Origin of the sequence: Streptomyces noursei ATCC 11455 (genome assembly GCF_001704275.1) — a bacterium.
GTDB lineage: Bacteria > Actinomycetota > Actinomycetes > Streptomycetales > Streptomycetaceae > Streptomyces > Streptomyces noursei.
Genome location: NZ_CP011533.1, coordinates 4,844,400 through 5,069,780, shown reverse-complemented (window position 1 = coordinate 5,069,780; position 225,381 = coordinate 4,844,400). Strand labels below are relative to the sequence as shown.

196 protein-coding genes, 10 tRNA genes, 1 pseudogene and 2 riboswitches (2 of these 209 running past the window's edge) are annotated in these 225,381 nt (G+C 72.2%); of the genes and pseudogenes, 90 read left to right on the top strand and 117 right to left on the bottom strand.

Translation table 11 applies throughout. The annotated features are described in order from the left end of the window. On the top strand, positions 1–39 hold the 3' portion of the coding sequence (locus tag SNOUR_RS21465) for a hypothetical protein (protein ID WP_026247493.1). The gene continues 264 nt to the left of window position 1, outside the view; 39 of the gene's 303 nt are visible here — the last part of the coding sequence; its start codon lies off the left edge, out of view; its stop codon occupies positions 37–39. An 80-nt stretch (positions 40–119) separates the two neighbouring features. Here the strand turns inward: SNOUR_RS21465 and SNOUR_RS21460 are convergent, their stop codons facing one another. Next, positions 120–1,085 carry an aldo/keto reductase gene (locus tag SNOUR_RS21460; RefSeq protein WP_067349651.1) on the bottom strand — a complete coding sequence of 322 codons (966 nt, stop codon included), beginning with the start codon at positions 1,083–1,085 and terminating at the stop codon, positions 120–122. A gap of 121 nt (positions 1,086–1,206) precedes the next feature. Further along, positions 1,207–2,589: a peptidoglycan DD-metalloendopeptidase family protein gene (locus SNOUR_RS21455; RefSeq protein ID WP_067349648.1), complete on the bottom strand. Its 1,383-nt coding sequence runs from the start codon at positions 2,587–2,589 to the stop codon at positions 1,207–1,209. Between the two features lie 11 nt (positions 2,590–2,600). Further along, a riboswitch (cyclic di-AMP (ydaO/yuaA leader) is annotated at positions 2,601–2,747 on the bottom strand. Between the two features lie 422 nt (positions 2,748–3,169). On the opposite strand from SNOUR_RS21455, the gene SNOUR_RS21450 reads away from it, so the two are divergent. Further along, positions 3,170–4,288 carry a DUF2332 domain-containing protein gene (locus SNOUR_RS21450; protein WP_079142815.1) on the top strand — a complete coding sequence of 373 codons (1,119 nt, stop codon included), beginning with the start codon at positions 3,170–3,172 and terminating at the stop codon, positions 4,286–4,288. Positions 4,289–4,338: 50 nt separating this feature from the next. Here the strand turns inward: SNOUR_RS21450 and SNOUR_RS21445 are convergent, their stop codons facing one another. From SNOUR_RS21445 to SNOUR_RS21415, 7 genes are all read right to left on the bottom strand, one after another. Then, positions 4,339–5,478, bottom strand: coding sequence for a PP2C family protein-serine/threonine phosphatase (locus SNOUR_RS21445; protein WP_067349645.1), 1,140 nt, complete (start codon positions 5,476–5,478; stop codon positions 4,339–4,341). 267 nt (positions 5,479–5,745) lie between these two features. Further along, a complete protein-coding gene (locus SNOUR_RS21440) occupies positions 5,746–6,624 on the bottom strand; it encodes a LysR family transcriptional regulator (protein WP_067358596.1) in 879 nt (292 codons plus the stop codon). 112 nt (positions 6,625–6,736) lie between these two features. Next, the gene (locus SNOUR_RS21435) at positions 6,737–8,242 is read right to left on the bottom strand and encodes an MFS transporter (RefSeq protein WP_067358594.1); all 1,506 of its coding nucleotides are present in this window, start codon (positions 8,240–8,242) and stop codon (positions 6,737–6,739) included. 405 nt (positions 8,243–8,647) lie between these two features. Further along, a tRNA-Lys gene (locus SNOUR_RS21430) sits at positions 8,648–8,723 on the bottom strand. A gap of 317 nt (positions 8,724–9,040) precedes the next feature. Next, complete coding sequence (locus SNOUR_RS21425; RefSeq protein ID WP_067349642.1) at positions 9,041–11,326, bottom strand: DEAD/DEAH box helicase; 2,286 nt, start codon at positions 11,324–11,326, stop codon at positions 9,041–9,043. Between the two features lie 230 nt (positions 11,327–11,556). Continuing rightward, positions 11,557–12,288: a hypothetical protein gene (locus tag SNOUR_RS21420; protein ID WP_174717889.1), complete on the bottom strand. Its 732-nt coding sequence runs from the start codon at positions 12,286–12,288 to the stop codon at positions 11,557–11,559. 158 nt (positions 12,289–12,446) lie between these two features. Further along, positions 12,447–12,797 (bottom strand): metallopeptidase family protein, encoded by a 351-nt coding sequence (locus tag SNOUR_RS21415; RefSeq protein WP_067349637.1) that lies wholly within the window; start codon positions 12,795–12,797, stop codon positions 12,447–12,449. 94 nt (positions 12,798–12,891) lie between these two features. On the opposite strand from SNOUR_RS21415, the gene SNOUR_RS21410 reads away from it, so the two are divergent. The 4 genes from SNOUR_RS21410 to SNOUR_RS21395 all read left to right on the top strand — a co-directional run bounded on the left by SNOUR_RS21410 (position 12,892) and on the right by SNOUR_RS21395 (position 14,890). Then, positions 12,892–14,535 (top strand): metallophosphoesterase family protein, encoded by a 1,644-nt coding sequence (locus SNOUR_RS21410; RefSeq protein ID WP_067349634.1) that lies wholly within the window; start codon positions 12,892–12,894, stop codon positions 14,533–14,535. 83 nt (positions 14,536–14,618) lie between these two features. Beyond that, positions 14,619–14,691 (top strand) — tRNA-Glu (locus SNOUR_RS21405). A 46-nt stretch (positions 14,692–14,737) separates the two neighbouring features. After that, positions 14,738–14,812 (top strand) — tRNA-Asp (locus SNOUR_RS21400). 4 nt (positions 14,813–14,816) lie between these two features. Beyond that, positions 14,817–14,890: transfer RNA gene (locus SNOUR_RS21395), tRNA-Phe, on the top strand. 196 nt (positions 14,891–15,086) lie between these two features. Here SNOUR_RS21395 and SNOUR_RS21390 read toward each other — a convergent pair. After that, positions 15,087–16,163, bottom strand: coding sequence for an ABC-2 transporter permease (locus tag SNOUR_RS21390; protein ID WP_067349631.1), 1,077 nt, complete (start codon positions 16,161–16,163; stop codon positions 15,087–15,089). Between the two features lie 227 nt (positions 16,164–16,390). Between SNOUR_RS21390 and hrpA the strand changes: the two genes are divergently transcribed. From hrpA to SNOUR_RS21375, 3 genes are all read left to right on the top strand, one after another. Continuing rightward, positions 16,391–20,410, top strand: a complete 4,020-nt coding sequence (gene hrpA, locus SNOUR_RS21385; protein ID WP_079142813.1) for an ATP-dependent RNA helicase HrpA — start codon at positions 16,391–16,393, stop codon at positions 20,408–20,410. A 108-nt stretch (positions 20,411–20,518) separates the two neighbouring features. Beyond that, positions 20,519–20,593: transfer RNA gene (locus SNOUR_RS21380), tRNA-Asp, on the top strand. Positions 20,594–20,779: 186 nt separating this feature from the next. After that, positions 20,780–21,016, top strand: coding sequence for a DUF6274 family protein (locus tag SNOUR_RS21375; protein WP_067349628.1), 237 nt, complete (start codon positions 20,780–20,782; stop codon positions 21,014–21,016). Between the two features lie 533 nt (positions 21,017–21,549). Here SNOUR_RS21375 and bldC read toward each other — a convergent pair. Together bldC and SNOUR_RS21365 are read right to left on the bottom strand one after the other, a co-directional pair. Then, complete coding sequence (gene bldC, locus SNOUR_RS21370) at positions 21,550–21,756, bottom strand: developmental transcriptional regulator BldC (protein WP_003980577.1); 207 nt, start codon at positions 21,754–21,756, stop codon at positions 21,550–21,552. A 502-nt stretch (positions 21,757–22,258) separates the two neighbouring features. Then, positions 22,259–23,095, bottom strand: a complete 837-nt coding sequence (locus tag SNOUR_RS21365) for a DUF8083 family protein (RefSeq protein ID WP_067349625.1) — start codon at positions 23,093–23,095, stop codon at positions 22,259–22,261. A gap of 205 nt (positions 23,096–23,300) precedes the next feature. Between SNOUR_RS21365 and SNOUR_RS21360 the strand changes: the two genes are divergently transcribed. Continuing rightward, on the top strand, positions 23,301–24,404 hold the full coding sequence (locus SNOUR_RS21360; RefSeq protein ID WP_067358590.1) for a Leu/Phe/Val dehydrogenase: 1,104 nt from the start codon (positions 23,301–23,303) through the stop codon (positions 24,402–24,404). A gap of 310 nt (positions 24,405–24,714) precedes the next feature. After that, on the top strand, positions 24,715–24,960 hold the full coding sequence (locus SNOUR_RS21355) for a DUF3073 domain-containing protein (RefSeq protein ID WP_067349622.1): 246 nt from the start codon (positions 24,715–24,717) through the stop codon (positions 24,958–24,960). A 119-nt stretch (positions 24,961–25,079) separates the two neighbouring features. Here the strand turns inward: SNOUR_RS21355 and purM are convergent, their stop codons facing one another. From purM to purS, 6 genes are all read right to left on the bottom strand, one after another. Further along, complete coding sequence (gene purM / locus SNOUR_RS21350; RefSeq protein WP_067349617.1) at positions 25,080–26,150, bottom strand: phosphoribosylformylglycinamidine cyclo-ligase; 1,071 nt, start codon at positions 26,148–26,150, stop codon at positions 25,080–25,082. A 33-nt stretch (positions 26,151–26,183) separates the two neighbouring features. Further along, positions 26,184–27,743, bottom strand: coding sequence for an amidophosphoribosyltransferase (gene purF / locus SNOUR_RS21345; protein WP_067349614.1), 1,560 nt, complete (start codon positions 27,741–27,743; stop codon positions 26,184–26,186). A 538-nt stretch (positions 27,744–28,281) separates the two neighbouring features. Then, positions 28,282–29,079: a maleylpyruvate isomerase family mycothiol-dependent enzyme gene (locus SNOUR_RS21335; protein WP_067349609.1), complete on the bottom strand. Its 798-nt coding sequence runs from the start codon at positions 29,077–29,079 to the stop codon at positions 28,282–28,284. Between the two features lie 164 nt (positions 29,080–29,243). Then, positions 29,244–31,517, bottom strand: coding sequence for a phosphoribosylformylglycinamidine synthase subunit PurL (purL, locus tag SNOUR_RS21330; protein ID WP_067349606.1), 2,274 nt, complete (start codon positions 31,515–31,517; stop codon positions 29,244–29,246). Continuing rightward, positions 31,514–32,218: a phosphoribosylformylglycinamidine synthase subunit PurQ gene (gene purQ / locus SNOUR_RS21325; RefSeq protein WP_067349602.1), complete on the bottom strand. Its 705-nt coding sequence runs from the start codon at positions 32,216–32,218 to the stop codon at positions 31,514–31,516. Before purQ ends, purL begins: the two co-directional genes overlap by 4 nt. Next, positions 32,215–32,478, bottom strand: coding sequence for a phosphoribosylformylglycinamidine synthase subunit PurS (purS, locus tag SNOUR_RS21320; RefSeq protein ID WP_016573038.1), 264 nt, complete (start codon positions 32,476–32,478; stop codon positions 32,215–32,217). Before purS ends, purQ begins: the two co-directional genes overlap by 4 nt. Before the next feature lie 300 nt (positions 32,479–32,778). Here purS and SNOUR_RS21315 point away from each other — a divergent pair, with 300 nt between their 5' ends. From SNOUR_RS21315 to SNOUR_RS21300, 4 genes are all read left to right on the top strand, one after another. Beyond that, positions 32,779–33,099 (top strand): histone-like nucleoid-structuring protein Lsr2, encoded by a 321-nt coding sequence (locus SNOUR_RS21315; RefSeq protein ID WP_039635016.1) that lies wholly within the window; start codon positions 32,779–32,781, stop codon positions 33,097–33,099. A 119-nt stretch (positions 33,100–33,218) separates the two neighbouring features. After that, a tRNA-Gly gene (locus tag SNOUR_RS21310) sits at positions 33,219–33,290 on the top strand. A 74-nt stretch (positions 33,291–33,364) separates the two neighbouring features. Continuing rightward, positions 33,365–33,437, top strand: a tRNA-Gly gene (locus SNOUR_RS21305). A gap of 474 nt (positions 33,438–33,911) precedes the next feature. Further along, a tRNA-Gly gene (locus SNOUR_RS21300) sits at positions 33,912–33,984 on the top strand. 89 nt (positions 33,985–34,073) lie between these two features. Here the strand turns inward: SNOUR_RS21300 and SNOUR_RS21295 are convergent. Then, entirely contained in the window at positions 34,074–34,973 is a 900-nt protein-coding gene (locus SNOUR_RS21295; RefSeq protein ID WP_067349599.1) for a phosphoribosylaminoimidazolesuccinocarboxamide synthase, read from the bottom strand. A 109-nt stretch (positions 34,974–35,082) separates the two neighbouring features. Beyond that, positions 35,083–36,321, bottom strand: coding sequence for an MFS transporter (locus SNOUR_RS21290; RefSeq protein WP_067349597.1), 1,239 nt, complete (start codon positions 36,319–36,321; stop codon positions 35,083–35,085). A gap of 101 nt (positions 36,322–36,422) precedes the next feature. On the opposite strand from SNOUR_RS21290, the gene SNOUR_RS21285 reads away from it, so the two are divergent. Beyond that, entirely contained in the window at positions 36,423–37,331 is a 909-nt protein-coding gene (locus SNOUR_RS21285) for a LysR family transcriptional regulator (protein WP_067349594.1), read from the top strand. Between the two features lie 47 nt (positions 37,332–37,378). Here the strand turns inward: SNOUR_RS21285 and SNOUR_RS21280 are convergent, their stop codons facing one another. The 3 genes from SNOUR_RS21280 to purD form a co-directional block, all read right to left on the bottom strand. Next, on the bottom strand, positions 37,379–38,860 hold the full coding sequence (locus SNOUR_RS21280; protein WP_079143501.1) for a N,N-dimethylformamidase beta subunit family domain-containing protein: 1,482 nt from the start codon (positions 38,858–38,860) through the stop codon (positions 37,379–37,381). A 178-nt stretch (positions 38,861–39,038) separates the two neighbouring features. Then, positions 39,039–40,985 carry a hypothetical protein gene (locus tag SNOUR_RS21275; protein ID WP_159425890.1) on the bottom strand — a complete coding sequence of 649 codons (1,947 nt, stop codon included), beginning with the start codon at positions 40,983–40,985 and terminating at the stop codon, positions 39,039–39,041. A gap of 453 nt (positions 40,986–41,438) precedes the next feature. Further along, positions 41,439–42,695, bottom strand: a complete 1,257-nt coding sequence (purD, locus tag SNOUR_RS21270; protein ID WP_067349588.1) for a phosphoribosylamine--glycine ligase — start codon at positions 42,693–42,695, stop codon at positions 41,439–41,441. 302 nt (positions 42,696–42,997) lie between these two features. Here purD and SNOUR_RS21265 point away from each other — a divergent pair, with 302 nt between their 5' ends. Next, positions 42,998–43,810 carry an SLATT domain-containing protein gene (locus tag SNOUR_RS21265; RefSeq protein ID WP_067349586.1) on the top strand — a complete coding sequence of 271 codons (813 nt, stop codon included), beginning with the start codon at positions 42,998–43,000 and terminating at the stop codon, positions 43,808–43,810. A gap of 60 nt (positions 43,811–43,870) precedes the next feature. Here the strand turns inward: SNOUR_RS21265 and SNOUR_RS21260 are convergent, their stop codons facing one another. The 4 genes from SNOUR_RS21260 to SNOUR_RS21245 all read right to left on the bottom strand — a co-directional run bounded on the left by SNOUR_RS21260 (position 43,871) and on the right by SNOUR_RS21245 (position 47,908). Further along, positions 43,871–44,521 carry a putative DNA-mimic protein gene (locus tag SNOUR_RS21260; RefSeq protein WP_067349584.1) on the bottom strand — a complete coding sequence of 217 codons (651 nt, stop codon included), beginning with the start codon at positions 44,519–44,521 and terminating at the stop codon, positions 43,871–43,873. A gap of 96 nt (positions 44,522–44,617) precedes the next feature. Then, positions 44,618–45,295, bottom strand: coding sequence for a GntR family transcriptional regulator (locus SNOUR_RS21255; RefSeq protein ID WP_067349581.1), 678 nt, complete (start codon positions 45,293–45,295; stop codon positions 44,618–44,620). 162 nt (positions 45,296–45,457) lie between these two features. Further along, on the bottom strand, positions 45,458–46,867 hold the full coding sequence (locus SNOUR_RS21250) for an aspartate aminotransferase family protein (RefSeq protein ID WP_372516329.1): 1,410 nt from the start codon (positions 46,865–46,867) through the stop codon (positions 45,458–45,460). A gap of 240 nt (positions 46,868–47,107) precedes the next feature. Continuing rightward, positions 47,108–47,908: a polyphosphate polymerase domain-containing protein gene (locus SNOUR_RS21245; protein WP_067349578.1), complete on the bottom strand. Its 801-nt coding sequence runs from the start codon at positions 47,906–47,908 to the stop codon at positions 47,108–47,110. A gap of 364 nt (positions 47,909–48,272) precedes the next feature. Between SNOUR_RS21245 and SNOUR_RS21240 the strand changes: the two genes are divergently transcribed. Then, positions 48,273–49,820, top strand: a complete 1,548-nt coding sequence (locus SNOUR_RS21240) for a serine/threonine-protein kinase (RefSeq protein ID WP_067349576.1) — start codon at positions 48,273–48,275, stop codon at positions 49,818–49,820. A 97-nt stretch (positions 49,821–49,917) separates the two neighbouring features. On the opposite strand, the gene SNOUR_RS21235 is transcribed toward SNOUR_RS21240, so the two are convergent. After that, positions 49,918–51,204: an adenylosuccinate synthase gene (locus tag SNOUR_RS21235; RefSeq protein ID WP_067349573.1), complete on the bottom strand. Its 1,287-nt coding sequence runs from the start codon at positions 51,202–51,204 to the stop codon at positions 49,918–49,920. 237 nt (positions 51,205–51,441) lie between these two features. On the opposite strand from SNOUR_RS21235, the gene SNOUR_RS21230 reads away from it, so the two are divergent. Further along, positions 51,442–52,461 (top strand): diacylglycerol kinase catalytic domain-containing protein, encoded by a 1,020-nt coding sequence (locus SNOUR_RS21230; RefSeq protein WP_067349571.1) that lies wholly within the window; start codon positions 51,442–51,444, stop codon positions 52,459–52,461. 31 nt (positions 52,462–52,492) lie between these two features. On the opposite strand, the gene SNOUR_RS21225 is transcribed toward SNOUR_RS21230, so the two are convergent. Continuing rightward, positions 52,493–53,080: a GbsR/MarR family transcriptional regulator gene (locus tag SNOUR_RS21225; protein WP_079142811.1), complete on the bottom strand. Its 588-nt coding sequence runs from the start codon at positions 53,078–53,080 to the stop codon at positions 52,493–52,495. A gap of 93 nt (positions 53,081–53,173) precedes the next feature. On the opposite strand from SNOUR_RS21225, the gene SNOUR_RS21220 reads away from it, so the two are divergent. Beyond that, positions 53,174–54,202 carry an ABC transporter ATP-binding protein gene (locus tag SNOUR_RS21220; protein WP_067349568.1) on the top strand — a complete coding sequence of 343 codons (1,029 nt, stop codon included), beginning with the start codon at positions 53,174–53,176 and terminating at the stop codon, positions 54,200–54,202. Beyond that, positions 54,199–55,836 (top strand): ABC transporter permease, encoded by a 1,638-nt coding sequence (locus SNOUR_RS21215; protein ID WP_067349566.1) that lies wholly within the window; start codon positions 54,199–54,201, stop codon positions 55,834–55,836. The genes SNOUR_RS21220 and SNOUR_RS21215 overlap by 4 nt, the downstream gene beginning before the upstream one ends. Positions 55,837–55,994: 158 nt before the next feature. On the opposite strand, the gene SNOUR_RS21210 is transcribed toward SNOUR_RS21215, so the two are convergent. From SNOUR_RS21210 to SNOUR_RS21145, 14 genes are all read right to left on the bottom strand, one after another. Beyond that, entirely contained in the window at positions 55,995–56,651 is a 657-nt protein-coding gene (locus tag SNOUR_RS21210) for a response regulator (protein WP_039634984.1), read from the bottom strand. Continuing rightward, complete coding sequence (locus SNOUR_RS21205) at positions 56,648–58,015, bottom strand: sensor histidine kinase (RefSeq protein ID WP_312633055.1); 1,368 nt, start codon at positions 58,013–58,015, stop codon at positions 56,648–56,650. Before SNOUR_RS21205 ends, SNOUR_RS21210 begins: the two co-directional genes overlap by 4 nt. A 74-nt stretch (positions 58,016–58,089) precedes the next feature. After that, entirely contained in the window at positions 58,090–58,881 is a 792-nt protein-coding gene (locus tag SNOUR_RS21200; protein ID WP_067349563.1) for an alpha/beta hydrolase family protein, read from the bottom strand. Beyond that, positions 58,878–60,236 (bottom strand): kynureninase, encoded by a 1,359-nt coding sequence (kynU, locus tag SNOUR_RS21195; protein WP_067349561.1) that lies wholly within the window; start codon positions 60,234–60,236, stop codon positions 58,878–58,880. Before kynU ends, SNOUR_RS21200 begins: the two co-directional genes overlap by 4 nt. After that, positions 60,229–61,113: a tryptophan 2,3-dioxygenase family protein gene (locus SNOUR_RS21190; RefSeq protein ID WP_099055714.1), complete on the bottom strand. Its 885-nt coding sequence runs from the start codon at positions 61,111–61,113 to the stop codon at positions 60,229–60,231. Before SNOUR_RS21190 ends, kynU begins: the two co-directional genes overlap by 8 nt. A 200-nt stretch (positions 61,114–61,313) precedes the next feature. Next, complete coding sequence (locus SNOUR_RS21185; protein ID WP_067349558.1) at positions 61,314–61,727, bottom strand: DUF3151 domain-containing protein; 414 nt, start codon at positions 61,725–61,727, stop codon at positions 61,314–61,316. A 244-nt stretch (positions 61,728–61,971) separates the two neighbouring features. Next, positions 61,972–63,531, bottom strand: a complete 1,560-nt coding sequence (locus SNOUR_RS21180; protein WP_067349556.1) for an MFS transporter — start codon at positions 63,529–63,531, stop codon at positions 61,972–61,974. A gap of 106 nt (positions 63,532–63,637) precedes the next feature. Next, positions 63,638–64,660, bottom strand: coding sequence for a class II fructose-bisphosphate aldolase (gene fbaA, locus SNOUR_RS21175; RefSeq protein WP_067349553.1), 1,023 nt, complete (start codon positions 64,658–64,660; stop codon positions 63,638–63,640). 249 nt (positions 64,661–64,909) lie between these two features. Continuing rightward, positions 64,910–65,452 (bottom strand): orotate phosphoribosyltransferase, encoded by a 543-nt coding sequence (gene pyrE, locus SNOUR_RS21170; protein ID WP_039634974.1) that lies wholly within the window; start codon positions 65,450–65,452, stop codon positions 64,910–64,912. Between the two features lie 43 nt (positions 65,453–65,495). Next, positions 65,496–66,341 (bottom strand): aldose epimerase family protein, encoded by an 846-nt coding sequence (locus SNOUR_RS21165; protein WP_067349550.1) that lies wholly within the window; start codon positions 66,339–66,341, stop codon positions 65,496–65,498. 55 nt (positions 66,342–66,396) lie between these two features. Beyond that, positions 66,397–67,332 carry an SRPBCC family protein gene (locus tag SNOUR_RS21160; protein ID WP_067349547.1) on the bottom strand — a complete coding sequence of 312 codons (936 nt, stop codon included), beginning with the start codon at positions 67,330–67,332 and terminating at the stop codon, positions 66,397–66,399. A 109-nt stretch (positions 67,333–67,441) separates the two neighbouring features. Continuing rightward, positions 67,442–69,205 (bottom strand): polyamine aminopropyltransferase, encoded by a 1,764-nt coding sequence (locus SNOUR_RS21155; RefSeq protein ID WP_067349545.1) that lies wholly within the window; start codon positions 69,203–69,205, stop codon positions 67,442–67,444. 134 nt (positions 69,206–69,339) lie between these two features. Next, complete coding sequence (locus SNOUR_RS21150) at positions 69,340–69,858, bottom strand: DUF2617 family protein (RefSeq protein WP_067349542.1); 519 nt, start codon at positions 69,856–69,858, stop codon at positions 69,340–69,342. A gap of 454 nt (positions 69,859–70,312) precedes the next feature. Continuing rightward, complete coding sequence (locus SNOUR_RS21145; RefSeq protein WP_312633044.1) at positions 70,313–70,636, bottom strand: hypothetical protein; 324 nt, start codon at positions 70,634–70,636, stop codon at positions 70,313–70,315. Between the two features lie 210 nt (positions 70,637–70,846). On the opposite strand from SNOUR_RS21145, the gene SNOUR_RS21140 reads away from it, so the two are divergent. Next, positions 70,847–72,040, top strand: a complete 1,194-nt coding sequence (locus SNOUR_RS21140) for a pyridoxal phosphate-dependent aminotransferase (RefSeq protein WP_067358581.1) — start codon at positions 70,847–70,849, stop codon at positions 72,038–72,040. Positions 72,041–72,128: 88 nt separating this feature from the next. Here SNOUR_RS21140 and SNOUR_RS21135 read toward each other — a convergent pair whose 3' ends face one another. Together SNOUR_RS21135 and clpB are read right to left on the bottom strand one after the other, a co-directional pair. Continuing rightward, positions 72,129–72,665, bottom strand: a complete 537-nt coding sequence (locus SNOUR_RS21135) for a YbjN domain-containing protein (RefSeq protein ID WP_039634965.1) — start codon at positions 72,663–72,665, stop codon at positions 72,129–72,131. Positions 72,666–72,785: 120 nt separating this feature from the next. After that, positions 72,786–75,437, bottom strand: a complete 2,652-nt coding sequence (gene clpB, locus SNOUR_RS21130) for an ATP-dependent chaperone ClpB (protein WP_067349539.1) — start codon at positions 75,435–75,437, stop codon at positions 72,786–72,788. 189 nt (positions 75,438–75,626) lie between these two features. Here clpB and SNOUR_RS21125 point away from each other — a divergent pair, with 189 nt between their 5' ends. From SNOUR_RS21125 to SNOUR_RS21115, 3 genes are all read left to right on the top strand, one after another. Further along, positions 75,627–76,208, top strand: coding sequence for a Uma2 family endonuclease (locus SNOUR_RS21125; protein WP_174717887.1), 582 nt, complete (start codon positions 75,627–75,629; stop codon positions 76,206–76,208). A 40-nt stretch (positions 76,209–76,248) separates the two neighbouring features. Then, positions 76,249–76,653: a pyridoxamine 5'-phosphate oxidase family protein gene (locus tag SNOUR_RS21120; RefSeq protein WP_067349534.1), complete on the top strand. Its 405-nt coding sequence runs from the start codon at positions 76,249–76,251 to the stop codon at positions 76,651–76,653. Positions 76,654–77,066: 413 nt separating this feature from the next. Beyond that, positions 77,067–77,471 (top strand): hypothetical protein, encoded by a 405-nt coding sequence (locus SNOUR_RS21115; protein WP_067349531.1) that lies wholly within the window; start codon positions 77,067–77,069, stop codon positions 77,469–77,471. 96 nt (positions 77,472–77,567) lie between these two features. On the opposite strand, the gene SNOUR_RS21110 is transcribed toward SNOUR_RS21115, so the two are convergent. From SNOUR_RS21110 to dnaK, 4 genes are read right to left on the bottom strand one after another with little or no spacing between them, the layout of a single operon-like run. Continuing rightward, complete coding sequence (locus tag SNOUR_RS21110) at positions 77,568–78,023, bottom strand: heat shock protein transcriptional repressor HspR (protein ID WP_067349528.1); 456 nt, start codon at positions 78,021–78,023, stop codon at positions 77,568–77,570. Position 78,024: 1 nt separating this feature from the next. Further along, on the bottom strand, positions 78,025–79,194 hold the full coding sequence (gene dnaJ, locus SNOUR_RS21105) for a molecular chaperone DnaJ (protein ID WP_067349526.1): 1,170 nt from the start codon (positions 79,192–79,194) through the stop codon (positions 78,025–78,027). A gap of 45 nt (positions 79,195–79,239) precedes the next feature. After that, on the bottom strand, positions 79,240–79,926 hold the full coding sequence (grpE, locus tag SNOUR_RS21100) for a nucleotide exchange factor GrpE (RefSeq protein WP_067349524.1): 687 nt from the start codon (positions 79,924–79,926) through the stop codon (positions 79,240–79,242). Beyond that, positions 79,923–81,800 (bottom strand): molecular chaperone DnaK, encoded by a 1,878-nt coding sequence (dnaK, locus tag SNOUR_RS21095; RefSeq protein WP_067349522.1) that lies wholly within the window; start codon positions 81,798–81,800, stop codon positions 79,923–79,925. Before dnaK ends, grpE begins: the two co-directional genes overlap by 4 nt. A gap of 334 nt (positions 81,801–82,134) precedes the next feature. Between dnaK and SNOUR_RS21090 the strand changes: the two genes are divergently transcribed. Together SNOUR_RS21090 and SNOUR_RS21085 are read left to right on the top strand one after the other, a co-directional pair. Further along, on the top strand, positions 82,135–84,405 hold the full coding sequence (locus tag SNOUR_RS21090; RefSeq protein ID WP_067349520.1) for a (Fe-S)-binding protein: 2,271 nt from the start codon (positions 82,135–82,137) through the stop codon (positions 84,403–84,405). 221 nt (positions 84,406–84,626) lie between these two features. After that, positions 84,627–85,562: a Yip1 family protein gene (locus SNOUR_RS21085; RefSeq protein WP_067349517.1), complete on the top strand. Its 936-nt coding sequence runs from the start codon at positions 84,627–84,629 to the stop codon at positions 85,560–85,562. 127 nt (positions 85,563–85,689) lie between these two features. Here SNOUR_RS21085 and SNOUR_RS21080 read toward each other — a convergent pair whose 3' ends face one another. The 4 genes from SNOUR_RS21080 to SNOUR_RS47215 form a co-directional block, all read right to left on the bottom strand. Next, positions 85,690–87,276: a ricin-type beta-trefoil lectin domain protein gene (locus tag SNOUR_RS21080; protein WP_067349515.1), complete on the bottom strand. Its 1,587-nt coding sequence runs from the start codon at positions 87,274–87,276 to the stop codon at positions 85,690–85,692. 161 nt (positions 87,277–87,437) lie between these two features. Next, positions 87,438–87,935 carry a phosphoribosyltransferase gene (locus SNOUR_RS21075; protein ID WP_067349512.1) on the bottom strand — a complete coding sequence of 166 codons (498 nt, stop codon included), beginning with the start codon at positions 87,933–87,935 and terminating at the stop codon, positions 87,438–87,440. A gap of 71 nt (positions 87,936–88,006) precedes the next feature. After that, positions 88,007–88,582, bottom strand: a complete 576-nt coding sequence (gene dcd / locus SNOUR_RS21070; RefSeq protein ID WP_067349509.1) for a dCTP deaminase — start codon at positions 88,580–88,582, stop codon at positions 88,007–88,009. 139 nt (positions 88,583–88,721) lie between these two features. Next, the gene (locus tag SNOUR_RS47215; protein WP_167739062.1) at positions 88,722–88,880 is read right to left on the bottom strand and encodes a hypothetical protein; all 159 of its coding nucleotides are present in this window, start codon (positions 88,878–88,880) and stop codon (positions 88,722–88,724) included. A gap of 280 nt (positions 88,881–89,160) precedes the next feature. Between SNOUR_RS47215 and SNOUR_RS21065 the strand changes: the two genes are divergently transcribed. Further along, a tRNA-Gly gene (locus tag SNOUR_RS21065) sits at positions 89,161–89,234 on the top strand. Between the two features lie 401 nt (positions 89,235–89,635). Here the strand turns inward: SNOUR_RS21065 and SNOUR_RS21060 are convergent. Then, complete coding sequence (locus tag SNOUR_RS21060; RefSeq protein WP_312633028.1) at positions 89,636–90,115, bottom strand: ASCH domain-containing protein; 480 nt, start codon at positions 90,113–90,115, stop codon at positions 89,636–89,638. Further along, positions 90,112–90,852, bottom strand: a complete 741-nt coding sequence (locus SNOUR_RS21055) for a hypothetical protein (protein ID WP_312636287.1) — start codon at positions 90,850–90,852, stop codon at positions 90,112–90,114. The genes SNOUR_RS21060 and SNOUR_RS21055 overlap by 4 nt, the downstream gene beginning before the upstream one ends. On the opposite strand from SNOUR_RS21055, the gene SNOUR_RS43195 reads away from it, so the two are divergent. Further along, positions 90,754–91,281, top strand: coding sequence for a phosphotransferase family protein (locus SNOUR_RS43195; protein WP_079142809.1), 528 nt, complete (start codon positions 90,754–90,756; stop codon positions 91,279–91,281). The two genes, SNOUR_RS21055 and SNOUR_RS43195, sit on opposite strands and share 99 nt — an antisense overlap. A gap of 110 nt (positions 91,282–91,391) precedes the next feature. Here SNOUR_RS43195 and SNOUR_RS21050 read toward each other — a convergent pair whose 3' ends face one another. Next, positions 91,392–93,254, bottom strand: a complete 1,863-nt coding sequence (locus tag SNOUR_RS21050; protein ID WP_312636034.1) for an APC family permease — start codon at positions 93,252–93,254, stop codon at positions 91,392–91,394. Between the two features lie 495 nt (positions 93,255–93,749). After that, positions 93,750–94,277, bottom strand: a complete 528-nt coding sequence (locus SNOUR_RS21045) for a DUF5994 family protein (protein ID WP_067349503.1) — start codon at positions 94,275–94,277, stop codon at positions 93,750–93,752. Between the two features lie 279 nt (positions 94,278–94,556). Between SNOUR_RS21045 and SNOUR_RS21040 the strand changes: the two genes are divergently transcribed. The 4 genes from SNOUR_RS21040 to SNOUR_RS21025 all read left to right on the top strand — a co-directional run bounded on the left by SNOUR_RS21040 (position 94,557) and on the right by SNOUR_RS21025 (position 96,262). Further along, complete coding sequence (locus tag SNOUR_RS21040) at positions 94,557–95,090, top strand: DUF5994 family protein (RefSeq protein WP_053658019.1); 534 nt, start codon at positions 94,557–94,559, stop codon at positions 95,088–95,090. Positions 95,091–95,185: 95 nt separating this feature from the next. Continuing rightward, complete coding sequence (locus tag SNOUR_RS21035) at positions 95,186–95,446, top strand: hypothetical protein (protein ID WP_067358577.1); 261 nt, start codon at positions 95,186–95,188, stop codon at positions 95,444–95,446. 52 nt (positions 95,447–95,498) lie between these two features. Then, positions 95,499–95,771, top strand: coding sequence for a hypothetical protein (locus tag SNOUR_RS21030; RefSeq protein ID WP_067349500.1), 273 nt, complete (start codon positions 95,499–95,501; stop codon positions 95,769–95,771). A gap of 68 nt (positions 95,772–95,839) precedes the next feature. Next, a complete protein-coding gene (locus SNOUR_RS21025) occupies positions 95,840–96,262 on the top strand; it encodes a YjbQ family protein (protein ID WP_067349498.1) in 423 nt (140 codons plus the stop codon). A 621-nt stretch (positions 96,263–96,883) separates the two neighbouring features. On the opposite strand, the gene SNOUR_RS21020 is transcribed toward SNOUR_RS21025, so the two are convergent. Both SNOUR_RS21020 and SNOUR_RS21015 read right to left on the bottom strand, forming a co-directional pair. After that, positions 96,884–97,372 (bottom strand): universal stress protein, encoded by a 489-nt coding sequence (locus tag SNOUR_RS21020; RefSeq protein ID WP_067349495.1) that lies wholly within the window; start codon positions 97,370–97,372, stop codon positions 96,884–96,886. A gap of 5 nt (positions 97,373–97,377) precedes the next feature. Then, entirely contained in the window at positions 97,378–98,634 is a 1,257-nt protein-coding gene (locus SNOUR_RS21015) for an SLC13 family permease (protein WP_067349493.1), read from the bottom strand. An 803-nt stretch (positions 98,635–99,437) separates the two neighbouring features. On the opposite strand from SNOUR_RS21015, the gene SNOUR_RS21010 reads away from it, so the two are divergent. The 3 genes from SNOUR_RS21010 to SNOUR_RS21000 all read left to right on the top strand — a co-directional run bounded on the left by SNOUR_RS21010 (position 99,438) and on the right by SNOUR_RS21000 (position 103,357). After that, positions 99,438–100,697 carry a hypothetical protein gene (locus tag SNOUR_RS21010; RefSeq protein ID WP_067349491.1) on the top strand — a complete coding sequence of 420 codons (1,260 nt, stop codon included), beginning with the start codon at positions 99,438–99,440 and terminating at the stop codon, positions 100,695–100,697. Positions 100,698–101,388: 691 nt separating this feature from the next. Further along, positions 101,389–102,459, top strand: coding sequence for an HpcH/HpaI aldolase/citrate lyase family protein (locus SNOUR_RS21005; protein ID WP_067349489.1), 1,071 nt, complete (start codon positions 101,389–101,391; stop codon positions 102,457–102,459). 4 nt (positions 102,460–102,463) lie between these two features. Beyond that, complete coding sequence (locus tag SNOUR_RS21000) at positions 102,464–103,357, top strand: HpcH/HpaI aldolase/citrate lyase family protein (protein WP_067349486.1); 894 nt, start codon at positions 102,464–102,466, stop codon at positions 103,355–103,357. Positions 103,358–103,435: 78 nt separating this feature from the next. Here the strand turns inward: SNOUR_RS21000 and SNOUR_RS20995 are convergent, their stop codons facing one another. After that, positions 103,436–104,551 (bottom strand): CapA family protein, encoded by a 1,116-nt coding sequence (locus SNOUR_RS20995; protein ID WP_067349483.1) that lies wholly within the window; start codon positions 104,549–104,551, stop codon positions 103,436–103,438. 110 nt (positions 104,552–104,661) lie between these two features. After that, positions 104,662–105,696 (bottom strand): GlxA family transcriptional regulator, encoded by a 1,035-nt coding sequence (locus SNOUR_RS20990; RefSeq protein WP_067349481.1) that lies wholly within the window; start codon positions 105,694–105,696, stop codon positions 104,662–104,664. A 106-nt stretch (positions 105,697–105,802) separates the two neighbouring features. On the opposite strand from SNOUR_RS20990, the gene SNOUR_RS20985 reads away from it, so the two are divergent. After that, entirely contained in the window at positions 105,803–106,204 is a 402-nt protein-coding gene (locus tag SNOUR_RS20985; RefSeq protein WP_067349478.1) for a cupin domain-containing protein, read from the top strand. A 61-nt stretch (positions 106,205–106,265) separates the two neighbouring features. Here SNOUR_RS20985 and SNOUR_RS48420 read toward each other — a convergent pair. The 3 genes and pseudogenes from SNOUR_RS48420 to SNOUR_RS46260 form a co-directional block, all read right to left on the bottom strand. Beyond that, positions 106,266–106,574: pseudogene (locus tag SNOUR_RS48420) on the bottom strand (alpha/beta hydrolase); the annotation flags it as partial. Beyond that, complete coding sequence (locus SNOUR_RS48415) at positions 106,475–106,741, bottom strand: hypothetical protein (protein ID WP_067349472.1); 267 nt, start codon at positions 106,739–106,741, stop codon at positions 106,475–106,477. The gene SNOUR_RS48415 and the pseudogene SNOUR_RS48420, both read right to left, overlap by 100 nt. Positions 106,742–106,784: 43 nt before the next feature. Next, on the bottom strand, positions 106,785–106,940 hold the full coding sequence (locus SNOUR_RS46260) for a hypothetical protein (RefSeq protein ID WP_159425889.1): 156 nt from the start codon (positions 106,938–106,940) through the stop codon (positions 106,785–106,787). Positions 106,941–107,191: 251 nt separating this feature from the next. Here SNOUR_RS46260 and SNOUR_RS20970 point away from each other — a divergent pair, with 251 nt between their 5' ends. After that, the gene (locus SNOUR_RS20970; RefSeq protein WP_312633015.1) at positions 107,192–107,599 is read left to right on the top strand and encodes a hypothetical protein; all 408 of its coding nucleotides are present in this window, start codon (positions 107,192–107,194) and stop codon (positions 107,597–107,599) included. A gap of 82 nt (positions 107,600–107,681) precedes the next feature. On the opposite strand, the gene SNOUR_RS20965 is transcribed toward SNOUR_RS20970, so the two are convergent. Next, positions 107,682–108,032 (bottom strand): hypothetical protein, encoded by a 351-nt coding sequence (locus SNOUR_RS20965; RefSeq protein WP_067349467.1) that lies wholly within the window; start codon positions 108,030–108,032, stop codon positions 107,682–107,684. 181 nt (positions 108,033–108,213) lie between these two features. Beyond that, positions 108,214–108,795 carry a LysM peptidoglycan-binding domain-containing protein gene (locus SNOUR_RS20960; RefSeq protein ID WP_067349465.1) on the bottom strand — a complete coding sequence of 194 codons (582 nt, stop codon included), beginning with the start codon at positions 108,793–108,795 and terminating at the stop codon, positions 108,214–108,216. Positions 108,796–109,142: 347 nt separating this feature from the next. Here SNOUR_RS20960 and SNOUR_RS20955 point away from each other — a divergent pair, with 347 nt between their 5' ends. Then, the gene (locus SNOUR_RS20955; RefSeq protein ID WP_067349462.1) at positions 109,143–109,322 is read left to right on the top strand and encodes a DUF5708 family protein; all 180 of its coding nucleotides are present in this window, start codon (positions 109,143–109,145) and stop codon (positions 109,320–109,322) included. Positions 109,323–109,398: 76 nt separating this feature from the next. Here the strand turns inward: SNOUR_RS20955 and SNOUR_RS20950 are convergent, their stop codons facing one another. The 4 genes from SNOUR_RS20950 to SNOUR_RS20935 form a co-directional block, all read right to left on the bottom strand. Further along, the gene (locus SNOUR_RS20950; protein ID WP_079142807.1) at positions 109,399–110,655 is read right to left on the bottom strand and encodes a helix-turn-helix domain-containing protein; all 1,257 of its coding nucleotides are present in this window, start codon (positions 110,653–110,655) and stop codon (positions 109,399–109,401) included. 1,057 nt (positions 110,656–111,712) lie between these two features. After that, positions 111,713–112,219 (bottom strand): DUF6344 domain-containing protein, encoded by a 507-nt coding sequence (locus tag SNOUR_RS44730; protein ID WP_067349458.1) that lies wholly within the window; start codon positions 112,217–112,219, stop codon positions 111,713–111,715. Between the two features lie 335 nt (positions 112,220–112,554). Beyond that, the gene (locus SNOUR_RS20940) at positions 112,555–112,992 is read right to left on the bottom strand and encodes a DUF5994 family protein (protein ID WP_067349456.1); all 438 of its coding nucleotides are present in this window, start codon (positions 112,990–112,992) and stop codon (positions 112,555–112,557) included. 130 nt (positions 112,993–113,122) lie between these two features. Further along, positions 113,123–113,362 (bottom strand): hypothetical protein, encoded by a 240-nt coding sequence (locus SNOUR_RS20935; protein ID WP_067349453.1) that lies wholly within the window; start codon positions 113,360–113,362, stop codon positions 113,123–113,125. Between the two features lie 249 nt (positions 113,363–113,611). On the opposite strand from SNOUR_RS20935, the gene SNOUR_RS20930 reads away from it, so the two are divergent. Next, on the top strand, positions 113,612–114,067 hold the full coding sequence (locus SNOUR_RS20930) for a tellurite resistance TerB family protein (RefSeq protein WP_067349451.1): 456 nt from the start codon (positions 113,612–113,614) through the stop codon (positions 114,065–114,067). 63 nt (positions 114,068–114,130) lie between these two features. Here the strand turns inward: SNOUR_RS20930 and SNOUR_RS20925 are convergent, their stop codons facing one another. Beyond that, positions 114,131–114,706, bottom strand: a complete 576-nt coding sequence (locus SNOUR_RS20925; RefSeq protein WP_039634923.1) for a TerD family protein — start codon at positions 114,704–114,706, stop codon at positions 114,131–114,133. Between the two features lie 220 nt (positions 114,707–114,926). Here SNOUR_RS20925 and SNOUR_RS20920 point away from each other — a divergent pair, with 220 nt between their 5' ends. The 4 genes from SNOUR_RS20920 to SNOUR_RS20905 all read left to right on the top strand — a co-directional run bounded on the left by SNOUR_RS20920 (position 114,927) and on the right by SNOUR_RS20905 (position 118,381). After that, on the top strand, positions 114,927–115,403 hold the full coding sequence (locus SNOUR_RS20920; RefSeq protein WP_067358576.1) for a BlaI/MecI/CopY family transcriptional regulator: 477 nt from the start codon (positions 114,927–114,929) through the stop codon (positions 115,401–115,403). A 3-nt stretch (positions 115,404–115,406) separates the two neighbouring features. Next, a complete protein-coding gene (locus SNOUR_RS20915) occupies positions 115,407–116,372 on the top strand; it encodes a M56 family metallopeptidase (RefSeq protein WP_067349448.1) in 966 nt (321 codons plus the stop codon). Positions 116,373–116,518: 146 nt separating this feature from the next. Next, the gene (locus SNOUR_RS20910; RefSeq protein WP_268934522.1) at positions 116,519–116,767 is read left to right on the top strand and encodes a hypothetical protein; all 249 of its coding nucleotides are present in this window, start codon (positions 116,519–116,521) and stop codon (positions 116,765–116,767) included. 132 nt (positions 116,768–116,899) lie between these two features. After that, entirely contained in the window at positions 116,900–118,381 is a 1,482-nt protein-coding gene (locus SNOUR_RS20905) for an LCP family protein (protein WP_446677941.1), read from the top strand. A 60-nt stretch (positions 118,382–118,441) separates the two neighbouring features. On the opposite strand, the gene SNOUR_RS20900 is transcribed toward SNOUR_RS20905, so the two are convergent. After that, the gene (locus tag SNOUR_RS20900; protein ID WP_067349445.1) at positions 118,442–118,726 is read right to left on the bottom strand and encodes a DUF1876 domain-containing protein; all 285 of its coding nucleotides are present in this window, start codon (positions 118,724–118,726) and stop codon (positions 118,442–118,444) included. A 253-nt stretch (positions 118,727–118,979) separates the two neighbouring features. Here SNOUR_RS20900 and SNOUR_RS20895 point away from each other — a divergent pair, with 253 nt between their 5' ends. Continuing rightward, complete coding sequence (locus SNOUR_RS20895) at positions 118,980–119,717, top strand: DUF4097 family beta strand repeat-containing protein (protein ID WP_067349443.1); 738 nt, start codon at positions 118,980–118,982, stop codon at positions 119,715–119,717. A 115-nt stretch (positions 119,718–119,832) separates the two neighbouring features. Next, positions 119,833–121,098, top strand: coding sequence for an MFS transporter (locus SNOUR_RS20890; RefSeq protein WP_079142805.1), 1,266 nt, complete (start codon positions 119,833–119,835; stop codon positions 121,096–121,098). A 92-nt stretch (positions 121,099–121,190) separates the two neighbouring features. On the opposite strand, the gene cobN is transcribed toward SNOUR_RS20890, so the two are convergent. Beyond that, a complete protein-coding gene (gene cobN, locus SNOUR_RS20885; RefSeq protein ID WP_067358571.1) occupies positions 121,191–124,793 on the bottom strand; it encodes a cobaltochelatase subunit CobN in 3,603 nt (1,200 codons plus the stop codon). Between the two features lie 51 nt (positions 124,794–124,844). Then, a riboswitch (cobalamin riboswitch) is annotated at positions 124,845–124,942 on the bottom strand. 121 nt (positions 124,943–125,063) lie between these two features. Here cobN and cobG point away from each other — a divergent pair. The 3 genes from cobG to SNOUR_RS20870 are packed head-to-tail and all read left to right on the top strand — an operon-like array spanning position 125,064 to position 128,733. Continuing rightward, positions 125,064–126,539, top strand: coding sequence for a precorrin-3B synthase (cobG, locus tag SNOUR_RS20880; protein ID WP_067349440.1), 1,476 nt, complete (start codon positions 125,064–125,066; stop codon positions 126,537–126,539). After that, entirely contained in the window at positions 126,536–127,168 is a 633-nt protein-coding gene (locus tag SNOUR_RS20875) for a precorrin-8X methylmutase (protein WP_039634914.1), read from the top strand. Before cobG ends, SNOUR_RS20875 begins: the two co-directional genes overlap by 4 nt. Positions 127,169–127,170: 2 nt before the next feature. Continuing rightward, a complete protein-coding gene (locus tag SNOUR_RS20870) occupies positions 127,171–128,733 on the top strand; it encodes a precorrin-2 C(20)-methyltransferase (RefSeq protein ID WP_067349438.1) in 1,563 nt (520 codons plus the stop codon). An 11-nt stretch (positions 128,734–128,744) separates the two neighbouring features. Here SNOUR_RS20870 and SNOUR_RS20865 read toward each other — a convergent pair whose 3' ends face one another. Continuing rightward, positions 128,745–129,515, bottom strand: coding sequence for a cobalt-precorrin-6A reductase (locus SNOUR_RS20865; RefSeq protein ID WP_067349436.1), 771 nt, complete (start codon positions 129,513–129,515; stop codon positions 128,745–128,747). Between the two features lie 17 nt (positions 129,516–129,532). Here SNOUR_RS20865 and SNOUR_RS20860 point away from each other — a divergent pair, with 17 nt between their 5' ends. Further along, positions 129,533–130,699: a cobalt-precorrin-5B (C(1))-methyltransferase gene (locus SNOUR_RS20860; protein ID WP_067349433.1), complete on the top strand. Its 1,167-nt coding sequence runs from the start codon at positions 129,533–129,535 to the stop codon at positions 130,697–130,699. Positions 130,700–130,785: 86 nt separating this feature from the next. Here SNOUR_RS20860 and SNOUR_RS20855 read toward each other — a convergent pair whose 3' ends face one another. From SNOUR_RS20855 to SNOUR_RS20845, 3 genes are all read right to left on the bottom strand, one after another. Beyond that, a complete protein-coding gene (locus tag SNOUR_RS20855) occupies positions 130,786–131,139 on the bottom strand; it encodes a hypothetical protein (RefSeq protein WP_229921562.1) in 354 nt (117 codons plus the stop codon). A gap of 143 nt (positions 131,140–131,282) precedes the next feature. After that, on the bottom strand, positions 131,283–132,050 hold the full coding sequence (gene cobM / locus SNOUR_RS20850; RefSeq protein ID WP_067349427.1) for a precorrin-4 C(11)-methyltransferase: 768 nt from the start codon (positions 132,048–132,050) through the stop codon (positions 131,283–131,285). 24 nt (positions 132,051–132,074) lie between these two features. Then, positions 132,075–133,376: a bifunctional cobalt-precorrin-7 (C(5))-methyltransferase/cobalt-precorrin-6B (C(15))-methyltransferase gene (locus tag SNOUR_RS20845; protein ID WP_067349426.1), complete on the bottom strand. Its 1,302-nt coding sequence runs from the start codon at positions 133,374–133,376 to the stop codon at positions 132,075–132,077. A 225-nt stretch (positions 133,377–133,601) separates the two neighbouring features. On the opposite strand from SNOUR_RS20845, the gene tsaD reads away from it, so the two are divergent. The 4 genes from tsaD (at position 133,602) to SNOUR_RS20825 (ending at position 137,853) form a co-directional block, all read left to right on the top strand. Beyond that, complete coding sequence (gene tsaD / locus SNOUR_RS20840) at positions 133,602–134,675, top strand: tRNA (adenosine(37)-N6)-threonylcarbamoyltransferase complex transferase subunit TsaD (protein ID WP_067349423.1); 1,074 nt, start codon at positions 133,602–133,604, stop codon at positions 134,673–134,675. Between the two features lie 243 nt (positions 134,676–134,918). Further along, a complete protein-coding gene (locus SNOUR_RS20835) occupies positions 134,919–135,932 on the top strand; it encodes a cation diffusion facilitator family transporter (protein ID WP_067349421.1) in 1,014 nt (337 codons plus the stop codon). A 100-nt stretch (positions 135,933–136,032) separates the two neighbouring features. Next, positions 136,033–136,626 carry a DUF11 domain-containing protein gene (locus SNOUR_RS20830; protein WP_067349419.1) on the top strand — a complete coding sequence of 198 codons (594 nt, stop codon included), beginning with the start codon at positions 136,033–136,035 and terminating at the stop codon, positions 136,624–136,626. 153 nt (positions 136,627–136,779) lie between these two features. Continuing rightward, on the top strand, positions 136,780–137,853 hold the full coding sequence (locus tag SNOUR_RS20825; RefSeq protein ID WP_312632989.1) for a hypothetical protein: 1,074 nt from the start codon (positions 136,780–136,782) through the stop codon (positions 137,851–137,853). 68 nt (positions 137,854–137,921) lie between these two features. On the opposite strand, the gene SNOUR_RS20820 is transcribed toward SNOUR_RS20825, so the two are convergent. After that, the gene (locus SNOUR_RS20820; protein ID WP_052286823.1) at positions 137,922–138,863 is read right to left on the bottom strand and encodes an NADP-dependent oxidoreductase; all 942 of its coding nucleotides are present in this window, start codon (positions 138,861–138,863) and stop codon (positions 137,922–137,924) included. Positions 138,864–139,052: 189 nt separating this feature from the next. On the opposite strand from SNOUR_RS20820, the gene SNOUR_RS20815 reads away from it, so the two are divergent. After that, on the top strand, positions 139,053–140,210 hold the full coding sequence (locus SNOUR_RS20815; RefSeq protein ID WP_067349417.1) for an ABC transporter ATP-binding protein: 1,158 nt from the start codon (positions 139,053–139,055) through the stop codon (positions 140,208–140,210). 81 nt (positions 140,211–140,291) lie between these two features. Here SNOUR_RS20815 and SNOUR_RS20810 read toward each other — a convergent pair whose 3' ends face one another. The 3 genes from SNOUR_RS20810 to SNOUR_RS20800 are packed head-to-tail and all read right to left on the bottom strand — an operon-like array spanning position 140,292 to position 142,689. Continuing rightward, positions 140,292–141,290, bottom strand: coding sequence for an ABC transporter substrate-binding protein (locus SNOUR_RS20810; protein ID WP_376738533.1), 999 nt, complete (start codon positions 141,288–141,290; stop codon positions 140,292–140,294). Next, positions 141,287–141,961, bottom strand: coding sequence for an ABC transporter permease (locus tag SNOUR_RS20805; protein WP_067358566.1), 675 nt, complete (start codon positions 141,959–141,961; stop codon positions 141,287–141,289). The genes SNOUR_RS20810 and SNOUR_RS20805 overlap by 4 nt, the downstream gene beginning before the upstream one ends. Next, a complete protein-coding gene (locus SNOUR_RS20800) occupies positions 141,958–142,689 on the bottom strand; it encodes an ABC transporter permease (protein WP_067349415.1) in 732 nt (243 codons plus the stop codon). Before SNOUR_RS20800 ends, SNOUR_RS20805 begins: the two co-directional genes overlap by 4 nt. A 309-nt stretch (positions 142,690–142,998) precedes the next feature. On the opposite strand from SNOUR_RS20800, the gene SNOUR_RS20795 reads away from it, so the two are divergent. Further along, positions 142,999–143,814, top strand: coding sequence for a polysaccharide deacetylase family protein (locus SNOUR_RS20795; RefSeq protein WP_067349412.1), 816 nt, complete (start codon positions 142,999–143,001; stop codon positions 143,812–143,814). Positions 143,815–143,987: 173 nt separating this feature from the next. Here the strand turns inward: SNOUR_RS20795 and SNOUR_RS20790 are convergent, their stop codons facing one another. Next, the gene (locus SNOUR_RS20790) at positions 143,988–145,268 is read right to left on the bottom strand and encodes an alpha/beta hydrolase (protein WP_067349409.1); all 1,281 of its coding nucleotides are present in this window, start codon (positions 145,266–145,268) and stop codon (positions 143,988–143,990) included. A gap of 754 nt (positions 145,269–146,022) precedes the next feature. Here SNOUR_RS20790 and SNOUR_RS20785 point away from each other — a divergent pair. Further along, positions 146,023–147,678, top strand: a complete 1,656-nt coding sequence (locus SNOUR_RS20785) for a VWA domain-containing protein (protein WP_067349407.1) — start codon at positions 146,023–146,025, stop codon at positions 147,676–147,678. Between the two features lie 281 nt (positions 147,679–147,959). Next, a complete protein-coding gene (gene metG / locus SNOUR_RS20780) occupies positions 147,960–149,675 on the top strand; it encodes a methionine--tRNA ligase (RefSeq protein ID WP_067349404.1) in 1,716 nt (571 codons plus the stop codon). Between the two features lie 155 nt (positions 149,676–149,830). Here metG and aspS read toward each other — a convergent pair whose 3' ends face one another. Continuing rightward, complete coding sequence (gene aspS / locus SNOUR_RS20775) at positions 149,831–151,618, bottom strand: aspartate--tRNA ligase (protein WP_067349402.1); 1,788 nt, start codon at positions 151,616–151,618, stop codon at positions 149,831–149,833. A gap of 271 nt (positions 151,619–151,889) precedes the next feature. Here aspS and SNOUR_RS20770 point away from each other — a divergent pair, with 271 nt between their 5' ends. Further along, positions 151,890–154,076, top strand: coding sequence for an ATP-binding SpoIIE family protein phosphatase (locus SNOUR_RS20770; protein ID WP_067349400.1), 2,187 nt, complete (start codon positions 151,890–151,892; stop codon positions 154,074–154,076). Here the strand turns inward: SNOUR_RS20770 and SNOUR_RS20765 are convergent. From SNOUR_RS20765 to SNOUR_RS20755, 3 genes are all read right to left on the bottom strand, one after another. After that, positions 153,992–155,152, bottom strand: a complete 1,161-nt coding sequence (locus tag SNOUR_RS20765; RefSeq protein WP_067349397.1) for an AI-2E family transporter — start codon at positions 155,150–155,152, stop codon at positions 153,992–153,994. The two genes, SNOUR_RS20770 and SNOUR_RS20765, sit on opposite strands and share 85 nt — an antisense overlap. A 160-nt stretch (positions 155,153–155,312) precedes the next feature. Further along, on the bottom strand, positions 155,313–156,266 hold the full coding sequence (locus SNOUR_RS20760; protein ID WP_067349395.1) for a pirin family protein: 954 nt from the start codon (positions 156,264–156,266) through the stop codon (positions 155,313–155,315). Positions 156,267–156,442: 176 nt separating this feature from the next. After that, positions 156,443–156,913 carry an SseB family protein gene (locus SNOUR_RS20755; protein WP_016571781.1) on the bottom strand — a complete coding sequence of 157 codons (471 nt, stop codon included), beginning with the start codon at positions 156,911–156,913 and terminating at the stop codon, positions 156,443–156,445. 189 nt (positions 156,914–157,102) lie between these two features. On the opposite strand from SNOUR_RS20755, the gene SNOUR_RS20750 reads away from it, so the two are divergent. From SNOUR_RS20750 to SNOUR_RS20720, 7 genes are all read left to right on the top strand, one after another. After that, positions 157,103–158,929, top strand: coding sequence for an acyl-CoA dehydrogenase (locus SNOUR_RS20750; RefSeq protein ID WP_067349393.1), 1,827 nt, complete (start codon positions 157,103–157,105; stop codon positions 158,927–158,929). A 303-nt stretch (positions 158,930–159,232) separates the two neighbouring features. Next, positions 159,233–160,528: a M18 family aminopeptidase gene (locus SNOUR_RS20745; protein WP_039634868.1), complete on the top strand. Its 1,296-nt coding sequence runs from the start codon at positions 159,233–159,235 to the stop codon at positions 160,526–160,528. Position 160,529: 1 nt separating this feature from the next. Continuing rightward, positions 160,530–162,524 carry an AfsR/SARP family transcriptional regulator gene (locus tag SNOUR_RS20740; RefSeq protein WP_067349390.1) on the top strand — a complete coding sequence of 665 codons (1,995 nt, stop codon included), beginning with the start codon at positions 160,530–160,532 and terminating at the stop codon, positions 162,522–162,524. Between the two features lie 156 nt (positions 162,525–162,680). Next, the gene (locus SNOUR_RS20735; RefSeq protein WP_067349387.1) at positions 162,681–163,520 is read left to right on the top strand and encodes a DUF4232 domain-containing protein; all 840 of its coding nucleotides are present in this window, start codon (positions 162,681–162,683) and stop codon (positions 163,518–163,520) included. Between the two features lie 342 nt (positions 163,521–163,862). After that, entirely contained in the window at positions 163,863–164,762 is a 900-nt protein-coding gene (locus tag SNOUR_RS20730; RefSeq protein WP_067349385.1) for an NlpC/P60 family protein, read from the top strand. Between the two features lie 185 nt (positions 164,763–164,947). Next, entirely contained in the window at positions 164,948–165,838 is an 891-nt protein-coding gene (locus SNOUR_RS20725; RefSeq protein ID WP_067349382.1) for a helix-turn-helix domain-containing protein, read from the top strand. Positions 165,839–166,157: 319 nt separating this feature from the next. Continuing rightward, positions 166,158–166,799 (top strand): DUF4232 domain-containing protein, encoded by a 642-nt coding sequence (locus tag SNOUR_RS20720; RefSeq protein WP_067349379.1) that lies wholly within the window; start codon positions 166,158–166,160, stop codon positions 166,797–166,799. Positions 166,800–166,862: 63 nt separating this feature from the next. Here the strand turns inward: SNOUR_RS20720 and SNOUR_RS20715 are convergent, their stop codons facing one another. After that, the gene (locus SNOUR_RS20715) at positions 166,863–168,689 is read right to left on the bottom strand and encodes an NHL domain-containing thioredoxin family protein (RefSeq protein ID WP_067349377.1); all 1,827 of its coding nucleotides are present in this window, start codon (positions 168,687–168,689) and stop codon (positions 166,863–166,865) included. A 64-nt stretch (positions 168,690–168,753) separates the two neighbouring features. Here SNOUR_RS20715 and SNOUR_RS20710 point away from each other — a divergent pair, with 64 nt between their 5' ends. Then, a complete protein-coding gene (locus tag SNOUR_RS20710; protein WP_067349374.1) occupies positions 168,754–169,284 on the top strand; it encodes an LURP-one-related/scramblase family protein in 531 nt (176 codons plus the stop codon). A 238-nt stretch (positions 169,285–169,522) separates the two neighbouring features. Next, a complete protein-coding gene (locus tag SNOUR_RS20705) occupies positions 169,523–170,347 on the top strand; it encodes a maleylpyruvate isomerase family mycothiol-dependent enzyme (RefSeq protein WP_067349371.1) in 825 nt (274 codons plus the stop codon). Between the two features lie 179 nt (positions 170,348–170,526). Here the strand turns inward: SNOUR_RS20705 and SNOUR_RS20700 are convergent, their stop codons facing one another. The 3 genes from SNOUR_RS20700 to SNOUR_RS20690 form a co-directional block, all read right to left on the bottom strand. Beyond that, the gene (locus SNOUR_RS20700; RefSeq protein WP_067358562.1) at positions 170,527–171,780 is read right to left on the bottom strand and encodes an MFS transporter; all 1,254 of its coding nucleotides are present in this window, start codon (positions 171,778–171,780) and stop codon (positions 170,527–170,529) included. A gap of 119 nt (positions 171,781–171,899) precedes the next feature. Next, on the bottom strand, positions 171,900–172,592 hold the full coding sequence (locus SNOUR_RS20695; protein ID WP_067358564.1) for a GntR family transcriptional regulator: 693 nt from the start codon (positions 172,590–172,592) through the stop codon (positions 171,900–171,902). A 135-nt stretch (positions 172,593–172,727) separates the two neighbouring features. After that, on the bottom strand, positions 172,728–173,582 hold the full coding sequence (locus SNOUR_RS20690) for a GNAT family N-acetyltransferase (protein ID WP_067349368.1): 855 nt from the start codon (positions 173,580–173,582) through the stop codon (positions 172,728–172,730). Positions 173,583–173,787: 205 nt separating this feature from the next. On the opposite strand from SNOUR_RS20690, the gene SNOUR_RS47210 reads away from it, so the two are divergent. Beyond that, positions 173,788–173,964: a hypothetical protein gene (locus tag SNOUR_RS47210; protein WP_167739061.1), complete on the top strand. Its 177-nt coding sequence runs from the start codon at positions 173,788–173,790 to the stop codon at positions 173,962–173,964. A 106-nt stretch (positions 173,965–174,070) separates the two neighbouring features. Here the strand turns inward: SNOUR_RS47210 and SNOUR_RS20685 are convergent, their stop codons facing one another. From SNOUR_RS20685 to pdhA (SNOUR_RS20675), 3 genes are read right to left on the bottom strand one after another with little or no spacing between them, the layout of a single operon-like run. Continuing rightward, positions 174,071–175,546 carry a dihydrolipoamide acetyltransferase family protein gene (locus SNOUR_RS20685; protein ID WP_067358560.1) on the bottom strand — a complete coding sequence of 492 codons (1,476 nt, stop codon included), beginning with the start codon at positions 175,544–175,546 and terminating at the stop codon, positions 174,071–174,073. A 21-nt stretch (positions 175,547–175,567) separates the two neighbouring features. Continuing rightward, positions 175,568–176,551, bottom strand: a complete 984-nt coding sequence (locus SNOUR_RS20680; protein WP_067349365.1) for an alpha-ketoacid dehydrogenase subunit beta — start codon at positions 176,549–176,551, stop codon at positions 175,568–175,570. Between the two features lie 2 nt (positions 176,552–176,553). Next, positions 176,554–177,771 (bottom strand): pyruvate dehydrogenase (acetyl-transferring) E1 component subunit alpha, encoded by a 1,218-nt coding sequence (gene pdhA / locus SNOUR_RS20675; protein ID WP_067349363.1) that lies wholly within the window; start codon positions 177,769–177,771, stop codon positions 176,554–176,556. 325 nt (positions 177,772–178,096) lie between these two features. On the opposite strand from pdhA (SNOUR_RS20675), the gene SNOUR_RS20670 reads away from it, so the two are divergent. From SNOUR_RS20670 to SNOUR_RS20660, 3 genes are all read left to right on the top strand, one after another. Beyond that, entirely contained in the window at positions 178,097–178,756 is a 660-nt protein-coding gene (locus tag SNOUR_RS20670) for a response regulator (protein WP_067349361.1), read from the top strand. A 127-nt stretch (positions 178,757–178,883) separates the two neighbouring features. Next, positions 178,884–179,300 carry a pyridoxamine 5'-phosphate oxidase family protein gene (locus SNOUR_RS20665; RefSeq protein WP_067349359.1) on the top strand — a complete coding sequence of 139 codons (417 nt, stop codon included), beginning with the start codon at positions 178,884–178,886 and terminating at the stop codon, positions 179,298–179,300. 52 nt (positions 179,301–179,352) lie between these two features. Further along, positions 179,353–180,396 carry a phosphotransferase gene (locus SNOUR_RS20660; RefSeq protein ID WP_067349356.1) on the top strand — a complete coding sequence of 348 codons (1,044 nt, stop codon included), beginning with the start codon at positions 179,353–179,355 and terminating at the stop codon, positions 180,394–180,396. 26 nt (positions 180,397–180,422) lie between these two features. Here the strand turns inward: SNOUR_RS20660 and SNOUR_RS20655 are convergent, their stop codons facing one another. Next, a complete protein-coding gene (locus SNOUR_RS20655; RefSeq protein WP_067349353.1) occupies positions 180,423–182,093 on the bottom strand; it encodes a protein kinase domain-containing protein in 1,671 nt (556 codons plus the stop codon). 312 nt (positions 182,094–182,405) lie between these two features. Between SNOUR_RS20655 and SNOUR_RS20650 the strand changes: the two genes are divergently transcribed. After that, entirely contained in the window at positions 182,406–184,070 is a 1,665-nt protein-coding gene (locus SNOUR_RS20650; protein WP_067349350.1) for a Stk1 family PASTA domain-containing Ser/Thr kinase, read from the top strand. Positions 184,071–184,155: 85 nt separating this feature from the next. Here SNOUR_RS20650 and SNOUR_RS20645 read toward each other — a convergent pair whose 3' ends face one another. The 9 genes from SNOUR_RS20645 to pdhA (SNOUR_RS20605) form a co-directional block, all read right to left on the bottom strand. Then, on the bottom strand, positions 184,156–184,716 hold the full coding sequence (locus SNOUR_RS20645) for a bacterial proteasome activator family protein (RefSeq protein WP_174717883.1): 561 nt from the start codon (positions 184,714–184,716) through the stop codon (positions 184,156–184,158). 210 nt (positions 184,717–184,926) lie between these two features. Next, entirely contained in the window at positions 184,927–185,751 is an 825-nt protein-coding gene (locus tag SNOUR_RS44725) for a hypothetical protein (protein ID WP_159425888.1), read from the bottom strand. Between the two features lie 151 nt (positions 185,752–185,902). Further along, positions 185,903–186,880 (bottom strand): NAD(P)H-quinone oxidoreductase, encoded by a 978-nt coding sequence (locus SNOUR_RS20635; protein ID WP_039634838.1) that lies wholly within the window; start codon positions 186,878–186,880, stop codon positions 185,903–185,905. A gap of 111 nt (positions 186,881–186,991) precedes the next feature. Beyond that, complete coding sequence (locus tag SNOUR_RS20630; RefSeq protein WP_067349345.1) at positions 186,992–188,128, bottom strand: potassium channel family protein; 1,137 nt, start codon at positions 188,126–188,128, stop codon at positions 186,992–186,994. Further along, positions 188,125–189,693, bottom strand: a complete 1,569-nt coding sequence (locus SNOUR_RS20625; RefSeq protein ID WP_067349342.1) for a molybdopterin molybdotransferase MoeA — start codon at positions 189,691–189,693, stop codon at positions 188,125–188,127. Before SNOUR_RS20625 ends, SNOUR_RS20630 begins: the two co-directional genes overlap by 4 nt. Beyond that, positions 189,690–190,598, bottom strand: coding sequence for an NTP transferase domain-containing protein (locus tag SNOUR_RS20620; RefSeq protein WP_067349339.1), 909 nt, complete (start codon positions 190,596–190,598; stop codon positions 189,690–189,692). The genes SNOUR_RS20625 and SNOUR_RS20620 overlap by 4 nt, the downstream gene beginning before the upstream one ends. Before the next feature lie 54 nt (positions 190,599–190,652). After that, positions 190,653–192,080: a dihydrolipoamide acetyltransferase family protein gene (locus SNOUR_RS20615; RefSeq protein WP_067349337.1), complete on the bottom strand. Its 1,428-nt coding sequence runs from the start codon at positions 192,078–192,080 to the stop codon at positions 190,653–190,655. After that, the gene (locus tag SNOUR_RS20610) at positions 192,080–193,114 is read right to left on the bottom strand and encodes an alpha-ketoacid dehydrogenase subunit beta (protein WP_067349334.1); all 1,035 of its coding nucleotides are present in this window, start codon (positions 193,112–193,114) and stop codon (positions 192,080–192,082) included. Before SNOUR_RS20610 ends, SNOUR_RS20615 begins: the two co-directional genes overlap by 1 nt. Beyond that, complete coding sequence (gene pdhA, locus SNOUR_RS20605) at positions 193,111–194,304, bottom strand: pyruvate dehydrogenase (acetyl-transferring) E1 component subunit alpha (protein ID WP_067349331.1); 1,194 nt, start codon at positions 194,302–194,304, stop codon at positions 193,111–193,113. The genes SNOUR_RS20610 and pdhA (SNOUR_RS20605) overlap by 4 nt, the downstream gene beginning before the upstream one ends. A 247-nt stretch (positions 194,305–194,551) precedes the next feature. Here pdhA (SNOUR_RS20605) and SNOUR_RS20600 point away from each other — a divergent pair, with 247 nt between their 5' ends. After that, entirely contained in the window at positions 194,552–195,082 is a 531-nt protein-coding gene (locus tag SNOUR_RS20600; protein ID WP_067349329.1) for an Lrp/AsnC family transcriptional regulator, read from the top strand. Between the two features lie 26 nt (positions 195,083–195,108). On the opposite strand, the gene SNOUR_RS20595 is transcribed toward SNOUR_RS20600, so the two are convergent. Then, on the bottom strand, positions 195,109–195,699 hold the full coding sequence (locus tag SNOUR_RS20595) for a TetR/AcrR family transcriptional regulator (protein WP_067349327.1): 591 nt from the start codon (positions 195,697–195,699) through the stop codon (positions 195,109–195,111). Positions 195,700–195,701: 2 nt separating this feature from the next. Next, positions 195,702–197,222 carry a 3-hydroxyacyl-CoA dehydrogenase gene (locus tag SNOUR_RS20590; protein ID WP_067349325.1) on the bottom strand — a complete coding sequence of 507 codons (1,521 nt, stop codon included), beginning with the start codon at positions 197,220–197,222 and terminating at the stop codon, positions 195,702–195,704. 145 nt (positions 197,223–197,367) lie between these two features. On the opposite strand from SNOUR_RS20590, the gene paaN reads away from it, so the two are divergent. After that, entirely contained in the window at positions 197,368–199,050 is a 1,683-nt protein-coding gene (paaN, locus tag SNOUR_RS20585; protein WP_067349322.1) for a phenylacetic acid degradation protein PaaN, read from the top strand. Positions 199,051–199,199: 149 nt separating this feature from the next. Here paaN and SNOUR_RS20580 read toward each other — a convergent pair whose 3' ends face one another. The 5 genes from SNOUR_RS20580 to SNOUR_RS20560 form a co-directional block, all read right to left on the bottom strand. Beyond that, positions 199,200–199,964: a TrmH family RNA methyltransferase gene (locus SNOUR_RS20580; RefSeq protein ID WP_099055713.1), complete on the bottom strand. Its 765-nt coding sequence runs from the start codon at positions 199,962–199,964 to the stop codon at positions 199,200–199,202. Positions 199,965–200,137: 173 nt separating this feature from the next. Then, a complete protein-coding gene (locus SNOUR_RS20575; protein ID WP_159425887.1) occupies positions 200,138–200,869 on the bottom strand; it encodes a hypothetical protein in 732 nt (243 codons plus the stop codon). A 314-nt stretch (positions 200,870–201,183) separates the two neighbouring features. Continuing rightward, positions 201,184–201,399 (bottom strand): hypothetical protein, encoded by a 216-nt coding sequence (locus SNOUR_RS20570; protein ID WP_067349317.1) that lies wholly within the window; start codon positions 201,397–201,399, stop codon positions 201,184–201,186. Next, a complete protein-coding gene (locus SNOUR_RS20565) occupies positions 201,396–202,748 on the bottom strand; it encodes an HTTM domain-containing protein (RefSeq protein ID WP_067349314.1) in 1,353 nt (450 codons plus the stop codon). The genes SNOUR_RS20570 and SNOUR_RS20565 overlap by 4 nt, the downstream gene beginning before the upstream one ends. Beyond that, entirely contained in the window at positions 202,745–203,416 is a 672-nt protein-coding gene (locus tag SNOUR_RS20560; protein WP_067349311.1) for a DUF5819 family protein, read from the bottom strand. Before SNOUR_RS20560 ends, SNOUR_RS20565 begins: the two co-directional genes overlap by 4 nt. A gap of 166 nt (positions 203,417–203,582) precedes the next feature. Here SNOUR_RS20560 and paaA point away from each other — a divergent pair, with 166 nt between their 5' ends. The 6 genes from paaA to SNOUR_RS20530 all read left to right on the top strand — a co-directional run bounded on the left by paaA (position 203,583) and on the right by SNOUR_RS20530 (position 208,432). Then, the gene (paaA, locus tag SNOUR_RS20555; RefSeq protein ID WP_067349308.1) at positions 203,583–204,566 is read left to right on the top strand and encodes a 1,2-phenylacetyl-CoA epoxidase subunit PaaA; all 984 of its coding nucleotides are present in this window, start codon (positions 203,583–203,585) and stop codon (positions 204,564–204,566) included. A gap of 101 nt (positions 204,567–204,667) precedes the next feature. Then, complete coding sequence (gene paaB, locus SNOUR_RS20550; protein WP_039641264.1) at positions 204,668–204,934, top strand: 1,2-phenylacetyl-CoA epoxidase subunit PaaB; 267 nt, start codon at positions 204,668–204,670, stop codon at positions 204,932–204,934. Further along, positions 204,931–205,650 (top strand): 1,2-phenylacetyl-CoA epoxidase subunit PaaC, encoded by a 720-nt coding sequence (gene paaC, locus SNOUR_RS20545; protein WP_067349305.1) that lies wholly within the window; start codon positions 204,931–204,933, stop codon positions 205,648–205,650. Before paaB ends, paaC begins: the two co-directional genes overlap by 4 nt. Beyond that, entirely contained in the window at positions 205,644–206,144 is a 501-nt protein-coding gene (gene paaD / locus SNOUR_RS20540; protein WP_067349302.1) for a 1,2-phenylacetyl-CoA epoxidase subunit PaaD, read from the top strand. Before paaC ends, paaD begins: the two co-directional genes overlap by 7 nt. Beyond that, positions 206,144–207,190 carry a 1,2-phenylacetyl-CoA epoxidase subunit PaaE gene (gene paaE / locus SNOUR_RS20535; protein ID WP_067349300.1) on the top strand — a complete coding sequence of 349 codons (1,047 nt, stop codon included), beginning with the start codon at positions 206,144–206,146 and terminating at the stop codon, positions 207,188–207,190. Before paaD ends, paaE begins: the two co-directional genes overlap by 1 nt. Before the next feature lie 108 nt (positions 207,191–207,298). Then, the gene (locus SNOUR_RS20530) at positions 207,299–208,432 is read left to right on the top strand and encodes an acyl-CoA dehydrogenase family protein (protein ID WP_067349298.1); all 1,134 of its coding nucleotides are present in this window, start codon (positions 207,299–207,301) and stop codon (positions 208,430–208,432) included. Positions 208,433–208,514: 82 nt separating this feature from the next. On the opposite strand, the gene SNOUR_RS20525 is transcribed toward SNOUR_RS20530, so the two are convergent. The 4 genes from SNOUR_RS20525 to SNOUR_RS20510 form a co-directional block, all read right to left on the bottom strand. Further along, positions 208,515–208,859, bottom strand: a complete 345-nt coding sequence (locus tag SNOUR_RS20525; protein WP_079142803.1) for a rhodanese-like domain-containing protein — start codon at positions 208,857–208,859, stop codon at positions 208,515–208,517. 10 nt (positions 208,860–208,869) lie between these two features. Continuing rightward, a complete protein-coding gene (locus SNOUR_RS20520) occupies positions 208,870–209,835 on the bottom strand; it encodes a J domain-containing protein (RefSeq protein WP_099055712.1) in 966 nt (321 codons plus the stop codon). A 161-nt stretch (positions 209,836–209,996) separates the two neighbouring features. Continuing rightward, positions 209,997–211,502 carry a DUF2252 domain-containing protein gene (locus SNOUR_RS20515; RefSeq protein ID WP_099055840.1) on the bottom strand — a complete coding sequence of 502 codons (1,506 nt, stop codon included), beginning with the start codon at positions 211,500–211,502 and terminating at the stop codon, positions 209,997–209,999. 386 nt (positions 211,503–211,888) lie between these two features. Beyond that, positions 211,889–213,175, bottom strand: a complete 1,287-nt coding sequence (locus tag SNOUR_RS20510; RefSeq protein WP_067349291.1) for an ABC-2 transporter permease — start codon at positions 213,173–213,175, stop codon at positions 211,889–211,891. Positions 213,176–213,363: 188 nt separating this feature from the next. Between SNOUR_RS20510 and SNOUR_RS20505 the strand changes: the two genes are divergently transcribed. Further along, on the top strand, positions 213,364–213,798 hold the full coding sequence (locus SNOUR_RS20505) for a MarR family winged helix-turn-helix transcriptional regulator (protein WP_067349288.1): 435 nt from the start codon (positions 213,364–213,366) through the stop codon (positions 213,796–213,798). A 123-nt stretch (positions 213,799–213,921) separates the two neighbouring features. Here the strand turns inward: SNOUR_RS20505 and SNOUR_RS20500 are convergent, their stop codons facing one another. Then, positions 213,922–214,284, bottom strand: a complete 363-nt coding sequence (locus tag SNOUR_RS20500; protein ID WP_039634792.1) for a winged helix-turn-helix transcriptional regulator — start codon at positions 214,282–214,284, stop codon at positions 213,922–213,924. A gap of 125 nt (positions 214,285–214,409) precedes the next feature. Between SNOUR_RS20500 and SNOUR_RS20495 the strand changes: the two genes are divergently transcribed. Further along, positions 214,410–215,060, top strand: a complete 651-nt coding sequence (locus SNOUR_RS20495) for an FMN-dependent NADH-azoreductase (protein ID WP_067349285.1) — start codon at positions 214,410–214,412, stop codon at positions 215,058–215,060. A 249-nt stretch (positions 215,061–215,309) separates the two neighbouring features. On the opposite strand, the gene SNOUR_RS20490 is transcribed toward SNOUR_RS20495, so the two are convergent. Continuing rightward, the gene (locus tag SNOUR_RS20490) at positions 215,310–216,572 is read right to left on the bottom strand and encodes an MFS transporter (RefSeq protein WP_079143490.1); all 1,263 of its coding nucleotides are present in this window, start codon (positions 216,570–216,572) and stop codon (positions 215,310–215,312) included. A gap of 100 nt (positions 216,573–216,672) precedes the next feature. Here SNOUR_RS20490 and SNOUR_RS20485 point away from each other — a divergent pair, with 100 nt between their 5' ends. After that, on the top strand, positions 216,673–217,665 hold the full coding sequence (locus SNOUR_RS20485; RefSeq protein ID WP_067349282.1) for a LysR family transcriptional regulator: 993 nt from the start codon (positions 216,673–216,675) through the stop codon (positions 217,663–217,665). Between the two features lie 565 nt (positions 217,666–218,230). Here the strand turns inward: SNOUR_RS20485 and SNOUR_RS20480 are convergent. After that, a tRNA-Leu gene (locus tag SNOUR_RS20480) sits at positions 218,231–218,314 on the bottom strand. 454 nt (positions 218,315–218,768) lie between these two features. Here SNOUR_RS20480 and SNOUR_RS20475 point away from each other — a divergent pair. The 6 genes from SNOUR_RS20475 to pknB all read left to right on the top strand — a co-directional run. After that, a complete protein-coding gene (locus SNOUR_RS20475) occupies positions 218,769–219,587 on the top strand; it encodes an FHA domain-containing protein (RefSeq protein WP_067349281.1) in 819 nt (272 codons plus the stop codon). A 10-nt stretch (positions 219,588–219,597) separates the two neighbouring features. Further along, positions 219,598–220,122, top strand: coding sequence for an FHA domain-containing protein FhaB/FipA (locus SNOUR_RS20470; protein ID WP_067349278.1), 525 nt, complete (start codon positions 219,598–219,600; stop codon positions 220,120–220,122). A gap of 132 nt (positions 220,123–220,254) precedes the next feature. Then, positions 220,255–221,790, top strand: a complete 1,536-nt coding sequence (locus SNOUR_RS20465) for a PP2C family protein-serine/threonine phosphatase (RefSeq protein WP_067349276.1) — start codon at positions 220,255–220,257, stop codon at positions 221,788–221,790. 23 nt (positions 221,791–221,813) lie between these two features. Then, positions 221,814–223,211 (top strand): FtsW/RodA/SpoVE family cell cycle protein, encoded by a 1,398-nt coding sequence (locus SNOUR_RS20460; protein ID WP_067349274.1) that lies wholly within the window; start codon positions 221,814–221,816, stop codon positions 223,209–223,211. Continuing rightward, on the top strand, positions 223,208–224,677 hold the full coding sequence (locus SNOUR_RS20455) for a peptidoglycan D,D-transpeptidase FtsI family protein (protein ID WP_067349271.1): 1,470 nt from the start codon (positions 223,208–223,210) through the stop codon (positions 224,675–224,677). The genes SNOUR_RS20460 and SNOUR_RS20455 overlap by 4 nt, the downstream gene beginning before the upstream one ends. Before the next feature lie 146 nt (positions 224,678–224,823). Then, positions 224,824–225,381 carry the beginning of a Stk1 family PASTA domain-containing Ser/Thr kinase gene (pknB, locus tag SNOUR_RS20450; protein WP_067349268.1) on the top strand. 1,437 nt of this gene lie beyond the right edge of the window, so only the first 558 of its 1,995 coding nucleotides appear in the window; it begins with the start codon at positions 224,824–224,826; its stop codon lies beyond the right edge, outside the window.

Genomic DNA, 225,381 nt, shown 5'->3' with positions numbered 1-225,381 from the left:
GCCCTGGCCTCGTGGGCGGTGGCGGACCGCCGCGGCTGAGACGGCCGGGCCGGGTCCGCGCGACCGACGGCGGCCGGCGGCGCGGGGGCCTGTGCGGGCCCCCGCACCGCCGTGCCGCGTCAGGCCGATGCCTCCGTGAGGAGGGACATCTCGGCGTCGGTGAGGACGAGTTCGTTGACCGCCAGCAGGGCCGTGAGCTGGGACACCGTGCGCGCGCTGGCGATGGGGGCCGCGACGGTGGGCCGGGCGGCGAGCCAGGCGAGGGCGATGGTGGTCGGCTCGGCGCCGTGGGCCGCGGCGACGGTGTCGAGGGCCTCCAGGACGCGGCGGCCGCGGTCGGTCGCGAGGTAGCCGGCGGCCTTCGCCGAGCGGGCGCTGTCGACGCTGGCGCCCGGGCGGTACTTGCCGGTCAGGAAGCCGGAGGCGAGCGCGTAGTACGGGACGGCGGCGATGCCGTTGCGGGCGGCCACGTCGGCGAGTTCGCCCTCGTAGGTGTCGCGGGAGACGAGGTTGTAGTGCGGCTGGAGGGCCACGTAGCGGGCCACGCCCTCGCGGTCGGAGAAGTCCAGCGCCTCCTGGAGGCGCCGGGCTGAGATGTTGGACGCGGCGATCTCGCGGATCTTGCCCGCCTCGACGAGGTCGTCGAGGGCGGTCAGGAACTCGCCCACCTCGACGGACTCGTCGTCGTAGTGGGTGTAGTAGAGGTCGATGTGGTCCGTGCGCAGCCGGGACAGCGAGAGGTCGACGGCGGTCTTGATGGTGCTGGCGGACAGGCCCTTGTGGTCGGGGTGGGCGCCGACCTTGGTGGCGATCACGACGTCGTCGCGGTTGCCGCGGGCCGCGAGCCAGTTGCCGAGGACGGTTTCGGACTCGCCGCCCTTGTTGCCCGGCACCCATGCCGAGTAGACGTCGGCGGTGTCGATGAAGTTGCCGCCGCCGGCCACGTAGGCGTCGAGAACGGCAAAGGACTCGGCCTCGTCAGCGGTCCAGCCGAAGACGTTGCCGCCGAGGCAGAGGGTGGAGACGGACAACGAACCGAGCGACTTCGGAGTGGGGGCGGAGCCTTGGGCGTGTGTCACGGTCATGCCCGTTGCAACGTCAGGACGTGGGGAGTTGTTCCTCGTTCCGCAGCCGTCCGGGGTCCGGGGCCCGCGTCCCGATCGGTCCCGTCGGCCGCCCACGGGGTGTGGGCGGCCGGCCGGTCCGTCAGACGGTGGTCCCGCGGTCGCGCAGCCAGGACACCGGGTCCGTCGGTGCGCCGGCGTCCGGGCGGACCTCCAGGTGGAGATGCGGACCGGTGGCGTTCCCGGTGGCGCCGACCCGGCCGATCACGTCGCCCGTGTGGACCCTGCCCGTCGTCTTGACCATGGAGGACAGGTGGCAGAACCAGAGCTGCGTGCCGTCGTCGAGGGTGAGGACGATGCGGTAGCCGTACCCGCCGGCCCAGCCCGCCTGGGTGATGGTCCCGTCGTGAACCGCCTTGACCAGCGTGCCCGTTGGGGCCGTGAAGTCCTGTCCGGTGTGGTCCGCGGCCCAGCGGTCGTCGGCCTGCCCGAAGCCGGCGGCGAGGGTGTACGAGGAGACCGGCGCGACGAAGGTCCGCGTCGGGTGGGCGCGGTGGTCGGCCGCCGGTGTGGCCGGGGCGTCGGCCGCCGTCGCCCGGGGTGCGGTCCCCTGCGCCGCCGGAGGCGCGGCCTCCGTGCGCTCCTCGGCGGTGCCGGCCTGTTCCGCCGCCCCCTGCTGCCCGGGGGCGCCCTGGTCCGCCTGCGGGGCGGCGGCGTGCTCGGCGCCCGTACCGGCCTCCGGCTCCGCGGCGTCCTGGGGGGCGTCGGCCTGCGGGGCGTCGTCCTGCCGGACGTCGGCCTGCTGGAGGATGCGGTTGCGCAGCGCCTCGGCCGCGCCCGCGGGCCGGGCGTCCTGGGCGGCCTCGTCGGGGGCGGTGCCGGTCCGGGAGGGGGCGACGGAGGGGCCGGCGGAGGCGGCGAGCGCCGTGCCGGTCTCCTGGCCCGTGCCGTCGCCGTCGGCCGCCCCGCCGGGGTCGGGCATCGATATCGGCACCGGCGGCCGACCCTGGGCCGCGGCCACCCCGCTCGCGCCGACCGCCGCGATCACACCGACGCCCAGTGCCGTGCCGCCGCGCGCGAGACCGCCGCTGCGCGCCCTAGCCACCCGGTGCTTGCCGCGGAGCGCGCGGAGCGGCCCGTCGTCGTCGCTCGACTCGTCGGCCGGGAGCCACGCGTCGCCGGTCCCGTCGCCTTCGCCGCGGACCTCGCCCTCGCCTTCGAGGCCGGGGGACGGCGCGTCACCGGGCAGCACGCCCTGTGCCGACCGATGGCGCGGCGGCGAGGTCTGGGGCGCCGGGGACGCCTGGCCGTGGGAGAGGTCGCGGGAGAACGGCTCCTGGGGCGGCTGCCCTTCCCTCAACCCACCGGCGATCGGCGGGACTTGGGACGGCTGGACGGGAGCACCGGCCCCGGAGGGACCGGCCGGACCGACGGGGGCACCGAAGCCGACCGCGCCACTGAAGTCGGCGGGGCCACCGAGGCCATAGGTGGACGGGCCGTGTGGGGTGGGCCTGTTGGACGCCACGGGGGCGCACTCCTTTCCTTCCTTCTCGCCTACCGGGTTAGCTGACGGGTTCGGAGCAGGAAGGTCTCCTACGGGCACCGCTTGGCGAGAGGCGCCCGATTCACCCCAAGAGGGTGGTTCCCCGGTTCCCTCGACTCAATTCACGGCAATTCCAGGCGGATCCGGCGGGTCCCGCGAAACCGGTTGATCCGGGCGACTCGACGCGGGTCGAGGACACGGGTCGGGTCGTGCGAACAGCCGGCTCGGGCGGGTGACTCGGAGACGTTCTGGGCATGCGGGAACAGCGCGTGCGGGATTCGGCGTCGGCGCACGGTGCCGCCATTGGCGACGGCTGGGACGACCGCGCTCCGTTATCGGACAGTAATAGAGACGACGAGGGAAATCCAAGCGTTCCCTTGAATCCACGGGGGTTCCGCAAGCTCCTCGCAGGGGCCCATAGCAGGGACTTTCACCCTCAATTCGGATGCAACCTGGGCGAGTTGACACCACCCCGCCAAACGATCTCGCGACGATTGTGCGCCACTTGTTACGCGGAGGGACGCACCTCGATCACAGAGAGTGAGGACGGTAACGTCGCCTCATGGTCGTCAACGTCGCGAACACCGGAAACGCCGGGAACACGGTCAGCACCCCGCAGGAAATGGCGCTCCGGTACGGGGAGTTCTCCCGGCAACAGGCCCGGGGACGGTCCGACGCCCACGAGGAGCTGTCCGCCCGGATCAGCCACGACGACGAGCTCTGCGAACTGCTCGCGGCTTCGCTGCCGGCCGGCCACAAGCAGCAGCCGGACCTCCTGCTCGCCGCGGTGCGCCAACTCGACGGTCCGCACGCGGAATGGGGGCCGCGCGGCGCGGCGGCATACGGGCGCTGGCGCGAGTGGACGATCCGGCACTGGGACGAGGTCCGCGCGGTGATCATGCGCCGCTCCGCCCGGTCCGACGAGCCGGCCCGGTGCGCCACCCTGCTGCCGCTGCTGGCCCGTATGCCGCAGCCGCTGGCCCTCCTGGAAGTCGGGACGTCGGCGGGGCTGTGCCTCTACCCGGACCGGTACCGCTACCAGTACGTCCAGGAGGACGGCCGCGCGGTGGACGTCCCGGGTGCCGCGGACAGCCCGGTCACGTTCACCTGCCGCGCGAGCGGGTTCGCGCCCGGTGGCGAGGGCGGCGCGGCGGCACTGCCCGGCGCCCTGCCCGAGGTCGTCTGGCGCGGCGGCATCGACCCGGCGCCGCTGGACCCCCTCGGGGAGGCGGACGACCTGCGGTGGCTGCGCGCCCTCGTCTGGCCCGGTGACGAGGCCCGTACGGCGCGGCTCTCGGCGGCCGTGGAGGCGGCGCGGACCGCGCCCCGACCCACCGTGGTGCGCGGCGACCTGATCGACGAGCTGCCGGCGCTGGCCGCCCGAGTGCCGCCCGGGGCGACGCTGGTGGTGTTCCACAGCGCGGCGCTGAACCACCTTCCGCCCGCCCGGCGCGAGGAGTTCGCCCACCTCGTCCGGTCGCTGCTCGCCGAACGGGACGGCGGGGGCCACTGGATCTCCCAGGAGCACCACAGCGTGCTGCCGTGGATCACGGCGCCGGAGCACCGCTCCCCGGGGGCGGCGGACACGCCGCTGCTGACCCTCGCCCTGGACGAGCGCCCGGTCGCGCTGACCGACCCGCACGGCCGCAGCGTGCACTGGCTCCCTTCCGCGCTGTCGTAGCGCGCCCGCCCGGTCGCGCGGCGCACCGGCGGCCGGCCCGCGGCGACGGCCTACCCGTCCAGGGGCCGCTGGACCGCCAGCAGCGCCATGTCGTCCGCGGGCCCGCCGCCCGTGTGCCGGGCGACGTCCTCGACCACCACGTCCAACAGGTCGTCGGGCCCGCTGAACAGGCTGCCGCGCAACCGGGCGCACGGGTCGTAGAACCGCCCGTCCCGGTCGCGGGCCTCGGTCACCCCGTCGGTGAACAGCAGCAGCAGCGCCCCGGCCGGGAAGAACGTCCGGTCCGAACGGCCCGGCCGGGCCCCCAGGTCGCCCAGGCCCAGCGGCAGCGCGGCGACGGACGGGGCCAGCTCCCGGAGGCCGCCGTCCGGGGTGAGCAGCAGAGGGGGCGGGTGGCCGTGGTTGAGGACCCGGAGCACGGACGGGTCCTCGGCGGGGATCTCCGCCAGGACGGCCGTGGTGAAGCCCTCCTGTTCATCGAGGCCGGCGCGGCGCCCGCCCTCCCGTTTGAGCGCCCGTTCCAGCCGCTCCGCGACCGCCTCCAGGGTGGCCTCCTGCTCGGCCGCCTCCCGGAAGGCGCCGATGACGACCACCGCGGACTCCACCGCCTCCAGGCCCTTGCCCCGCACATCGCCGACGATCATCCGTACGCCGTGCGGGGTGTCCTGGACGGCGTACAGATCGCCGCCGATACGGGCGCCGGCCCGGGCGCCCACGTAGCGCGCGGCGATCCCGAATCCGGCCAGCCGGGCGGGCGGCGCCGGCAGGAGGGCCTGTTGCGCGGCCTCCGAGACGTCCCGTACGGAGGCCAGCCGGGCGTCGCTCACCCGCACGACCCGGTTGGTGGCGAGCGCGAGCAGCGCTACCACGACGACCGTGCTCGACTCGGTCACCGACTGCTGGTAGTCGGCGGAGCCGTGGTACGTGGTGAGCAGGACCTCGGTGACGATGGCGGCCAGGGCCATGCCGGCGGTGGCCCACGGGGAGAACAGCGGGGCCGCGATCAGAGGGGCGGCGACGAGGAACGGGGCCGCGGTGTACTCGGGCGGCGTGACCAGGTCGAAGAGCACGCCGACGGCGATCATGGCGACGGGGAGCCAGCGCGCCAGCCGGCGGCCGCGCGAGGACATCCGGGAGCGGCGCCCCCGTCGTTCCCCCTCGCCCGTGCGGTTCTCGCCGCCTCGTACCATCCGCACCGGCCTCTTCCCACTCCGCCGCCCGGTGGCGCCCGGAACGGGGCCCGGCACCGCCGCGTGCCGGGCCCCGGGCCCGGTCGTCGCACCCCTCGCCTGCCGGGCGGACGGCGGGAGGGCGACGACGGGGCCCGGGGCCTCGCCGCTTCAAGGCTTGCCGGGGCGACGCCGGTCGGCGAGTCCTCCTGAGCCGAACGGGGTAGGACCGGGCTGGGGCCACCCCACCCCCTACGGGCCCCACCTACGGGCCCCTGGCCCCGCCCCTTACGCCCCGCCCCCGCCCTCGCACTGCCGGACCGTGGCGCGCGCATGGGCGAGGAAGCGCCGGGTCAGCGGATGCCCGTTGTGCCGGGGGAAGACCAGTTGCAGCGGCATCAGGGGCGCGTCGGGGATCGGCACGAAGGAGAGGAACGGGTGCACCCGTTGCCGGCCGATGGACTCCGGTACGACACCGACGCCCCGGTTCCCGGCCACCGCCTCCAGCCACTCGTCGAAGTTCCCGCACCGGACGGCGATCTCCGGCCGTTCCCCCGCCGGCCAGTCCGCCCCGTCCGTCGGCCCGCCGGTCTCGTTCAGCACCAGCGGCATACGGGCCAGCTCGCGCCAGCCGACCTCGTCCCGCGCCGCGAGCGGGGACCGCACCGAGACCGCCGCGATCCGCCGCTCGTGCAGCAGCGTCACCGCCGTCAGGCCCGGCACGGCGACATCCCCCCGCAGGATCGCCACGTCGACCTCGCCGCTGTCCACCCCCGCCAGCGCCGCGTCCCGCCGGTGGACCCGCGCCCCGACACCGGTCTCCGCCTCGAACCGCTCGATGGCGGCCTGCGGCCAGGTGGCCGGGAACCCCCAGGCGAACCCGATGCGGAAGACGGGCGCCTCCGGTGCCGGCAGCAGGGCCGCCTCCAAACGGGGCAGCAGGCCGCGGAGTTCGTCGTAGAGCCGCTCGCCGGCCGCGGTGAGCGCGACCTGGCGGGTGGTGCGCTCCAGGAGGCGGTAGCCGAGCAGCTCCTCCAGGCGGCGGATGGTGCGGCTCACCGTGGGCTGCGACAGACCGAGGCGGTCGGCCGCCCGGGTGAAGTGGCGTTCCTCGGCGAGGGCCAGGTAGCAGCGGAGGTGGTGCAGCTCGATGCCCGGTATCGCCATGATCGGCATCCTAGGTCGGCTCCCTGACGGCCCGGCGGGGGCCGGCGGCTCCCGGCCGACCCTGCCGCGTCCCGACGGGCCCCACGCCCCCGTCCCGGCCCGTCCCGGCGCCTCAACCGGCCGCCGCGTCGGCGCTCTTCGCGCCCGGCGTCCCGCGCCGCGCCCGCATCCCCGCCCCGATCGCCAGGAACGCGGCCCCGGCCACCCCGCACAGCAGCCACATCGCCGCCTGGTTGCCCCGCAGGAACAGGTCGCCGGCGAGCGCCTCGACGTCGCGCCCGTCCCACCCGGTGTGCGCGCGCAACAGCCCGGCCCCCGCCCCGGGATCGGCCACGGCCCGCGCCGCCCACTCGCCGCCCGGCACGTGGCGCGCGGCGAGCGCGGCGTCCAGGGCGTCCCGCGCCGACCAGCGGTAGACCGCCATGCCCACCGTCAGCCCGATCGCCCCGCCCAGGTTGTGGAAGGTCCACGACGAGCCGACCGCCGTCCCCGCCAGCCGCTCCGGTACGGCCGAGAGCGCGGCCACGGTGGCCGGCCCGAGGACGAACGCCCAACCGATGCCCATCAACGCGAACGCCGCCGCCACGTAGGCGATGTGGCTGTCCCGGGTGAACTGCGCCTGCAACGCCGCCGACAGGGCGAACGCCACGAACCCCGCGCAGAGCAGCAGCCGCGGCGGGAACCGGTCCACCAGCCGCCCCACCACCGGCGACAGCAGCGCCATCACCGCCGTGCACGGCAGCAGCATCAGTCCGCTCGCGGTGCTCCCGTAGTGCCGCACCGACACCAGGTACAGCGGCATCAGGAAGAACGCCAGGCAGTAGAAGAACGCGAGGGAGAAATCGGCGGTGAGCGCACCGAGGAAAGTGCGGTTCCCGAACAGCCGGAAGTCGACGATCGGCGCCGTCACTTTCCGTTCCACGACACAGAACGCGACGACACCGGCGATTCCCAGGGCCAGCAGACCCAGAATGCGCGCGGAGGTCCAGCCCCAGGCGTCGCCCAGCGTCAGCGCGAGGACGAGTGCGGGCAGCGCCAGGCTGATCAGCGTCAGCCCCGGCCAGTCCGGCTTTCCGGCCGCCGCGGAATGCTCCCGCGATTCCCGTACCGCGGAAAGGCACACCGCCAACCCGACGGCGGTCAGCGGCACGTTCAGCCAGAACACCCAGCGCCAGTCCAGCCAGCCGACGAGGAGACCGCCCAGCATCGGCCCGATCGCCAGGCCGAGTCCGTTGACGCCGTAGAGCGCCCCGACGGCCCTGCCGCGCTGCTGCGGCGGGAAGGTGTCCGAGACCAGGGCGCCGGTACTGGTGTAGAGCACGGCGCAGGCGGCCCCCTGGACGAAGCGGCACAGGATCAGCGTCCGTACGTCCCCGGCGAACCCGGCCGCCAACGAGGCGACGCCAAAGACCACGGTCCCGGTGTAGAGCACCCGCCGCCGCCCGTACCGGTCCGCGAGCCGCCCCATGGTCACCATGAACATCGACAGCGCGACGATGAAGACATTGACGATCAGCTGGAGCTCGGTGACCGTGGCCCCCATGTCCCGCTGAACGGCCGGCGCCGCGGTATTGACGATGGTGAGGTCGATACATCCCAGGAAACTGATGATGCTCAGCCCGGTGAACGCCCGCCATCGGCGGGCCGCCCCGTCCCCTCTGCCGGCGGGCCGCGCGCTCCGCCCGCCCCCTTCTCCCGCTTCTCCCCCGCCGCCCGCGCGCTCGGCGGAATTCACGCACTCGATCGTCAAGGTTCCCCCTCGGGCCGACGGGCGACGCCCGTGCCATTTCCCCCGTCCGTCACCGGCGACGCTAAATTCGGCGACCCGCCCGGACAAATAGCCGCCGCGCCCGACTCATACGCCCGCCGAATGAATCGGCGGGACGCCCCGTCCCGCGGCACCACCCCACGCCGCGCGCCGCTCCCGCTCCGCTCCCTGCACGCACAACGAGCGGCGCCCCGACCGCTGTACCCGGTCGGGGCGCCGCTCCTCGTATGGCAGGAGCACCACGCGTGCTCCATCTGGTGGGCCATCAGGGGCTCGAACCCTGAACCAATGGATTAAAAGTCCACTGCTCTGCCAATTGAGCTAATGGCCCGCACCGAGCAGCATAGCCCGAGGACGCGCCGCAGCCCGAAGGCATTGGGGATCTGGCCGATCCACGGCGTGCCGTGGCCGTCCCCCGCCGGCCCCGATTCCGCAGCCACGCCCGTGCCCCGCGGCCCTACGAGGCGCCCGCGATCACCGCGCACCCGGTACGGCACGCGCCCCGCAACGCGCCAACACGCGCGCCGGCGGCCCTCGCGCCCGACGCCCCAACGCACAGGGCCCGTACGGCACTTCCGTGCGGTACGGGCCCTGAGAAGGCCATCAGGCTAGGGGCGGCGCTCCGTCAGGAGGCCAGCCACCGCCGGATCAGCTGTTGCGCTTCCAGCGCGGCTTGTCCTCGCGGCGGCCGAAGCCGGACGCGCTGCCGGAGCCGCGGTGGTCGTCCCGCCGGCCGTACGGGCGCTCGCCGCCGGAACGGTAGCCGGAGACCGGCCGGCCGCCGGTGCGGTCGTCGCGGTTGAACGGACGGTCGCCGCCGCCGGAACGGTAGCCGCCGGTGGGGCGCCCGCCGCGGTCGTCACGGCCGAACGGACGGCTCGGACGGTCGCCGCGGTCCCGGTGGAAGCCGCCGCGCTCGCCGCCACGGTCGCCGCCGCGGTCGTCACGACGGTCGTCGCGGCGGTCGAAGGAACGGCCGCCACGGTCGTCCCGACGGTCCCGGTCACGGTCCCGACCGAACCCACCGCGGTCGCCACCGCGCTCGTCACGACGCTCGAAGGAACGGCCGCCACGGTCGTCCCGACGGTCCCGGTCACGGTCCCGACCGAACCCACCGCGGTCGCCACCGCGCTCGTCACGACGCTCGAAGGAACGGCCGCCACGGTCGTCCCGACGGTCCCGACCGAACCCGCCACGGTCGCCACCGCGCTCGTCACGACGCTCGAAGGAACGGCCACCGCGGTCGTCCCGACGGTCCCGACGCTCGAAGTTCCCGCGCTCGTCCCGGCGCTCGCCGCGCCGCTCGTCACGACGGTCGTCCCGGCGCTCGTACGGCCGGCGGTCGCCCGAACCGGCCTGCGCCGGCACCGCGGCCTCCGCCGCCGCCTCGGCCACCGCCTCGGCGGCCGCCTCGGCGGTCACCGCCAGCGCCTCCGCCGGGTCCTCGCCGCGCTCGCGGGCGGCCCGCGCGGTCAGCCGGTCGGCCTCCTCGCGCAGCTCGGTGGCGCGGCGCTGGAGCCGCTCCAGCTCCTTGGCCAGGACGCCGACCTCGCGCTCCGCCTGCTTGGCGGTGTTGTTCGCCGAATCGGCCTGGACCTCGGTGAGCGAGCGCGCACCGGTGATCCGCGCCAGCTCCTCGTCGAAGGCACCGGCGCCGCCGACGATGTGGCGCGAGGCGTCCACGCCCGCGTCCTCCATCAGGCGGAAGATCTGCCGGCGCTGGTGCGGCAGCGACAGCGAGACGACGGTGCCGGACTGGCCGGCGCGCGCGGTGCGGCCCGAGCGGTGCAGGTAGTCCTTGTGGTCACCGGCCGGGTCGACGTTCAGGACCAGGTCGATGCCGTCGACGTGGATGCCGCGGGCGGCGACGTCGGTGGCGACCAGAGCGTTGAGGTAGCCGTCCTTGAAGTCCGCGAGCACCCGGGTGCGGGCGCCCTGCGTCATGCCGCCGTGCAGCGCGTCGGCCGTGACGCCGGCCTCGATCAGCTGCTCGGCGACCCGCTCGGCGCCCAGCTGGGTGCGGACGAAGATGATGGTGCGGCCCTTGCGGGCGGCGATCGCGGCGGTGACCGGCGCCTTGTCCTTCGGCTTCACGACGAGGACGTGGTGGGTCATGGTCGTGACGTTGCCCTGGGCGCTGTCGACCTCGTGGCTGACCGGGTTGGTCAGGTAGCGCTTGACCAGCGTGGAGATCTCGTTCTCCATCGTGGCCGAGAACAGCATCCGCTGGCCGCCGTCGGGCACCTGGTCCAGCAGCTCGGTGACCTCGGGCAGGAAGCCCAGGTCGGACATCTGGTCGGCCTCGTCGAGGACGGCGACCTGGACGTCCTCCAGGGAGCAGGCGCCACGGTTGATGATGTCGCGCAGCCGGCCCGGAGTGGCGACGAGGATGTCGACGCCGCGTTCCAGGGCGTAGATCTGGTTGCCCATGGACGTACCGCCGCAGACGACCTTCATCTTCAGGCCGAGCACGTCGCCGTAGGGCTGGAGGGCGTCCGCGACCTGCATCGCGAGCTCGCGGGTCGGGGTGAGGATGACCGCGCGCGGCTTCTTCTTCTCGGTGCGGCCGTCGGCCAGGCGGGCCAGGGTCGGCAGACCGAAGGAGAGCGTCTTGCCGGAGCCGGTGCGGCCGCGGCCCAGGATGTCCTTGCCGGCCAGCGCGTCCGGGATGGTCGCGGCCTGGATCGGGAACGGGGTGGTGACGCCGTTCTGGGCGAGCTTGCGGACGACGCCCTCGGGCAGCCCGAGGTCCGCGAAGGTCACGGTGTCGGCGTCGGCGTCCTCGGCGCGGTCGGTGTCGACGTCGGCCTCGGAGACGACGTCCGCCGCAGCGGTTGCCTCGACGGGCTCGACGGTCTCGACGGCCTCGGAGACCGGCTGCGCGGGCTGCTCGTCGTGTGCGGGCAGGACGGACTGATCAGGGGAAACGGACATGCGAAATGCGAAACCTTCCGGAGTCTCGGCACGCGCCCACAACTCCGTGTGATTTCACAAAGACCGCCTCAATGCGGTCAGCCACGGCAAGGGAGAGAACGCGCCACGCGGCGCGCTGTGGTCAGGGCGCCGGGCAAATGGGATCAAACGATCTACCACCATACGCACCTCACCCCCCGCAAAGCAAATGCTCCCCCCGACCGCCCCTCCCCGCCCGGCCCGCCCGCCCCTCAGGCGTCCCACTCCACCTGCGGCGACACCGGCGAGGACAGCGAGGAGACCCCGGCCCCCGACTCGGACGCGTGCGCGGCGCCCGAGGACTTCTGCGAGAACTTCGACGGGGCCTGCGGCACAAGCGGCGACGGACCGGACGCGTGGACGCCGCCGCCCGGCGACGCGGAACCGCCGGACGGCCCGCTCGGCGGCACGCTCGGCGAGCCGGAGCCCGGCGCGCCGGGCGGGGACGACGGGTGGCCGGGCCGGGACGGCGAGGGCTGCGCGGGCCCCGACGGGCCGTCCGTGCCGGGGGTCCCGCCATGGGCCGGCCCCGGCTGCGGGCCGGACGGCCGGGCCGGCGGGGGCGCCTTCGACGCCGAGGCCGACGCGGACGGCACCGCGCTCGGCGACGCCCCGGCATCACCCTCGCGGCCCGTCCCGGCGTCCCCGCCCGCCGGCCTCGCGGGCCCGCCGTGGCCGGTCCGCCGCGAGCCGTTGCCCCGCCCGTCGGCGGCCGACCCACCGGGGCGGGCGGCCTTCCCCTTCCCGTCGCCGGGGCGGGCGACGCTGCCCGACGGCGCGGGGTGCCCGGGGTCGCTGACACTCATGCAGCCGGCCAGCGAGGCGGCCAGCGCGGAGACGGTCACCGCCGCGACCGCGAACCGCGCCCTCGCGCGCACGGGCGGCGGGGGCGCCGGCGCCCTGGCGGTGGTGGGGTCGGCGGTGGACGACGGGCGAGGGGGCATCGGGTGCACGGGCGGGACCTCCGGATCCGGAGCGCAGGGACGGCGTCGGACGCCCTGCCCAACTCCCGCCCCCCGCTTGAGGACACGCGGCGGCGGACACCCCCGCCCCGACCGCCCGCCGGCCCCGCGTGGTGCGCCCGGGCCGGCCCCGGCGTCCCTCAGCCGTAGCCGAGCGCGTGCAGCCGCGCGTCGTCGATGCCGAAGTGATGGGCGATCTCGTGAACGACCGTCACCTCCGTCTCCGCGACCACGTCTTCCTTCGTGTCGCACATCCGCAGCGTCGGCCCCCGGTAGACGGTGATCCGGTCCGGCAGGACACCCGCGTACCACTCGCCGCGGTCGGTGAGCGGGGTCCCCTCGTAGAGCCCGAGCAGGTCGGGGTCGTCGGCCGGGGGCTCGTCCTCGACGAAGACCGCCACGTTGTCCATGAGCCGGGTCAGCTCCGGCGGGATCCGGTCCAGCGCCTCGGCGACCAGTTCCTCGAACTCCTCGCGCGTCATTTCCAGCACGCCACCATTGTCCGCCACCGCTCCCCGTCGCCGGGCGCGCGAGCGGAGCCACCCCCTCCCGCATAACGGACGGCACAGCGGGCATAGGGGACCAATGGCCCGCGCCGCGCGCTCCCGGACATCGCCCCCCGACCCGCCAGGCCGCCCCCGCCTCCGTCTGCCCGGCCCCCGCCGCCGCCCCGCCGTACGCGACCGGTCCGGCGCCGCGGGACGGCCGCCCAGCGCCCTCCGCCGCCGCGTCCGCCGTCCGGCCCCGGACAGCACGCTCGCGCCGCCCACACGCTCGTACACCCGGGCCCTCGGCCTGCTATCCGTCAGCCTGTTCGGCGCCTGGCTGGGGCTGTTGCTCCTCGGCGACGTCCGGGCGCCGGTCGGCCCGATGGACACCACCATGGCGCTGCGCCCCGCGCTGACCGGCGGCACCCGGATCACCGTCCCGCCCCTGGGCGCCCTCGAACTGGACAGCCACCGCGCCCCCGTCCGTCTCGACGTCGCCGTCGACCGGCTGGACCCGGTCCGCTCCGCCGCGCTGGTGGACCACCCGGAGCGCTTCGCCGGACTCCAGCAGCAGGTCACCCGAGACGTGCTGCGCGGCGCCGCCGGCCTGGTGGTGACCTCCTGCGCCGCGGTCGCCGGCGGCGCCACCGCGCTGGGCCTGGTCGTCTACCGCCGCCCGCGGCGCGCCCTGGCCGCCGGCGGCCTCGCGCTGACCCTGCTCACCGCCTCCGGGGCCGCCGCGTACGCCACCTGGAACCCCAAGTCCGTACTGGAACCGCGGTTCTCCGGACTGCTCTCCTCGGCCCCGTCCGTGGTCGGCACGGCGCGCAGCATCGTCAGCGAATTCGACGTCTACCAAAAGGAGTTGGCGCGCCTGGTCACCAACGTCAGCAAGCTCTACGACGCCGCCTCGACGCTGCCCGCCTACCGGCCGGACCCGACCACCCTCCGCGTCCTGCACGTCTCCGACATCCACCTGAACCCGGCCAGCTGGCACATCATCGCCTCCCTGGTGAAGCAGTACCGGATCGACGTGATCATCGACACCGGCGACACCATGGACCACGGTTCGGCCGCCGAAAACCATTTCCTGGACCCGGTCGCCACCCTCGGCGCCCCGTACGTGTGGGTCCGCGGCAACCACGACTCGCGCACCACCCAGCGCTACCTGGCCGGCCGCCGGCACGTCACCGTCCTCGACGACGGCCGGATCACCCAGGTGGCCGGGGTGCGCATCGCGGGCGTCGGCGACCCGCAGTTCACCCCGGACCGCTCGGCGGTCGCGGCCGGCGACGCGGCCGAGCGCACCGCCGGCGGCCGACTCGCCGACGCGCTGCGCACCCAGCGGCTGGCCGGCACCCCGGTCGACATCGCGCTGGCCCACAACCCGACCGCGGCGGCGGAGGCGGACGGCCTGGTCCCGCTGGCCCTGGCGGGCCACCTCCATCAGCGCGTGATCAGCACGCTCCCCCAGGGCACCCGGCTGATGGTCGAGGGCTCCACGGGCGGCGGCGGGCTGCGCGCCGTCCAGGACAAGCAGCCCGCGCCCGTCCAGGCGTCGGTGCTCTACCTGGACCGCACCACCCGACGGCTCCAGGCGTGGGACGAGATCACGCTGGGCGGGCTGGGGCTGACGCGCGCCGAGGTCAGTCGACACCTGCCCCGCGAGAACCAGCCCGGGGCACCGGACGGCACCCCGTCCCCGGGCCGGTCGGCGACACCCTCCGACCGGCCCGGGTAAACCGTTTTGGCGAACGGTCCTCCCATCCCATATGCTTCTCACGTCCCCGAGGGGGCCGGCAACGGCACCAAGGCGGGCCATCAGCCCTCATCGTCTAGTGGCCCAGGACGCCGCCCTTTCAAGGCGGTAGCACGGGTTCGAATCCCGTTGGGGGCACGCACCACCGTGTGCGAGACTGGTTCACGCCACTCGCACAATGCAAGGTCCTGTGGAGCAGTTTGGAGTGCTCGCCACCCTGTCAAGGTGGAGGCCGCGGGTTCAAATCCCGTCAGGACCGCTGCGGCTGGGTAGCTCAGTTGGTACGAGCGTCCGCCTGAAAAGCGGAAGGTCGCCGGTTCGACCCCGGCCCCAGCCACACCCATTGGGAGAAGGTCCCGGTTCGTTCACGAACCGGGACCTTCTTCTTTTCCCGTCTTCGTCTCCCGCCGCCCGGGAATCTCCCGGAGAAAAATTCCGCGCGGGTTTTTTCTTTCAGGGGTCTCTTCGGGGATCTCTTCGGGGATCTCTTCGGGAAGTCACTCCTGTCTGCGTGCCGGGCGGGGCCGGCCGCCTCAGGCGCCGGCGGCGTGTGCGGGGGCGGGGGCCGGTTCGCGACCGCCCGGGTGGCGGTGCCGCCCGATCCAGAAGACCGTGCAGGAGACCGCCGACCAGCCGGCCAGCACCAGGAACGGGAAGGCGTGCTGGTGGCCGCCGAAGTAGACCGCGGTGTGCTGGGCGTTGACCGAGGCGCCGGGCGGCAGCCAGCGGCCGATGTGGCCGAGGACGGACGGGAGCAGCGGCCAGGAGACCGCGCCGCCGGACGAGGGGTTGCCCAGGAGGACCATCAGGCCCCAGGTGGGGATCATCGCCCAGCGGCCCATCAGGGTGTTGAACATCGTGAAGACCATGCCGGAGGTGAACATGGTCAGCGCGAGGATCATCCAGGACCCGACCAGCGGCAGCCGCAGCGCACCCAGCCACCAGTCGACCACCGCGACGACGGCGAAGCCGCCGAGCAGGGCGTAGGCGACGGTGAAGGCGATCCGCTCGGCCGGGTCGAGAGCGCGGGCGTGCACGCTGAGCTGGATGGCGCCGACGAAGCCGATGATCACGGCCGCCAGGGAGATGTAGAAGAGCGCCAGGCCGCGCGGATCGCCCCGCTGCAAGGGATTGATGTCCCGGACCGTGACGTGCACGCCGGTGGCCGGGCCGACCTTGGCGGCGGCGTCGGCCAGCAGTTGGGCGACCGACGCGCCCGAGGCGCCGGACACGTCCAGTTCCACGCCGGTGCCGCGGGCCCGCAGCACCGCGAACTCGCGCTGGTCGTCGACGGCGTTCCGGGCGTCGGCGTAGGTGGCGTACCCGGTGAGCTGGAGGGGAGCGGCCAGGGCCCGTTCCATGCCGGCGACGAAGGTCCGCTGCTGCGGGGCTGCGGGGGCGACCACGGCGGTGGGGATGCGCCGGGGGGTCGGGTTGGCCATCGCGTAGGTGTAGGAGCCGGCGAAGAGGCCGGCCGCCGCGGCGAGGATGAACATCAGGACGACCGCGGGGAGGAACGGCGATCTCTTGAAGCCGGCCCAGTGCTCCGACCAGGTCCGGGGCCGGCCGTGCGCGCCGTGCGGGACGGTGTCACCTTCGTGATCACGCATGGGAAACACGCTAAGCCACCGATGTCGGACATACCGCCCGAGGTCTCGCCTCCTGGTCGTCGGGGCCCTCCCGACCGGCCCGAGGCCCCTCCCGGCGGGCCCGGACCGCGGCGCCCGGACCGCCGCCGACCCGGCCGGCGGGGATCCTCCCAGGTGGGGAGCCGGTCCGGCCGCCGCCGAGAAATGGTTCGCCAGTCTTTTCCGCGAGGTGAGATCCTGGGGGACGTATGTCCAGTCAGCCTGCCTCCGCCCTGTCCGACGGTGCCGCCCCCACGCTGCCCTCCCTGCTGAAGCGACTTCCCGAGCTGATGCTGCGCGACCAGCAGCGGCTGGGGCGCCGGATCGACGGCGCGCGCCGGATCCGCAAGCCCGAAGCCCGGGCGGCGGTGCTCGCCGAGATCGCCGCGGGCCTCGACGAGGCGGAGCTGCGCGTGGCGCAGCGGCGCGCCGCGATGCCGGCGGTGAGCTATCCGGAGGAACTCCCGGTCAGCCAGAAGAAGGACGAGATCCTGGCGGCCGTCCGCGACCACCAGGTGGTGATCGTCGCGGGCGAGACCGGCTCCGGCAAGACCACCCAGATCCCCAAGATCTGTCTGGAGCTGGGGCGCGGCGTCCAGGGGCTGATCGGGCACACCCAGCCGCGTCGGATCGCGGCCCGTACGGTCGCCGAGCGGGTGGCCGAGGAGCTGAAGACGCCGCTGGGCGAGGCGGTCGGCTGGAAGGTCCGCTTCACCGACCAGGTCGGCGACGACACCCTCGTCAAGCTGATGACGGACGGCATCCTGCTCGCCGAGATCCAGACGGACCGGGAGCTGCGCCAGTACGACACGATCATCATCGACGAGGCGCACGAGCGCAGCCTCAACATCGACTTCATCCTGGGCTACCTGGCGCAGCTGCTGCCCAGGCGCCCGGATCTGAAGGTCGTCATCACCTCCGCGACGATCGACCCCGAGCGGTTCTCCCGGCACTTCGGGGACGCGCCGATCGTCGAGGTCTCCGGGCGGACGTACCCGGTCGAGGTGCGCTACCGGCCGCTGCTGGAGGAGGGCGGCCAGGACCCCGATCGCGACCAGATCACCGCGATCTGCGACGCGGTGGACGAGCTCCAGGCCGAGGGCCCCGGCGACGTCCTGGTCTTCCTCTCCGGTGAACGGGAGATCCGCGACACCGCGGACGCACTGAACAAGAAGAACCTCCCCGCCACGGAGGTGCTGCCGCTGTACGCCCGGCTGTCGCACGCCGAGCAGCACCGGGTCTTCCAGCGCCATACGGGCCGGCGGATCGTGCTGGCCACGAACGTGGCCGAAACCTCGCTGACCGTCCCCGGCATCAAGTACGTGATCGACCCGGGCATGGCCCGGATCTCCCGGTACAGCTTCCGCACCAAGGTGCAGCGGCTGCCCATCGAGCCGGTGTCGCAGGCCAGTGCCAACCAGCGCAAGGGCCGCTGCGGCCGGACCAGCGACGGCATCTGCATCCGGCTGTACTCGGAGGACGACTTCCTCACCCGCCCGGAGTTCACCGACGCGGAGATCCTCCGGACCAACCTCGCCTCCGTCATCCTCCAGATGACCGCGGCCGGCCTCGGCGACATCGAGAAGTTCCCGTTCATCGACGCGCCGGACCGCCGCAACATCAAGGACGGCGTCGATCTGCTGCGCGAGCTGGGCGCGCTGGACACCGCGCAGCAGGACACCCGCAAGCGGCTGACCCCGCTGGGCCGCAAGCTCTCCCAGCTGCCGGTGGACCCGCGGCTGGCCCGGATGGTGCTGGAGGCGGAGCGCAACGGCTGTGTCCGCGAGGTCATGGTGATCGCGGCGGCGCTGTCCATCCAGGACCCGCGGGAGCGGCCGTCGGACAAGCAGCAGCAGGCCGACCAGCAGCACGCCCGCTTCAAGGACGAGGCGTCGGACTTCCTGGCGTTCCTCAACCTCTGGGGCTACGTCCGCGAGCAGCAGAAGGCGCTGTCCTCGTCCGCCTTCCGCCGGATGTGCCGATCGGAGTTCCTGAACTACCTGCGGATACGCGAATGGCAGGACATCTATTCGCAGCTGCGGACGGTCGCCAAGAGCATGGGCGTCCACCTGAACGAGACGGACGCGGCGCCGGAGCACATCCACACGTCATTGCTCTCCGGTTTGCTTTCGCACATCGGACTCAAGGACACGGACGCCAAGAACGAGTACCTGGGCGCCCGCAGCGCGAAGTTCGCGGTGTTCCCCGGCTCCGCGCTCTTCAAGAAGCCGCCGCGCTGGGTGATGTCCGCGGAGCTGGTCGAGACCTCCCGGCTGTGGGCGCGGGTGAACGCCCGGATCGAACCGGAGTGGATCGAGCCGCTGGCCCAGCATCTGGTGAAGCGGAACTACAGCGAGCCGCACTGGGAGCAGAAGATGGCCGCGGTGATGGCGTACGAGCGGGTGACGCTCTACGGCGTCCCGATCGTGGCCCAGCGCAAGGTCAACTACGGGCGGATCGACCCCGAGGTCTCCCGTGACCTGTTCATCCGGAACGCCCTGGTCGAGGGCGACTGGCGCACCCACCACCAGTTCTTCCATGACAACCGCAAACTCCTCGGCGAGGTCGAGGAGTTGGAGCACCGCGCCCGGCGCCGCGACATCCTCGTCGACGACGAGACGCTCTTCGACTTCTACGACCAGCGGATCCCGGCGGACGTGGTCTCCGGAGCGCACTTCGACTCCTGGTGGAAGAAGCAGCACCGGGAAGACCCGGACCTGCTGAACTTCGAGCACTCGATGCTCATCAACGAGTCCGCCGAGGCCGTCACCAAGGACGACTACCCGGACTCCTGGCGGCAGGGGAAGCTGAAGTTCAAGGTCACCTACCAGTTCGAGCCGGGCGCGGACGCGGACGGCGTGACCGTCCACATCCCGCTCCAGGTCCTCAACCAGGTCGCCTCCGAGGGCTTCGACTGGCAGATCCCGGGCCTGCGCGAGCAGTTGGTGACCGAGCTGATCCGTTCCCTGCCCAAGCCGATCCGCCGCAACTACGTCCCGGCGCCGAACTTCGCCGCCCGTTTCCTGGACACCACCGTCCCCCTCCAGGGCGCCCTGACGACGTCGCTGGCCGCCGGCCTGCAGCGGATGGTGGGGGTACCGGTGGAGGCCGCGGACTTCGACCTCACCAAGGTCCCGGACCACCTGAAGATCACCTTCCGGGTGTACGACGCCGCCTCCAACAGCGGCTCCGCCGCGGGCCGCCGCAAGCTCGCCGAGGCCAAGGACCTGGAGGCGCTGCGGCTCCAGCTGAAGCCGAAGACCCAGGCCGCCATCTCCCGGGCCTTCGAGCAGGCCGCCGAGCGGCCCGGCAAGGACCGCAGGGGCGGCCGGCGGGAGACCCCGCTGGCCGGTCCGGAGCAGCGCACCGGCCTGACGTCCTGGACGGTCGGCACGCTGCCGCGCACCTTCGAGACCCGCCGCACCGGCCAGCCGGTGAAGGCGTACCCGGCGCTGGTAGACGAGGGCAGCAGCGTCGCGGTGCGGCTCTTCGACACCGAGGCCGAGCAGCTGTCGGCCATGTGGGCCGGCACCCGCCGCCTCATCCTGCTCAACATCCCCACCAACCCTGCCAAGTTCGCCCAGGACAAGCTCAGCAACCAACAGAAGCTGGCGCTCTCCCGCAACCCCCACGGCTCCATCGCGGCGCTCTTCGAGGACTGCGTGACCGCCGCCGCGGACCGGCTGATCGCGGCCCGGGGCGGCCCGGTGTGGGACGAGGAGTCGTTCCGCAAGCTGTTCGAGGCGGTGCGGGCCGACCTGGTGGAGGCGACGCTGAAGACCATCCAGCAGGTGCAGGAGGTGCTGGCCGCCTGGCAGGCGTGCGAGCGCCGGCTGAAGGCGACCGCCTTCCCCTCGCTGCTGCCGTCGCTGGCGGACGTCAAGGAGCAGCTGGCCGCGCTGATCAAGCCGGGCTTCGTGACCGCGCACGGCGCCAAGCGGCTGCCGGACCTGATGCGCTACCTGGTCGCCGTCGACCGCCGCCTGACGCAGCTGCCCACCAACGCCGAACGGGACCGCAGCCGGATGGCGAAGGTGAAGGAGATGCAGGACGAATACGCCTGGCTGCTGGAGCAGTTCCCCCAGGGGCGTCCGGTGCCGGCCGCGGCCCGGGAGATCCGCTGGATGATCGAGGAACTCCGGGTGAGCTACTTCGCGCACGCCCTGGGGACGGCCTACCCGGTCTCCGACAAGCGGATCATGAAGGCGGTGGACGCCGCGGCGCCGTAGCGCCGACCCGGTCACCGGGGCGGCCGCCGGGACCGAGTTCGACCGCACCCCCTGACCTGCTGTAGAGTCTTGCTTCGCAGCCCGCCGCAAGCGGGAGGCACAAAGCAAGGTCCTGTGGAGCAGTTTGGAGTGCTCGCCACCCTGTCAAGGTGGAGGCCGCGGGTTCAAATCCCGTCAGGACCGCATTTCACGGCCCGCACCGTTCTCCGGTGCGGGCCGTTGCGTTATCCGGATGCGCGGGCCCGGCGCCGGCGGGCCCGGTACGGGGATGGCCCGAAGGTGCGGGCCGGGGCGGACGGCCGTCTTGACGGCGGCACCTGCCGCCGGTACTCACTCAGCAGAAGGCGTGGGGCCGGGAGGTGGCGTGCGATGACGACCGCGGTACGGCACGAGACCAGGGCGCTGCTACGCGCCCATCTGTCGGCGGCCCTGCGCTACGGCTACCGCCATCGGACCCACCACTGCCCCGTCTGCCATCAGCTGCTGCGGCTCGCCATGGAGCCGCACGGCGCCCGCTCCGGGCCCGCGGCGCCCCCGGCCGCCCCGGCCCCCTCCCGGGCCGCCTCCGAGCCGCCGGCGGAGGACGAAAGTCCCGCCGGCGGGTGACCAAGGACGCCTGCGCCACCGGGCCCGGGGTGGAAGGCTGTTGAGAGAAGAGCGGCGGGAAGGCGCTATACCCCAGCACCGTTCACCCTTCAAGCACCCCGCGATGTGACGGGAGTCACCGAACAAGTTTCGCGAGATGGGGAACTCGCCGCCCCCCTGTCACCCGTCAATTTAATATGTGCAATTGCACTACCCGCATGGCATTCCGGAACAAGGTCGCCAGGTCCGGCCTGACGGGCCCTCTCAAAGCCCCTGAGGGCGCCCTGACGCCCCTACCGAGGTCGGTCGGCGCCAGGGTGACCCGAGCGTCGCGAGCGGCCCGGGAGCGGCCGCACACAAAAAGAGATCGCGCCGGACCCGGCGGAGTCCAGCGCGATCGATGACGTACCCGCATGAAGTGGGTGTGGGGCCTGTTGGGGCAGGCACCGCGTCGTATGAGCTCTGTTGGAGCGTGGTGAAGCAGGTGGAGCTGTGACGCAAAAACGGGCGTTTCCGGGTTGGGGGGCCCGAAAACAGCCTGGTTATGCGGTTATTCAGGACTCGCTGCGCTGCTGCGGAATGCCCGCGAGCAGTGCGCGGACCTCAGCCTCGCGGTAACGCCGGTGTCCTCCGAGCGTGCGGATGGACGTGAGCTTGCCTGCCTTGGCCCAGCGGGTCACCGTCTTCGGGTCCACGCGGAACATCGTGGCAACCTCGGCGGGGGTAAGCAGCGGCTCGGCGTCAGGGGTGCGAGCGGTCATGAGCGGCCTCCTCGGGAGAACCGAACCATCACGGTTCTTTCCTCTAAATTCTGCACCTTGACCCACGTTGCCCGAAATGGCGGACGCGGGCCGAGTCGGTTATAGGACGAACGGCTTGTCCTCGGCACTACAACTACACCATCTGTCCAGCCACGTCGGCCAAACCGATGGAATTGCCCTCTCAGGTGTTCAACCTCGGCGGATGCCGATGGACCATGCCATAGCGGACAGTCACACCCCCGTGACGATCAGTCACAACGTGTCCAGCCGCCACGAGACCCCTCAAGGAGCGCAATACCGATCTATCCGCCCTTAGTTGGACGGAAGGAGCCCAAGTCAGGCTCCTTGTCCTATTTTGGCACGAGGGTGCGCCTTGGGAGCAAGACCCGAAGTCAGTGCTTTAGGTCACGCTTGGGGGAATAGCCCGGATCGGGACCTACGTCCCGTACGCCCGGCCTGCGGGATCTCCGCGGCCGGCAACTCCGTCCCGGACCCCCGGCGTTCAGCTGGAGAACTGGCGTTCGCGCAGCACGCGCCACCGCTGCGAGAGCTTCTCGTACGCGGCGTCGGCCCGCTCGCCGTCCCCCTCGCGCAGCGCCGCCAACCCCTCCGCCACCTCCGCGACGGAACGGTCCTCGGCGAGCTGCCCCTCGGGCACCGCGTGCACCAGCCCTCCGTAGTCCAGCTCCACGAGCGAACGCGGATGGAACTCTTCGAGCCAGCGCCCCACATCTACCAGGCCGTCGATCAGCGGCCCCTCTTCCAGGGCATCCCGAAGCGTACGCAGTCCGCGCGCGACCCGTCGGCGCGCCTGCGCCATCGGCGTGCGGTAACGCAACAGAGCCGCGGGGTCACCCTTCGCATACTCCCGCTCGGCGTCGTCGAAGAGGACGAACCAGCGCACCGGGACGTGCCAGGTGGCGGCGCGGATCCACGGCCGGGCGTCCGGGTTGCGCTCGCGCCACCGCTCGTAGTCGGTGGCCGCCTGCCGGCGCACCACCGGGGGCAGCGCGGCGTCCAGCACCGAGGCCGGCAGCAGCTCCTCCAGGCCCTGGAGCGCCTGCCAGCCGCGCAGCCGGGTGCGCCAGGGGCAGACGCAGGTCACGCCGTCCACGACGGCGACGAAGGCGTCGCCGCTCTCGTGGACCGGCACCGGCACCGGCGGCGTCGGCAGCAGGTCGGCGAGGGCCCGGCGCTGCTCCTCGACGGCGGTGGGGGTGTCGTCGCGCCGGGCGTAGCGCGCCCAGTGGGAACGCTCCGGCTCGGGGAACGCCGCCAGCGGCTCGTAGACCCGCAGATACGCCACATACGGGACCCGTACCGACGACGCCAAGGCCACGCCCGCCCTCCAAGGGAAAGTCCACCGCGCGGAGTTGCCTTCCCCCGCCCGGCCCGGATACGGCAGATCGTCCCACGCCCGTCCCCCGGGAGAGGGTGATCCTCCCGACCTGACCGATCAACCCGCCCTCCAGGATCTACGCTCGTCCCAACCGGCCCTCCCCACCCTCAGGAGGGCGTCCTTCGCGACTATGGGAGTCACCACCGTGACCGACGTACGTCCTGCCCCTGCAGATGCCGCCGGCGGCGTGCTGCAGACCCTGTTCCGCACGGAGCAGGGCGGCCACGAGCAAGTCGTTCTCTGCCAGGACCGGGCCACCGGCCTCAAGGCCGTGATCGCCCTCCACAACACCGCCCTGGGCCCCGCCCTCGGTGGCACGCGCTTCCATCCCTACGCCTCCGAGGACGAGGCCGTGTTGGACGCGCTGAACCTCTCGCGCGGCATGTCGTACAAGAACGCCCTGGCCGGGTTGGACCACGGCGGCGGCAAAGCGGTGATCATCGGTGACCCCGAGCTGATCAAGACCGAGGAACTCCTGCTCGCCTACGGCCGGTTCGTGGCGTCCCTCGGGGGCCGCTACGTCACCGCGTGCGACGTCGGCACCTACGTCGCCGACATGGACGTGATCGCCCGGACGAACAGGTGGACCACCGGGCGCTCGCCGGAGAACGGCGGCGCCGGCGACTCCTCCGTGCTGACCGCCTACGGCGTCTTCCAGGGCATGCGGGCCTCGGCCCAGCACCTGTGGGGCGACCCCACGCTGCGCGGCCGGAAGGTCGGCATCGCGGGCGTCGGCAAGGTGGGCCACCACCTGGTCGAGCACCTCCTCAAGGACGGCGCCGAGGTCGTGGTCACCGACGTCCGGGCCGAGTCGGTGGAGCGGATCCTCGCCCGGCACCCCCGGGTGACCGCCGTCGCCGACACCGACGCGCTGATCCGCACCGAGGGCCTGGACGTCTACGCGCCGTGCGCCCTGGGCGGCGCGCTGAACGACGTCTCGGTGCCGGTGCTGACCGCGAGGGTGGTCTGCGGCGCGGCCAACAACCAGCTCGCGCACCCGGGGGTGGAGAAGGACCTCTCCGACCGCGGCATCCTCTACGCCCCGGACTACGTCGTGAACGCCGGCGGCGTGATCCAGGTGGCCGACGAACTGCACGGCTTCGACTTCGACCGGTGCAAGGCCAAGGCCGCGAAGATCTTCGACACCACGCTGTCGATATTCGCTCGTGCGAAGGCGGACGGCATTCCGCCGGCCGCCGCCGCCGACCGGATCGCCGAGGCCCGGATGGCGGAGGCGCGTCACCCCTGACCGAACCCGGTCCACGTGGCCGGAAACACACCCTTGTGCGGCCCCTGGCGGGTGGTTGGCGAGACATCCCTCACCACCCGTCGGCGGGTCGCCGTACAGGACAGGTTAAAATCGCAGTTGACCAGCGTGGACGGGGCGCCGCGCCGGTCATGCCGAGCGGTGGGTGATGCGGGCGACGTACCGTATGGCCGCGGAAGCAGGTACCGTTAAAGCCCTAGGGGCCGGTCTCTCTTTTGAGAGCCCGCTCTGAATCATGAACGCGTGTCAAGACTCTGGGGCCGACGAGCCCCGTCACTGAGGGGGTCGACCCATGGGGCGCGGCCGGGCCAAGGCCAAGCAGACAAAGGTCGCCCGCCAGCTGAAGTACAGCAGCGGTGGGACGGATCTCTCGCGACTGGCCGACGAGCTTGCATCGCAGTCGAACCAGCAACCTCCGAACCGAGAGCCGTTCGAGGATGACGAGGACGACGACCCGTACGCGCAGTACGCAGATCGCTACAACAGCGAGGACGACGAGGACGAGGGCCACTCCTCCCACCAGCGTCGTCGCGCCTGACACTCTGCGCGCTCGCGGGGCTGATAGCACCATCGAGAACCCGGTCCAGGGAATTCCCCGGACCGGGTTCTCTGCTGCGCGCGGGGCCACCGGGCCGGTGCCCCCGCGCGGCGGCGGTGTCAGCTCGCGTAGTCACCGGTGAGGGTTGCTGCCTCCGCGTGATCGCCCCGCTCGACGATCTCGCCGCTGACCCAGGCGTCCACACCGCGGTCGGTGAGGGTGGTCAGGGCCACGTCCACCGACTCCGGCGGGACGACGGCCATCATGCCGACGCCCATGTTCAGGGTCTTCTCCAGCTCCAGGCGCTCCACCGAGCCGGCGGTGCCGACCAGGTCGAAGATGGCGCCCGGCGCCCACGTGGCGCGGTCGACGGTGGCGTGCAGGCCGTCCGGGATCACCCGGGCCAGGTTGTTGGCCAGGCCGCCGCCGGTGATGTGCGAGAAGGCGTGCACCTCGCTGGTGCGGGTGAGGGCCAGACAGTCCAGCGAGTAGATCTTGGTGGGCTCCAGCAGCTCCTCGCCGAGGGTGCGGCCGAGCTCGGGGACCTCCTGGTCCAGGGACAGCCCGGCCCGGTCGAAGAGGACGTGGCGGACGAGGGAGTACCCGTTCGAGTGAAGTCCGGAGGACGCCATCGAGATCACCACGTCGCCCTTACGGATACGATCCGCGCCCAGCACCCGGTCGGCCTCGACCACACCGGTGCCGGCGCCGGCGACGTCGAACTCGTCCTCGCCCAGCAGGCCCGGGTGCTCGGCGGTCTCGCCGCCGACCAGCGCGCAGCCGGCCAGCACACAGCCCTCCGCGATGCCCTTGACGATCGCCGCGACCCGCTCCGGGTAGACCTTGCCCACGCAGATGTAGTCGGTCATGAACAGCGGCTCGGCGCCGCAGACGACCAGGTCGTCGACGACCATGGCGACCAGGTCGTGGCCGATGGTGTCGTAGACGCCCATCTTGCGGGCGATGTCGACCTTGGTGCCGACGCCGTCGGTGGCCGAGGCCAGCAGCGGACGCTCGTAGCGCTTGAGCGCGGAGGCGTCGAAGAGACCGGCGAAGCCGCCGAGACCGCCGACGACCTCGGGACGGGTGGCCTTGGCCACCCACTTCTTCATGAGGTCCACGGCGCGGTCGCCGGCTTCGATGTCGACACCCGCGCTCGCGTAGCTGGCACCGGTTGATTCAGCGGACATGGCTGAGAACTTTCGTTTGGGTGGGTACGAGCTCTACGGGCGACGCAGTGCGTCAGCGCCGCCGACCCCCGCGGTGAGCGTCCGGACGCCGTCCACGTCGGACGCGGCCGGGGCCTTGGTCTCGGACTCCAGAAGGTGCTTCCCCAGCAGCTCCGGGTCCGGCAGCTCCATCGGGTACTCGCCGTCGAAGCAGGCGCGGCACAGCTTCGGCTTGTCGATCGTGGTCGCCTCGATCATGCCGTCGATGGAGATGTACGCCAGCGAATCGGCGCCCAGCGACTTGCCGATCTCCTCGACGCTCAGCCCGTTGGCGATCAGCTCCGCGCGGGTGGCGAAGTCGATGCCGAAGAAGCACGGCCACTTGATCGGCGGGGACGAGATCCGGATGTGGACCTCGGCGGCGCCGGCCTCGCGCAGCATCCGGACCAGGGCGCGTTGGGTGTTGCCGCGGACGATCGAGTCGTCGACGACCACCAGGCGCTTGCCGCGGATGACTTCCTTGAGCGGGTTGAGCTTGAGGCGGATGCCCAGCTGGCGGATGGTCTGCGAGGGCTGGATGAAGGTCCGGCCGACGTAGGAGTTCTTGACCAGGCCGGAGCCGTAGGGGATGCCGCTGGCCTCGGCGTACCCGACGGCGGCCGGGGTGCCGGACTCCGGGGTCGCTATCACCAGGTCCGCGTCGGCGGGCGCCTCGGCGGCCAGCTTGCGGCCCATCTCGACCCGGGAGAGGTAGACGTTGCGGCCGGCGATGTCGGTGTCCGGGCGGGCGAGGTAGACGTACTCGAAGACGCAGCCCTTGGGGCGGGCCTCGGCGAAGCGCGAGCTGCGCAGGCCGTTCTCGTCGACGGCGATCATCTCGCCGGGCTCGATCTCCCGGATGAAGCTGGCACCGCAGATGTCCAGGGCGGCGGTCTCGGAGGCCACCACCCAGCCACGCTCCAGGCGGCCGAGGACCAGCGGGCGGATGCCCTGCGGGTCGCGGGCGGCGTAGAGGGTGTGCTCGTCCATGAAGCACAGCGAGAAGGCGCCCCTGACCTTCGGCAGGACGCGCGGCGCGGCCTCCTCGACGGTCAGCGGTTTGCCGTCCTCGTCGACCTGTCCGGCCAGCAGGGCCGTGACCAGGTCGGTGTCGTTGGTCGCCGCGACCTGGGTGGCCCGGCCGCCCTCGCGGGGCAGCGCGGCGACCATCTCGGCCAGCTCGGCGGTGTTGACCAGGTTGCCGTTGTGGCCGAGCGCGATCGATCCGTGCGCGGTGGCGCGGAACGTCGGCTGGGCGTTCTCCCACACCGAGGCACCGGTGGTGGAGTAGCGGGCGTGGCCCACGGCGATATGGCCTTGGAGGGAACCGAGGGAAGTCTCGTCGAAGACCTGGGAGACCAGGCCCATGTCCTTGAAGACGAGGATCTGGGAGCCGTTGCTCACCGCGATGCCCGCGGACTCCTGTCCACGGTGCTGCAGCGCGTACAGCCCGAAGTAGGTGAGTTTGGCGACCTCTTCTCCCGGGGCCCAGACACCGAAGACGCCGCAGGCATCCTGGGGGCCCTTCTCACCGGGGAGCAGGTCGTGGTTGAGTCGTCCGTCACCACGTGGCACGCACCAGAGTCTAGGGCAGGTCGCCGATTCATCCGAACCGGGGATGGCCGTCGAGCTGGAGGAGTGCATGAATGGGGCGTTAATCCCGCTTGACGTGCCCACGGCCGTCCGGCCAGGTTTTCCGCCCGTGCAGACCCCGCAGCCCTTGGCGCGCCTGGCGTGTCACCGGGTGTCCCGCCTCGCGCCGCGCCCCGTGCGGCGCCGCCACGCCGACCTCGGCCGCATGGCCGGCGCGATCCGTCTTCGCGGGTGAGCGTGATGGCCGCGGGCCGCGCCTGATGCCGCGCCGCCGCCTCTGAGCTGCGCTTTCGTGTTTCCGCCCGGTCTTCCGCCAGGGCCTCGCCGGGCGCTTTGCCGCTTGACATCCGTAATGTCGGATGTCCTGTCGGTGTGAGATGCGCGACGTTCCGCCGCCCGCCCGTTCTCCCGCCGTCGCCGGGCGCCGATGCCCGGCATCACGGTCAAAACGACCTGCCCGGAGAGCCGCACCGATGCCTTCCGTCGACCCTGCCCGCTCGGCGCCCGCTCCGCGCCCGGATCAGCTCATGACGGGCAGCAGGTCGCCCAGATCGGCCCGTTCGCCGCTGGCGCTGACCGTCGCCGCGTCCACCGCGGCGGCCCAGGCCAGCCGGCCGGTGGCCAGCCGTATCCAGGTCAGCGGGTCGGTCTCGACGACGTTGGGCGGGGTGCCGCGGGTGTGCCGGGGGCCCTCGACGCACTGCACCACGGCGAACGGCGGCACCCTGACCTCGACCGATCCGCCGGGCGCCTGGGCGGCCAGCGCGTCGGCCAGCAGCCGGGTGGTGGTGGCCAGGGCGTGCCGGTCGAAGGGGATCTCCTGGCCGAGGGCGTCGGCCAGGTCGTCGGTGTGCACGACGAGTTCGAGGCAGCGGGTGACGAGATGGTCGCCGAGCAGCATCGCGGCGGGCCGGCAGGCGATGACCCGGTCGTCCCGCTCGGACGGCACCGTCGCGGCGTACTCCTCGGCGGCGCGCTCCAGCAGCTCCACCGGGTCGCTCCCGGCCGCGAGTTCGCGGACGGACTCGGCGGCGCCGGCGGCGAACCGCGCGGTCATGGACGGCCAGTCCTGGAGGGTGAGCTCCGCCGCGGCCGGGGCCGGCAGCCGCAGGGCGCGGGCCGCGCTGCCGACCGCTATGGACAGATGCGCGACCAGCTCCCGCACCGTCCAGTCGCCGAGCCGGGTCGGCAGCGCCAACTGCTCGGGCGTCAGGGCCCCGACGACCCGGAGGATGTGGGCGCACTGGGCGGTGACGGCGGCGCGGGTCCTGGCCGGGTCGTACCGGCGGGCACGCGGTGCGCGGGCAGCGGGAGACATACACCCAGCGTAGGCGGCACCACCGACAGCCCGCCCGGAATTCCGCGCGCCGGCGCGGGCGGCCGGGCGTCGGCGGAAACGGCGGAGCGGCCCGCCAGACACTCCTGGCGGGCCGCTCCGGCGCGGACACAACGGGGCGCGCATCCGGCCCCGTTGGCACGGCGCTAGGCGATCAGCCCCGGGATGGTCGCCTCATGGGCCGCCCGCAGCTCGGCCAGCGGGATGCTGAACTGCTCCTGGAGGGCGAGCTCGTCGCCGTCGACGACACCGATCCGGGTGGCCGGCAGCCCCCGCGCACCGCACATGTCGGTGAAGCGGAGCTCCTCGCTGCGCGGCACCGAGACGATCGCCCGGCCCGCCGACTCGGAGAAGAGGAAGACGAACGGGTCCGCCGCGTCGGGGACGACCACCCGGGCGCCCTTGCCGCCGCGCAGGCACGACTCCACCAGCGCCTGGACCAGGCCGCCGTCGGAGAGGTCATGCGCCGCGTCGATCATGCCGTCGCGGGAAGCCGAGATGAGGATCTCGGCGAGCAGCCGCTCACGCTCCAGATCGACCTTCGGCGGCAGCCCGCCGAGGTGCTCGTGCACCACCTGCGACCAGGCCGAACCGCCCAGCTCCTCGCGGGTGTCGCCGAGGAGGTAGAGCAGCTGGCCCTCCTCCGAGAAGCCGACCGGCGTGCGGCGGGTGACGTCGTCGATGACACCGAGCACCGCGACCACCGGGGTCGGGTGGATCGCCACGTCACCGGTCTGGTTGTACAGCGAGACGTTGCCGCCGGTGACCGGCGTGCCCAGCACCTGGCAGCCGTCCGCGAGACCGCGGGTGGCCTCGGCGAACTGCCACATCACCGCCGGGTCCTCGGGCGAACCGAAGTTCAGGCAGTCGGAGATCGCCAGCGGCCGGGCGCCGGAGGCGGCGACATTGCGGTACGCCTCGGCCAGCGCCAGCTGCGCGCCGGCGTACGGGTCGAGCTTGGCGTACCGGCCGTTGCCGTCGGTGGCGACCGCGACGCCGAGGTTGGTCTCCTCGTCGATCCGGATCATGCCCGAGTCCTCGGGCTGCGCCAGCACGGTGTTGCCCTGGACGAAGCGGTCGTACTGGTCGGTGATCCACGCCTTGGACGCCTGGTTGGGCGAGCCGACCAACTGGAGCACCTGGGCGCGGAGTTCCGCGGCGTCCGCCGGGCGCGGCAGCTCGGCGGCGTCGTCGGCCTGGAGGGCGTCCTGCCACTCCGGGCGGGCGTACGGCCGGTGGTAGGTCGGGCCCTCGTGGGCGACCGAGCGCGGCGGGACGTCCACGATCTGCTCGCCGTGCCAGAAGATCTCCAGCCGCGAGCCGTCCGTCACCTCACCGATGACGGTGGCGATGACGTCCCACTTCTCGCAGATCTCCAGGAAGCGGTCGACCTTGTCCGGCTCGACGATCGCGCACATCCGCTCCTGCGACTCGCTCATGAGGATCTCCTCGGGCGAGAGCGAGGAGTCGCGCAGCGGAACGGTGTCCAGCTCGACCCGCATGCCGCCGGAGCCGGCGCTGGCCAGCTCGCTGGTGGCGCAGGACAGCCCGGCGCCGCCGAGGTCCTGGATGCCGGCGACCAGCTTCTCCCGGAAGATCTCCAGGGTGCACTCGATGAGGAGCTTCTCCTGGAACGGGTCGCCGACCTGGACGGCGGGCCGCTTGGTGGGCTTGCCCGTGCCGGAGGCACTGTCGCCCGCAGTGTCGAAGGTCTCGGAGGCCAGCACCGAGACGCCGCCGATGCCGTCGCCGCCGGTCCGGGCGCCGTAGAGGATGACCTTGTTGCCGGCACCGGACGCCTTCGCCAGGTGGATGTCCTCGTGCTTCATCACGCCCACGCAGAGCGCGTTGACCAGCGGGTTGCCCTGGTAGCAGGGGTCGAAGACGACCTCGCCGCCGATGTTGGGCAGGCCCAGGCAGTTGCCGTAGCCGCCGATGCCCGCGACCACGCCCGGCAGGACGCGCTTGGTGTCGGGGTGGTCGGCGGCGCCGAACCGCAGCGGATCCATCACGGCGACCGGGCGGGCGCCCATCGCCAGGATGTCGCGGACGATGCCGCCGACGCCGGTGGCCGCGCCCTGGTAGGGCTCGATGTACGAGGGGTGGTTGTGCGACTCGACCTTGAAGGTGACCGCATAGCCCTGGCCGACGTCCACGACGCCGGCGTTCTCGCCGATGCCGACGAGCAGCGCGTCGTTCTCGGGGGCCTTCTCGCCGAACTGCTTCAGGTGGACCTTGCTGCTCTTGTAGGAGCAGTGCTCGGACCACATCACCGAGTACATGGCCAGCTCGGCGCCGGTCGGACGCCGGCCGAGGATCTCCCGGATCCGCGCGTACTCGTCCTCCTTGAGGCCGAGTTCGGCCCAGGGCTGGTCGGCTTCCGGGGTCTCGGCTGCGTGCTTGACGGTGTCGAGGCTCATGCGTTGACCAGCTTCTTCAGGATCGAGGTGAAGAACCCGAGGCCGTCGGTGCGGCCGGTGCCGATGAGCGGCTCGACGGCGTGCTCGGGGTGCGGCATCAGGCCGACGACATTGCCCGCCTCGTTGGTGATGCCGGCGATGTCGCGGAGCGAACCGTTGGGGTTTCCGTACCCGTCGGCGGTCGGGCCGTCGGTGACGTAGCGGAAGGCCACCCGGCCCTCGGCCTCCAGCATGTCCAGCGTCCGCTCGTCGGCGACATAACGGCCGTCGATGTTCTTCAGCGGAATGCTGATCTCCTGGCCCTGCGCGTAGTCGCTGGTCCAGGCGGTCGCGGCGTTCTCCACCCGCAGCTTCTGGTCGCGGCAGATGAAATGCAGGTGGTTGTTGCGCAGCATCGCGCCGGGCAGCAGGTGGGTCTCGGTGAGGACCTGGAAGCCGTTGCAGATGCCCAGGACCGGCATCCCCGCCCGGGCCTGTTCGATCACGGTCCCCATCACCGGCGAGAACCGGGAGATCGCGCCGGCCCGCAGGTAGTCACCGTACGAGAACCCGCCGGGCAGGACCACGGCGTCGACCTGGTGGAGGTCCTTGTCGCGGTGCCACAGCGGCACCGCCTCGGCCCCGGCCGCCCGGACCGCGCGCTGGGTGTCGCGGTCGTCGAGCGTGCCGGGGAAGGTGATGACTCCGACCCGAGCTGTCATGACTCGGCCCGCACGGCTTCGTCGACCCGGACGGTGAAGTCCTCGATGACGGTGTTGGCGAGGAAGGTCTCGGCCATTTCATGGATACGGGCGAGGGCGGCGTCGTCGACCGGACCCTCCACCTCAAGTTCGAAACGCTTGCCCTGACGGACGTCGGCGATCCCCTCGAAGCCCAGGCGTGGCAGTGCGCGCTGCACCGCCTGCCCCTGCGGGTCGAGGATCTCCGGCTTGAGCATGACGTCGACTACGACGCGTGCCACTGGCACTCCCGGTGGTGTGGTGCGTAAGGCGGTGACCTCACAGTACCGTGTTCGAAAATCTACGCGCATAGATATACGGTGCACCCGATCACGAGCCGGTATCGCCAGGAGTGCCCGCAAGGAAAAATCTCCGAAAAGAACGGGGGGCCGGATTGCGACAGGACACGCTGACAAAATTAAATGGGCTTCACAATGCAATGCCCATCGCTGTACAAATGAAAAAGCATTGATCCCAATCAGCCGGATCCGGAGCATCACCCCATGTCAACAAGGGGTTGCTCCACGAAAGGACCGATATCCGTGGCGCAGCGCGTAGTAGTAACGCTCTCCGATGACATCGACGGAGGAGAAGCCGCAGAGACGGTCATCTTCGGTTTGGACGGGAAGTCGTACGAGATCGACCTCAATCCCGCCAATGCGAAGAAACTGCGCGGCGCCCTCGCTCCGTACGTGGAGGCCGGCCGCAAGCGGGCGAAGTCCGGCAAGACCTTCCATCGGACCGCGGTGACCCCCGACCCGGCAGCGGTGCGCGCCTGGGCCCGCTCCCACCAGATGGACGTCCCGCCGCGCGGTCGCATCCCCAAGAAGGTCTACGAAGCCTTCAACGCGGCCAACCACTAACCGACTTCGCACCGTCCGCGGGTCCGCACACCGCCGACTTGCACAGCACCCCTACTGATCAGCTAGAGTCTGGAGCACGCCGAGGGGCGAGGCCGAGAGGCCGGGCCCCGAGGAGTCACGCGGGTGTAGCTCAGTAGTAGAGCGCCCCCTTTCCAAGGGGGAGGCGCAGTGTGCAATCCCTGTCACCCGCTCTGACAGTTCAGCCGGTCCAAAGGATCAGGTAGAGTAGCTGTCGCGCCACTGGGTGAAAGCCGAGTGGATGCCTGCGGACGTAGCTCAGTTGGTAGAGCGCAACCTTGCCAAGGTTGAGGTCGCGAGTTCGAGCCTCGTCGTCCGCTCAGAGAAAAGGCCCCGGTCCTTGAGATCGGGGCCTTTGTCGTTTTCCCGGCCGAAAAGCCGGACGACTCCGGGGATCACGATCGGCACCGGCCGGCGATCGCCCCCCCTGAACTTTCCCCGGGAAATCGCGGAGTGGCGGCGCGCACGGTCGGACGGGCGATGGCACGGCATGTGGCGGTCGACACATTGCCGGGTGGGCGCCGGGGCCGGGCGCGGGCGCGGGCCCCGGGGACGGAAGGCCGGGCGGGGGCGCGACGCGCCGGTCGAACGGTGCCGTGCCGACCGGGAGTTGCGCGACGTCCGGCGGGACCGGGGCGCGGGGTGCGGCGGGGGCGGAGCGCCGGGCGGGTACGGGCCCCGGGAGCGACGGCGGGGGCCGGAACGCGAAGGCGCGCAACGGCGGGCCGGAAGTTGGCTATAGTAGGGCTCGCACCGCGCGGCGGCGACCGGAACGGAAGCCAGGCACGGCGCATGCGGACGTAGCTCAGTTGGTAGAGCGCAACCTTGCCAAGGTTGAGGTCGCGAGTTCGAGCCTCGTCGTCCGCTCAGAGAAAAGGCCCCGGTCCTCGTGACCGGGGCCTTCTTTATGGGCCGGTGCCGGCGGGCGGCGCCGGCACCGGGGTGTCGGACGGGCCCTAGACCCAGGATCGGCCGGTGAGGCGTTCGTACGCCTCCAGGTACTTGGCGCGGGTGCGGTCGACGATCTCCTGCGGGAGGGGCGGCGGGGGAAGCTCGCCGGTGCGGTCCCAGTCGGCGGCGGGCGAGGTCAGCCAGTCGCGGACGAACTGCTTGTCGAAGGAGGGCTGGGGGCGGCCCGGCTGCCACTGGTCGGCGGGCCAGAAGCGCGAGGAGTCGGGGGTGAGGACCTCGTCGGCCAGGGTGAGCCGCTCCCCGTGGAAGCCGAACTCGAACTTGGTGTCGGCGAGGATCAGGCCGCGCTCGCGGGCGATGTCGCGGGCCCGGCCGTAGACCGCGAGGGTCAGCCGGCGGAGCTGGGCGGCGGTGTCGGCGCCGACCTGGCGGGCGGCCTCCTCGTAGGAGACGTTCTCGTCGTGGTCGCCGACCGCGGCCTTGGTGGCCGGGGTGAAGATCGGGGCGGGGAGTTCGGAGCCGTCGGTCAGGCCCTCGGGGAGCGCCAGTCCGCAGACCGTGCGGGACTCCCGGTACTCGGCGAGGCCGGAGCCGGTGAGGTAGCCGCGGGCGACGCACTCCACCGGGACCATGGCCAGGGAGTGGCAGACGAGGGTGCGGCCGGCCCAGTCGGCGGGGGCGCCCTCGGGGACCTCGGTGGACAGGACGTGGTGCGGGACCAGGTCGGAGAGCTGGTCGAACCACCACAGGGACAGCTGGGTCAGCACCCGGCCCTTGTCGGGGATCTCGGTGGGGAGCACCCAGTCGTAGGCGGACATGCGGTCGCTGGCGACCATGACCAGGTCGCCGGCGGCGTTCTGGTAGAGGTCGCGCACCTTGCCGGTGTGCAGGTGGGTGAGCCCCGGGACCTGCACGGGCTCGGGCTTTTCTACGAATCCGGACACGCTGCCTCCGCGTAGGTTGATCCAGGAGTCCTGGTGATTCTCCCGTATGCACCGGGGCGGCTCTGCCGCAGGGTCGCTGTCGGGGGGCCGTGCGCACGCCCCGGGAGGGTCAAGCGGAGGACCGGGCTCCGGGGCGGAGGAGCACGGCGAGGGCGAGCAGGGCCAGGGCGGCGACGCCGGTGAGGATCGTCGAGGGGGCGAACGCGCCGGTGAGCAGGGTCACCCCGTACGGGGCGAGGAAGCCCAGGTAGCACAGGGCCCAGAAGCGCGCGGTGAGGCGGGCCAGGTGGTGCGGGGACGCCAGGGCGGCGACCTCGGTCAGGCCGTAGGCCACGCACAGGCCGTAGCCGGCGCCGAGCAGGGCGGCGGCGAACAGGGCCACCACCGGCTGCGCGTGGGCCACCGCCAGGGCGCCGACCAGCAGGCCGACGGCGGTGACGAGCAGGCCGGTGGCGGCGGTGGCGAGCCGGTGCCGGGCGCTCAGCCGGCGGGCGAGCGGGGCGACGAGGAGGCCGGCGCCGGGGGTGACGGCGGTGACGATCCCGGCGTAGACGGTCCCCCAGCCGTGCAGGCGGCCGTCGACGAGGGCGGGGAGGACGGCGAAGGCTATGGAGGGGCCGGCGAAGACCCAGGGGGCCACCGGGACGACCAGGCGGCGGAAGGCGGCGCGGTGGGCGGGGGCGGCGGGCTCGGCGACCGCGGTGTGCGGGCCCCGGGGCGGGGCGGTCTCGGGGGTGCGGGCGGCGCTCAGTGCCGCGGCGGCGGACAGCACCAGGTGCGGGACGTAGGCCAGGACCATCGGGAGCGGGGCCCACTGGGCGATCAGGGAGGCGGCCAGGCCGCCCGTGGCGAAGCCCGCGGAGAGGAAGAGGCCGGAGCGGCGGGCCGCGGCGCCGGGGCTGGGGGCCGTGCCGTGCGGCGGGGTGGAGAGTTCCTTGATCCAGACGCTGCCGGCGGTGAGCAGGGTGCCCGCGCCGACGCCGGTGAGGAAGCGGCCGGGCCACAGCAGCGCGGGGACGGCCGGGCCGGCCATCAGCAGGCAGGTCGCCAGGGCCGAGAGGCCCAGGGCGGTGCGGGCGACCCGCCGGCGGCCGTGGCGGTCGGCGAGCGGGCCGCCCACCAGGAGGGCGGGGATCAGGCCGAGGACGTAGACGGCGAAGAGGGCGGTGGTGGTGGCGGCGGTCAGACCGAGGTGGGCGCGGTAGGCGCCGAGCAGGGAGGAGTACTGGTTGGCGCTCCACCCGGAGGCGGTCATCAGCCAGCCGGCGCGCAGCCAGTGGCGGGGGGCGGGGGCCGCGGTGGCGACCGGTTCGCCGACCCGGGCCGTCGAGGTGTGTGACACGGACATGGAGGACGTTGTACGGCGCGGGCGGGCGGGCTCGCCGCCCGCGTTCAGGAAATGTGAACGACCCGAGAACGGAGCTTCGAACCCGGCCTATCGTGGCCGGTATGGATCTGCGCCGGCTGTCTTCCTTCCTGGCGGTGGTCGAGGAGCAGCACTTCGGGCGGGCCGCGGCCCGATTGTTCCTGTCGCCGGCCGCCGTCACCCAGCATGTGCAGCAACTGGAGCGGGAGTTCGGGACGCGGCTGCTGGACCGCGGCCGGGGCCCGGTGGTGCCGACCGTCGCCGGACAGCGCCTGGTGTCGCACGCCCGGACGCTGCTGGCCGCCGCGAACGCCGCGGCGGCGGACGTGGCCGAGGCCGTCCGGGGCCGGCCGTCGCCGGGGCACGGGCTGCGGGTCGGGGTGATGGGCCACGGGTCGGCGGAGGTGACCCCGGCCGCGGTGAACGCCTTCCGCCGGGCCCGGCCGGACGTGCCGGTGTCGCTGGTGCAGCTGAACTTCACCGAGCACTGCAGCGCGCTGCGCGAGGACCGGGTGGACGTGGCGTTCGTCCGGCCCCTGGTGCGGGCCGAGGGCATCGAGGTGGACGTCCTGACGACCGAGCAGCGGATCGTGGCGGTCTCCACGCAGTCGCCGCTGGCGGACGCGGCGCGGGAGGGGGTGCGGACCGCGGACATCATCGACCTGCCGTTCCTGCGACTGCCGGCACGCACCCCGCGGCCGTTCGTCGACTACCTCTACTTCCGGGAGGGGGAGCGGCGGGCGCCGGACTACGCGCTGAACCCGCACGACGTGCTGACGAGCGTGGCGGCGGGGCGCGGGGCGGGCTCCGGGTTGAAGTCCTTCGCCCGGTACTACCTCTGGCCGGGGACGGTGTTCGTGCCGGTGCTGGACGCGCCGCGCGCGCAGAGCGTGCTGGCGACGCGGGCCGGGGACCCCCATCCGGAGGTGCGGATCTTCCGGGCGCTGACGGTGGCGCTGGCACGGGAGTTGGGGGAGTACGCGGCGCGGTAGCGCAAGCCCCGGGCGGGAGCGCGGCACGCGGGCTTGCCGGCCGGGGCTCAGTCGCGTTTGCAGATCCGGTCGAGGAGGTTGGCCGTGGCGCGCTGGACGCGTTGGTCGATGTGGCCGGGGCGGTCCAGGGCGGGCGACCAGGCGAAGGTGCCGGAGGAGAAGACCAGGGCGCCGCTGGGCGCGCGGTACAGGGAGGTCTCCTGGTGGCGGCGGGCGCCCTCGCCGTCGCGGTACGGGGAGTGGGAGAGCAGGATGCGGCGGGTGTGCGCGGGGAGGCTGGTGCGCGGGAAGTAGCGGTCGGCCTCGCCGGCGACCAGGCCGGGGAGCTCGTCGCCCTCGTGGGCGCCGGTGGCCTCCCAGAGCCAGTGGTCGGCGTTGCGCACGACCAGGGGGGCGGGCTCGGGGACCCGGCCGGCGTACTGGATGCCCATCAGCCGCTGCTCGGGGCTGCCGAGTTCGCGCCAGAGGGCCGGACGGCCGGGTCCCTGGCGTTTGCGACAGGTGAGCAGGGAGTCGGGGCCGGCCGGCGACGGGGAGAGCTCCACCTGCCAGTACAGGGTGTTGGCGGAGAGGAAGACCAGGGAGGTGCCGCTGTCCCGGGCGGCCTCGACCGTGCGGCGCATGGGCACCGACCAGTACTCGTCGTGGCCGGGGAAGACCAGGCCGCGGTAGCGGGTGGCGTCCACCCGGCCGGCGTGCAGGTCGCGGGCGTCGGCGTAGGCGAGGTCGTAGCCGTAGCGCTCGGCCCAGCGGATGAAGTCGTAGGCGTGGCCGACGTGGAGGGGGAGGCCGGCGCCGGCGTAGGGGCGGTCGAAGGAGACGGTGGTGGCGGCGTCCCGCTCGCCGAGGAGGGCGCCCTTCTCGTCCCAGGCGTGGTAGAGGCTGGCGCCGGTACGGCCGTCCTCGGGGTAGAGGTTGTACGCCTGCCAGGTGATGTCGGGGAGCAGCAGCAGGAGGTCGGCGGGCTGGCCGTCGCGGACCGTGAAGGGGATGTGGGAGCGGTACCGGCCGTCGGCGGTGGTCAGGACGGCCACGTAGGCGCCGAGTTGCCAGTACGTGGGGACCTGGAGGCGCCAGGACAGCCACCAGTGGTGGCAGGAGACGGTGCGGCCGACGAGCAGCGGGGCGGGCTGGACGATGCCGGCGAGGCGGGGGCTGGTGGTGATCTTGGCGGCGCCGGCGCCGGCGTAGTGGCCGATGCGGTAGACGTCGATGCTGAAGGGCTGCGGCGGGTCGACCGAGACCCGGAAGTCGATGGCCTCGCCGGGGGCCACCGCGCCGGGGACGGCGAAGCCCTTGATCTGGCGGTGGACGTCGTCGGCGGTGCGCGGGCCGTTGTGCTTGCGGGGCGCGGGCAGCCGCAGGTCGCCGTGGGCGATCGCGGGATCGACGTACCAGGGGATGATCCGGCCGGAGTCGAAGTAGGTCTCGCTGCCGCGCAGCCAGGGCAGCGGGCCCTGCCCGAACGGGTCCGTGACCGCGTGGGCGAGGGCGCCCGATTCCCAGCGCCTGATCTGTTCCGTCGCCACCTTCCACTCCCCTCCCGCGTCCCCCATGGCCGCGGCCGACCGGGCCTTACCCATCCCCCAGCACATCACATTACGCACTCACTTCGTCACCCTTCGTCGTGAATTTAGGTGCCCTTGCCCCGAAGCGCGAACTGGAAGGGAACATTCAGCCGGCGTCGGCGGTCGCCGGTCCCCGGGCTCAGGCCAGCCGGACCGGCTTCTCCGGGCGGACACCGACGCGGTGCAGCCAGCCGCGGAGCGGTTCGGCGTCGCCGTCGTCGACCAGGCTGAGGACGGGGCGGCCCAGGTCCGCGCGGCGGGCGCCGTCCACGAGGAGGGCCGGGCCGTCGAGCCAGTCCAGGCCGGGGGCGGCACCGGCGGTGTCCACCGCGGCGCAGCAGACCATCGCCGTGACGTGGTCGGCGAGGAGTTCGCGGGCCGTGCGGGGCGGTTGCAGGGGGAAGAGCGGGAGGCCGCCGTCGGCCAGGCCGTCGCCCCAGGCGATGTCGGTGCCGCCGGTGCCGCTGCCGGCGGTCCTCGTCGCGCTGTCCCGGGCGGCCTGGCGGGCGGCCTCCTCGCGCTCCTCGCGGGCGACCTCGGCGCCGAGCCGGGCGGCGAGCAGATCGCCGGCGTCGGTGTCGCGGGCCAGCCGGTCGATGACCCGGGCCAGGGTCGGGGCGACGGGCGGGACGGGGGAGACGGGTGGCTCGTCGGCGAGCGGGGAGCCGGCCTGCGCCTCGGGGTCGTCGGCGTGCGAACGGAGCGGAGCGCCCGGGGCGGCGGAGAGCCCGGGGGCGGCGTCGAGCGCCCGGGGAAGGCCCGCGGGGTGGTGGGCGGCCGGCGTACGGGCACGGGCGCCGGCGTAGGTGAGGGGCGGCGCGGGGGCGGGGGCCGGGGCGGCGCTCGGGGCATCGGCGGGGGCGGCGGGGCGGTCCGGCGCACGGGACGCGTCCGGGGCCTCCGGGGCGAGGTCGGCGGCGCCGGTCGGCGGGAGGGCGTCGAGGACGCGGTGCAGCCGGGCGGCCTCCAGGCGCCACTTCCGGTCCACGATCTCCTGTGGGTACTGCTGCCAGCCGACCGGCGACCAGTCCGGGCCGGGCTCGGCCGGGCCGCCGTGGAAGAGCCGGGCGGCCAGCAGGGAGGCGGCGCGGTCGATGGTGCCGGGCTCCTCAAGGAGGTCGCAGGCGGGCCGCTCGCCGAGGCGGGAGGCGAACCCCTCGGCGAGGCGGTCCCGGCGGGAGAGCTCGGTGAGCGCGGAGACCACGCCGGCGTCCAGCCGGGAGGGCCAGCGGCCCAGCCGCCAGGCGGGCAGCGCGACCCTGGTCAGCAGGCGGTCCCAGCCCGCGTATGCCAGGCCGACCTGCTCCTGGGCGACGATCCGCAGGCCGTAGTCGACGCCCTGGGCGCGCTCGGAGGCGGCGGCGGCGACCCCGCGCTCCATGAGCGTGGCGTGCTCGCGGGCGGCGCGCAACAGCAGCCGGGCGACCCGGCCGACGAAGCGGAGGGGGAGGGTGCGCAGCGGGCCCCGGGCGCGGGCGGCGACCCCGGCGGCCGCGTCCAGCCCGCGGATGAAGCGGCGGGCGGCCGCTATGTCCGGGTGCGCGGACGGGCCGGTGCCGGCGACGACGGGGGCGAGCAGGGCGCGCAGCTCGGCGACCCGCATCCACCACAGGAACGGCGAACCGATGACCAGGACCGGGGCCTCGGGCGACCGGCGGCCGGCCCGCGGCGGGCCGTGGGCGCGGTGCGTGCGGTCCTCCAGCCAGCTGTCGCAGTCCGGGGTGAGCGCTATCGCCGAGGGGGCCGGGACGTCGAGGCGGTCGGCCAGATCGCGGACCAGGCGGTAGAGGTCCGGGGCGGCGTCCTCGGCGATCGGCACGGAGGGGCTGAGCGCGGGGCGGGCGCGGGCGACGACGACGGAGACCAGGGCGGCCAGCACGAGGCTGAGCACGGTGAGCCCGCCGACCGCCCAGCGGGCGACCGCCCAGCCGCCCTCGGTGCCGAGCCGGCCGGTGGCGCCGCCCACGAGGAGCACCACGGCGGCCGCGGCCGGCAGCAGGGCCACCGCCAGCGCCGCACCGCGGACGCGGAGCACCGCGAGGGCGCGGGCACGCGCCACCAGGACGCCTGTTTCCGGACTTGCCACGAGCCTGTACACCCCCTGCGGTCCTGACGGAACGGGACGGAAGAACGCGGGACGGACGGACGAACGACGGTCGTGCGGTGTGCGGGCGGGAGAGCGTGCCCGCTCCCCACCACTGTGGCACCGGCCACTGACATCGCAATGTCGGTGGGCCAGTTGCCGGACGCGGCCGGGGTGGCGGACCCCGGATTCCGGCACCGCGACCGCAGGACGCTTGCGCGGCACCATAGTTGGGGGTGCGGGGTTCGTCAGCTGGATACCCGCATGGTCACTCGATGGAATGGCTTTGGGTAAAGCCGTGAACCGACGGCGGGCGGGTCTGGGCCGCTTCCGGCGGACGGAAAGGCCCATGACGCACCTGAGGCATATGCCGGGGAAATGACATATGCCTCAGATGTCGTGGTTGTCGCGGCAGCGGCCGGCGAGCGGCAGGGAGCGGTCGGGCACCGCCCCGCGCTACTCCCCCGCCGCCGCCTTCGCGGCGATGTCGGTGCGGTGGTGCGAACCGTCCAGGGAGATCCGGCCGACCGCGCGGTAGGCGCGCTCCCGGGCGGTGGCCAGGTCGGCGCCGGTGGCCGTGACGGACAGCACCCGGCCGCCCGCGCTGAGCACCGCGCCGGACGCGTCGCGCCGGGTCCCGGCGTGCAGCACGTAGGCGTCGGGGGCGTCCTGCTCCGCGACCTCCGCCAGGCCCTCGATCGGGTCGCCGGTGCGCGGGGTGCCCGGGTAGTTGTGGGAGGCGATGACGACGGTGACCGCGGCGCCGTCGCGCCAGCGCAGCGGCGGGACGGCGGCGAGGGTGCCGGTGGCGGCGGCGTGCAGCAGGCCGGACAGCGGGGTCTTCAGACGGGCCAGCACGACCTGGGTCTCCGGGTCGCCGAAGCGCGCGTTGAACTCGATCACGCGGATCCCGCGGGAGGTGATCGCCAGGCCCGCGTAGAGCAGCCCCGAGAAGGGGGTGCCGCGGCGCCGCAGCTCGTCGACGGTGGGCTGCAGGACGGTCTGCAGCACCTCGTCGACCAGCTTGGGGTCGGCCCAGGGCAACGGGCTGTAGGCACCCATGCCACCGGTGTTGGGGCCGGCGTCGCCGTCGTGGGCGCGTTTGAAGTCCTGGGCGGGCTGGAGCGGGACGACGGTCTCGCCGTCGGTGACGGCGAAGAGCGAGACCTCCGGCCCGTCGAGGAACTCCTCGATCACGACGCGGTCGCAGCTGAGCGCATGGGCGCGGGCGGCCGCGACGTCCTCGGTGACGACGACGCCCTTGCCGGCCGCCAGGCCGTCGTCCTTGACGACGTACGGGGCACCGAAGGCGTCCAGGGCGTAGTCGATCTCCTCCGGGGTGGTGCAGACGTAGCTGCGGGCGGTCGGCACGCCCGCGGCGGCCATCACGTCCTTGGCGAACGCCTTGGAGCCCTCCAGCTCGGCGGCCCGCGCCGAGGGGCCGAAGACCGGGATGCCGCGCTCGCGCACCGCGTCCGCGACGCCCGCCACCAGCGGGGCCTCGGGGCCGACGACGACGAGGTCGGCCGCCAGCTCGACGGCGAGGTCGGCCACCGCCCGGCCGTCGAGGGCGTCGACCCCGTGCAGTTCGGCCACCTCGCCGATGCCGGCGTTGCCGGGGGCGCAGTGCAGCGCGGTGACGTCGGGGTCGAGGGACAGAGAGCGGCACAGGGCGTGTTCGCGGGCGCCGCCGCCGATGACGAGGACCTTCACGGAGTGCAGCCTAGACGAACGCACCAACCGGCCGACCGCCGGGCGTGCCCCGATCGCACAAGGGCGGTCCCGGGCCGGAAACCGCCGGTGCCGGCGGCGTCCCCCGGCGTACACCGGCACCGCGGCAACTCTTTCGGGTGAGATCCGCGAACGTCCTATACCGGATCCCGCACCACTTCCGGGCGGAAACCGGGCGATCTTGGGACAGAGGCCAGCCGTTCGGCGGTAGGAAAGGAGCGGTGCGCGGATCTTGGGTAGGCCATGCGCGCACCCCACGGATCCGCGTACGAGGGAGCGCACGGGTGAGTCAGCCGGAGATGCAGCCCGAGGGGCCCCCTTGGGGCGAGGGCGGGCCCGACCGGGGTCGCGGGCGGTCCCCGGACCGCCACCGGAACCAGGGCCGGCCGGGGCGGCGCCCCGCCGGCCCGCTCCGGGGTCGCGGCGACCTCGTGGGGCGGGCGTTCCCGCACGGCGACTGGGGGGAACCGGGCAACCGGCTGGACGCGCTGTACCTGTGGAGCGAGGAGGGTGCGCTGCGCACCGCCGACTGGTACCTGCGCGACCGGCTGACCAAGCGCCGCGGGGCGCGGGCGCTGCGGCTGGGGGCCGCCGCCGGGGTGACCGCGGGCGGCGCGCTGCCGTTGCTCGACCTCGCCGGCGTCTGGGAGCACGGGGCGCCCTGGGGCGCGCTGACGCTGCTGCTGGCGGCCGTGTGCGTGGGCTGCGACCGGTACTTCGGGGTGACCGCGGGCTGGATGCGGGACCTGGCCACCGCACAGGCGATCCACCGGCGGCTGGAGGCGCTGCAGTTCGACTGGGCGACGGAGAGCGTGCGGGAGGTGCTGGGGCCGACGGAGGGCACCGCGAGCGAGGCGGCGGAGCGCTGCCTGGGCGTGCTGCGGCGGTTCAACGAGGACATCGGGGAGTTGGTCCGCACGGAGACGGCGGACTGGATGGTGGAGTTCCGGTCCGCCCCGCTGCCGCAGGCCACGCATGCGGTGCTGCCGTGGGCAGGGGCGCGGCCGGAGGGCCCGGGGCACTCGGGGCGGTTCCTGCGACCGCCCGGCACACGGCCGAACATGCCGCGGCAGCGGCCGCCGGAGGCTCCGCGCTGAGCGCGGACCGGCCGGGTGCCCGGCGGGGCCGGGGCGGGGCGCCCCGCCGGTCCGGTGCGCTCAGCTGAAGACGATCATGGAGCCCTGGCCCAGGCTCCGGGTGGCGGCGGCGTGCAGTCCGAGCCAGACGTGCCGTTCCCGGGCGAACGGGCCGTCGTCCGGGGGAACCGCGGTGGCCCGTTCCTCCAGGGAGGTGGGGCCGGCCGGCGGCGCGGGGGCGGCCGGCGGGTTGGCCGGGTCGATGCCCAGCGCCGGGGCGACCAGTTCGAGGTCCCGCAGCAGTCCGTGGGAGGAGCCCAGCGGGCCGCCGCCGGCCAGCAGTTCCTCGGTGGCGAGCGGGTGCGGGAAGTCGACCGGGACGTACGCGCCCGCGTGGTCGTAGTGCCAGACCAGGTGGGACTGCTGCGCGGTGGTCTCGAACATCTCCAGCAACTGCTCGTAGTCGCCGCCGAGTTCGTCGACCGGGGTCACCTCCAGACCGCACAGCCGCAGCAGGTAGGCGCGGCGCAGGAAGTGCAGCGCGTCGTAGTCGAAGCCGGCGACCGGCGCCACGTCGCCGGACAGGCCCGGCATGTAGCTGAAGACCGGGATCTCCGGCAGGCCGGCGCCCACCAGGGCGTCGTTGTAGGCGGCGATCTCTTCGGAGAACGGGTTGTCGGGGCTGTGGCACAGCACGTCGACGAGGGGTACCAGCCACAGATCACATGCCACGGGTGAGGGCTCGCTTCCGGTCGGGGGCATGGGGCACCGGCGCACGTACAGCCATGGGTACGGCCCATTACGGCCGATGGTCGGGACAGCGTAGTGCTAGCCGGCCGTTCCCACGAGAGCAAGGGAGTGCTCGTTGTACTCCGCGATCAGCCGCTGGGCGTCCGGCAGGTCGTGCCGCAGCAGGGCGTCGGCCAATTCGCTGTGGCCGTGCCACAGACCGCCCCGCAGGCGCGGATCGCGACGCAGCAGCGGCACCGCGAACATCCAGGTCTGGACGCGGATCCGGTCCAGGAAGTCGCTGATGTAGGGGTTCTGGACGATGCCGCTCAGCTCGCGCCAGAACCGCAGGTCGTAGCCGATGAGGACGTCCAGGTCGCCGGCCCGGGCGGCGCGTTCGGCCTCCTCGGCGCGACGGCGGATGGAGATCAGCACCTCGGCGGGGGTGACCAGCAGGGCCCGTTCGGCGTTGCTGCGGAAGATGCCCTCGATGATCAGGGTGCGGGCCTCGACCATGGCGCGGAAGTCGTCGGCGGTGTAGGCGTGCACCTTGAAGCCGCGGTGCTGTTCGACGTCGAGCAGGCCCTGGGCGCACAGGTCGAGCAGCGCCTCGCGCACCGGCGTCGCGGAGACGCCGTACTGGTCGGCGATCTCCTTGACGGTGAAGGGGTGGCCGGACGGCAGCCGGCCGGCCAGGATCTCGTCGCGCAGCGCGTCGGCGATCTGCTCGCGCAGGGTGCTGCGCCGTATCACTGAGCTGTCCGGGCCCGGGGCCATTCGGTGCGTCTCCTTCGACGTCCACGACCGCGGTGGCAGCGGCCCTCCCCACCATAGGCGAGGCGATTGTCGTGGTTTCACGTGAAGCGTTTCACGTGAAACCGCGCGGCCCCCGCCCACGAGGGGTGGGGGCCGCGCGGAGCTGTCGCCCGGCGGGCGGACTCAGACGGTGTGCGCGTCGGCGACGGTCAGGGCCGCGTCGAGGGCGGCCAGGCCCTCCTTGGCCTCGGCCTCGGTGATGGTGCAGGCCGGGACGACGTGGGTGCGATTCATGTTCACGAACGGCCACAGGCCACCGCGCTTGCAGGCCGCGGCGAACTCGGCCATCGGGGCGTTGTCGGCGCCGGCCGCGTTGTAGGGCACCAGCGGCTCGCGGGTCTCCTTGCTGCGGACCAGGTCCAGGGCCCAGAAGACGCCCAGGCCGCGGACCTCGCCGACCGAGGGGTGGCGGTCGGCGATCTCGCGCAGCGCGGGGCCGATGACCTTCTCGCCGATCTCCGCGGCGTTCTCCACGATCCGCTCCTCGGCCATCGCGTTGATCGTGGCGACGGCGGAGGCGCAGGCCAGCGGGTGGCCGGAGTAGGTGAGGCCGCCGGGGTAGGGGCGCTGGTCGAAGGTGGCGGCGATCTCGGCGCTGATGGCGACGCCGCCGAGCGGGACGTAGCCGGAGTTGACGCCCTTGGCGAAGGTCAGCAGGTCGGGGGTGACGCCGAAGTGGTCGGCGGCGAACCAGTGGCCCGTACGGCCGAAGCCGGCCATCACCTCGTCGAGGATGAAGACGATGCCGTGGCGGTCGCAGATCTCGCGGACGCCGGCGAGGTAGCCGGGCGGCGGGGTCATGATGCCGGCGGTGCCGGGGATGGTCTCCAGGATGATCGCCGCGATCGACTGGGGACCCTCGAAAGCGATGGTCTGTTCCAGGTGGGCCAGGGCGCGCTCGCACTCCTGGGCCTCGTTCTCGGCGTGGAACGGCGAGCGGTAGAGGAACGGGCCCCAGAAGTGGACGACGCCGGCCGAGGCGTTGTCGGAGGGCCAGCGACGCGGGTCACCGGTGAGGTTGATCGCGGCGGCGGTGGCGCCGTGGTACGAGCGGTAGGTGGACAGCACCTTGGGGCGGCCGGTGTGCAGCCGGGCCATCCGGACCGCGTTCTCCACCGCCTCGGCGCCGCCGTTGGTGAAGAAGATCTTGTCGAGGTCGCCGGGGGTGCGCTCGGCGATCAGCCGGGCGGCCTCGGAGCGGACGTCCACGGCGAAGCCCGGGGCGAGCGTGCACAGCTTGCCGGCCTGCTCCTGGATGGCCGCGACGACCTTGGGGTGCTGGTGGCCGATGTTGGTGTTGACCAGCTGGGAGGAGAAGTCGAGGTAGCGGTTGCCGTCGTAGTCCCAGAAGTACGAACCCTCGGCACCGGCGATCGGCAGCGGGTCGATCAGGCCCTGGGCGGACCAGGAGTGGAAGACGTGCGCGCGGTCGGCGGCCTTCACTGCCCGCCCGTCGCCCGCCACCGCCTTTCCCGGGAAGGGCTTCGCGCCGCTGTTGTCGTTTGCTGCGGGGTCGGGGTGCGTCGTGGTCACGGTCAGTACCTCGGATCGGTCGCTCGGTTCCGCCGCCGGACAGAGCGGCGAACGGCCCCCAGCCTAGGGATCACGGTCCGTCGGCCGGTACCGACACTGTGTATGGCGCTCACCACGCGCGCGGACAGAATGTCTACGGTCCTGTAGGAAACTCCAGGGATGCCCGGGGGTGGGGTGACTGCCCCCGGGCATCGTCAGGATCCGCGGCGCCCCGTGCGTGCCGCCGCCCCGCGCACGGCCTCAGGCCGCCGTGGCGGCGGGGAAGGCGGTCCGGACCGGGCCGCGCCAGTGGTTGGCGTACAGGTGGGGGCGGAGCGCCGACAGCCCGCCGCAGTACTTGGTGAAGTCCGCGGCCTGGACGCCGTATCCGGTCAGCAGCCGGTCGGCCTCGGTGAGCCGGCCGGAGGTCTTGGTCTCGACGACGACCAGGCCGCCGTCGGCCCGCACGGTGCGGCCGGTCTCCAGGTCGCGGCAGACCAGCGCGGCGTCGCAGGTGACGCGCTGGCCGTCGGCGACGAAGGTGGCCCGTTGGTAGTCGGTCTCGATGGAGCGGCCCAGTTCGGTGGGTGCCTCGATGCCGTAGGAGCGGTCGAGCACGGCGGCGAGGAAGTCGCGTGGGGCCGGGCCGAGGGCCGGGTCGCCGGGCATCAGCGGACGGCGGTGCTTGACCGTCCGGCCGTGCTCCCCCTTGAGCTTGACCTCGAACTGCCGCTCACCGGTGTCCGCGTAGAGCCGCTCGCGGATCTTGAAGCGGAGCAGGTTGTTCCGCCGGTGGTCGTGGAAAGAGCGCAGGTCGGGGGTGTCGTAGTAGACGGACTGATAGCGGAACCAGCGGCGGCCGTTGATGCACAGCGCCGCGAACGGGCCGCCGGGGCGGCGACGGTCGGTGAGTTCGGCCGCGAAGGCGGCGAAGACGTCGACCGGGACGAGGTAGGTGGTACTGAAGCGGGCGAGGAGTTCGGCGCGGGCCTGGACCTCGGCCAGCGGGACGGGGCGGGCGGCCATGGCGGCGCGCGCGATGGCTCGTACGGCGGGTATCACACGGTCTCCTTGGGAATCGGGGACGGGGGATCGTGCGGGTCCTGTCGTCGCTCTCTGCGGTTTTTCTCCTTTCTTTACGATCGATAACCCCGGAGAGTTCCGGGTCGCGGAATCAGTCATCCATTACGTCAGTTCCCGGACAGCGCAGGCCCGCTGACGCGGCGTCGGCCGCGCTGCCCGGCACGCTGGCGGCGGGGCGGTGACCACCTCGTGGACGGCGGCGCCCCAACCGCCTCTACGGGTGCGCGCCTTGGCCGAATACCGCCCCACCGGCCGTGCGCGCGGCCTCGGTATCCTCACCGCGGACGAGCGGACGCTCCCGTGGGGCGGAGGCGGGGGAAAGTCGGGCAAAGGGCGGGGGACCATGGCACAGCAGAGACCGGCGGGGCAGCGGGGACAGGGCGGACGGCTCGGAGGGCTGGCACCGCTGGGCGCGCACGACCCCCAGTGGATCGGCGACTACCGCCTCCTCGGGCGGCTCGGCGAGGGCGGCATGGGCCGGGTGTTCCTGGCCCGTTCGGACCGCGGCCGGACCGTCGCGGTCAAGTTGGTGCGCGCGGAACTGGCCCACGAAGAGGAGTTCCGGGCCCGCTTCCGCCGCGAGGTGCGGGCCGCCCGCAAGGTGGGCGGGGAATGGACCGCGCCCGTCCTGGACGCGGACACCGAGGCCGAGACCCCGTGGGTGGCCACCGGCTACATCGCCGGCCCCTCCCTCCAGCAGGCGGTCGGCGGGCACGGCCCGCTGCCCGAGCGCACGGTGCGGACCCTGGCCGCCGGGCTGGCCCGCGCGCTGCGCTCCGTCCACGCCGCCGGCATCATCCACCGCGACCTCAAGCCGTCCAACGTCCTGTTGACCCTCGACGGCCCGCGGGTCATCGACTTCGGCATCGCGCGGGCCCTGGAGGGCGTCGGCGCCAGCGGGGTGACGCACACCGGCTCCGCGGTCGGCTCCCCCGGTTTCATGGCGCCCGAACAGGTCCGCGGCGAGCCGCTCACGCCCGCCTGCGACGTCTTCTGCCTCGGCTCGGTGCTGGTCTACGCGGCCACCGGCCGCCAGCCGTTCGGCACCGAGACGACCCTGCCGCACGCGATGATGTACCGGATCGCCGAAGAGGAGCCGGATCTGACCGCGCTCACCGAGGGACTGCACGACCTGGTCACGGCATGCCTGGCCAAGGACCCCGCGCGGCGCCCCGCGCCCGAGGAACTGGTGGCCCGCGCGGAGGCCGGCCCGGACGCCGCCGGGTCGGGCGAGGACGAACCGTGGCTCCCGGGGGCGCTGATCGCCCGCCTGGGGCGGCACGCCGTGGAGCTCCTGGAGGCCGAGAACCCGCAGGACGGCGCGGTCCCGGCGACCGCCGTCCGGCCGCACGGGACGTCCGCCACGGCTCCGGCCACCGTGGCGCCGTCGGCCGGCCCGTCCCCGGCGCGCCGCCGCCGCAAGGGCCGGGCGCTGCTGGCCGCTGCGGTGCTGGTGCTTGCCGGGGCCGGCACCGCCACCGGGTACGCGCTGCTGGGCGGCTCGGACGGCAGCGCCGCCGCCACCGAGCGGGGCGCCACGAGCCGGCCACCGGCCCCCGGGGGCATTCCGGCCGGCTACCTGGGCATCTGGTCGACGACGGTGGGCGACTCCACCGTGGACGTCCGCCGCTTCACCCTCGTCCAGGGCAAGCCCGGCGAGACCGTCCTGCGGATGCAGGCCACCGGCCCCACGTACGACTGCCGTTTCGCGGCGACCCTGGAGAGCGTCGGCCCGCCGGTGCGGCTCGGTCCGTCCACCGTGGTCTCCGGCCCGCCCGACACCTGCCGTCCCGGTTCCCGCAGCACCCTGGAGCTGATCGACGGGCAGCTGCGGCGGACCTTCGACGACGCGGGCGGCCTGGCACCGCTGCTGTACGCGAAGAAGGGGTGACGGCAAGGGCACCAGGCCCCCGCCGCCACCCCTGGCGTCAGGTGTCCCCGACGGGGACCGAACCGCTACGGGCGCGCCGCGCGGCCCACCGGACGGCTCACGACAGGAACGAGTTGATCTCGATCGTCTCGTCCCGGCCCGGGCCGACGCCGATCGCGGAGATCGGGGCGCCCGACATCTCCTCCAGTGCCTTGACGTACGCCTGGGCGTTCTTCGGCAGGTCGGAGAAGGTCTTGGCCTGGGTGATGTCCTCGGACCAGCCCGGCAGCATCTCGTAGATCGGCTTCGCGTGGTGGAAGTCGGTCTGGCTGTAGGGGAGTTCCTCCACGCGCTCGCCGTCGATCTCGTAGGCCACGCAGACCGGGATCTGCTCCCAGCCGGTGAGGACGTCGAGCTTGGTGAGGAAGAAGTCCGTCAGGCCGTTGACGCGGGTGGCGTAGCGGGCGATCACCGCGTCGAACCAGCCGCAGCGGCGGTCCCGGCCGGTGGTGACGCCGCGCTCGCCGCCGATCCGGCGCAGCGCCTCGCCGTCCTCGTCGAACAGCTCGGTCGGGAACGGACCGGCGCCCACCCGGGTGGTGTACGCCTTGAGGATGCCGATGACCCGGCTGATCTTCGTGGGGCCGACGCCCGCACCCGTGCAGGCACCGCCCGCGGTCGGGTTCGAGGAGGTGACGAAGGGGTACGTGCCGTGGTCGATGTCGAGCAGGGTGCCCTGCCCGCCCTCGAAGAGCACGACCTTGTCGTCGTCCAGGGCCTTGTTGAGGATCAGGGTGGTGTCGGCGACATAGCCCTTGATCTTGTCGGCGTAGCCCAGCAGTTCCTCGACGACCTGGCCGGCCTCGATGGCGCGGCGGTTGTAGAGCTTGGTGAGCAGCTGGTTCTTGACGTCGAGGGCCGCCTCGACCTTCTGGGTCAGGATCGACTCGTCGTAGAGGTCCTGGACCCGGATGCCGGTGCGGTTGATCTTGTCGGCGTAGGTCGGGCCGATGCCGCGGCCGGTGGTGCCGATCTTCCGCTTGCCGAGGAAGCGTTCCGTCACCTTGTCGGTGGTGATGTTGTACGGCGTGATCAGATGCGCGTTGCCACTCAACAGCAGCTTGGACGTGTCGACGCCGCGCTCGTTGAGTCCGCTCAGCTCGGAGAGCAGGACCGCCGGGTCGACGACGACGCCGTTGCCGATGACCGGGGTGCACCCCGGCGAGAGGATTCCGGAAGGGAGGAGGTGAAGTGCGTACTTCTGGTCGCCCACGACGACCGTGTGGCCGGCGTTGTTGCCGCCCTGATAACGCACGACATAGTCCACGGACCCACCGAGCAGATCGGTGGCCTTTCCCTTGCCCTCATCACCCCACTGAGCACCGAGCAGCACAAGTGCGGGCACAGGCGTACACCCCTTCCGGGCGGGGCATGTCCAACGTGCGTGGACGGCGCGACGCCCGCGTGGTCACGCGTACGTCGTCGCCGGAGCCGTCGGACCGGTGCCCCGGAATAGACGAAGCCCCTGGCGCAATAGCGCAAGGGGCTCTTGCACCGAGATGCTACCTGAGGAAGGACCGAGGTGTCGGCGCAGTCTTCTGGGCACTCTCCCGCGGACTCCGTTCGGGGGTGCCCTCTGCTTGTGGTCATCGACCCGGTCGCCCGCAGGACGGACGGCGAATCCGTGCGGATCGCGAAGGACGTTCTGTGCGCCGGCGCAGGGGCGAAGATCTGCCTCCCGGAGGGCCCCGAGGAATTCGCCCAGGCACTGGCCCGGCGCGGTCGGCGGCACCCGGTGGTGGTCGGCGACGACCGGGCGCTGCTGCGGGCGGTGAGCCTGCTCCACCGGGAGCGTGAGCTGGCCGGGGTGCCGCTGTCGATGGTGCCGGTGGGCCCGCCGGAGACGGTCGCGCTGAGCCGCGCCTTGGGCGTCCCCACGGACGCGGTGGCCGCCGCACGGACCGTCCTGGACGGCGGGGAGCGGCCGATGGACCTGCTCACGGACGACAGCGACGGCATCGTGCTGGGCGGGCTGCGGATCCCGTGCGGCGACGGGGCCGGGGCGCTGCCGGGGTACGCGGCGTACGGCGCGCCCGGGGAGCCGGCGGTGCACGGGGCGACGGGCGGGGTCGCCGGGTATCCGGGGCGGGCCGCGGCGCCCGGGGGCGTGGGGGCCGACGCGGCGGATCCGGGGCACCGGGGCTGGTGGAAGCCGGCCGCCCGGACCGCCCGTACGGCGCTGTCGCTGCTGGCCACGCCCGCGGCCGGCCGGTGGGGCGCGCCCCGGCCCGGGGCGGCCGAGGCCGGCGGGGGCCGCCGGGGGCGGGTGCCCGCGCAGCGGCTGCGGCTGCGGATCGAGGCCGACGGGGCGCTGCTGGCGGATCTGGACCGGCCGGTGCGCGGGGTGTCGGTGGTGCCGGGCGCCGGAGGCGACGGGGAGGCCGGGGCCGACGACCCTGCGGGGCGGCCCGGCGGACTGGCCGAGGTCGTCGTGCACTGGCCGGGCGAGGAACGGCCGATACGGGTGCGGGCGCGGGCCGTGACGGTGTCCGGCGCGGACTTCCACTACCGGGCGGACGCGCTGGTCGGCGGGCCGGTGCGGACCCGGACCTGGACGGTGCAGCCGGGGGCCTGGCGGTTGCGCCTGCCACGGCAGGAGTAGGCGCGGGGCACGGCAGGAGTGGGCGCGCCGGTCAGCGCCGCGTGGCCGGGCCGGTCTCCCGCGGCGTGCCACCGGCCGCCCACCGGGTGGGCTCGTCCGCCTCGTCCGTCTCGTCCGTGCGGAGCTTTCCGAGGTGGTCGCGCCAGCGCTCCATCATGCCGAGGAGCTCGTGCTGCATGAACTCCGTGAAGGCCAGCGTCTCGCCGAGCCGGCGGCCGGCCGCGCTGTCCGGGCCGAGGCTGTCCACGCCCTCCCGGAGCACGTCCTCCCAGCGGGTCAGGATGCTGTCCCGGCGGGCCATGGCCTCGTACCACTGGTCGCTGTGGACGCGGTAGCGGTCGCGCCGGGAACCGGGCTCGCGCTCGCGGCTGACCATGCCCACCTGGGAGAGGTAGCGGATCGCGCCGGAGACGGCCGCCGGGCTGACCTGGAGCCGTTCGCCCAGTTCGGCGGAGGTCAGGACGCCGGAGTCGGACGCCAGCAGGCAGGAGAAGACGCGGGCCGGCATCCGCTGCATCCCGGCGTCCACCATCTGCGCCGCGAAGCGCTCGACGAACGTCAGGATCGCCTCGTCGTCACGGGCCGGCCGGCCCGCTCCCCGCTCGTACTGCTCGCTCATGTCCGCATCATCTCCCCTGTTCAGCGCAACATCTCCAACTTTATACGGTTTCTTAACTTCACAAATTTATGAAGCTAGCGTACCTTCGAAATCATGACGAAGGCGATCCCTCCCTTCCCCGCGATCCGGGTGGCCGGCCTCCACAAGTCCTTCGGCCGGACCCACGCGCTGGACGGCCTCGACCTCGACGTCGAGCCCGGTGAGGTGCACGGCTTCCTCGGGCCCAACGGGGCGGGGAAGTCCACCACCATCCGCGTCCTGCTGGGGCTGCTGCGCTCCGACGGCGGCACCGTGCAGGTCCTCGGCAAGGACCCCTGGCACTCCGCCGTCGAGATCCACCGCCATGTCGCCTACGTCCCCGGGGACGTCACCCTGTGGCGCAATCTCTCCGGCGGCGAGGTCATCGACCTCTACGGGCGGCTGCATCGGGGCAGCGCCGCGAAGCGCCCCCCGTGGATGGGCGGTGGCGGGCGACGGGCGGGCCTGGACGCCACCCGGCGGGACGAGCTGCTGGAGCGCTTCGAGCTCGACCCCACGAAGAAGGGACGCACCTACTCCAAGGGCAACCGCCAGAAGGTCGCCCTGGTCGCCGCCTTCGCCTCCGACGTCGACCTGCTGATCCTCGACGAGCCCACCTCCGGGCTGGACCCGCTGATGGAGGAGGTCTTCCAGAGCTGCGTCGCCGAGGAGCGCGACCGCGGCCGCACCGTCCTGCTCTCCAGCCATGTGCTGTCCGAGGTCGAGGCGCTCTGCGACCGCGTCAGCATCATCCGCAAGGGCCGCACCGTCGAATCCGGCTCCCTGGGGGAGCTGCGCCACCTGACCCGGACCACCGTCGTCGCCGAGCTGGCCGGCCCGCCGGCCGGACTCGACGGGCTGCCCGGGGTCCACGGCCTCACCGTCCAGCCGCTCCAGGGCGGCCCTGGCTGCCGCGTCCGGCTCCAGGCCGACACCGACCGGCTGGGCGCGGTGCTCGGCCCGCTCGGCGCGGCCGGCCTGCGCAGCCTCACCAGCACCCCGCCCACCCTGGAGGAGCTCTTCCTCCGCCACTACCAGGACGACCTGCGCCCCGACGCCGGCCATGAGGACGGCGCCCGGCCCGCCGGGACGGTCGCCCGATGAGCGCCCCGGCCGCGCCCGCCGCCGTCCGCCCGGGCGGTCCGCGCCATCTGGCGGGCACCGGCACCCTGCTCCGCCTGGCGCTGCGCCGCGACCGGCTGATGATCCCGGTCTGGGTACTGCTCCTCGGCCTCTCCGTCGTCGCCACGGGCCCGTCCTTCGCGTCGCTCTACGACACCGCCGCCAAGCGCGCCGAGCTGGCCGCGTCGATGAACGCCAACGGCTCGCTGCGCGCGCTGTACGGACCGGTCTTCGGCGACTCCCTGGGCGGTCTCGTCGCCTGGCGGATGGCCGGGTTCGGGGCGGTGCTCGCGGCCGTGATGAGCCTGCTGATCGTCGTCCGGCACACCCGCGAAGAGGAGGAGAGCGGCCGCCAGGAGCTGCTCTCCGCCGCCGTGGTGGGCCGGCGGGCGCCGCTGACCGCGGCCCTGCTGGCGGCCCTGGTCGCCGACGCCGGGGTCGCCGCGCTGACCGCCGCCGGGCTCGCCGCGTCCGGCCTGTCGGCGGGCGGATCGCTGGCCCTGGGCGTCGCGATCGGCGGCACCGGCCTGCTCTTCGCCGCCCTGGCCGCGATCGCCGCCCAACTGACCGAGAGCGCCCGGCTGGCCAAGGGGCTGACCGGCACGGTCCTGGGCGCCGCCTTCGCGCTGCGCGCCGCCGGCGACGCATCCGCCGACGGCGGCTCCCCGCTCACCTGGCTCTCCCCCATCGGCTGGGCCCAGCGCCTGCGCGCCTACGCCGGCGAACGCTGGTGGGTGGTCCTGCTCCTCGCCGCCGCGACGGCACTGGCGACCGCGGCGGCCTACGCCCTGACCGCCCGCCGCGACCTGGGGATGAGCTTCCTGCCGGCCCGCCCCGGCCCGGCCCGGGCGCCGCGCTCGCTCGGCGGGCCCACCGGCCTGGCCTGGCGGCTGCAGCGGACCACCCTGGCGGGCTGGACGGCCGGTCTCGCGCTCGCCGGCGCGGTGTTCGGCGGGATCGCCAAAGGAGCCGCGAGCCTGGTCGACGGCAATCAGCGGACCCGGGAGATCTTCGAGCGGCTCGGCGGACAGCAGTCCCTGACGGACGCCTTCCTGGCCTCGATCACCGGCCTGCTCGGCATGGTCGCGGCGCTCTACGCGGTGGGCGCGGTGCTCCGGATGCGCGCCGAGGAGACCGGCGGTCGCGCCGAGCCGGTCCTGGCGGGCGCGGTGGGCCGGCTGCGCTGGGCGGGCGGCCATCTGGTCATCGCGCTGGCGGGCACCGCCGTGGTGCTGGCCGCCGCCGGCCTGACCCTGGGAATCGCCTACGGCGCCTCGGTCGGCGATGTCGCCGGCGGCACCGGCCGGGTGCTGGCCGCGACGCTCGCCCAGGTCCCGGCGGTGTGGACGCTCGCCGCGGTGGCGATGGCCGTGCTCGGCCTGCTGCCCCGGGCCGCCGGCGCGGTCTGGGCACTGACCGGCGGCTGCCTCGCCCTCGGCTGGTTCGGCCCGGTGCTGCGGCTGCCGCAGTGGGCGCTGGACCTCTCGCCGTACGGTCACCTGCCCAAGCTGCCCGGCGGGGCGGTGACGGCCGCGCCGTTCCTGTGGCTGACGGCCCTGTCGGTGGTCCTGATATCCGCCGGTCTGGTCGGGCTGCGCCGCCGCGACATCAGCTGATATCGGCTGACATCGACCGACATTAGCCGAGGCCGGCCGGTGCCGGCCGGCCCGGTCGTGCGCCGTCGGAGCTGTAGCGGACTCCGGCGGCGCACCTTGCTCGACGGCGGCGCCGTCCACAGGGTGTGGACAGCGCCGCCGGATGGGCAGCGCCGTCGTCAGCCGCCCGGTGTCACCAGCCGCGCCTCGTAGGCGAAGACCGCCGCCTGGGTGCGGTCGCGCAGCCCCAGCTTCACCAGGATCCGGCTGACGTGCGTCTTCACCGTCGACTCCGCGACGACGAGATGGGCGGCGATCTCGCCGTTGGACAGGCCCTGGGCCACCAGCACCAGGACCTCGGTCTCCCGTTCCGTCAGATCGCCGATGCGCTCCTGCGCCGGCGCGCGCGGCGAGCCCAGCCGGGAGAACTCGTTGATCAGGCGCTTGGTGACGGTGGGGGCGAGCAGCGCCTCCCCGGCGGCGACGATCCGCACGCCCTCGGCGAGCTGGCCGGCTGAGGCGTCCTTGAGCAGGAAGCCGCTGGCCCCGGCCCGCAGCGCCTGGTAGACGTACTCGTCCAGGTCGAAGGTGGTCAGCACCAGCACCTTGGCGTCCGCGTCGGCGGCGACGATCTCGCGGGTCGCCTCCAGGCCGTTCATCTCCGGCATCCGGATGTCCATCAGGACGACGTCCGGCTTGAGCAGCGCGACCTTCTGCACCGCCTGCCGGCCGTCCACGGCCTCGCCGATCACCTCGATGTCCGGCATGGCGTTGAGCAGCACGGAGAAGCCCTCGCGGACCATCACCTGGTCGTCGACGATCAGTACCCGGATCATGCTCCGCTCCCGCCCCGTGCGGTCTCCGCCGCCGTGTTCGCCACCGGCAGGAAGGCCGCGACCTCGAAGCCGCCCTCCTCGGTGCGGTCGGCCGTCATCTCCCCACCGAGCATCTGCACCCGCTCCCGCATGCCGAGCAGCCCGTGGCCGGCGCCCGGCGACGGCTTGGCGAGCCGGCTCGGGGGACCGTTGACGATCCGCAGCCCGATCCCGCCCAGGACGTAGGAGATCTCCACCCGCGCGTCCGCGCCGGGTGAGTGGCGCAGCGCGTTGCTCAGCGCCTCCTGCACGATCCGGTACGCCGACAGCTCCACGCCCTGCGGCAGCGGCCGGGCGGCCCCGGTGACCACCGACTCGACGGTCAGTCCGGCGCCCCGGACGCTGTCCAGCAGCGCGTCCAGGCTGGCCAGGGTCGGCTGCGGGGCCTCCGGGTCGCGTTCGGCGAAGGCGTCCGGGTCCTCGGAGCGGACCACGCCGAGGATGCGACGGAGTTCGGTGAGCGCCGCGACGGCGTTCTCCCGGATGGTGGCGAAGGACTTGGCGAGCTCGGGCGGCGGGTCGGTGACCCGGTACGGTGCGGCCTCGGCCTGAATGGCGATCACCGACATATGGTGCGCCACCACGTCGTGCAGCTCCCGGGCGATCAGCGCGCGCTCCTCCAGCAGGGTGCGGCGGGAGCGCTCCTCGGCGGTGACGCTGCGGGTCTCGACGACCTGCCGGCGCTCCTCCCGCCAGGCCCGGACCGCGGCGACGGAGACCAGGACGACGCCGGAGAAGAACGCCACCGGCGGCATGTCGCCCAGCGCACCGTTCCGGACGAGCACCGAGACCACCGAGCCCAGCCCGAACGTGACCGCCCACATCTCCACGGCCAGCCGCGGCCGGGTGCGCAGCACCACCAGCGCCATCACGGCCAGGTGGACGGCGAAGACGGAGCTCCAGACATTGGCGTACGGCGAGAAGAACCGGGCGCCGATCGCCTCCACCCCGAACGCCAGCAGCGACAGCCAGAAGGCGCCCACCGGCCGGGAGAGGACCAGCACCGGCGGCACCGCCATCATCAGCGCGAGGACGACGTCCAGCAGCTGCCGCGGCGCGCTGGCGTCGTAACCGGGGCCGACGGACCCCAGGAAGATGCAGGCCGCGAGGAAGGCGACGGCGCCGTGGGGGAGCCAGCGGGCCCAGCGCCGGGCCCGCTCCGGAAGCCATGACAGCCGCCGCGCCAGCCTGGCGTCGTCCAGTGGCGGAAGCGGGCGGAAGGCGAAGGCACCGACGAACAGGTCCTGGCGCACGGTGTGCAGCACGCCGTGGGCTATCCGCGCCTCCGAGTGCAGGTCGCCCTGGCTCTGAGTCGTCTTGTTCACGCACACCACGGTAAACAGCAACGGCCCGCCGGGCGTCCCCACCGAAGCGGATCTGCCGACATCCGTCTCAAGTACTACGCGGCTCCGTCGGGCCCCGCGGTGCCCGGACCGCCGCCGCACAGCAGCCCGAGCAGGGTGCGGAAGGCGTCGGTGCCGGGCGTCAGCGGGGCGTAGTGGCCGGTGCCGGGCAGTTCGCGCAGCGCGGTGGCGGCGGGGTGCGCGGCGGCGTAGCGGCGGGAGAGGTCCGGCGGGACGTCGGGGTCGGCGGTGCCGTGCAGCAACGTGACGGGGACGCCGGCGGGCGGGTGGCGGACCGGGTCGGCGTCGGCCAGCCGCCCGGCGAAACCGGGCCCGGCGCCGAGCAGCTCGGCCACCGCGCCGCCGCTGAGCCCCAGCTCGTGGGCGCGGGCGAGGTCGGCGACGGGGGCCACGGCGACGACCCGGGTGACCGGACCGGGGCGGGCGGCGGCGAGCAGCGCGAGATGGCCGCCCGCGGAGTGCCCGACGAGCACCAGCTCGCGGGGCGGGCCGCCGGGCGCCGCCCCGGCCTCGGCCGCGGTCGCGACGGCGGCCGTGACGTCCTGGAACGTCTGCGGCGCGCCGCCGCCCGCACCGACCCTGCGGTATTCGGCGAGCGCGACCGGCAGCCCGCGCCGGGCCAGCTCCGCCGCGCACGGCGAGAGATGGCGCCGGTCGTACGCGGCCCGCCAGAACCCGCCGTGCAGCAGGACGACGAGGGGCCCGGCCCCCGGCCACCGCCCGTACAGGTCCACGACCTGGTCCGGGTGCGGGCCGTAGGCGACCGTGCGGTCCGGCGCCACCGGGGCGAGCCCCAGCAGCGCCGCCTCCTCGTCCGCCGCGCTCACCCGGCGTCGCCGCCGGCCGCGGACTCCTGCGCCGATGCCGACGCCGGCTCCGGCCCTGACGCGGACTCCGCCGCGGGCTGCTCCCGCAGCACCTCGCCCAACACCCACGCCGCCCGCTCCGCGTCCGCGAAGGTGGTGTAGAGCGGGGTGAAGCCGAAGCGCAGCACGTCCGGGGGCCGGAAGTCGCCGACCACACCGCGCCGGATCAGCTCCGCCATCACCTCACCGGCCACGGGAGCACCCCCCTGCGCGGCCGCGGAGGAGACCCCGGGGGAACACGCCAGCGAGACCTGGCTGCCGCGCCGCCGGTGCTCGTGCGGGGTGACCGAGCGGACCCGGCCGGGCGGCGCGTACTCCGACACGCACTCCAGGAAGAAGTCGGTCAGCGCCAGGCTCTTGGCGCGCACGTCCTCGATGGCGACCCCCTCCCACACCTCCAGCGCCGCCTCCAGGGCCAGCATCGAGAGGATGTCGGGGGTGCCGACGCGACCGCGCAGGACACCGTCGGCCGGGGTGTAGCCCGGCTCCATCCCGAACGGGTCGACGTGCGAGTTCCAGCCGGGCAGCGGCGACTCGAACCGCTCCTGGAGGCTCTTGCGGACGTAGAGGTACGCGGGCGAACCCGGGCCGCCGTTGAGGTACTTGTAGGTGCAGCCCACCGCGAGGTCGACCCCGCACGCGTCCAGCGCGACCGGCAGCGCACCGGCGCTGTGGCACAGGTCCCAGACCGCCAGCGCGCCCGCGCTGTGCAGCGCGGCGGTGATCGAGGCCATGTCGTTGAGCTCGCCGGTGCGGTAGTCGACGTGGTTGACCAGCGCCAGCGCGGTCCGCTCGGTGACCTCGTCGGCGATCCGCGCGGGCTCGACCGGCCGCACCGCGAGGCCGGCCATCCGGGCCGCGGAGCGGGCGATATAGCCGTCGGTGGGGAAGGTCGTGGCGTCGACCAGGATCTCCGTGCAGCCCTTGCCGGCCATCCGGATGCCGCCGGTCACCGCCTTGAAGACGTTGATGCTGGTGGAGTCGCCGACCACCACCTGGCCCGGGGCCGCCCCGACGAGCGGGGCGATCTTCTCGCCGATCCGCTCGGGCGCGGTCCACCAGCCGGCCTCGGTCCAGGAGCGGATGCGCAGCTCGCCCCACTCGTGGCGGATCACCTCGGCGATCCGGTCGGGCACCGACCGGGGCAGCGCGCCGAGCGAGTTGCCGTCGAGATAGACGGTGTCGTCGAGGACGAACCTCTCGCGGGTCGTGGTCAGCGGCCCGGCGGCGTCCAGTTCGGCGGCGCGGATCGCCGCCTTGCGCGCCCCGGCGACGGCCGGGCCGGGGCTCTTCGGGGTCTCACGGCTCTCAGACATGGCTTCGCGCCGTCCACAGCTCGGGAAAGACGTTCTTGCGGGCCCGCTTCTCCAGCCAGGCGACTCCCGCGGATCCGCCGGTACCCATTTTCGCTCCCATCGCCCGCCGGGTCGCGACCAGATGGTCGTTGCGCCAGCGCCAGACCAGCTCCGCGACATCGGTCAACAGCTCGCCGAGCCGGGCGAGTTCGGAATCCTGCGCGCCGGCGAGGACGGCGGCCCAGACCTCCTCGACCGCCGGGTCCGACTCGTAGCGCCGGGTCGGGTCGCGCCGCAGCACCGTCTCCGGGATCGGGTGGCCGCGGCGGGCCAGCAGCCTCAGCACCTCGTCGTACAGGCTCGGTTCGTGCAGCGCCTTCTCCAGCGCGGCGTGGTCCTGCGGGGAACCGCGGTGCGGCACCAGCATCGACGCGGACTTCTCGCCGAGCAGGAACTCCAGCCGCCGGTACATCGCGGACTGGAAGCCGCTGCCCTCGCCGAGCGCGGCGCGGTAGGCGTTGAACTGCGCGGGCGTCAGCCGGGCGAGCGGCTTCCAGGCGGCGTTCAGCGCCTCCAGCTCCCACGTGGAACGGCGCAGCGCGTCCATCGCCACCGGCAGGTCGTCCCGGCGCAGCGCGTCGGCGGCGGTCGTCCACTCGTGGACGATGACGGTGAACCACAGCTCCATCACCTGGGTGGTGACCAGGAAGACCATCTCGCCCGGGTCGTCGGACTGGAGGTGCTGGAGGTGGGTGAGAACGCTCGCCTGGACGTAGTCCTCGTACGGGGTGGCATTGCCGGCGCCGATGCTCAGGTCGGGGCCGAACGGCGGGTCCGCCTCGGCGGCCGCGGTATCCGGGGCGCGGTGCGCGGGGTGGGTGGGAGACGGCTGCGACATGAGGGACTCCTCAGGTGCGAACTACCGGGTAGCGGTCCGCTCCTTCCTTGTCGGCTCGGGAGCCCCGGTCCCCTCGGGCGCGGGTTGACCCGGCCCACTGGAAATCATCGGCGCTGCGTCACCACCGCGCAAGAGCCGGCGCACGCCCGCGGCCTCCCGGACCGCCCGCCCCGGGAGCCGGGACGGGCGGTCGCGGCGGCTCAGGAGAGCGTGTCGGCCGCGGTCGGCGAGGAGTCGCGGAGGAAGGCCGTGCAGCGCTCGTACTCCTCCTGCTCACCGATCGTCTGGGCGGCGCGGGCGAGGGCGTGCAGCGCACGGAGGAAGCCGCGGTTGGGCTCGTGCTCGAACGGCACCGGGCCGTGGCCCTTCCAGCCGGCGCGGCGCAGCGCGTCCAGGCCGCGGTGGTAGCCGGTGCGGGCGTAGGCGTAGGACTCCACCACCCGGCCGGCCTCGAAGGCGTCGTCGGCCAGCTGGGCCCAGGCCAGGGAGGAGGCCGGGTACTTCGCGGCGACATCGGCGGGCGCGGTGCCCGAGGCGAGCATCTCGCGGGGCTCCGGGTCGTCGGGCAGGTGGGTCGGGGGCGGTCCCCCGAGGAGGTTCTCGTGAATGGGCATGGGTCCAGTCTGCCCGTTCGCTGCGCTTGGCCGGCCGCCCACGTTGTCGGGTATCCCGCCGTGGGGGTTTGGTTGTGCGCCTGCGGCGCGGACTGTTGGGTGCGGTGGCGGGCCGGAGGGGCAGGGGGTGTCCGGACTGCTGCGCTTTACGTCCGGACACCCCCTGCCCCTCCGGCCCGCCACCTCCCGTGAATGGGGGGAATCCGGTGAGTGGGGGCTTGGGTGAGCGGGTCAGTGCGGGTGGTCATGGGGGTGGGTTGGGGTGGGCCGCCTGGTCCGGGGGGTGTTCCGTGGTGTGTTCGCCGGGGTCCAGGGGTGGGGCGGAGACGCCGCAGTGGTAGGTGCACTCGGCGTGGCACGGCTCCGTGGCCTCGGGTTCCGTGGCGTGCAGGACGTCGCCGCGGACGGTCAGCCAGGCGATCAGCGCGCCCGCCAGCAGCACTCCGGCGCACAGCGGCATGGCGCGGCGGAAGGCCGCCTCGAACGCCGGGGCCGAGCGGTACGCCTCGGGACCCATCCCGGCGAGGAGGGGCAGTGCGGCCACCGCCATCAGGCCGGCGGCCCGGGCCGCGGCGTTGTTGATGCCGCTGGCCAGGCCGGCCCGGTCGACGTCCACCGACGCCAGCACGGTGGCGGTGAGCGGGGCGACCAGGGTCACCATTCCGGCGCCCAGCACCACCAGTGCCGGCAGCACGTCGACGACGTAGGACGCGCCGAGGCCCACCCGGGTCATCAGCAGCATGCCGACCGCGCAGAGCACCGGGCCGACGGTGAGCGGGATGCGCGGTCCGATCCGTTGGCCCAGCTCGCCGGAGCGGGCCGACAGCAGCAGCATCAGCACGGTGGTGGGCAGCAGCGCGGTGCCGGCCTGGAGCGCCGAGTAGCCCACGACGACCTGGAGCTGGAGCACGGACAGGAAGAAGAAGCCGCCGAACGCCGCGTAGACGCACACCGTCACCGCGTTGACCGCGGTGAACTGGCGGATGGCGAAGATCGCGGGCGGCAGCATCGGATCGGGGCGCCGCCGTTCGACGCGGAGGAAGAGCGCCCCGAGCAGGATCCCGGCCACGGCCGGCACGATCACCGCGGGTGTGGCGCCCCGGCCGGGCGCCTCGATCAGCGCGTAGCTGACCCCGGCCAGCGCCAGCGCGCCCAGGACCGCCCCGAGCACGTCGAATCCGTGTGCGCCGCCGGCGCCGCGCTCGCGGGTCTCGGGGACGTGCCGCAGCGCGATCGGCACGCAGGCCGCCGCCAGCGGCACGTTAAGGAAGAACACCCAGCGCCAGCCGGCGCCGTCCACCAGCCAGCCGCCGACGAACGGGCCGACCGCCGCCGCCACGCCGCCCAGACCGGACCAGGCGCCGACCGCCCGGGCCCGGTCGTCGGGGTGGAAAACCGCCTGGATCAGGGCCAGGGAGCCGGGGGTGAGCAGCGCGCCGCCGATGCCCTGGAGCGCGCGGGCCGCGACCAGCACCCCGGCGCTCGGCGCCAGCCCGCACAGCAGCGAGGCCGCCGCGAACCAGATGACGCCGATGACGAAGATCCGGCGCCGGCCGTACCGGTCGCCGAGCGATCCGCCCAGCAGGATCAGCGAGGAGAGGGTGAGCATGTAGGCGGTGACGGTCCATTGCAGGACCGCCAGATCCGCGTTGAGGTCCGCGCCGATCCTGGGCAGCGCGACATTGACGACCGTGCTGTCCAGCATCGCCATCCCCGAGCCGAGGACGGCCGTGGTCAGTACCCAGCGGCCCTGCGGCGAGGCCAGCCTGACCCGCCCCGGCTCGCTCCCGGCCCCTTGCTCCATACGGTGAGCATGCCCCGTTCCGCGGCCACCCGCTCACCGGCGGCCCCGGATGCCGAAGGGCCCCGCAACCGATACGGCTGCGGGGCCCTTCAGGAGCCATGGGCGCTTACTTCAGCTTGGTGCCCGTGGAGCGCAGGTTGGCGCACGCCTCGCTGACGCGCTTGGCCATGCCGGCCTCGGCCAGCTTGCCCCAGCTGCGCGGGTCGTAGGTCTTCTTGTCGCCGACCTCGCCGTCGACCTTCAGCACACCGTGGTAGTTGCGGAACATGTGGTCCGCGACCGGGCGGGTGAAGGCGTACTGGGTGTCGGTGTCGAGGTTCATCTTGACCACGCCGTTCTCCAGCGCGGTGGCGATCTCCTCGGCGGTGGAGCCGGAACCGCCGTGGAAGACGAAGTCGAACGGCGACGCCTTGCCGTACTTCGAGCCGACGCCCTCCTGGAGGTCCTTCAGCAGCTCGGGGCGGAGCACGACGTTGCCCGGCTTGTAGACGCCGTGCACGTTGCCGAAGGAGGCGGCGAGCAGGTAGCGGCCCTTCTCGCCCAGGCCCAGCGCCTCGGCGGTGCGCAGCGCGTCCTCGACCGTGGTGTAGAGCTCGTCGTTGATCTCGTGGGTGACGCCGTCCTCCTCGCCACCGGTCGGGGTGATCTCGACCTCAAGGATGATCTTGGCGGCGGCGGCGCGGGGCAGCAGCTCCTGCGCGATGCCCAGGTTGTCCGCGAGGGTCTCGGCGGAGCCGTCCCACATGTGCGACTGGAAGAGCGGGTTGCGGCCGGCCTTGACGCGCTCCTCGGAGATCGCGATCAGCGGGCGGACGTAGCCGTCCAGCTTGTCCTTGGGGCAGTGGTCGGTGTGCAGCGCGACGTTGACGTCGTACTTCTCGGCGACCACGTGCGCGAACTCGGCGAGCGCCACCGCACCGGTGACCATGTCCTTGTTGTGCTGACCGCCCAGGAACTCCGCACCACCGGTGGAGATCTGGATGATGCCGTCGCTCTCAGCCTCGGCGAAACCGCGCAGCGCCGCGTGCAGCGTCTGCGTGGACGTCACGTTGATGGCCGGGTAGGCGAACTTGCCTGCCTTCGCCCGGTCCAGCATCTCGTTGTAGACCTCAGGGGTTGCGATGGGCATCTGTCCGCTCCTTGTGTGTGCGGGGTGTGCGTTCTTGGCCCTGACCAGGGGGCGACGACTTCGCCGTGGCACATACTCCCAGACTCACCGACCGGCTCCACATCGCCCGTACGGCCGCGGTCCCCGGGGGAGCGCCGTTTCACGTGAAACGGCGCCCGGTGTTTCACGTGAAACCCTGCTCCCCGTTTCACGTGAAACACCGGATTCCCGGCAAAACCACAGGTCAGCGAGAACGACCCGATCGTGTCGTCAGCTCAGGCCGAGGTCGTCGAGCTGGTAGCCGGTGAGGTAAGGGAGCCCGGCGTCGGCGATGGCCGAAGCCGCACCGCGGTCGACGATCGTCGCCACTGCAACCACCTCGGCGCCGGCTTCCCGCGCCGCCTCGACGGCGGTCAGCGGCGAGCCGCCGGTGGTGGAGGTGTCCTCGACGACCAGGACCCGGCGGCCCTTGATGTCCGGGCCCTCGATCCGGCGCTGCATGCCGTGCGCCTTCTGCGCCTTGCGGACGACGAAGGCGTCCAGCCGGCGGCCACGGGCCGCGGCGGCGTGCAGCATCGACGTCGCCACCGGGTCGGCGCCGAGCGTCAGCCCGCCGACCGCGTCGAAGTCCAGGTCGGCGGTGAGGTCGAGCATCAGCTGACCGACCAGCGGCGCCGCCTGGCTGTCGAGGGTGATCCGGCGCAGGTCGATGTAGTAGTCGGCCTCCTTGCCGGAGGAGAGCGTCACCTTGCCGTGCACCACGGCCTTGTCCTTGATCTGCTGCAGCAGCTCGCCGCGCACGTCGTCAGTCATGCGCACGAGCTTAGGACAGCGCTCCCACCCCGGCGTCCGCCGGCTACAGGGCGCGCCAGCTCCAGGTCGTGGAGATCTCCAGCGGATCGATCGGGGTGACCAGGCGCGGGGCGGTGTTCAGTCCGTTCGGCGGGCCGGACTGCGGCTCCACGCAGACCGCGGCCTCCTGCTCGTCGTAGACCACGACCCACTCGGTGCGGCTGGACACCGTCAGCTCCAGCCGTCCCGGCCAGGTGAGCGTCACCTCGACCCCGCGCGACATCCCGAAGCAGTCGTCCCAGGGCCCGGGCTTCGGCGTGATCCGGCGACCGGTCGGAAGGTGGTCCGGCCCCCGCTCCTCCTGCCACTCGGGGGCGAAGTCGATCTGCACGTCCTGGCCCTCGCCGAGGTTCCGCAGGAACCACGGGTGCCAGCCGGCCTGCGCCGGGAAGGAGTCGCCGGTCGCCTCGACGCCCATGGTGAGGGTGAGCGAACCCCCGTCCTCGGCCAGCTCGACGACCTGGGTGACGGTCCCCGGATAGGGCCAGGGGGCCGCGGGATCGGTCAGCTCGTAGGTGAAGGCGGCCGTGGTGTCGCCGGCCCGCGCGGTGTGCCAGCGGAGGTTGCGACCGGTGCCGTGGATGGCGTGCGGCGGGGAGTTGACCGGCATCTGGTGCAGCTCACCGCCGTTGCGGAACCGCCCGTGGTCGATCCGGCCGCACCACGGGACCATCGGGAAGCAGCCGTACTTGTCGCCCTGCCGCAGCAACTCCGTGCCGCCGACGCGCAGGCTGCCGATCCGGCAGCCGTGGTCAGGGTGGACGGTCAGTTCGGTGTCCCCGGCGGACAGCCGTACGCCGTCCGCGCCGCGCTCCCGCGCCGCGCTCTGCGTGGTGTTCTCGGTGCTCACGGAAGCGACCCTAACGGTGCCCCCGCCCGCCCGCCGGGACCCGGGCGCCGCCCGGTCACCGGCGTCGCCGCAACACCCGCCCGACGACCACGGCCGAGGCCAGCACCACCGCGGCGGCGGGGGCCGCCCAGCGCAGCGGCAGCGAGCTCCCGCCGGTCTCCGGCGCGGGCACCGGCGCGTACCGACCGCGCGGCGGGGCGTGGTCCACCTCCTCCGCGCTGCGCCCGATCATCGTCCGGCGGGCGTGCGCGGCCTCCGCGGGCGCGTCCCCGGAGAGCTCCTCCGGACCTCCGGCCGCGTCGAGCCCGTCCTCGTCGTCGTCCGCGGCGAAGACGTCCTCCGCGGCGCTCTCGTCCGCCGCGTCGACTTCCGGTTCGTCCGGGTCGGCCACCACATCGACGTCGTCCTCCGCCGCGCTGTGCGGATCCAGCGAGGAGGGCGGGACCTCGGTGTCGAAGATGCTCTGCGACACCGGCCCGGCCTCGTCCGGGGCCTCGCCCATGGCCTCCGCGATCGGCCGGTCCGTCAGATCCGCCGCGAGGTTCTCCGCGAAGCGGTCCAGCAGGCGCCGTCCGGCGGTCGCCGCGGTCTGCCCGTCGACCGCGGCCAGCCGGCCCTCGCTGCGGACCGTGCCGGTGCACACCAAGGTCGTCCCGGGACCGGGCTCGGTGGCCGGGGCCAGCCGCACGGTCAGCGTCAGCGCCACCGTCCCGTCGCCCCGCGTCTCGGTGCCGCTCGCCTCGACGGTCACCGGTGCGGCCGCGTCTCCGGTCCCGGCGGGGCCGTCCTTAGGGCCGTCGCCGACCGTCAGCGCACCGCGGTAGGTGATGGTGGAGCTGCCGACCCGCAGCCGCAGCCGGCCCTCGGGGCGGTGCGGGACGGCGTCGGCATCGAGTTGGACTCCTGGGACACAGCGCGCCACGCGCTCCGGTTCGGTGAGCGCCTGCCGCACGGTCCCGACGGGAAACGGGACGTACACCTCATGCTCCATGGCATGGGAGCCTACCCAGCGCCCCCGCCGCCCGTGCCCGCTCCGGCGCGAACTTTCTGGTGCGGGCCCCGGACCGGTCCCGTGTCCCGTTGCGGACCGGGCCTGCCGGTCACTGGAGATACCGGGGATGCATCAGCGTCGAGGGCGGCAGTCCGGGGATCCGCTCGCGGGCCGCGCCGCGCCAGCCGGCCCGCACGGCGCTCAGCGGGACGACGGTGGGCGGGGCGTCCGGGACCGTGCCGAGCCGGGGCGGTCGCCGGGCGGCCAGCACGAAGCCCCAGTACCCCGCCCCGTCCGGTGGCACGGCGGAGGGCCGCAGCTGGTCGAAGGACCGCGCCACCGGCGGTCGGTCGTCGGTGCCGGGCCCGTCCTGCGGGGCGACCGAGCGGTCCGGGCCGCCCGAGAACTCCGACGGCCGGCCGGGGATCCGGTACGGCAGGGTCCGCAGGCCCACCGAGCGCAGCGTCGCCTCCACCGTCCAGTACGTCCGGGCCCGGGCGCGCGGCGGCCCGGCGTGCACCACCAGTCGTCCGTCGGCGGCCAGCACCCGGGCGGCGAGTCCGTAGAACTCCTGGGAGTAGAGCTTGGTGCTGGCGGTGATCCCGGGGTCGGGGAGGTCGGAGACGACCACGTCGTAGCGCTCCGGCGGCCGGCCGACCGAAGGGCCTTGGCCACGCAGCCAGTTGAAGGCGTCGGCGGTGACGATCCGCACCCGGGGATCGTCGAGGGCATGGCGGTTGAGGGCGGACAGCCCCGGGTCCGTGCGGGCCAGCCGCACCACCTCGGCGTCGATCTCGACGACCGTCACGGACCGGACCGCGCGGTAGCGCAGCAACTCGCGCACGGCCATCCCGTCACCGCCGCCCAGGACCAGCACCCGGCCGTGCGGGCCGCCCGACATCGCGGGGCCCACCAGCGCCTGGTGATAGACCCGTTCGCTGTCCGAGCTGACCCTCAACCGCCCGTCGAGGAACAGCTCCAGCGGTCTGCCGGAACCTTTCCTCCCTCGTCCGGAACCCGCCCCGATCTCGCGCGGATCGCCCGTGCCACCGGTCAGCACGACCTCCTGGACGGCGGTCCGCTCCGCGACCCGGGCCGCCGCCCCGTACACCGCCCGGCGCGCGGCCCGCTCGAACGGCCCGGCCAGCGCCACGCCGGTGCCCAACAGCGCGAGCACCAGCACATTGACGCCGACCAGCACCCATCGCGCGCGGGTGGTCAGATCGCGGCCGAAGAGCCACAGCACCAGCACCGCGCCGGCGAGGAGATTGACCGCCCCGGTGACCAGCGCGCCCGTCAACTGCCCCAGGCGGGGCAGCAGGAGGAAGGGGAAGGCCAGCCCGCCGACCAGCGCGCCGATGTAGTCGGCGGCGAACAGGTCGGCCACCGCGCCGCCCGCGTCCTGCCGGCGCACCCGCTGGATCAGCGTCATCAACAGCGGTATCTCGGCGCCGATCAGCACGCCGATGCCCAACGAGAAGCCGACGAGCGCGGTGCGGGACTGGCCCAGCCAGGCGAAGCAGGCGTAGAGCGCCATCGCGGAGCCGCCGCCGACCAGCGCCAGCACCGCCTCCACCGCGCCGAAGCCGACCGCGGCCCGGCAGCGCAGCCGCTTGGCCAGCAGCGCCCCGACCCCCATCGCGAAGACCATGAAGGACAGCACGACCGACGCCTGGGTGACCGAGTCGCCGACCAAGTAGCTTGCCAGGGCGACCAGTTCGAGCTCGTAGACCAGGCCGCAGGCCGCACAGACGAAGACCACGACGAGCACCAGCAGCCGACCGAGCCCGGACGGCACCGGCAGCCGGGCCGGCGTCCGGACCTCCGGCGGCCCGAGCGTGCCGGCGACGAGAGGCTCTGGCGGGTCGATCATGACATGAACGCTACGTGACGATTCGGTGCCTCTATGTCACCCACACGAGTGCAGTGTGCGTGCCCCCCACACCAGTTGAGTCGTGTACGGAGTCGCGCACGGAAAGGTGCGGCAGGCCCCGGGGACGACCGCCTTCAGGCGGCGACCACCGCCCGCACCCCCACCCTCGTACGGGTGGCCACCAGCCGCCCTTCCTGCGGATACGCGTGCCAGGTACGCCATCGCACCTGCCCCTGCTGACGCTGCGCCAACATCGCGGTGAAGGCGTGCGGCGAGCCGGGGAAGGTGCCGGCGAGGCCGTGCGGATGCTCGGCGACCAACGCCAGCAGCTCCTGCGCCCGCCCCGCGAACGAGCCGCGCGAGAGCGTCTCGACGTGCGCGGCGAACTCGTACTCCCAGTCGCCCAACCGCTTGGCCACGCCGAGCGGCAACGGCGTACTGCTGCCCGGCATACAGGCGACGGTTTCCGAACAGGTGCCGTGCTCCTCGTCGAGCAGCACCTGATGGGACGCCCCCAGCAGCCTCAACTGCACTTGGGCGTCGTCGAGTTGAAGATTCAGTACGGCCAGCGCCGGCAAGGGTTCCCTGCCCAGCGCCCAGGCCAGGTCGGATGCTCGGGTATCGGTATACGCCGTTTTCAGAGTGGTGAGCATGGGTCGGCTCCGCAAGCACGCAGTGGATGGTGGGCCGGCCCGCCCGAGAAGGGGATCAGGGATGAACGACTGCCTGCCGGCTCGTGCCCACGCGAAGGTCCGAGAACTGGGGGATTCTCAAGGGAGAGGGAACCACGGATGGCGTGACTCCCACAGCGTTTTTACCCATCTTCGCCCTGGTTTCCATCCCCTAGAGGGCCATGCAGTTCACCTGTTCAACACCCCATCGCACAAAGACTGTTGGGCGATTTTGCGCCACGCGCCGGGCGCATATGCAAGGTCGCATGAGCTGCCCGCATGTGTGCCGGAACGGGGCCCCGGAAGACCGCCGGACAAGGACCGGACCAGCCCGGAGAAGCAGTGTGCCCACGGCCGCGGACGAGCGCGTTCCGCGGCCATGGGCACATGCGTACGAGCGCCTGCGGGGGTGCCTCAGCGCCCCCTGGCGCCACTCTCAGGAACCGCCGCCACAGCCACCACCACCGCCACAGGAGGAACCCCCGCCACAGGAGTGCCCGCCGTGATGGCCGCCCCCGCCGCACGAGGAGTGGTGAGGGTGGTGTCCGCCGCCCGAACCGGAACCGGTGTCACCGCCGGCGACCCACCAACTGCCCCCGGCGCCGGCGGCGGTGCCGCTGCCGGACCTCTTGTACCCGCTGTGGCCGGCGTACTTCCGGTTCCCCTTGCGGGAGCCGCCCCGCGCGGCCACGATCACCACCGCCAGCAGGGCGATCGCCACCCCCACGCACAGCACGATCGCCGCGATTCCCAGGATCACTGCCTCACACTCCTTCCGTCCCCCGAAGCGTGGGGGTACCTCCCACGCCCTTCAGGCAGTGGGGGAGCATCGCTCCGCCCGCGCCCCGTGCGCCGGGAGGCCGCCCTGGCCGGCGGCCGTCCTCGTCGTCAGTGCGGGGCTGATGCCCTGGCCCCGGGCGGCTCAAAGCACAGTTGAGGAACTCCAGAGGTTCGGCGGAGGATGGCGCGCATGGACCGACCGCTGCTCAACCACCGCCTCGCCGCCTTCGGCACCACGATCTTCGCCGAGATGTCGGCGCTCGCCCAACGCACCGGCTCCATCAACCTCGGCCAGGGCTTCCCCGACACCGACGGTCCGGAGGAAGTCCGGGAGGCGGCGGTGCGCGCCCTTAGGGACGGCCGCGGCAACCAGTACCCGCCGGGTCCCGGCGTCCCCGAGCTGCGCGCCGCCGTCGCCGCCCACCAGCAGCGCTTCTACGGGCACCTCGGGCTGTCCTACGACCCCGACACCGAGGTCCTGGTCACCGCCGGCGCCACCGAGGCGATCGCCGCCTCGCTGCTGGCCCTCCTCGAACCGGGCGACGAGGTCATCGCGCTGGAGCCGTACTACGACTCGTACGCCGCCTGCATCGCGATGGCCGGCGGTCGGCGCGTCCCGGTGACGCTGCGCCCGTCCGCGGAGACCGGCACGTACCACCTCGACCTCGACGAGCTCCGCGACGCCATCACCGACGACACCCGCCTCATCCTGCTCAACACCCCCCACAACCCCACCGGCACCGTGCTGTCCCGCGACGAGCTCGCCGCCGTCGCCGCGCTGGCCGTCGAGCGCGACCTGCTGGTCATCACCGACGAGGTCTACGAACACCTCGTCTTCGAGGGGGAGCACCTGCCGCTCGCGTCGTTCCCCGGCATGCGCGAGCGGACCGTCACCATCGGCTCGGCCGGCAAGACCTTCTCGTTCACCGGCTGGAAGGTCGGCTGGGTCACCGCGGCCCCCGCACTGATCACCGCCGTCCGCTCGGCCAAGCAGTTCCTCACCTATGTCTCGGCCGGCCCCTTCCAGTACGCCGTGGCCGAGGCGCTGGCCCTCCCGGACTCCTACTTCACCGGGCTCCGCGACGACCTGCGCGCCAAGCGCGACATCCTCGCCGCCGGCCTGGCCGACGCCGGCTTCGGGGTCTACCGCCCGGCCGGCACCTACTTCATCACCACCGACATCCGGCCCCTCGGCGCCGCGCTGTCCAAAGAGGGGGACGGCTTCGCGTTCTGCCGCTCCCTCCCCGAGCGCGCCGGGGTCGTCGCCATCCCCAACGCCGTCTTCTACGACCACCAGGACCAGGGCGCGCCCTTCGTCCGCTTCGCCTTCTGCAAGAGCGTCTCCGTCCTGGAGGAGGCGGCGAGCCGGCTGAAGCGGCTGTAGCCCGGCTGCGCGGGCGGGCTGCGACGACGCGGGCCCCGGAACCGAGGGCGTCGGTTACGGGGCCCGGGCAGCCGGCGGCGGACGGAGGTCAGTCCTCGTCGTCGCCCGGCTTCTCGTCGGAGTCGCCTTCGATCTCGGCCTCCAGACCGAGCTGCTCGACGATCCACCTGTCGAATTCGATCGAGGCACGCACCCAGCTGACCGTGCTCGACACGAAGTGTTCGAGCGAGACACCGGTGCCGACCAGCATCGATGCCTCACCGATCAGACGGACACTGCCGTCGTCGTGGGTGTGGGTGTACACCTTGGGCCAGAGCGTCCGACGGTTCCAGTCGTCGATCGCCTCCAGCAGCTTCAGCTTCTCGTCGATGCCGTGGACGCGGTCGTAGAACGTACGGACGGAGAAGATCTCCTGCTCCGCCTCACCACGGAACATGAAGTACGTGCGGAACTGCTCCCACGGGGCGGCGAGGTCACCCTCCTCGTCGACGACGTACTTCAGCTCCATCTGCTCAAGGAGCTGCTTGACCAGGTCCTGGTCGGGGACGACGGGACCATCAGGCCCCGACGGCTGCGGTTCGGGCTGGCCCCCGAAATTCGGAATCGAGGACGGGTCGATGCTCACCGTGGAATTCCCTTCGTATGGTCCCTGCCATCCTCCCCCATACGCGCCCGGTCCTGGCAAGCCCGGAACGGCGGACGGGCGCGTACGGGGGCGACCGGGCACCCCGCGCGAACCAGCGCGTCAGGCGGCGGGGCGCACCGCCGCGACCGACAGTCGCTCACCGTCACCGTCCACATCCACCCGGACGGTGTCCCCGTCGAGCACGTCGCCGGCCAGGATGGCGCGCGCCAGCTGGTCGCCGATGGCGCTCTGGACCAGGCGGCGCAGCGGGCGGGCGCCGTAAGAGAGGTCCGGCGCCGGGGCGCCTGCGACCGGCTCTCTGCCGAGCCAGGCGAGCCACGTCAGCGCCCGGGCGGTGACGTCCAGGGTGAGGCGGCGGTCGCCCAGGCGGCGCTGGAGGTGGTCCAGCTGGATCCGGGCGATCCGCTCCAGCTGGTCCGTGCCGAGCGGGTGGAAGACGACCAGGTCGTCCAGCCGGTTGAGGAACTCGGGGCGGAAGGCGGAGCGGACCGTCTCCAGCACCTTCTCCTTCTTCTGCTCCTCCTTCAGCAGCGGGTCCATGAGGAAGGTCGAACCGAGGTTGGAGGTGAGGATGAGGATGGTGTTGCGGAAGTCGACGGTGCGGCCCTGGCCGTCGGTGAGCCGGCCGTCGTCGAGCACCTGGAGCAGCACGTCGAAGACCTCGTGGTGCGCCTTCTCCACCTCGTCGAGCAGGACGACGCTGTAGGGGCGGCGGCGGACCGCCTCGGTGAGCTGGCCGCCCTCCTCGTAGCCGACGTAGCCGGGGGGCGCGCCCACCAGCCGGGCCACGCTGTGCTTCTCGCCGTACTCCGACATGTCGATCCGGACCATCGCCCGCTCGTCGTCGAAGAGGAAGTCCGCCAGCGCCTTGGCCAGCTCGGTCTTGCCGACGCCGGTCGGGCCGAGGAAGAGGAACGAACCGGTGGGCCGGTCCGGGTCGGCGATCCCGGCGCGGGTGCGGCGCACCGCGTCGGAGACCGCGGCGACCGCCTCGGTCTGGCCGATCAGCCGCTTGCCGAGCTCCTCCTCCATGCGGAGCAGCTTCTGGGTCTCGCCCTCCAGCAGGCGCCCGGCCGGGATGCCCGTCCAGGAGCCGACCACGTCCGCGATGTCGTCCGGGCCGACCTCCTCCTTGACCATCGACTCCTTGGCACCGCCGGAGTCCTTGGCCGCCTCCTGCTCGGCCTCCGCCTCCGCGGCCTCCGCCAGCTCCCGCTCCAGGGCCGGGATCTCCCCGTACAGCAGCTTGGAGGCGGTGTCGAAGTCGCCGTCGCGCTGGGCGCGTTCGGCCTGGCCGCGCAGGTCGTCGAGGCGCTCCTTGAGCTCACCGACACGGTTGAGGCTCTGCTTCTCCTTCTCCCAGCGGGCGGTCAGGCCGCGCAGCTCCTCCTCCTTGTCGGCGAGGTCCTTGCGCAGCTTCTCCAGCCGCGCCACGGAGCCGGCGTCGGTCTCGTTGCGCAGCGCCAGCTCCTCCATCTTCAGCCGGTCCACCGCGCGCTGGAGCTCGTCGATCTCGACCGGCGAGGAGTCGATCTCCATCCGGAGCCGGGAGGCGGCCTCGTCGACCAGGTCGATGGCCTTGTCGGGGAGGAAGCGGGAGGTGATGTAGCGGTCGGAGAGGGTGGCCGCGGCGACCAGCGCGGAGTCGGCGATCTGGACCTTGTGGTGCGCCTCGTAGCGCCCCTTGAGGCCGCGCAGGATCGCGACGGTGTCCTCCACGGTCGGCTCGGCGACCAGCACCTGCTGGAAGCGGCGCTCCAGCGCCGGGTCCTTCTCGATCCGCTCGCGGTACTCGTCGAGCGTGGTGGCGCCGACCATCCGCAGCTCACCGCGGGCCAGCATGGGCTTGAGCATGTTGCCCGCGTCCATGGCCGAGTCGCCGCCGGCGCCCGCGCCGACGACGGTGTGCAGCTCGTCGATGAAGGTGATGATCTGGCCCTCGCTGGCCTTGATCTCGGCCAGGACGGTCTTCAGCCGTTCCTCGAACTCGCCGCGGTACTTCGCGCCGGCGACCATCGCGCCCAGGTCGAGGGAGACCAGCCGCTTGTTGCGCAGCGACTCGGGGACGTCGCCCTTGACGATCCGCTGGGCCAGCCCCTCGACGACCGCGGTCTTGCCGACGCCCGGCTCGCCGATCAGCACCGGGTTGTTCTTCGTCCGGCGGGAGAGCACCTGCACCACCCGGCGGATCTCCTGGTCCCGGCCGATGACCGGGTCGAGCTTGCCCTCGCGGGCCGCCGCGGTGAAGTCCGTACCGAACTTCTCCAGCGCCTTGTACGTGCCCTCCGGGTCCGGGGTGGTCACCCGCTGCCCGCCGCGGCTCGCCTCGAAGGCGGCCAGCAGCTTCTTGGCGGTGGCGCCCTGCTGCTCCAGCAGCTCACCGGTGCGGCCGCCCTTGGTGGCGATGCCGACGAGCAGGTGCTCGGTGGAGATGTAGGCGTCGCCCAGGTCCTTGGCGCGCTGGGCGGCGTCGGCGATGGCGGCGAGCAGCTCGCGGTCCGGCTGCGGCGGGGCCACGGTCGAGCCCTGGACGCTGGGCAGCCCGGCCAGCTGCCGCTCCGCGCCGGAGCGCAGCTGTGCGGCGTCCGCCTCGACGGCCGCCAGCAGATCCATGATGTTCTCGTTGTCCTGCCCCGCGAGCAGGGCGAGCAGGAGATGCGCGGACGTCATGTCCGCGTGCCCGGCGGCCACCGCCCGCTCACTGGCGGCGCTCAGCGCCTCCCGGCTCTTGTTGGTCAGCTCGGCGTCCACGTCTGCCTGGTCCTCCTCGTGCGATCCGGCGCTCCGCGCGCTCCCCTATCCAATCCTGCCTTGGTCAACGTGCGATAAGTTGAGTCTATTCCACTCAAGGCTCATACGTGGAGGTGAATCTGCCTGGCATATGCCAATGGCGCTGGCTTGGCAGATCGACACTGGCCATCGACCACAAGGAGGTGCAGCATGACGGCTATGGCACACGAGCCGATGGCCACGGACAAGGAAACCCTCCTGGACTTCTTTCTCAGCCTGGACACCCCCGAGGGGTTCCGGGCCGAGCTCGTCGAGGGGGAGATTGTTGTGACACCGCCGCCGGATGGGGACCACGAGCGATTCTTCAGTCGGCTGGTCAGGCAGGTCCTGCGCAACGCGGGGACCGACATGGACGTCTCCGGCGCCAAGGGACTGCTGTTGCCCCGCGGCGGCCAGTGCCCCAAGAACTATGCGATTCCCGACGCCACGTTCGCGCCGGTCGACTTGGACTTGTTCCGCGGCGCCGAGTCCTGGATGCCCAGCGACGGCGTCGCCCTGGTCATCGAAGTGACCTCGCGCCAGGCCGACCGCGACCGCGTGGACAAGCGCCACTGCTACGCCCGCGCCGGCATCCCGCTCCACCTGCTCGCCGACCGCGGCAAGTCCACCATGACACTGTTCAGCGAGGCTTCCGACGAGGACTACATGAGCCACACCACCGTCCCCTTCGGCAAACCCCTCCCCCTCCCCGCCCCCTTCTCCTTCGACCTCGACACCGGCGAATTCCTCTGACCAGCGGGGCCGGCCTCCGGCCCCCACTACCCTGGCCCCCATGGCCCACGACCTGAGCGCGCTGTCCCCCGAGTACCTCGCCTTCTGGGGCGAGTACCAGATGCCGACCCTCACGACCCTGCGGGCCGACGGCACCCCGCACGTCGTCCCGGTCGGCGTGACCTACGACGCCGGGCAGCGGATCGCGCGGATCATCACCCGCAAGGACAGCACCAAGGTCAAGAACATCCTCGCCGCCGGCCCCGGCGGGGCGCGGGTGGCGGTGTGCCAGGTGGACCGCGGTCGCTGGGCGACCCTGGAGGGCCTCGCCCGGGTGCGGACGGACGCCGAGACGGTGGCCGACGCGGTGCGCCGGTACGCCGAGCGGTACGGCCGAACCCCGGAGCCCAACCCCGACCGCGTCATGATCGAGATCGCGGTGACCAAGGCCCTCGGCCGGGCCTGAGGCCGCCCCGCCGCCCCGACAAGGTCTGGACCTGGCCGAAACCGGATGCTCCAGATCCACCGTCGGGCGCCCACCTGGTACTCAGGAACGGCAGGAACCGAACACCTCCGCACATCGACGAGCGGCATCGGACCTGTCCCGGGCAAAAAGACGGCAGCTGGAGGCCGCATGGCGTCGGCATTAGGCAGCACGACGACCGTTCCGCGCCGTCCGCCGCGGCGGAAGCGGACGATCCGGCCCCGGCCGTACGCCGAGAACTGCCCCCGGTGCGGCGGCCAGTTGGCCGTGAACCAGGACGGCTGGAAGATCTGCCACGCCTGCGGATACGCCTCGCCGCCCGGCGCAGCCCCTCCACCCCGGGCCCTCGGCGGGGGTATCGTCGCCCCCACAGTCGCCACGCCCCGGAGGGCACGATGAACTCGGTCCGAGTGACGGCGATCGCCTGTCTGATGCCGCTGTCCGAGCTGGACGAGGATCCGTTCCTGGTCGATGACCGCAGCCAGCACGCCATGTGCAAACAGTGGGTGGCAGCCCGTGACTACCGTCTGACCTGCCAGCTCAGCCTGCACCAGCTGCGCGCCGACCACAGCGCACTGTGGCACGACGTCGAAGAGGGCCTGGTCGACGTGTTCGTCACGCCCAACCGGCGGGCGCTGGAGTACGCGATCGACGGCACCGACGAGTTCACCGCGCGGTGCGCGGCAGCGGGAGTCCGACTGGAGACCGCCGACCTGGACGAGCCGGTCTACACCCTGGCGATGAAGTCGCGGGTGCACCGGCGGCTGTCGATGCCGACGGCCGGGTACAACGGCTGCTGACCGCAGGCGGACGACGCTGACCGCGGGGACGCCGGACACACACGAAGGGCCGGGGTGGTGTACCCACCCCGGCCCTTCGTCGCGTGGACCACGGCCTCACTCCGACGACCGCTTGGGCCGCCAGACCACCAGCGCACTGCTCTGCTGCACGTCCTGATACGGCACCAGGTCGCGGCGGTAGGAGGCGTGCACCGCGGCCTCCCGCTGCCGCATCGCGCTGGCCGCGCCCTCCAGGGCGCCCTGCAGCTCGGCGACCCGCTGCTGGAGGGCCGCGACCTGGTTCTCCAGCTCGATGATGCGCTTGATGCCGGCGAGGTTGATGCCCTCCTCCTGCGACAACTGCTGGACGGTGCGCAGCAGTTCGATGTCGCGGGCGGAGTAGCGGCGGCCCCGCCCGGCCGTGCGGTCGGGCGAGACCAGGCCCAGGCGGTCGTACTGCCGCAGGGTCTGTGGATGCAGGCCGGAGAGCTGGGCCGCGACGGAGATGACGTACACCGGCGATTCGTCGGTCAGTTCATAGGGGTTACGACGCTGCCCGCCCCGGCTGTCCATCTCATTCTCCCTTCGCGGCCTGGAAAAGCTCCGCCCGCGGGTCCGGGCCCGCGGTCGCCTCGCGATAGGACTCCAGCGCTTCCTTCGCCTTGTCGCCGAGGTCCTTGGGAACGACCACCTCTATGGTGACCAGCAGATCACCTCGGGTGCCGTCCTTGCGGGTCGCGCCCTTGCCACGGGCCCGCATCGTGCGTCCGTTGGGAGTGCCGGCCGGCAGTTTCAGCGTGACCGGCGGGCCGCCCAGCGTCGGCACCTTGACCTCGCCGCCGAGCGCGGCCTCCGGGAAGGTGACCGGCACCGTGACGGTGAGGTTGTCGCCCTTGCGGCCGAAGACCGGGTGGGCGCCCACGTGGACGACCACGTACAGATCGCCGGCCGGGCCGCCGTGCTCGCCCGGTGCGCCCTTGCCGCGCAGCCGGATGCGCTGCCCGTCCGAGACGCCCGCGGGGATGCGGACCTGCATCGTGCGGGCGCTGGAGGCCCGCCCGCTGCCCTTGCAGACCTCGCAGGCGTCCTGGGCGATCAGGCCACGGCCCTTGCAGTCGGCGCACGGGTCGGTGAGCGAGAAGCCACCGCCCGCGCCCCGGCTGACCTGTCCGGTGCCGACACAGGTCGGGCAGACCCGAGGCGTACCGTTTTTGTCGCCGGTGCCGGAACACGCCTTGCAGGGCGCCTGGCTGGACATCCGCAGCGGGACCGTGGCCCCGTCGACCGCCTCGGTGAAGCTGAGCGTCACCTCGGACTCGATGTCCTGGCCGCGGCGCGGCTGCGTACGGGTGCCGGAACCACCGCGGTTGAACAGGCCGCCGAAGACGTCCCCGAGCCCGCCGCCGAAGCCGCCGGAACCCCCGGCGCCCCCCGCGCCTCCGAAGAGGTCGCCGAGGTCGAAGTTGAAGTTCCCGCCTCCGCCGGGGCCCGGCCGGAAGCCGCCGTTGCCGAACAGCGCGCGGGCCTCGTCGTACTCCTTGCGGCGCTTGGCGTCGCCGAGCACGTCGTTGGCCTCGGAGATCTCCTTGAAGCGCTCCTCGGCCTTGGCGTCGCCCTTGTTGGCGTCCGGGTGGAACTCGCGGGCGAGCTTGCGGTACGCCTTCTTGATCTCCGCTTCGGTGGCGTCCTTGGGGACGCCGAGGACCTTGTAGTAGTCCTTCTCGACGAAGTCCTTGGTGCTCATCCCCGACGTCCCTCCTTCCGCGCGGTTCTCGACTCTGCCCGTACGTCAGCCCTTGTCCGGGCCACCGCTCTCCTTGTCCGCAGCCTTGGCACCCTTGGCTCCCTTACCGCCCTTGGCGCCCTTGGCCTCCTCGTCGGAGGCGGACTTGGCGCCCTGCGCGCCCGGCTGCGGCTCGGCGACCGCGACCCGCGCGGGGCGGATCGTGCGCTCACCGATGCGATACCCGGGCTGCAGGATGGCGACGCATGTCGTCTCCGTGACGTCGGGCGCGTACGAGTGCATCAGCGCTTCGTGGATCGTCGGGTCGAAGGGCTCGCCCTCCTTGCCGAACTGCTGCAGACCGAGCTTGGCGACCACGGTCTCCAGCGACTCGCCGACCGACTTGAAGCCGCCGACCAGTTCGCCGTGGTCCCGGGCCCGACCGATGTCGTCGAGCACCGGCAGCAGCTCGGAGAGCAGGTTGGCGACCGCGATCTCCTTGACCGTCACGCGGTCGCGCTCCACCCGGCGGCGGTAGTTCTGGTACTCCGCCTGGAGCCGCTGAAGGTCGGCGGTGCGCTCGTTGAGCGCGGTGCGCACCTGGTCCAGCTGGGCCTGGAGCGCGACGTCCTGGACGTCCCCGGCCGGGGCCGAGCCCGCCTTGTCGGCGGACTCGGCCTGCGCCGCGTCTTCGGAAGCGGCATCGGAAGGGACGTCGGGCTTCTCCTCGAAGCCCGGGGTCTCCTCCGTCACGCCGCACCACCCTTGGCGTCCTTGGGCTTCTCGTCGTCGACGATCTCGGCGTCCACGACGTCGTCCTCGGCCTTGGCCTGCTGGCCACCGGCGGCACCCGCGGCGCCGGCCGCACCCTGCGCGGCCTGGGCGTCGGCGTACATGGCCTGGCCGAGCTTCTGGGAGACGGCCGCGACCTTCTCCGACGCGGTGCGGATCTCGGCGGTGTTGTCGCCCTCGGCGGACTCGCCCTTGAGCTTCTCCTTCAGCTCACCGACGGCGGTCTCGACCTCGGTCTTGACCTCGGCGGGCACCTTGTCCTCGTTGTCCTTGAGGAACTTCTCGGTCTGGTAGACCAGCTGCTCGCCCTGGTTGCGGGTCTCGGCGGCCTCGCGGCGCTTGTGGTCCTCCTCCGCGTACCGCTCGGCCTCCTCACGCATCCGGTCGACCTCGTCCTTCGGCAGCGAGGAGCCGCCGGTGACGGTCATCTTCTGCTCCTTGCCCGTGCCCAGGTCCTTGGCGGTCACGTGCATGATGCCGTTGGCGTCGATGTCGAAGGAGACCTCGATCTGCGGGACACCGCGCGGGGCCGGCGGCAGACCGGTCAGCTCGAACATCCCGAGCTTCTTGTTGTACGCCGCGATCTCGCGCTCGCCCTGGTAGACCTGGATCTGCACGGACGGCTGGTTGTCCTCGGCCGTGGTGAAGATCTCCGAGCGCTTGGTCGGGATCGTGGTGTTGCGCTCGATCAGCTTGGTCATGATGCCGCCCTTGGTCTCGATACCGAGGGACAGCGGGGTGACGTCCAGCAGGAGGACGTCCTTGACCTCGCCCTTGAGGACACCGGCCTGGAGGCTGGCGCCCATGGCGACGACCTCGTCCGGGTTGACGCCCTTGTTGGCCTCCTTGCCGCCGGTCAGCTCCTTGACGAGCTCGGCGACGGCGGGCATACGGGTCGAGCCGCCGACCAGGACCACGTGGTCGATCTCGGACAGCGAGATGCCGGCGTCTTTGATCACGTTGTGGAACGGGGTCTTGCAGCGGTCGAGGAGGTCCGCGGTCAGCTGCTGGAACTGCGAGCGGGTGAGCTTCTCGTCCAGGTGCAGCGGGCCCTCGGCGGACGCGGTGATGTAGGGCAGGTTGATCGTCGTCTCGCTGGACGACGACAGCTCGATCTTCGCCTTCTCCGCGGCCTCGCGCAGGCGCTGGAGCGCCATCTTGTCCTTGGAGAGGTCCACGCCGTGGCCGCCCGCGAACTGCTTGACCAGGTAGTCGACGACGCGCTGGTCCCAGTCGTCACCACCGAGGTGGTTGTCACCGTTGGTGGCCTTCACCTCGACGACGCCGTCGCCGATCTCCAGCAGCGACACGTCGAAGGTGCCACCGCCGAGGTCGAAGACGAGAATGGTCTGGTCTTCCTTCTCCAGGCCGTAGGCCAGGGCGGCCGCGGTGGGCTCGTTGACGATGCGCAGGACGTTGAGGCCCGCGATCTCACCGGCCTCCTTGGTGGCCTGGCGCTCGGAGTCGTTGAAGTACGCCGGGACGGTGATGACCGCGTCGGTGACCTTCTCGCCGAGGTAGGACTCCGCGTCCCGCTTCAGCTTCTGCAGGATGAACGCGGAGATCTGCTGCGGGTTGAAGTCCTTGCCATCCAGGTTGATCTTCCAGTCAGTGCCCATGTGGCGCTTGACGGAGCGGATGGTCCGGTCCACGTTCGTGACCGCCTGGCGCTTGGCCACCTCGCCGACCAGCACCTCGCCGTTCTTGGCGAAGGCGACGACGGACGGCGTGGTCCTGGCGCCCTCGGCGTTGGTGATGACGGTGGGCTCACCGCCTTCGAGAACACTGACGACGGAGTTCGTCGTGCCCAGGTCGATGCCGACCGCACGTGCCATTTCGATTCCTCCAGCTGACTTGAGTGGAACAGGCTCAAGGGTGCAGCACCGATCCGAAGCTGTCAACAGACCTGAGTCGGAGGCACTCAACTTTTATGTCCCTCTTATCGTCACCAGGTCGTTCCGGAGGACGTCGGGACCGGCCCGACGGTTGCCCGCGCGACACAGATCACCGGCCGGGCGGCTTCAAGGGGCCCCGAATACTCGGTAACCTCAGCCGCAGACCCAAAAAGTTACCGCTTAGTAGTTCCGCTCGGATCTCCACGGCCCCGCCGTTCCGATCACGCGGATCCCTGAAGATTTCGCCCGCTCTCGCAGGTTCGAGGAGCCCCCAATGCAACTCGCCGCGATCATCGTGTCGCTGGTCCTAATCGCGGTCGGCGTCGCGCTGTTCGGCCGTGCCATCCTGCAGATCTACCGCCACATGCGGCTAGGCCAGCCGGTACCCGCCGGAACCCGGACCGACGATCCCGTGCGACGGACCGGCACGGTGGTCAAGGAGTTCCTCGGCCACACCCGGATGAACCGCTGGGGCGTCGTCGGCGTGGCGCACTGGTTCGTGGCGGTCGGCTTCCTCTCCCTGCTGCTGACGATCGTCAACGCCATCGGCCAGCTCTTCAAGGCCGACTGGATCCTGCCGATCATCGGGGACTGGACGCCGTACAACGTCTATGTCGAGTTCATGGGCACGATGACGACGCTCGGCATCCTGGTCCTGATCGTCGTCCGGCAGCTGAGCAAGCCGGACAAGCCGGGCCGCAAGTCCCGCTTCGCCGGCTCCAACTTCGGCCAGGCGTACTTCGTCGAGGCCGTCATCCTCATCGTCGGCGTCTGCATCTTCATGCTGCACGCCCTGGAGGGCGCCCAGCACCACGTCGACGGCTACGAGGCGTCCTTCTTCATCTCGTACCCGGTCGTGGCGTGGCTGAAGGGGCTGAGCGTCGGCACGCTGCAGAACCTCACCTACTTCTTCGCCGGCGTGAAGATCGCGACCTCGTTCATCTGGATGATCACGGTCGCGCTGAAGACCGACATGGGCGTGGCCTGGCACCGGTTCCTGGCGTTCCCCAACATCTGGTTCAAGCGCGAGGCGGACGGCGGCACGGCGCTCGGCGCCCTCCAGCCGATGACGTCGGCGGGCAAGCCGATCGACTTCGAGGACCCGGGCGAGGACGACCAGTTCGGCGTCTCCCAGATCGAGCACTTCTCCTGGAAGGGCCTGCTGGACTTCGCCACCTGCACCGAGTGCGGCCGCTGCCAGTCGCAGTGCCCCGCGTGGAACACCGGCAAGCCGCTGTCCCCGAAGCTGCTGATCATGTCGCTGCGCGACCACGCGCACGCCAAAGCGCCCTACCTGCTGGCCGGCGGCGGCAAGACCGCCGAGGGCGAGGAGAAGGGCACCGAGGAGCAGCTCAAGGACGTCCCGGCCGCGGCCCTCGCCGAGGCCGAGCGCCCGCTGATCGGCACCCTCGAAGAGAACGGCGTCATCGACCCGGACGTGCTGTGGTCCTGCACCACCTGCGGCGCCTGCGTCGAGCAGTGCCCGGTGGACATCGAGCACGTCGACCACATCGTCGACATGCGCCGCTACCAGGTCATGATCGAGTCCTCGTTCCCGTCCGAGGCGGGCACGATGCTCAAGAACCTGGAGAAGAAGGGCAACCCCTGGGGCCTGGCCAAGAAGCAGCGTCTGGCCTGGACCAAGGAGGTCGACTTCGAGGTCCCGGTCGTCGGCAAGGACATCGAGGACCTCACCGAGGTCGACTACCTCTACTGGGTCGGCTGCGCCGGCGCCCTGGAGGACCGCGCCAAGAAGACCACCAAGGCGTTCGCCGAGCTGCTGCACATCGCGGGCGTGAAGTTCGCGATCATGGGCGGCGACGAGGCGTGCACCGGTGACTCGGCCCGCCGCCTGGGCAACGAGTTCCTCTTCCAGCAGCTCGGCCAGCAGAACGTCGAGGCCCTGAACATGGCCTTCGGCGAGGACAGCGAGGACGAGTCGACGAAGAAGCCCAAGGCTTCCAAGAAGATCGTCGCGACCTGCCCGCACTGCCTCAACACGCTCGGCAACGAGTACCCGCAGCTCGGCGGCGACTACGAGGTCATCCACCACACCCAGCTGCTCCAGCACCTCGTCGACGAGGGCAAGCTGATCCCGGTCACCCCGGTCGAGGGCATCATCACCTACCACGACCCGTGCTACCTGGGCCGCCACAACAAGATCTACACGCCCCCGCGCGAGATCATCGGCAAGGTCCCGGGCCTGCGCAACGAGGAGATGCACCGCCACAAGGAGCGCGGCTTCTGCTGCGGCGCCGGCGGCGCCCGGATGTGGATGGAGGAGCGGATCGGCAAGCGCATCAACAACGAGCGCGTCGACGAGGCCCTCTCGCTGAACCCCGACATCGTCTCGACCGCCTGCCCGTTCTGCCTCGTCATGCTGACCGACTCGGTCAACGGCAAGAAGAACGACGGCAAGGCCAAGGAGTCCATCCAGGTCGTGGACGTGGCCCAGCTGCTGCTGGACTCCGTCAGGACGCCGCTGGATCCGCCCTCGGGCGAGGAGGAGCCGGCGGATGCGCCGGAGCCGGAGCCGGTGAAGTAGCTCCTCGGCTGACGTGGTTCCTCGGCGTCCCGGACGCCGAAACGGTGACGGCCGGTCCCTTCGGGGGCCGGCCGTTCCGCTTGCGCGGGGCCGGTCACCACCGCCCCCAGGGGTACCCCCTAGGGGATGTCACAGCTCGGCTCCAAAGGGCCGTCAGAATTCTCCGCGGGCCACCCCGCGCCGTGGGACCAGGTACTTTCGAAAGCGTGGCTGGATTCAGGATGGGGCGCGGACGGGATGCCCGCCCCGCACAGGACGGACAGCAGGCCGGGGCCCAGGGGCCGCAGGCGTACGGGCCGCCGGCTTCGTACGGGCGGCAGGCCCCGCCCCCGCAGGGTCAGTGGCAGTCGGCGCCGCAGCCGTACGGCGCCGCCCAGGCCGGGCCGGCCCCACAGGGGCAGCCCGAGTACTTCGGCGACGGCGGGTACCCGGCGGCGGAGCCGTCGTACGCGCCCTACGACAACCGCAACAACGCTCCGGGTCACACCCAGCAGTTCAGCGTCGGCGAGGCCCCGGACGGCTACGGCACGTACGGGGACGGGTACGGGTCGGGCGACGACCAGTACGCGCAGGGCGGCACCTACCGCGCCGGGCAGACCAGCGCGCCGCCGGCCGGCCCGCGGCTGCACTGGAAGCAGCTGCTGTCCGGCATCGTGCTGCGGCCCACGCCCACGTTCTGGCAGATGCGGGACCACGCGCTGTGGGGCCCGGCGCTGATCGTCACCTTCGTCTACGGCCTGCTCGCGGTCTTCGGCTTCGACAAGGCCCGTGCGGACGTGATCAACCAGACGATCGGGAACAGCCTCCCGTGGGTGCTGCTCACCTCGGTGATGTTCATCCTGGGCAGCCTGATCCTGGGCGCGGTCACCCACACCATGGCCCGCCAGCTCGGCGGCGACGGCGCCTGGCAGCCGACCGTCGGCCTGTCCATGCTGGTCATGACGATCCCGGACGCGCCGCGGCTGCTCTTCGCCATGTTCCTGGGCGGCGACAGCCCGCTGGTCCAGGTGCTGGGGTGGGCCACCTGGCTCGCCACCGGCTATCTGCTGACCTCCATGGTCAGCAAGTCGCACGACCTGCCGTGGCCCAAGGCCCTGGGCGCCTCCGCGATCCAACTGGTCGCGCTGCTGGCCCTGGTGAAGCTCGGCACGCTGTAACCGGCGCACGACGCGGTCCGGCCCACGGATCGAGGGGCCCGTTCCGAAAGGACGTCACCGACGTCTCTCGGAACGGGCCCCTCGTCGTGCCGGCACGGGAGGCCCGCTCACGGCGTCCGGCGGCCGGTCAGGCGAATCGCTGCCCCGCCGAGCCGTCGCACTTCTGGAGCCGCAGCGGGTCCTTCGCCGCCCCCAGCGTCAGGCAGAGCGACGACGCGGCGGCCGGCCGGAGGGTGCCGCCCTCTTGGACGAACTGCTGGTTGGCCGCGCCCGAGCAGTTCCACAGCACCAGCCCGGCGCCGGCCTCGTAGCGGGCCCCCGGCACGTCCAGGCACCGGGCCTGGGTCAGCTCCACGTGCAGCGACTTGCGGTCCTGGTCGTACCACCAGCCCTGGTTGCGCTGCCCGTTGCAGTCCCAGCCGCCGACCGCGGTGCCGTTGCGGGACAGCCCGCCGGTGGCGTCCACGCAGGTGCCGGTCGCGGCGTTCCTCAGCGGCCGGTAGGCGTCGTCCCAGGCGCCCGGGTACAGCTTGGGCTGCCCGGTGTTCGCCGGGTCGGTGCAGGACGCCTCGCGCAGCTGCGGCGCCGCGTACAGCTGGGTCAGGCAGGACGCGAACGCGCCGTGCCCGCGGGCGTTGGGGTGGAAGGACTGGCGGACCGAATTGGCGTCCGGCGGGAAGGGGTTGGAGATGTTCACGTACAGCCCGCGGGCCCAGGTCTCCGCCATGCACACCTCGTGCCCGTGGAAGAGCCGCGAGGAGTCGAGGTAGGTGGCGCCGGTGTCCTGTGCGATCTTCCGCATGCCCCGCTCGAAGGTCGGCACCGCCGTGTTGCGTCCCCATCCGGCGTCCGAGGTGTACCCGGTGCAACCGCCCGGGATCTTCCCCGGGTACTGGGGGTTGTCCTCGACGTCCGGACCGATCGGGCTCGGGTACGACATCACCACGAGGCGGTAGTCGCCGTCGGCGTACCCCGCGTCCCGCATCACGGTCCGCAGGTCCCGCACCGTGGCCTCGACCTTCGGCACCAGCCCGTCGACCCGCGCCTGCCATCCCGGCTGGTACTTGGGCTCGCAGGTCCCCTGGAGCAGGAACCAGCGCTCGACGCAGTCCGTCATCACCGGCCCGAACTGGAGGTCGTCGTTGGCCCCGGCGACCAACAGCACCATTTTCAGCCGGGTGTTGCGCGCCGCGATCGCCAGGCTGTCGCTCTGCACCAGTTCATCGGCGTACTGCTTGCTGCCGCCGATCCGGATGTTGCCGGTGTACGCCCCCGAGCACGCCGCGTTGTACGTCACGTCCGCGGCGATCCCGGTCCGGTGGATCGCCGAGTCCGGCGACCGGTGGCACCAGTTGGTGGGCCCGTCGGTGCCCGGCTCGTACGTCCCGACGCCCTCGCCGGAGATCTCGCTGTCGCCCAGCGAGATCAGCGAGGTCTTCCGGTCGTCGAGCGGCCGCACGGCGGCGTCGCCGTACAGCTTGGTCGCCTCCCGCGCCCGGATCCGTTCCAGTTCCGGCGACAGCGGCTGGACGGCCGGCCGCCCGGCCGTCGCCGCGGTACCCGCCGTCGCGCCGGTGACCCCGGTGGCGCCGGCGCCGCCCGCCGTCACCGTGAAAGCGGCGGTCAACACCGCCGCCGACACCGCCACGGCGGCCCGTAACCGCCGCCCTCGTGCACGTCCGCTCCCTCGCGGCCCGCGTCTCGCACGCACCATCGGACCTCCCCTCCGGTCTGCTGTTACCGCCGGTTTCTACTCGGAGGTACAGAACGGTGGAACACCCGGAACAGAACTGGCCGAAACGTGTGCCACAAAAAGCCCGCGAGCCCGCGAAGTACGCGGGCTCGCGGGAACGGAAGACGCCGCGCGGGCGCCCGTCAGGCGTCGAGGATCTGACCGTCCCGCCGGACCACCGGCGGCTCGACGCTCCACGGGAAGTTGATCCAGTCGTCCGTGCGCTTCCAGACGTACTCGCACTTCACCAGCGAGTGCGACTTCTCGTAGATCACCGCGCTGCGGACCTCGGCGACGGTCCCCTGGCAGAAGTCGTGCACCAGCTTGAGCGTCTTGCCGGTGTCGGCGACGTCGTCCGCGATCAGGACCTTCTTGTCCGAGAAGTCGATCGCGTTGGGCACCGGCGCGAGCATCACCGGCATCTCCAGGGTGGTGCCCACCCCGGTGTAGAACTCGACATTCACCAGGTGAATGTTCTTGCAGTCCAGCGCGTACGCCAGACCGCCGGCCACGAACACCCCGCCCCGGGCGATCGACAGCACGATGTCGGGCTCGTACCCGTCATCCGCGATCGTCTGCGCCAGCTCACGGATCGCTCCGCCGAACCGCTCGTACGTCAGGTTCTCCCGCACGTCACCCACGACTCTCCCAGACCTTCTCTTCGTCTCCGGGGCCCGTGCCGGCCCCGCCTCGCCCCCTCGCGCGCGGTGCCTCACACCTGCGTACGGTGGAAATTCTTGAACGACCGGGACGGCGTCGGACCGCGCTGTCCCTGATACCGCGAGCCGTAGCGCTCGCTGCCGTACGGGTGCTCCGCCGGCGAGGTCAGCCGGAACATGCACAGCTGCCCGATCTTCATGCCCGGCCACAGCTTGATCGGCAGCGTCGCGACATTGCTCAGCTCCAGCGTCACATGCCCGCTGAACCCCGGGTCGATGAAGCCCGCGGTCGAGTGCGTCAGCAGCCCGAGCCGTCCCAGGCTGGACTTCCCCTCCAGCCGCGAGGCGATGTCGTCGGGGAGCGAGATCACCTCGTACGTCGAGGCCAGCACGAACTCACCGGGGTGCAGGATGAACGCCTCGTCGCCCTCCGGCACGACCTCGCGGGTCAGGTCCGCCTGCTCGACGGCGGGGTCGATGTGCGGGTAGCGGTGATTCTCGAACACCCGGAAAAAGCGGTCGAGCCGCACATCGATGCTGGACGGCTGCACCATCGACTCGTCGTAGGGGTCGATGCGCACCCGACCTGCGTCGATCTCGGCCCGGATGTCCTTGTCTGAGAGAAGCACGCAGACGAGGATACGCGCCCGCGCACCCCCGGCCGTACGACGAGGGCCCGGCCCCACCAGGGACCGGGCCACCACGACCTCGCGCCGACGTCACGTGCGAAGATCACCGCCGACCTTCACCGCGACCCCGCGACCGCCGCTACCGCTTCGCGTGCTCCACCGGCACCGCGTGCCGCAGCCGAGCACAGCGCGGGCAGCGCAGCAGCCGCCCGGGGCCGAGCCGGTCGGTGGTCTGCATGGGGAACGAAGCGGTGCTGAAGACGTGCCCCTCGGCACAACGTACGACGGTGCGCTCCATCAAGTCCCTCTCCCAACTGCGTGGACAACAAAAGCCACATTAGGGGATGAACTGGGTGCGCTCGCAGGCGGCACTCCGAAGCCCCACCGTACGCCCCAACTCCCTTCCCCCGCACCCGCGTCCCGCCCCGACACCCCCGCGCGCACCCCCGCGCGAGACGCCCTCCGAGACCCCCATCGCGCCTCCGGACATGCCAAATGCACCGCGAAGCGGTGATGGGGTAGAGTGTGCGAGGACGCTCCGCCTCCAGGCTGGTTCCCTCCAGACCGGGCGGTGTTACGCGGGTGTAGTTTAATGGTAGAACATGAGCTTCCCAAGCTCAGAGCGCGGGTTCGATTCCCGTCACCCGCTCCATAGCGAAGGCCCAGGTCAGCGACCTGGGCCTTATTTGCTGTCTAGACCATTTTCGGGGCGCGTGCCATTCGGGTGCCATAACGTACCGATTACCGCAGCGAGTTGAAGCGCACAAGACCCTCCCGAGCGACTTGGTCGGCCGTCATCTCGAATCGCGAGACGCAATTTACGTGAGCTGCGCCACAGGAGGCTGAGTAGCCCGCAACGATGCACTTGCGAATGCTCCCGGCGTTGCCAGGCTGAGGCGAATACGACCAAGGCCGGACCGACTCCTCGTCGGCCCGGCCCTACTCATCGACCTGTTACCGCTCGGCCAACTCGGCCAGCGCTTCCGCCCACTCGGGGACATTGCGGGCTCGAACCTAGAGGCTGATGGCCTGAGGCCCGCTCCCGTACCAGAACTACGCCGGCACGGGTTCTCCGAGGATCCCACTGAGGACCGCCCCGGTGGACGGCGACGCTTCGGCCACCGGCCTCAGCGCTTCACCCGTGAGATATCGGTAGCTCTGTGGTGGATGGAAGGTCCCCGCGGCACGCAGGGCACTGAGCGGCACCGGCTCCTCGAAAGGCTGCGGTTCTTCGAGGGTGAGTCCGCTGGCCTGGGTGGCGCCGCTCATGTACTCGTCGAACTCCTTTCGGCTGATGCCAGTTTGGGCCCGGTGGGCGCGCCACACCTCCCGAGGGGAGCCGACGTTGACCGCCGCGATACGCGCCAGCCCCACCAAAGCCATCGTGGGGGCGGTGGCGTAGAAGACGACGGTGGTGCCGGGTGGCGCGGCAACCCGCTGGCGGCGCACCTCGACCGTCTTGCTGCCCGTCAGGATCGCGGTGGCGAAGCGAGAGTGTACGGACAGCAGCAGCGCGGGTTCCAGATCGTTCACGTCCTTCGGTGTCCCTCTTCGTAGACCGCCTGGAACAGCTTGTTGCTGATCTTCGACAGCGACATCAGCGAAATCTGTAGTTCCAGGCTCTTGGCCAGTGACTTCATTCGCCGCAGCGGCACCGCCCTCGGGAAGATCTCGGTGTCCGAAAACCTCAAGGCCATCGCGCGGCCCGAAGCATCGCGGCGAGCGATCGCGCGTACCTGCTCCCGACCATATACGCCCAGGTGTTCGAATTTCGAGTGCAGGGCATCCGGCAGGTCGATCACCACCTCGTCCAACTGCGAGCAGCCTATGACCATTTGGCCCTCCTCGTAGGAGGAGCCCCTGCTGACGTACCAGAGCAGGCGCGCAGGGACGCTCTCACCACGGTGCCCGGAAGAACGGTAGTAGACGTGCTCCCTGCTGATCCCCAGTTCATCGGGTCGCGGCAGCAGCGTCGCGGGGACATTGAACAGCTCGGTGGACCAACGGGGTTCGACGGGCACCAGGAAGGACGGCATCAAGGAGTCCATGACCTTCGCCGGCCACCAGGCCCTCTCGACGACGCCGGCCACCTCGGCCGACAACCCGGCTTCAAGTGGTGTCTCCTCACGTCCCAGCTCCCGGGCCGCCTCACCGGCAACTGCTGCCACCTCATGGGCAGTCCCGCAGACATCGACCAGCAGGGACGCCAGCCCGCCGTCGTATTCGAAGAAGCCGTCGTCTCCCGAGGCTGCCTCCACGACCGCCTGCACACGTATGCCACAGCCGCCCCAGCTCTACGCGCCACAGCGCGACGCCTCCACCAAGAAGTCGACGTCAGCGACAACGCCATCCAGCCAGTGCTGCTCCATCACGATCTGCAGCCGGGCCACCTGCTTCGCGAACTCACTGGTTCCCGGCTGCTCATCGACTGGGAGCTGGCCACCTTCGGCGACCCTCGATCCGACCTCGCCCGCCTAGCCGTACGCCTCGACCTCGACGACCCCACACCCGTACGCGCTCTCGCCAGCCGGCGGGCCCCCACGGCCGAGAGCCGACTCCATCTGTACTGGCGCATCCATCTGCTCGCCGACGCCACGCTGAGCACAGACCGCGCCGTGCGGGAACGGGCAGCCAGGAGGCTACTCGGTATCGGCGTCGCATCACTGCCGACCTCCTGGTCGGCAGCCCTTCGTACGTGATCAATGCCGGGACGGCAACCCCCATTCCTGCGAGACGGTGTTGGACAAGAGGCAGGTGCATTGCCCCCGCTCGCCTGAGCCGAGGGGCAGACACAGCCACGGGGAGGTGGCTACACGTGGAAGGGGACGGTGGTGATGACGATCTTCGGCAGTGGGCGCAGGGCGTGCCGCAGCCGTGGGGCGATCCTGCTGTGCAGCAGGCGGTAGCGCCGGCGCGTGGTGACGATCTCCGGCACGATGACCGTCAAGGTGAGGTCCGGGCGCTTCGCGTGCAGGGCTTCGATGTAGTGGACCAGTGGTGCGACGATCGCGCGGTAGGGGGAGACCACGACTTCCAGCGGGAGGTGGTCGCCCCAGAGGGTCCAGTACTGGCGGAAGCGTTCGGCCTCGTCCTCTTCGGGGCTGATGTGGAGGGCGAGTACGGGCTGGTGGAGCGAGGCGGCGTAGGCCAGTGCGCGCATGCCGGCCAGGTCCATGGTCGCGATGGGGACGACCGAGAGGTGGCGGATCTCCTGGGGTGTCTCCTCGTCCTCTTCTTCCGTTTGGGCGTCGGGAAGTGCCTTGGGGGACTGCGGAGTTGTTGCTGGGGGCCGTGCCGCGTCGGGGCTGGGGTGTACGGGGATGGTGGGGGCGGGCAGCTCGATGGCGTGCGGGTGCAGGCGAAGCGCCTGGCTGGCAGTCTCGTAGTGGTGCCGGATGCGCATCGTCACCACGAGGAAGAGTCCGACGGCGAGCACGGCGACCCATGCGCCCTCGGTGAACTTGGTGAGGCCGGCGGTGAGGAAGACGACGGCCGACAGCAGGGCGCCGGTGGCGTTGAAGAACAGGCTCTTGCGCCAGTGGCGGTCACGCAGGCGCCACCAGTGGACCACCATTCCGGCCTGGGAGAGGGTGAAGGCCAGGAAGACGCCGACGGCGTACAGCGGGATCAGGGATGCGGTCGTGCCGTTGAAGGCCACATAGACCAGCGTCGCCGCGATCGTCAGCAGAATGATCCCGTTGCTGAAGGCGAGGCGGTCGCCCAGGCGCAGAAAGATCTGCGGGGCGTGTCGGTCGCGGGCGAGCAGGAACAGCACGCGGGGGAAGTCGTTGTAGGCGGTGTTCGCCGCGAGCAGCAGCACCGCGGCCGTGGCGGCCTGTGTGAGGACGTACAGCGGTCCGGAGCCGAAGCTGTGGTGGGCGAGTTGGGAGAGGACCGTCTCCTGGGTGCCGGGGACGACGCCGTCGAGTCGGACCATGGCGATCGTGCCGGCGAACAGCGTGATGAGCAGGCCGATCATCCAGGTCAGCGTGGTGCGGGCGTTGCGCCACTCCACGGGCTGGAATGCCGGCACCGCGTTGGAGATCGCCTCGATACCGGTCATCGCCGTGGCCCCGGAGGCGAAGGCGCGCATCACGAGCAGGACGCCGACGCTCTCCGTGGCGTTCAGGTGCGGAGCCGCAGTGGGGTGGAAACCGCGGCCGGCGGCGTCGACGAGGCCCACGGTGACGAGCGCGAACACCGCGACGACGAAAGCGTAGGTCGGCGCGGCGAACAGTGCGCCGGCCTGCCGGATGCCCCGCAGGTTCCCGGCGAGCAGCAGGGCGATCACACCGACGCCGATCGGGACGGCGTCGGTGGCGAGCGAGGGAACCGCCGAGGTGATCGCCGCCACCCCGGAGGCGATCGACACCGCGACCGTGAGGATGTAATCGGTCATCAGGCCGGCGGCGGCGATCAGTCCGGGCACGCGGCCCAGATTGTCGCTGGCGACGATGTACGAGCCGCCGCCGTGCGGATACGCGCGGATGGTCTGGCGGTACGACACCCCCACCGCCAGCATCAGGAAGGCGATCGTGGCGGCGATCGGCACGGAGTAGGCCAGTCCCGCCGCGCCGCCGAGTACGAGGACGGCGAGCATGGCCTCGGGCCCGTAGGCGACCGAGGAGAGTGCGTCGGCGGACAGGACGGGCAGCGCCACCAGCTTGCGCATCCGCTCCTGCGCGATCGCCGTGCTCTTCAGGGCGGCCCCCAGGACGACGCGCCGCACGTGGTAGCCGAAGCGGCCCAGTCGGCCAGGCGGCAGCTCCCCCGCGGCCTCGCCGGGGGCGGGCGGTCGCCCGCCGAGAGGCGAGACGCTGACCAGACGCCCCCACCCGACAGGCTGGATCTCCGCAGGGGACGGGAAACGGCCCAGATCGGAATCCACGGGCAGCGCCCGGTGCCACGCCTCAGGAGTCGACACCCGCCCCCATTCACGCCCCACCCGGCGCAGCAGCCCCAACTGCTCCTCGTCGAGCCCCGGCAAGACGGCCGAAGGGCTCAGCGCACCGGAGTCCCGGCCCTCTCCCCCGCCATCACTCTGCACATGCGACACGTGACGTAGTGTCACCTATTGGTGCCCGTCGAAGCCGCACCTTCGAGGCGATCTGAATCCCTGTCGTCAAAGTCGTCGACGTCGCCGAAGTCCCGCTGGCTTCCTCACGGCTCACCGCTCACCGGGTGCGCGGTCCGTCCGAGGCTCTTCCGCGGGAACCGGGGGTGCCCGATGGGTGCCAGTGTCGATGAGGATCTGCTCGGCCTGGGTGACGTTGCCGGCCTGGACGGCCCTGGCCATGGCGGTGCGGGCCGCTTCGGGCGTCGCGTGCGGCGGGACCACCAGCAGGGAGAAGTGGTCCTGGTCGCCTCGGGTGATGAGGATGGTGTCGTCGCCGACCGGGAAGGAGTCGATGTGCACGACCCGGTCGTCGACGACCAGACGGGTCGGCAGATCCTCCCAGGCGTCGGTGTCCAGTCCGACGCGCAGGACGGGACCGAGGTGCTCGGTCAGCGCGGCGATCAGGCTGGGGAGCTCGGCGCCGATGTCGCGGGAACGCGGCCACCACGCGCCGTCGAGAACCTGCTCGCGGGTCTGCGAGGTCACCAGCCTCAGGAGGGCCGTCCCGGGCCTGACGGCCTGGTGCACCGCCTCCGGAAGAACCCCCGGAGGGACGCGCGAAGCGTCGGATTCGGCCATGGTCGTTCGCCCGCCTTCCAGAGCGGTGCGTCCGCCCGGCGAGGCGACCTCCTCACTTCACCGTACTCCGCGAGCCAGGGCACGGACGCGCCCCGCGGCGACGGCGCCGATCCGCTTTCGCCAGGAAAGTCCCTGGCGAAAGCGCCTTCACGGACTACCGGCCGGAGTAGGGTGAAGAGACCGGGAGTACTTCGCACACCGGCTCCCACGTCGGCGTCGTTCTCGGCGAGCAACAACACCGGGACATCCGTCGACGAGTCCCGGGGACAGGTTCGCGCCATGACCGCGACCATTGACCGCATCATCATCAGCGAGCGCGCACCTTCACTGCCGGCCCGCCTCTCCTTCACTCCGGCAGGATCACCTCCGGGGCTCCTGGACGGCGCCTGGTGGCCCCGCTCTCGCGATCTCTTCCGCGAACTTCCCGCACTGACGAAGGTGTTGGACGCGCGCTGGGGCCGGATCACGCATGTCACGGTGAACCCGACCTACTGGCCCGTGGTGCCGCGCAAGGTGCCGGTGGCCGGGCACACCGTGCATGTGGGCTGGTTCGCCGAGGAGCAGGATCCGAACAAGCTGATCCTCCTCTCCTACACCGCGGGCCGCTGGGACCTGCTGGTGATCCCGCCGGAGAGCGATCCGGCCGCCGCCGCCCGGCTGATGTCCGCCGCAGCCACCCCCGGCGGCCTGCTGACCGCCAGCGCCCTCATGGCGAGCGAGCACACCACCCATGACGCACAGGAGACGCTGTGGCGGGAAGAAGACTGGGAGACCGACGGCGGAGCCGTCTCGGCAAACGGGGGCCGCGCATGACACCGACCTTTTTCTGACCGGGGGCGGTGGGTGTGACGCAACGGCATCACACCCACCGACACGTCATCCTGCCGTCCCACGCAAGCGAGGTCACCATGAAGTCCCCGGAACTCCCCTCGGCCGGGCGCGCCGACGTACGCATCGTCGCCGCGTCCCCCGAAGCCGCCCGTCAGGTCGCAGAAGCCCTCCGATGTCACTTCGCCGCCACCGAACAGCGCAGCTACCCCGTCGACGACTCGGGCGGAACCCGCCTCCACCTCACCATCGACACCACCCGCACACCGGAGCCGGCGCAGCCCTGGCTGGTATCCAGCCGATCCTCCGGGGACGCCCGCACCCAGGCGGACGAAATCTGAAGCGAAGGCCCGCAGGCTCCGAGTCCGGCGCTGGCACGAGTGGACAGCGATCATGGCAACCCTGCAAGAGCGGAAGCACTACCGCGAAGCGATCATGAAGGCCCTGTACGAGACCACGGAAGGCAATCGCTTCCTCGGCGTCACCGGGGCGAAGCTACGCGACGATCTTCAGATCCCCGAGCGGGATCTGGCCGCCGCATGCGCATATCTGGTGGGCGAAGGGCTCGTCACCGTCGACTGGGAACAAGGAAACACACCCGTAATGGTCACGCTGACGCACCAGGGAATCCGGCTCATGGAAGCCGAAGAGGAGGAACGGGGCTGACGCGAAGCGCATGCTGTTCACCCATCCGGCCGTCAGCGCTCAGGCTCCGCGACGGGTACCGGTGAACCATGGCTGGCACCTTCACCACCCGCACGATCAACATCACGACCGGCTCCACCGAGACCCTGCACGACCTCACGAACGCATGCTCCGTCTTCCTCCGAGAGGTCGCTCACGGGCGAAACGGACTGCTGAACATCTTCACCCCCCACGCGACGTCCGGCCTGGCCGTCATCGAGACCGGCGCGGGCAGCGACAATGATCTGTTGGCGGCCCTCCGCGACCTTCTTCCCGCCGACGACCGCTGGCAAGACCGCCACGGCAGTCCTGACCGCAGCAGCGCCCACATGCTCCCGGCTCTGGTCCCACCACACGCCACGTTGCCCGTAGTCGACGGTGAGCTTGAGCTGGGGACCTCGCAGTCCGTCGTACTCGTGAGCACCGACCGGGACACCCCAGAACGCCATGTCCGGCTGTCTTTCCTGAGCTGACCGCACGACCCTGCCGGTACTCCAGTCGCAGCTCGACGCGCTCGCCGAACGCGGCATCCCCCGGGACCAGATCTTCGCCGAGAAGATCAGCACCCGGGTGCGGGTCCGCCCGCAGTTCCAGGCCGCGCTCGCGTGCGCCCGGGAGATCAAGGCCCATGCCCCGCACTGTCGGGTGATTTTCGCGGTGAACGAGATGAAGAGAACTGGGGCGGGACGCCGCGGAGCTGACCGCCACGGCGCCTCCAGCGTCGTCCGCAGGGCGTCGACCGCCTCCCCGCCGATCCGCTCGGCGAACTGCTCCTCCAGCCGTTTCCTGCGCCATCGGCCGAGACGGGGCCTGCCCGCGCCAATGCCCACGGTCACCTGCGCCGCGTACGCGACCTCACTCGCTTGCTCCACGGGCGTCTGGCACTCCTAGGTGCATTGATCACGCGTCGGGGAGTGGTGCTCGAACCCAGTGGTCACGGCTGCGGTCTTCGGTCAGCGTCGTCCGACGTCCTGGCCGATGAGGCGAAGCAGCTCACCGTCCCGGTCGGGTCCGCCATGGGGTGGGTCGACGAGCAACGAAAGAAGAACCAGGTCAAGCGACGTTTTCTCGCTGGAGTACTGCCTACTGGAGTACTAGCGGTGGTGGGGTGGTGGCGGGATGGTGGCGGTGCTGGGTGCGGTCTCCGGCCAGACCAGCAGGACGGGGCAGGGGGCGTGGTCGACGATGAAGCGGCTGGCGGGAGCCAGGCTGCGGGGGCCGAGGTGGGTGCGGTCGCCGTCGCGGGCGAGGATGAGCAGGTCGGCGCCTTCTGCGGCGGCCACGACCTCCCGTTCGACGCGGCCCGAGCGTTCCTGCCGGCTAGAGGGGCGTCCCAGGCGCGCGGCCGCGCTGGCCAGGAGCTGTTCGGCGGAGGCGGCGGCGAGGTGTTCCACGGCGGTGCCCGGGTCGCGGTCGGGGCGTGATCGGCCCAGCAGTCCGGCGTAGGCGCCGTGCGCGGCGTCCGGCACCTCGTGGCCGGTGACGTGGAGCAGCACCATGTCGGCGTCCGCGGGCGTGTGGGTGCGCGCGGCGTCGACGCAGGCGGGCCAGGTGCCCTCCACGATCCAGACGATGACGGTCACGGTGTTCAGCCTCCGATCGCTTGGAGTGAGGTCCACAGTGCCACCACGGCGAACAGCAGGGTGGCCGGTACGGCGAGCAGGCCGAGTCGGGTGAACTCGCCCAGGGCCACGTCGGTGTCGTGTTCGCGCACGATCCTTCGCCACAGCAGGGTGGCCAGCGAGCCGGCGTAGGTGAGGTTCGGGCCGATGTTGACGCCGAGGAGGACGGCCAGGACGGCGCCGGGGCCGGTGGGGGCGGTCAGGGGGAGCAGGACCAGGACGGCGGGCAGGTTGTTGATGATGTTGGCCAGTACGGCTGCCAGTGCCGCGATGGCGAGGAGGGCCGGAAGGCTTGTGCCGCCGGGTACCAGGTGGCCCAGCGCGTTGGCGAGTCCGTTGTCGACCACGGCCCGGACCACGATGCCCAGGGCCAGGACGAAGGCGCAGAACGGCAGGGCCGCGGCCCGGACGATCGCGGTGGGGGTGGTGCGGCGCTGGGCCAGCGCGCGGGCTGCCAGAACGGCCGCGCCCGCGGCTGCCGCCCAGGCCGGGTTGATGCCGACCGCCGAGGTCAAAACGAAGCCCGCAAGGGTGCCTGCCACTGTCACCAGGGCGAACAGCGGCAGTTCGCGGGGTTCGTCGGTGGGCGGGGTCTGGGCGCCGGCGTCCAGGTCGGTGGCGAAGAAGCGGCGGATGACCAGGTACTCGGCACCGATGGCGACCAGCCAGGGTAGTGCCATCAGGGCGGCGAAACGGGTGAAGCTCAGGCCGCTGGCGGCGAACGCCAGCAGGTTGGTGAGGTTGGAGACAGGCAGCAGCAGCGAGGCGGTGTTGGAGAGGTGGGTGCAGGCGTACACGTGCGGTTTGGCGCGGGCGCCCAGCCGGGCGGCGGTGGCGAACACCACCGGGGTCAGCAGCACCACCGTGGCGTCCAGGCTGAGCACCGCGGTGATCAGCGAGGCGATCACGAACACCAGCACCAGCAGACGACGGGGGCGGCCGGCCGCCCTGCGGGCCATCCAGGCACCGCAGGCGTGGAACAGCCCCTCGTCATCGCACAGCTGGGCCAGGACCAGGACGGCCGCGAGGAAGCCGATCACCGGGCCCAGCCGGGCGGCCTCGGTCGCCGCGTGGTCGAGGGAGATCGCACCGGTGGCGATGACCACTCCCGCGGCGGGGACGGCCACGACCGCCTCCGGCCAGCCCCACGGCCGGATCACCGCGCACGCCAGCACCGCCAGGAGCAGGGCGACAGAGAGGGCTTCTGCGAGTGAGGCGTTCAGGGTCGGAACCTTTCGGAGGATGCCGGCGTAGCGGAAGGACGCGCCGGATCGGCGGCGAAGGGCGTCGAGTACGCCGCGTTCGTGGGGCGCACCGCAATCCCAGGAAGTAGTAGAATATTAAACTAGTGGGGCTCGCCCTGTGGCCCGGTGTCGTTCGCGCCGGGGAGCTTGGCGTCGTCGGTGGAGTTCATTGGGAGCCTCACACAGACCTCGGAGGGCACCCGATCAGCATCAACGACCGGGACTCCGGCGGCAGCGCTCTGAGCGCCTGGCCACTTCGGCCGCCGACGGATGCCGCCCTCGCGCCGCGGTGGCGCTTCACCTCTGCGTCTGCGGACCGGCCGTGACGGGTCTTGCCGACCCTCGAATATGGCGTTGACGGTTGCGAGCCCCGATCCGGGCGGGGTGCGGTGGGGAATGCGGTGACCCGGGCCGGGTGATGTTGCCTGCGTCGCAGGCCGCGACAGGCGTCGCCTCCGGCGCGGCCTGCGAGTTCGCCGCCGCAGCAGCGCGGGCGAAAGCTGGAGGTGTCACCGCCGCCGCGGCCGCACGCGCCCGACACGCCTTCGAACTGATCGAGGATGGGCTACGAAGGCGTGCCGCGAGGTGAGCAAATCATGGAGACCGTGTGAATGTGGCCAACTTGATGTCCGCATGCACGCGCGTAGACGTCGCGGACGCCGAGGCACGGGATGCGCGCGCCTGCCGTGCCGAGTGGGTCGCAAGTGACTGAAAATTAAACTAGTGATCGACAGGCGCACTACGGTTGCGGCGGTTGCTGTTCCACCGAGAGGAAACCCCTCATGACCGCCGCCGACAGCGCACCGAGTACGGCCCGCATCCTCACCGGCTACCGCCCGGAGGACGGCTTCGTGGCCGTGGAGCTGAATCCGCCCCCCGCCGAGTACGTCTGGCACGACGAAGACGCCGAGCAGCAAGAGGAGCGGTACGGCCCGGGCGTGGGATACCACCAATGGTTGGCCGTCGAAGCGCAGAGCGGTGCGGTCTGGTTCGGTGACGTCGACTGGCGGGCTTCGCGCGAGCACCTGGACAGCCAGCTCCCCGGCGTACCGCGCAGGGCACTCGGCGACGGGACGCTGCCGGCCCCCGGCGTTCTCGTGTACCTGCTGACCCACCTTGCGCACGACGAGCAGCGCGGCTACTCCTGGCGCTTCTTCACCGCTGAGGAGCTGCATGCGCTCGCGCGGCGCATACTGCCCGCCGTACAGCGGCTCGTGGACTCGATACACCGTACGGGGCCGGCCGGCGAACTGGAGTGGTCCGCCGAGGCCGCCACCGCCTGGGACGACATCGAGCAGGCCGCCACCTACACCTTCGCTCCCTCCGGAGAGGTCGTCTGGCCCAGGCTCCGGACGAGCCCGGTCCCCACATGGCGGGTCGAGGTCAGCGCGTTCCTCGCGAGCAACCCCGACTTGTGCGACCCGTCCTGGGGAACGGCCACCGACGCGGAACTGGAGGCTTACGCCGACTACCGGCCCGACTCGGGCTACGGCGGTGTCCCGGGGCGGATATGCCGCGCCGCCGACCGGCAGATCGAAGACGGTTTCACCTTCTACGGCCACCGCGCCGCCCTGTACGCCTACCGCGCCCAGGCGTGCGGCGACCGTACTCCTACGGAGGCCCGCCTCTGGCTGGAGACGACGGAGGCCGGCAGGGACACCTGGGAGGCTGCCAAGCCTCCCGGAGCCACCCTCGCCGATGTGCCGGACTGCGTGCTGGCGGCCCTGGCGGAACGCTTCCAGAGCGCTGCACACGAGGAGGGATTGGTGCTGACGGGCCTGTCCGCCCATCTGCAGCAGTTGCGCGCCGACGAACGGGCCGCCGTCGACCGGCGGCTTGTCTACGAAGGCGAGGAGGTCGAACGCCTCGAAGGCATGCTCAAGGACTTCCGCGCCGCGCGGAACCGCACCGTGACCCGGATCCTGGCCTGGGCCGACGGTCGCGACGACGCGGAGATAGCCCGCCTGGCCTCCATGTCCCATGACTACGTCCGTGACTGGCGGGACCGCCTGACCACCGAACAGGCCACGGCGACGCCTTAGGGGCTGTGTGAGGTTGCGATCGCCGCCCTTCGGTTTCGGGCATAGAAGGGGAAGGGCGTAGAACTCCGCGAAGGCCCTGGTCGACGACCGGGGCCTTGTCCGTTGTCCGGGGGCAGTGTCCGGACTCCTCGTGGGCTGCTTCGCGTAACGCTGGTGTCGGCGTGGGGAGTTAGGGGAACCCACAGCCGGCACTTGATGCGTCCGAGGTGAGTGAGGGCGCTGAGGTACGGGGTGAACTCTCTTTGGTTGGCGACGGCTTGGTGAACCTCGGACGTTGGGGTTGGCATGGCGGTCGGAGAGGAACGCGATGACGGACCGTGCCGCGATCGCCGCGCAGGAGTGCGTGCTGGAGATCCGGGGCCGGGAGCGGTCGGGTGGGATCGCGGCCTTGTGAGTTCGGCGCAGTCCACGCGGCGCACGCGGCGGTGGACGGCCCGCCGGTCGTCGGTGCGCAGCGCCGCGATGGCGATCGGGGGCGTTCGGCCGTAGCGCGCGTTGAGGCCGGCTGTGGGGAAGTCGGCGTGAGGGCGGTGGAGTTGGCGTGCAGATGCGGGCGGGCGTCGGGGCGTCGCTTCGCGTTCCGTGATCAACGGCACACATACTGCGCGGTAACAAGCGCCGGGTGGCGGGCCTAGAGTGTGCGCCGTTGGCCGGCTCCGGGCCGGGTGGTCGGTGCGAGGTGGGAGGCAGCGTGCGCTCTCCGAAGGACTTTTTCCGTCCGTTGGCCGTAGGGGCCCCGGAGCCGGTGCGGGAGGTGCCGTTCCGGCCGTCGCGGATGATCCACTTCTTCGATCCGGGCAATCCCCGGATGGCCGCCAAGGTGCCGGACATCGCGCCGGGCGTCGACGTGCTGCTCGGCAACCTGGAGGACGCGGTCGCCGCGGACCGCAAGGAGGCGGCGCGGACCGGGCTGGTCGAGATCGCCCGCGCAACCGACTTCGGCCAGACGCAGCTGTGGACGCGGATCAACAGCCTGGACTCGCCGTGGGCGTTGGACGACCTGCTGACGCTGGTCACCGAGATCGGCGACAAGCTGGACGTGATCATGGTGCCGAAGGTGGAGGGCGCCGAGGACATCCACTACGTCGACCGGCTGGTGGCGCAGTTGGAGGCGAAGGCCGGGGTGCGGCGGCCGATCCTGCTGCACGCCATCCTGGAGACGCCGCGCGGGGTCGCCAACGTGGAGGAGATCGCCGGGGCCAGCCCGCGGATGCAGGGCATGTCGCTGGGGCCGGCGGACCTGGCGGCGAGCCGGCGGATGAAGACGACGCGGGTGGGGGGCGGCCACCCCGGATACCTCGTCCGGGAGGATCCGCTTCCGGGGGCGGCGGACGCGCCGCGGGCGGTGTTCCAGCAGGACCTGTGGCACTACACGATCGCGCGGATGGTGGACGCCTGCGCGGCGCACGGGATCCTGCCGTACTACGGGCCGTTCGGCGACATCAAGGACACCGTGGCGTGCGAGGACCAGTTCCGCAACGCCTTCCTGCTGGGCTGCGTGGGGGCGTGGAGCCTGCACCCGGTGCAGATCGGGATCGCGAAGAAGGTGTTCTCGCCGGCGCCGGCGGAGGTCGCCTGGGCCCGCCGGGTCATCGCGGAGATGGGCGACGGCACCGGTGCGGTGATGATCGACGGGAAGATGCAGGACGACGCCACGGTCAAGCAGTGCCGGGTGGTGGTGGAGCTCGCCGAGGCACTGGTGGCGCGCGACCCCGAGCTGAAGGCGGCGTACGCGGCGGCGAGCGGCGAAGGAACGGAGTAGGGCCATGGGTGCGACGGACGAAGGGCAGGGGGCCGTGCGGGCGCGGCGGTCGGTGCTGTACATGCCGGGCGCCAACGAGCGGGCGCTGGAGAAGGCCCGGGCGCTGCCGGCGGACGGCCTGATCCTGGATCTGGAGGACGCGGTCGCCCCGGACGCCAAGGAGGCGGCGCGGGAGCGGGTCGCGGCGGCGGTGGCGTCGGGCGCGTACGGCCGCCGGGAGGTGACGATCCGGGTCAACGGGCCGGGCACCCCGTGGTTCGCGGACGATCTGCGGGCAGCGGCACAGGCCGGTCCGGACGCGGTGGTGGTGCCGAAGGTGGAGTCCGCGCAGACCGTGCGGGAGGTCGAGCGGCGGCTGGAGGAGGCCGGTGCCCCGGACCACACCGCGATCTGGGCGATGGTGGAGACGCCCCGGGCGATGCTGGACGCCCGTGCGGTGGCCGGGGCGAGCGAGCGGCTGACGGTGCTGGTGATGGGCACCAACGACCTGGCGAAGGAGCTGCACGCCGCGCATGTGCCGGGTCGGGCGCCGCTGCTGACGGGGCTGTCGCTGGCGCTGCTGGCGGCTCGCGAGGCCGGCAAGGCGATCCTGGACGGGGTGTTCAACGACGTCCGGGACCTGGCCGGGTTCGAGGCGGAGTGCGTCCAGGGGCAGCAGTTCGGGTTCGACGGCAAGACGCTGATCCATCCGTCGCAGATCGAGCCGTGCAACCGGGTGTTCGCGCCGGCCGAGGCGGAGGTGGCACGGGCGCGGAAGATCATCGACGCGTTCGAGGCCGCGGGCCGGGAGGGCCGCGGGGTGGTCACGGTGGACGGCCGGATGGTGGAGAACCTGCACGTGGAGGAGGCGCGGCGGGTGCTGGCGCTGGCCGCGGCGGTGGCCGGCGCACAGGAGTAGCGCGGCATCGGGTGCGGTCGGCAGCAGGTGTTGCGGTCGGCGCCGGGTGCGGTCGGCGCCGGGTGCGGTCGGCGCCGTTCAGGCCGGGCGCAGGGTCAGGACGGGGGCCGGGTCGGTGGTGAGGGCGCCGGGGGCGAAGCCGCCGGCGAGGCGGTCGAAGAGGGCGCCGAGCCAGCGGGCGTCCTCGGCCGAGGCGTGCCGCAGCCGCATCCGGTGGGCCTGGAAGGGGACGATCCGCAGCTCCTGGAGGCGGCCGGTGCCGGGCTCCAGGGCCGCGAGATAGAGCGGGCGCAGGTCGTCGCGGTAGCGCTCGTAGCCGGTGATGCCCTCGTAGTCGTCGATGAAGTCACCGCATCCGTGGAGGATCAGCTTTCCCTGGTAGACCTCCACCGGGCGCGGGTGGTGCGAGGAATGGCCGTGGACGAGATCCACGCCGGCGTCGATCAGGGCGTGCGCACAGGCGGTCTGCGCACGGGGGACGCCGTAGCCCCAGTTGGAGCCCCAGTGCACCGACACCATGGCCAGGTCGCCGATCCGCTTCCGGGCGCGCAGCTGGGCGGCCACCGCGGCGGCGGTGGCCGGCGTGGGGCCGTCCGCCCAGTGGACGCCGCTGTGCCGGGCGGTCGCGGCCCAGGTGCGCGGGATACCGCTGGAGGGCATGCCGAGGGCGAGTACGAGCAGGCGGTGGCCGCCGGGAAGACGGACCACCGCGGGCCGGCGGGCCGCCTCGGCGTCGGCGCCCGCACCCACCGAGCGCAGGCCGGCGGCGGCCAGGCCCCGCAGCGTCTCGGCCAGCCCCTCGCGGCCGAAGTCCAGGACGTGGTTGTTGGACAGCACGCAGACGTCGGGGCGGGCGGCGACCAGGCAGGGGAGGTTCGCTGGGTGCATCCGGTAGTGGATCTCCCGACCGGGGGCGAAGGTGCCGCGCCGGGTGACGGAGGTCTCCAGGTTGAGCACCCGGGCGTCGGGCTCGGCGGCGTCGAGCGCAGCCAGGGCATCGCCCCAGGGGTAGCGGAAGGCGACGGGGTGGTGGACCGGGCCGTTGGCCGACTCGGCCAGGCCGACATAGATCCGGGCGTCCTGGACGTAGGGTTCGCGCAGCTCGGGGTCGCCGGGGAAGGGCAGGATCTGGTCGACTCCGCGGCCGAGCATCACATCGCCGCAGAGTGCGAGCGTGACGGGTTCAGCGGTCATCGACGCGCACCGGCTTCCTTTTCCCAGGTTAGGGGCCGGCCGGCGGGGAGGCCCTGGCGACCGCCTCTGCGGCGTTTCACGTGAAACACCGCGCTTCCCGGGGCTGTGTTTCACGGGCCGTGCGGCACATGGACGGCGGCGCGTCCCTCGCCGGCGTCCGGTCCGAAGCGGCGGCGGTAGCCGGACGGGGTCAGACCGGTCTCGCGGCGCATCAGGGTGCGCAGATGGGTCGCGGTGCCCAGGCCGCTGCGGCGGGCGACCACGTCCAGGCGGGTCTCGCCGCGTTCGATCAACCGGCAGGCCAGGGCGATCCGTTCGCCGGTGAGCCAGGCCAGCGGGGTGATGCCCAACTGGGCTCGGAAGCGGCGGTGCAGGGTCGCCGGGCTGACCGCGGCGCGGGCGGCCAGGTCGGGCACCGTGAGCGGGGCGTCGAGGCGTTCCTGGGCCCAGGCCAGGAGCGGGGCGAGTGAGACGTCCGGTATGCGGGGGACGGGGCGCTCCACGAACTGCCGCTGGCCGCCGTCCCGGTGGGCGGCGAAGACCAGCCGGCGGCTGACCACGTTGGCGATCTCCGCACCGTGGTCGCGACGGACCACGTGCAGCCCCAGGTCGAGCGCGGCGGCGCTGCCGGCCGCGGTGAGGATGTCGCCGTCGTCCACGAACAGCACATCGGGTTCCAGGTGGACGTCGGGGAAGCGGATCCGGAAGGCATCGGCCCACTGCCAGTGGGTGGTGGCCCGGCGGCCGTCGAGAACGCCCGCCTCGGCGAGGGTGAAGGCGCCCGTGCAGAAACTGATCAGCCGCGCGCCACGGGCCCGGGCGCGGCGGACGGCGTCGAGCAGGGCGGGCCGGCGGGGCACGTCGACATCGGGCCGGTGGGGGACGATCACGGTGTCCGCACTGTCGGCCGCCGTCAGGTCGGCGACGCCGGTGAGGGTGAAGAAGCCGTCCCGCATCACGGTCAGCGGCTCCGGCGCGCAGAGGGTGAAGTCGTAGAGCGGACGGTCTATCTCGGGGCGCTGAAGTCCGAACACCTCGATCGCGCAGCCGAGTTCGAAGGGGTTGGTGTTCTCGTCGACGATGGCGACGACGCGGTGCGGGCGAGCGCGGCGGTTCGCGGCGCGGCCCGGTATTCGGTTCGGCATCCGGTTCGGTATTCGGCCCGGTATCCGGTTCGGTTGCGAGGATCGTTGCGGCATATGCGATTCCTAGCACTCACACCGCGCGAGTGGGGCGGACCAGGATCGGATCATGAACACACAACCGCACCAGCCCCTGGAGCTCGGCGCCGCGCTGGCCTCCTTCGACGCCCTGTGGAGCCCCCGGATCGTCACCCAGGTCAACGACTACGACGTCCGGGTCGCCAAGGTCGCCGGCGAGCACCTGTGGCACGCCCACGACGACACCGACGAGTTCTTCCTGGTACTGGAGGGAGAGCTGTTCCTCGCACTGCGGGAGGCGGCCGGGGAGCGCACCGTCCGACTCCCCAAGGGCGCCGTGTTCACCGTCCCGCGGGGCACCGAGCACAAGCCGTCGGCCCCATCCGGCGCCTCGCTGCTGCTCTTCGAGCCCACCGGGACGTCCACCGTCGGCGACCGGCACGAGGACGTCCCCGACCACGTGGACGTGACCACGGGGCACGCACTGGGGTGAGGAGCGGGCCCGAAGGCGCGCACGGGGCCGGGTCGCCTCCGCACGACCCGGCCCCCGCGCCTCACCCGGCGCAGTACACGTCCTGCCGCGGCCGTCGGCCGTCCCGCAGGAACCCGGTCACCGCCCGGTTCCCGCACGCGTTGCCGTTCGCCAGGTACGCGCCGTGCCCGCCGTGGTCGACGGTCATCATGCGGGCCCGCCGCCCGAGCGCCGCCCGCATCTTCTTGGTACCGAAGTACGGCGTCGCCGGGTCACGGAGGTTCTGGATCGTCATGATGTCGGCCGGTCCCCGGTCGGTGATCCGGACAGGCGGGTCGGCCGGCCGGTCCTTCCAGAACGCGCAGGGCGTGATGTTCGACGGCTTCGGCGCCGGTCCAGCTCCGCGATGCCGCCGTCCGCCGCCGGCCAGGACCGCAGCGTCACCAACTCCCGGTCCCCGGCGGCCAGTCCGCAGCCGGCCCGCGCGCTGCCGCCCACCCCGCGCGGGTCGAAGCCGACCAGGTCGTAGGCGCCGGCCAGCTGCTGCCGCAGCGGCACCGGCAGTTCGGCGCACTCCTGTCCCGCCGGCCCGCCGGCGCGCTCACAGGACCGCCAGGTGAGTCGGGGCGCCGCCCCGCCGGCCCTCGTCCGCCGCCCGGGCGCCCGGCGCCACGGCGCTCACCGTCACCGCGACCATCGCCCCCGACAGCCCCAGCAGCACCAACCTCTGGGCCTTGAGACCCCTGTAACCCGTCATGTTTCCGTGCTCGTTGGCGTACTCGCCGCCCGCCCATCCGGCGGTCCGCCCACTCCTGGTGGGGTTTTCCCCCGCCTCGATCACCCGCCTCGGCCACCCGCCCGGGGCCGGCCGGGCGCCGGCGGGCTATTGGGCCACCCGGCTGAATATGGCCCGCGAGGGTTTGGCTCCCTGCGGGTTGTCGACAGCGCCGGCGGACAACCGCAGCACGATACGTCTGGGTTCAGCAGGCTGATCAGGCAAGGAGCGTCGTGAAAAGACTAGTGCAGGCGGGAACCGTCGCCGGGGCGTGCGGACTGGTGTTGTTCAGCACCGGGATCGCGCAGGCGCAGACCCTTCCGGACGATTCCCTGCTGTCCGCGGTGGCAGGCGCCGACCTCGGAACCGTCACCGGCATGATTTCCGGCGTGATGTGCAACAACCGCCTCGCCGACTTCAATTACAAGTCGCCGGCCACGAAGTCGCCGCACCCGTGCGTCAACGGGCCGGTCCGCAGCGGCAACAACAAGAACAGCAACAACTTCCTCAACCGCGGCAACCCCGTGGACAGCGGAAACATCGAGACCGCGAGCGGCTCGACCAACAGCCTCAACTCCGCGACGGGTTCGGAGAGCGGCAGCCGTAACGACACCTCCCGGATCCTCAAGATCCTTCACTGAGCCGTTCCGCTATCCGACAACAACACCTCAGGCCCCTGTTCTCCCGGGGCCTGAGGTGTTTTTGCGGCGCTGTGCCGTCAGCTCACAGGTGCAGACTGCCGCCCTGGCCAAGGTGCTGCTGGTGGTTGCCGCTGCCGGACTGGCTACCGTTCGCGGTGGAACCGGAGTTGTTGGCTCCGGCGCTGTTCGTGGGGCTTCCGCTGGAGGAGGGGTTCCCGTCGATCCGTACGTTCTCCGCGTTCTTGATGTTGCCGCTGTTCACCGGACCGTTGATGCAGAAACGCGCCCGGCCCTCGCAGCTGAACGAGGCGATGAATTTGTTGACGGTGTCACCGTTCGCGTTGAACGGACCGTCCCCCCAGGCATCCCAGGCCATGGCCGGCGACGCACCGCCACCCACCAGGAGCAGGCCGAAAAGACCCGCAACAGCCATCTTCTTGGGACTCGTTCTCTTCACAGTGTGGTCCTGCCCCTCGCGGTTGATAAACCCGCGGCCTTGCCTACCGGCAGTCCCCACATCGACCAAGCCTGGACAACGGCCGGTCTTCCGCTTTCACCCTGACCGACCACTGGATTCACCGTGACGGCCCCCCGATTGCGTCACCCCGTTCGCGTCACCCCCGCAGACGCAGGTTCTGCCCGGGGAAAATATGGTCCGGCCCGCGGCTCAGCCGCTCTTTGTTGAGGGAGTAGAGGGAGGAGGGGCCGCCGGGGGTGCGCGCACGGCGGGCGATGGCCGCGAGGCAGTCGCCGGGGCGGACGGTGTAGGCGTCGGCGGGGGCCGCGACGGTGTGGGAGACGGGGCGGACGCGCAGGAGGGCGCGGTCGGACGACGAGCTGCCCAGCCGGCCGCAGTTGGGCCAGGGGGCCAGACCGCGGTCCTGGGCGATCCGCTCGCCGATGGCGATCTGCTCGTCGCGGGTGGCGAGGTCGGCGCGGGCGGCATAGCGGACGCCGCCGTAGGCCCGCCAGGTGGCCGGGGAGATCTGGAGGCCGCCGTGGTAGCCGTTGCCGGTGTTGGCCTGCCAGTCGCCGCTGCTCTCGCAGGCGGCGATCTGGTCCCAGTCGGTGCCGGACGGCGGCGGCGGGCCGGCGAACGCGGGGCCCGCCGCAACCACCAGCAGCAGGAGGCAGAGCAGGCCCAGCGGTGTGGACGGGGTCGATCCGGCGGCGCGGCCGGCGAGCGGCGACGGCATGGCACTTCCTCCTGCATGCTCCAGCGGCGTCGCGGCGTCGTGCGCGCCACGACTGAGGGGCAGGCACCAGGAAACCCGCCGACGTGGCACACGGCAGTTCCAGGTGGGCCGAGGGGATGGCTTTTTCACCCGGGCGGGTCCCTGGCCGGGGGCGACGCGCGGAGCGTACGGCCAATTCCGGCCGCACGGCCGGGTATTCCCTGCCGGCGCCGGGGCGCGGCGTACAGAGAAAGTGGCAGACGGCGCCGGACCAAGTGCCTACCTGCGGATGATCCTTGCACCCGAGCGGGGCGGCAGGCTGGTGAGGTCAACCAACTCCGGCTCTGCGACGAGGGACGAGGAAATTCATGAAGGGCATTGTCGCCGGAATTCTGCTGGCGATCGTCGGCGTCATCCTGTGGCTCACCACCGAGCGAATAGAGACACCGGTGATCTCGCTGCACAAGGCCGGGCTCGTCCTGGCGATCGTCGGCGGGGCGGAAGCGCTGTTCGCCCTCATGGGTTTGGGAAAGAAGGAAAGCGAATAGGGCCGCCGCACGGCGCCGCGGGCCCGCCGAACCGCTCCGAACAGGGAATATCCCGATAAGTCGGTTCGGGTGGGCGTCAGTTCCGCATTTCGTAGAGTCCGGCCAGCCGTTCCCGGGCCCGATCGGCGTGCCGGTACGCCTGCGCCCGCCGGAACAGCTCGGCGGAATACCGGAAGTGCCCGGCCGCCCTTTCCCGGTCCCCCAGCCGCGCGCAGGCCGCCGCGATCTCGGAGAGCGCGGCGGCCTTCTCGTGGCACCGTCCGGAATCGGGCAGCGCGGACAGTTGCTCGCCCAGCACCCACACCCGGTCACGGTCGCCCGCGGATTCCGCGCAGACCGCCTCGGCGGTCCTCAGCCAGAGCGGGAAGTCCGCTTCCCGCGCCACCGAGGCGACGACCAGTCCGCGCTCCACGATGCTCCGCGCGGCCGTCGGCTCGCCGCGGTCGAGCAGCAGCAGCGCATGACGGCCGTTGACGGCCTCCCAGAGCCGGAAGCCGGCCGCGGGGGTGACCCGGCGCGCGGTCTCGGCCAGCAGCCCGGCCGCCCGGTCGGTCTCGCCGCGGTCCCACAGATCGAGCGCCCGGTACAGGGCGATCCCGGCCCGGGGCCCCGGCAGCACCCCGTCCGCCGGGCACTCCTGGGGGCCGGTGCCGGCCTCCAGCGCCCAGTGGGCACAGCCGCTCCAGTAGGCGCAGCGGGTCAGCGCGTCGAGCAGGTACCAGGAGTGGAAGGCACCCGTGGGCGCCTGGGCGTCGGCCGCCTCCAGGGAACCGGTGAGCGCGTAGCGCAACCCGTCCTGCACCCGGCCGGCGGCTTCCAGCAGGTCGGCCAGGGCGATCAGGCCGCGCAGCCGGGCCTCCGCGTGCGGGACGGGGGCGAGCGCGTCCAGCATGCGCAGCAGGACGGCCGCCCCTTCGTCGGCGCGGCCCAGCGCGCCCAGAATTTCCGCGATGGCGAGCTGGGACTCGGTGTACACGTCGTCGGGGCGACCGACCGGTTCGGTCCCGACCAGCGAACGGAATTCCCGCAGTGCCCCTTCGGGATCGCCGCCCTCCCAGCGGCGACGGGCCGCGACCAATCGACCGACCAGGTCGCGGCGGCGGACGCGGCCGGTGGATTCCGGCCGCTCGGCCACGCCGGATATGTCCGCCGTGCCGACGCCGAGTCGCGCGGCCAGGATCTTGAGGGCGCGGCCACTGGGAATACGCTTGCCACGCTCGACAAGGGAGATGTAGCTGGCGGAAACGTCGGCCCCGGCGAGTTCGTGCTGGGTCATTCCCGCGCTGACCCGGAGCTCCTTGATTCGCCGCCCGGTGTCCACCGGCTCAGGCATGCGACAAACCCCTCGGATTGCGAACAGTTGAGGACTCCGGCCGGATCTCCACGTCGCCGAGTCGCAAGGAATGCGCGCACCTTACCAAGCAGTCAACAGGAAGTCGATACGGATTCCGTCGCCTCCGCCGGACCGCACGCCGCCGCCGAACAACCCTTTTTCCATTGGTGTCCGGATTACCAAGCGCGGGGGAAGACCAGGGAATAACCTCGCACCTCATCGAAAATACCGGCTGGCCGGTCGAATAAGCCCCCGGGCATGCCAATGCGCCGTCCATTCCCGGACGGCTACGTCTACGAGAAACGCGACACGGTCGCGCCGCCACCCCCGAAGTGCCGCACGGCGGCGGGCTTCTGCCGCCCGACGTGCGGTGCCATGTGACCCGTCGCGACGACACGGTCGCCTGCCCGGCGCGCTCGGCGCCGTCGCGGTGCGCTCCACGGTCGACTCGGCCGGCGAGGCTCCGCTCGCCCGGCGCCGGGACCGATCCCGGTCGCGGAGTCCGAACGGCCTTCCGCCGTACGCCGTTTCACGTGAAACCCGCGGATTCCGGCCGTCTACCGGTTCCTGCGGCGGCCTCTCGTGTCCGGCCGGCGGGTCTCGTCCCGTCGTCCCGTCGACGTCGAACGCAACGTCACATCAAAGTCTGTGGGTACTGCCGTGGCTATTTCTGTGGGTACTGCTGTCGGTACTGCCGTGGGTGCCGCTGCGAGTGCTTCTGCGGCTGCCGCCGTGGGTGTCGCGGTCGGTATCGCTGCGGGTGCTGCACGAGCGCCGCCCGGCAACTGCCGTGGTCGCCGCGTCGGATTCCGCTTCGGATAGCGCTTCAGGTGCTGCTGTCGTGGATGCTGCCGCGGGTCCTGGCTCAGGCCCTGCGTCGACCCCTGCTCCCGCGCCTGCTCCTGTGCTCAGTCGTGTGCGTCCCGACGCCTGCTGGTGATGCCGGTACCGGCGGGTGCGAACGGGTGCGGCGGGTCGGTCGACCTGGTGCCGCCGGTGTACCGCAGCGGGCGGTGCGATGCGTCGTGAAGTCGACGCACAGACGCGCGGAGGCGGCTCAGGCGGCACGGGCGGTGGTGTGCTCGCGGCGACGGGCCGCCGGAATGGCCGCGGAGAGCGGGGCGGTGGCGAAGTACGCCTCGGCGCCGTACGACGTGGCACGGAGCGCCCGGGAACCGGTGATGCGGCCGACGCGGGAGGTGGGGGAGGCACCGTGGGCCTCGGCGCGGATGCGCTGCTTGAGGGTGGGCGGCAGCATCGGCAGCGGGATCCGGCAGCGGACGGACCCCTCCTGGCCGTACCGGGGCGCGGGGCGCGCGGCGGGCACGAAGGGCCTGGCCGCCTGCACGGCAGGGGGCAGTGGTCCCGGATCGTGACCGGGTTCGGCGCCGTCCAGCGCCTCGGGGCCGTCCGTGCCCGGGGCGGCGCTGCCCAGGGTCCGCTCGTAGAGCGCGGCGTCCCGGCGGGCCGCGGACGCGGCGGGGGAGACGCCCAGTGATGCCAGCAGTCTGCCGAGGACGGCCAGGCAGGCCGCCCAGAACTTCATGACCTTGGTCGCAGCCATGATTCCTCACTTTCGGTGGGGACCCCGGGGAGGGATCCACGCGTTCCTTCTGTTGCGTTTTCTTATGATGAGTACGCAATGGGAGGATTCACGGACCGACGCCCCCGGATCGGCGTTCTTCCGATGAACACCACCCGTCCGCCGTAACGGCAGCCGGAAAGCCCCAGGCCGTGGGGAGATCGGGGCATGCCGAGCGGCCCGGTCGGGGCCGTTGCGGGGGCGGTGGAGCGGGGTCTGCGGATGCGCGCATCGGACTCCCGGGGTATGCCGGTGTTCGACGGTGCGGCGCCGGACGCGGCCGGCCGTGCGGCATGTGAGGTGGCGTCAGCGCGCGGTCAGGCCGGTGTCGGCGTCCCGGTCCGCGCCATCTCCGCCATCGCCCGGACCGCGTCGGGCTCCGGGGTCGCCGGCGGCAGGATCAGCAGGTCCCAGCGGCCGTGACCGGCGGAGACCAGGCAGACGGTGTCGGGGCCGGGGCGGTTGGCGGTGTGGCGCAGCCGGACGACGTGGCCGGCGACGAGGATCCGGCCGGGCAGCGCGGCCCAGCCGGGGCCGTTCACCGTGGCATGGGTGATCCGCGGCCAGTCGAAGGGCAACGCGGCCAGCAGTTCGGGGAGTTCGGAGACCAGGTCGGTGGAGTGCGGCCACCACACCCCGTCGATCCGTCGGGCCACCTCACCGTGCGGGGCGATGGCCAGCCGGGCCACCGGCGGTGGCGCGTGGTGCCGCGCGGAGCGGGGGCGCGGGGAGCGGCCCTCGGGGGCGGTGGTCATACGGCGCTCCTGACGCAACGGGTGGCGACCGCGACGACCGCGGGCGCCGGGGGCGGAAGGGGCCGGGGAGAGCCTGTCGTTGCGGGGCCGTGGTCGGGCGACGGGCGGGCGGGGCCGGTGGCCGGGGTGCTCACCGGTCGTCGCCCGGCTCCCGGGAAGGCGGCGGTCCCGTGGTGCGCGTCCCGGGGCCGGCACCGTGCGCGTGCTTGTGCAGCCGCTGCTGGAACGACTCCTTCATGTGCGCGTACCGGTGCGGGGTGGGACGACCGACCGTCTGGGCGTTGACCCTGATGAGGAACAGCACGCCCATCGCGATCAGGGCCAGCAGCACGAGCACGGACAAGAAGGTCTGCATGGCGCTCACCCGCATACTCCCGGGCGTCCCGTATGCCGGCATCCCGGGCGATCTCGGAAACTCTTCGCTCTCTGGTGGTTTCTCCACCGTACTCCGCACTCTGCGGGCATATCGCGCCAAAGCTGGCCATGACGACAGGGGGCGGCATCCGCACACCTTCTACAGGGCTGTAGATTTTACTTCCGCATGACCAAACTCATGCCTGAAGCATGCCCAGGACCCGCCCTCCGCATGCTCACCGCACGACCAGCCGAGGAGATTCACGTGGCACTGTGGGACCGGATCAAGGACTCCGCGCAGACGATGCAGAACCAGCTCGTCGCCAAGAAGAACGACCTCAAGAGCGGCGCCTTCCGCGACGCGAGCATGGCGATGTGCGCCCTGGTGGCCGCCGCGGACGGGGTCGTCGACCCGTCCGAGCGGCGACGGGTGGCGCAGCTGATCGCCACCAACGAGGTGCTGCAGAACTTCCCGGCCGAGGACCTCCGGGTCCGCTTCGAGGGCTGCCTGGACAAGCTCGCCGCCGACTTCGACTTCGGCAAGGTCGCGCTGATGCAGGAGATCGGGAAGGTGAAGAAGAAGCCGGTGGAGGCGCGGGCGGTGGTCCAGATCGGCATCGTCATCGGCGGCGCGGACGGCGACTTCGACCCGACCGAGCGCGCCGTGGTGCGCGAGGTGTGCTTCGCGCTGGGGATCACTCCGGCCGAGTTCGACGTCTGAGCACGGGCGGAGCGGGCGGGGGAGCGGGGGCCGCGGCGCCCCGCCTCCCCCGGGGCGCGGGCGTCAGACGTTGACGCCGAAGTCCGCCGCGATGCCCGCCAGCCCGGAGGCGTACCCCTGGCCCACGGCGCGGAACTTCCACTCCCCGTTGTGCCGGTAGAGCTCGCCGAAGACCATCGCGGTCTCGGTCGAGGCGTCCTCCGTCAGGTCGTAGCGGGCCAGTTCGGCGCCGCCCTGCTGGTTGACGACGCGGATGTAGGCGTTGCGCACCTGACCGAAGTTCTGGCCGCGGCTCTGCGCGTCGTGGATGGAGACCGGGAAGACGATCTTCGTGATCTCGGCCGGGACGCCGTCCAGCGTGACGTCGACGGTCTCGTCGTCGCCGTCGCCCGCACCGGTCAGGTTGTCGCCGGTGTGCCGCACCGAGCCGTCCGGGCTGGTGAGGTTGTTGTAGAAGACGAAGTGCTGGTCGGAGGCGACCTTGCCGGTGTCGGTGCACAGCAGCGCGCTGGCGTCGAGGTCGTAGTCGGCGCCGGTGGTCGTCCGCACGTCCCAGCCGAGGCCGATCGAGACCGCGGTCAGACCGGGTGCCTCCTTCGTCAGCGAGACGTTGCCGCCCTTGGCCAGCGAGACTCCCATGGCTTCCCTCCAGGTGGTGGCCGGTGCCGGTTGCCGTGGACCGTCTCCGGCGGTGAACTGGTACCCGGCGGAAAAACTACAGGAGTGTAGAAGGAAGCCGTCGGTGAGCGACGCCGACGGGTGCAACCCGCCGGACGGCCCGGAGGCCGCGGCGGTCGCCGCCGTAAAATGCCCCGGCGTCCCCGCCCGTGGGGCGCCCGGCGCGACGGGAGGCGACGACATGGGCGGAACACCCTTCGGCAAGGCCCTCGGCGGAAGCGGGCGGGAGCGGGCCCGACGCGGACAGGGCCAGTTGGAGGCCCAGGTGCTGGCCGCACTGCACCACGCGCCCGGACCGGCCACCGCCGCCTGGGTCCAGGAGCGCCTCGGCGACGATCTCGCCTACACCACGGTGATGACGATCCTGTCCCGGCTGCACGCCAAGGGGGCGGTCACCCGGGAACGCGCCGGCCGGGCCTACGCATGGACCCCCGCGGCCGACGAGGCCGGGCTCGCCGCGCTGCGGATGCGCCGCGTCCTGGACAGCGAACCGGACCGGGACGCCGTGCTGACCAGCTTCGTCTCCGCGCTCTCGGCGCACGACGAGGAAGTGCTGCGCAGCCTTCTGGCCCGCGCCGAGGACGACGACGACGGCGCCCCGGACCCGGCCCCCGGTACGGGCCGCGCGGACGCCTCGGACGAAGCGCGCGGAGGGTGACCGGTGGGCGTCTTCGTCTTCCTGCCGCTCGTCCTTCCGCTGTCCGCCCTGCCGATCGCCCGGCTCGCGGAACAGCACCTCCATCCCCGGGTCACCACCCGCCTGTTGACCCTGCTGGCCGTGGTCCTCGGCGTGTGCAGCACGCTCTGCCTGGGGCTGCTGGTGGTCGTCGGCACGGCCCAACTGCCCGGCAATCCGCTGCCGGACGGCTGGTCGGACCCGGAGGTACGGGCCGCGGTCCCCCACGCCGAGGTGGCCGGCATCGCGGCGATCCTCGTGCTGTCCGCCGCCCTCGTGGTGTGCGGCACCGCGCTGCGCCGCGCCCACCGGATCCGGGAGCGGGCCCACCGCGCGCTGGACGTCCTGCCGTCCGGCGCCGATCCGGCGGTGCTGCCGGACGACGCCCCGTACGCCTACGCGGTGCCCGGCACCCCCGCGCGGCCTGGTCGGCCGGCCCGGCCCGGCCGGATCGCGGTCTCCCGGGGCATGTTGGGCAGCCTGGACGGCGACGAGCGGCGCGCCCTGCTGGCCCACGAGCGCGCGCATCTGCACTGTCGTCACCACCGCTATCTGCTCGCCGTCCGGCTGGCCGGGTGCGTCAACCCACTGCTGCTGCCGCTGCGTTCGGCGGTCGCCTTCAGCGCCGAGCGGTGGGCGGACGAGGAGGCGGCACGGGCGGTGGGCGACCGGCGGCTGACCGCCCGGGCGGTGGGGAAGGCCGCGCTGATCTCGCGGCCCGCGCCGTACCCGGGAGCGGTGCAGTTCGCCTCGCCCGAACCGGGGCCGGTGCCACGGCGGGTGGCGGCGCTGCTCGGTCCGGTGCCGTCGGCGCGCACCTGGCCGCCGGCGCTGACCCCGGCGGGGCTGGCCGCGCTGGTCGCGGCGGCCGGCACGGCGGCCTCCGCGCTCTCCGCACTGAACGCATCGGTCGCTCTGTTCCTCGTTCTGAAGGCAGCGACGCCGTGGTGAGGGCACACTGATCCCGGACTCTCCAGCTCGCCACGCGGCGGATATCTTTTTGTGATCCGGTGCACACCAAACAACTTCTACAGCGTTGTAGAAGTTGCCGGTAGGGTTGCGGCTGACATGCGCAACGGGCGCTGCCGGAGGGGGAGATGGCGACGAGGTGCGGACCCCTGACCTGGGACAACCCGCCTCCAGAGGCGGAGGTGCGATGGGTCTACCAACCGGTAGAGGTCCAATATCCGGACGGCGCCTGGGAATTGGGCCGGATCAGTGCCTGGTGGACGGACGGCGCAGGCGACCAGTGGTGCCTGCTGCGCACCGTCGCCGGCGGCAGCCGTCCCCAGTGGCTCCGCTACGACCCGGAATCCGTACGGCTGCTGCCCACCGAGGGCATCTGACCCACCGGTGCGGGCCGCCGCCCCGCGGCCCCCGGCCGGCCCCGCCGCCCGCCGGCACCGCGCCCTCCCCCGTGACCGCGCACACCTCCACCCAGCAAGACCAGCTCCAGAAGGACCAGAAGGGCCATCGGCGTGCATGACAGGACGACGCACAGGCAGGCGGCCCGGCGGGGCAACGGGAACGGCCGGGGTCCGGCGGAGGAAAGCGGCGAGCGTGCCACGGGCGGCCGCGCCGAGCGGCGGCGGGCCGGCGGTTCCGGCAAGCCCGGGAAGACCCGGATGACCCGGCGCGGCCGGATCGTGGCCTGGACCGGCGGGGTGGTCGGCGTGCTCCTGCTGGGCACGGCCGGGACCGGCGTGTGGGTGTACCAGCACCTCAACGGCAACATCCACGGCGCGGACGTGAACAGCGAACTGGGCGGCGACCGGCCGGTCAACCTCAGCCCCGGCTCCAAGAACATCCTGGTCGTCGGCTCCGACAGCCGGGCCGGCACCGGCGGGAAGTACGGCAGCGGCCTGACCACCATGCAGTCGGACACGCTGATGGTGCTGCACATCTCCGCCGACCACAAATGGGCCACCGCGGTGTCCTTCCCGCGCGACTCCTGGGTGCCGATCCCCGCGTGCGACAAGGGCGACGGCACGCAGTCCGCCCCGCACCACTTCAAGATCAACGAGGCGTACACCATCGGTGGCCTCAGCGGAGACGTCGCCAAGGCGGCGGCGTGCAGCATCAAGACCGTCGAGAAGAACACCGGGCTGCGCATCGACCACTTCGTCTCGGTCGACTTCCAGGGCTTCAAGGGCATGGTCAACGCGCTCGGCGGCATCGAGGTCTGCCCCAAGCACGCCATCCACGACAAGAAGGCCCACCTCGACCTGGAGGCCGGCTGCCAGAACATCCAGGACGAGAAGGCGCTCGGCTACGTCCGCACCCGCTACAGCGTCGGCGACGGCTCCGACCTCGGCCGGATCGGCCGCCAGCAGGAGTTCATGAAGGCGCTGGGCAAGAAGGCGCAGGAGAAACTGACCAGCCCCACCGCTCTCTACGGCTTCCTCGACTCGGCGACCAAGTCGCTGACCACCGACACGGGCCTGGACAGCATCAACGCGCTCACCAGCCTTGCCTCGACGGTCAAGGACATCCCCTCCGACCGCCTCACCTTCCTCACCGTCCCCACCTATCCGCGTGAGGCGGACGTCCCCACCGACAAGGCCAACGTGGTCTGGCAGTATCCGCAGGCCGCCGAGCTGTTCGGCGACCTCGCCCACGACCGGGAGATCGGCGCCGCCGGGAAGCAGAAGTTCGCCGACGCCCAGAAGAACCCGGTGACCGCACGCTCCGTCCGGGTGCGGGTGCTCAACGGCACCGTCACCAAGGGCCTCGCCGCGGACGTCGCCCAGAAGCTGCGGCAGCTCGGCTTCACCGTCGTCTTCACCGACAACGGCCCGAGCACCGACACGACCACGGTCAGCTACCCGCCCGGCCTCAAGACCCAGGCCGAGGTGCTCGCCGGACGGCTGCCCGGCACCAAGACGAAGGAGTCGGCGCAGGCCGTGCCGGGTGCGGTGACGCTCACGGTCGGTCCGGACTTCTCGGCGAAGGCCGGCTGACGCACGCGGACGCCCGGGCGGACGGCGACCGGCCCGCCCGGGCGCGGTATCGCCGTCCCCTCAGGCGTGCAGCCGCTCTACGGGGCGCGCGGTGCGCACCTCGATGTCGTGTGCGGCGCGGCTGAGCAGCTGATGGCTGAGATCCGACAGCGCCCGTGCCACCGCCAACTCGTCCCCGATGGCGGGGACGTTCTCGTCCGTCGGATTGCACCTGGCGGTTCCTGCGCCGACGATCTGTCCGCCCTCCTTGCCGCGCAGCCGGGCCTCGGCCTTCACCTCGCTGCCGGTCTCGACGATGCTGATCTCGGTGTTCCACGTCTTCGTACGCTCACCCGTGCCGGTCACCGGAAGCCTCCTCACACCGCAGGGGAACAGTCCCCCACCACTCAGCCTCGCACCGGCGCCCAGGGGCCGCACCCGGAGGCGCTCCCCCACCGGACCCGGGGGTTAGCCCCATGGTCCGGCGGGTGTCCGGGCCCCTAGAGTCGGTGGCCGTGGGCCCGGAGCGGGCGGCCGGCAGGCCGCGGCACGGGCCCGGACCACGGGGCGACGGGCACCTTCCCGGAGCCGTGAACAGACCGGATTCCAGGGGGATTTCATGCGCAGGCACGTCCGCTTCGTCGGGGCCGTGGCACTGGCCGGGGCCGGGGTACTGGGCCTCGGCGCGTGCGGGCTGGTGGTCGGCGAGACCTTCTCCGACGACGCCACGGTGTCGCAGAAGATCACGTCGGTGCGGGTGGACACGTCCAACGGCGGCGTGACGGTGCGCGGCGGCCAGGGCGGCGACGCGGTGAGCGTGCACCGCAAGGTCACCTACCGGGGCGACCGGCCGACGGGTCCCTCGCACCGGGTCGAGGGCGGGACCCTGGTGCTCGGCGGCTGCGGCGACGAGTGCTCGGTGACCTACACCGTGGACCTGCCCGGCACGGTCCCGGTGACCGGCGAGACCACCAACGGCGCGGTGAACCTGTCCAAGGTGGCCTCCGTGCGGTTGACCACCAGCAACGGGGAGATCGACCTGGACGGGGTGTCCGGCGCGGTGGACGTGCACACCTCCGACGGCGCGATCACCGGCAAGGGCCTGGCGGGCACCGGCATCAAGGCCGAGACCTCCAACGGCGCGATCGACCTCACCACGACGAAGCCGCAGGACGTCCGGGCGAGGACGACCAACGGCGCGGTCACGGTCACCGTGCCGGACGCCCGGTACCAGGTGTCCGCGGAGACCGACAACGGCGCGAAGAAGATCGGCGTCCACAACGACCCGGCCGGGCGGTACCGGCTCGATCTGAACACCAGCAACGGGGGGATCCGCGTCGGGACGACGGGCGGCTGAGCCCACCGGGCCCGTTCGCGAGGGGGCACCATCACGTCGGAAAGCCGCCGGACCGCGGAGTCGGCGGCTGCTGGACTGAGGGAGATCGCAACGGTCGCCTCTCAGGACGGACATCATGACGACCACCGGCAGCACCACGCCCACCGCCTCCCCGGGCCCGCACCGCACGACGGCCCCGCGGGACTCCGGGCCCGCCTCGCCCCCGGCGGGCCGTTCGCCGCTCAAGGGCCGGCTCGCCGTGCTCGCGGTGACCCTGGGCATCTTCACCATCGTCACCACCGAGATCCTGCCGATCGGGCTGCTCACCCGGATCGGGGCCGACTTCGGCGTCTCCGACGGCACGGCGGGGCTGATGATGACGCTCCCCGGCTTCCTCGCCGCGTGCGCCGCGCCGACGGTGACCCTGGCCACCGCCCGGATCGACCGGCGGCTGATGCTCTGCGCCCTCGTCGCCCTGCTGGCACTGGCGAACTTCCTCGCCGCGACCGCGCCGGTCTATGGGCTGGTGCTGCTGTCCCGGGTGCTGGTCGGCGTCGTCATCGGGGGGTTCTGGTCGATCGGGGTCGGGCTCGCCGAGCGGCTGGTGCCGGCGGAGTCGGTCGGCCGGGCCACCGCCGTGATCTTCTCCGCGGTGCCGCTGGGCTCGGTGATCGGGGTGCCCGCCGGGACCTTCCTCGGCGATCTGGCCGGCTGGCGGACCGCCTGCGCCGCGGTCGGTGCGCTGGCGGTGGCGGTGCTGGTGCTGACCGCCCTGGTGGTCCCGGCGCTGCCGGCGGTCCGCGCCACCGGCCCGGCGCTGCTGCGCCGTACCCTGCGCGGGGTGCACACCCGGTTCGCGCTGCTGATGACGTTTCTGATCGTGCTGGCGCACTTCGGCGCCTACACCTATGTGACGCCGTTCCTGGAACGGACCACCCATATCGCGACCGCCGGGACGGTCACGGCGTTCCTGCTGGTCTACGGCCTCGCGGGGGTGGTGGGGAACTTCGCCGGCGGTGCCGTGGTGGCGCGCCGACCGCGCCTCGTCTTCGGGGCCGCGGCCGGGTCGACGGCCCTCGCCACGCTGCTGCTGCCGGTCCTGGGCCGCGAGCCGGCCGGTGCGCTGGCGCTGCTGGTGGTCTGGGGCGTCGCGTACGGGGCGGTGCCGGTGGCCTCGCAGACCTGGTTCGCCAAGGCGGCTCCCGGTGCGCCGGAGGCGGCGTCGGTGCTGTTCACCGCGTCGTTCCAGGCGACGCTGTCGCTCGGCGCGCTGGCCGGCGGGATGGTGGTGGACCGGACGTCGCCCTCGGCGGTGATGACACTGGGCGGGGCGACCGCGGCCCTGGTGGTCCTGGCCGCGTGGCTGCACCGCGCCAAGCAGCCTTCCTGGCCGAGCAGTTGAGGGATCCCGGACCGGACCGGGCGGGGAGGCCGAGGCGGTGTTTCACGTGAAACACCGCCTCTCCTGACTCCTCTTCGCGGCGCCCGGTCCGCCTAGTCCTCGCCCTCCAGCTCGCCCTCGGTCTCCAGGAAGGCTTCGCGCAGCGCCGCCAGCGTCTCGGCGTCCGGCTTCTCCCACATACCGCGGGACTCCGCCTCCAGGAGGCGCTCGGCGATCCCGTGCAGCGCCCAGGGGTTGGCCTCCTGGAGGAACGCGCGGTTCTCCGGATCCAGGACGTAGGTCTGGGCGAGCTTGTCGTACATCCAGTCGGCGACGACCCCGGTGGTGGCGTCGTAGCCGAACAGGTAGTCCACGGTGGCGGCGAGTTCGAAGGCGCCCTTGTAACCGTGGCGGCGCATCGCCTCGATCCAGCGGGGGTTGACGACCCGGGCCCGGAAGACCCGGGAGGTCTCCTCCACCAGCGTTCTGGTGCGGACCGTCTCGGGACGGGTCGAGTCGCCGATGTACGCCTCGGGGGCCTTGCCCTTGAGCGCCTTGACGGTGGCGACCATCCCGCCGTGGTACTGGAAGTAGTCGTCGGAGTCGGCGATGTCGTGCTCGCGGGTGTCGGTGTTCTTGGCGGCCACCGCGATGCGCTTGTAGGCGGTCTCCATCTCCTCCCGGGCCGGGCGGCCCTCCAGCCCCCGCCCGTAGGCGTAGCCGCCCCAGACGGTGTAGACCTCGGCGAGGTCGGCGTCGGTGCGCCAGTCGCGGGAGTCGATGAGCTGGAGCAGTCCCGCGCCGTACGTGCCGGGACGGGAGCCGAAGATCCGGGTGGTGGCTCGGCGTTCGTCGCCGTGCGCGGCGAGGTCCGCCTGGGAGTGGGCCCGGACGAAGTTGCGGTCGGCCGGCTCGTCGAGCCCGGCGGCGAGCCGGACCGCGTCGTCGAGGAGGCCGATGACGTGCGGGAACGCGTCGCGGAAGAAACCGCTGATGCGCAGGGTGACATCGACGCGGGGGCGTCCCAACTCGTCGAGCGGGATGGCCTCCAGGCCCGTCACCCGGCGCGAGGCGTCGTCCCACACGGGGCGGACGCCCAGCAGCGCCAGCGCCTCCGCCACATCGTCGCCGGAGGTGCGCATCGCGCTGGTGCCCCACAGGGACAGGCCCACCGACTCCGGCCAGTCGCCGTTGTCGTCGCGGTAGCGGTCCAACAGCGAGTCGGCGAGCGCCTGACCGGTCTCCCAGGCGAGCCGCGACGGCACGGCCTTGGGGTCGACGGAGTAGAAGTTGCGACCGGTCGGCAGGACGTTGACCAGGCCGCGCAGCGGCGAGCCGGACGGGCCGGCGGGGACGAAGCCGCCGTTGAGGGCGTGCACCGCGTGGTCGAGTTCATCGGTGGTGGCGGCCAGCCGCGGGACGACCTGCCGGGCGGCGAAGTCGAGGATGTCGGCGACCGCGGCCGGGTGCCCGTCGGCGACCCGCGTCACCGCGGACGGGTCCCACGCCGCGTCCTCCATCGTCTGGACGAGCGTGCGGGCGAGGGCCTCGGCGTCGTCGGCGGCCGTCCGGGTCGCGGCCGACTCGTCCAGGCCCAGCGCCTCGCGCAGGCCGGGCAGCGCGGAGGTGCCGCCCCAGATCTGCCGGGCGCGCAGGATGGCCAGGACGAGGTTGACCCGGGCCTCGCCGACCGGGGCGGCGCCCAGCACGTGCAGGCCGTCGCGGATCTGCGCGTCCTTGACCTCGCAGAGCCAGCCGTCGACGTGGAGCAGGAAGTCGTCGAACCCGTCGTCGTCGGGGCGCTCTTCCAGGCCCAGGTCGTGGTCGAGCTTGGCGGCCTGGATCAGCGTCCAGATCTGCGCGCGGATGGCGGGCAGCTTGGCCGGGTCCATCGAGGAGATCGCGGCGTACTCGTCGAGCAGCTGCTCGAGGCGGGCGATGTCGCCGTAGGAGTCCGCGCGGGCCATCGGCGGGACGAGGTGGTCGACGAGGGTGGCGTGCACCCGGCGCTTGGCCTGGGTGCCCTCGCCCGGGTCGTTGACCAGGAACGGGTAGACGAGCGGCAGGTCGCCGAGGGCCGCGTCCGGGCCGCAGGCGGCGGAGAGTCCGGCGTTCTTGCCGGGCAGCCACTCCAGATTGCCGTGCTTGCCGAGGTGGACCATGGCGTCGGCGCCGAAGCCGCCGTCGGCGGCGGGCGTGGCGATCCAGCGGTAGGCCGCCAAGTAGTGGTGGGAGGGCGGCAGATCGGGGTCGTGGTAGATCGCGATCGGGTTCTCGCCGAAGCCGCGCGGCGGCTGGATGAGGATCAGCAGATTGCCGCGGCGCAGCGCGGCCAGCACGATGTCGCCCTCGGGGTTCCGGCTGCGGTCGAGGAACATCTCGCCCGGCGGCGGGCCCCAGTGCTCCTCGACGGACTCGCGGAGCTCCTGCGGCAGCGTGCCGTACCAGCGGCGGTAGTCGGCGGCCGGGATCCGGACCGGGTTGCGGGCCAGCTGTTCCTCGGTCAGCCACTCCTGATCGTGGCCGCCGGCCTCGATCAGGGCGTAGATCAGCTCGTCGCCGTCGCCGGACTCCAGGCCGGGCACCGGCTCCGCGCCGAAGTCGTAGCCCTCGGACCGGAGGCGGCGCAGCAGCTCGACGGCGCTGGCCGGGGTGTCCAGGCCGACCGCGTTGCCGATCCGGGAGTGCTTGGTGGGGTACGCGGAGAGCACCAGCGCCAGCCGCTTCTCGGCGGCCGGGATGTGCCGCAGCCGGGCGTGCCGGACGGCGATACCGGCGACCCGGGCGGCCCGCTCGGCGTCGGCGACGTAGACCGGGAGCCCGTCCTCGTCGACCTCCTTGAACGAGAACGGCACGGTGATCAGCCGCCCGTCGAACTCGGGCACGGCGATCTGCGAGGCGGCGTCGAGCGGGGAGACGCCCTCGTCGTTCTCCTCCCAGGCGGCCCGCGATCCGGTCAGGCAGAGCGCCTGGAGGACCGGCACGTCCAAACCGGCCAGCGCACCCGCGTCCCAGGACTCGTCGTCCCCGCCCGCGGACGCCTCGGCGGGCTTGGTGCCGCCCGCGGCCAGCACGGTGGTGACGATGGCGTCGGCCGCGCGCAGCTCCTCGATCAGCTCCGACTCGGGAGCCCGCAGCGAAGCGACGTACAGCGGCAGCGGACGGCCGCCGGCGCGCTCGATCTGGTCGCACAGGTCGTGGACGAAGCGGGTGTTGCCGCTCATGTGGTGGGCGCGGTAGTAGAGCACGGCCACCGTCGGACCGGTCACCTCCGCCGCGGTGCGCTCCAGCGGCCCCCAGGACGGCGCGGCCGCGGGCGGCTCGAAGCCGTGGCCGGTGAGCAGCACGGTGTCGCTGAGGAAGCGGGCCAGCTGCTCCAGGTTGGCCGGGCCGCCGTGCGCGAGGTAGGCGTGCGCCTCGGCCGCGATGCCGACCGGGACCGTGGAGGCTTCCATCAGCTGGGCGTCGGGGGCCTGTTCGCCGGTGAGCACGACGACCGGGCGGTGCTGGTCCGCGGCCAGCAGCACGTCCAGGCCCTCCTGCCAGGCGCGCAGGCCGCCGAGCAGGCGGACGACGACGAGATCGGCGCCGTCCAGGAGTCCGGGCAGTTCGGCGACGTCGAGGCGGGAGGGGTTGGCGAGCCGGTACGGCACGGGGCCGGTGGCGGCGCGGGCGCTGAGCAGATCGGTGTCGGAGGTCGACAGCAGCAGGATCACGGCGCGGCCCTTCCTCGGGGTGTCCACGCCCCGGGTGGTCGTATCGACGGCGGGAGTTCCTGGCTCACCCGGCGGTTGCCGGGTTCACAGTGGCGGGACCGCGCCGGATTCTCACCGGGCTTCCTCCCTTGACGCCGTCGCTGGCGTCCGGCGGGTCAGCCGACCCGCCGACCTGCATAGTAAGGGCTGCGGCCGGGCTGCGGGAGCGGGCCTTTCGGAGCCGCCCTCCACGACCCCCTCGCCCCGGTTCCGGCATCCACCGACGTAGGTATGCTCGCCGCCATGCCGCCCTCCCCCACACCACGCCCCGACCGGGCCGGACCGCCCGTACGGGACCGCGGTGACGCCTGCCCGGGAGCGCTGCGGCTGCACTCCGCCGCCGACGGGCAACTGGCCCGAGTGCGGCTGCCCGCAGGGGACTTGACGGTGCGCCAGGCGAGCGCGCTGGGGGCCGCCGCGGAGCGGCTCGGCGACGGCCACCTCTCGCTCACCTCCCGCGGAAACGTCGAACTCCGCGGCCTGCCCGACGACTGCGGCCACCGGCTCGCCGACCTCCTCGCCGACGCCGGGCTGCTGCCGTCCGTACGCCATGAGCGGATCCGCAACGTGCTGGCGTCCCCGCTGGCCGGACTGGACCGGCACACCCCCTCCGACGTGCGGTTGTGGGCCCGGAGCCTGGACGCGCTGCTGTGCGCGAGCGAGCCGGCGACGGCGCTCTCGGGCCGCTTCCTGTTCGTCCTCGACGACGGACGGGGCGATGTAGCGGGCCTCGGCGGCGATGTGAGCTTGCTCGCAGAATCGGGCCGACGGGCCCCGGAGCACACCTCGTACCCGCCGGGGTCCGCTTCCGGGTACGGGGCGCTGCTCCGGGTCGGCGACGACCGGGCGGCGCTGCGGATCGCGGCGGACGACGTCCCGCGGGCGGCGCTGACCGCCGCCGAGTGCTTCCTGGCCGCCGCCGCGGAGCGCGGCGACGGCGCCTGGCGGGTCCGTGAACTTCCCGCCGCACGGCCGCTGACCGCCCGGGAGGTGGGGGACGCGCTGCGGGCCGTGGGCATCGCCGCGGAGTACACCGACGCGGTCGGACCGCACCCGGCCGCGCCGTACGCCGATGCCACCGAGCCCGGTCCGGTCGAGGGGTCCGACGGCCGTCGCGCCCTCGTGGTGCTGGCGCCGCTCGGTCGGCTGTCCGTGGCCCAGTGGCGGCTGCTGACCGGGATCGCCGCCGACGACGGCTCCGGCGCACTGCGTCTGACGCCCTGGCGCGGCATCGTCGTCCCCGGTCTGTCCGCCGCCGCGGCGGACCGGCGGCTGCGTGACCTGGCCACCGCCGGACTGATCACCGACCCGGCCTCCCCCTGGCGGCGGGTCACCGCCTGCACGGGCCTGCCCGGCTGCGCCAAGTCCCGCACGGACGTGCGCGGCGATGCGGCGACCGCGCTCGCCGGGGGCGGATCCGTCCCGGCAGACGGCTCCGTGCCGGCAGACGGCTCCGGCATGCCCGTCGGGCTGCCCGTCCACTGGTCGGGCTGCGAGCGGCGCTGCGGGCATCCGCACGGCGCCTGGGTCGATGTGCTGGCGTCGCCCGACGGCTATCGGACCACCGCCGTCCTCCCCAAGTCCCCTGCCCCGCCGCCGGTTTCACGTGAAACGACCGAACCGGCCCTGGTTTCACGTGAAACACCGGCGGCGTCGTACAGCGCTCCTCCTTCCACCCCTCCACCCACCACCCCGAGGCCCCAGTGACCGCGTTCGACTATGAAAAGGACGGGGCGGCGATCTACCGCCAGTCCTTCGCCACCATCCGCGCCGAGGCGGACCTCTCCGGACTGCCGGCCGATGTCAGCCGGGTCGCGGTCCGGATGATCCACGCCTGCGGCATGGTCGACCTCGTCCGCGATCTGGCCTTCACCCCGGGGGTCGTGGCCAGCGCCCGCGCCGCACTGCGCGCCGGTGCGCCCATCCTGTGCGACGCCACCATGGTGGCCAGCGGTGTGACCCGTAAGCGGCTGCCTGCGGACAACGAGGTGCTGTGCACCCTCGGCGACCCGTCCGTCCCGGAGTTGGCCGCCCGGATGGGCACCACGCGCAGCGCCGCGGCCCTCGAACTGTGGCGGGACCGGATGGAGGGCGCCGTGGTCGCCTTCGGCAACGCCCCCACCGCCCTCTTCCGGTTCCTGGAAATGATCGAGGAAGGGGCGCCGCGCCCGGCCGCCGTCCTCGGCATCCCGGTCGGCTTCATCGGTGCGGCCGAGTCCAAGGACGCGCTGATCGACCACACGTCGAAGCTGGATCACATCGTGGTGCGCGGGCGGCGCGGCGGCAGTGCCATGGCCGCGGCCGCGATCAACGCCCTGGCGAGCGAGGAAGAGTAGGCGTGAGCGAGCAGCAGGTCAGCAACGGCACGGCGGACCAGCCGGCCCAGTCCCCGGAGCGGCCCACCGGTCGCCTCTACGGCGTCGGGCTCGGCCCCGGCGACCCGTCCCTGATGACCGTGCGGGCGGTGGAGGTCATCGCCGAGGCCGATGTGGTGGCGTACCACAGCGCCCGGCACGGACGCTCCATCGCGCGCTCCATCGCCGCCCGGCACATCCGTCCGGACCACCTCGAAGAGGCCCTGGTCTACCCCGTCACCACCGAGTCGACCGACCATCCCGGCGGCTACCGCGGGGCGCTGGACGAGTTCTACGAGAAGGCCGCGGCACGGCTCGCCACCCACCTCGACGCCGGCCGCACCGTCGCCGTGATCTCCGAGGGCGACCCGTTCTTCTACGGCTCGTACCAGCACATGCACAAGCGGCTGGCCCACCGCTACCCGACCGAGGTGATCCCCGGCGTCACCTCCATCAGCGCCGCCGCGGCCCGCCTGGGCACCCCGCTCACCGAGGCCGACGAGGTGCTGACCGTCCTCCCGGGCACCCTGCCCGAGGAGGAGCTGACGGCCCGTCTGAGCGCCGCCGACTCCGCGGTCGTGATGAAGTTGGGCCGCACCTTCCCCAGCGTCCGCCGCGCCCTGGAGCGCTCCGGCCGGATGCCGGAGGCCCGCTATGTCGAGCGCGCCACCATGGCCGGGGAACGGACCGGCGCGCTGGCCGACGTCGCCGCCGACACCGTCCCCTACTTCTCCGTCGCGGTCGTGCCCAGCCGCATAGCCGCCGTCGGCGAGGAGCCCGAGCCGGCCGCCGCGGAGCGCGGTGAGGTGGTCGTGGTCGGCACCGGACCGGCCGGTCCGCGCTGGCTCACCCCGGAGTCCCGCGGTGCGCTCGCCGCCGCCGACGACCTGGTCGGCTACACCACGTACCTGGACCGCGTCCCGGTGCGCCCGGGCCAGCGCCGGCACCCGTCCGACAACAAGGTGGAGTCCGAGCGCGCCGAGTTCGCCCTGGACCTGGCCCGCCGCGGTCGCCGGGTCGCCGTCGTCTCCGGCGGTGACCCCGGCGTCTTCGCCATGGCCACCGCGGTCCTCGAAGTGGCGTCCGAGGAGCCCTACCGCGGCGTCCCGGTGCGGGTGCTGCCCGGCGTCACGGCCGCCAATGCCGCCGCCGCCCGCGCCGGTGCGCCCCTGGGCCACGACTACGCGGTGATCTCGCTCTCCGACCGGCTCAAGCCCTGGGAGGTGATCGCCGAACGGCTGCGCGCGGCGGCCTCCGCCGATCTGGCACTGGCGCTCTACAACCCCGGCTCCCGCAGCCGCACCTGGCAGGTCGCCAAGGCCCGGGACGTCCTGCTGGAGCACCATGCGCCGGACACCCCGATCATCCTCGCCCGCGACATCGGCGGCCCCGAGGAGTCGCTCCGCACCGTCCCGCTCGCCGAGCTCGATCCCACCCAGGTGGACATGCGCACGATCCTGCTCGTCGGCTCGTCGCAGACCCGGCGGGTGCGGCGCGACAACGGCACGGAGGTCGTCTGGACGCCGCGGAGGTACCCGGAGCGCTGACCGCCGGGCGTTCAGCCGAGGAGCGCCCGCACCCAGTCGACCGCCGCGTCCGGCTCGGCGGCCACCGGCACGCCCTCCGGGACGGCCGGCCGCTGGACGACGACCACCGGCACCCCGGCCTCCCGCGCGGCGGCCAGCTTGGGGGCGGTCGCCGCGGCGCCGCTGTCCTTCGTCACCAGGACGTCGATGCGGTGGCGGCGCAGCAGTTCCCGTTCCCCGTCGAGGGTGAACGGGCCGCGATCCAGGACGGTCGTCATCCGCGGCGGGTGCGGAGGCTCGGGTGCGTCCACCGAGCGGACCAGGAACCACAGGTCCGTGAGGTGGGCGAAGTGGGCGAGGCCCATCCGGCCGGTGGTGAGGAAGACCCGGCCGCCGAGGGCGGGGAGAGCGGCGGCGGCCTCGGCGAGGGAGGGAACCGGGTGCCAGACATCGCCGGGTTGCGCGCCCCAGCCGGGGCGTCGGAGCGCCAGCAGGGGAACATGGGTGGTGACGGCGGCCCGGGCCGCGTTGAAACTGATCGTGCCGGCGAAAGGATGGGTGGCGTCGATGAGCGCGTCCACCGCGTGCGCGCGCAGCCAGCGCGCGAGGCCCTCGGGGCCGCCGAACCCGCCGATGCGCACCTCCCCGGCGGGCAGCCGCGGCGCCGCCACCCGGCCGGCCAGCGAGGTCGTCACCCGCACCCCCGGCTCCGCTTCCAGGGCCGCGGCCAATCGGCGGGCCTCCGTGGTGCCGCCGAGGATCAGCACATGGCGGACGCGGGCGTGGACGGGTGAAGAGGGCATGGGCGGCGGGTTCCTCCGTGGGTGAAACGCAACCGAAGGGTACGGGAGGGCGGAGCGCACAGCTCGCGCACACCGGGCTGCGGCACGGGTGGACGACCGGGGCATGCGCCACGGCGGCCAGTTCGGCGGCGTACGCGGCGCTCCTGGGCGGGGAGTTCCCGGACCCGGTGACGATCACGCTGCCCAAGGGGCAGACGCCGTCCTTCGCACTGGCGGTGGAAGAGCTGACCGCCGCCGGGGCGGGACCGGCCACCGCCATGGCCGGGGTGGTGAAGGACGCCGGGGACGATCCCGATGTGACGCACGGGGCGTTGGTGCGGGCCACGGTGCGGCTGCTGCCGGCCGGGAGCGGGGTGGTCTTCCGGGCGGGCCCCGGCGTGGGCACGGTCACCCGTCCCGGACTGCCTCTCGACGTCGGTGAGCCCGCCATCAATCCCGTACCGCGGCAGATGATCCGGGAGCATCTGGCGCGCGTCGCGGAGGCATACGGAGGCGGCGGATCGACCGCGGACGTCGAGGTCGAGATCTCCGTCGATCACGGCGAGGAGATCGCGCGCAGCACCTGGAATCCGCGGCTCGGCATCCTCGGCGGGTTGTCGATCCTGGGGACGACCGGGATCGTCGTGCCGTACTCCTGCTCGGCGTGGATCGACTCGATCCGGCGCGGGGTGGACGTGGCGCGCGCGGCCGGCCGGCGGCATGTCGCCGGATGCACCGGTTCGACGTCGGAGAAGGTCGCCGTCGCCCTGCACCACCTGCCGGAGGACGCCCTGCTGGACATGGGCGACTTCGCCGGAGCGGTGCTCAAGTACATCCGCCGCCATCCCGTGGACCGGCTGACGATCTGCGGCGGCTTCGCCAAGCTGTCCAAACTGGCCGCCGGGCATCTGGATCTGCACTCGGCCCGGTCCCAGGTGGACAAGGGGTTCCTCGCCGAACTGGCCCGACAGGGCGGCGCCGACGAGGCGCTGGCGGCGGCGGTGGCCGAGGCCAACACCGGCCTCGCCGCGCTCCAGTTGTGCGCGGCGGCCGGCGTTCCGCTCGGCGACCTGGTGGCGGCCACGGCACGGGACGCGTCACTGGCCGTGCTGCGGGGCGCACCGGTCGCGGTCGATGTCATCTGTATCGACCGGGCGGGGCTGGTGGTCGGTCGGGCGGAGCCGCACGGGCCGGACACGACCTAGCGCGACCGGCGCCGGATGTTTCACGTGAAACGCGCCCCGGCCTCACGACCGGGATCCGACGCCCTGCCGAGCGACCCCTCGTCACCTCACATCCGCGGCAGCATCTCTCCGCGGCTCATACCCTCCTCACGGCCCATGCCGTCCATACGGTCCTCCTCGGCGCGGGCCGTCGCGGACCGGTGGTGCTCACTGCGGTCCTCGCGGGCCATCGCCTCGCGGCGCTGCGCCTCGCGAGCCTCCTTCACCCGGTCCCGCAGACAGGTGTCGTCACCGCCGGTCAGCGCGCCCAGCGCGCTGCCCAGGGCGCAGGCGGCCATCTTGACGGGGCTGTCCTTCGAGCGGCGCGGGGTGTCCTTGCCGCTGGCGCTGGCAACGGTGCTGCCGGTGAGGGTCAGCACAGTCGCGGCAACGACCGCGGTGGCGGCCATTCTGGTACGCATCGTGGCATGCTCCTTCGCATCGACCCCCCTGCGGTGTCGCAGCTTCCTTACCGACCTCCGGGATCATAAAAACGGACTTTCACCCCGATGCGGTCATACAATTCAGCCGAACAGGCCCGGTCCGACGCGCCGCTGACGCTCCCTCACGCACCGCCGTCGCAGGGCGCGTGCGGGCGCTCGCGCTCCGGCGAGTAGAGGTGGCTGTCGCGGAACTGCTCGGCCCCCAGCGTGCGGCCGACCATGATCACCGCGGTCCGGACCACGCCCGCGGCCTTCACCTGGCCGGCGATGTCGCCCAGCGTGCCGCGCAGCACGAGTTCGTCGGGGCGGGAGGCCATCGCGACGACGGCGGCCGGGCAATCGGCGCCGTAGTGCGGCAGGAGTTCGTCGACGACCCGGTCCACGTACATCGCGGCGAGGTGCAGCACCAGCAGTGCGCCGCTGCGCCCGAGCGTGGCCAGGTCCTCGCCGTCGGGCATGGGCGTGGCGCGCTGGGAGACGCGGGTGAGGATGACGGTCTGACCGACGGTGGGCACCGTCAGTTCGCGCTTGAGGGCGGCGGCCGCCGCGGCGAACGCGGGCACGCCCGGCACGACCTCGTACGGCACCCCCGCGGCGTCCAGGCGGCGCATCTGCTCGGCCACCGCGCTGAAGACGGAAGGGTCGCCGGAGTGCAGCCGGGCGACGTCCTGCCCCTCCTCGTGCGCCCGGATCATCTCCGCCGTGATCGCGTCCAGATCCAGCTGCGCGGTGTCGATCAGTCGGGCCCCCGGCGGACACTCGGCGAGCAGTTCGCGCGGCACCAGGCTGCCGGCGTAGAGGCACACCCCGCAGGCCGCGAGGGTGCGGGCGCCGCGCAGGGTGATCAGGTCGGCGGCGCCGGGGCCCGCACCGATGAAGTGGACGGTCATGACTGTCGGTCTCCTGGGGAGGGGTTACGAGGGGTCCTGGGAGCGGGACGGCGCGGCGGTCCGCTGCGGGCCCGGCTCCGGTGCTCCGGGCCGCGGGGGCTTCACCGCCGACCACTGGGTGACCGGCATCGCCTGCCGCCAGCCCGTGAAGCCGCCGACCGGCACGGCATGGGCCACCGCGAGCCGCACCAGTTCGCCGCCGTGCCGCCGGTACCACTGGGTCAGCAGCGCCTCGGACTCCAGCGTCACGGTGTTCGCGACGATCCGGCCCCCCGGGGGCAGTGCGTCCCAGCAGGCGTCCAGCAGGCCCGGCGCGGTCAGGCCGCCGCCGATGAACACCGCGTCCGGAGTGGGCAGCCCGGCCAGCGCGGCGGGCGCTGCGCCGTGCACCACGCGCAGCGCCGGCACGCCGAGCGCCCGCGCGTTGCGGCCGATCCGCGCCGCCCGGTCGGCATCCCGCTCGACGCCGACCGCCCGGCAGGTGCGGTGCGCGCGCAGCCATTCGACGGCGATGGAGCCGGATCCGCCGCCGACGTCCCAGAGGAGTTCGCCGGGCGCGGGGGCCAGCGCGGCCAGGGTGGCGGCCCGGACATGACGCTTGGTCAGCTGGCCGTCGTGTTCGTAGGCGTCATCGGGGAGGCCGGGCACGACCGGCAGCCGCGGGACGTCGGGCTCCCGCACGCAGTCCAGCGCGACCACGTTGAGCGGATCGCCGGCGGGCGCGTCCCACCCCGTCGCGGTGCCCTCGACCAACTGCTCACGCGCGCCGCCGAGTTGCTCCAGTACGCGCATCCGGGTCGGCCCGAAGCCCCGCTCCCGCAGCAGCGCCGCGACCTCGCCCGGCGTCCCGGCCCCGGCCGACAGCACCAGCACCCGCCGCCCGTCGTGCAGCACCCGCACCAGGTTCTCCGCGGGCCGCCCGACGAGCGTGACGACCTCGGTGTCCTCCACCGCCCAGCCCAACCGGGCACAGGCGTACGCCACGGACGAGGGGTGCGGCAGCACCCGCAGCGGCCGCCGCACCGCGGCGTCCTCCGCCATCACCTCGGTCAGCGTCCGCCCGATGCCGTAGAACATCGGGTCCCCGCTGGCCAGCACGCAGACCCGGCGCCCGGCATGCGCGGCGAGCAGCCCGGACACGGCCGGCCGCAACGGGGAGGGCCATGGCACCCGCTCCCCCGCGCACTCCGCGGGCAGCAGCGCCAACTGCCGTGCCCCGCCGAGCAGCACCTCGGCCGCCGCCAGCTCCCGGCGCGCGGCCGGCGACAGCCCGTCCCAGCCCTCGGCCCCGATACCTACGACGAAGAGCGGAAGCGGGGCAGTCACGGCGGGGCACCTCGGGGCGCGAAGGGACGGGACGGGGGTCGGGGATCGTCCGGGGGGACGGGTGCCGAACTCTACTGACCGGCCGGGCGGTCCCGGCTTCCGGGGAGGGGCCGCATGCCCCGGCACCTCCCGGTGCCGGGGCATGCGGCCCTTCTTGCACATTGTTTGCAATTACTTGCTATTACTGTCCGGGGCACGAAACGCGGCGCGGAAGGAGTGCGGTCCATGGGCTCGCCGGTGGTGCTGGGCATCGAGTCGTCGTGCGACGAGACGGGCGCCGGCCTGGTGCGGGACGGGCGGCTGCTCGGGCACGCCGTCGCGTCGAGCATGGCGGAGCACGCGCGGTTCGGCGGGGTGGTGCCGGAGATCGCCGCCCGGGCGCATGTGCACGCGCTGACGCCCGTGGTGCACAGCGCCCTGGCCGATGCGGGGCTGCGGGCGTCCGACATCGGCGCGGTGGCGGTGACCACCGGACCGGGGCTGTCCGGCGCGCTCCAGGTGGGCCTGGCCGGCGCCAAGGGGCTGGCCTATGCGCTAGGCGTGCCGCTGTACGGCGTCCATCACCTGGCCGGACACGTCGCCGCCGACACCCTCGCGCACGGTCCGCTGCCCGACCCCTGCGTGGTGCTGATCGTCTCCGGCGGGCACACCTCGCTGCTGCTCGTCCGTGATCTGGCCCGTGACCCGATCGCACACCTCGGCGACACCCTGGACGACGCCGCAGGAGAGTGCTTCGACAAGGTCGCGCGGGTCTTCGGGCTGCCGTACCCCGGCGGCCCGGCCATCGACCGGACAGCGCGCGAGGGGGATCCGCGCGCTGTCCACTTTCCCCGCCCGCTCACCGCGGGCCCGCCCGAGAAGCGGTTCGCCTTCTCCTTCTCGGGGCTGAAGACGGCGGCGGCGCGCTGGGTCGAGAGCCATCACGCCGCGGGCCGTCCGCTGCCGGTCGCCGACGGTGCCGCCGCGCTCCAGGAGGCGGTCGCCGACGTGTTGACCCGCAAGGCGGTCGCCGCCTGCACCGAGCACGGCGTCGGGACGCTGGTGGTGGTCGGCGGCGTGGCGGCCAACTCCCGGGTGCGCTACCTGGCCGAGGAGCGCTGTGCCGCGGCCGGCATCACCCTGCGGGTCCCCCCGCTGCGGCTGTGCACGGACAACGGCGCGATGATCGCGGCCGTGGGCGACCTACTCGTCCGGGCCGGGGCCGCGCCCGCCCCGCTCGACGTCTCCATCGACCCGTCGGCGCCGCTGGAGTACGCGGCGCTGCATCCGGTCGCGGCGGGCCCCGCGCAGGCCGCCTGAGGGCGGCGACCCCCGCGGCCTCGCTTCCCGGGCAACCGGTCGTTTCACGTGAAACGACCGACGGACGCCCTTCCGGCCGGATCGTTCCACTCCGCCCGCCCTTTTCTCCCGCACCGCTCTGACCAGGCACGATAGGCCGTTTGACGGTAATGACAACGGTCACCGGTGCAGCCTTTGGATCTTTTGCCGAAGTGCGGTTTGCTTCGCTGCGAGGAGCAAGGTGGAGCCAGGAAGGAGCGCGCCATGACCGAGCACGCCCACAGTGGGCACAGCCACGCGCACGGCCACACCCATGGTGTGTCCCCGGACGCCGATCGGCGCTGGCTGCGGGCCGCGCTCATCCTGCTGACCGCCTACATGGCGGTCGAGGTGGTCATCGGTGTGCTGGCGCAGTCACTGGCACTGATCTCGGACGCCGCCCACATGCTCACCGACGCGGTCTCGATCGTGCTGGCCCTGGTCGCGATGCGGCTGGCCGCCAAGCCCGCGCGGGGCGGCTACACCTACGGCCTCAAGCGCGCCGAGATCCTCTCCGCCCAGGCCAACGGCATCACCCTGCTCGTGCTCTCCGTCTGGCTGGCCTACGAGGCCGTCCAACGGCTGATCTCGCCACCCGAGGTCACCGGCGGGCTGGTGGTGATCACCGCGCTGTCCGGCGTGGTGATCAACCTGATCTGCACCTGGTTCCTGTCCAAGGCCAACCGCTCCAGCCTGAACATCGAGGGGGCCTACCAGCACATCCTCACCGATCTGTTCGGCTTCATCGCCACCGCGATCTCCGGTCTGATCGTGCTGACCACGGGGTTCCAGCGGGCCGACGCGATCGCCTCGCTCGTCGTCGTCGCGCTGATGCTGAAGGCCGGTACGGGGCTGGTACGGGAGTCCGGGCGGATCTTCATGGAGGCCGCCCCGGCCGGGATCGACCCGGACGCGCTGGGCGATCACCTGGTCGCCGCCGACCAGGTCGTCGAGGTGCACGACCTGCACATCTGGCAGATCACCTCCGGTCAGCCCGCGCTGTCCGCGCACATCCTGGTCGCGCCGGGCGGCGACTGCCACAAGGTCCGCCGCAACCTCCACGAGCTGCTGCGCACCGAGTACGGCATCACCCACGCCACCCTCCAGGTCGACCACCTCGGCGAACAGGACGACGAGCTGCTGACCCTGAGTCCGGGGCCCCGGCCCGAGCAGCCCTCCGGCAGCCACTGCGACGACTCCCACGGCCCCGTCCACCGTCCGGGACCGCACCGGCACTGAGCCACCCGCCGTCACGGGTCCACCCGCACTCGGGTGAACCCCGCCCCCGGGCACGGCCGCGAGCCGTCCGCATGCGGCGCCGCACTGCTCGGATAGCGGCATGAGGACCGCCGCTGCCTGCGCGGTGCTGTACGTCGCCGCGTTCCCCGCGCCGCCCGCCGCACCCGCCCCGCTGGACCCGCCAGCCGTCGCGGTGACGGTGACCGACGACGTCGACCATGCGGAGGCCGGGCAGCGGCTCGACTACCGCATCACCGTGCACAACCTCGGCGCCGACGAGATGCCCGGCGCCCGTGTCGAACAGGAGCTGCCGGCCACCACGGTCTCGGCCACCGCCACCGGCGGCACCGTCGAGGACGACGCCACCGGCGGGCGGAAAGCGGTCTGGCACACCGATCTGCCCGCGTACGGCATCGCGGTCTTCAGCTCCGGCGCGGTGCTCGGCGCCCGCCAGTCCCCGGACGCCAGCGCCGCGCCGGGCACCCGGCGGGCCGCCACCACGGTCTGCGTCTACGCCGCCCGGTCCGCCGCCCCTCTGGCCTGCTCCGGGGACCTGGACGACCTCCCCGAGTCGCGGCCCGAGGCGGAGCACGGGAACGGGGTGGGGTGGGCGATGGGGGCCCTGGCCTGCGCGCTGTTCGTCCCGGGGGTCGTCCGGGCGGTCCGGCGCGGGCGGACCCGGCGGTCCGGCTGAGCGGCGCGCCACGCCCGCCGCCGCGCCCCTCCCCCAGGTGGCCGCCCCTCCGCACGGATCACCCATTGGTACCGGCCCCGGTCGCGGCCGGGGCCGGTACCGACTTGCCTGGAGCGTGGCAGCAATCGCCGCTTTCAGGAGGGACCGCGACGCATGTCAGCGAGTGCGCCCGCACGCGCCGACGGCCGGGTGACGGCGGCGCGCTGCCCACCGGGACGGCCGCGCCGGGGCCGCTCGCTGGCCGGCGCGGCGCTGCTGCTGATCGGAACGCTGCTGCTGCCGCTGAGCCTGGCGGCCGTCTGGGCCCGCGCCGAACTCACCGACACCGACCGCTATGTGGCCACGGTCGCCCCGCTCGCCGGGAACCCCGCCGTCCAGGACGCGATCGTCGACGACGTCACCAACGGCGTGATGCCCCATGTCCGGCTCGACGGCCTGCTCAAGGTGGTGCCGCGCGCCGAACGCCCCGCGCTGCGCCGGAAGTTCACCCGCGGCATCCGCGAGTTCATCGACAAGCAGGTCCGCCAGGTCGTCACCGGCCGCTCCTTCCCGGAGGTCTGGACCGGGGTCCACCGCACCGCCCACCGGACCCTGGACGGCACGCTGACGGCCTCCGGCGACGCCCCCGTCACCCTCGACCTCTCGCCGGTCATCGAGCGCGTCCGGCACCAGCTGTCCGGCAACGGGCTGGGCATCGACATCGTCCGCCGCGTGCCGCACGCCGGCACCTCGATCGTGCTGCTGAAGTCCCCCGACGTGCCCCGGTTCCGGGCCGCTTTCCGGGCCGCGCGCATCGGAGCGCTCCTGCTGCCGCCGGCCGCCGGACTCTGTCTGCTGGCCGGCCTGCTGCTGATCCGACGCCGGCGGCGGGCGCTGATCTGCACGGCCATCGGCGGCGCGGTGGCCTGCGCCCTGTTGTCCGCGGCGCTGGCGCTGCTGCGCACCCGGCTGCTGGCCGCCCTGCCCGCCACGGTTTCCCGTCCCGCCGCCGACGCCTACACGGACGCCCTGACCGCCTCCCTGCGCTCCGGTGTCTGGACGGCGATCGGCGCCGCCGCGCTCACCGTGGCCCTCGCCCTCACGGGCCCGCTCGCCGCCCGCCTGCGCCGGTCCTCGGTGCCGGGCCGTCGGCCCGGGACGGTTCCGCGGTGGGTGGCGTCCCGTGGTTTGCGGGGCGTCCACCGGCGTGCCCAGCGTCGGTTCGGCGACGACGGACCGAACCGGTAGCCACTTCCCGGAGTACTCGGCGGGCCCGAACCGACAACGGCCCGCCCGGGTGGCGGGGCGGAACGTTCTCAGATCGCCAGGACGGTCTTCCCCTGCGCCCGCCCGGTCCGGCTGGCCGCCAGGGCCTCGGGCGCCCCCTCCAACGGGACTTCCAGGCCCACGAGGACCGTGAGACGGCCCGCGTCGAGGTGCCCCGCGAGGATCTCCAGGAGCTGCGGGGAGGGGCGGTTGACGAAGTTGAAGCCGCGCAGATTGTGCTCGGTGAGCACATCGGCATCGGCGGAGCCGATCAAGGAGACCGCCACCCCGCCGTCCCGCACGGTCCGGGTCAGTTCGACGAACCCCGCCGCGTCGCTGGTCATGTCGATCAGCACGTCCACCCCGTCCGGATGTGCCGCCAGGACCTGGTCGGCGACCGGCCCCGCGGTGTGATCGACGGTCTCCGCCGCGCCCAGCGTGCGCATCAGCTCCGCCTTGGACGGGCGGGCGGTGGCGATCACCTCGGCACCGCGGCCGGCCGCGAGCTGCGTGGCGAAGGTGCCGACCCCGCCGGTCGCGCCGACGATCAACACCCGCCGGCCCTCGCCGATCCGGGTCTCCTCGACCAGGTTGTACGCGGTCATCCCGGCCGTCGGCACGGCCGCGGAGGTCGCATAGGTGACGCTGCGGGCGGCCAGGGCGATGGCGCCCTCCTCTGCCACGGCGAATTCGGCGTACGAGCCGCCGCCCCGATCCGGTCGCTGGAACTGGCCGAACACCGGATCCCCCACGGTGAACCGCCGTACGCCACTGCCCACCGCGACCACCTCCCCCGCCCCGTCCGTCCCCAGGACCAGGGGGAAGGCGGCCTGGACGGCGTCCCCGAACGCGCCGTCGGCGAGCTTCCAGTCGACGGGGTTGAGGCCGGCGGCGGCCAGCCGCACCAGGACCTCGCCGGACCCCGGTTCCGGCTGCGGCAGCTCCATGAGCTGCGGGTCCGCACCGAAGGCGTTGACTGCTACGGCTCTCATCTGGCGTTCCCTTCCACCCTTTCGAGGAGGCGGCCGGAGTGGATCGTAAGCACGCCGGTCGGGCCGGGCGCAGCAGGACGGGAGGCGGTGCCCCGGAAGCAACTCGTACGGCCCCCGTCGCCGTTCCGTTTCCCCACTCGATTGCCCGCATGACGGGACCGGGACCGGGCCGCGGGATTCAATGGCGCAATGATCCGGTTCGAGTCGGTCACCAAGAGCTACCCGGACGGGACCCTCGCCGTCGACGACCTTTCCTTCGAGGTCGGTGAGGGCGAGTTGGTCACCTTGGTCGGCCCGTCCGGCTGTGGCAAGACGACGACCATGATGATGGTGAACCGGCTCATCGACCCCACCAGCGGCCGGATCTTCGTCGACGGCGAGGACGTCTCCGGTGTCGATCCGGTCCGACTCCGTCGCCGGATCGGCTATGTCATCCAGCAGACCGGCCTCTTCCCGCACCGCACCGTCCTCGACAACACGGCGACGGTGCCGTTCCTGACCGGATGGAAGAAGGCCAAGGCGCGGGAGCGGGCCGCCGAACTCCTGGAGCTGGTCGGGCTGGACCCGGGCGTCCACGGCTCGCGCTACCCCGACCAGCTGTCCGGTGGGCAGCGCCAGCGGGTCGGGGTGGCCCGCGCGCTGGCGGCCGATCCCCCGGTACTGCTGATGGACGAGCCGTTCGGCGCCGTCGATCCGGTCGTCCGGGACCGTCTCCAGAAGGAGTTTCTGCGGCTCCAGGGCACGATGCACAAGACCGTCCTGCTGGTCACCCACGACATCGAGGAGGCCATCCGGCTCGGCGACCGGATCGCGGTCTACGGCGCCGGGCGGATCGAGCAGTTCGACACCCCGGCACGGGTGCTCGGCGCCCCCGCCACCCCGTACGTCGCCGAATTCGTCGGCGCCGACCGGGCGTTGAAGCAGCTCTCGGTCACCCTCATCGACCGCGACGACCTGGAGCGCCCGCCGTTCGCCCGGCTCGCCGAGCCGGCCGCGGACGCGGTGTCCCGGCTGCGGGGCGAGGGCGCGCGCTGGGCGGTGGTGCTCGACGCCGACGGGGCACTGCACGGCTGGGTGGGCACGGAGAGCCTGGCGGGCGCAGGGGGAACCGTGGCGGACCACGCCCGCCGGATGGAGGCGTGGATCCCGGCGACCGGGACTCTCAAGGCGGCGTTCAGCGAGATGCTCAAGCACGACGCCGGCTGGATCGCGGTCCTGGACGGCCGGCGGTTCCTGGGCGTGCTGACCCCGAACACACTGCACGAGGCGCTGCGCCGCACCATCGCCCCGGAGGAGCGGGGAGTCTCGCGGGGGCGGCCCGAGGTGGACTCGGTCCCGACGGAATGAGGCGGTGCGGGACGGATGCGGTGTTTCACGTGAAACGGCATCGGGGGAGCGGTGTTTCACGTGAAACACCGCCCGGCGCCGTCAGCTCTTGCTCAACAGCCCCTTCGACACGAGGTAGTTGTGGGCCACGTCGGCGGCGAGCCGGCGCCAGCTGTCGACCTGTTCGTTGAGCCGGGCCAGGTCCTCGGTGGTCAGCACGCGGTTGAGCCGGTTCAGCGCGGCGGTCGGGCGGCCGCTGCCGGCCCTGGAGCGGTTGACGACGGGCACGACATAGTCGGCGTTCTGGAGCTTGCGGTCGTCGGCGAGGACGACGAGACCGAACTGGTCGAGGGTGGCGTCCGTGCTGGTGGTCAGCACCATCTGGTCCTGGCCGTTCTGGACGGCCTGTTTCGCGGGCGTGGTGCCGACTCCCTTGGGGTCCACGGCGGTGATGTTGATGCCGTACGTCTTCCGCAGCCCCGGTGCGCAGAACGGCCGCTGGACGCACTCGTCACCCGCCGCCAGCCGCACCGGCAGCTTGGCGCGACCCAGGTCGCTGAGGGTGCGGAGGCGGTGCTCGGCGGCGTAGGAGGCACGCACCGCGAAGGCGTTCTGGTCGACGGCCCGGCCGGGCGGGAGCACCGTCAGACCGCGCGGGGCGGCGAGCCGGCGCAGTGCGGTCATGGTGGCGTCGAGGTCGGGGGAGGCGACCGGGGCGGCCTGGGCTCCGTGCTCCTTGGCGTTGAGCCAGTCCGCGAAGGTGGCGGCGTATTCGGGGACGACGTCGATCTGGCCGGCCTCCAGCGCGGGTTCGTAGAGCTCGCGGTTGCCGACGGTGAGCACATGGGTGCGATAGCCGGCCTGGCGGAGCAGCGCCGCGTACATCTGGGCGAGCAGCTCGCTCTCGGTGAAGCCGGCCGAGCCGACGGCGAGTTCGCGACTGTCCCCGGGCGCGGCGGTGATCGCGCCGCGATGCTCCAGCGAGGGCCCGCCGGCGCAGGAGACCAGGCCGGTGAGCGCGGCCAGGGCGGTCAACGCGCGCAGTGCGCCGCGCACGAAGCGGAGCGGGGCCGGGGCCGGGGCCGCGCGGGGCGTCCTCACCGCTGCCGCCCGCGCACCCGTGCCGGCGCCAACCGCTGCACCAGCTCGAACAGGGCCTCCATCAGCAGCGCGAACACCGCGACCACCACCGCACCGGCCACCACCTGCGGGGTACTGGCCAGGTTGAAGCCGGCGGTGATGATGCGGCCGAGACCGCCGCCACCCACCAGCGCGGCCAGCGTGGCGGTGGCCACCAGCTGCACGGCGGCGATCCGCACCCCGGTGAGCACCAGCGGCAGGGCGAGCGGAGCCTCCACCCGCCACACCAGCTGCACCCCGGTCATCCCCATGCCCCGCGCGGCCCGGACCACGTCCTGGTCCACCTCGCGCATCCCGACATAGGCGTTGGTCAGCAGTGGCGGCACGGCGAACAGCACCAGCGCGATGATCGTCGGCCACTCTTCGTGCCGCCCGATCGGGGTCAGCAGGAGCAGGACCAGGACCGCGAAGGTCGGCACCGCGCGGCCGACGTTGGCCAGGTTGACCGCGAGCGCGCCACCGCGGCCCAGGTGCCCCAGCGTCAGCGCGATCGGCAGGGCGATGAGGGCGCTGAGCACCAGACAGGCGAAGGTCAGGGCGGCGTGCTGGGCGAGCCGGTGCCAGACGCCGTTCTCGCCGGACCAGTTGGCGGCGGTGGTCAGCCAGGCCCAGACCGCGGCGGGGGTGCTCATGCCCGCCGTCCGGAGGCGGTGGGCAGCCTCCTCCCGCGCGCCGGTCGCGGGCTCCGACCCGCCCGGCGCCACGGTGTGAGCAGCCGCTCCACGCCGAGCAGCAGCAGGTCGAAGACGACCGCGATCAGCACACAGAGCACGGACGCGGTCAGCACCTGCGCCTTGAAGTAGGCGTTCATGCCCGCGTAGATGAGGTTGCCCAGCCCGCCGTACCCGACGATCGCGCCGACGGTGGTCAGGGCGACCGCGGAGACCGTGGCGATGCGCAGTCCGGCCATCGCGGCGGGCACCGCCAGCGGCAGTTCCACGGCCAGCAGTTGCCGCATCGGCCCGTAGCCCATGCCGCGGGCGGCCTCCTTGGTTCCGGCCGGGACGCCGTCCAGCCCCGCCAGGATGTTCCGGACCAGCAGGGTGAGGGAGTAGAGGGCGAGGCCGACCACGACGAGGGTGGCGGAGAGCCCGTAGACCGGCAGCAACAGCGAGAACATCGCCAGCGAGGGGATCGTGTAGATCACGGTGGTGATGCCGAGCACCGGACCGACCGTCCAGCGCCGGCGTCGGGCCAGCAGCGCCAGCGGGAGCGCGATCACCAGCCCGAGCCCCACCGAGACCACGGTCAACTGCACATGCTGGCCGACCGCGTCGAGCAGGATCTGGCGGCGGGTGCTCAGGTAGTCGCCGCAGATCCAGTCGTTGCGGGCCAGGCAGTCGTCCGGCGGGGCGGTCACAGCAGCAGTCCACCGCGGACGCGGCGGGGTGTCGCGCGGGGCGCACCCGATCGGGCTGTCGCACGCGGCGCGGCACACCCCACCCCACCTATACACGGGGTGTGTACCTCATATGTATAGTCCTTGGAGTCCGTGCGGCAGACGTTCGGCGCGCCGGGCCGATGGCCCGTCCGCGTCCGCTTCGCCGTGCCCGGACCCCGGGTCGCCGACGTCCCGGGGACCACCCGTGAGCGAAAGGGCTTCGAGGAAGAACGCCGAGCACGCCACAGCAGCCAGCACCCCAGCGAACGACTCCAGGAAAGACATCGCATGCCGAAGCAGATATCCGCGGCCCGCCGCTCGTCCATGGTCGGGCTGCTGACGGCCGCCTCCCTGGCCCTGGCCCTCAGCGGCTGCGCCAGCTACGACGTCACCGCACCGGCCGACGCGCGGGCCGACGCCCCGGCGGCCGACGTGAAGGCCAAGGACGCCAAGGACGCCAAGGACTCCAAGGGTGGGGACGCCGGCGGCGACGTCGACTGCCGCAAGGCCAAGTGCGTGGCGCTGACCTTCGACGCGGGCCCGAGCGAGAACACCAACCGGCTGCTGGACATCCTCAAGGAGAACAAGGCCCACGCCACGTTCTTCATGCTCGGCAAGAACCACATCGCCGAGCGCCCCGCCGAGGTGAAGCGGATCGACGCCGAGGGCCATGAGCTGGCCAACCACACCTGGTCCCACCAGATCCTCACGGAGATCAAGCCGGACGAGGCCAAGCGCGAGCTGTCCCGGGTCCAGGACGAGGTCCGCAAGATCACCGGCAAGACGCCGACGCTGATGCGCCCGCCGCAGGGCCGGACCGACGGCACGGTCTCCGAGATCAGCAAGGAACTCGGTCTGGCGCAGGTCCTGTGGAGCGTGACCGCCAAGGACTACGAGACCACCGACTCGGCGCTGATCACCAAGCGGGTGCTCGACCAGACCAAGCGCGACGGCATCATCCTGCTCCACGACATCTACAAGGGCACCGTGCCGGCCGTCCCCGGCATCCTCAAGGAGCTCAAGAAGCGCGGCTACACGGTCGTCACCGTGTCCCAGCTGCTCTCCCCGGCGAAGCCTGAACCGGGGATGGCCTACCGGCCGTGAGCCGGGCCCGCCGCGGCGGGCCGGGTCCCGTTGGGGCGGGACCCCACGGCGCGGGCGGTGAGCGGCCGGGGACAGAACGGCGTCCTCACACGGGGGCCGGCCGCACGACGAAGGGGGCGCCGGAACGGTCCGGCGCCCCCTTGCGCATGCTGCCGCCCCGGGCGGCACTCGCCTCACCTCTGAGGGCGTTCGGCCTCCACCCGCTTGTGGGACGGGTCGTCGGCGGGCGCCTGCCCCTTGGCCACACCCTTCGTCTGCCCGGGCGCCGGCTTCTGCGGCGGGTTCGGCTCGGTGTCCTGCGGGAAGGTCAGCTGCTGGCTCTGCCACTCCAGGGCCGGTACGACCTCCCGCCGCCAGGTCCCGAACTGGTGGCTGCCGTGGGGCAGGATGATCGAGTCGACCCGCATCGGCGGCTTCACCGCGTGGATGAACTTCATGGTGTCGCCGTAGTCCGACTCGCCCTGGCGGCTGCTGGCCACCAGCACCGAGACCTGCGGCGAGGGCAAGTTCTGCAGCCGCCACAGCAGATCGTGCTCGCGCTGGTGCTGGGCGCCCGTCGGGCCGGGACCGAAGAGGCTCCCGGTGGTGAGGTCGTCCTTGATCGCGTAGTCGCCGGAGAGCGAGACCGCCGAGGTGTACGCCTTCGGGTTGCGCATCGCCAGCTGGAGCGAGCAGGTACCACCGGACGAGTACCCGAACGCGCCCCAGGCGCTCGGGTCATGGCCCACCCGGTAGGCCGACTTCATGGCATCCGGCAGATCCTTGGTGAAGAACGTCTCGGCCTGCGGACCGCCCGGCACGTCCACGCACTCGGTGTCGCGCGGCGGCGCGATCGTCGGCCGCACCATGACGATCACGGTCGGCTGCATCTTGCCCTGCGCGATCAACTGGCCCGCGTTCTGCGGAATCTGGAGATGCTGCGCGAGGTTCATGATCCCGCCCGGGTAGCCGCTGATGACGACCATGACGGGGAAGCGCTGCCGGTGGAACTGCTGCTGGAAGTACTGCGGCGGCAGATACACGAAGCCCGGGTTGATGGCCCGGGTGCGGCGGCCGATGATCCGTACGGACTCGACCTTGCCCACCTTGCTGGCGGGTCCCTGCGGCAGTCCGGTCACCCGGTCGAGCCCCTGGGGGCCGGCGGGCTGGATCAGCCCGCCCTTGATATTGCCGACCGTGGCGTACTGCCCGTCGCCCTGGCTCACCGAGGCCGGGGCCTGCTCGTTGTTGCCCAGCAACTCGTCCCAGTTGCCGTAGAACTCGAAATTCGCGTTCACCGCGAGGGCGAGCGCGGACACGATCGACAGCTGGGTGACCGCGATGGCCCCCAGCCTCCCCAACACGTGGCGCCACCCGTTCCGCGACAGCCGGGGCCAGAGCCACACCGTCGCGGCAACACAGACCACCGCCAGCACGATCACCGTGATTTCGAGCGACTGACTGGTCAGCCCCATGCGCCCACATCTCCCGTCACCCTCGAAAGGGTTCTTGCCTTCTCACCGGCCGCCCCCCGAGGCACAACGGGCGGCTCAGGACAATGGTCACCGGAGAAGACGGGCGCATCCGGGAATCGGATACCTGCACGACTCACTTCTTACCGAGCTCTTGCCTGTTCGTTTCCCCCACGTGATGTGCGTGGGCGGGGCCGGGAGGTCCATCACAACCGACGGAACCACGTGCATGTTTCACGTGAAACGACATACCGGTGAACACCTGGCGACAAGACACCCTCTTCAGCGCCGAGATCACCGCGGACCGAACCGTCTCCCGCACCCCGTCCCGAACTGACCCGAACCCCAAGCCAGTTGTCTCGTCGCGCTTCGGGCCGCAGCAGCACCCCGCGTCGACATCCCCGACAATTTCGCTATCCGTCACATTGGGCACGCCATACGCCACTTCCGCACCATGCGGGGGATCAAGACCCGCCCTGCAAACGGTCACGTCGTCTCTTTTTAATGATCAATCGGAGCTTTTCCGCAAAGGATGCGTGCACAATATCCCTCGCCCTGCGTGCGTTTTCCGGACCGGCGACGCGCTGGCCGAAACCGCATCCCCGCCCAACACCCCCGTATGGCCCACCATGCGAGGCGCGGGTTCCCACGATCAAGCCGGTGCAGGCCGCTACCCTTACGTATCCGTCCTGGTCAGGGACATGTCCGTGCTTCACGGACATTCGCCGCACCCACCACACGCAAGAGAGGTCAGCCGATGGGCATTCGGAGTCTGCTGCGCAACGCCTTTGGTCGCTCCAAGGCGACCCGCGACGGATCCGGCGCGGCCCGGGACAGCACCGACAAGCCGGAATCGGCAACCATCCCGGAGGCCCGCGAGGAATCCACCCCGGCTCCGGCCGCCGCGACTCCCGAGGTCGAGGTCCCGGCTGCCCGCACGGCGCCCGCCGAGCCAGCGCCCGCGCCGGCGCCGGTCACCGCCTCACTGCCCGCCCAGAGCCGACCGGTTGAGCGCACACCGGAGCCCGCGGCGAAGGAAGAGGCCCCCGTGCGGGACGAGCCGGCGCCCGCCCCCGAGGCCACGAAGCCGACGACCGAGGCACCCCAGCCCCAGGCCGCCGGCAAGGAGACCGACGAGGGCACGGAGGCGGTCGCGGACCAGGGCACGGGGACGCCCGAGGCCCCGCGCGAGGAAGCGGCCACCGCCAAGGAGCTCGTGGAAGAGCCCGCGGCGAAGGACGAGCGCGGGTCGGGGTCCGACGCCGTCGCCGACGACGCTCCGGCCACCACCGCTCCGGCCGCCGCCGACAGCGCCGCCGACCTGGTCAGCCGGGCGTTCGACACCCCGGCGACCGCCGCCGCACCCACCGCGAGGGAGGAGGCGACCGAGCCGGCGCCGGACGCACAGCCGCCGCAGGCGAAGGAAAAGGAAGAAGCCCCAGCGGCGGACCGGCCCTCCGACACGGAGGACGCACCGGCCCAGGCCCCGGTGGAGCAGGCCCACGAAGAGACCGAGACGGCCGAGGCAGAAGCGACGCCCGAGGTCGCCGACGCTCCGGCGCCGGCAGCCACCGAAACCGCCGACGAGCCGACCCCCGAGCCGGCCCCGGCCGCCGAGGTCACAGCGCCCGTCGAGGTCACGGAGTCCGCCGAGGTCACCGCGCCCGCTGAGACCGCGAAGCAGGCCCCCGCCACCGACGCACCCCACCCGGTCGCGGCGGTCGCCCCCGCCCTCCTCCCGCTCTACGACGCGGCACGGGCCACGCTGGAGAAGCACCAGCTCACCCAGCAGCGCGCCACGGTCTACCTGGTTCTCGACCGCTCCGGCTCGATGCGCAACTACTACAAGGACGGCACCGTCCAGCACCTCGCCGAGCAGGCCCTCAGCCTCTCCGCGCACTTCGACGACAAGGCCACCGTCCCGGTCGTCTTCTTCTCCACCGACGTGGACGGCACCGCCGACCTGGACCTCACCACCTACGAGGGCCGGATCGAGGAGCTGCACTCCGGCCTCGGCCATATGGGCCGGACGAACTACCACTGGGCCATCGAGGCCGTCGTCGAGCACTACAAGAAGTCGGGTTCCGCCCACCCCGCGTTCGTCATCTTCCAGACCGACGGCGCACCGACGTCCAAGCCCGCGGCCGAGCGGGCCCTGTGCGAGGCGGCCGGGCTCCCCATCTTCTGGCAGTTCATCGGGTTCGGTGACCCGGAGGCCAAGGGCTTCGACTTCCTCCGCAAGCTCGACGACCTGACCGTCCCGGAGAAGCGCGTCGTCGACAACGCCGGCTTCTTCCACGCCGGCCGCGACCCCCGCGGCCTCTCCCACGACGAGCTCTACCAGCAGCTGATGGTCGAGTTCCCCGAGTGGCTGACCGAGGCCCGCACCGCCAAGGTCCTCAAGGACAGCTGACCCACGGCATCTCCCGCCTCTCAGGCCGCGGCCGGACCCGATCGGGTCCGGCCGCGGCTGTTTCACGTGAAACAGGGCAGAAGGGCGCAGGCCGTGTGCGTGATGATGGACGGAGAGGGACACGGGGCCCGTTTCCCGGGGAACGAGCGGGCGAGTCACCGCTCGCGGCCCCCTTCCGGGCCCGAAAATGCTCGAGCGGGGACCCCTACCCCGTCCAGTACGATATTGACGTTGCGTAAAGCAATTCATCACTCACCGTAGCGACTTGGGAGCAGCCGGCAATGGCTCGACACCTCATCACCAGCGCCCTTCCGTACATCAACGGGATCAAGCACCTGGGCAACATGGTGGGGTCCATGCTCCCGGCCGATGTCTACTCCCGGTACCTGCGGCAGCGCGGTCACGACGTCCTCTACATCTGCGCGACCGACGAGCACGGCACGCCCGCCGAGCTGGCGGCGAAGGACGCGGGGCAGTCCGTCGCCGAGTTCTGCACCGAGCAGCACCACAAGCAGAAGGCGATCTACGACGGCTTCGGGTTGGAGTTCGACCACTTCGGCCGGAGCTCCTCGCAGGAGAACGTCGAGCTGACCCAGCACTTCGCGCGCAAGCTGCACGAGAACGGCTTCATCGAAGAGCGGGCCATCCGCCAGGTCTACTCGAACGCCGACGGCCGCTTCCTGCCCGACCGCTACATCGTCGGCACCTGCCCGCACTGCGGCTACGACAAGGCGCGCGGCGACCAGTGCGAGAACTGCACCCGCGTCCTGGACCCGACGGACCTGATCGACGCCCGCTCGGCGATCAGCGGCAGCGGTGACCTGGAGGTGCGCGAGACCAAGCACCTCTTCCTGCTCCAGTCGAAGCTCCAGCACGAGGTCGAGGGCTGGCTGGCCGGCAACGGCAGCAAGGAATGGCCGACCCTGGCGTCGTCCATCGCCCACAAGTGGCTGACCGAGGGCCTCCAGGACCGGGCGATCACCCGCGACCTGGACTGGGGCGTGCCGGTGCCGGCCGACGTGTGGCCGGAGCTGGCCGCCGAGGGCAAGGTCTTCTACGTCTGGTTCGACGCCCCGATCGAGTACATCGGCTCGACGAAGGAGTGGGCGGACCAGGCGCCGGAGGAGCGCGACTGGAAGTCGTGGTGGTACGAGGCCGACGACGTCCGCTACACGGAGTTCATGGCCAAGGACAACGTGCCGTTCCACAGCGTGATGTTCCCGGCGACGCAGCTGGGCACCCGCGAGCCGTGGAAGCGGGTCGACTTCCTCAAGGCGTTCAACTGGCTCAACTACTACGGCGGGAAGTTCTCCACGTCGCAGAAGCGCGGCATCTTCACCGATGCGGCGCTGGAGCTGCTGCCGGCCGACTACTGGCGCTACTTCCTGATGGCGCACGCCCCGGAGTCCGACGACACGTCCTTCACCTGGGAGCTGTTCTCGTCCTCGGTCAACAAGGACCTGGCCGACACCCTCGGCAACTTCGTCAACCGGGTGCTGTCGTTCTCGCGGAAGCGGTTCGGCGACGAGGTGCCGGCGGGTGCCGAGGCCGGGGCCGCCGAGCAGAAGCTGGGCGAGGAGATCGCCGGGCTGCTCGCCGAGTACGAGGGCCACATGGAGGCGCTCCAGTTCCGCAAGGCGTCGGCCGCGCTGCGCGCCCTGTGGAGCGCGGGCAACTCCTACCTGGAGGAAAAGGCCCCGTGGCTGGAGATCAAGACGGACAAGGACGCGGCGGCGCTGACGCTGCGGACCGCCATGAACCTGATCCACCTCTACTCGGTGGTCTCCGAGCCGTTCATCCCGGCGTCGGCGAAGGCCATGCGGGGCGCGTTCGCGCTGGAGGGCGACACGGCCGCGTGGGTGTCGCAGGACGAGGCCAAGGCGCTGGCGTTCGTGCCCGCCGGGACGCCGTTCACGGTGCCGCCGGTGCTCTTCGCGAAGATCACCGAGGATGACCTGGAGACCTACCGGGAGCGGTTCGGCGGCGACGAGGGCTGACGCCCGACGCGCGGAGCTGACAACGCAGAAGGGACGCCCCTGGACCGTTCGGTCCGGGGGCGTCCCTCGTAGGGGACCCGCGGCGGCGGTCTTCCCCCGGGGAATGCGCAGGGGCCCGGGACCACCACCGCGGTCCCGGGCCCCTGTCCGCCGTCCTACTTGGTCGGCTTGTACGGCGTCGGCTTCGCCGGGCCGGTGCGGATGCTCAGGTGCAGCTCCTTGAGGCGGGCCTCGTCGACCTCGGACGGGGCGCCCATCAGGAGGTCCTGCGCGTTGCCGTTGAGCGGGAAGGCGATGGTCTCGCGGATGTTGGGCTCGTCGGCGAGCAGCATGACGATCCGGTCGACGCCGGGGGCGATGCCACCGTGCGGCGGGGCGCCGAACTTGAAGGCGCGGAGCATGCCGCCGAACTCGGCCTCCACGGTCTCCTTGTCGTAACCGGCGATCGCGAACGCCTTGTACATGACGTCCGGCTCGTGGTTCCGGATCGCGCCGGAGGACAGCTCGGTGCCGTTGCAGACGATGTCGTACTGCCAGGCGAGGATGTCCAGCGGGTCCTTGGTCTCCAGCGCCTCCAGGCCGCCCTGCGGCATGGAGAACGGGTTGTGGGAGAACTCGATCTTGCCGGTGTCGGCGTCGCGCTCGAACATCGGGAAGTCGACGATCCAGCAGAAGCGGAACTCGTTCTCCACGAAGTGCCCGGCGCGCTTGGCGGCCTCGACGCGCACCGCACCCATGATCTTGGAGACCTCGTCGAAGTCACCGGCGCCGAAGAAGACGGCGTGACCGGGCTTCAGGTCGAGGGCCGTGACCAGCGCCTTGACATCGTCGTCGGTGAGGAACTTGGCGATCGGGCCGGCGAGCGCGTTGTCCTCGCCGACCCGGACCCACGCCAGGCCCTTGGCGCCCTGCGCGACGGCGAAGTCGCCCAGCTGGTCGAAGAACTTCCGCGGCTGGTCGGCGGTGTCCGGCACGGCCAGGGCGCGGACGTGCTTGCCGGCGAACGCCTTGAAGCCGGAGTTCGCGAAGACGTCGGAGACGTCCACCAGCTCCAGCTCGGCGCGCAGGTCCGGCTTGTCGGAGCCGTACTTGAGCATCGCCTCGCGGAACGGGATGCGCGGGAAGGGCGAGGTGACCGTGCGGCCGTTGCCGAACTCGGTGAAGAGCTCGGTCATCAGCTGCTCGATCGGCTGGAAGACGTCCTCCTGCTCGACGAAGCTCATCTCGACGTCGAGCTGGTAGAACTCGCCCGGCGAGCGGTCCGCGCGGGCGTCCTCGTCGCGGAAGCAGGGCGCGATCTGGAAGTAGCGGTCGAAGCCGGCGATCATCAGCAGCTGCTTGAACTGCTGCGGTGCCTGCGGCAGCGCGTAGAACCTGCCGGCGTGCAGACGGGAGGGGACCAGGAAGTCGCGGGCGCCCTCGGGGGAGGTCGCGGACAGGATCGGGGTCGCCATCTCGTTGAAGCCGAGGGCCACCATCTTGTGCCGGATCGCGGAGATCACGGCCGTGCGCAGCATGATGTTGCGGTGCATGCGCTCGCGGCGCAGGTCGAGGAAGCGGTATTCGAGGCGCTTCTCCTCGTTGACACCGTCCTCGGCGTTGATCGTGAACGGGATCTGCTCGGCGGCGCCGAGCACCTCGACCTCGCCGACCTCGATCTCGATCTCGCCGGTCGGCAGGTCGGGGTTGACGTTCTCGGTGCCACGGGCGCTGACCTTGCCGTCGATGCGGACGACGGTCTCCTTGGTCAGCGAGCCGAGAACCTCGTTGGCCGGGGTGCCGGGGCGGGCGACGAGCTGCACGAGACCGTAGTGGTCGCGCAGATCGATGAAGAGGATGCCGCCCAGGTCACGTCGATTGTGCAGCCAGCCGCTGAGACGGACGTCGGTGTCGACGTCCGCGGCTCGGAGCTCGCCGCAGTTATGGGACCGGTACCGATGCATCGCTCATCCAAGTCGTCGCGAGTCGAGGTGGGGAGCTGACGGGCGGGAAGGGGAGATAGCAGGCTCGCGTGCCCGATCGATCGCCTTGTGGATCACCCGAAAGACCACCCCAGGAGTGGCATAACCGCTCCAGGTTACCGCCCGGCTCCGGCGAGCTGGTTGACATATACCCATCAGAGTCCCCCCGTCGTGAAACCGGGCCTCCGGGCTGCGACGATGGTCACGTCCGGCTCGCTGGTCGGGCCTCGCCAAATCCCCCTAAAGTGATGCAATGCGCACCAAGGACCTCCTGGCCGCCATCGCGACCGGCCTGTGGCGCTGGGACAACGCATCCGGCCGAGTGACCCTCGACGCGGAAGCGGCCCGGCTGCTGGGGCTTCCCGCCGAGCCGGCCGAACTCACCGAGGCCGCCGTGCGCTCCCGTTTTCATCCCGTCGACTTCGCCGAGATCAACGGCGTCGTCCAGCTCGCGGTCTCCGAGGGGACGGTCGCCGAGGCGCGGCTGCGCATCGTGGACGAGCGCGGGCGGGTGCTGCGCATCGTCCGCTCCCGCTCCCGGCCCCGGATCGTCGACGGCGACTTCGAACTGGTCGGCACCCTCCAGGAGGTGCCCGAGCCGCAGCCCGGCACCTCCGCGGCACGGGCCCCGGTCACCGGCGACTGGCACCGCTCGCGCGAGGCGTTCCTGCTGGACGCGGGCCGAGCGCTGGCCGAGGCGCGGTCCACGGCCGAGGTACTGCGGGTCGCGGCCGGACTCTCCATGCCCGGATTCATGCCGGACGGCCTGGCGGTCTTCGGCATCCAGGGCGACCGACTCTCGGTGATCGGCCACCACGGGCACCTCCCCGGCGACGAGCTGCCCTTCTCCGAGATGATGCTGGAGACCGACCACCCCGCCGCCGAGGTGGTGCGCACCGGCCGGGCCATCTACCTGCCCACCCCGGAGGACTACCAGCGCCGCTACCCCGCCACCTGGCCCCTGGCCGCCGCTCTCGACCGCACGTCCTGGGCGTATCTGCCGCTGGTGAACGCGGGCCGGACGATCGGCGCCTGGATGGCCGGGTTCGCCCAGCCGGTCGGCTTCACCCCGGACGAGCGCTCGGTGCTGACCACCGTCGCCCGGATGCTGGCCCAGGCACTGGCCAGGGCCGGTGTGCAGGAGTCGCAGCACGAGCTGGCGGTGGGGCTGCAGCGGAGCATGATGCCGACGGTGCAGCCGGACATCCCCGGGATGACGGTCGCGGCCCGCTATGTGCCGACCGGCGGCGGACTGGAGGTCGGCGGCGACTGGTACGACATGATCCCGCTGCCGTCCGGGCGGATCGCGCTGGTCATCGGGGACGTCCAGGGCCATGACGTACGGGCCGCGGGCCTGATGGGGCAGCTGCGGATCGCGCTGCGCGCCTATGCCTCCGAGGGGCATCACCCCGACGCGGTGCTCTCCCGCGCCTCCCGCTTCCTCGCCGGGATCAACGAGACCGAGTTCCGCGGCCACGGCGAGGACCAGCGCTTCGCGACCTGCCTGTACATAGAGGTCGACCCGGCCACCGGATTGCTCGACGTGGCGCGGGCCGGCCACCCGGACCCGGCGATCCGGATGGCCGACGGCGCGGTGATGATCCGGCCCACCTCGGGCGGGCTGCCGCTGGGCATCGACCCGGACGGCGACTACCCCACCACCCGGATCGTGCTGGAGCCCGGCGAGACCATGCTGGTCTGCACCGACGGACTGATCGAGACCGGCGGCCACGACCTGGAGACCGGCTGGGGACGGCTGCGCGACGTCTTCGAGACGCACGGGACCGGGACCGACGAGGGCGGTGCGGAGAGCCTGGAGCAGCTGGCCGACGCCCTGGTCCAGGCGGTGCACGGCCCGTCGTCGCACCACACCACCGGTCCGCTGGTGGACCGTCGCGAGGACGACATCGCCCTGCTGCTGCTCTCCCGCGAGGGTGCCAGCTGCGGCGTGGGCGCCGGGGACCGGCTCGCGCAGCGGCCCGGGCGGCGCACCGTGTTCTCCGTCGCGCAGGCGGAGCCGGAGCGGATCGCCGCGGCGCGCCGCCAGATGCGCGATGTGCTGCACGACTGGCGCGACCCGGACCAGGTGGATTCCGCGGCCCTGCTGGTCTCCGAGATCGTCACCAATGTGCTGATGCACACCGACGGGGACGCGCTGCTGGTCGCCGAGGTCTCCGGCGAGCGCGGTACCCGGCGCCTCCGGGTCGAGGTCGCCGACGGCAGCGACGAACTGCCGCACCGCCGCCGGCCCGGTGAGCTGGCGTCCTCGGGGCGCGGCCTGGTGCTGCTGGAACTGCTGGCCGGGGCGTGGGGAGTGGACCCGCGCGGGGACGGCAAGTCGACGTGGTTCGAGCTCTACGAGGACGCCGGGGCGGCGGGGGAGTCGCCCGGCGCGGTGTCGCCCGGCGACGAGGAGTCCGTCCCCGAGCCCGCCGCGTAGTGCTTGCGCAGTTCGTGCAGGACGCCGGAGATCGCCGCGGTGAGCGGGACGGACAGCAGCATGCCGAGGATCCCGGCGACGCTCGCGCCCGCGGTGATCGCCAGCATGACCACCGCCGGATGCATCTGGACCGTACGGCTCTGGATCATGGGCTGGAGGACGTGGCCCTCCAGCACCTGGACGGCGAGGACCACGCCGAGCGCCCAGAGCGCGATCACGACGCCCCGGTCCGCGAAGGCCACCAGGATCGCCACGGCGCCGGAGATGAACGCGCCGAGGTAGGGGATGTAGGCGCCGACGAAGACCAGCGCGCCCAGGCCGAGCGCACCCGGAACGTCCAGGATCAGCAGGCCGACGGTGATGCAGACGGCGTCGATCAGCGCGATGAAGGTGGTGCCGCGCATGAAGCCCTCGATGGACTGGAAGCCGCGGCGGGCCATCCGTTCCAGCTGAGGGCCCGAGTTGCCCGGCGACCAGTCATGCAGCGCACCGACCGCCTTGTCCGAGTCGCGCAGGAAGAAGAACGTCAGCAGCAGGGCCAGCACCGCGGCGGCGATGAACTGACCCACGATGCTCACGCCGGCCAGCAGCCCGGAGGCGGCGGTGCTGCCGAACCTGCCGACCAGCGTCTTGGCGTTGGTGGCGAGATCGCTGAGTGAATTCCCGGCCACGCCGAAGTGTTTGGTGAGATCCGCCGACGCGTCCTTGAGCGAGGCGAGGATCTGGTCCCCGGTGTCGACCAGCGCGCTGACCACGACGTATCCGGCGCCACCGACCACAACCATCAGAAGGGCGCAGGTCAGCCCGGCCGCCAACGAACGGTTGAGGCGCATCGCCACCAGTCGCCGGTACACCGGACCGAGCAGCGCACTGCCGAGCAGGGCCAGCAGCACGGGGGTGACCGCGGCACTCAACTCGACGCAGAGCCAGACGCCGACGGCGACCACCGCCGCGACCAGCAGTCCGGCCGCGCACCACGCCGCGGCGCGGCGGGCCTCGATCGGGAGCAGGGGCGCAGAGTGCGGCGGCCGGCCGGGCTCGGCGCCGCTCCGGTCTTGATCCGAGTCGTTTCGCACCCGGACAGTCCACCACGGCAGAGCGGCCGGTGAGGCGTATTGGGCGCCTCCCTCACGGGCCGGTATGCGGCCGACATCACGGCGTTTCACGTGAAACACGTGTGTGGGGGCGGTGTTTCACGTGAAACACCGCCCCCGCGATCCCGCCATCAGCGGCCGCTCATAGCGCGTCAGCGGGAATCGTGCCCAGCCGGCCGGCCTGGAAGTCCTCGAAGGCCTGGGCCAGTTCGGCGTGGGTGTTCATGACGAACGGTCCGTAGTGCATCATCGGCTCGCGGATCGGCAGTCCGCCCAGCAGCACCACCTCGAAGTTCGGGCTGCGCGACTCCTGGCTCTCGTCGGCCCGGATCGTGAGCGCGTCGCCCTCTCCGAAGACGACCGCCTGGCCCATGTGGAACGGACGGCCCTCCGCACCGGCGGTGCCACGTCCGGCCAGGGCATAGGCGAGGCCGTTGAAGTCCGCACGCCAGGGCAGCGTGACCTCGGCACCCGGGCTCACCGTCACATGGACCATCGTTATGGGGGTGTGCGTGACGCCCGGTCCCTGGTGACCGTCGATGTCACCGGCGATCAGCCGCAGCAGCGCACCGCCGTCGGCGGAGGTCAGCAGCTTGACCCGGCCGCCGCCGATGTCCTGGTAGCGCGGCGCCATCATCTTGTCGCTCTTGGGGAGGTTCACCCACAGCTGGAGGCCGTGGAAGAGGCCGCCCGACATCACCAGCGACTCCGGCGGCGCCTCGATGTGCAGCAGGCCGGAGCCCGCCGTCATCCACTGGGTGTCGCCGTCGTTGATGACCCCTCCGCCACCGTGCGAGTCACGGTGCACGAACGTGCCGTCGAGCAGGTACGTCACGGTCTCGAAGCCGCGGTGCGGGTGCCAGGGCGTGCCCTTGGGCTCTCCAGGCGCGTACTCCACCTCGCCCATCTGGTCCATCATGATGAACGGGTCGAGGTGCCGGTAGGCGATCCCGGCAAAGGCGCGGCGCACCGGGAAGCCCTCGCCCTCGAAACCACTCGGGGCGGTGTTGACGGTGAGCACGGGCCGGGTGCGTGCCCCGGCGGGCGCGGCCACCCTCGGCAGGGTCAGCGGATTCTCTATGGTCACGGCGGGCATGACGGCCTCCTCGGTCGTTCGCGCTTCAAACAAGTTAGTTGAAAGCTGAACAACTGGCAAGGCGTGCGCCATTCCCGATTCGGCCCCATGAAGGTTTCCGCAGGTCAGCGGAGAGAAGAAAGGGTGGGGGCAGGCCGCCCCGAGAGCATCGTCGGCGGCCCGCCCGGCAATGCCGGCTAGCCGTACATCCGGCGCATGGCGAAGTCGACCATCTGCTCCACGGCCTTCGCGTCGAAGACCATCCGGTGGTCGCCCTCCATGTCGAGGACGAATCCGTAGCCGGTCGGCAGCAGGTCGAGCACCTCGGCGCCGGTGATCACGAAGTACTTGGACTCCTTGCCCGCGTACCGGCGCAGCTCCTTGAGCGAGGTGAACATCGGGATCACCGGCTGCTGGGTGTTGTGCAGCGCCAGGAAACCGGGGTTGTCACCGCGCGGGCAGTAGACCTTGGACGTCGAGAAGATGCCCTGGAAGTCCTCGGCCGACATCGAGCCGGTCGTGAAGGCCCGCACCGCGTCGGCGAGGGAGGGCGGGGACGGCTCGGGATACAGCGGCTGCTCGCCGTAGCCCCCGGGGGCCGGTTGCTGCGGCGGGGGCGGCGCTCCGTACTGCTGCCCGGCACCCGCGTTCTGGTCGTAGCCGTACATGCGCCACAGCGTACTGATTCGGGGTGGCGCGGGGGACGCTCGTCACAGATCGGCCGTTAGGGGTTGCTTCTTATTACCGATGGGTAGCATCATCGTAGCTACTTGCTGGTATTGCGTATCGAGGTCCCTTCCTCGCGTCGAGGTCTTCCTCGTACAGAGGTCCTCCCGAACCCTTACGGAGCCGTACCCATGGGGCACTACAAGTCGAATCTCCGCGACATCGAGTTCAACCTCTTCGAGGTGTTCGGCCGTGACAGCGTGTACGGCACCGGACCGTTCGCGGAGATGGACGTCGACACCGCCAAGAGCGTGCTGTCCGAGATCGCCCGGCTCGCGGAGAACGAGCTGGCCGATTCGTACGCCGACGCCGACCGGAACCCCCCGGTCTTCGACCCGGACACCAACACCGCGCCGGTGCCGGACACCTTCAAGAAGAGCTACCAGGCGTACATGGACGCCGAGTGGTGGCGCCTGGGCGTCCCGGAGGAGATCGGCGGCACCACGACGCCGCGTTCCCTGCTGTGGGCCTTCGCCGAGTCGATCCTGGGCTCGAACCCCGCCGTGTGGATGTACGCCTCCGGCCCGGCCTTCGCGGGCGTGCTCTTCGAGGAGGGCACCGAGCAGCAGAAGCACATCGCCAAGATCGCCACGGAGAAGGGCTGGGGCTCCACCATGGTGCTGACCGAGCCCGACGCCGGCTCGGACGTCGGCGCCGGCCGCACCAAGGCGGTCAAGCAGGAGGACGGCTCCTGGCACATCGAGGGTGTGAAGCGCTTCATCACCTCCGGTGAGCACGACATGGCGGACAACATCCTCCACTACGTCCTCGCCCGTCCCGAGGGTCACGGCCCCGGCACCAAGGGCCTCTCCCTCTTCCTCGTGCCGAAGTACGAGTTCGACTTCGAGACCGGCGAGCTGGGCGAGCGCAACGGCGTCTACGCCACCAACGTCGAGCACAAGATGGGCCTGAAGGCGTCCAACACCTGCGAGATGACCTTCGGCGACCGCCACCCCGCCAAGGGCTGGCTGATCGGCGAGAAGCACGACGGCATCCGCCAGATGTTCCGGATCATCGAGTTCGCCCGGATGATGGTCGGCACCAAGGCGATAGCGACCCTCTCCACCGGCTACCTCAACGCCCTGGAGTACGCCAAGGAGCGCGTGCAGGGCGCAGACCTGGCGGCGTTCACCGACAAGTCCGCCCCGCGCGTCACGATCACCCACCACCCGGACGTGCGCCGCTCGCTGATGACGCAGAAGGCGTACGCCGAGGGCATGCGCGCCCTGGTGCTGTACACCGCCACCGTTCAGGACGAGATCCTGATCAAGGAGGCCGCCGGCGAGGACGCGTCCGCCGCGCACGCGCTGAACGACCTGCTGCTGCCGATCGTCAAGGGCTACGGCTCGGAGCGGTCCTACGAGCAGCTGGCCCAGTCGCTGCAGACCTTCGGTGGCTCCGGCTACCTCCAGGAGTACCCGATCGAGCAGTACATCCGGGACTCCAAGATCGACACCCTCTACGAGGGCACCACCGCCATCCAGGGGCAGGACTTCTTCTTCCGGAAGATCGTCCGCAACCAGGGCGCCGCCCTGACCCAGCTGGCGGAAACGATCAAGAAGTTCCTGGCCGACGCCGAGGGCGGCGCCGAGCTGGAGCAGGCCCGCGGCGAGCTGGCCAAGGCCGCCGAGGCCCTGGAGGGCATCGTCGGCGCCATGCTGACCGACCTCGCCGCCACGGAGAAGGACGTCAAGTCCATCTACAAGGTCGGCCTGAACACCACCCGCCTGCTGATGGCCTCCGGTGACGTCGTCGTCGGCTACCTGCTCCTCAAGGGCGCCGCGGTGGCCGCCGAGAAGCTGGCCGGTGCGTCGTCGAAGGACAAGCCGTTCTACGAGGGCAAGATCGCTGCCGCGAAGTTCTTCGCGCACAACGTCCTGCCCGGCGTGGCGCTCCAGCGCACGCTGGCCGACTCCGTCGACCAGTCCCTGATGGAGCTCGACGAGGCCGCGTTCTGAGCCGCTGTTGAGTCCTGACGGTCCGGGAGCTGTTCCCGGACCGTCACGGGGTTCTCACAAACCTCTCAGAATCACTGCCGACACTGATGGTGCCCGCCTCTTCTTCCCCCGGGGAGGCGGGCATCGTCATGCCGGGACGGATGGTGCGGACGAGCCCACCGGTGCCCGTGCGGCCGAGTGGGACCGGAATCGGGCGCTCCAACGGCGTATCCGCTCTGGAATGGGAAAATCGTGGCCGGAAGGCAACGGAGTCGCGGCCTAGGGGCACGCGGTAGAGCGGAGTTGGCTCCTTATGCTGAATCCATGACCAACTCCGCCCGCTTCGACCGCGGCCACACCGACGACCTGATGTCCTTCCTCGCCGCCAGCCCCTCGCCGTACCACGCGGTGGCGAACGCGGCGGAACGGCTGGAGAAGGCCGGCTTCCGGCAGGTGGCGGAGACCGACGCATGGGACGGCCGGAGCGGCGGCAAGTACGTGCTGCGCGGCGGCGCGATCATCGCCTGGTACGTCCCCGAGGGCGCAAGCGCCGCGACCCCGTTCCGCATCGTCGGGGCGCACACCGACTCCCCCAACCTCCGCGTCAAGCCGATCCCGGACACCGGCGCCCGCGGTTGGCGGCAGATCGCCGTCGAGATCTACGGCGGGACGCTGCTCAACACCTGGCTCGACCGCGATCTGGGGCTCAGCGGCCGGGTGACCCTGAGCGACGGCAGCAACCGGCTCGTCAACGTGGACCGGCCGCTGCTGCGGGTGCCGCAGTTGGCCGTACACCTGGACCGATCGGTGAACACCGAGGGCCTCAAGCTCGACAAGCAGCGCCATATGACGCCGATCTGGGGACTGGGCGAGGTCGCCGAGGGCGATCTGATCGCGTTCGTGGCGGACGAGATCGGGGTCCCGGCCGGTGACATCAAGGGCTGGGACCTGATGGTGCACAGCGTGGAACCACCCGCCTACCTCGGGCGCGACCGCGAACTGGTCGCCGGGCCGCGGATGGACAACCTGCTGTCCGTGCACGCCGGTACGGCGGCGCTCGCCGCGGCGGCAACCGACGGCGGCCGACTGTCCGGCATCCCGGTCCTGGCCGCCTTCGACCACGAGGAGAACGGCAGCCAGTCGGACACCGGCGCGGACGGCCCGCTGCTCGGCACGGTGCTGGAGCGCTCGGTCTTCGCCCGCGGCGGCGGGTACGAGGACCGGGCCCGGGCCTTCGCCGGCACCGTCTGCCTGTCGTCGGACACCGGGCACGCCGTACACCCCAACTACGGCGACCGGCACGAACCGGGGCACCACCCGATGCCCAACGGCGGACCGATCCTCAAGGTGAACGTCAACCAGCGGTACGCGACCGACGGCAGCGGGCGGGCGGTGTTCGCCGCGGCCTGCGAGCGGGCCGGTGTGCCCTGGCAGTCCTTCGTGTCGCACAACTCGATGCCGTGCGGCACCACGATCGGCCCGATCACCGCCGCCCGGCACGGCATCCAGACCGTCGACATCGGTGTCGCGATCCTGTCGATGCACTCGGCCCGCGAACTGTGCGGCGCCCAGGACCCGTACCTGCTGGCGAACGCCCTTACGGCATTCCTGGAGAGCTGAGTTGGAATTCTCGCTGCTCGGCCCGATCTCCGTGACAAGCGGCTCCGAGGAGCTGTCGCTCGGGCCCGCCAAACGGCGCAGTGTGCTGGCACTGCTGCTTCTGCAGCCCAACACCACCGTCCCACTGGAGCAGTTGATCGACTCCCTGTGGGAGGACGAACCACCCGAGCACGCCCGTACGGTCGTGCAGGGGCATGTCTCACGGCTGCGCGCCACGCTGGCCGCGGGCGGAGCCGAGGCGTACGGCATCGAGCTGGCCACGCACGGCTCGGCCTATCTGCTGCGGCTGCCGGAGGAGCTGATCGACGCTCACCGCTTCGGTGAGCTGGTCGCGTTGGCCCGACCGGAGGCCGCGCCGGCCGATGCCGTGCCGCTGCTGCGCGAGGCGCTGGGGCTGTGGCGCGGGCCGGCACTGACCGGCACGGTCACCAGCCCGCCCTTCGCCGCCGCCGCGCACGCCCTGGAGGAGCGCAGGCTGTCCGCCGTCGAGGCCCTGGCCCGGGCGTACGGCGTGCTCGGCGAGCAGGAACAGGCCGCGGCCCTGCTGTACTCCGCGGCCGTCAACCACCCGTTGCGGGAAGGGCTGATCGCCGCGCTGATGCGGGCGCTGTTCCGGACCGGGCGGCAGTCCGACGCACTGGAGTGGTACCACCGCACCCGGCGGCTGCTCAGCGAGGAGCTGGGGGTCGATCCGGGTGAGCGGCTGCGCGCGGCGTACGAGGAGATCCTGCGGGCGGAGGCCACGGACAGGGGGCGGAAGGCCGCTGAGCCGGCGCGCGGGGGCAAGGACGCGTCGGCCGAGGGGCGCGCGTTTCACGTGAAACCTGATGGCGCCGCACCGTCGCCCGAAGGCGGGAGCACCGGCGCGGCCGGCGGGACGGCCACGCCGGCGGGGACGGAGAACGGTCGGGACAGGGCCGGTGCGGCGCCCCGGCTGCTTCCCCGGCCGCCCGCGCGCTTCCTGGGCCGGGAGTACCAACTCCAGGCCCTGACCGAAGCGTTGGCGGACCGTACGACCGGGGAGAGCCCGCTGGCCGTGGTCGCGGGCCCGGCCGGCGTCGGCAAGACCGCCTGTGCCGTGCAGTGGGCGCATCTGCATGCCGGGGCCTTCCCCGACGGGCAGCTCTTCGCCGATCTGCGCGGCTTCGGCGAGGGCGACGAGGCCGCGCCGGCCGAGATCCTGCGCGACTTCCTCCTGGCGCTCGGCACCCGTCCGGAGCGGGTGCCCGGCTCCGCACAGGCCGCCTCGGCGCTGTTCCGCTCGCTGGTGGCCGAACGCCGGCTGCTGGTCGTCCTGGACAACGCGCGGAGTTCGGCGCAGGTCCGACCGCTGCTGCCCGGCGGTCCGCACTGCGCCACGGTCGTCACCAGCCGCAGCCGGCTCGACGGGCTGGTCGCCACGGACTGCGCCTGGCCGGTGGGCCTCCAGGCCCTCGGCCACGAGGAGGGCGCAGCGCTGCTCGGCGCCATGCTCGGGTCGGTGCGGGTCGCGGAGGACCCGGCCGCGGCCCGGGAGTTGGTGGATCTGTGCGACGGGCTGCCGCTGGCGCTGCGGGCCGCGGCGGCGCAGCTGACCGCCCGGCCGCGCTGGCGGCTGGCCAGGCTGGCCTCGGCGCTGCGCGACGAGCGGCGGCGGCTGGCACTGTTGTCGGCGGAGGACACCGGGATCGCGGCGGCGCTGCGGATGTCCGTCGCCCGGCTGTCCGCGGACGACGCGCGGCTGCTCCGGGCGCTGGCGAACAGCCCCGACGGACATCTCAACGCATCCGCTGCGGCGGCGCTCGCCGGGTCCGACCAGGAGCGCACCCAGGACGGCCTGGAGCGGCTCGCGGAGATGCACCTGGTGGACGAAGAGGCCACCGACGTCTACACGATCAGCACCCTGACCCAGCTGTTCGCCCGGGACGAGGGCGGGGACGGCGAGCGGGGGCGGGAGAGCGGCGACGGAACGGAGCCCGGGGGGCAGGGCGGACGCCCTGGTGACACGCCCCGCTGAGCGGCGCGGGGCGGACGTTAGGCAGGCGTTAGTGGCACGGCAGCGGCGGTCGGCAGTCTTGTGGTCAGACCGCAGGACCGACCGCGCCGGGCGCCGACCACGCCCGGCCACGCCACGGAGCGCAGCACAGCGCCCGTCGACCGGGGGAGACCGGACATGCCACGCACCGACGCCACCGCCGCCCGTAGCTCCCGCACGGTCCGGCGCCGTACGCTGCGGATCGCCGCGGCCGGGCTGACCGCCGTCGCCGCGCTCACCCTCACCGCCTGCGGCGGTCAGGACAACCCGCTCAAGACCAGCGACGCCAAGCCGTTCAACCCGGCCCCGCAGGACTCCAAGGACCCGGCGGCCGACGGCGGGCAGAGCGGGCAGGGCACACAGGACAGCAACGCGCCCACGGGGAACGGCAGTAAGGACAGCAAGGGCGGCAAGGACGGTAAGGACGGTAAGGACGGCAACAGCAGCAAGGGCGGCACCACCGTCACGGACAGCACGGCCGGCGCCGGTAAGCACGGCTCCTCGGGCGGTGCGGGCCCGTCCGCCAACGGCGGGGGCACGGGTTCCGGTGCCCGGCGGACCGCCTGCGACGCGGCGAAGATCCGTATCGTGGCGAAGCCGCTGACCCGCCCGATCAACCACCTGATGCTGCAGGCCACCAACACCTCGGGCGCCACCTGCGACCTCTACGCCTACCCCTTCCTGCAGTTCGACAACGCCCAGGCGGCGGTGGCCGAGATGCCGGACAGCAAGCCGCAGGCGGTGGTCACGCTGACCCCGGGGGAGTCCGGCTACGCCAGCGTGCTGCTGTCCGGGGCCGACGGCGGCAGCAACGGCGTCAACGCGACCTCGCTGTCCGTCAGCCTCTCCGGCCGGGACGGCAACGGGAGCGTCGGCGGCTCGGCGAAGGTCGCACTGCCCGGCGGCTCGGCGTACATCGACGACAACGCGCGGGTGTCGTACTGGCAGACGGACCCGAACACGGCGGCCTCCTGGTAATCCGGGCCATCGCCCGAAGGCACTCCGCCGCCCCCAAAGCAGGGCGCCCGCGAATCCCCCGGCGGGCGCCCTTTCTCCGTGCCGGCCTCCCCCTGGGAGGTCGGCGACGCGCGACCCCGGGCCGCCCGCGACTGTCCCGTCATGTCCCAGCACGCCCCCGACGGCGTCCCGAAAACCCCCGCCCACCGGCACGTCCTTGCAGGTCACAGCCTTGTGAGAGGGCAGGTGCGTCCCACAGGACGGGGATCGGCCGTTCGTCGTCCGCGTCCCGCCCGAGCATGGTCCCCGTCGCCGCGAACCGATCAGGCGAACGGCACGGACCGATGACGCGGAGGGGCACGCATGGCTGAACACGGCACCACGCCACCGGGGGACGGCACAACCCCCGTGGAGGGCGCGGGATCCGCACTCCGTCGGGCCCTGCTGCGCCGGGTGCTTCCCGCGGCCGCCGCGGCCGGTCTCGGCATCACCGGGGTCGCCGGGGTCGCGCAAGGTGCCGCGAGCAACGCACCACGGACCGCACCCGCCGACTTCCCCACCTGGGGCACCCGTTGGGTGGTGCACGCCGGCGTCGACACGCGTTCCCCCGCCGTGGGAATGATCAACACCTCCGGGCCGGGCCGGGACCGGATCACCGCCGACTACCAGGTCGACACCGGCCACCGGGTGTGCGAGGGCAGCGCCTGCTCGACCTTCATGGCCCACATCACCGGGCCGGTGAAGGGCTTCCTCACCGTGGTCGCGGTGGCGATACCGCAGGACCGGCTGCCGGGCATACCCGTCCACGGCGGTCAGCCGCCGCAGCAGCCGGGCAGTTCACGCCAGGAGATGCTGGCGCGCGCCGCCACCTGGCTGACCGCCGACAACGGCGCGCAGGTCCCGTACAGCCAGGCCAAGGTCTGGAAGGACGGCTACCGGCAGGACTGCTCCGGCTATGTGTCGATGGCCCTCGGGCTGCCGACGCCGGGCACCAACACCGTGGGCCTGGCCTCCGACCGCGGCCTCACCCGACCCATAGCGCTCGGCGCGTTGCGGGGCGGCGACCTGCTCATCGACGCGACGGGGGACAACAACAACCGGCACGTCGTCATCTTCGAGAAGTGGAACGACGCCGCGCACTCCTCGTACACCGCCTTCGAGCAGCGGGGAGGTCACGGCACCGACCATCGGAGCCTGACCTACGGTCTGCCGGGCGGCGACGCCGAGTTCACGCCCTACCGGCCCGTGGCGTTCGGCGACTGAACGACGCCGGCGAGCGGACTCGGTACGTCCGACGGATCCGGCACCACCCTCACGGAGCCGCGGCGCACTGTTTCACGTGAAACGTCACCGAACGGTCCGTGTTCGTTCCGGATCACGTAACGAGGGGCACTTCCGTCACAGGGGAGCGGAAGTGCCCCTCGCACGCGCATGTCCACTGTGCTGGAATGCGAGACGTGCCTGGCCATGAGAACCACGCCACGAACATCCGCCGCAAGCCTCTCGCCCCGCTCCCCGCAGAACTCTCCGGTCCCGCACGGGACTTCGTCGCCGCCTTGCGCCGTATGCACGGCGAACTGGGATACAGCCTCCAGCAGTTGGCGGGACGGCTGCCGGCCAGCCGCTCGTCCCTCTCGCGGTACCTCCGCGGGCAGGGCCTGCCCGACGAACGGCTGCTGGTGCAGTGGTGCAAGCTCTCGTTCACCGGCGAGGACCGGCTGCCCGCGCTGGTGGAGCTGCTGCACCGCGCCCAGGAGGCGGCGGACGAGCCACCGGTGCCCATCGCGGGGCCGCACACCGGGACCGGACCGGGCGCCGAGGAGCCGGCGGGACCGGGGGACGCGGAACCCGGGGACGCCCCGTCCGGACGGCGCCGGCTGCGCCTGGTGCTCGCCGGGCTCGGCACCGCCGCCGTGCTCGCCGGCGCCGCATTCGCCGTCCTGGCACTGACCGGTGCGGATGCCGGCAGCCGGGCGGACGGGGGCGACGGCCGGGAGCCGGCCGCCTCGGCCCCGGGGCCGACCGCCGGATCCGCCCGGATCACCGTGAACAACGTCGAACGGGCCTGCCAGCACAGCCACACCGACTACTGCGCGCTCGGCCTGGCACACGACCCCTATGCGCCGTATGACCGGCGCAACGTCGTGGGGCACGTCTGGCACGGCGAGGTGCTGCGCGCCGTGTGCAAGATCGCCGACGGGATCGCCGTCACCGACGAGGCCGGCGGACACAGCAGCATCTGGTTCCGGGTCGACCACGACGGCGGCCCGGCCTGGATGCCGGGCATCCGCGTCCGGCCGGACCAGCTCGACGACGAACTGCCCCGCTGCCGGAACTGACGGGGACCGGGTTTAGCCGTGCGCGCCGGGGAAAGACGAGCCCAGGGCCGCGCGGAACAAACCCGTCCTGGCCTTGAAAACGGCAGTCGCTATGGTGGCCCGTGCCATGACCTAGGGCGCTTCTGATGGATCTCCGTGGAAGAAGGAGCGGCGCCTGGTGCGTGCGATCGCAAGGCGCCGGGATGTCTTCATAGCGGAGCTATGGGGGCATTTCGGCAACGCCGCGAGCGTGCGTGGCAGGCGCCGCGACGCCGCGGAGATCCATCAGAAGCGCCCTAGCCGCCTCGCTGTCCGCAGTACCTCTCTGGGGGAACCTTCCATGACCGCACGCCGCACCCGCCGCCGCTCCGCCGCGTACGCCGCGTTGGCTCTCGGCCTGGCCGGCTCGCTCGCCCTGACCGGCTGCAACAGCACCTCCTCGAAGTCGAAGAAGAGCTCGTCCTCCTCGTCCTCCAAGAGCAAGAAGCGCAAGATCATCGGCGGTGCGGCGGCGGGTGCGGGCGCCGGCGCGGTGGCCGGCCGGCACGTGTCGAACTGCAACCTCACCACGGCCCGGCTCCAGTTCAGCCAGCAGACGAGGCCCCAGGGCTACGTGACCGTGCGATACCAGAACTCCTCCAGCACGCTGAGCTGCACGCTGTACAACGCGCCACTGCTGTCCTTCAACCAGGCGAAGACGCCGCTGCCGATGGTGAAGCCGGGCTCGGGTCACCTCGTCACCCTCCGCCCGCACAGCACCGCCTACGCGGTCATCCCGACCACCACGCCCGCGGCGCTGGGCACCACGCAGAAGAACGTCGCCGTCCAGTTCATGGGCCGGTCCGAGGGTTCCCGGACCACCGGGTCGCCGGTGACGTACGACTTCGCGGAGAAGCGCACCACGATCTCCGTCGGCCAGAGCAAGGTCACCAACTGGTACAGCAGCCTGTCCGCCGCCAAGCTGGAAGCCGGCGTCGGGTAACGGACCCCGCGCACCGGCCTCCCGCACTCCCCACGGGTCGGCCTGGCCCGGCCCCGGCCGGGGCTATTCCGCGTCCAGCCCCGCCAGCACCAGCCCCAGGCGGGCCGCGCCGTCCTCGGCGATCCGGACCGGAACGCCCCAGTCCTGCTGGTGCACATGGCAGGCCGGGTACTCGATGTCCGGGGCGTCGTCACAGGACGCGGCCATCGCCGAGACGTGCAGCACGCCCTCGGTCACGCCGTCCGCGAGGACCAGGTCCCGCGCCAGATCCGTACCCGCGCCCGACCCGTCGGCGAGCAGCTCCGGCGGCGTGGCGCTGACCAGCAGCCGCGTCGAGGGGCCGAAGCGGGTGTCGAGCTTCTGGCCGGCCGGGGCCTGGAAGACCACGTCCAGGCGGAGCGTGCCGGGGGCGACGTCGATGGCGGCGCGCTGGGTGCGGTGCGCCACCGACTCCACGCGGACCGCCTCCTCGGGGAGCCGGAGCCGGGTCAGCCGGTGGCGCGCGGACTCCACCACCACGATGTCGTCGTCGACGAGGACCGCCGCGGAAGGTTCCCGCAGATCCGTCGCGAGCGTGGTGACCTCGCCACTCGTCGGGTCGTAGCGGCGCAGCGCGTGGTTGTAGGTGTCCGCGACGGCGACCGAGCCGTCGGGCAGCGCGGTCACCCCCAGCGGGTGCTGGAGGAGGGCCTGCTCGGCCGCGCCGTCGCGGTGCCCGAAGTCGAAGAGCCCGGTGCCGACGGCCGTGCGGACGACGTAGCCGTCACCCGGGGCGGCCGGGTCGCCGTGCGCGGCGCGCTCGATCCAGCGCACCGCGCTGGTCTCCGAGTCGGCGATCCACAGCCGGTCGCCGGCCGCCGCGAGCCCGGACGGCTGGGCGAACCACGCCTCGGCGGCGGGGCCGTCCACCAGCCCCTCGTTGGTGGTGCCGGCCGCCACCGCCACCGTGCCGTCGGCCGGGTCGTAGGTCCAGATCTGGTGCACCCCGGCCATCGCGATCCACAGCCGGTCCTGCCACCAGGCGAGGTCCCACGGCGAGGAGAGGTCCACCTCGCGCGCCGGGCCCGAGGTCGGCGAGCCCTGCCACCACTGCTTGCCGGTGCCGGCCACGGTCTCCAGGGTGCCGGTCGCGGGGTCGAAGACCCGGATGGCGTGGTTGACGGTGTCCGCGACGGCGACCGTGCCGTCCGGCAGCAGCGCCAGCCCCTGCGGCTCGTTGAAGGAGTCCGGGCCCAGCCCGCGCTCGCCGGTCCCGATCCGGCGCACCACCTGCTCGCCGCCGGCCGCCAGCTCCACCAGCTGGTGCCGGGTGGTGTCGGAGACCAGGAAGGTGCCGCCGGGCAGCCGCACCGCCTTGCCGGGGAAGCGGAGGTCGGTGGCGACCGGCTCCGGCGGTACGTACGGCCCGTCGCCGCGCCGCAGCGTGCCCTTCGCGGTGTGCTCGGCGATCAGCTCCTCGACGAGCTTCTCGATGGCGTGCGCATGGCCCTCGCCCGCGTGCTGGGCCACGACGTAGCCCTCGGGGTCGATCACCACCAGCGTCGGCCAGGCCCGCACCGCGTACTGCTTCCAGGTCGCCAGCTCGGGGTCGTCGAGGACGGGGTGCTCGACGCCGTACCGCTCGACGGCGTCCACCACGGCCTGGTGCTCGGCCTCGTGGACGAACTTCGGGGAGTGCACGCCGATGATCACGACCGAGTCGCGGTGCCGCTCCTCCAGCTCCCGCAGCTCGTCCAGGACATGCAGGCAGTTCACACAACAGAACGTCCAGAAGTCGAGGATGACAATGCGTCCCCGCAGGTCAGAGAGGGTGAGGTCAGTTCCGCCGGTGTTGAGCCAGCCGCCCTTGCCGATCAGCTCGGGGGCCCGGACGCGCGCACGTGAAGCCATGTGGACATTCAACGTCACTCCGGTGCGCACGCATTCCGCAGGGGGCAGGGGGAACACGTCACCCATGCTGCAATCCCATGGGGGGCACTCCCCGCGCTCCCGCAAGTACTTCGTGCACGACCGGATCTTCGGCATCGGCGAGGACTACTGGGTCGACGACGACCACGGGCGGCACGCCTTCCTCGTGGACGGGAAGGCGCTCCGCCTGCGGGAGACCTTCGAGCTCAAGGACACCGAGCGGCGGGTGCTGATCACCATCCGCAAGAAGATGTTCAGCCTGCGCGATGCGATGACCATCGAGCGGGACGACCAGCCGCTGGCGACGATCAAGCGCAAGCGGCTGTCGCTGCTGCGCCATCACTACCGCGTCGAGCTGGTCGACGGCACCGAGTTGGACGTCAGCGGCAAGATCCTGGACCGGGAGTTCGCGGTCGAGTACGACGGTGAGCTGCTCGCCGAGATCTCGCGGCGCTGGCTGACCATGCGCGAAACCTACGCGGTCAACGTCGTACGGGAGGACGCGGATCCGGCGCTGCTGATCGCCGTCGCGGTCTCGGTGATCCGGATGGCGGAGCGGGAGCGCGAGGACGACTGAGGAGGTGCCAGGCGTACCGGTCAAACCCCCCGAATCGGGCGCCGGTTGACCGGTTTCGTCGGCTCCGCACCAATCCGGGGAGGCGAATCGCGCACAGTACCACCGGCAACGCTTTCGACCGGCCCGGCCGTCGAACATCCGCCTACGATGGTCACCCGAAAGCACTGCCGGGGTGCCCGTGCGCAGCGTAACTTAACTGCCAGACAGCAGCCCGCGTACGAACCGTTCGAGGGGTCCCGTGACCGTCCATCCCAGCCTTCAGTCCTCCATCGATGCCTGGACGCACTCCATAGAAGCGATAACCGAGCTGGTGACGCCGCTCGTCGAGGGTGAGTGGAACAGGGCGACGGACCTCCCAGGCTGGTCCGTGCGCGACATCGTCTCCCATGTCATCGGCCTGGAATGCGAGATGTTGGGCGACCCCCGGCCGATCCACACGCTGCCCCGCGACCTCTACCACGTCCGCAGCGAGTCGGCCCGCCGGATGGAGGTCCAGGTCGACGTCCGTCGGCACCACACCGCACCGGAGATGCTCAGCGAGCTCGAGTACACCGTCATCCGGCGTTCCCGGCAGTTGCGGAACGAGACCCGCCAGCCGGACACCGTGGTGCGCAGCCCGCTCGGTGAGGACCGCACGCTCGAATTCATCCTGGAGCAGCGGGCGTTCGACGTCTGGGCGCACGAGCAGGACCTGCGCCGCACGCTCGGGCAGCCCGGCAACCTCGACTCGCCCGGTGCACTGGTGGCCCGCGATCTGCTGGTGCGGGTCCTGCCCGGCATCGTCACCAACCGGGCCAAGGCGCCGGCCAGTTCGACGGTGGTCTTCGACATCAGCGGTCCGGTGGAGTTCATGCGCACCGTCCGGGTCGACGCCGAGGGGAAGGCGACCGTCGACGGCAGCGTCTCGCTGGGCCCGACGGTGACGCTGGCGATGGACTGGGACACCTTCCACCAGCTGGCCTGCGGCCGGGTCCGTCCGTCGACGGTCGCCGAGCAGGTCAAGATCGACGGTGACCACGAGCTGGCCCGAGCCATCCTCGACAACCTCGCGGTGACGCCGTAACGGAGCCCGCGACGGCAGCCGGCGGACAACCGGCGGCGCTGACCGGACGCGGTCCTCAGCCGGCCCGAACCACGGGCCGTCGGCCGGACGGTGCGCAGGGAGTTACCCGTTTCACGTGAAACGATCTCCTTGGTTTCACGTGAAACGGTTGCCGCGGTGGCACACCGGCCTCGGCCGCGTCAGGCCGGGACGTGGACGGCCTCGACCCTGCTGACGACCAGACGTTCCCGCTCACGCCGGGCCGCACGGCTGCGCAGCCGGAGGATCTGCGTGACACCGAGCGCCTCCAGCACGAAGACCGAGGCGAACGCGATCCGGTAGTTGTCTCCGGTGGCGTCGAGCAGGATGCCGACGGCGAGCAGGGTGGTCATCGAGGCGGTGAAGCCGCCCATGTTGACGATGCCGGACGCGGTGCCCTGACGCTCCGGCGGATTGGCCGGCCGCGCGAAGTCGAAGCCGATCATCGAAGCGGGGCCGCAGGCGCCCAACACCACACAGAGCATGACCAACAGGCCCATCGGGGCGTGTGTGGTGGGCCAGCACAAGGTGAGCGCCCACACCAGCGCGGTCGCCGCGACGGTGCCCAGCGCCAGCGGCAGGCGGGCCGCGTGATGGCGGGCGATGATCTGCCCGTAGACCAGGCCCACGGCCATGTTCGAGAGCACGACGAGGGTCAGCAGTTCACCGGCCATACCGCGGGAGAGGCCCTGTGCCTCCACGAGGAACGGCAGTCCCCACAGCAGCAGGAAGACCATCGCCGGGAACTGGGTGGTGAAGTGCACCCACATGCCCAGCCGGGTGCCGGGCTCGCACCAGGCGTTCGCGATCTGCCGGCGGACGAACGCCGCACCGCTGTGCTCGCGGGGCGCGGGCGGCGGGGCGAACCCCTCGGGGTGGTCCTTGAGGAAGAGCAACAGCAGGGCCAGCACGGCGATGCCGCCCAGGGCACTGCCGGCGAAGGTCGTCGTCCATCCGAAGGTGTGCAGCAGCCGGGCCAGCACGAGCGTGGAGATCAGGTTGCCCGCCATCCCGACCAGGGCCGCGATCTGGGCGATCATCGGCCCGCGGCGGGCCGGGAACCATCGGGCCCCCAGCCGCAGCACGCTGATGAAGGTCATCGCGTCACCGCAGCCCAGCAGCGCCCGCGAGCCGAGCGCCATGCCGTACGCGTCCGAGAACGCGAAGCCGAACTGGCCGGCGGTGTAGAGGACCACGCCGAGGGCCAGGACCTTCTTCGCGCCCAGCCGGTCGACCAGCAGGCCGACGGGTATCTGCATCCCGGCGTACACCAGCAGTTGGAGGATCGAGAAGGTAGAGAGCGCGGAGGCGTTGATGTGGAAGCGGTGGGCGGCATCCAGGCCGGCCACGCCGAGGCTGGTGCGGTAGGTGATCGCGACGAAGTAGACCGCGACGCCGATGCCCCAGACGGCTATGGCCTTCCGGCCGCCGGGCGGATCCGAGGGCAGCAGCCGGGCGCCGCCCCCGACTATGCCGCCACCTATGCCCCCTCCGGTGGAACCGCTGCTTCCGGCGATGCCGTCGGCACTGCTGCTCATCGCTGGTCCCCCTGCGCGAGATTGCGGACCCAGCTGACGTGCCGGTGTACGGCGTCGGTGGCGGCCTCGGCGTCACCGGCCCGCAGCGCCTCAAGGATTTCGGTGTGCTCGGCGATGTTCTTGGCGATCCGGTCGGGGTGGGCGTGCATCACCGCGACGCCCATCCGCAGCTGTCGGTCGCGCAGTTGCTCGTAGAGCCGATCCAGGATCTGGTTGCCGGCGCTGCGCACGATGGCGGCGTGGAAGGCGCGGTCGGTGACCGACACGGCGGCCAGGTCGCCCGCCGCGGCCTGCTCCCGCATGGTCTCCACCAGTTCGCTCAGCTCGTTGATCAGTGCCTCGCCGGCGGGCACGGCCTTGGCCGCCGCGTGCTTCTCCACCAGCAGCCGGGTCTCGACGACATCGGCGATCTCCTGCGCGGAGACCGGCAGGACCAGCGCGCCCTTCTTCGGGTAGAGCTTGATCAGCCCTTCGACCTCCAGCCGCAGCAGCGCCTCGCGGACCGGGGTGCGCGAGACCCCCACCGCGTCGGCGAGCTCGCCTTCGGTGAGCAGCATCCCGCCCTCGTAGCGGCGTTCCAGGACGGCGTCCTTGATGTGGGTGTAGACCCGCTCGGCGGCGGGCGGCTGTTTCGCGGGAACGGGACCGGTCTCCCTTGTGGGGGCGGTGGAGGTGGACGCTGATGGCATGTGCACAGGATAGATACAACAGGTATGCGTCCGATACGCCGTTCCGCGATGCGGACGATCAGCGGGGCATTTGTCCTGGTAGGAGCGTTATGGGGGGCCGGCCGGTACCCTACCGGGGCGCCGGCCGGCGCGGGCTCAGGCCGCCATCCGCCCCTGCGCGACCAGACGGTCCACCACCTGGCGGTGGGCCGGCGCACAGCGCACGAAGGACTCCTCGCGGTCGAACCACGCGTACTCGGCGATCTCCCGGCCGGGAGCCGGGTCGATGTCCTGGGGACCGCCGGTGAAGCAGGTCATGTGCAGCCGCCGGCCGTTCTTGCCGTGCGCGACGTCATGGACGACGAACGCCTCCGACAGCTCCTCGGCGGGAATGCGCAGGCCGAGTTCCTCGGAGAGCTCCCGGGCGAGCGCCTGGCGCGCGGTCTCCCCCGGCTCGTACTTGCCGCCGGGGAGGTAGAAGGTGTCGTTCCCCCGCGTCCGGACGCTCAGCAGCCGCCCGTCACGGACATGCAGCCAGGACACCGAGCGCAGCGGCGCCTCGCGTGCCACGGCGATCAGCGGGTGGCCGGTCCGGTCGTCGATCCGCCGCCCGCGCTCGGTGAAGCCCAGGCCCGCGTAGAACCGCCGCCCGCCGGCGTTCTCCTCGAAGACCTCAAGGGTGAGCGCGCCGTAGCGCGCCGCCGCGTGCTCCACCAGCTCCCGGCCGACGCCGACGCCCTGCGCCTCGGGCGCCACGAACAGCCCGCCGATCTCGACACCGCCGTCCTCGCCGCCGCCCAACAGGCCGAGCAGTCCGATGACGGACCCGTCCCGCTCGGCGACCCAGTTCTCCGCCTGGACGAGATACACCTCGCGGAGGACCCGGGCCCGTTCTCCTTCGCCTTCCCCCTCGATGAACGGATGCGCCTGCCGCGACGCCCTGGACCACAGGTCGCACACCGCGTCCTGATCTGCTTCCCGATAGCGCCGAATGACCGTGTGACTGCTCATTTCACCGACCGTAAACAGCCGGGGCAGCTGCGGCAAACCCCTTTCCGGGGGCCCGCCCCTGCCGAGAGGGGGGACCCCAGGGGGATCCCCGGTCCGACTCAAGGCGTAGGCGAGTCCGTACCTGACGCGTACGGATCGGGCCCGAATCCCATGGGTGAATAGAGGTACGGAGCCGATACGGCCCACCGGACAAGGGGAGTTGACCATGCAGTCCAGGACGCACACCGGCCACCGCGCCCGCAACGCCGTCGTGCTGGCCCTGATCGTCGCCGCCGTATGGGCGGGCGCCGCACTGACCCGTGGCGCCGCGCAGGCGGACCCGTCCGCTCCGACCGGACCGGTGGCGCACTTCAGCCGCGCGGTCGAGCTCGTTCGGGGCTGAGCAACGACAAGGGGCGGTGTTTCACGTGAAACGCACCGACCGTTTCACGTGAAACACCGCCCCTGCCGCCGTCACGGGCTCGGCCCGGACGGTCAGTCCCGGCGGCTCACCCCCAGGTGATCAGCCGCTTGGGCCGCTCCAGGATCGCCGCGATGTCCGCGAGCAGCTTGGAGCCCAGCTCGCCGTCGATCAGACGGTGGTCGAAGGAGAGCGCGAGGGTGGTGACCTGGCGCGGCTTGACCTCGCCCTTGTGGACCCACGGCTGGAGCTTGATCGCGCCGACGGCGAGGATCGCCGACTCCCCCGGGTTGAGGATCGGGGTCCCGGTGTCGACGCCGAAGACGCCGACGTTGGTGATGGTGACCGTGCCGCCGGACATCGCCGCCGGAGAGGTCTTGCCCTCGCGGGCGGTGGCCACCAGCTCGCCCAGCTCCGTGGCGAGCTGGGGAAGCGTCTTGACGCCCGCGTCCTTGATGTTCGGGACGATCAGGCCGCGCGGGGTGGCCGCGGCGATCCCGAGGTTGATGTAGTCCTTGTAGACGATCTCCTGGTTCGCCTCGTCCCAGGAGGCGTTGACCTCCGGGTGGCGCTTGATCGCGACCAGGAACGCCTTGGCGACCAGCAGCAGCGGATTGACCCGCAGCCCCGCCATGTCCGGGTCCTGCTTCAGGTCCTGGACGAGCTTCATCGTCCGGGTCACGTCGACGGTGATGAACTCCGTGACGTGCGGCGCACTGAAGGCACTGGCGACCATCGCCTGCGCGGTGGCCTTGCGCACGCCCTTGACCGGCACCCGCCGCTCACGGGCGGCGTCGAAGGCGACCACGGGAGCCGTGGCCGGGACGCCCACCTCGGGTGCGGCGGGCACGACGGCCGGTGCCGCCGCGGTCGGTGCGGCGGCCGCGTAGACGTCGTCACGGGTGATGACGCCGCCCGGCCCGGTCGGGGCGACCGTCGCCAGGTCGATACCCAGATCCTTGGCGAGCTTGCGGACCGGGGGCTTGGCCAGCGGCCGCTCGGCGACCGGCGCGGAGGCGGCGGGCACCACCGGCGGCGCGGGCACGGCCACCGGGGTGGCGACCGGCGCCGGCGCGGAGCGCCCGTTCAGCTCGGCCTGGAGGCCGACACTCACCGGCTCGGTCTGGGCCGGCACCGCGGGCTGCGGCTTGCGGGCCCGACGCTTGGTCGAGGACGGCGCGGCGCCGTAGCCGACCAACACCGCCTGCCGGCCCTGCGGCTCCTCGTCCTCCTCCGCGGTCGCGGTGGACGCCGCGGCACCGGGCTGGTCCGCGACGGGCCCGGCACCCGGGTCGGTGTCGACCGAGATGATCACGGTGCCGACGTCGACGGTGGTGCCCTCGTCGAAGTTCACCGCGTGCACCACCCCGTCGTAGGGGATGGGCAGTTCGACGGCGGCCTTGGCGGTCTCGACCTCGCACACGACCTGGCCGTCGGTGACGGTGTCACCGGGCTGGACATACCACTTGAGGATCTCCGCCTCGGTGAGGCCCTCGCCCACGTCGGGCATCTTGAACTCGCGGATGCGCTGCGTGTTCGCGGCGCCGGCGGTCCCTGCAGTCATGGTCACGACTCTCCTCAGCCCTCAGTACGCCAACGCGCGGTCAACGGCGTCGAGCACCCGGTCCAGCCCCGGAAGGTACTCGTCCTCCAGCCTGGACGGCGGATAGGGGGCGTGGAAGCCGCCGACCCGCAGCACCGGTGCTTCCAAGTGGTAGAAGCAGCGCTCGGTGATCCGGGCGGCGATCTCCGCGCCCGAGCCGAAGAAGACCGGCGCCTCGTGGACCACGACCAGCCGGCCGGTCTTCTCGACCGAGGACTGCACGGTGTCGAAGTCGATCGGGGAGATCGAGCGCAGGTCGACGACCTCGACCGACTTGCCCTCCTCGGCGGCGACCTTGGCGACGTCCTCGCAGACCTTCACCATCGGGCCGTAGCCGACCAGCGTGAGGTCGGAGCCGGGCCGGGTGATCCGGGCCTTGTGCAGCGGGTCCGGGATCGACTCGGTGTCCAGGCGCGACTTGTCGTGGTAGCGGCGCTTGGGCTCGAAGTAGATGACCGGGTCGTCGCCGGCGATGGCCTGCTGGAGCATCCAGTAGGCGTCGGAGGAGTTCGAGGGAGAAACGATCTTGAGGCCCGCGACATGCGCGAAGAGCGACTCGGGGGACTCGGAGTGGTGCTCGACCGCGCCGATGCCGCCGCCGTAGGGGATGCGGATGACGACCGGGACCTTGACCTTGCCCAGCGCCCGCGCGTGCATCTTCGCGAGCTGGGTGACGATCTGGTCGTAGGCGGGGAAGACGAAGCCGTCGAACTGGATCTCGGCGACCGGACGGTAGCCGCGCAGGGCCAGGCCGATCGCGGTGCCGATGATGCCGGACTCGGCGAGCGGGGTGTCGATCACCCGGTCCTCGCCGAAGTCCTTCTGGAGTCCGTCGGTGACCCGGAAGACGCCGCCGAGCTTTCCGACGTCCTCGCCCATCACGAGGACCTTGGGGTCGGCCTCCATGGAGGCGCGCAGCGACGCGTTGATCGCCTTGGCGATGGTGATCTTCTCGTGGACGGCCATGGTCAGTTCCCCTCCGCGGCGGCTTCGGCGTCGGCGAACGACGCCTGGTAGGCGGCGAACTGCGCGCGCTCCTCGTCGACGAGCGCGTGCCCGTCTGCATAGGCGTTCTCGAAGATCGCCATGTGGTCCGGGTCGGGCATCGCCCGTACGGCATCGCGGACCCGCTTGCCCAGGGTCTCGCTCTCCTCGTCGATCGCCGCGAGGTACGCGTCGTCGACGAAGCCCTCGGCCTCCAGGTACTTCCGCAGCCGCAGGATCGGGTCCTTGGCCTCCCAGGCCAGCCGCTCCTCGTCGGCGCGGTACCGCGTCGGGTCGTCGGAGGTGGTGTGGGCACCCATCCGGTAGGTGAACGCCTCGACGAGCATGGGGCCTTGGCCGGTGCGCGCCCGGTCCAGTGCCGCCTTGGTCACCGCCAGGCACGCCAGGACGTCGTTGCCGTCGACCCGGACGCCGGGGAAGCCGAAGCCGCGGGCGCGCTGGTAGAGCGGGACACGGGTCTGCTTCTCGGTGGGCTCGGAGATCGCCCACTGGTTGTTCTGACAGAAGAAGACGACCGGGGCGTTGTAGACCGCGGAGAAGGTGAAGGACTCGGCGACGTCGCCCTGGCTGGAGGCGCCGTCACCGAAATACGCGATGACCGCGGAATCCGCGCCGTCCTTCTGCACGCCCATCGCATAGCCGGTCGCGTGCAGCGTCTGCGACCCGATGACGATGGTGTAGAGGTGGAAGTTGTTGCTGTTGGGGTCCCAGCCGCCGTTGTTGACACCGCGGAACATGCCCAGCAGGTTCGTCGGGTCGACGCCGCGGCACCATGCCACGCCGTGCTCCCGGTAGGTGGGGAAGACATAGTCGTCGTCGCGCAGCGCGCGGCCCGAGCCGATCTGGGCGGCTTCCTGGCCCAGCAGCGAGGCCCACAGGCCCAGCTCGCCCTGACGCTGGAGGGTGGTCGCCTCGGCGTCGAAACGCCGGGTCAGCACCATGTCGCGGTACAGACCTCGCAGTTCCTCGGGAGAGAGGTCGATCGCGTAATCCGGGTGCTCGACCCGCTTCCCTTCGGGGGTCAGCAGTTGTACGAGCTGGTCCTGCTCCGCCTCGTCCGGCTGGGCGCTGTTCCTGGTCCCGGACTGCGTCGCCTTTTTCGTCGGCGTCGCCTTTTTGGCGGTGGTGCGCTTGCTGCCGCCGCGGGCGGTTTTCCGCTCGGCAGTGCCTTCCACGGTCACGTGCTGCTCCTCCGTCTGTCCGGCCCCCGGGGTCCGCCGGTGGCCGTTTGCGGCTCACCCGGTATCCGATACGGCGCACGGGGTGTGTGCGAACGCGGCCGGATCCGGGTGGAACAAAGCGCCCCGGAGTGGCCTGCTCATTGCACGTTACCCATTGTCAAAGCCGAAGTGAAAATGGCGCTGACCTGCGATTTTGCTTGGATTTCCAAGTAAATCGCGAAGGCTGGGAACAACTCCTGGTCACAGCGTTGCAGGCCGCCGGGACAACGGCACGTTATATCGGTGACCTGGAGCACGGGAAGAGTCGATGTGTGAGACTGGGGATGTGCGCGAAGACGGAAAAATCACGGTTTTCCTGCTCGATGACCACGAAGTGGTCCGGCGGGGCGTCCACGAAATGCTCACGGTCGAGGAAGACATCGAGGTGGTCGGCGAGGCCGGCACCGCGGCTGATGCGCTGGTCAGGATCCCTGCGACGCGTCCGGACGTGGCCGTGCTCGACGTCCGGCTCCCGGACGGCAGCGGTGTCGAGGTCTGCCGTGAGATCCGCTCGCAGAACGAGGACATCAAATGCCTGATGCTCACCTCGTTCGCCGACGACGAGGCCCTCTTCGATGCGATCATGGCCGGTGCGTCCGGTTATGTCCTCAAGGCCATCCGGGGCAGCGAACTCCTCTCGGCGGTCCGCGACGTGGCGGCCGGCAAATCACTGCTCGATCCGGTGGCCACCGCCCGCGTCCTGGAACGACTCCGCGACGGCAGCACCGCCAAGGGCGACGACCGGCTGGCGAACCTCACCGAGCAGGAACGCAAGATCCTCGATCTGATCGGCGAAGGACTGACCAATCGCGCAATCGGCGAACGGCTCCATCTCGCCGAAAAAACGATCAAGAATTACGTTTCCAGCCTGCTTTCCAAGCTCGGCATGGAACGCCGCTCGCAGGCCGCCGCGTATGTTGCCCGCATGCAGGCCGAACGGCGCTGACCAGGAGAAAAACTCCGGCCACGGCCGCGGAGGCGGCGATTCCGCGGCCGGACACAGGGACCAACGTCCCTCCGACCTGGGGCTGCCGCCCCTATCCGCCGCCCCACCGGGCGGGCAGGGTGGGACCATGCCCACCGACGTCTTCCGTGCCATCGAGCTGCTCAGCAGGACCCCCTACGGCCGGGTGTCGGCGAGCCGCCGGGCGCTCCCCTTCACCACCGTCACCCGGCACATCGTCGTCGACGACCGCGTGATCCTGCGGCTGCACCGCGGCTACGACTACCACCGCGCACTGGACGGCAGCGTCGTCGCGTACGAGGCCGACAACGTCAACAGCGGCGCCCGCGACACCTGGTCCGTGCAGTTCACCGGCACCGCCCGGGTCATCGAACCCACCCCGGCCGAACGGGAGTTGTTCGGCCGCACCCCGCGGCTGGCCGACGGGGTCCCGTACGACCCGGTCTTCCTGCGGATAGAGCCGGAGTTCGTGACGCTGCATCACCTCACGGATGTCCCGGTCTTCGGATATGCACACCCTCTGTAAGGCTTTCCGGTACACCCACTCCACTGGGCGACGTTGATCTAACATCTGGCGCGTGCTGCGCTCATCTGTAGTCCGGTCGGCGGCGACGCCCGATCGCGACACCCTCGGATCCCTGCTGCGCCACTACGACAGCGCCGGGGCACCGCTGTCCTGCGAGCCCGTCGCCGAGGGGCTGCTCAACCACGGCTACTTCCTCGCCACGACCCGCGGCCGCTACTTCCTCAAACACCACCTCGACGGCGACCGCGCCGCCCTCACCCGGCAGCACCGCGCCACCCGCCGGCTGGCCGGGCTCGGTCTGCCGGTCGTCCCTCCCGTGACGGGCGCGGACGGCCGGACCTTCACCGTGCTGGACGGCCGCTGCTACGCCCTGCACCCCTGGATCGAGGGCCGGCATCTGAGCGGCGCGGTGCTGACCGTCGGTCAGTCGTGCCGGCTCGGCGCCCTGCTCGGGCTCGTCCACACCACGCTGGAGCAGGTCATGGCCGATGAGCCGGCGCCGCCGCGGCCGCCCGGCACGGACGCCGCCGCCGACCCCGAGCGGACCTTCGAGACGATCGACGAGCTGCTGGCACTGACCCGCGGCGCCCGTCCCCGCACCAGCTTCGACGAGCTCGCCGAGCACCGTCTGCTGGAGCGCCGGACCCTGCTGGAGCGGCAGGCGCACCGCCGGCCGGCGCCCGGCGCGGAGCCCCCGGCGGGCTGGGTGCACGGCGACTTCCACCCGCTGAACGTGCTCTACCGCGGCACCGAACCGGCCGCGATCGTCGACTGGGACCGGCTGGGCGTCCAGCCCCGCGCCGAGGAGGCGGTGCGCGCCGCCGCGATCTTCTTCGTCCGCCCCTGCGGGACGCTGGACCTGGCGAAGGTCGCCGCGTACGCGGGCGCCTACCGCAGGGTGTGCGGCGCCGGTGCCGACGAGCTGGCCGCGGCCGTCCACCGGGTCTGGTGGGAGCGGCTGAACGACTTCTGGATGCTCACCTGGCGCTACCGGCTCGGCGACCGACGCACCGATCCGCAGTTCCCCGCCGCGGCCGCGCTGGCGGTGTGGTGGACCCGCGCGTATCCGGCCGTGCGGAGGGCGTTCACGGGCTGACGCGCGAGGCGTCAGCCCGTCCTCGGTCAGCCGCCGGTCGCCCCGCCCAGCGGCGTCGTACCGCCGCCGGTGGTGGTGCCGCCGTTGTTGGTACCACCGTTGGTCGTCCCGCCATTGGTCGTCCCACCGTTGGTGGTGCCACCGTTGGTCGTCCCACCGTTGGTGGTCCCGCCGTCCGTGGTGCCACCGTCCGTCGTACCGCCGGTGGTGGTGCCGCCGTCGGTGGTCCCGCCGGTGGTCGTCCCGCCGGTGGTGCTGGTCGGCGGCTCCGAGCTCGGCGGCTCCGAGCTGGGCGGCTCGGACGACGGCCGGGTGCTGGGCTCACGGCTCGGCCGGTGGGTGTAGGTGTTCCCGCCACCGCTGGTGCCGCCCGGGTAGGTCTCCGGGGTGGTCTGCTCGTCCGTCGGCGGCTCGGTGGTCTGGTCCGACTCCGAGGGCTGCGGGGACTGCGTGATCGGCGTCTTGGGCTTGTGCCCGCTGTCGCTGGTGTTCTGCAGCGCGAAGGCCACGCCCACGCCGATGGCGATCAGCGCGAGCACCGCGATCAGCCACGCCTTGCCGCGGCCGCCCTTGGCCTGGCGGTAGCCGCCCTCGAAACCGCCGTCGTCGTCCCGCATCCCGGGTGCCAGCATCGGCTGCGCCGCGGTCTGCCCGGCGTCGGGGTGGGACAGCGCGGTGGTCTCGGCGACACCGCCGCGGAGGGCCATGGTGTGGCCGCCCTCGGGCATCGCGACCGGACCGGTGTTCCAGGTGCCGGTGTGGCCACCCTGCTCGTGCAGCATCTGCAGCGAGTACTGGACCAGACCGCGCATCTCCTCGGCGCTCTGGAAACGGTCGTCGGGGTCCTTGGCCAGCGACCGCATGACCAGGCCGTCCAGCTCCGGCGGCACCGAGTCGGCGACCTGGGAGGGCGCCACCGGCATGTCCTGGACGTGCTGGTAGACGACCGAGAGCGGGGTCTCACCGGTGAACGGCGGCCGCTGCGCGAGGAGTTCGTAGAGCAGGCAGCCGGTGGCGTAGAGGTCGGAGCGGGTGTCGACGGTCTTGCCGAGCGCCTGCTCCGGGGACAGGTACTGCGGGGTGCCCATGACCATGCCGGTCTGCGTCATGGTCGACTGCGCGCCGTGCAGGGCACGGGCGATGCCGAAGTCCATCACCTTCACGGCGCCGCTGTTGGTGATGATCACGTTCGCGGGCTTGATGTCACGGTGCACGATGCCGTGCTGGTGGCTGTAGGCCAGCGCCTCCAGCACCCCGGAGACGATGATCAGCGCCTGGTCCGGCGGCGGGGCGTCGGCGTTGAGCAGCAGATCGCGGATGGTGTGGCCCTCGACCAGCTCCATCACGATGTAGGGCACGGTGTTGCCGCCGACGAAGTCCTCGCCGGAGTCGTACACGGCCACGACCGCGTGGTGGTTCAGGCCGGCCACCGACTGTGCCTCGCGGGTGAAGCGGGCCTTGGACACCGGATCCTCGGCGAGGTCGGCGCGCAGCAGCTTCACGGCGACGGTACGGCCCAGGCGTACGTCCTCGGCGGCGAACACCTCCGCCATGCCGCCACGGCCCAGCCGGCGCGTCAGCCGGTAGCGGCCGTCACCGACCAGTCCGCCGTTGCCCCACATCTCCGGTGCGTCCGGGACGTTGGAGCCGGTGGCGTCAGGATCGGACGGCCCCTGGGGGCTCTGCGTCGGTGCCATCGGTCCTCGCCGTCGAATCGATCCGCATCACAGCGGTAAGGTCTCGGTCTTCGCTAGAGCACGCTACAGGTTCCGCGGCACCCACCGGTCCGTCGTGGACCGGCCATCAAACCTTCCTCTTACCAAGAGTGGCAAGTTCACCAGGGGTGACCGGAGGGACCGAACCCTCCACGATCGTGCCCGGATCTTGCACATCTGGTCACGGAACGGGCACACAGCTTGACGTGTCCGTGGCCTGGGGCAGACTTGGCTGCGGAATTCTAGATTTGATCGCTGGACATACGGGCAGTGCGCCCAGGGGGAAGCGGGACGATGAGCCAGGACGGCGCTCAGGGCCAATTCGAGGGCCGTTCGGTCGGCGGTGGACGTTACCAGCTTCGTGATCTTCTTGGTGCAGGTGGCATGGCCTCCGTGCACCTCGCCTATGACAGCGTGCTGGACCGCGAGGTCGCAATCAAGACCCTGCACACCGAGCTCGGCCGCGAGCAGGCGTTCCGCGAGCGCTTCCGCCGCGAGGCGCAGTCAGTGGCGAAGCTCACCCACACCAACATCGTCTCGGTCTTCGACTCCGGCGAGGACGAGCTCGACGGCGGCATGGTCCCGTACATCATCATGGAGTACGTCTCCGGCCAGCCGCTGCGCTCCGTGCTCGACGGCGACATCGCCCAGCACGGCGCGATGCCGACGGAAAAGGCGCTGAAAATCACCGCCGACGTGCTCGCCGCGCTGGAGGCGAGCCACGAGATGGGCCTGGTCCACCGGGACATCAAGCCGGGCAACGTCATGATGACCAAGCGCAATGTCGTCAAGGTCATGGACTTCGGTATCGCCCGCGCCATGCAGTCCGGCGTGACGTCGATGACGCAGACCGGCATGGTCGTCGGCACCCCGCAGTACCTCTCGCCCGAGCAGGCGCTCGGCCGCGGCGTGGACGCCCGCTCCGACCTGTACTCGGTCGGCATCATGCTCTTCGAGCTGCTGACCGGCCAGCTGCCGTTCGACGCGGACTCCCCGCTGGCCATCGCCTACGCCCACGTCCAGGAAGAGCCGCCGGTCCCGTCGAGCATCAACCGCTCGCTGCCGCCCGCGGTGGACGCGCTGGTGACCCGGGCGCTGAAGAAGAACCCCAACGAACGGTTCCCCACCGCCGAGGCGATGCGGGACGAGTGCCTGCGGATCGCCGGCTCCGGCCAGTCCGGGGCGACGCCGCTGATCATCAGCGAGGGCCCGCGGGCCCGCACCAGCGGCGCCTCGGTCTCCTCCGCGGTGTTCCCCACCGCCTCCGGAAACCCGCAGACCCCGGCACCGCCGAACGTCCAGCAGCCGTACCAGCCGACGCAGGCGGCCTTCGGTCCTTCAACGCCGCCGCCGGTGAACAACGCCTACCCCACGCCGGCGCCCGGCCCGGCCCCGACGCCCGCGCCGTTCGTCGGCGCCGGTTTCCAGGCCCCGCCGCCGCCGTTCCCCGGCCCGCCCGCGCCGGTGACGGGCTCGATGCCGCCGGCACGGCCCCGGAAGAACAACAGCCCGGTGGTCATCGTCTCGGCGGTGGTGGGCGTGGTCGTGGTCACCGCGATAGCGATCGGCATCGGCCTGAGCGCCGGCAGCGATGGCGGCGGCGGTGGCACCGACACCCCGACGTCCTCGTACTCCTACTCCTCGTCGCCCACCGCCAGCACGCGCCCCGAAGACAAGACGGCGACGATCCGGGTCACCGAGTGCACCAACCCGACGCCGGCCGTCAGCGACAGCCTGAAGGGCAAGGTCCTCTTCCCCTACTTCAAGGGCAAGAACCTGGAGTCGGTCAAGCAGTGCATCGAGGCCGCCGGGTGGAAGTACCGGGTGGTCAGGGAAGTGAACGACGGCCTCTGGCCCAAGAACACCGTCACGGACCAGACGCCCAATGCCGTCAGTTGGTGGGACCCGCGCAGCGGCGACACCATCGAGCTGACCGTCTCGACCGGTCGCAGCAGCTGACCACAGCAGACCCTGACAGCGGAGGGGCCGGCACGCGTGATGCGTGCCGGCCCCTCCGGCCGTTGTGGGCGTCCGGACGCCGCGATCAGAGATAGGGGCCCGAGCGGGCGCCGCCGTGACCGGGCTGCTCCTGGTGCCCGTCCGCGGGGATGCCCGGTGGCAGCGCACGACGCATCTGCTCCAACTGGGCGCGGGCGGCCATCTGCTGGGCGAAGAGCGCGGTCTGGATGCCGTGGAAGAGTCCCTCCAACCAGCCGACCAGCTGGGCCTGGGCGATCCGCAGCTCGGCCTCGGTCGGCACCGACTCCTCGGTGAAGGGCAGCGAGAGCCGCTCCAGCTCCTCGACCAGCTCAGGCGCCAGCCCGTCCTCCAGCTCCTTGACCGAACTGGCGTGGATCTCCTTGAGGCGCACCCGGCTCGCCTCGTCGAGGGGGGCGGCCTTCACCTCTTCCAGCAGTTGCTTGATCATGCTGCCGATGCGCATGACCTTCGCAGGCTGCTCGACCATGTCCGTCACCGGCACCTCACGGGGCTCGTCGCCCTCGTCCCCGCCACCGGAGCCGGCGCTGCCGAGCGCCATGCCGTCCGGGCCGACGACCAGGACGTGCTGGTTCTCCTGCGACCGTTCGTTCATCGGCATATCCATGCCGCCATTCTCTCGTACGAGCACGTCTAGAACGGTGGTGCCCCTGTCAAAAGGTGATCCACCCTTTCCGGAACGGCGGATCGGCTTCGGGCGGCCACACCGCTTTCACCCGGCTCCCTCGGCGTGCGGTTTCACGTGAAACCCCAGCATCCCGGCTGTTTCACGTGAAACCACGGTGCGTCGTTGCGTCGTTTCGCCGGGAACGGGGCCTCAGCGACGCCGCAGACGGAGGCCGAGGAAGGCGAGACCCAGCCCCGTGAGTGCCATCCCGGCGCCCATCGGGAGAACCCGCTCGACCTTGGTTCCGGGGGCGTCGATGGCGTAGGGGCTGGCCGCCGGCTCCGGACCGGCCAGGGAGTTGTCCGGTTCCCGCTCGGGGGAGGGCGAAGGTGCCTGCCCGTAGGGGCTCGGAGCGGGGGCGCCGGCGAGGTCACGCGGGCGCTCGGAGGACGGCAGCGCCGACTCGGCCGGGGCCGGGCCGGGCTCCGAGGAGGTCGAGGGAGCGCCGTCGTGCGAGGTCGGCCGCTCGGACCGGCCGGGCGGCAGCTGCACGGGGTCGATCACGGGGGCGCTCGGCGAGTCGGACGGCTCGGGGGCGCCCGCGTCCGCGGAGTCGTCCCTGACACTGTCACCGGGGACCGGAGGGTCCGAACGCCAAGGGAAGACTCTGCCGAACGGGTGATGCCGGTGGTGGCGCGATCCATGGAGGAACGGCCCGCCCGGGTGGTGCGGGAAACCGGGCAGGGTGCCGGCGAGGCCCAGGGCGTGGTCCGGAAGGTCCCGGAAGTCGTCGGCGCTGGGGAAGTCCGGTAGGCGGTCGGGCACGCCGGGACGGCCGGGGTGCAGCTCCCCCAGGCGGCCGGCGGGCAGTGCGCGATCCGTCGCGTGGTCGTCCGTGGGGCCATCGGGGCGGGCGGCCGGGGTGGCCTGGCTGTCCAGCGCCAGCGCGGGGCCGGCGGTCAGGGAGACGGGCAGGGCGGCGGCGACCACCAGCAGACTTGAGGCAATGCGCGAACGGAATCCTGCAGCGACCACGGTGCCCCTCCCGTGCCGAGCCGTCGAGTGACGTGCCCAGCGTCACACAGCGGTGGGACCGCGGCATCTCGGGCAGATCGGCGGAGTGACCTGCCGGCACGGGGAGGGGCGAGGGGCGTTCGGAGCCCCGGGGGCGACGGGCGGGCGGCGCTCAGACGGTCAGGACGACCTTGCCGAAGTGGCTGCTGGCGTCCACGACGCGATGCGCCTCGGCGGCCTCCGCCATCGGCAGGGTCCGGTCCACGATCGGGCGGACCTGGCCGTTGCCGATCAGCGGCCAGACGTGCTCCCGGACCGCGGCGACGATCGCGGACTTCTCGCTCACCGGGCGGGCCCGCAGACCCGTGCCGGTGATCGCGGCGCGTTTGGAGATCAGCGCGGCGAGGTTGAGCTCGGCCTTCACACCGCCCTGCAGGCCGATGATCGCCAGCCGGCCGGCGACCGCCAGCGCCTTGACGTTCCGCTGGAGGTACTTGGCGCCGATGATGTCGAGGATGACGTCCGCGCCCTTGCCGTCGGTGGCCTTGCGGATCTCCTGGACGAAGTCCTGCTCGCGGTAGTCGATGAGGATGTCGGCGCCCAACTCGGCGCAGCGGGCCAGCTTTTCGGGGCCACCGGCGGTGACCGCGACCCGCGCGCCGACGGCCTTGGCCAGCTGGATCGCCATGGTGCCGATGCCGCTGGCGCCGCCGTGGACCAGCAGGGTCTCGCCGGGCCGCAGGTGCGCGATCATGAAGACGTTCGACCAGACCGTGCAGGCGACTTCGGGGAGCGAGGCGGCCGTGACGAGGTCGACGCCGGCCGGCAGCGGCAGCACCTGGCCGGCCGGGACGGCGACCTTCTCGGCATAGCCGCCGCCCGCCAGCAGCGCGCACACCTCGTCGCCGACCGCCCAGCCGTGCACGCCGGGCCCGACCGCCGCGATCCGCCCCGCGCACTCCAGGCCGGGGTACGGGGAGGCGCCGGGCGGCGGGTCGTAGAAGCCCTGGCGCTGGAGCAGGTCGGCGCGGTTCACGGCGCTGGCCGCGACCTCGATCAGGACCTCTCCCTCTGCGGGCTGTGGATCGGGCACTTCGGCCCAGACGAGGGCTTCGGGGCCACCGGGCTCGGGGATTGTGATCGCTCGCATGGGCGCGAGGCTACTCGCCGACCGGCCATGGGGCGAAAGGGCAGGGCGGGGCTTCGCTACAGGTCACGGCCCGTCACGTCCGGTCCGCAGCCCTCCCCGTCCCACGATCCGTCACTCGTCCGCCGGACGCATGGGGGAGACCCCGGTGCCGGGCAGCGTCGGTTTGCCGGGCGGCTTGCCGGGGACGGCGGGCTCCTCCGCGGCGGCGCGGACGATGGTGATCAGACGGTCCGCGGCCTGCAGCGGGCTCGCCACCGGGTCGTCGTACCCCAGCAGCCGGTGGCCGCGCAGGACGGAGACGACCAGGTCGCCGGTCTCCCGGACGGACTTGCCGACCTCGGACTTGACCACCGGCCGCTCCACCAGGTCCAGGCCGCTGCCCTGTTGGATCAGGTCCTCCATGACGGCGCCCGCGCTGGGGCTGTGCACCGAGAGGCCCAACAGCCGCCCGGCCGCGCTGGCCGAGGTGATCACCGCGTCGGCACCGGACTGCCGCAGCAGCGGCGCGTTCTCCTCCTCCCGCACCGCGGCGACGATGTTGGCGCGCTTGTTGAGCTGACGCGCGGTCAACGAGACCAGGACGGCGGTGTCATCGCGCTGGGTGGCGATGACGATCTGGTGCGCGCGCTGGATCTCGGCCCTCAGCAGCACATCGCTGCGCGTCGCGTCGCCGACCACGCCCGCGAACCCCTCGGACACCGCGGACTCGACGACCTTGGTGCTGGGGTCGACGATGACGATCCGGTCCCGGGGCAGACCCGTGGCGCACAGGGTCTGGACGGCGGACCGGCCCTTGGTCCCGAAGCCGACGATGACGGTGTGATCGCGCAAGGCGTTTCTCCAGCGTGTCAATTTCCACTGCTCACGGGTGCGCTCGGTCAGCACCTCCAGCGTGGTGCCGACCAGGATGATCAGGAACAGCACGCGCAGCGGCGTGACCAGCAGGATGTTCAGCAACCGGGCGCTGGCGCTGTAGGGGACGATGTCGCCGTAACCCGTGGTGGAGAGCGTGACGGTGGCGTAGTAGACGCAGTCGAGCAGGTCCAGGGAACCACCGGCGTTGTCGTGGTACCCCTCGCGGTCGATCCAGACGATGAAGACCGTCGCGACGAGCACCAGCAGGGCCATCGTCAGCCGCCGGGCGACCTGCCGTATCGGCGCCTTCGGGGTGCGGCGGGGCAGTATCACCCGGTGGGAGCGGTCCTCGGGGACCTCGCGGGCCGCGGCGTCGTGGGACGGGAGCTTCACGCGGCGCCTCCGGAGGGGGCTGCGGGGTCGTAGGAGGTGTCCGGGGTCGGCCAACCCGCCGACCAGCCCGCCGGCCAGGGCAGTTCGAGGAGTTCGACCTCGGTGCCGGGCTCCGCGCCGCCCGGCGGGACGACGGCCATCGCGTCGGCGGCGGCGATCCCGCGCAGCATGGCGGGCCCGTGGAAGTGCAGCGGCGCGGCGACCAGCCCGTGCCGGTCGTCGTCGCGGTAGGCCACCGGGACGAGCCGGGTGTCGTGCGGATGCCCGTAGACCGCGGCGGCCAGCGGCACCCGGTAAGGCGCGGCGGGGTGGCGGGCGGCGAGCGTACGGAGCAGCGGCTCGGCGAGGGTGAGCAGACCGGACACGGCGGCCAGCGGGTTGCCGGGGAGGCCGACGAGGTGCCGGCGCGGGGCGAGGCGGGCCAGCAGCATCGGATGGCCCGGGCGCACCGCCACGCCGTCCACCAGGAGTTCCGCGCCGAGCCGCCGGAGGGTGGGGTGCACATGGTCGACGGGGCCCGACGCGGTGCCACCGGTGGTGAGGACCACGTCGGCGGTGGACCCGGCGAGGGCGTCGTGCAGCGCGTCGGCGTCGTCGCCGAGGTGCCGCACAGGCGCCGCCTCGGCTCCCAGTGCGTGCAGCCAGGGCACCAGCATCGGGCCGAGCGCGTCGCGGATCCGGCCGCCCTCGGGCAGTCCGCTGCGCAGCAGTTCGTCGCCGAGGACGAGCACCTCGACGCGGGGCCGGGGGTGGACGGAGAGTTCGTCGTAGCCGGCCGCCGCGGCCAGGCCGAGGATCGCGGGGGTCACCAGCGTGCCGGCGGGCAGCAGGTGGTCGCCGCACCGGCACTCCTGGCCGCGCGGGCGGATGTCCTGGCCCGGTGGCACCGGCCGCGGCGCGTACAGCCGGGCCCGGCCGTCGGGGAGTTCGAGGACCTCGCCGTGTTCGCTGCGCAGCACCGCGGTGGCGCCGGCCGGGATGCGGGCTCCGGTGGCGATGGGCAGGGCATGGCCGTCGGGGAGCGCCGCGGTGGTGGCGTGGCCGGCGAGGATGCCGGTGTCCGGGTCGGTGCCGGTGTCGTCCGCCGCGTGGTCCAGGCGCCAGGGGCCGGGGCCGGAGACCGCCCAGCCGTCCATCGCCGAGGTGTCGAACGAGGGCAGGTCGGTGAGGGCCGTGAGGGGAGCGGCGAGCGTGCGGCCGAGCGCGTCGGCGAGCGCGGCCGCCCCGGGGCCGGGCGGTTCGTGCACCGCGTGTTCGGCGATGTCTCGGGCCGTGCGCCACGGCGTGCCGGAGCGGCCGGTGGACCGCCTGCCGGGGCGGGCGGGGGCGGTGTCGCGGGCGTCGCCGGGCCCGGCGGGGCGGTCCCGGTCGGTGCCGCCGGGCGCCGGATCATCGCCGGGCCGCGGCGATCCCGCGCGGGCGACGGGGTACGGGCCGGGCGTCGCGCCGCCGGGCGTCCGGTCGCCGGATCCGGTGGGTCGGCGGCCCGGCGGGGTGCCGTTGGCCAGGGCGAGCGCGTCGGCGAACTCGTCGCCGAACGGGTCGCCGTGCTCGCCCTCGGTCATTCCGCGGACTGCGCTTCGTCAGCCGGGGAGCCGGTCGCCGGCGCCGTCCTGGCCTCTTCGGCCGCGGCCTCCGCCGCCCAGCGGTCGGCCAGCGCGGCGACCTGCCGCGACAGCTCCGCCACGTCGCCTCCCTGACGGCCCGCCGCGTAGCCGACCAGGAAGGTCGTCAGCGGCGCGGCCGGGCGGGCGACGCCGTGCGCCGCGTCCCGCGCGAGGTCGAGGAGTGCCGCCGTGTCGACATCGAGGTCGATGCCCAGTTCGGCCTTGACTGCCGTGATCCATTCGTCCAACACGTGTCCATGCTCCCTGATCCGGGCACGTGCCGTGCCGATGTCCTCCCAGGTGTCGCAGTCGAAGGACGCCGTGGACGTGGCGTCCGGGACGCGGACGAGCGCCAGCGCGGACAGCAACGGCCGCAGCGGCAGGCCGGTCAGGGCGCCGTGGACGGACCGCAGCCGGTCCAGCGCGCGGCGCAGCGGGGCCGTTCGGTACGCGGCCACCAGCGGCTGGTCCCGCCCTTCCGCATCGCGCAGCAGCGCCCCTTCCGGCGGTGGATCGCCGCCGGCGGTCGCCGCTTCGAGGAGGGCGCGGACCGTCCCGGCCGTCAGGAACGGCAGGTCGGCGGAGAGCACCAGCACGGTGGGGGCGGTGGTGTGCCGCAGCCCGGCGTCGAGTGCGGCGAGCGGGCCGCCGCCGGGCGGGTCTTCGAGGGCCTGGACCACGGGGCGGGCGGTCGGGCGCGCGGGGCCGACGACGACGGTGGCCGCGGCGTCGGGGCAGGTGGCCAGGACCCGGTCCAGGAGGGCGCGGCCGCCGACCGGCAGGGCGGGTTTGTCCGCCCCGCCGAGCCGTCGGGCCGCCCCTCCGGCCAGCACGATCGCGTCGTAGTCGGGGTGCTCGCTCACCCCTTGAGTATCGCCGGGTGCCGCGCGCTCACACCGCCGGCCGCCGCGGGGTCGTCACATCCCGCGCAGCAGCAGCGCGGGCCGCTCGACGCAGTCGGCGACATAGCGCAGGAAACCGCCCGCGGTGCCGCCGTCGCACACCCGGTGGTCGAAGGTGAACGACAGCTGGACCACCTGCCGGACCGCCAACTCGCCCTCGTGCACCCACGGTTTGGCGGCTATCCGGCCGACGCCGAGCATCGCCGCCTCGGGGTGGTTGAGGATCGGGGTGGAGCCGTCGACGCCGAAGACGCCGTAGTTGTTGAGGGTGAACGTGCCGTGCGAGAGCTCGGCGGGGGACAGCTTTCCGGCCCGTGCGGCGTCGGTGAGCCGGGCGATCTCGGCGGACAGCTGCTCGACGGTGCGGTCCTGGGCGTCCCGGACGACCGGCACCACCAGGCCGCGGTCGGTCTGCGCCGCGAAGCCCAGATGGACCGCGGGCAGCCGGACGATCTCCTGGGCCGCGGTGTCGACGGTCGCGTTGAGCTCGGGGTAGCGGGCGAGTGCGGCCGTGCAGATGCGGGCCAGCAGCGCCAGCAGCGACACCTTGGGGGCACCCGGCACGTTCATCGCCCGGCGGACGGCGAGGAGTTCGGTGGCGTCGGCGTCCACCCAGCACGTGGCGTCGGGGATCTCGTGGCGGCTGCGGCGGAACTTCTCGGCCGCGGCGCCGCGCAGGCCCTTGAGCGGGATCCGCTCCTCCCCGGGGACGGGCCCGGCCGCCGCGCCGGCGACCGGCTCGCGCGCCGCCCGCGCCCGGACCTCGGACTCGACGTCCGTGCGGAGGATCAGCCCCTCGCGTCCGGTGCCGCGCACGTCCCGCAGGTCCAGGCCGTGCTCGCGGGCGAGGCGGCGGACCAGCGGCGAGATGACGGCCACCGTGCGGGTGCCGTCGGCCTCGGTGGTGGGGGCGGGTCCGGCCGCGGCGGCGAGGGGCGCGGGGCCCTCGGGGGCGCCCGGCCGGATCCTGCGGCGTCGGGCCGAGGAGTTGCTCGTCCCGTAGCCGACCAGGACGTTCCCCGAACCGGAGTCCTGCGCTTCCCCGGTCTCGGGGGACGTCGGGGCCGGCGCGGTGGCGGGGCCGCCGGGGCCCGCCACCAAGCTCTCGACTCCTCCCCCACTCCCGGCTCCGCTCGACCGGGGGGACCCCCATGCGCGGGGGGTACCCCCCGCGTCCCCGGCGAGGTCGTCCGGCGCCGCTCCGACCGCGACCGTCACCAGGGGTGCCCCCACCGGGACTTCGGCCCCCTCCTCGCCGAAGCGGGCGGTGACCACCCCGCCGTACGGGCACGGCACCTCGACCATCGCCTTGGCGGTCTCGACCTCCACCACCGGCTGGTCCACGGCCACCACGTCGCCGACCTCGACCAGCCACTGCACGATCACCGCTTCGGTGAGGCCCTCCCCCAGGTCGGGCAGGGTGAACTCGCGCACCTCGGCCATCACGCACCACGTCCTTCGGTCCAGCGCGACTCCCACTGGAGGCGGGCGACGGTGTCCAGGATCCGGTCCACACCGGGGAGGTGATGCCGCTCCAGCATGGGCGGCGGGTAGGGGATGTCGAAACCGGCGACGCGCAGCACCGGCGCCTCCAGATAGTGGAAGCAGCGCTCGGTGATCCGCGCGGCGATCTCGCCGCCGGGGCCGCCGAAGCCGTTGGACTCGTGGACGATCACGGCCCGGCCGGTGCGCCGCACGGACGCGCAGACCGTGTCGTCGTCGAACGGCACCAGCGTGCGCAGATCGAGGACCTCCAGGTCCCAGCCCTCGGCGCGGGCGGCCTCGGCGGCCTCCAGGCAGACGGGCAGCGACGGGCCGTAGGTGATGAGGGTGGCGCTGCTGCCGCGGCGACGGATCTCGGCCCGGCCCAGGGGGGCGACCGGGGCCGGCGCGTCCGGCGACCAGTCGGCCTTGGTCCAGTAGAGCCGCTTGGGTTCGAGGAAGACGACCGGGTCGTCGGAGGCGATGGAGGCGCGCAGCAGCCCGTAGGCGTCCTCGACGGTCGCGGGAGTGACGACCTGGAGGCCGGGGGTGGCGAGGTAGTACGCCTCGGAGGAGTCGCTGTGGTGCTCGACGCCGCCGATCCCGCCGCCGTAGGGGATGCGGATGGTCAGCGGCATGGCGACCGCGCCGCGGGTGCGGTTGCGCATCCGGGCGACATGGCTGATCAGTTGCTCGAACGCCGGGTAGGCGAAGGCGTCGAACTGCATCTCCACGACCGGCCGCAGCCCGTACATCGCCATGCCGACGGCGGTGCCCAGGATGCCGGCCTCGGCGAGGGGGGTGTCGCTGCAGCGGTCCTCGCCGAACTCCTCGGCCAGGCCGTCGGTGACCCGGAAGACGCCGCCCAGGGTGCCGACGTCCTCGCCCATCACATGGACGGCGGGGTCCTCGGCCATGGCGTCGCGCAGCGCGCGGGTGAGCGCCTGCGCCATGGTGGCCGGTTTGCGCGCGGTCGGCGCGGTGGTGGTCGTCATGGCCTGGCCTCCTGGGCGGGCGTGGCGGTGCCCGTGGTGGTCTCGGGGTGTCCTTCGGCCTCGGCGTCCAGCTCGGCGCGCAACTGGGCTGCCTGGGCCCGCAGTTGACCGGTCTGCTGGGTGAAGACGTGGTCGAACAGGTCCATCGGGTCGAGCGGCGGTTCGGTGTGCATCCGCTCCCGGAGGTCGGCGGCGAGTCGTTCGGCGCCGTCCCGGGTGGCGGTGGCGAACTCTTCGGTGAGCAGGTCGCGGTCGGTCAGCTCGCGCTCCAGGAGGGCTATCGGATCGTGGGCCCGCCAGGACTCGACCTCGGCCTGGGTGCGGTAGCGGGTGGCGTCGTCGGCGTTGGTGTGGGCGTCGATGCGGTAGGTGACGGCCTCGACGAGGGTGGGGCCGCCGCCCTCGCGGGCCCGCCGGACCGCTTCGGTGAGGACCTCGTGCAGGGCGGGGGCGTCGTTGCCGTCCACCAGGCGGCCGGGCATGCCGTAGCCGACCGCCTTGTGGGCGAGGGTCGGCGCGGCGGTCTGCTTGGCCAGCGGCACGGAGATCGCGAAGCCGTTGTTCTGCACGAGGAAGACGACCGGTGCCTGCCAGACGGCCGCGAAGTTGAGCGCCTCGTGGAAGTCGCCCTCGCTGGTGCCGCCGTCGCCGACCATCGCCAGGGCGACCACGTCGTCGCCCTTGAGGCGGGCGGCGTGCGCCAGGCCCACGGCGTGCGGGAGTTGGGTGGCGAGCGGGGTGCACAGGGGGGCGATGCGGTGCTCGTACGGGTCGTAGCCGGTGTGCCAGTCTCCGCGCAGGAGGGTCAGGGCCTGTACCGGGTCGAGGCCGCGGGCGACGGCGGCGAGGGTGTCGCGGTAGCTGGGGAAGAGCCAGTCCTGCTCGTCGAGGGCGAGGGCCGCGGCGACCTGGCAGGCTTCCTGGCCCGCGGACGAGGGGTAGACCGCCAGCCGGCCCTGCCGGGTCAGGGCGGTGGCCTGGGTGTTGTACCGGCGGCCGCGCACCAGCTCGGTGTAGAGCCGCTTCAACAGCGCGGGGTCGAGCCGGCGGGCGGCGTCCGTGCCCAGGAGGCGATGCGGCTCGGCCTCGGGCAGCAGGGGCGCGGGATCGACGCGCGGCCGCCAGGCGGGCGGCGGGCCGGCAGGGCCACTGGTGTGCCTGCTGCTGCCGGGCTGCTCAAGGACCGTCATGACGGGCACCTCCTCGTCATCGAAGGGGTGGCGCGATGCGCCTCACGGGGTGGGGGCGAGCGGGGATGCCTCCCGGCGGTGGCTGGGGAGGCCGGGCGGAACGCGAACAGTCGGGGCGGGTGACCCCTCCCTACCGATTGTTCGGTCGTCGATGCATTTTGGCTACAGCCGGGTTCAGCCTGTGGACAAACGGTCCTCCACGGCCTGTGATGAAGACAGGGAGTCCATCAAGGGGAGGCGAGAGCACATGCCGGAGGAACAGATGGCCAATCCGGGCGGGCAACCGTCGGCGGCACCCGCCCCGTCTGCTCCGGCCGCCCGCCCCCTGGACACCATCGACCGCGCCATCCTGCGCCTGCTGCGGACCGACGGCCGGGCCTCGATACGCTCCGTCGCCGAGCAGGTGCACGTCTCCCGGGCCAACGCCTACGCGCGGATCAACCGGCTGCTCGACGACGGCGTCATACGCGGCTTCAGCGCCCTCGTCGACCAGGAAAGGGCCGGTCAGGGGGCCTCCGCCTACGTCACCTTGAAGATCGTCCAGAACTCCTGGCGGACCGTGCGCAAGCAGCTCACCGCGCTGCCCGGGGCCGCCCACATCGCGCTGGTCAGCGGCGACTTCGACGTGCTGCTGCTGGTCCACACCAAGGACAATCGCGAACTGCGGGAGCTGGTCCTGACCCGGATCCAGTCCATACCGGAGGTGCTGAGCACCCGCACGCTGCTGGTCTTCGAGGAGACGGACCTGGGGCTGGAGGAGGGGCGGGCAGGGGACTGAGGCGGCCCCGGTGGACGCGGCCCCGTTCAGACCGTGCGCAACCCCGTGAACGCCGTCCGCACCACGGCCTCCGCGACCTCGTCGCGGCTCGCGGCGTCACCGCGCCCGGGCCGGTACCACTCCACGATCGAATTGATCATGCCGAAGAGCAGGCGGGTGGCGAGCCGGACGTCCACGTCGTCCCGGAGGTCGCCGTCGGCCGCGGCCTCCTTCAGCAGCGCCGCGACCCGGTGGTCGAACTCGCGGCGGCGCTCCATGGCCCACCGCTCGGTGTCGGTGTTCCCCCGCACCCGCAACAGCAGCGTCACGTAGGGAAGTTCGTCCATTAGCACCTCGGCCTCGCGCCGGGTGACGTACTCCAGCCGCTCGATCGCCCGCCCCTCCTGGGCGCCGGGTTCCGCCAGCACACCGAAGAGCCCGTCCAGGGCGCGGCTTATCGCGCGGCGGAGCAGCTCTTCCTTGCTGCGCACATGGTGGTAGATCGAGGACTTCGAGATGCCGGCCGCCTTGGAGAGGTGCTCCATGGAGGTGCCGTCGTAGCCGCGCTCGATGAACACCTCGACGGAGACCGCGAGCAGCGAATCGGGCGTGTAGGCGTCGCGCTTGGCCATGGTCATGATTAGAGCACCAATTCCTCGAGGTCCGCACGGCGCCGCAGCGCCCGGGACGGTACGTAGCGTCCCCCGGCATTCTGGCGGTGCAGGGAGTCCAGCAGCGTGCTGACCCAGCGGGCACCGAGCCGATCGACCCACTCCATGGGGCCACCGGGGTAGTTCACGCCGAGCCGCATCGCGGTGTCGATGTCCTCGGGGGTCGCGACGCCACGGGCCGCGGCGTCCACGGCGAAGTCGACGATCATCGCGACCGTGCGGGCGACGATCATGCCGGGGACGTCGTCGATCACGCTGACCTGCTTGCCGAGCGCCTGGAAGAGGCCGACGGCCTCGGCGAGGTCCGCTTTCGAGGCCGTCGCCGAGGGGGCCAGGGCGATCCGGGTCGCGGCCCGGTAGTCGAGCGAGAGGTCGAAGCGGAGACCGGGGCAGCGGTCCCGGCGCGTGGCCGGATCGCCGTCGGTCAGGGCGAGCCGGGCCCCGCCGGGCAGCCGGACGAAGCCTTCGGACTCCCCCGGTGCGCCGCTGCGGACGACCTTGATCCCGGCGTCCTCGATCAGCGCGGGCAGCACGGTGGCGGGGCCGGGCAGCTCCCCGTGCAGGGCGACCGAGGCCGGGGGCGGGCAGGGCGCGGCGGTCGCCGGCGCGGGCCGCGCGGCGCCCTCGGCGTAGTCGAACCAGCCGCGCCCCGACTTGCGGCCGTGCAGACCGGACTCCACCAGGCGGCGCTGTGCCAGGGACGGCGTGAACTTCGGGTCCTGGAAGAAGGCCGTCCACACCGAGTGGGTGACCGCCTCGTTCACGTCCTGTCCGATGAGGTCGGTGAGTTCGAACGGGCCCATCCGGAAGCCGCTGCCCTCGCGCAGGACGGCGTCGATGGTGACGGGGTCGGCGGCCCGCTCCTCGTGGACGCGCAGCGCCTCGGCGTAGAAGGGGCGGGCGATGCGGTTGACGATGAAGCCGGGGGTGTCGGCGCAGCGCACGGGGGTCTTTCCCCAGGCCGCGGCGGTGTCGTAGGCGATCGCCGCGGCGGTGTCGTCGGTGGCGAAGCCGCTGACGATCTCCACCAGGGGGAGCAGCGGGGCGGGGTTGAAGAAGTGCATGCCCACGCAGCGACCGGGGTGCCGGAGCGCGCCGGCGACCGCGGTGACGGACAGCGAGGAGGTGTTGGTGGCCAGCAGGCAGTCCGCCGGGACGACGTCCTCCAGGGAGCGGAACAGCTCCTGTTTGGCAGGGAGTTGCTCCAGGATCGCCTCGACGACCAGCGCCGCGTCGGAGAGTTCGGCGAGCCCTTCGGCGGGGGAGAGGCGGGCGCGGGCGGCGTCCCGTTCGGCCGTCGGGATCCGGCCTTTCTCCACCAGTCGGTCCAGCCGCCGCACGATGGCCTCGGCGGCCTGCGCGGCGCGGCCCGGGGCGCTGTCGTAGAGCCGTACGGGGTGGCCGGCGACCAGTGCCACCTGCGCGATTCCCTGCCCCATGGTGCCGGTGCCCACCACTGCCACGGTGGTGTCGGTGCCGATTGCCGTCATGGCAGCTGATCCTCCCCGACCGAGTTTTCCACAGGATGGCCGGACCCTCTTGCCCCGACCGATCGTTCGGTTACTCTAACTCCGTTGCTGTGTCACTCCCAGCCCCTATCCACTTTCCGCGCAGTCGACGAGGAGTTGGTCATCGATGGCCGCCGAAATGACCGCAGCCCAGTTGATCGAGAAGCACCGCCCGACCCTCGACAAGGCGCTGGAAGCCATCCGCACCCGCGCGTACTGGTCCCCGCATCCCGAGCACCCCAAGGCGTACGGCGAGAGCGCCGCCCCGGACGGACTCGCCGCCTTCGAGGCGCTGCGCGGCACTCGTTTCGCGCTCGACCAGCCCGGCACGGACGACTGGGCGGGCGAGGAAGTCTCGCCCTACGGGCCGGAGTTGGGCATCACCTATCCGCACCCGGACGCCTCGGTGCTGCTGCCGGCCATGCGGGCCGCGCTCCCCGCGTGGCGGGACGCCGGGCCGGAGGCGCGCGCCGCGGTGTGTCTGGAGATCCTGGCGCGGATCAGCAACCGCACCCACGAGTTCGCGCAGGCCGTGATGCACACCAGCGGCCAGGCGTTCATGATGGCGTTCCAGGCGGGCGGGCCGCACGCCCAGGACCGCGGCCTGGAGGCCGTGGCGTACGCCTACGAGGAGCAGACCCGCACCCCGGAGAAGGCGGCATGGACCAAGCCGCAGGGCAAGCGGGACCCGCTGGAGCTGACCAAGAGCTTCACGGCGGTGCCGCGCGGCGTGGCCCTGGTGATCGGCTGCAACACCTTCCCGACGTGGAACGGCTATCCGGGCCTGTTCGCCTCGCTGGCGACCGGCAATCCGGTGCTGGTCAAGCCGCATCCGCGCGCCGTGCTGCCGCTGGCCCTGACGGTCCAGGTGGCCCGGGAGGTGCTCGCCGAGGCCGGTTTCCCCGCCGACCTGGTGTGCCTGGCGGTGGACAAGCCGGGCGAGGGGCTGGCCAAGACGCTGGCGGTCCGGCCCGAGGTCCGGATCATCGACTACACGGGCTCGACCGCCTTCGGCGACTGGCTGGAGGCGAACGCCCGCCAGGCGCAGGTCTACACCGAGAAGGCCGGCGTCAACACCGTGGTCATCGAGTCCACGGACAACTACAAGGGCATGCTCAGCAACCTCGCCTTCTCGCTGTCGCTCTACAGCGGCCAGATGTGCACCACCCCGCAGAATCTGCTGATCCCGCGCGAGGGCATCGACACGGACGCCGGCCCTAAGTCGTACGACGAGGTCGTCAGTGATCTGGCCGGCGCGGTCGGCGGTCTGCTGGGCGACGACGCGCGGGCCAACGCACTGCTCGGCGCGATCGTCAATCCGCAGGTCAAGGCGCGGATCGACGAGGCTTCCGGGTTCGGCGAGGTGGCGCTGGCCTCCCGTGAGGTGGCGAACCCGGAGTTCCCGGCGGCCACGGTCCGCACGCCGCTGATCGTCAAGCTCGACGGCGCCAAGCCGGAGTCCGAGGCGGCGTATCTGTCGGAGTGCTTCGGCCCGGTGTCCTTCGCGGTGGCGGTCGATTCCGCCGTCGACGCGGTGGCGCTGCTGCGTCGCACGGTCCGGGAGAAGGGCGCCATGACGGTCGGTGCGTACACCACCTCGGCCGACGTGGAGCGGATGGTGGAGGACGTCTGCCTGGAGGAGTGCGCCCAGCTGTCGGTGAACCTGACCGGCGGCGTGTATGTGAACCAGACGGCGGCGTTCTCCGACTTCCACGGCTCGGGCGGCAATCCGGCGGCCAACGCGGCGCTGTGCGACGGCGCCTTCGTGGCGAACCGGTTCCGGACGGTGGAGGTGCGGCGGGAGGTGTGAGGCCCCGGGGCCCGGGCGAGTTCCGGGCCCCGTTCCCGATGATCGGCAGCCCCTCGGCGACGGCCCAGGAGGCCGGTTCCACGGTGCCCGGGTGGTGGCGGACGTGCCGGCGGTCGGTCACCCTCGCGCCACGGCGCCGCCACGACTGCTCACGGCGCCGGAGGCGGGCCACCCCAGTGGAAGAGAGCCATGGCGACGCTCGTGGCCAGGTTGTAGCTGGACACCTGGGGCCTCATCGGGAGGGCTACGAGCCGGGTGGCCCGCTTCCGGAGTTCCGGCGAGATGCCATGCCGCTCCGACCCGAACGCCAGCAGCGCGTCATCGGGAAGCACCACGGATCTGATGTCGTCCCCCTCCGGGTCCAGTGCGTACATCGGCCCCGGCGGCAGAGCGTCGAGCGGGAGACTCTCGACCGCGGTCGCGTAGTGGAGGCCCGCCGCTGCCCGCACCACGTTGGGGTGCCACGGGTCCATGTCGCCGGTGGTGACCACGCCGGTGGCGCCGAACCCCGCCGCGAGCCGGACCACGGCGCCGACGTTCCCGAGGTTGCGGGGGTTCTCCAGGACGACGATCGGAGCCGGCCGCGGGGTCCTCGACAGGGTCTCCAGATTGCGGTGGAGGTCGGGGCGAGCGGCCAGGCCGGCCACGTGGGTGGGATGCACCCTCGGCACGAGATCCCGGAGGGTTCTGACCGGCACCTCGGTCACGAGATCGCCGATCCGCCGAGTGAGGTCGTCGGCCAACTCGTCGGCCAACGCCAGGACGGAGCCCTTGTCACTGGAGATCGCCAGGCTGACGTCCGCACCGAAGCGGAGAGCGTGCTTCACGGCATGAAAGCCGTCCAGCAGCACCGTCTCCTGGGCAGCGTCCCGCCACTGTCGCGCGACTGCGGTGATCTCGTCCTCGCTCACCACATCAGACTACGGCTCACGGCCGTCACCAGGGCCTGGGCCCTGCACCACAGCCGTCCGGCGAGGGGCGACGACGGCGACAGGAGCCCGCAACGCCGGTTCTGGCAACGAGCGGGAAGCTCAAAGAAAAACGAGCGGCAAGCTCGAAGAAATCCGGCTCACCGGACACCCGTGGATCACAGGGGCGTCGGCTTCCACGGCTCGGGAGGCAGGAACGGGGCCCGCCGCCACACGTGCACGGTGAAGGCCACCATCGGCGCGGTGAACAGTGCCCAGAGCGCCGGGCCCGTCCAGAGCCCGAGGTCGAAATATGCGGTGATCACGGCCGCGGCGATCCCGGCCACTCCCAGGCCGGCGGCGAGCCGGACGAGATAGCGCATGCGCCGGGTCGGCTCGTGCCTGTCGGCTCCCTGTCGCAGCCGCCATACGCACACGGTGCTCAGGGTCAGTCCCGCAACGCCCATGCCGAGGGCGGCGGCCAGATCGGCGCCGGGGGGATTGGCGGGACGTGCCCAGGTCTTCTGGTTGATCCCCTTGGCCGTGACCTCCTGGACGGCGCCCTGCCAGACGGTGCCGGTCACCCGGTCCCCGTCGCGCAGCGTGCTCAACAGCGGGTCGTCGTCGGCGAATCCGATCCGCCGGGCCGTGCCAGCGGAGTCGGTCAGGGTGGCCTTGTGCTGGTCCTTCCCGAGGCGGATGTCCGAGACGGTGAACTCCTGGTCCCGGACACAGTCATCCGTCCGGGTCGCCGGTGCGCAGACCGGCGCGGACCGGTACGCACGCTCGTCGGCGATCTGCTCCGGCACCCAGACGCTCATCAACCACACGGAGGCGCCCACGCAGATGACTGCGAACGCGAGAGAGATGATCGCGGTCGCGGAGTTGTACAAGGGGTTCCTGCTGCTCATGCGGCCGTCCATATCGAACAATCCTCGCACGCCCGCACGGAACGGCTCCGCGGCGCTTCACCGCCTGCCGTCGTTCGCCGCTCGTGCGGACCGGCTGTCCGACTTGCCGGCCGACGTGGCCCGGACGGCCGCCGGCGGAGGCGGGAGCGCGGCGCCTGAGTCAGGGGTGGGACCGCTGCCGCACAGGCGCACGCGGCGGCGGGATGCGCATCAACTCACCCTGGCCCGTGGGGCGATCGGGGAGCACTCCCCGGAAGCAAAAATGACGGACCCGGAGTTTTCTTCCGGGTCCGCTCCTGTCGGGAGGCTTGCCGTCACGCGATGCGACGCTCCGGGGGCGCGGCGATCGCCTCCCGCGTCCAGCAGCGGTGGCGACCGACGACGTCGCGGCGGTCGCCGTGGGCCAGCGGCCCGGGGGCGCAGCGGCCGCCCCGCGGCCGGGGCCACGGGTGCGGCCCGACGCCGACCTCGGGCCCGTGCCCCTCGTCGTCCTGGAGGGGCACGGCGGGGGCGGTCGTTCCGCTGCTCACTCCATGAGCGTCCGGCCATCGCTGCCGGACCGGGCGGCGGCCTCCAGCCCGGCGCCCTCGGCGGCGGTGCCCGGGCCGTGGTCGCCGGTGCGCGGGAACAGCCGGCGGCGCAGGCGGGTGAGCCGGCCGCCGAGCCAGGTCAGGAAGTTGGTCGGCAGGAAGACGGCGTCGGCGGTGATCATCGCCAGGGAGAAGAACGGCAGCCCCAGCAGGAACGCGATCGAGAGATGCTCGCAGATCATGACGACCAGCAGCGCGTTCTTCAGGCGCCGGTTGAAGACGGTGAACGGGAAGGCGACCTGGAAGATCACCGTCCCGTAGGTGATCAGCATGATCACCAGGCCGTTGCCGCCGAGCAGCCGGGACAGCTCCGGCCAGGGGGAGAAGTAGTCCAGGTGCATCGGGTAGTAGACGGCCGTGCCGTCCTGCCAGCGCGAGCCCTGGATCTTGTACCAGCCGGCGGTGGCGTAGACCAGGCACACCTCGACCATGATCACCAGCAGGGCGGCGTTGTGCGCCAGCTTGGCGAGGGTGTCGAGGACGATCCGGGGCTCCCCGGGGGCGTGCCGTCGCACCGCCCACCACAGGCCGTGCGTCGCCCACAGTCCCCACAGGGCCAGGCTCCAGCCGAAGTGCGGGAACGGCCCGTGTCCGAACCAGGTGAGGCCGGGGGCGCCGGACAGCTGAGCCACGGCGAGAGCGAGGCCGAGCACCGCCCACAGGACGATGCCGGTCAGGTCGCGGGACGGGACCGCGGCGTCTCCGCCGGGGGCGGCGGCCGCCCGCCGGGCGCGCCGGGCGTCCAGCGACCACACCTGGCCGCACCGGGTCAGCACGAGGTAGATCGCCATCAGGTGGATGACGTTGTCGCCGCCGTCCCCGATGAAGACGCTGCGGTTCTGCAGCGAGAGCACGCCGACCATGAACAGCACCGACATGGTGCGGGTGCGCCAGCCGAGCATCAGCAGCGCGCTGACCACGATTGCGAGGACGTAGACGCACTCGAACCAGCCGCGGCCGTCGGACCACACCAGGACGGAGAAGCCGTGGTTGCCGTTGAGCAGCTGGCGCGCCATGCCGAAGTCCCAGGGGCCGGCGGGCCCGTAGAGCTGCTGCCGGTGGGGCCATTCGCGCAGCAGGAACAGCAGCCAGGTGCCGGCGAAGCCGATCCGGATGACGGCGGTCTGGTACGGGGCCAGCGCCCGGGCGGCGACCCGGGCGAAGCCGCGACCGACGGCGCGCTCGATGCGGGTCTCCTGGTAGGCCGCGGGGGCCTCCTGCCGAGTCCGTGCGGGGGCGTCGGGGGTCCGGGCGGCGGTGCGCGGCTGCTGCGGCGTCGGTGACGTCACTTGTTCGTCGCCCCCTCGGGCAGGTCGTTCGCGGTGATCGGCCACCAGGGCAGGACGCGGTAGACGGGCTGGTCGCTGACCTTCTCGGCGCTCCACGGCGGCGGGAGCACCGAGGTGGTCCGCGAGCGGATCTGGACCTGCTCGACCCGGTCGCCGCCCTTGGTCCACTCACCGGACATCCGGAGCATCACGATCCGCCGCAGGTAGCGGGCGAAGCTCTCGCCGCGCTCGCCGGTCGGGCGGTTCTGTGCGTCGAGGTTGCTGGAGAGCAGCTCCCAGCCGCGGCGCAGCTGGTTCTGCTGGGTGTGGCTGGGCAGCGGGTTGTGGAGGATGGCCCGCCCGTCGCGGGCGGTCAGATCGGTCCAGCCGGTGGTCCGCGCCGTGCCGTCCTGGGTGCGCAGCTGTGCGCGGACCTGGACGTCGGTGTTCTGCTGGAGGGGGTTGGGGGCGAACAGCTTCCAGTTCTGCTCGTACTCGGGATAGACGTAGTCGTTGATCAGCCCGGCCTGCTGCTTACTGAGCGTGTTCGACGGTGCGATGTGCAGGAACATCATCGCGAGATGGATCAGGACGGCGACCGCGATGCCGCTGGCCGCCGTGCCTATGACGATCCGCGAGGGCAGCGACAGCGTGGCCAATGGCCGCGATTCGTCCCCGTATGACTGCATTCCCGCCCCGTTCCCCGTCCTCGTAACGGCCGACTCCGCCCCGGAACGGTACCTATGCGGCCGGCCCGAGCACACCTTCCCCTGGATATCCACAGGCTTGACACCCGCGGTCCGCCCACTCACCATTGAACCGAACGATCGGTCGGTCGGGAGGAGGGGGCACCACATGACGACGATCGCGCCGGAGGACACGGGCCAAGAAGCCCTGTTCGACGCAACCATCGCCGCGGACGAGCGGATCGAACCACGCGACTGGATGCCGGACGACTACCGCGCCTCACTGGTGCGCCAGATCGCCCAGCACGCCCACTCCGAGATCATCGGCATGCAGCCGGAAGCAAACTGGATCACCAGAGCACCGTCCCTGCGCCGCAAAGCCATCCTCATGGCCAAGGTGCAGGACGAAGCCGGCCACGGCCTGTACCTCTACAGCGCCGCCGAAACCCTCGGCACCGGCCGCGACGAACTCCTCGACAAGCTCCACACCGGCCGCCAGAAATACTCCTCGATCTTCAACTACCCCGCCCTGACCTGGGCCGACGTCGGCGCCATCGGCTGGCTCGTGGACGGCGCCGCCATCACCAACCAAGTCCCGCTCTGCCGCTGCTCCTACGGCCCCTACGCCCGCGCCATGGTCCGCATCTGCAAAGAGGAGTCCTTCCACCAGCGCCAGGGATACGAGCTCCTGCTCACCCTCAGCCGCGGCACCGAGGCCCAGCACACCATGGCCCAGGACGCCATCGACCGCTGGTGGTGGCCCTCGCTGATGATGTTCGGCCCACCCGACGACGAATCCGCCCACTCCGCCCAGTCCATGGCCTGGAAGATCAAGCGCCACTCCAACGACGAACTGCGCCAACGCTTCGTCGACATCTGCGTCCCCCAGGCCGAAACCCTCGGACTGACCCTCCCCGACCCCGACCTCCGGTGGAACGAAGAACGAGGCCACTGGGACTTCGGCCCCATCGACTGGACCGAATTCCGCGAGGTCCTCAAGGGCAACGGCCCCTGCAACGACGAACGGATCGGCCGCCGCCGCCGCGCCCACCAAGAAGGCGCCTGGGTCCGCGAGGCCGCCGCGGCACACGCCGCCAAACACCCGGCCCACACACCGCACGCCGGCACCGACCAGGAGGAGGCGGCCCGATGACGACACCACGCCCCACGCACGCCCCGGCCGCACCCACCGAACCGACCCGGCCGCACACCACCACCGACCCCACGGCCACCACCGGCCCCACCGACTGGCCCCTGTGGGAAGTCTTCGTCCGCAGCCGCCGCGGCCTGTCCCACACCCACGCCGGCAGCCTCCACGCCCCCGACGCCCAGATGGCCCTGCGCAACGCCCGCGACCTCTACACCCGGCGCTCCGAAGGCGTCTCCCTCTGGGTCGTCCCCTCCACCCAGATCACCGCCTCCTCCCCGGACGAGAAGGACACCTTCTTCGAACCGGCCGGCGACAAGCCCTACCGCCACCCCACCTTCTACGAAATCCCCGAGGGGGTGCACCACCTATGACACCGCACCCCACCACCCCCGCCCTGCCCCTCGGGGACGACGCCCTGATCCTCTCCCACCGCCTCGGCGAATGGGCGGGCAACGCCCCCGTCCTCGAAGAGGAAGTCGCCCTCGCCAACATCGCGCTGGACCTCCTCGGCCAGGCCCGGATCCTGCTCTCCCTCGCCGGCGACGAGGACGCACTCGCCTACCTCCGCGAGGAACGCCACTTCCGCAACGTCCAACTCGTCGAGCAGCCCAACGGCGACTTCGCCCACACCATCGCCCGCCAGCTCTACTTCTCCACCTACCAAGAGCTGCTCTACGACCACCTCGCCACCACCGACACCCCGTTGACGCCCCTCGCCGGAAAAGCCGTCAAGGAGACCGCCTACCACCGCGACCACGCCACGCAGTGGACCCTGCGCCTCGGCGACGGCACCGACGAGAGCCACACCCGGATGCAGCGCGCCCTGGACACCCTCTGGCGGTTCACCGGCGAACTCTTCGACCCCGTCGACGGACTGGACGACGTCCCCTGGCAGCCCCTCCGCGACGAGTGGACCACCCGCATCACCAGCACCCTGGAGCGCGCCACCCTCACCGTCCCCGAAGGCCCCCGACACAGCGCCTGGACCGCCGGCGGCGGACGCCAAGGAATCCACACCGAACCCTTCGGCCGACTGCTCGCCGAAATGCAGCACCTCCACCGCAGCCACCCGGGGGCGACATGGTGACCACCCCCACCACCCTGGAAGCGGAACTCCTGGCACTCGCCGGCTCCGTCCCCGACCCCGAGCTGCCCGTCCTCACCCTCGCCGAACTCGGCATCCTGCGCGACGTACGGCTCACCGCCCCCGACCGCGTCGAGGTCACCCTCACCCCCACCTACACCGGCTGCCCCGCCATCGAAACGATGTCCGCCGACGTCCAACGCGTCCTCCACGACCACGGCATACCCCACGTCGAGGTCCACACCGTCCTCAGCCCGCCCTGGACGACCGACGCGATCACCGACGAAGGCCGCCGCAAACTCGAAGCGTTCGGCATCGCCCCACCCCGCCCCACCGGCCCCGCCCGCGGACCGATACCCCTCGACCTCACCCTCCGCTGCCCACACTGCGGATCGACCGACACCACCCTGCTCAGCCGGTTCTCCTCCACGGCCTGCAAGGCACTGCGCCGCTGCGAGTCCTGCCGCGAACCCTTCGACCACTTCAAGGAGTTGTGATGTTCCACCCGCTCCGAGTGCGGGAGATCGAGCGACTCACGGACGACGCGGTGGCCGTCACCTTCACCGTCCCGCCCGCACTCCGCACGACCTTCCGGCACACCCCCGGGCAGCACATCGCACTGCGCAGAACGATCGACGGCCAGGAGATCCGCCGCACCTACTCCATCTGCACCCCCGCCACCGACGACCCCGTCCTGCGGGTGGGCATCCGCCTGGTCGAGGACGGCGCCTTCTCCACCTACGCCCTCAAGGAACTCGCCGTCGGCGACACCGTCGACGTCATGGCCCCGGCCGGCCGCTTCACCCTCGCCCCCCGCCCCGGCCAGTTCGTGGGCATCGTCGGCGGCAGCGGCATCACCCCGGTGCTCTCCATCGCCACCACCCTGCTCGCCCGCGAACCACACGCCCGCTTCTGCCTGATCCGCAGCGACCGCACCACGGCCTCCACGATGTTCCTGGAGGAGGTGGCCGACCTCAAGGACCGCTACCCCGAACGGTTCCAGCTGGTGCACGTGCTCTCCCGCGAGGAACGCCAGGCCGGCCTCCCCTCCGGCCGCCTCGACCAGGAACGCCTGCACACCCTGCTGCCCGCACTGCTGCGGACCGACGCCGTCGACGGCTGGTACCTCTGCGGCCCCTTCGGCCTCGTCCAGGGCGCCGAACGAGCCCTGCGCGCCCTCGGCGTACCGCGCACCCACATCCACGAAGAGATCTTCCACATAGACAACGGCGCCGCGGCCCCCGTCCCCGCCGCCACCGCGCCCGCACACAGCACGGTGACCGCCACCCTCGACAGCCGCTCCGGCACCTGGCCCGTCCACGACGGCGAATCGCTCCTGGAAGCCGTACTCCGCAACCGCCCCGACGCCCCCTACGCCTGCAAGGGCGGCGTCTGCGGCACCTGCCGCGCCTTCCTCGTCTCCGGCGAGATCCGGATGGACCGCAACTTCGCCCTGGAATCCGACGAGGTCGACGCCGGATACGTACTGGCCTGCCAGTCCCACCCCGCCACCGAACAGGTCGAGCTGGACTTCGACCGCTGAGAACCGCCCACCACCGTCCGCGCCATTCCCAATTCCTGCAACATGTTCTACCTTGACGCCTCGTCAGATATCACTGTCGGAATCCGACGGCGCGCGGGAGGACGGACCGTGGACTTCACCTTCACCGAAGAACAACAGGCAGCCGTCGAAGCGGCACAAGCCGTCTTCTCAGCAGTCACCCCGGACAACACACCCAGCCCGGCACTCACCCACGGCCCCGTGGCCGACGACTTCGACCGCCCCCTCTGGCGCACACTCGCCAACGCCGACCTGCTCGGCCTCCCCATCGCCCCCGAACACAACGGCGCGGGACTCGACCCCCTCGCCCTCTGCCTCGTCCTCCGCGAATCCGCCAAGGTCCTCGCCCGCGTCCCGCTCCTGGAGTCCTACGCCGCCGCGCACACCCTCCAACGCCACGCCACCGACGACCTCCGCGCCGAGATCCTCCCCCACATCACCACCGGCGACCTCGTCGTCACCGCCGCCTCCCACGGCCGCACCGGCCACGACCCGGCCGAACTCGCCGTCACCGCCCGCCAGGACGGCACCACCTGGACCCTCGACGGCACCCACACCGCCGTCCCCTGGGCCCCCACCGCCGACCGGATCCTGCTCCCCGCCCACACCCCCGACGGCCACACCGTCCTCGCACTCGTCCCCCGGGACCGCACCGGCCTCACCCTGCACGACCAGACATCCACCAACGGCGAGCGCCACGCCGAGGTCCACCTCGACTCCGTACGCACCGACACCCGGGAAACACTCACCGACCCCGCCGCCTGGAACACCCTGCGCGACCTGCTCACCACCGGCACCTGCGCACTGGCCCTGGGCCTCGGCGAACGCGTCCTGACCATGACCAGCGACTACACCGGGAAACGCGAACAGTTCGGCTTCCCCCTGGCCACCTTCCAGGCCGTCGCCGTCCAGGCCGCCGACCGCTTCATCGACCTGCGCGCCATGGAAGCCACCCTCTGGCAGGCCGCCTGGCGCCTCACCACCGGAGCGAGCGGCCCCCTACCGCCCGCCGGAGACATCGCGGTCGCCAAGATCTGGGCCTCCGAAGGCGTCCGCCGCGTCGTCCAGACCGCCCAGCACCTGCACGGCGGCTTCGGCGCCGACACCGACTACCCGCTGCACCGCTACCACGCCTGGGCCAAACAACTCGAACTCTCCCTGGGCCCCGCCGCCGCCCACGAGGAGGCACTCGGCGAACTCCTCGCCGCACACCCGCTCAGCTGAAAACCCACGCGACACGGGCCGCCGAAGAAGACCAGGCCCTGCGGGGAGAGCCCCCGAGGGCCTGAAGGAGAGCCCCGAGGACCTAGATGACGGTCCCCACGCCACCCTTGCCGTCCGACACCGGACGCCCGGCCGCCTCCCACGCCTGCATACCGCCCGCGACATTCACCGCGTCGATGCCCTGCTGGATCAAATACTGCGCGACCTGAGCCGACCGACCGCCGACCCGGCACATCACATAGATCTTTCCGCTGTCCGGCGCCGCCTCCGTCAACTCCCCGTAACGGGCGACGAATTCGCTCATCGGAATGTGCAGCGCGCCCTCGGCGTGCCCGGCCGCCCACTCGTCGTCCTCACGGACGTCCAGGAGGAAGTCCTCGGGCGTGAGGACATCGACACCGACCGTGGGCACAGAACCAAAATGCATACTCCCGACGCTACCCGACCAGCTGGGCGAGGTACGCCTCGCGTTCCCGGACATCGGCCATCAGCTTCTCGGCGATCTCGTCCAGCAGAGCATCCGGATCGTCCGGCGCCATCCTGATCATCGAGCCGATCGCGCTGGCCTCCAGCTCCGCGACGACGGAAGCCAGCAGCTCCTTGCGCTCGGCCAGCCACTCCAGCCGGGCATAGAGCTCCTCGCTCTCGCTCGGCCGACGCTCGGCGGGCGCCGGACCGGCCTCCCACTCCCGCACCAGCTCCCGCAGCAACGCCTCGTCGCCCCGCCCGTACGCAGCGTTGACCCGCGCGATGAACCCGTCCCGACGGGCCCGCTCCGCGTCGTCCCGCGCCAGGTCCGGATGCGCCCGGCGCACCAGGTCGCGGTAGAGCTTGCGGGCCTCCTCGCCGGGCCGCACCTTCGGCGGCGGCTGAACCGGCTGATCCGTGAGCATCGCCTGCGCCTCGGGGAACAGCCCCTCCGACCCGAGCCAGCCGTGGAACAGCTCCTCCACCTGCGGCATCGGCAGCACCGACGCACGTGCCTCGCGGGCCTTACGGATGTCCTCGGGGTCGCCGGAGCGCGCCGCCACGGCCTCCGCGATCTGCGCATCCAGCTCGTCCAGCCACGCGTACATGGGGCCGAGCCGCTGGTGGTGCAGCCGGGAGAAGTTCTCCACCTCCACCCGGAAGGTCTCCACCGCGATCTCGAACTCGATCAGGGCCTGCTCGGCCGCCAGCACGGCCTTCGCCAGCCGCCGGGTCGCCTCGTCCCGACCATCCGCGCTCTCACCCGCGCCCTGCGGGCCCCCGCCGGGAGCGGGGGCATCCCCGTCGCCCCGCTCGGCGCCCGGCACCGCCCCGCGGGCATCCGCCGCCCGCGGTTCGGCCGGGGCGCCGGGTGTCCCCGGTACGTCCGATCGGTCCTGGCCGTCCTGCGCGTTCTCCGCGTGCGAGTTCGTCACCTGGTCAGCGTACGGCCCGGGGGGTGCAGCCACCTGACCGCACCGGGGGGCCTCGGGGCCCCTCCCCACCCGGCCCCCTCCCCACCCACCCCCACGCCTCGCCCTCACCACCACCCCGCCCCGCAAAGCCCCCGGAAGGCCCCGGAAGGACTCCCTCGCCGTTACACCCCGCTCTCCGCCGCGACGCGACCGCTGCGTATCGCCGCGACCAGGTCCGCGTGATCCGCTTCCGTGCGCTCCGCGTAGGCCAGCGCGAAGGCCGCTATCGCCTCATCGAGTGCCTCGCCCTTGCCGCAGTAGCCGGCCACTACACGAGGGTCGGCACTGTGGGCGTGTGCGCGTGCCAGGAGTGCACCGGTCATCCGGGCGTAGTCGTCGAGTTGCCCGTCCGACAGCCGGGCCGGATCCACGCTGCCCTTGCGGTTCCGGAACTGCCGTACCTGGAAAGGCAGTCCCGTGCCCAGACCGTCCGGCGCCCCCGCGCCACTCGACCGTTCCTTCCCGGCGACGCCATGGACGCCGGATGCACCGCGTATGCCGTGTGCGCCGTGTATACCGTCCGTCGTGCCCTCCCGTACCGTCGTCCATCCCAGCAGCAGGTCGCTGACCACCTGCATCCGTCGCTGTCCGAGCACCACGCGCCGGCCCTCGTGTTCCGCCGGGGGTGCGGGGAAGCCGACCTTCGCCACATAGGGCGCCAGTATCGAGCGGCGGGCCTCCTTCACCTGGAGGACCAAGGGCTCGCCACGGTGGTCCAGCAGCAGCACCACGTATGACCGCAGTCCGACGCTGCCGGTGCCGACTATCCGGAAGGCGACGTCGTGCACCGCGTACCGGGCCAGCAGCGGCAGTCGGTCCTCGGGAAGCGTCTCCAGATAGCCGGCGAGCGACGAGGCGACCGCTGCCGCCTCCGCGTCCGGTACCCGGCGCAGCACCGGCGGCGCGTCGACGAACCGTATGCCGCCGTCCGGTCCGCGCTCGGTGGATTTCGCCGCGAACCGTGCGCTGGTGTTCTTGCGTGCCTTGGCCTCGACCCGTTCGAGGGTGCCCAGCAGGTCCCGGGCATCGGTGTGCGAGACCAGTTCCTCGTCGGCGATGGCGTTCCACGCTTCGGTCACCGGGAGCTTTGCCAGCAGCCGCATGGTGCGCCGGTAGGCGCCGGCGGCGTCCTGCGCCGCGGCCTTGCAGTCGTCCTCGCTCGCGCCCGCCTCCCGGCCGGCGAGGACTATCGACGTCGCGAGCCGTTTGACGTCCCATTCCCAGGGGCCGTGGACGGTTTCGTCGAAGTCGTTGAGGTCGATGACCAGGCCGCCGCGGGCGTCCGCGTAGAGGCCGAAGTTCGCGGCGTGCGCGTCTCCGCAGATCTGGGCCCCGATGCCGGTGACAGGGCTTTCCGCCAGGTCGTGGGCCATGAGTCCGGCCGAGCCGCGGAGGAAGGCGAAGGGGCTGGCGGCCATCCGCCCGACCCTGATGGGCGTCAGCTCGGGCAGCCGCCCGGCGTTGGATTCCTCGACCGACGCCACCGCGTCGGGGCGCCCGGCCGTGATCCGCAGAACGGCCTGTGCGTCGCGGGGCAGTTGGTCCCGCAGTGCCCGGCCCACGGCCTTGGCCGACGGCCCTTCCGCGTCCGCCTTTGCGAACCCCGGTACGTATGGCACGCGTGTCATGGCGGCCACCTCCCCCTTCGTGCCCTTGGTTTCGCGCGGCATCCCTGGTGTGCCCCGGCACACCGGCATCCCCCGCGTCCGTCCGACTCGGCGGCCTGTGCGGCTCGCCGGGCACTGACGTTACCGACAACGGCCCGGCGTCCGTCGGGCCTGTGGATAGCTCTCGGAGGCGGACGGGGGGGGACGGCCGGAGGGCACAGATCGGACCGCCGGGCACTCCCAGAAAGGACAGGCGGAAGCGAGGGCGAGAGCGAGGAAGGGGGCGACGAAGGGAGCGAGGAAAAGCGGGGAAGAGGCAACAAAAGGGGCGAAGCAAGCGGAGAAGCAAGCGGAGGCGGAAGCGGCCGGGCGAAATGGCCCGGCCGCTTCAGCGTTGGCGGCGTCGGCTAGACGCCCACGGCCTCTTCCATCTCCTCTTCCATCTCCTCTTCCATCTCCTCTTCCGTTTCGCTGTCGCGCTGCGCGGTGGGCCGTGCAGAGGCCCGTTCCGGGGTGCGTCCCGGGGCTCGTTCGGGGGTGCGTTCCGGCATCGTGGCGGCTACCGCGGCGGCGGCCACCGCGCCGGCGTTGGCCACTGCTTCGGCCTCGGCCGTGCGTCGCCGCTGCTCGGTGAGAGCCGCCGCGGCGACCATCAGCAGGCCGACGAGCAGCCATCCCGCGAGCGTCCAGACGTGGCCGGCGAGGCCGTGGCCGGCGAAGTAGACGTGGCTGCGGGTGCCTTCCACGAAGCCGGCGCCGTTCCAGAAGGAGTGCAGGGCGGCGAAGAAGCCGTTCTGCATCTCGGGGCGGAAGATGCCGCCGGAGGAGGTGAAGTTGAGCATCACGAAGAGCACCATCACGCCGAGCGTGGTCCAGCGCTTGAGGAAGGTGTGCAGGCCGGTGCCGATGAGCAGGATGCCGGCGGAGTACAGCCAGGCCATGCCCCACAGTGCCCACAGGCCGTGGTCGACGAGGTGGAAGACCGGTCCGGCGAAGAGGGTCCCGATGACGGCGACCACGAGGGATGTGCCGGTCGCCAGGGCGGCGCGGATCCGCATCGGGAGGACGGCGCCGGCGCCGCCGATGACCGCGACGGAGGCGTAGGAGCCGATGCTGAGGGCGACGAGCAGGAAGAAGATGCCCTGTCCGGTGGGGTCGTGCGCGGCGGTCGGTGCGATGTCGGTGACCTTCAGCGGGTCGCCTTGTCGGGCGGCGAGCGGGGTGAAGATCTTCTGGACGACGGTGGCGCTGGTGTCGGATCCGGCGGTGGCCACCAGGAGTTCGGGGCCGTGTGGTGCGTCGCCTGTTCGGGAGAGGGCGGCCCGGTTGGTGGTGCCGTTGCCGTTGGCTTGGTTGCCGCCGGCCAGGTAGGCGCCGAAGATCTCCTGGTTCTTCAACTGGCCGACGGCGGTGGCCCGGTCGGGGACGGTGCGTGCTTCGAGTTCGCCGTGTGCCTTGTCGTTGATGGTCTGGGCGAGTACTTGGGCGTGCGTGCCGGTTCCGACGATGGCGACGGGCAGGTGGTGCGGTGACGGGTTGGCGAAGGCGCCCAGGTAGGCGAGTCCCATCCCGATGCACATCAGGAGCGGGGTGATCAGGTGTGTCACCACGTGGCGCAGGTCGCCGGGCCGGACCGGGTGCCGGTCGCTGCGGTGGTCGCTTCGGTGGTCGGGACGTCGTCGGTCCGCGGTCATGGGCAAGCCTTCTCAGTAGTCGTCCGGGCCGGTTGTGTGGTGGGCCGGTCGTCGTTCAGCTGTGGCCGGTGGGTTGTGGCTCCGGTGCCCGGGCGAGCGGGCGGACGCCCCGCCAATAGTTGGCTACTACAACTCTCAGGTCACGTTGTACTATACAACTAGTTTCCCGAAAGGCAAAGGCGACCCCCGTGACCCACCGCGACGCTTCCGTCGAGACCATCCAGCAGGAGATGACCGCGTTCGCCCGGCGCGCCCGCGCGACCGCCGCCCGGATGCACCCCGAGCTCTCCCTGGTGTCCTACACCCTGCTCGCGCACCTCGATGACCAGCAGGGATGCCGCGCCACCGATCTGGCGGCGCACTACTACCTGGACAAGTCCACGGTCAGCCGACAGATCGCGGCGCTGGAGAAGCTCGGATTCGTCGAGCGGCGCGTCGATCCGGACGACCACCGCGTCCAGGTCCTGCACCCCACCGAGGAGGGCGCCCAGGTGCTCGCCCAGGTGACCGCCAGCCGCCGCCAGGCGTTCCACGAGCGGCTCGCCGACTGGGGCGAGGAGGACCTCGACCGGTTCGCCTCGTACCTGGTGCGCTACAACGCCGCCCAGGAGCGGCTCGGTTGACCCAGCGGGAGGGGCGCGACCGACCCTCCCGTAGAGGCCTCGACCGAACCGCCGGAAGGGGTGCGACCGCCCCACGGGGAGCGACTCGACCACCGTCTCGGGAGCGGAGCCCGGCCCGCGGCGCTACTTCCGGAAGCGCTCCGGGCACTGTCCCCCGTCGGCGAGGTAGGTCTCGGCCCAGCGGCCCAGTTCCTTGAGGGCGGGCTCCATGGCGCGGCCGGCCTCGGTGAGCCGGTAGGAGACCCGCAGCGGCGGTCCGGCGTCGACCTCGCGGACGACCAGGCCGGTCGCCGCCAGCTCCATCAGGCGGTCGGAGAGCATCCGCTCACTGATGCCGGGGATGGCGCGCCGCAGGTCGGCGAAGTGGACGGGGCCGGGCATGAGAGTGGCCACGATCAGGCCCGTCCAGCGCTTTCCGAACAGTTCGAAGACGCGCGTCATACCGCCGTCGACCTGCCTGCACATCGCCTCACCGTGGTCCGCCATACACCCAGGGTACCGCCCTCCCGTTGGCTACTGCAGAAAAGTAAGTTCCTGTGCTATGAATAGTGACGTACGGAATTCAACTAGTGGTCGGTCCCGCCCGGCCACATAGCGAAGGACCGATCCCCATGGCCACGCTTCTGCTCATCGACTCTTCCGTCTTCCCCGAGGGCGGCTCCGCCTCCCGTGCGGTGACCGCCGCGTTCCGCAAGACCTGGGAGGAGCAGCACCCCGACGGCACCGTCATCCACCGCGACCTGGCCGCCGACCCGCTGCCGCACCTCGACGCCGTCGCCGCCTCCGCCGGCTTCTCCGACCCGGCCACGCACACCCCGGAACAGCAGGCCGCCTTCGCGCTGCGCACCCAGCTGGCCGAGGAACTGGAGCAGGCCGACGCCATCGTCATAGGCGCGCCCATGTACAACTTCACGATCCCCTCGACCCTGAAGGCGTGGCTCGACCAGACGATCATCATGGGCCGCACCGCCGGCGAGAACGCGTCGGCGAAGGGCAAGCCGGTCGTGGTGGTCGCCAGCCGCGGCGGCTCCTACGCGCCGGGCACCCCGCGCGAGCCTTTCGAGTACGTCCAGAACTACCTGGAGGCCGTCCTGAACGGCGGCTTCGGCCTGGAGGTGGAGTTCATCGTGCCGGAGCTGACCATGGCCCCCAGCAACCCGGCGATGGCCGAGCTGGTCCCGCTGTTCGAGACCTCCCGCGCCGAGGCCCACGAGCAGGCGGAGGCCAAGGCCAAGGAGCTGATCGCGCGCTTCGCCGCCTGAGCGGGGACCGCGCCGCCTGACGGGAGGCTCGCCCGGACCGAGCCGGTCCGATCCGTGGGCCGCGCCGTCCGGCGCCCCGAGGGGGAACGGTTGTGCCCCGCCTGCCCCCTGGGCGGGGCTGACCGCTCCCGGCCTGTGGTTCCGCCCCCGCCCGGGCCCGCGTCCCGTCCACCTCACCCCGTGGCCGTGGCACCATCTCGCCCCCGTGGCGTCACCTCGTCCCCCTGACACCACCCCACGGCGCTGGCGTCACCCCGTGGCCGCCGCCCCCCGGCCCGGGCTCCTGCCCAGCGCCGCGGCCAGCAGCGCGCCCGCCGCGAGCCCGCCGCCCAGCCCGATCACGCCGCCGGTCCCCCAGCCGTCCGCGGCCAGCCCGCCGATCAGCGCGCCCAGCGCGATGGCTGCGTTGAACACCGCCACGAACAGCGCCGAGGCCGCCTCCCGGGCGTCCGGCGCAGCCGCCATCAGCCAGGTCTGCGTACTGACCGAGACGCCCCCGTAGGCCAGGCCCCAGACGGCCACCAGGGCCGCGGCGCCCAGGACACCGGCGGCGTGCCCCATCGGGGGCACCAGCAGGACCGCGGTGGTCAGCACCGCGCAGATCGCCAGCAGTGTGGCCCGCGGGGCGCGGGCCGCGCCGGCGCCGGCCAGGAAGTTTCCCACCAGCCCGGCGACCCCGAAGGCGAGCAGCACGGTGCCGACCTGTCCGGGCCGCGCACCGGCCACCGCCTCCAGGACCGGCCGCACATAGGTGTACGCGGCGAAGTGCCCCGCCACCAGGAGCGCGACGAGCACCAGTCCGGTGCGCAACGGAGGACGGCGCAGCAGCCCCAGCACCCCGTCCAGCCGCACCGCGCGGGGCGCCGGCAACGGTGGCAGCAGCACGACCAGCGCGACCAGGACCACGGTGCAGACCCCGGCCATCGCCGCGAACGCCGCGCGCCAGCCGCCCAGTTCACCCACCAACGCGCCGGCCGGCACACCCAGGACGGATGCCGCGGCGACCCCGCTGAATATCAGGGACGTGGCCGCGGCCACCCGCCGCTCGGGCACCAGCCGTACCGCGAGCCCCGAGGCGATCGCCCACACCCCGCCCATCCCGAGCCCCACCAGTACCCGGGCCACCAGCAGCACCGCGACGTTGGGGGCGTAGACGGCCAGCAGGTTCGCCACGGTCAACGTGCCCATCAGGGCGGCCAGGACGGTGCGCCGGTCCCGGCGCCCGATCAGCAGCGTCAGCACCGGTGCGGCGAGGGCGGCGACCACGCCGGTGACGGTCACCGTCAGCCCGGCCGTCCCGTCCGACACCCCCAGGTCCCGGCCGATCGGCGTCAGCAGGCCCACCGGCAGCATCTCCGATGTCACCACCGTGAACGTCCCCGCCGCCAGCGCCCCGACCGCCGCCCACCCACCGCGCCGGCGCCTCGACTCTCCGTCTGCCGCGTCCCGTTGGAGATCCTTCACCGTGCCGGTGGCAGCCGCGCCGGTCACCGCACTCTCGCTCTTCGCCATGGCTCCCAGCGTTCCGGCGCCGCCGCGGGGGAACAACGGCGAACTCCTCACCCTTCTATGAGCAGGACTCATCGATCGACCGCACCTGGAGGAGGAGCGCATGAGCGGCCCGACCGCCCCCGCCGGCCCCGCCGGCGCTCCCGGCCTCGAACTCCGCGAGTTGGAGTGCTTCCTGGTGCTCTCCGAGGAGCTGCACTTCGGCCGTACCGGGGAGCGCCTCTACGTCTCCCAGAGCCGGGTCAGTCAGCTGCTGCGCGCCCTGGAGTCCCGGATCGGGGCGCGGCTGGTGGACCGCACCAGCCGCCGGGTCCGTCTGACGCCGCTGGGCGAGGAGTTCCACGCGTCCCTGCGCCCGGCCTACGACGCGCTGCGCGCCACGGTGGAGGGCGCCCGTACGGCCGCCCGCGGCATCGAGGGCCGGTTGACCGTCGGCTTCCAGGGCACCGCCGACGACCGGGTCATGCGGGCGATCGACGCCTTCCACGCCCGGCATCCGGGGTGCGCCACGCAGATCGTGGAGATCCCGCTGTGCGACCCGTTCGGTGCGCTGCGCAGCGGTGCGGTGGACGTGGCGGTGACGCTGCTCCCGGTGGCCGAGCCGGATCTCGTCCTGGGTCCGGTGTTCTCGGCGCAGCGGCAGACGGTCGCGCTGTCCGTGCGGCATCCGCTGGCGTCCCGTGCGTCCCTGAGTGCCGAGGAGCTGGCGGGGCTGCCCCTGATTGCCCCGGACGGGCCGGCGCCGGTGTACTGGCGCACCGCGCAGGCGCCCCTCGCGACCCCTGAGGGCCGGCCCGTTCCGGCCGGTCCCCGGGTCAGCACGTTGCAGGAGGGGTTGACGCTGACCGCGGCGGGCCGGGGCGGGATGCTGCTGTGCCGGCCGACGGCGGACTACCACGGGCGCCGTGACGTGGTCTTCGTCCCGGTCACCGGCCTCCCCGACTCGGTGCTGGGCGTGGTGCACCACGCGGCCCGGGAAACCGCCCGGGTCCGGGCCTTCACCGCCGCGGTGCGGGAGGTGACGGCGGCCGGTACCTCCCCGCGCCCGCGCCACCGGCCGGACACCGTGAACGGCGAAGCACGGCAAGGGGGGTGATGGAGGGATGTGACGCGGCGAACGCCGAGCGCAGCAGGGGGTCCCGCCCGGCGGTCCCGGTCAGCAGCGCGCAGCGGGAGGCGTCGAGGTCCAGGGCGGAGATGCCGTAACCGTTCAGCCAGCGGTGCCGGCGGCGGGCGGGAGCGCGGCGTCGATCCGGTTCCGCGGGCAGTGCCCGCGCGGCGTCTCCGGCGAGGCATCAGGGGGCGCAGGAGTTGCGTGCAGGGGCGGACGGGCCGCGGTCGATGTCGGCGACGGCCGCGCGCCTTCGTCCGCCGCATGGCGGCCGACGTCCTCCCTCCGGCCCGAACCCGCCTTGCCTGTAGTCAATGTCACACCCCGGCGGGGCCGGCTCGCCGCCTCCACCACGACAGCCCTGTCTGCGCCCGCGGCAGTCGGCATCCGCCCGGCCGCCACCTCGAACACAGCCGCGGCACCGGCCGACAGAACAGCGGCGGCCCCCCGCCGTTCGCAGGGAGGCCGCCGCCGAACCACATAAACAACGAGGCCGGTTGATCCGACTTCCGTCGAACCAACCGGCCTCGTATGGTCAGATGACCATCTGTGCGCGAGGGGGGAGTTGAACCCCCACGCCCTTTCGGGCACTGGAACCTGAATCCAGCGCGTCTGCCTATTCCGCCACCCGCGCATGGGTGCTGTCGGTTTATTCTCTCACGCGATCCGGGCCGTTCGGTCCGGGTCTTGCGGGAGCGCCTTCCGACATCGAGAACACTAGCACGCTGTTGGGGGTGTCTTCACACGCCTTTTCCCCGGTCCCCGGCCTGCGGGAGTGCGAGGGCACTCGGAGGCGACTCCGCGCGTTCTCCGGAGGGCCACCTGCGACGCTGGCCTGAGTCGGCCCCCGCCCCCTCGGTCGGGTCGGCGGTTGCGGGACACTGTTAACGGGGCACATCTACGATCGCAGTGCACAGGAAGCGGCGTAGGGAGGCGACGAGGAGGACGACGGGCACCGGGCAACCCTGTGGTGGGCGACACTCGTCCTCCAGGCAGGAAAGGGGAACCAGCCGATTTCCCGGCGCGTGGATACGATCAGTAAGCAGTATCAGGGCGACCCTGACGAAGACTGAGGAAGGAGGTGCCCCGTGGGAGTACTGAAGCGTTTCGAGCAGCGTCTCGAAGGTCTCGTCAACGGCACCTTCGCCAAGGTGTTCAAGTCCGAAGTGCAGCCCGTCGAGATCGCCGGCGCGCTGCAGCGCGAGTGCGACAACAACGCCAGCATCTGGAACCGCGACCGCACGGTCGTCCCCAACGACTTCATCGTCGAGCTGAGCACTCCGGACTACGAGCGGCTGAGCCCGTACAGCGGCCAGCTCGGCGACGAGCTGTCGGGCATGGTCCGCGACTACGCCAAGCAGCAGCGGTACACCTTCATGGGCCCGATCAAGGTCCATCTGGAGAAGGCCGAGGATCTCGACACCGGTCTGTACCGCGTCCGCAGCCGCACCCTCGCGTCCAGCACGTCCCAGGACCGTCCCGGTCAGGCCGCGGCGGCCCGCGCCACCGGGGCGCCGAACCCTCCCGGTGGTCATGTGGCGCCGCCCATGCCGTCGTCCCCGCCGCCCGGTGCGGCGCCCGTGCCCCGTACGGGAGCGCCCGGTGCCGGGCCGCAGCCGCACGCGCAGACCCGGCGCTGGATCGAGATCAACGGCACCCGTCACCAGATTTCCCGCCCGACCATGGTGCTGGGCCGCAGCACCGACGCCGACGTGCGGATCGACGACCCCGGGGTCTCCCGGCGGCACTGTGAGATCCGGGTCGGCACGCCCGCCACGGTCCAGGATCTGGGTTCCACCAACGGCATCGTGGTGGACGGGCAGCACACCACCCGCGCTAGTCTCCGCGACGGCTCGCGGATCGTCGTGGGCAGTACCACCATCGTTTACCGGCAAGCCGAAGGGTGAAGCGGGGGCAATGTCAGAGCTGACCCTCACGGTCATGCGGTTGGGTTTCCTCGCCGTACTGTGGCTGTTCGTCATCGTGGCCGTTCAGGTCATCCGCAGCGATCTGTTCGGCACGCGTGTCACACAGCGCGGCGCCGCCCGCCGCGGCGGGCCGGAACCGCGCACCCAGCGCCAGGCTGCCCCCCAGCAGCAGCGCCGCCAGGAGAGCGGCGGTCGCGGCGGGAACCGGCAGCGGCGCGGGGCCCCCACCAAGCTGGTGGTCTCCGAGGGCACGCTGGCCGGTACGACCGTCGCCCTCCAGGGCCAGACGATCACCCTGGGGCGGGCGCACGACTCCACCATCGTGCTGGACGACGACTACGCGTCCAGCAGGCATGCCAGGATCTACCCGGACCGCGACGGCCAGTGGATCGTCGAGGACCTCGGTTCCACGAACGGCACGTACCTTGACCGGACCCGACTGACGACCGCGACTCCGATTCCCCTGGGAGCCCCGATCCGCATCGGCAAGACCGTCATCGAGCTGCGGAAGTAGTACGACAATGAGCGAGCGGAGCGAGCGAGCCGTAACGGTCCACTCGGCGGACCCGGGCGTGCTCCCGACCGGAGGGTGGGCAGTGTGGCTCGACGAGACCGGCTGTACCCCGAGCCGACGGGTGAGGTGCGCATGAGTCTGTCGCTGCGCTTCGCCGCCGGATCGCACAAGGGCATGATCCGCGAGGGCAACGAGGACTCCGGCTATGCCGGGCCCCGGCTGCTCGCCATCGCGGACGGCATGGGCGGCCAGGCCGCCGGTGAGGTCGCCTCGTCCGAGGTGATCTCCACGCTCGTCCAGCTCGACGACGACGTTCCCGGCTCCGACATCCTCACCTCGCTGGGCACCGCGGTGCAGCGCGCCAACGACCAGCTGCGGGTGATGGTCGAGGAGGATCCGCAGCTGGAGGGCATGGGCACGACCCTGACCGCGCTGCTGTGGACGGGCCAGCGGCTCGGTCTGGTGCACGTCGGTGACTCCCGGGCGTATCTGCTGCGGGACGGGATGCTCACCCAGATCACGCAGGACCACACGTGGGTGCAGCGGCTGGTCGACGAGGGCCGGATCACCGAGGAGGAGGCCACCACCCATCCGCAGCGGTCGCTGCTGATGCGGGCGCTGGGCAGTGGCGATCATGTCGAACCGGACCTGTCGATCCGCGAGGTGCGGGCCGGGGACCGGTACCTGATCTGCTCGGACGGGTTGTCCGGGGTGGTCAGCCACCAGACGCTGGAAGAGACCCTGGCCGGTTACCAGGGGCCGCACGAGACGGTGCAGGAGCTGATCCAGCTCGCGCTGCGCGGCGGTGGGCCGGACAACATCACCTGCATCGTCGCCGACGTCCTGGACGTGGACGGCAACGAGGCGGCGGCCGGGCAGCTCAACGACACCCCGGTGGTGGTCGGTGCGGTCGCCGAGAACCAGCACCAGCTGAACGACCCCAGCACGCTCCAGACGCCGGCGGCGCGCGCCGCCGAGCTGGGCCGCCGGGACGCGCAGCCCGCGCCGGGGGGTGCCTTCGGGCCGCCCGGCAGCGGGGACCCGGAGGTCGGCGGGATGCCGCAGGGCTCGTTCGGGGCGTTCACGGACGAGGACTTCCTCAAGCCGCGGCGGCGCGGCAAGTGGCTGAAGGCGTCGCTGTTCACGGTGCTGGCGCTGGGGGTGATCGGCGGAGGGCTGTACGGGGGCTACCAGTGGACGCAGACGCAGTATTTCGTCGGCGCCAAGGACGATCATGTCGCGCTGTACCGGGGCATCAGCCAGGACCTGGCGTGGATCAAGCTGAACGCGGTCGACGAGGACCACCCCGAGATCGAACTCAAGTACCTGCCGGTGTACCAGCGCAACCAGGTCAAGGAGACCATCGCGGTCGACAACCGCAACCAGGCGAGCGAGAAGGTCGTCGAGCTCGGCAAGCAGGCCGGCGCCTGTCAGGCGAAGGAGCAGCGCGAGGCCGCCGAGCGGGCGGCCGGGGCCGCCAAGGGCAAGGGCGGCCAGGCCGGTAAGCCCGGTGGCACGCCGACGACCGGCGCCAAGCCGGGCACCGCCGGTAACGGCGTGGCCGGCACACTGTCCGCGACGGCCGGCACGACCCCCACACCGACCCCCAGCCAGACGCCCTCCGAGGAGCAGCAGAAGCTGGAGAAGAATTGCAGCACCCAGCAGTGAGGGCGTAGAGGGCCGGAGATTTCATGAGCAGTACAACCACCACGACGACTGTGGGCACGTTCGCCGCCCCGAGTCGTCGCAACACCGAGCTGGCCCTGCTCGTCTTCGCGGTGCTGATCCCGGTGTTCGCCTACGTCAACGTCGGCCTGGCGAAGGACGGTTCGGTGCCCGCGGGGGCGCTGGGCTACACGCTGGGGCTGGGGTTGCTGGCGGGGGTCACGCACCTGGTCGTCCGTAAGTGGGCGCCGTATGCGGACCCGCTGATGCTGCCCATCGCGACGTTGCTGAACGGCCTGGGGCTGGTGTTCATCTGGCGGCTGGACCAGGAGCCGAAGATCAGCACCCCGCAGCTGGGCGGTGCCATGGCACCGGGTCAGTTGATGTGGTCGACGCTGGGCGTCGCGCTCTTCCTCGGTGTGCTGGTCTTCCTCAAGGATCACCGGGTCCTGCAGCGCTACACCTACATCTCGATGGTGGTGGCGCTGGTCCTGCTGATCGCCCCGATCTTCTTCCCGGCCCGGTTCGGCGCGCGCATCTGGATCACGATTCCCGGTGTCGGTTCGCTGCAGCCCGGCGAGTTCGCGAAGATCATCATCGCGATCTTCTTCGCGGGCTATCTGATGGTGAAGCGGGACGCGCTGGCGCTGGCCAGCCGCCGCTTCATGGGCATGTATCTGCCGCGCGGCCGGGACCTCGGCCCGATTCTGGTCATCTGGGCGCTCAGCCTGATGATCCTGGTCTTCGAGACCGACCTGGGCACCTCGCTGCTCTTCTTCGGCCTCTTCGTGATCATGCTGTACGTCGCCACCGAGCGCACCAGCTGGATCGTTTTCGGTCTGCTGTTGAGCGCCGGTGGTGCGGTCGCCGTGGCCACCTTCGAGTCGCATGTGCAGGTGCGTGTCCACAACTGGCTCAACCCGTTGGAGCTGCAGAACGGCGGTGTGACGGAGACCGCGCAGGCGATGTACTCCTTCGGCTCCGGCGGCATCCTCGGGTCCGGTCTCGGACAGGGCTACTCCCGGCTCATCGGCGGTATCGCCCCGAAGAGCGACTACATCCTCGCCACCGTCGGCGAAGAGATCGGCCTGGCCGGTCTGATGGGGATCCTGCTGCTGTACGGCCTGCTCATCGAGCGCGGTATCCGTACGGCGCTGGCGGCGCGCGACCCGTTCGGCAAGCTGCTGGCGGTCGGCCTGTCGGGAGCCTTCGCGCTGCAGGTCTTCGTCGTCGCGGGCGGTGTGACGGGGCTCATCCCGCTGACGGGTATGACGATGCCGTTCCTGGCCCAAGGTGGCTCGTCCGTGATCGCCAACTGGGCGCTGGTGGGGATCCTGCTTCGGATCAGTGACACCGCGCGCCGTCCCGCTCCCGCCCCCGCTCCGTCCACCGACGCCGAGATGACCCAGGTGGTCCGCCCGTGAACAAGCCCCTGCGACGGGTCGCGGTCTTCTGCGGCCTGCTCGTCCTCGCCCTGCTCGTCCGTGTGAACTGGGTGCAGTTCGTCCAGAGCGACCAGCTCAAGAACGATCCGCACAACAGGCGGGTGGCGATCGAGCGGTACAGCACGCCGCGCGGCAACATCATCGTCGACGGCAAGGCCATCACCGGTTCGACGACGACGGACAGTGGTGACTTCAAGTACAAGCGGACGTACAAGAACGGCAAGATGTGGGCGCCGGTCACCGGCTACGCATCGCAGGCCTTCGACTCCAACCAGTTGGAGAAGCTGAACGACGCGATCCTGACGGGCACTGACGACCGGCTCTTCTTCAGCCGCACGGTGGACATGTTCACCGGTGGCAAGCAGAAGGGCGGGAACGTGGTGACCACCCTCGACGCCAAGGCGCAGAAGGCGGCCTTCGACGGGCTCGGGGACAAGAAGGGCGCGGTGGTGGCGCTCAACCCAGAGACCGGGGCGATCCTGGCGCTGGCCAGCACGCCGTCGTACGACCCGTCGACGTTCGCGGGGATGACGGACAAGGACGCCGAGGCGTACAACGCGCTGCAGAAGAAGAACAACCCGGACGAGCCGATGCTGAACCGGGCGCTGCGGCAGACGTACCCGCCCGGTTCGACGTTCAAGGTGGTCACCGCGGCGGCGGCGCTGGAGAACGGCCTGTACACCGACCCGGACGCCAAGACGGACTCGCCGGTGCCGTACATCCTGCCGGACACCGTGCACCAGCCGCTGAACAACGAGGGCAACATCCCCTGCGAGAACGCGACGCTGCGGGTGGCGCTGCAGTACTCCTGCAACACCGTCTTCGGCAAGATCAGTGCGGATCTCGGCAACGCGAAGATGAAGGCCGAGGCGGAGAAGTTCGGCTTCAACGACGCGAAGATCGACACTCCGGTGCGGGCCGCGGAGAGCGTCTTCCCGAAGGACAACCGGCCGCAGAATGCGATGGCCGGTATCGGGCAGGCGTCGAACCGTGCCACGCCGTTGCAGATGGCAATGGTGGCGTCGGCGGTCGCCAACGGCGGGAAGCTGATGAAGCCGTACATGGTCGAGTCGCTGGTGGCGCCGAACCTCAACGTCGTGCAGCAGCACACGCCGCAGGAGCTGGGCCGGCCGCTGAAGCCGGAGAACGCGCAGAAGCTCCAGAGCATGATGGAGACCGTGGTCAAGGACGGCACGGGTCAGTCGGCGCAGATCGACGGCGTGACGGTCGGTGGCAAGACCGGTACCGCGCAGCACGGTGAGAACAACAAGGACAATCCGTACGCCTGGTTCATCTCGTATGCGAAGACCGCGAAGGGCACTCCGGTCGCGGTGGCGGTGGTGATCGAGGGGTCGGACACCCTCCGTGACGACATCGCCGGTGGCAAGCTCGCCGCTCCGATCGCGAAGGGCGTGATGGAGGCGGTCATCGAAGGCCAGCGGTGACGCGGGTCATGGCGATACCGGTCACGTATCAGGTTGCGGCTCCGGTCCGGTCCGGTCCGGCGTGCCGGGTACGGTATGCCCGGGCAGCACACCGCCGGACCACACACGGGTGCGGTCGGGACTGACGGAGAGGGCTGGAGAAGCTTATGGAAGAGCCGCGTCGCCTCGGCGGCCGGTACGAGCTGGGCTCGGTGCTCGGCCGTGGTGGCATGGCGGAGGTCTACCTCGCGCATGACACCCGTCTCGGCCGCACCGTGGCGGTGAAGACCCTGCGGGCGGATCTCGCCCGCGATCCGTCTTTCCAGGCCCGGTTCCGCCGTGAGGCCCAGTCGGCCGCCTCGCTGAACCATCCGTCGATCGTCGCGGTCTACGACACCGGCGAGGACTACGTCGACGGGGTGTCGATCCCGTACATCGTCATGGAGTACGTGGACGGGTCGACGCTGCGTGAGCTGTTGCACTCCGGGCGGAAGCTGCTGCCCGAGCGGTCGTTGGAGATGACGATCGGTGTGCTGCAGGCGCTGGAGTACTCGCACCGCGCCGGCATCGTGCACCGCGACATCAAGCCGGCCAACGTGATGCTGACCCGTACCGGCCAGGTCAAGGTGATGGACTTCGGTATCGCCCGGGCCATGGGCGATGCCGGTATGACCATGACGCAGACCGCGGCGGTGATCGGTACCGCGCAGTACCTGTCGCCGGAG

What these genes read in the sequence shown, in the direction of transcription:
- SNOUR_RS21120 (WP_067349534.1), top strand. Translation starts at nt 76,249, where the DNA reads ATGGCCCACGACCTGAGCGCGCTGTCCCCCGAGTACCTCGCCTTCTGG.
- SNOUR_RS21150 (WP_067349542.1), bottom strand. Translation starts at nt 69,858, where the DNA reads ATGCTCACCACTCTGAAAACGGCGTATACCGATACCCGAGCATCCGAC.
- SNOUR_RS20820 (WP_052286823.1), bottom strand. Translation starts at nt 138,863, where the DNA reads ATGAGAGCCGTAGCAGTCAACGCCTTCGGTGCGGACCCGCAGCTCATG.
- SNOUR_RS21045 (WP_067349503.1), bottom strand. Translation starts at nt 94,277, where the DNA reads ATGGCCGAATCCGACGCTTCGCGCGTCCCTCCGGGGGTTCTTCCGGAG.
- SNOUR_RS20760 (WP_067349395.1), bottom strand. Translation starts at nt 156,266, where the DNA reads ATGCCCGCCGTGACCATAGAGAATCCGCTGACCCTGCCGAGGGTGGCC.
- SNOUR_RS21285 (WP_067349594.1), top strand. Translation starts at nt 36,423, where the DNA reads ATGGATCTGCGCCGGCTGTCTTCCTTCCTGGCGGTGGTCGAGGAGCAG.
- SNOUR_RS20490 (WP_079143490.1), bottom strand. Translation starts at nt 216,572, where the DNA reads ATGGCGAAGAGCGAGAGTGCGGTGACCGGCGCGGCTGCCACCGGCACG.
- SNOUR_RS20655 (WP_067349353.1), bottom strand. Translation starts at nt 182,093, where the DNA reads ATGGCACCGACGCAGAGCCCCCAGGGGCCGTCCGATCCTGACGCCACC.
- SNOUR_RS21190 (WP_099055714.1), bottom strand. Translation starts at nt 61,113, where the DNA reads ATGTCGCAGCCGTCTCCCACCCACCCCGCGCACCGCGCCCCGGATACC.
- SNOUR_RS21225 (WP_079142811.1), bottom strand. Translation starts at nt 53,080, where the DNA reads ATGAGCGAGCAGTACGAGCGGGGAGCGGGCCGGCCGGCCCGTGACGAC.
- SNOUR_RS20995 (WP_067349483.1), bottom strand. Translation starts at nt 104,551, where the DNA reads ATGACCGCTGAACCCGTCACGCTCGCACTCTGCGGCGATGTGATGCTC.
- purL (WP_067349606.1), bottom strand. Translation starts at nt 31,517, where the DNA reads ATGAGCCTCGACACCGTCAAGCACGCAGCCGAGACCCCGGAAGCCGAC.
- pyrE (WP_039634974.1), bottom strand. Translation starts at nt 65,452, where the DNA reads ATGACTGACGACGTGCGCGGCGAGCTGCTGCAGCAGATCAAGGACAAG.
- SNOUR_RS20680 (WP_067349365.1), bottom strand. Translation starts at nt 176,551, where the DNA reads ATGGCCGTCCACGAGAAGATCACCATCGCCAAGGCGATCAACGCGTCG.
- SNOUR_RS20460 (WP_067349274.1), top strand. Translation starts at nt 221,814, where the DNA reads ATGAGCAGTACAACCACCACGACGACTGTGGGCACGTTCGCCGCCCCG.
- SNOUR_RS20985 (WP_067349478.1), top strand. Translation starts at nt 105,803, where the DNA reads ATGAACACACAACCGCACCAGCCCCTGGAGCTCGGCGCCGCGCTGGCC.
- SNOUR_RS47215 (WP_167739062.1), bottom strand. Translation starts at nt 88,880, where the DNA reads ATGGAGCGCACCGTCGTACGTTGTGCCGAGGGGCACGTCTTCAGCACC.
- SNOUR_RS20805 (WP_067358566.1), bottom strand. Translation starts at nt 141,961, where the DNA reads ATGAGCACCCCCGCCGCGGTCTGGGCCTGGCTGACCACCGCCGCCAAC.
- hrpA (WP_079142813.1), top strand. Translation starts at nt 16,391, where the DNA reads ATGTCCAGTCAGCCTGCCTCCGCCCTGTCCGACGGTGCCGCCCCCACG.
- SNOUR_RS20735 (WP_067349387.1), top strand. Translation starts at nt 162,681, where the DNA reads ATGCCACGCACCGACGCCACCGCCGCCCGTAGCTCCCGCACGGTCCGG.
- paaN (WP_067349322.1), top strand. Translation starts at nt 197,368, where the DNA reads ATGGCCGCCGAAATGACCGCAGCCCAGTTGATCGAGAAGCACCGCCCG.
- SNOUR_RS21335 (WP_067349609.1), bottom strand. Translation starts at nt 29,079, where the DNA reads ATGTCTCCCGCTGCCCGCGCACCGCGTGCCCGCCGGTACGACCCGGCC.
- paaA (WP_067349308.1), top strand. Translation starts at nt 203,583, where the DNA reads ATGACGACGATCGCGCCGGAGGACACGGGCCAAGAAGCCCTGTTCGAC.
- SNOUR_RS21220 (WP_067349568.1), top strand. Translation starts at nt 53,174, where the DNA reads ATGACGAAGGCGATCCCTCCCTTCCCCGCGATCCGGGTGGCCGGCCTC.
- SNOUR_RS20485 (WP_067349282.1), top strand. Translation starts at nt 216,673, where the DNA reads ATGAGCGGCCCGACCGCCCCCGCCGGCCCCGCCGGCGCTCCCGGCCTC.
- SNOUR_RS20470 (WP_067349278.1), top strand. Translation starts at nt 219,598, where the DNA reads ATGTCAGAGCTGACCCTCACGGTCATGCGGTTGGGTTTCCTCGCCGTA.
- SNOUR_RS20730 (WP_067349385.1), top strand. Translation starts at nt 163,863, where the DNA reads ATGGCTGAACACGGCACCACGCCACCGGGGGACGGCACAACCCCCGTG.
- SNOUR_RS20615 (WP_067349337.1), bottom strand. Translation starts at nt 192,080, where the DNA reads ATGGCCGAGGTGCGCGAGTTCACCCTGCCCGACCTGGGGGAGGGCCTC.
- SNOUR_RS20575 (WP_159425887.1), bottom strand. Translation starts at nt 200,869, where the DNA reads ATGAGCAGCAGGAACCCCTTGTACAACTCCGCGACCGCGATCATCTCT.
- SNOUR_RS20910 (WP_268934522.1), top strand. Translation starts at nt 116,519, where the DNA reads ATGGCGACGAGGTGCGGACCCCTGACCTGGGACAACCCGCCTCCAGAG.
- SNOUR_RS20645 (WP_174717883.1), bottom strand. Translation starts at nt 184,716, where the DNA reads ATGGATATGCCGATGAACGAACGGTCGCAGGAGAACCAGCACGTCCTG.
- SNOUR_RS21290 (WP_067349597.1), bottom strand. Translation starts at nt 36,321, where the DNA reads ATGTCCGTGTCACACACCTCGACGGCCCGGGTCGGCGAACCGGTCGCC.
- purQ (WP_067349602.1), bottom strand. Translation starts at nt 32,218, where the DNA reads ATGACAGCTCGGGTCGGAGTCATCACCTTCCCCGGCACGCTCGACGAC.
- SNOUR_RS20515 (WP_099055840.1), bottom strand. Translation starts at nt 211,502, where the DNA reads ATGACACGCGTGCCATACGTACCGGGGTTCGCAAAGGCGGACGCGGAA.
- SNOUR_RS21240 (WP_067349576.1), top strand. Translation starts at nt 48,273, where the DNA reads ATGGCACAGCAGAGACCGGCGGGGCAGCGGGGACAGGGCGGACGGCTC.
- SNOUR_RS21080 (WP_067349515.1), bottom strand. Translation starts at nt 87,276, where the DNA reads ATGGTGCGTGCGAGACGCGGGCCGCGAGGGAGCGGACGTGCACGAGGG.
- SNOUR_RS21180 (WP_067349556.1), bottom strand. Translation starts at nt 63,531, where the DNA reads ATGGAGCAAGGGGCCGGGAGCGAGCCGGGGCGGGTCAGGCTGGCCTCG.
- SNOUR_RS21030 (WP_067349500.1), top strand. Translation starts at nt 95,499, where the DNA reads ATGGCAACCCTGCAAGAGCGGAAGCACTACCGCGAAGCGATCATGAAG.
- SNOUR_RS21110 (WP_067349528.1), bottom strand. Translation starts at nt 78,023, where the DNA reads ATGGACAGCCGGGGCGGGCAGCGTCGTAACCCCTATGAACTGACCGAC.
- SNOUR_RS21025 (WP_067349498.1), top strand. Translation starts at nt 95,840, where the DNA reads ATGGCTGGCACCTTCACCACCCGCACGATCAACATCACGACCGGCTCC.
- SNOUR_RS20815 (WP_067349417.1), top strand. Translation starts at nt 139,053, where the DNA reads ATGATCCGGTTCGAGTCGGTCACCAAGAGCTACCCGGACGGGACCCTC.
- SNOUR_RS20590 (WP_067349325.1), bottom strand. Translation starts at nt 197,222, where the DNA reads ATGACGGCAATCGGCACCGACACCACCGTGGCAGTGGTGGGCACCGGC.
- SNOUR_RS20835 (WP_067349421.1), top strand. Translation starts at nt 134,919, where the DNA reads ATGACCGAGCACGCCCACAGTGGGCACAGCCACGCGCACGGCCACACC.
- SNOUR_RS21460 (WP_067349651.1), bottom strand. Translation starts at nt 1,085, where the DNA reads ATGACCGTGACACACGCCCAAGGCTCCGCCCCCACTCCGAAGTCGCTC.
- SNOUR_RS21410 (WP_067349634.1), top strand. Translation starts at nt 12,892, where the DNA reads ATGGCCCGCGCCGCGCGCTCCCGGACATCGCCCCCCGACCCGCCAGGC.
- SNOUR_RS21355 (WP_067349622.1), top strand. Translation starts at nt 24,715, where the DNA reads ATGGGGCGCGGCCGGGCCAAGGCCAAGCAGACAAAGGTCGCCCGCCAG.
- SNOUR_RS21160 (WP_067349547.1), bottom strand. Translation starts at nt 67,332, where the DNA reads ATGGAGCATGAGGTGTACGTCCCGTTTCCCGTCGGGACCGTGCGGCAG.
- SNOUR_RS21420 (WP_174717889.1), bottom strand. Translation starts at nt 12,288, where the DNA reads ATGCCCCCTCGCCCGTCGTCCACCGCCGACCCCACCACCGCCAGGGCG.
- cobM (WP_067349427.1), bottom strand. Translation starts at nt 132,050, where the DNA reads ATGACCGTCCACTTCATCGGTGCGGGCCCCGGCGCCGCCGACCTGATC.
- SNOUR_RS20960 (WP_067349465.1), bottom strand. Translation starts at nt 108,795, where the DNA reads ATGCCGTCGCCGCTCGCCGGCCGCGCCGCCGGATCGACCCCGTCCACA.
- SNOUR_RS20795 (WP_067349412.1), top strand. Translation starts at nt 142,999, where the DNA reads ATGCCGAAGCAGATATCCGCGGCCCGCCGCTCGTCCATGGTCGGGCTG.
- SNOUR_RS21255 (WP_067349581.1), bottom strand. Translation starts at nt 45,295, where the DNA reads ATGGCCCCGGGCCCGGACAGCTCAGTGATACGGCGCAGCACCCTGCGC.
- SNOUR_RS20785 (WP_067349407.1), top strand. Translation starts at nt 146,023, where the DNA reads ATGGGCATTCGGAGTCTGCTGCGCAACGCCTTTGGTCGCTCCAAGGCG.
- SNOUR_RS20935 (WP_067349453.1), bottom strand. Translation starts at nt 113,362, where the DNA reads ATGCGGGTGAGCGCCATGCAGACCTTCTTGTCCGTGCTCGTGCTGCTG.
- SNOUR_RS20465 (WP_067349276.1), top strand. Translation starts at nt 220,255, where the DNA reads ATGAGTCTGTCGCTGCGCTTCGCCGCCGGATCGCACAAGGGCATGATC.
- SNOUR_RS21425 (WP_067349642.1), bottom strand. Translation starts at nt 11,326, where the DNA reads ATGTCCGTTTCCCCTGATCAGTCCGTCCTGCCCGCACACGACGAGCAG.
- cobG (WP_067349440.1), top strand. Translation starts at nt 125,064, where the DNA reads ATGCTCGCCGCCATGCCGCCCTCCCCCACACCACGCCCCGACCGGGCC.
- SNOUR_RS20925 (WP_039634923.1), bottom strand. Translation starts at nt 114,706, where the DNA reads ATGGGAGTCTCGCTGGCCAAGGGCGGCAACGTCTCGCTGACGAAGGAG.
- SNOUR_RS20895 (WP_067349443.1), top strand. Translation starts at nt 118,980, where the DNA reads ATGCGCAGGCACGTCCGCTTCGTCGGGGCCGTGGCACTGGCCGGGGCC.
- SNOUR_RS20600 (WP_067349329.1), top strand. Translation starts at nt 194,552, where the DNA reads ATGCCGGAGGAACAGATGGCCAATCCGGGCGGGCAACCGTCGGCGGCA.
- SNOUR_RS20635 (WP_039634838.1), bottom strand. Translation starts at nt 186,880, where the DNA reads ATGCGAGCGATCACAATCCCCGAGCCCGGTGGCCCCGAAGCCCTCGTC.
- bldC (WP_003980577.1), bottom strand. Translation starts at nt 21,756, where the DNA reads ATGACCGCTCGCACCCCTGACGCCGAGCCGCTGCTTACCCCCGCCGAG.
- SNOUR_RS20625 (WP_067349342.1), bottom strand. Translation starts at nt 189,693, where the DNA reads ATGACCGAGGGCGAGCACGGCGACCCGTTCGGCGACGAGTTCGCCGAC.
- SNOUR_RS20595 (WP_067349327.1), bottom strand. Translation starts at nt 195,699, where the DNA reads ATGACCATGGCCAAGCGCGACGCCTACACGCCCGATTCGCTGCTCGCG.
- SNOUR_RS20495 (WP_067349285.1), top strand. Translation starts at nt 214,410, where the DNA reads ATGGCCACGCTTCTGCTCATCGACTCTTCCGTCTTCCCCGAGGGCGGC.
- SNOUR_RS47210 (WP_167739061.1), top strand. Translation starts at nt 173,788, where the DNA reads ATGCAGTCCAGGACGCACACCGGCCACCGCGCCCGCAACGCCGTCGTG.
- kynU (WP_067349561.1), bottom strand. Translation starts at nt 60,236, where the DNA reads ATGTCTGAGAGCCGTGAGACCCCGAAGAGCCCCGGCCCGGCCGTCGCC.
- purM (WP_067349617.1), bottom strand. Translation starts at nt 26,150, where the DNA reads ATGTCCGCTGAATCAACCGGTGCCAGCTACGCGAGCGCGGGTGTCGAC.
- SNOUR_RS21125 (WP_174717887.1), top strand. Translation starts at nt 75,627, where the DNA reads ATGACGGCTATGGCACACGAGCCGATGGCCACGGACAAGGAAACCCTC.
- SNOUR_RS20720 (WP_067349379.1), top strand. Translation starts at nt 166,158, where the DNA reads ATGACCGCACGCCGCACCCGCCGCCGCTCCGCCGCGTACGCCGCGTTG.
- SNOUR_RS20685 (WP_067358560.1), bottom strand. Translation starts at nt 175,546, where the DNA reads ATGACTGCAGGGACCGCCGGCGCCGCGAACACGCAGCGCATCCGCGAG.
- SNOUR_RS21050 (WP_312636034.1), bottom strand. Translation starts at nt 93,254, where the DNA reads ATGCGCAAGCTGGTGGCGCTGCCCGTCCTGTCCGCCGACGCACTCTCC.
- SNOUR_RS20965 (WP_067349467.1), bottom strand. Translation starts at nt 108,032, where the DNA reads ATGGCTGTTGCGGGTCTTTTCGGCCTGCTCCTGGTGGGTGGCGGTGCG.
- metG (WP_067349404.1), top strand. Translation starts at nt 147,960, where the DNA reads ATGGCTCGACACCTCATCACCAGCGCCCTTCCGTACATCAACGGGATC.
- SNOUR_RS21090 (WP_067349520.1), top strand. Translation starts at nt 82,135, where the DNA reads ATGCAACTCGCCGCGATCATCGTGTCGCTGGTCCTAATCGCGGTCGGC.
- tsaD (WP_067349423.1), top strand. Translation starts at nt 133,602, where the DNA reads ATGGGCTCGCCGGTGGTGCTGGGCATCGAGTCGTCGTGCGACGAGACG.
- SNOUR_RS20920 (WP_067358576.1), top strand. Translation starts at nt 114,927, where the DNA reads ATGGGCGGAACACCCTTCGGCAAGGCCCTCGGCGGAAGCGGGCGGGAG.
- SNOUR_RS20665 (WP_067349359.1), top strand. Translation starts at nt 178,884, where the DNA reads ATGCCCACCGACGTCTTCCGTGCCATCGAGCTGCTCAGCAGGACCCCC.
- SNOUR_RS21390 (WP_067349631.1), bottom strand. Translation starts at nt 16,163, where the DNA reads ATGCGTGATCACGAAGGTGACACCGTCCCGCACGGCGCGCACGGCCGG.
- SNOUR_RS20950 (WP_079142807.1), bottom strand. Translation starts at nt 110,655, where the DNA reads ATGCCTGAGCCGGTGGACACCGGGCGGCGAATCAAGGAGCTCCGGGTC.
- SNOUR_RS21000 (WP_067349486.1), top strand. Translation starts at nt 102,464, where the DNA reads ATGGGTGCGACGGACGAAGGGCAGGGGGCCGTGCGGGCGCGGCGGTCG.
- SNOUR_RS20560 (WP_067349311.1), bottom strand. Translation starts at nt 203,416, where the DNA reads ATGCAGTCATACGGGGACGAATCGCGGCCATTGGCCACGCTGTCGCTG.
- SNOUR_RS20695 (WP_067358564.1), bottom strand. Translation starts at nt 172,592, where the DNA reads ATGCCATCAGCGTCCACCTCCACCGCCCCCACAAGGGAGACCGGTCCC.
- dnaJ (WP_067349526.1), bottom strand. Translation starts at nt 79,194, where the DNA reads ATGAGCACCAAGGACTTCGTCGAGAAGGACTACTACAAGGTCCTCGGC.
- SNOUR_RS20745 (WP_039634868.1), top strand. Translation starts at nt 159,233, where the DNA reads ATGACCAACTCCGCCCGCTTCGACCGCGGCCACACCGACGACCTGATG.
- dnaK (WP_067349522.1), bottom strand. Translation starts at nt 81,800, where the DNA reads ATGGCACGTGCGGTCGGCATCGACCTGGGCACGACGAACTCCGTCGTC.
- SNOUR_RS20790 (WP_067349409.1), bottom strand. Translation starts at nt 145,268, where the DNA reads ATGGGGCTGACCAGTCAGTCGCTCGAAATCACGGTGATCGTGCTGGCG.
- SNOUR_RS20830 (WP_067349419.1), top strand. Translation starts at nt 136,033, where the DNA reads ATGAGGACCGCCGCTGCCTGCGCGGTGCTGTACGTCGCCGCGTTCCCC.
- SNOUR_RS21215 (WP_067349566.1), top strand. Translation starts at nt 54,199, where the DNA reads ATGAGCGCCCCGGCCGCGCCCGCCGCCGTCCGCCCGGGCGGTCCGCGC.
- SNOUR_RS21450 (WP_079142815.1), top strand. Translation starts at nt 3,170, where the DNA reads ATGGTCGTCAACGTCGCGAACACCGGAAACGCCGGGAACACGGTCAGC.
- SNOUR_RS21140 (WP_067358581.1), top strand. Translation starts at nt 70,847, where the DNA reads ATGGACCGACCGCTGCTCAACCACCGCCTCGCCGCCTTCGGCACCACG.
- SNOUR_RS20990 (WP_067349481.1), bottom strand. Translation starts at nt 105,696, where the DNA reads ATGCCGAACCGAATACCGGGCCGCGCCGCGAACCGCCGCGCTCGCCCG.
- SNOUR_RS20855 (WP_229921562.1), bottom strand. Translation starts at nt 131,139, where the DNA reads ATGCGTACCAGAATGGCCGCCACCGCGGTCGTTGCCGCGACTGTGCTG.
- SNOUR_RS20890 (WP_079142805.1), top strand. Translation starts at nt 119,833, where the DNA reads ATGACGACCACCGGCAGCACCACGCCCACCGCCTCCCCGGGCCCGCAC.
- SNOUR_RS21115 (WP_067349531.1), top strand. Translation starts at nt 77,067, where the DNA reads ATGAACTCGGTCCGAGTGACGGCGATCGCCTGTCTGATGCCGCTGTCC.
- SNOUR_RS20610 (WP_067349334.1), bottom strand. Translation starts at nt 193,114, where the DNA reads ATGACGACCACCACCGCGCCGACCGCGCGCAAACCGGCCACCATGGCG.
- SNOUR_RS21440 (WP_067358596.1), bottom strand. Translation starts at nt 6,624, where the DNA reads ATGGCGATACCGGGCATCGAGCTGCACCACCTCCGCTGCTACCTGGCC.
- SNOUR_RS21210 (WP_039634984.1), bottom strand. Translation starts at nt 56,651, where the DNA reads ATGATCCGGGTACTGATCGTCGACGACCAGGTGATGGTCCGCGAGGGC.
- SNOUR_RS20755 (WP_016571781.1), bottom strand. Translation starts at nt 156,913, where the DNA reads ATGTACGGCTACGACCAGAACGCGGGTGCCGGGCAGCAGTACGGAGCG.
- SNOUR_RS20715 (WP_067349377.1), bottom strand. Translation starts at nt 168,689, where the DNA reads ATGGCTTCACGTGCGCGCGTCCGGGCCCCCGAGCTGATCGGCAAGGGC.
- SNOUR_RS20725 (WP_067349382.1), top strand. Translation starts at nt 164,948, where the DNA reads ATGCGAGACGTGCCTGGCCATGAGAACCACGCCACGAACATCCGCCGC.
- SNOUR_RS20750 (WP_067349393.1), top strand. Translation starts at nt 157,103, where the DNA reads ATGGGGCACTACAAGTCGAATCTCCGCGACATCGAGTTCAACCTCTTC.
- SNOUR_RS20510 (WP_067349291.1), bottom strand. Translation starts at nt 213,175, where the DNA reads ATGACCGCGGACCGACGACGTCCCGACCACCGAAGCGACCACCGCAGC.
- SNOUR_RS21035 (WP_067358577.1), top strand. Translation starts at nt 95,186, where the DNA reads ATGAAGTCCCCGGAACTCCCCTCGGCCGGGCGCGCCGACGTACGCATC.
- SNOUR_RS21185 (WP_067349558.1), bottom strand. Translation starts at nt 61,727, where the DNA reads ATGCCCATTCACGAGAACCTCCTCGGGGGACCGCCCCCGACCCACCTG.
- SNOUR_RS43195 (WP_079142809.1), top strand. Translation starts at nt 90,754, where the DNA reads ATGGGCAGTCCCGCAGACATCGACCAGCAGGGACGCCAGCCCGCCGTC.
- paaE (WP_067349300.1), top strand. Translation starts at nt 206,144, where the DNA reads ATGTTCCACCCGCTCCGAGTGCGGGAGATCGAGCGACTCACGGACGAC.
- aspS (WP_067349402.1), bottom strand. Translation starts at nt 151,618, where the DNA reads ATGCATCGGTACCGGTCCCATAACTGCGGCGAGCTCCGAGCCGCGGAC.
- SNOUR_RS44730 (WP_067349458.1), bottom strand. Translation starts at nt 112,219, where the DNA reads ATGGCTGCGACCAAGGTCATGAAGTTCTGGGCGGCCTGCCTGGCCGTC.
- SNOUR_RS20710 (WP_067349374.1), top strand. Translation starts at nt 168,754, where the DNA reads ATGCTGCAATCCCATGGGGGGCACTCCCCGCGCTCCCGCAAGTACTTC.
- SNOUR_RS21155 (WP_067349545.1), bottom strand. Translation starts at nt 69,205, where the DNA reads ATGATCGACCCGCCAGAGCCTCTCGTCGCCGGCACGCTCGGGCCGCCG.
- paaD (WP_067349302.1), top strand. Translation starts at nt 205,644, where the DNA reads ATGGTGACCACCCCCACCACCCTGGAAGCGGAACTCCTGGCACTCGCC.
- SNOUR_RS20940 (WP_067349456.1), bottom strand. Translation starts at nt 112,992, where the DNA reads ATGACCACCGCCCCCGAGGGCCGCTCCCCGCGCCCCCGCTCCGCGCGG.
- fbaA (WP_067349553.1), bottom strand. Translation starts at nt 64,660, where the DNA reads ATGCCCATCGCAACCCCTGAGGTCTACAACGAGATGCTGGACCGGGCG.
- paaC (WP_067349305.1), top strand. Translation starts at nt 204,931, where the DNA reads ATGACACCGCACCCCACCACCCCCGCCCTGCCCCTCGGGGACGACGCC.
- SNOUR_RS21375 (WP_067349628.1), top strand. Translation starts at nt 20,780, where the DNA reads ATGACGACCGCGGTACGGCACGAGACCAGGGCGCTGCTACGCGCCCAT.
- SNOUR_RS20770 (WP_067349400.1), top strand. Translation starts at nt 151,890, where the DNA reads ATGCGCACCAAGGACCTCCTGGCCGCCATCGCGACCGGCCTGTGGCGC.
- SNOUR_RS20955 (WP_067349462.1), top strand. Translation starts at nt 109,143, where the DNA reads ATGAAGGGCATTGTCGCCGGAATTCTGCTGGCGATCGTCGGCGTCATC.
- SNOUR_RS20525 (WP_079142803.1), bottom strand. Translation starts at nt 208,859, where the DNA reads ATGCATTTTGGTTCTGTGCCCACGGTCGGTGTCGATGTCCTCACGCCC.
- SNOUR_RS21445 (WP_067349645.1), bottom strand. Translation starts at nt 5,478, where the DNA reads ATGGTACGAGGCGGCGAGAACCGCACGGGCGAGGGGGAACGACGGGGG.
- SNOUR_RS20500 (WP_039634792.1), bottom strand. Translation starts at nt 214,284, where the DNA reads ATGGCGGACCACGGTGAGGCGATGTGCAGGCAGGTCGACGGCGGTATG.
- SNOUR_RS20650 (WP_067349350.1), top strand. Translation starts at nt 182,406, where the DNA reads ATGAGCCAGGACGGCGCTCAGGGCCAATTCGAGGGCCGTTCGGTCGGC.
- SNOUR_RS21085 (WP_067349517.1), top strand. Translation starts at nt 84,627, where the DNA reads ATGGGGCGCGGACGGGATGCCCGCCCCGCACAGGACGGACAGCAGGCC.
- SNOUR_RS21040 (WP_053658019.1), top strand. Translation starts at nt 94,557, where the DNA reads ATGACCGCGACCATTGACCGCATCATCATCAGCGAGCGCGCACCTTCA.
- SNOUR_RS21010 (WP_067349491.1), top strand. Translation starts at nt 99,438, where the DNA reads ATGACCGCCGCCGACAGCGCACCGAGTACGGCCCGCATCCTCACCGGC.
- SNOUR_RS20825 (WP_312632989.1), top strand. Translation starts at nt 136,780, where the DNA reads ATGTCAGCGAGTGCGCCCGCACGCGCCGACGGCCGGGTGACGGCGGCG.
- SNOUR_RS20690 (WP_067349368.1), bottom strand. Translation starts at nt 173,582, where the DNA reads ATGAGCAGTCACACGGTCATTCGGCGCTATCGGGAAGCAGATCAGGAC.
- SNOUR_RS20865 (WP_067349436.1), bottom strand. Translation starts at nt 129,515, where the DNA reads ATGCCCTCTTCACCCGTCCACGCCCGCGTCCGCCATGTGCTGATCCTC.
- SNOUR_RS46260 (WP_159425889.1), bottom strand. Translation starts at nt 106,940, where the DNA reads ATGACGGGTTACAGGGGTCTCAAGGCCCAGAGGTTGGTGCTGCTGGGG.
- pdhA (WP_067349331.1), bottom strand. Translation starts at nt 194,304, where the DNA reads ATGACGGTCCTTGAGCAGCCCGGCAGCAGCAGGCACACCAGTGGCCCT.